The organism is Candidatus Regiella endosymbiont of Tuberolachnus salignus (genome assembly GCF_964020115.1).
GTDB lineage: Bacteria > Pseudomonadota > Gammaproteobacteria > Enterobacterales > Enterobacteriaceae > Regiella > Regiella insecticola.
This window is the reverse complement of record NZ_OZ026542.1, coordinates 574049-804734: the sequence shown is the minus strand read 5'-3', so window position 1 is coordinate 804734 and position 230686 is coordinate 574049. Positions and strand designations below refer to the sequence as shown.

General features: G+C 45.5%; 196 protein-coding genes and 39 pseudogenes (1 of these 235 only partly in view). 86 read left to right on the top strand and 149 right to left on the bottom strand.

Annotation, left to right across the window (positions count from 1 at the left end; genetic code table 11):
* Window positions 1–345: 345 nt before the first annotated feature.
* Window positions 346–624 (top strand): annotated as a pseudogene (locus tag AACL30_RS04095) (integrase core domain-containing protein); the annotation flags it as partial.
* Here the strand turns inward: AACL30_RS04095 and AACL30_RS04090 are convergent.
* Window positions 617–772: a hypothetical protein gene (locus AACL30_RS04090; RefSeq protein ID WP_176603449.1), complete on the bottom strand. Its 156-nt coding sequence runs from the start codon at window positions 770–772 to the stop codon at window positions 617–619. The pseudogene AACL30_RS04095 and the gene AACL30_RS04090 sit on opposite strands and share 8 nt — an antisense overlap.
* Window positions 773–928: 156 nt before the next feature.
* Between AACL30_RS04090 and AACL30_RS04085 the strand changes: the two genes are divergently transcribed.
* Both AACL30_RS04085 and AACL30_RS04080 read left to right on the top strand, forming a co-directional pair.
* A complete protein-coding gene (locus tag AACL30_RS04085) occupies window positions 929–1591 on the top strand; it encodes a hypothetical protein (protein ID WP_339057812.1) in 663 nt (220 codons plus the stop codon).
* Between the two features lie 365 nt (window positions 1592–1956).
* Window positions 1957–2277: pseudogene (locus AACL30_RS04080) on the top strand (H-NS family nucleoid-associated regulatory protein); the annotation flags it as partial.
* A 409-nt stretch (window positions 2278–2686) separates the two neighbouring features.
* On the opposite strand, the gene AACL30_RS04075 reads toward AACL30_RS04080, so the two are convergent.
* On the bottom strand, window positions 2687–3706 hold the full coding sequence (locus tag AACL30_RS04075; protein WP_339057811.1) for an IS110 family transposase: 1020 nt from the start codon (window positions 3704–3706) through the stop codon (window positions 2687–2689).
* Between the two features lie 153 nt (window positions 3707–3859).
* On the opposite strand from AACL30_RS04075, the gene AACL30_RS04070 reads away from it, so the two are divergent.
* The 5 genes and pseudogenes from AACL30_RS04070 to AACL30_RS04050 all read left to right on the top strand — a co-directional run bounded on the left by AACL30_RS04070 (window position 3860) and on the right by AACL30_RS04050 (window position 8946).
* Window positions 3860–4789 carry an Rpn family recombination-promoting nuclease/putative transposase gene (locus tag AACL30_RS04070; RefSeq protein WP_176488051.1) on the top strand — a complete coding sequence of 310 codons (930 nt, stop codon included), beginning with the start codon at window positions 3860–3862 and terminating at the stop codon, window positions 4787–4789.
* Between the two features lie 234 nt (window positions 4790–5023).
* Window positions 5024–5852, top strand: a pseudogene (locus AACL30_RS04065) (integrase core domain-containing protein).
* A 100-nt stretch (window positions 5853–5952) separates the two neighbouring features.
* A pseudogene (gene ybaL, locus AACL30_RS04060) lies at window positions 5953–7288 on the top strand (YbaL family putative K(+) efflux transporter); the annotation flags it as partial.
* A 149-nt stretch (window positions 7289–7437) separates the two neighbouring features.
* Window positions 7438–8254, top strand: a pseudogene (locus tag AACL30_RS04055) (IS110 family transposase); the annotation flags it as partial.
* Window positions 8254–8946: a transposase gene (locus AACL30_RS04050; RefSeq protein ID WP_339057810.1), complete on the top strand. Its 693-nt coding sequence runs from the start codon at window positions 8254–8256 to the stop codon at window positions 8944–8946. The pseudogene AACL30_RS04055 and the gene AACL30_RS04050, both read left to right, overlap by 1 nt.
* 39 nt (window positions 8947–8985) lie before the next feature.
* Here the strand turns inward: AACL30_RS04050 and istB (AACL30_RS04045) are convergent, their stop codons facing one another.
* From istB (AACL30_RS04045) to AACL30_RS03995, 11 genes are all read right to left on the bottom strand, one after another.
* Window positions 8986–9783 carry an IS21-like element helper ATPase IstB gene (gene istB, locus AACL30_RS04045; RefSeq protein WP_339058365.1) on the bottom strand — a complete coding sequence of 266 codons (798 nt, stop codon included), beginning with the start codon at window positions 9781–9783 and terminating at the stop codon, window positions 8986–8988.
* Window positions 9780–10958, bottom strand: a complete 1179-nt coding sequence (istA, locus tag AACL30_RS04040) for an IS21 family transposase (RefSeq protein WP_339056344.1) — start codon at window positions 10956–10958, stop codon at window positions 9780–9782. The genes istB (AACL30_RS04045) and istA (AACL30_RS04040) overlap by 4 nt, the downstream gene beginning before the upstream one ends.
* Before the next feature lie 91 nt (window positions 10959–11049).
* The gene (locus AACL30_RS04035; RefSeq protein WP_339057809.1) at window positions 11050–11604 is read right to left on the bottom strand and encodes a Fic family protein; all 555 of its coding nucleotides are present in this window, start codon (window positions 11602–11604) and stop codon (window positions 11050–11052) included.
* Window positions 11529–11969 (bottom strand): hypothetical protein, encoded by a 441-nt coding sequence (locus AACL30_RS04030; RefSeq protein WP_339057808.1) that lies wholly within the window; start codon window positions 11967–11969, stop codon window positions 11529–11531. Before AACL30_RS04030 ends, AACL30_RS04035 begins: the two co-directional genes overlap by 76 nt.
* A 100-nt stretch (window positions 11970–12069) precedes the next feature.
* Entirely contained in the window at window positions 12070–12240 is a 171-nt protein-coding gene (locus AACL30_RS04025; RefSeq protein ID WP_339057807.1) for a hypothetical protein, read from the bottom strand.
* Window positions 12237–15089 (bottom strand): conjugal transfer mating-pair stabilization protein TraG, encoded by a 2853-nt coding sequence (traG, locus tag AACL30_RS04020; RefSeq protein WP_339057806.1) that lies wholly within the window; start codon window positions 15087–15089, stop codon window positions 12237–12239. The genes AACL30_RS04025 and traG (AACL30_RS04020) overlap by 4 nt, the downstream gene beginning before the upstream one ends.
* A 1-nt stretch (window position 15090) precedes the next feature.
* Window positions 15091–16458, bottom strand: coding sequence for a conjugal transfer pilus assembly protein TraH (traH, locus tag AACL30_RS04015; protein ID WP_339057805.1), 1368 nt, complete (start codon window positions 16456–16458; stop codon window positions 15091–15093).
* Window positions 16458–16973 (bottom strand): type-F conjugative transfer system pilin assembly thiol-disulfide isomerase TrbB, encoded by a 516-nt coding sequence (trbB, locus tag AACL30_RS04010; protein ID WP_422389570.1) that lies wholly within the window; start codon window positions 16971–16973, stop codon window positions 16458–16460. The genes traH (AACL30_RS04015) and trbB (AACL30_RS04010) overlap by 1 nt, the downstream gene beginning before the upstream one ends.
* A gap of 7 nt (window positions 16974–16980) precedes the next feature.
* Complete coding sequence (traF, locus tag AACL30_RS04005) at window positions 16981–17748, bottom strand: type-F conjugative transfer system pilin assembly protein TraF (protein WP_422389590.1); 768 nt, start codon at window positions 17746–17748, stop codon at window positions 16981–16983.
* Window positions 17748–19577 carry a type-F conjugative transfer system mating-pair stabilization protein TraN gene (gene traN / locus AACL30_RS04000; protein WP_339057802.1) on the bottom strand — a complete coding sequence of 610 codons (1830 nt, stop codon included), beginning with the start codon at window positions 19575–19577 and terminating at the stop codon, window positions 17748–17750. Before traN (AACL30_RS04000) ends, traF (AACL30_RS04005) begins: the two co-directional genes overlap by 1 nt.
* Entirely contained in the window at window positions 19574–19786 is a 213-nt protein-coding gene (locus tag AACL30_RS03995) for a hypothetical protein (protein ID WP_339057801.1), read from the bottom strand. Before AACL30_RS03995 ends, traN (AACL30_RS04000) begins: the two co-directional genes overlap by 4 nt.
* A gap of 424 nt (window positions 19787–20210) precedes the next feature.
* Here AACL30_RS03995 and AACL30_RS03990 point away from each other — a divergent pair, with 424 nt between their 5' ends.
* On the top strand, window positions 20211–20771 hold the full coding sequence (locus AACL30_RS03990) for a coiled-coil domain-containing protein (RefSeq protein ID WP_339057800.1): 561 nt from the start codon (window positions 20211–20213) through the stop codon (window positions 20769–20771).
* Window positions 20772–21028: 257 nt separating this feature from the next.
* Here AACL30_RS03990 and tnpA (AACL30_RS03985) read toward each other — a convergent pair whose 3' ends face one another.
* The gene (tnpA, locus tag AACL30_RS03985; RefSeq protein WP_339057799.1) at window positions 21029–21466 is read right to left on the bottom strand and encodes an IS200/IS605 family transposase; all 438 of its coding nucleotides are present in this window, start codon (window positions 21464–21466) and stop codon (window positions 21029–21031) included.
* A gap of 466 nt (window positions 21467–21932) precedes the next feature.
* Window positions 21933–22070: pseudogene (locus AACL30_RS03980) on the bottom strand (IS110 family transposase); the annotation flags it as partial.
* A gap of 15 nt (window positions 22071–22085) precedes the next feature.
* Here AACL30_RS03980 and AACL30_RS16365 point away from each other — a divergent pair.
* Window positions 22086–22181 (top strand): annotated as a pseudogene (locus tag AACL30_RS16365) (IS982 family transposase); the annotation flags it as partial.
* 247 nt (window positions 22182–22428) lie between these two features.
* Entirely contained in the window at window positions 22429–22593 is a 165-nt protein-coding gene (locus tag AACL30_RS03975; RefSeq protein WP_339057798.1) for a hypothetical protein, read from the top strand.
* A gap of 64 nt (window positions 22594–22657) precedes the next feature.
* Here the strand turns inward: AACL30_RS03975 and istB (AACL30_RS03970) are convergent, their stop codons facing one another.
* The 8 genes and pseudogenes from istB (AACL30_RS03970) to AACL30_RS03935 form a co-directional block, all read right to left on the bottom strand.
* A complete protein-coding gene (gene istB, locus AACL30_RS03970; protein WP_339057797.1) occupies window positions 22658–23440 on the bottom strand; it encodes an IS21-like element helper ATPase IstB in 783 nt (260 codons plus the stop codon).
* A gap of 138 nt (window positions 23441–23578) precedes the next feature.
* A pseudogene (gene istA / locus AACL30_RS03965) lies at window positions 23579–24178 on the bottom strand (IS21 family transposase); the annotation flags it as partial.
* Window positions 24179–24390: 212 nt separating this feature from the next.
* Window positions 24391–25005 (bottom strand): annotated as a pseudogene (gene traW, locus AACL30_RS03960) (type-F conjugative transfer system protein TraW); the annotation flags it as partial.
* Window positions 25002–25427 (bottom strand): type-F conjugative transfer system protein TrbI, encoded by a 426-nt coding sequence (gene trbI, locus AACL30_RS03955; protein WP_339057796.1) that lies wholly within the window; start codon window positions 25425–25427, stop codon window positions 25002–25004. The gene trbI (AACL30_RS03955) and the pseudogene traW (AACL30_RS03960), both read right to left, overlap by 4 nt.
* Window positions 25409–28000: a type IV secretion system protein TraC gene (gene traC / locus AACL30_RS03950; RefSeq protein WP_339057795.1), complete on the bottom strand. Its 2592-nt coding sequence runs from the start codon at window positions 27998–28000 to the stop codon at window positions 25409–25411. The genes trbI (AACL30_RS03955) and traC (AACL30_RS03950) overlap by 19 nt, the downstream gene beginning before the upstream one ends.
* An 11-nt stretch (window positions 28001–28011) precedes the next feature.
* Complete coding sequence (gene traV / locus AACL30_RS03945; RefSeq protein ID WP_339057794.1) at window positions 28012–28509, bottom strand: type IV conjugative transfer system lipoprotein TraV; 498 nt, start codon at window positions 28507–28509, stop codon at window positions 28012–28014.
* Between the two features lie 87 nt (window positions 28510–28596).
* A complete protein-coding gene (locus tag AACL30_RS03940; protein ID WP_339058385.1) occupies window positions 28597–29448 on the bottom strand; it encodes an IS3 family transposase in 852 nt (283 codons plus the stop codon).
* An 11-nt stretch (window positions 29449–29459) separates the two neighbouring features.
* Window positions 29460–29765 (bottom strand): transposase, encoded by a 306-nt coding sequence (locus AACL30_RS03935; protein ID WP_339057793.1) that lies wholly within the window; start codon window positions 29763–29765, stop codon window positions 29460–29462.
* Window positions 29766–29832: 67 nt separating this feature from the next.
* Between AACL30_RS03935 and AACL30_RS03930 the strand changes: the two genes are divergently transcribed.
* The 3 genes from AACL30_RS03930 (at window position 29833) to traM (AACL30_RS03920) (ending at window position 33005) form a co-directional block, all read left to right on the top strand.
* The gene (locus AACL30_RS03930; protein WP_339057792.1) at window positions 29833–30855 is read left to right on the top strand and encodes an ISAs1 family transposase; all 1023 of its coding nucleotides are present in this window, start codon (window positions 29833–29835) and stop codon (window positions 30853–30855) included.
* 744 nt (window positions 30856–31599) lie between these two features.
* Entirely contained in the window at window positions 31600–31872 is a 273-nt protein-coding gene (locus AACL30_RS03925) for a hypothetical protein (protein WP_339057791.1), read from the top strand.
* A gap of 746 nt (window positions 31873–32618) precedes the next feature.
* Entirely contained in the window at window positions 32619–33005 is a 387-nt protein-coding gene (gene traM / locus AACL30_RS03920) for a conjugal transfer relaxosome DNA-binding protein TraM (protein WP_072550583.1), read from the top strand.
* A gap of 173 nt (window positions 33006–33178) precedes the next feature.
* On the opposite strand, the pseudogene AACL30_RS16360 reads toward traM (AACL30_RS03920), so the two are convergent.
* Window positions 33179–33329 (bottom strand): annotated as a pseudogene (locus tag AACL30_RS16360) (IS91 family transposase); the annotation flags it as partial.
* Window positions 33330–33510: 181 nt separating this feature from the next.
* Window positions 33511–34483: pseudogene (locus tag AACL30_RS03915) on the bottom strand (IS701 family transposase).
* A gap of 137 nt (window positions 34484–34620) precedes the next feature.
* Here AACL30_RS03915 and AACL30_RS03910 point away from each other — a divergent pair.
* Both AACL30_RS03910 and AACL30_RS03905 read left to right on the top strand, forming a co-directional pair.
* On the top strand, window positions 34621–34782 hold the full coding sequence (locus AACL30_RS03910) for a MerR family transcriptional regulator (protein ID WP_339057789.1): 162 nt from the start codon (window positions 34621–34623) through the stop codon (window positions 34780–34782).
* Between the two features lie 4 nt (window positions 34783–34786).
* A complete protein-coding gene (locus AACL30_RS03905; RefSeq protein ID WP_339057788.1) occupies window positions 34787–35017 on the top strand; it encodes a hypothetical protein in 231 nt (76 codons plus the stop codon).
* Window positions 35018–35491: 474 nt separating this feature from the next.
* On the opposite strand, the gene AACL30_RS03900 is transcribed toward AACL30_RS03905, so the two are convergent.
* The 23 genes from AACL30_RS03900 to istA (AACL30_RS03790) form a co-directional block, all read right to left on the bottom strand.
* Window positions 35492–36316: an N-acetylmuramoyl-L-alanine amidase gene (locus tag AACL30_RS03900; RefSeq protein WP_339057787.1), complete on the bottom strand. Its 825-nt coding sequence runs from the start codon at window positions 36314–36316 to the stop codon at window positions 35492–35494.
* A gap of 327 nt (window positions 36317–36643) precedes the next feature.
* Window positions 36644–37846, bottom strand: coding sequence for a DUF4157 domain-containing protein (locus tag AACL30_RS03895; protein WP_339057786.1), 1203 nt, complete (start codon window positions 37844–37846; stop codon window positions 36644–36646).
* 56 nt (window positions 37847–37902) lie between these two features.
* Window positions 37903–38526 carry a DUF4255 domain-containing protein gene (locus AACL30_RS03890; RefSeq protein WP_339057785.1) on the bottom strand — a complete coding sequence of 208 codons (624 nt, stop codon included), beginning with the start codon at window positions 38524–38526 and terminating at the stop codon, window positions 37903–37905.
* Window positions 38523–40676 (bottom strand): AAA family ATPase, encoded by a 2154-nt coding sequence (locus AACL30_RS03885; protein WP_422389569.1) that lies wholly within the window; start codon window positions 40674–40676, stop codon window positions 38523–38525. Before AACL30_RS03885 ends, AACL30_RS03890 begins: the two co-directional genes overlap by 4 nt.
* Window positions 40677–40678: 2 nt before the next feature.
* Entirely contained in the window at window positions 40679–43042 is a 2364-nt protein-coding gene (locus AACL30_RS03880; RefSeq protein WP_339057783.1) for a contractile injection system tape measure protein, read from the bottom strand.
* Window positions 43043–43055: 13 nt separating this feature from the next.
* Window positions 43056–45905: a hypothetical protein gene (locus AACL30_RS03875; protein WP_339057782.1), complete on the bottom strand. Its 2850-nt coding sequence runs from the start codon at window positions 45903–45905 to the stop codon at window positions 43056–43058.
* 50 nt (window positions 45906–45955) lie between these two features.
* The gene (locus tag AACL30_RS03870; RefSeq protein ID WP_119797631.1) at window positions 45956–46174 is read right to left on the bottom strand and encodes a hypothetical protein; all 219 of its coding nucleotides are present in this window, start codon (window positions 46172–46174) and stop codon (window positions 45956–45958) included.
* Between the two features lie 58 nt (window positions 46175–46232).
* Entirely contained in the window at window positions 46233–47471 is a 1239-nt protein-coding gene (locus AACL30_RS03865) for a tail fiber domain-containing protein (protein WP_339057781.1), read from the bottom strand.
* A gap of 33 nt (window positions 47472–47504) precedes the next feature.
* Window positions 47505–51962 carry a baseplate J/gp47 family protein gene (locus AACL30_RS03860; RefSeq protein ID WP_339057780.1) on the bottom strand — a complete coding sequence of 1486 codons (4458 nt, stop codon included), beginning with the start codon at window positions 51960–51962 and terminating at the stop codon, window positions 47505–47507.
* A 108-nt stretch (window positions 51963–52070) separates the two neighbouring features.
* On the bottom strand, window positions 52071–52505 hold the full coding sequence (locus AACL30_RS03855; protein ID WP_119963693.1) for a hypothetical protein: 435 nt from the start codon (window positions 52503–52505) through the stop codon (window positions 52071–52073).
* 263 nt (window positions 52506–52768) lie between these two features.
* Window positions 52769–53179: a GPW/gp25 family protein gene (locus AACL30_RS03850; protein WP_176488058.1), complete on the bottom strand. Its 411-nt coding sequence runs from the start codon at window positions 53177–53179 to the stop codon at window positions 52769–52771.
* Window positions 53180–53191: 12 nt separating this feature from the next.
* A complete protein-coding gene (gene vgrG, locus AACL30_RS03845; RefSeq protein WP_119963695.1) occupies window positions 53192–54862 on the bottom strand; it encodes a type VI secretion system tip protein VgrG in 1671 nt (556 codons plus the stop codon).
* A complete protein-coding gene (locus AACL30_RS03840) occupies window positions 54863–55558 on the bottom strand; it encodes a hypothetical protein (protein WP_119797628.1) in 696 nt (231 codons plus the stop codon).
* A gap of 3 nt (window positions 55559–55561) precedes the next feature.
* Entirely contained in the window at window positions 55562–55840 is a 279-nt protein-coding gene (locus tag AACL30_RS03835; protein WP_240313767.1) for a DUF5908 family protein, read from the bottom strand.
* Window positions 55840–56316, bottom strand: coding sequence for a phage tail protein (locus AACL30_RS03830; protein ID WP_119797627.1), 477 nt, complete (start codon window positions 56314–56316; stop codon window positions 55840–55842). Before AACL30_RS03830 ends, AACL30_RS03835 begins: the two co-directional genes overlap by 1 nt.
* A 22-nt stretch (window positions 56317–56338) precedes the next feature.
* On the bottom strand, window positions 56339–56788 hold the full coding sequence (locus AACL30_RS03825; protein WP_119797626.1) for a phage tail protein: 450 nt from the start codon (window positions 56786–56788) through the stop codon (window positions 56339–56341).
* Between the two features lie 88 nt (window positions 56789–56876).
* The gene (locus tag AACL30_RS03820) at window positions 56877–58541 is read right to left on the bottom strand and encodes a phage tail sheath family protein (RefSeq protein WP_339057779.1); all 1665 of its coding nucleotides are present in this window, start codon (window positions 58539–58541) and stop codon (window positions 56877–56879) included.
* A 265-nt stretch (window positions 58542–58806) separates the two neighbouring features.
* The gene (locus AACL30_RS03815; protein WP_339057778.1) at window positions 58807–60717 is read right to left on the bottom strand and encodes a phage tail protein; all 1911 of its coding nucleotides are present in this window, start codon (window positions 60715–60717) and stop codon (window positions 58807–58809) included.
* Window positions 60718–61274: 557 nt separating this feature from the next.
* Window positions 61275–61562: a hypothetical protein gene (locus tag AACL30_RS03810; protein ID WP_006706665.1), complete on the bottom strand. Its 288-nt coding sequence runs from the start codon at window positions 61560–61562 to the stop codon at window positions 61275–61277.
* A 157-nt stretch (window positions 61563–61719) separates the two neighbouring features.
* Entirely contained in the window at window positions 61720–62130 is a 411-nt protein-coding gene (locus AACL30_RS03805) for an antiterminator Q family protein (protein ID WP_339057777.1), read from the bottom strand.
* 412 nt (window positions 62131–62542) lie between these two features.
* On the bottom strand, window positions 62543–63706 hold the full coding sequence (locus AACL30_RS03800) for a site-specific integrase (protein WP_339057855.1): 1164 nt from the start codon (window positions 63704–63706) through the stop codon (window positions 62543–62545).
* Between the two features lie 383 nt (window positions 63707–64089).
* Entirely contained in the window at window positions 64090–64887 is a 798-nt protein-coding gene (istB, locus tag AACL30_RS03795) for an IS21-like element helper ATPase IstB (protein ID WP_339058365.1), read from the bottom strand.
* Window positions 64884–66062: an IS21 family transposase gene (gene istA, locus AACL30_RS03790; RefSeq protein ID WP_339056344.1), complete on the bottom strand. Its 1179-nt coding sequence runs from the start codon at window positions 66060–66062 to the stop codon at window positions 64884–64886. Before istA (AACL30_RS03790) ends, istB (AACL30_RS03795) begins: the two co-directional genes overlap by 4 nt.
* Between istA (AACL30_RS03790) and AACL30_RS03785 the strand changes: the two genes are divergently transcribed.
* On the top strand, window positions 66061–66252 hold the full coding sequence (locus AACL30_RS03785) for a hypothetical protein (RefSeq protein ID WP_339057854.1): 192 nt from the start codon (window positions 66061–66063) through the stop codon (window positions 66250–66252). The genes istA (AACL30_RS03790) and AACL30_RS03785 overlap by 2 nt on opposite strands.
* Window positions 66253–66295: 43 nt before the next feature.
* Here AACL30_RS03785 and AACL30_RS03780 read toward each other — a convergent pair whose 3' ends face one another.
* Both AACL30_RS03780 and AACL30_RS03775 read right to left on the bottom strand, forming a co-directional pair.
* Window positions 66296–66427, bottom strand: coding sequence for a hypothetical protein (locus AACL30_RS03780; protein WP_260200216.1), 132 nt, complete (start codon window positions 66425–66427; stop codon window positions 66296–66298).
* 518 nt (window positions 66428–66945) lie between these two features.
* Window positions 66946–67140 carry a KilA-N domain-containing protein gene (locus AACL30_RS03775; protein WP_050749342.1) on the bottom strand — a complete coding sequence of 65 codons (195 nt, stop codon included), beginning with the start codon at window positions 67138–67140 and terminating at the stop codon, window positions 66946–66948.
* 30 nt (window positions 67141–67170) lie between these two features.
* Between AACL30_RS03775 and AACL30_RS03770 the strand changes: the two genes are divergently transcribed.
* Window positions 67171–67296, top strand: coding sequence for a hypothetical protein (locus AACL30_RS03770; protein ID WP_339057853.1), 126 nt, complete (start codon window positions 67171–67173; stop codon window positions 67294–67296).
* Window positions 67297–67815: 519 nt separating this feature from the next.
* Window positions 67816–68601 carry a hypothetical protein gene (locus AACL30_RS03765; RefSeq protein WP_339057852.1) on the top strand — a complete coding sequence of 262 codons (786 nt, stop codon included), beginning with the start codon at window positions 67816–67818 and terminating at the stop codon, window positions 68599–68601.
* Between the two features lie 436 nt (window positions 68602–69037).
* On the opposite strand, the gene ltrA (AACL30_RS03760) is transcribed toward AACL30_RS03765, so the two are convergent.
* The 3 genes and pseudogenes from ltrA (AACL30_RS03760) to AACL30_RS03755 all read right to left on the bottom strand — a co-directional run bounded on the left by ltrA (AACL30_RS03760) (window position 69038) and on the right by AACL30_RS03755 (window position 72854).
* Window positions 69038–70342: a group II intron reverse transcriptase/maturase gene (gene ltrA, locus AACL30_RS03760; RefSeq protein WP_339057671.1), complete on the bottom strand. Its 1305-nt coding sequence runs from the start codon at window positions 70340–70342 to the stop codon at window positions 69038–69040.
* A gap of 1250 nt (window positions 70343–71592) precedes the next feature.
* A pseudogene (locus AACL30_RS16355) lies at window positions 71593–71898 on the bottom strand (reverse transcriptase domain-containing protein); the annotation flags it as partial.
* A 701-nt stretch (window positions 71899–72599) separates the two neighbouring features.
* Window positions 72600–72854 carry a transcriptional regulator gene (locus tag AACL30_RS03755; protein ID WP_339057851.1) on the bottom strand — a complete coding sequence of 85 codons (255 nt, stop codon included), beginning with the start codon at window positions 72852–72854 and terminating at the stop codon, window positions 72600–72602.
* A 625-nt stretch (window positions 72855–73479) separates the two neighbouring features.
* Between AACL30_RS03755 and AACL30_RS03750 the strand changes: the two genes are divergently transcribed.
* Window positions 73480–73602, top strand: coding sequence for a hypothetical protein (locus tag AACL30_RS03750; RefSeq protein ID WP_339057850.1), 123 nt, complete (start codon window positions 73480–73482; stop codon window positions 73600–73602).
* 122 nt (window positions 73603–73724) lie between these two features.
* Here AACL30_RS03750 and AACL30_RS03745 read toward each other — a convergent pair whose 3' ends face one another.
* The 4 genes from AACL30_RS03745 to AACL30_RS03730 all read right to left on the bottom strand — a co-directional run bounded on the left by AACL30_RS03745 (window position 73725) and on the right by AACL30_RS03730 (window position 77481).
* A complete protein-coding gene (locus AACL30_RS03745; RefSeq protein ID WP_339057849.1) occupies window positions 73725–74447 on the bottom strand; it encodes a helix-turn-helix transcriptional regulator in 723 nt (240 codons plus the stop codon).
* A gap of 297 nt (window positions 74448–74744) precedes the next feature.
* Window positions 74745–75041 carry a transcriptional regulator gene (locus tag AACL30_RS03740; protein WP_339057848.1) on the bottom strand — a complete coding sequence of 99 codons (297 nt, stop codon included), beginning with the start codon at window positions 75039–75041 and terminating at the stop codon, window positions 74745–74747.
* Window positions 75042–76214: 1173 nt separating this feature from the next.
* A complete protein-coding gene (locus AACL30_RS03735) occupies window positions 76215–76658 on the bottom strand; it encodes an IS200/IS605 family accessory protein TnpB-related protein (protein WP_339057847.1) in 444 nt (147 codons plus the stop codon).
* 175 nt (window positions 76659–76833) lie between these two features.
* Entirely contained in the window at window positions 76834–77481 is a 648-nt protein-coding gene (locus AACL30_RS03730; RefSeq protein ID WP_339057846.1) for a LexA family protein, read from the bottom strand.
* A gap of 125 nt (window positions 77482–77606) precedes the next feature.
* On the opposite strand from AACL30_RS03730, the gene AACL30_RS03725 reads away from it, so the two are divergent.
* The 7 genes and pseudogenes from AACL30_RS03725 (at window position 77607) to AACL30_RS03695 (ending at window position 82773) form a co-directional block, all read left to right on the top strand.
* Window positions 77607–77852 (top strand): helix-turn-helix domain-containing protein, encoded by a 246-nt coding sequence (locus AACL30_RS03725; RefSeq protein ID WP_006706107.1) that lies wholly within the window; start codon window positions 77607–77609, stop codon window positions 77850–77852.
* A gap of 292 nt (window positions 77853–78144) precedes the next feature.
* Window positions 78145–78522 (top strand): transposase, encoded by a 378-nt coding sequence (locus tag AACL30_RS03720; RefSeq protein WP_339057845.1) that lies wholly within the window; start codon window positions 78145–78147, stop codon window positions 78520–78522.
* 83 nt (window positions 78523–78605) lie between these two features.
* The gene (locus AACL30_RS03715; protein WP_339058388.1) at window positions 78606–78932 is read left to right on the top strand and encodes a transposase; all 327 of its coding nucleotides are present in this window, start codon (window positions 78606–78608) and stop codon (window positions 78930–78932) included.
* A 141-nt stretch (window positions 78933–79073) separates the two neighbouring features.
* Window positions 79074–79868: a replication protein gene (locus AACL30_RS03710; RefSeq protein WP_339057844.1), complete on the top strand. Its 795-nt coding sequence runs from the start codon at window positions 79074–79076 to the stop codon at window positions 79866–79868.
* Window positions 79869–79873: 5 nt separating this feature from the next.
* On the top strand, window positions 79874–80722 hold the full coding sequence (locus AACL30_RS03705) for an ATP-binding protein (RefSeq protein ID WP_339057843.1): 849 nt from the start codon (window positions 79874–79876) through the stop codon (window positions 80720–80722).
* 774 nt (window positions 80723–81496) lie between these two features.
* Entirely contained in the window at window positions 81497–81748 is a 252-nt protein-coding gene (locus AACL30_RS03700) for a hypothetical protein (RefSeq protein WP_339057842.1), read from the top strand.
* A gap of 89 nt (window positions 81749–81837) precedes the next feature.
* Window positions 81838–82773: pseudogene (locus AACL30_RS03695) on the top strand (IS5 family transposase).
* Window positions 82774–83170: 397 nt separating this feature from the next.
* Here the strand turns inward: AACL30_RS03695 and AACL30_RS16350 are convergent.
* On the bottom strand, window positions 83171–83314 hold the full coding sequence (locus tag AACL30_RS16350; RefSeq protein WP_407078951.1) for a transposase: 144 nt from the start codon (window positions 83312–83314) through the stop codon (window positions 83171–83173).
* Window positions 83315–83447: 133 nt separating this feature from the next.
* Between AACL30_RS16350 and AACL30_RS03690 the strand changes: the two genes are divergently transcribed.
* Complete coding sequence (locus AACL30_RS03690) at window positions 83448–84461, top strand: IS701 family transposase (protein ID WP_339057841.1); 1014 nt, start codon at window positions 83448–83450, stop codon at window positions 84459–84461.
* A 56-nt stretch (window positions 84462–84517) separates the two neighbouring features.
* Here the strand turns inward: AACL30_RS03690 and AACL30_RS16345 are convergent, their stop codons facing one another.
* The gene (locus tag AACL30_RS16345; protein ID WP_218014757.1) at window positions 84518–84613 is read right to left on the bottom strand and encodes a transposase; all 96 of its coding nucleotides are present in this window, start codon (window positions 84611–84613) and stop codon (window positions 84518–84520) included.
* 197 nt (window positions 84614–84810) lie between these two features.
* Between AACL30_RS16345 and AACL30_RS03685 the strand changes: the two are divergent.
* The 3 genes and pseudogenes from AACL30_RS03685 (at window position 84811) to AACL30_RS03675 (ending at window position 86445) form a co-directional block, all read left to right on the top strand.
* Window positions 84811–85776: pseudogene (locus AACL30_RS03685) on the top strand (IS110 family transposase).
* A 28-nt stretch (window positions 85777–85804) separates the two neighbouring features.
* On the top strand, window positions 85805–86269 hold the full coding sequence (locus tag AACL30_RS03680) for an IS200/IS605 family accessory protein TnpB-related protein (protein ID WP_339057840.1): 465 nt from the start codon (window positions 85805–85807) through the stop codon (window positions 86267–86269).
* Window positions 86266–86445 carry a hypothetical protein gene (locus AACL30_RS03675; RefSeq protein WP_176488864.1) on the top strand — a complete coding sequence of 60 codons (180 nt, stop codon included), beginning with the start codon at window positions 86266–86268 and terminating at the stop codon, window positions 86443–86445. Before AACL30_RS03680 ends, AACL30_RS03675 begins: the two co-directional genes overlap by 4 nt.
* A 156-nt stretch (window positions 86446–86601) precedes the next feature.
* Here the strand turns inward: AACL30_RS03675 and lysC are convergent, their stop codons facing one another.
* Both lysC and AACL30_RS03665 read right to left on the bottom strand, forming a co-directional pair.
* Window positions 86602–86784: an Rz1-like lysis system protein LysC gene (gene lysC, locus AACL30_RS03670; protein WP_043913686.1), complete on the bottom strand. Its 183-nt coding sequence runs from the start codon at window positions 86782–86784 to the stop codon at window positions 86602–86604.
* Window positions 86756–87154: a hypothetical protein gene (locus AACL30_RS03665; protein WP_006704785.1), complete on the bottom strand. Its 399-nt coding sequence runs from the start codon at window positions 87152–87154 to the stop codon at window positions 86756–86758. The genes lysC and AACL30_RS03665 overlap by 29 nt, the downstream gene beginning before the upstream one ends.
* Before the next feature lie 53 nt (window positions 87155–87207).
* Between AACL30_RS03665 and AACL30_RS03660 the strand changes: the two genes are divergently transcribed.
* Entirely contained in the window at window positions 87208–87348 is a 141-nt protein-coding gene (locus AACL30_RS03660; protein WP_339057839.1) for a hypothetical protein, read from the top strand.
* Window positions 87349–87950: 602 nt separating this feature from the next.
* On the opposite strand, the pseudogene AACL30_RS16340 reads toward AACL30_RS03660, so the two are convergent.
* Window positions 87951–88136 (bottom strand): annotated as a pseudogene (locus AACL30_RS16340) (IS3 family transposase); the annotation flags it as partial.
* A gap of 89 nt (window positions 88137–88225) precedes the next feature.
* On the opposite strand from AACL30_RS16340, the gene AACL30_RS03655 reads away from it, so the two are divergent.
* Window positions 88226–89766, top strand: a protein-coding gene (locus AACL30_RS03655; RefSeq protein ID WP_339057458.1) for an IS3 family transposase whose coding sequence is annotated in 2 segments (ribosomal slippage) — window positions 88226–88700 and window positions 88700–89766 — 1542 coding nt in all. Because the reading frame shifts where the segments join, the coding sequence is not laid out codon by codon here.
* Here AACL30_RS03655 and AACL30_RS03650 read toward each other — a convergent pair.
* On the bottom strand, window positions 89727–90230 hold the full coding sequence (locus tag AACL30_RS03650) for an IS110 family transposase (protein WP_339057838.1): 504 nt from the start codon (window positions 90228–90230) through the stop codon (window positions 89727–89729). The genes AACL30_RS03655 and AACL30_RS03650 overlap by 40 nt on opposite strands.
* A 310-nt stretch (window positions 90231–90540) precedes the next feature.
* Here AACL30_RS03650 and ltrA (AACL30_RS03645) point away from each other — a divergent pair, with 310 nt between their 5' ends.
* Both ltrA (AACL30_RS03645) and AACL30_RS03640 read left to right on the top strand, forming a co-directional pair.
* A complete protein-coding gene (gene ltrA / locus AACL30_RS03645) occupies window positions 90541–91728 on the top strand; it encodes a group II intron reverse transcriptase/maturase (RefSeq protein ID WP_339057837.1) in 1188 nt (395 codons plus the stop codon).
* A 120-nt stretch (window positions 91729–91848) separates the two neighbouring features.
* A pseudogene (locus tag AACL30_RS03640) lies at window positions 91849–92127 on the top strand (integrase core domain-containing protein); the annotation flags it as partial.
* On the opposite strand, the gene AACL30_RS03635 reads toward AACL30_RS03640, so the two are convergent.
* The gene (locus AACL30_RS03635; RefSeq protein WP_339057836.1) at window positions 92120–92275 is read right to left on the bottom strand and encodes a hypothetical protein; all 156 of its coding nucleotides are present in this window, start codon (window positions 92273–92275) and stop codon (window positions 92120–92122) included. The pseudogene AACL30_RS03640 and the gene AACL30_RS03635 sit on opposite strands and share 8 nt — an antisense overlap.
* 156 nt (window positions 92276–92431) lie before the next feature.
* Between AACL30_RS03635 and AACL30_RS03630 the strand changes: the two genes are divergently transcribed.
* Window positions 92432–92608, top strand: coding sequence for a hypothetical protein (locus tag AACL30_RS03630; protein ID WP_339057835.1), 177 nt, complete (start codon window positions 92432–92434; stop codon window positions 92606–92608).
* 39 nt (window positions 92609–92647) lie between these two features.
* On the opposite strand, the gene istB (AACL30_RS03625) is transcribed toward AACL30_RS03630, so the two are convergent.
* The 3 genes and pseudogenes from istB (AACL30_RS03625) to istA (AACL30_RS03615) all read right to left on the bottom strand — a co-directional run.
* Window positions 92648–93445: an IS21-like element helper ATPase IstB gene (gene istB / locus AACL30_RS03625; protein WP_339058365.1), complete on the bottom strand. Its 798-nt coding sequence runs from the start codon at window positions 93443–93445 to the stop codon at window positions 92648–92650.
* Window positions 93442–93654, bottom strand: a complete 213-nt coding sequence (locus AACL30_RS03620) for a hypothetical protein (protein WP_339057834.1) — start codon at window positions 93652–93654, stop codon at window positions 93442–93444. The genes istB (AACL30_RS03625) and AACL30_RS03620 overlap by 4 nt, the downstream gene beginning before the upstream one ends.
* Before the next feature lie 250 nt (window positions 93655–93904).
* Window positions 93905–94867, bottom strand: a pseudogene (gene istA / locus AACL30_RS03615) (IS21 family transposase); the annotation flags it as partial.
* Between istA (AACL30_RS03615) and AACL30_RS03610 the strand changes: the two are divergent.
* On the top strand, window positions 94866–95030 hold the full coding sequence (locus tag AACL30_RS03610; RefSeq protein WP_339057833.1) for a hypothetical protein: 165 nt from the start codon (window positions 94866–94868) through the stop codon (window positions 95028–95030). The pseudogene istA (AACL30_RS03615) and the gene AACL30_RS03610 sit on opposite strands and share 2 nt — an antisense overlap.
* Window positions 95031–95555: 525 nt before the next feature.
* On the opposite strand, the gene AACL30_RS03605 is transcribed toward AACL30_RS03610, so the two are convergent.
* Window positions 95556–95783, bottom strand: a complete 228-nt coding sequence (locus tag AACL30_RS03605; RefSeq protein WP_050749334.1) for a hypothetical protein — start codon at window positions 95781–95783, stop codon at window positions 95556–95558.
* A gap of 46 nt (window positions 95784–95829) precedes the next feature.
* On the opposite strand from AACL30_RS03605, the pseudogene AACL30_RS03600 reads away from it, so the two are divergent.
* Window positions 95830–96150: pseudogene (locus tag AACL30_RS03600) on the top strand (H-NS family nucleoid-associated regulatory protein); the annotation flags it as partial.
* A gap of 409 nt (window positions 96151–96559) precedes the next feature.
* On the opposite strand, the gene AACL30_RS03595 reads toward AACL30_RS03600, so the two are convergent.
* Complete coding sequence (locus AACL30_RS03595; RefSeq protein WP_339057811.1) at window positions 96560–97579, bottom strand: IS110 family transposase; 1020 nt, start codon at window positions 97577–97579, stop codon at window positions 96560–96562.
* A gap of 153 nt (window positions 97580–97732) precedes the next feature.
* Here AACL30_RS03595 and AACL30_RS03590 point away from each other — a divergent pair, with 153 nt between their 5' ends.
* From AACL30_RS03590 to AACL30_RS03575, 4 genes and pseudogenes are all read left to right on the top strand, one after another.
* Window positions 97733–98686 (top strand): Rpn family recombination-promoting nuclease/putative transposase, encoded by a 954-nt coding sequence (locus tag AACL30_RS03590; RefSeq protein ID WP_339057832.1) that lies wholly within the window; start codon window positions 97733–97735, stop codon window positions 98684–98686.
* A gap of 234 nt (window positions 98687–98920) precedes the next feature.
* Window positions 98921–99749, top strand: a pseudogene (locus AACL30_RS03585) (integrase core domain-containing protein).
* Between the two features lie 100 nt (window positions 99750–99849).
* Window positions 99850–101185: pseudogene (gene ybaL, locus AACL30_RS03580) on the top strand (YbaL family putative K(+) efflux transporter); the annotation flags it as partial.
* A gap of 149 nt (window positions 101186–101334) precedes the next feature.
* Window positions 101335–101874 (top strand): annotated as a pseudogene (locus AACL30_RS03575) (IS110 family transposase); the annotation flags it as partial.
* 33 nt (window positions 101875–101907) lie between these two features.
* On the opposite strand, the gene AACL30_RS16335 reads toward AACL30_RS03575, so the two are convergent.
* Entirely contained in the window at window positions 101908–103296 is a 1389-nt protein-coding gene (locus AACL30_RS16335; RefSeq protein ID WP_422389574.1) for an IS3 family transposase, read from the bottom strand.
* Window positions 103297–103515: 219 nt separating this feature from the next.
* On the opposite strand from AACL30_RS16335, the gene AACL30_RS03560 reads away from it, so the two are divergent.
* The 9 genes and pseudogenes from AACL30_RS03560 (at window position 103516) to AACL30_RS03525 (ending at window position 109777) form a co-directional block, all read left to right on the top strand.
* Window positions 103516–103935 carry a glycoside hydrolase family protein gene (locus AACL30_RS03560; protein ID WP_422389573.1) on the top strand — a complete coding sequence of 140 codons (420 nt, stop codon included), beginning with the start codon at window positions 103516–103518 and terminating at the stop codon, window positions 103933–103935.
* Between the two features lie 40 nt (window positions 103936–103975).
* Window positions 103976–105009, top strand: a pseudogene (locus AACL30_RS03555) (IS481 family transposase); the annotation flags it as partial.
* Window positions 105010–105057: 48 nt separating this feature from the next.
* Window positions 105058–105231: pseudogene (locus AACL30_RS03550) on the top strand (enoyl-CoA hydratase-related protein); the annotation flags it as partial.
* 312 nt (window positions 105232–105543) lie between these two features.
* Complete coding sequence (locus tag AACL30_RS03545; RefSeq protein WP_339057831.1) at window positions 105544–105909, top strand: hypothetical protein; 366 nt, start codon at window positions 105544–105546, stop codon at window positions 105907–105909.
* A 515-nt stretch (window positions 105910–106424) separates the two neighbouring features.
* Window positions 106425–108656 carry a 2OG-Fe(II) oxygenase gene (locus AACL30_RS03540; protein ID WP_339057830.1) on the top strand — a complete coding sequence of 744 codons (2232 nt, stop codon included), beginning with the start codon at window positions 106425–106427 and terminating at the stop codon, window positions 108654–108656.
* Between the two features lie 133 nt (window positions 108657–108789).
* Window positions 108790–108909, top strand: a pseudogene (locus AACL30_RS03535) (DUF4160 domain-containing protein); the annotation flags it as partial.
* A 72-nt stretch (window positions 108910–108981) separates the two neighbouring features.
* Complete coding sequence (locus AACL30_RS03530; protein ID WP_339057829.1) at window positions 108982–109236, top strand: hypothetical protein; 255 nt, start codon at window positions 108982–108984, stop codon at window positions 109234–109236.
* Window positions 109140–109346, top strand: a complete 207-nt coding sequence (locus tag AACL30_RS16330) for a transposase (RefSeq protein ID WP_422389572.1) — start codon at window positions 109140–109142, stop codon at window positions 109344–109346. The genes AACL30_RS03530 and AACL30_RS16330 overlap by 97 nt, the downstream gene beginning before the upstream one ends.
* A 32-nt stretch (window positions 109347–109378) precedes the next feature.
* Complete coding sequence (locus AACL30_RS03525; protein WP_422389571.1) at window positions 109379–109777, top strand: transposase; 399 nt, start codon at window positions 109379–109381, stop codon at window positions 109775–109777.
* A 469-nt stretch (window positions 109778–110246) separates the two neighbouring features.
* Here AACL30_RS03525 and AACL30_RS03520 read toward each other — a convergent pair whose 3' ends face one another.
* Window positions 110247–110828 (bottom strand): conjugative transfer relaxase/helicase TraI domain-containing protein, encoded by a 582-nt coding sequence (locus AACL30_RS03520; RefSeq protein ID WP_339057828.1) that lies wholly within the window; start codon window positions 110826–110828, stop codon window positions 110247–110249.
* On the opposite strand from AACL30_RS03520, the gene istA (AACL30_RS03515) reads away from it, so the two are divergent.
* The gene (gene istA, locus AACL30_RS03515) at window positions 110827–112005 is read left to right on the top strand and encodes an IS21 family transposase (protein ID WP_339056344.1); all 1179 of its coding nucleotides are present in this window, start codon (window positions 110827–110829) and stop codon (window positions 112003–112005) included. The two genes, AACL30_RS03520 and istA (AACL30_RS03515), sit on opposite strands and share 2 nt — an antisense overlap.
* The gene (gene istB / locus AACL30_RS03510; RefSeq protein ID WP_339058365.1) at window positions 112002–112799 is read left to right on the top strand and encodes an IS21-like element helper ATPase IstB; all 798 of its coding nucleotides are present in this window, start codon (window positions 112002–112004) and stop codon (window positions 112797–112799) included. The genes istA (AACL30_RS03515) and istB (AACL30_RS03510) overlap by 4 nt, the downstream gene beginning before the upstream one ends.
* A gap of 39 nt (window positions 112800–112838) precedes the next feature.
* On the opposite strand, the gene traI is transcribed toward istB (AACL30_RS03510), so the two are convergent.
* The 15 genes and pseudogenes from traI to istA (AACL30_RS03435) form a co-directional block, all read right to left on the bottom strand.
* Window positions 112839–117464, bottom strand: a complete 4626-nt coding sequence (traI, locus tag AACL30_RS03505; protein WP_339057827.1) for a conjugative transfer relaxase/helicase TraI — start codon at window positions 117462–117464, stop codon at window positions 112839–112841.
* Complete coding sequence (traD, locus tag AACL30_RS03500) at window positions 117464–119557, bottom strand: type IV conjugative transfer system coupling protein TraD (RefSeq protein ID WP_339057826.1); 2094 nt, start codon at window positions 119555–119557, stop codon at window positions 117464–117466. The genes traI and traD overlap by 1 nt, the downstream gene beginning before the upstream one ends.
* Window positions 119558–119632: 75 nt before the next feature.
* Window positions 119633–119860, bottom strand: a complete 228-nt coding sequence (locus AACL30_RS03495) for a hypothetical protein (protein ID WP_339057825.1) — start codon at window positions 119858–119860, stop codon at window positions 119633–119635.
* Window positions 119861–120167: 307 nt separating this feature from the next.
* Window positions 120168–120293: pseudogene (locus tag AACL30_RS03490) on the bottom strand (DUF4158 domain-containing protein); the annotation flags it as partial.
* Between the two features lie 34 nt (window positions 120294–120327).
* Window positions 120328–120615, bottom strand: a complete 288-nt coding sequence (locus AACL30_RS03485) for a type II toxin-antitoxin system RelE/ParE family toxin (protein WP_176487252.1) — start codon at window positions 120613–120615, stop codon at window positions 120328–120330.
* Window positions 120615–120836, bottom strand: coding sequence for a TA system antitoxin ParD family protein (locus tag AACL30_RS03480; RefSeq protein WP_006707195.1), 222 nt, complete (start codon window positions 120834–120836; stop codon window positions 120615–120617). Before AACL30_RS03480 ends, AACL30_RS03485 begins: the two co-directional genes overlap by 1 nt.
* Before the next feature lie 708 nt (window positions 120837–121544).
* Complete coding sequence (locus AACL30_RS03475; protein ID WP_339057824.1) at window positions 121545–121673, bottom strand: hypothetical protein; 129 nt, start codon at window positions 121671–121673, stop codon at window positions 121545–121547.
* Between the two features lie 109 nt (window positions 121674–121782).
* Complete coding sequence (gene istB / locus AACL30_RS03470) at window positions 121783–122556, bottom strand: IS21-like element helper ATPase IstB (RefSeq protein WP_339057823.1); 774 nt, start codon at window positions 122554–122556, stop codon at window positions 121783–121785.
* The gene (locus AACL30_RS03465; RefSeq protein ID WP_339057822.1) at window positions 122553–122945 is read right to left on the bottom strand and encodes a hypothetical protein; all 393 of its coding nucleotides are present in this window, start codon (window positions 122943–122945) and stop codon (window positions 122553–122555) included. The genes istB (AACL30_RS03470) and AACL30_RS03465 overlap by 4 nt, the downstream gene beginning before the upstream one ends.
* A gap of 90 nt (window positions 122946–123035) precedes the next feature.
* Window positions 123036–123833, bottom strand: coding sequence for an IS21-like element helper ATPase IstB (istB, locus tag AACL30_RS03460; RefSeq protein ID WP_339058365.1), 798 nt, complete (start codon window positions 123831–123833; stop codon window positions 123036–123038).
* Entirely contained in the window at window positions 123830–125008 is a 1179-nt protein-coding gene (gene istA / locus AACL30_RS03455) for an IS21 family transposase (RefSeq protein ID WP_339056344.1), read from the bottom strand. Before istA (AACL30_RS03455) ends, istB (AACL30_RS03460) begins: the two co-directional genes overlap by 4 nt.
* 62 nt (window positions 125009–125070) lie before the next feature.
* Window positions 125071–125724 carry an IS21 family transposase gene (gene istA, locus AACL30_RS03450; RefSeq protein ID WP_339057821.1) on the bottom strand — a complete coding sequence of 218 codons (654 nt, stop codon included), beginning with the start codon at window positions 125722–125724 and terminating at the stop codon, window positions 125071–125073.
* Window positions 125725–125786: 62 nt separating this feature from the next.
* On the bottom strand, window positions 125787–126611 hold the full coding sequence (locus AACL30_RS03445; protein WP_339057820.1) for a Fic family protein: 825 nt from the start codon (window positions 126609–126611) through the stop codon (window positions 125787–125789).
* Between the two features lie 144 nt (window positions 126612–126755).
* Window positions 126756–127553: an IS21-like element helper ATPase IstB gene (gene istB / locus AACL30_RS03440; protein ID WP_339058365.1), complete on the bottom strand. Its 798-nt coding sequence runs from the start codon at window positions 127551–127553 to the stop codon at window positions 126756–126758.
* On the bottom strand, window positions 127550–128728 hold the full coding sequence (gene istA, locus AACL30_RS03435) for an IS21 family transposase (protein WP_339056344.1): 1179 nt from the start codon (window positions 128726–128728) through the stop codon (window positions 127550–127552). Before istA (AACL30_RS03435) ends, istB (AACL30_RS03440) begins: the two co-directional genes overlap by 4 nt.
* Here istA (AACL30_RS03435) and AACL30_RS03430 point away from each other — a divergent pair.
* Window positions 128727–128906 carry a hypothetical protein gene (locus tag AACL30_RS03430; RefSeq protein WP_339057819.1) on the top strand — a complete coding sequence of 60 codons (180 nt, stop codon included), beginning with the start codon at window positions 128727–128729 and terminating at the stop codon, window positions 128904–128906. The genes istA (AACL30_RS03435) and AACL30_RS03430 overlap by 2 nt on opposite strands.
* Here the strand turns inward: AACL30_RS03430 and AACL30_RS03425 are convergent.
* On the bottom strand, window positions 128889–129740 hold the full coding sequence (locus AACL30_RS03425) for an IS3 family transposase (protein ID WP_339058385.1): 852 nt from the start codon (window positions 129738–129740) through the stop codon (window positions 128889–128891). The genes AACL30_RS03430 and AACL30_RS03425 overlap by 18 nt on opposite strands.
* Before the next feature lie 11 nt (window positions 129741–129751).
* Window positions 129752–130057: a transposase gene (locus tag AACL30_RS03420; RefSeq protein ID WP_339057793.1), complete on the bottom strand. Its 306-nt coding sequence runs from the start codon at window positions 130055–130057 to the stop codon at window positions 129752–129754.
* A gap of 66 nt (window positions 130058–130123) precedes the next feature.
* On the opposite strand from AACL30_RS03420, the pseudogene AACL30_RS03415 reads away from it, so the two are divergent.
* Window positions 130124–130870: pseudogene (locus AACL30_RS03415) on the top strand (IS256 family transposase); the annotation flags it as partial.
* A 35-nt stretch (window positions 130871–130905) separates the two neighbouring features.
* Window positions 130906–131328 (top strand): annotated as a pseudogene (locus tag AACL30_RS03410) (IS4 family transposase); the annotation flags it as partial.
* Window positions 131329–131350: 22 nt separating this feature from the next.
* Here AACL30_RS03410 and AACL30_RS03405 read toward each other — a convergent pair.
* Window positions 131351–132174, bottom strand: a protein-coding gene (locus tag AACL30_RS03405) for an IS5 family transposase (protein WP_339057818.1) whose coding sequence is annotated in 2 segments (ribosomal slippage) — window positions 131351–131787 and window positions 131787–132174 — 825 coding nt in all. Because the reading frame shifts where the segments join, the coding sequence is not laid out codon by codon here.
* A 108-nt stretch (window positions 132175–132282) separates the two neighbouring features.
* On the opposite strand from AACL30_RS03405, the gene AACL30_RS03400 reads away from it, so the two are divergent.
* Window positions 132283–133035 (top strand): thioesterase domain-containing protein, encoded by a 753-nt coding sequence (locus AACL30_RS03400; RefSeq protein WP_339057817.1) that lies wholly within the window; start codon window positions 132283–132285, stop codon window positions 133033–133035.
* Window positions 133036–133048: 13 nt separating this feature from the next.
* Window positions 133049–133327, top strand: a complete 279-nt coding sequence (locus AACL30_RS03395; RefSeq protein ID WP_339057816.1) for a helix-turn-helix transcriptional regulator — start codon at window positions 133049–133051, stop codon at window positions 133325–133327.
* Between the two features lie 1163 nt (window positions 133328–134490).
* Here the strand turns inward: AACL30_RS03395 and AACL30_RS03390 are convergent.
* The 5 genes from AACL30_RS03390 to AACL30_RS03375 all read right to left on the bottom strand — a co-directional run bounded on the left by AACL30_RS03390 (window position 134491) and on the right by AACL30_RS03375 (window position 136621).
* Window positions 134491–134916: a helix-turn-helix domain-containing protein gene (locus AACL30_RS03390; RefSeq protein ID WP_339057815.1), complete on the bottom strand. Its 426-nt coding sequence runs from the start codon at window positions 134914–134916 to the stop codon at window positions 134491–134493.
* On the bottom strand, window positions 134913–135215 hold the full coding sequence (locus AACL30_RS16325; RefSeq protein WP_407078949.1) for a type II toxin-antitoxin system HigB family toxin: 303 nt from the start codon (window positions 135213–135215) through the stop codon (window positions 134913–134915). Before AACL30_RS16325 ends, AACL30_RS03390 begins: the two co-directional genes overlap by 4 nt.
* A 235-nt stretch (window positions 135216–135450) precedes the next feature.
* Window positions 135451–136302 (bottom strand): IS3 family transposase, encoded by an 852-nt coding sequence (locus AACL30_RS03385; RefSeq protein ID WP_339058386.1) that lies wholly within the window; start codon window positions 136300–136302, stop codon window positions 135451–135453.
* A gap of 11 nt (window positions 136303–136313) precedes the next feature.
* Complete coding sequence (locus tag AACL30_RS03380; protein WP_339057048.1) at window positions 136314–136436, bottom strand: hypothetical protein; 123 nt, start codon at window positions 136434–136436, stop codon at window positions 136314–136316.
* 11 nt (window positions 136437–136447) lie between these two features.
* Entirely contained in the window at window positions 136448–136621 is a 174-nt protein-coding gene (locus AACL30_RS03375) for a transposase (protein WP_339057814.1), read from the bottom strand.
* Window positions 136622–137373: 752 nt separating this feature from the next.
* On the opposite strand from AACL30_RS03375, the gene AACL30_RS03370 reads away from it, so the two are divergent.
* The 5 genes and pseudogenes from AACL30_RS03370 to AACL30_RS03355 form a co-directional block, all read left to right on the top strand.
* Window positions 137374–138249 carry an IS982 family transposase gene (locus AACL30_RS03370; protein WP_339057813.1) on the top strand — a complete coding sequence of 292 codons (876 nt, stop codon included), beginning with the start codon at window positions 137374–137376 and terminating at the stop codon, window positions 138247–138249.
* Window positions 138250–138261: 12 nt separating this feature from the next.
* A complete protein-coding gene (locus AACL30_RS16320) occupies window positions 138262–138486 on the top strand; it encodes a group II intron maturase-specific domain-containing protein (RefSeq protein WP_422389591.1) in 225 nt (74 codons plus the stop codon).
* A gap of 577 nt (window positions 138487–139063) precedes the next feature.
* Window positions 139064–140368, top strand: a complete 1305-nt coding sequence (gene ltrA, locus AACL30_RS03365) for a group II intron reverse transcriptase/maturase (protein ID WP_339057671.1) — start codon at window positions 139064–139066, stop codon at window positions 140366–140368.
* 577 nt (window positions 140369–140945) lie between these two features.
* Window positions 140946–142250, top strand: coding sequence for a group II intron reverse transcriptase/maturase (ltrA, locus tag AACL30_RS03360; protein ID WP_339057671.1), 1305 nt, complete (start codon window positions 140946–140948; stop codon window positions 142248–142250).
* A gap of 348 nt (window positions 142251–142598) precedes the next feature.
* Window positions 142599–142877, top strand: a pseudogene (locus tag AACL30_RS03355) (integrase core domain-containing protein); the annotation flags it as partial.
* On the opposite strand, the gene AACL30_RS03350 reads toward AACL30_RS03355, so the two are convergent.
* A complete protein-coding gene (locus tag AACL30_RS03350) occupies window positions 142870–143025 on the bottom strand; it encodes a hypothetical protein (protein WP_176603449.1) in 156 nt (51 codons plus the stop codon). The pseudogene AACL30_RS03355 and the gene AACL30_RS03350 sit on opposite strands and share 8 nt — an antisense overlap.
* Window positions 143026–143181: 156 nt before the next feature.
* Between AACL30_RS03350 and AACL30_RS03345 the strand changes: the two genes are divergently transcribed.
* Both AACL30_RS03345 and AACL30_RS03340 read left to right on the top strand, forming a co-directional pair.
* On the top strand, window positions 143182–143844 hold the full coding sequence (locus tag AACL30_RS03345; protein ID WP_339057812.1) for a hypothetical protein: 663 nt from the start codon (window positions 143182–143184) through the stop codon (window positions 143842–143844).
* A gap of 365 nt (window positions 143845–144209) precedes the next feature.
* Window positions 144210–144530: pseudogene (locus AACL30_RS03340) on the top strand (H-NS family nucleoid-associated regulatory protein); the annotation flags it as partial.
* A gap of 409 nt (window positions 144531–144939) precedes the next feature.
* Here the strand turns inward: AACL30_RS03340 and AACL30_RS03335 are convergent.
* A complete protein-coding gene (locus AACL30_RS03335) occupies window positions 144940–145959 on the bottom strand; it encodes an IS110 family transposase (RefSeq protein WP_339057811.1) in 1020 nt (339 codons plus the stop codon).
* Window positions 145960–146112: 153 nt separating this feature from the next.
* Here AACL30_RS03335 and AACL30_RS03330 point away from each other — a divergent pair, with 153 nt between their 5' ends.
* From AACL30_RS03330 to AACL30_RS03310, 5 genes and pseudogenes are all read left to right on the top strand, one after another.
* Window positions 146113–147042: an Rpn family recombination-promoting nuclease/putative transposase gene (locus AACL30_RS03330; RefSeq protein WP_176488051.1), complete on the top strand. Its 930-nt coding sequence runs from the start codon at window positions 146113–146115 to the stop codon at window positions 147040–147042.
* A 234-nt stretch (window positions 147043–147276) separates the two neighbouring features.
* Window positions 147277–148105: pseudogene (locus tag AACL30_RS03325) on the top strand (integrase core domain-containing protein).
* 100 nt (window positions 148106–148205) lie between these two features.
* Window positions 148206–149541 (top strand): annotated as a pseudogene (gene ybaL / locus AACL30_RS03320) (YbaL family putative K(+) efflux transporter); the annotation flags it as partial.
* A 149-nt stretch (window positions 149542–149690) separates the two neighbouring features.
* A pseudogene (locus AACL30_RS03315) lies at window positions 149691–150507 on the top strand (IS110 family transposase); the annotation flags it as partial.
* Window positions 150507–151199, top strand: coding sequence for a transposase (locus AACL30_RS03310; protein WP_339057810.1), 693 nt, complete (start codon window positions 150507–150509; stop codon window positions 151197–151199). The pseudogene AACL30_RS03315 and the gene AACL30_RS03310, both read left to right, overlap by 1 nt.
* 39 nt (window positions 151200–151238) lie before the next feature.
* Here the strand turns inward: AACL30_RS03310 and istB (AACL30_RS03305) are convergent, their stop codons facing one another.
* The 11 genes from istB (AACL30_RS03305) to AACL30_RS03255 all read right to left on the bottom strand — a co-directional run bounded on the left by istB (AACL30_RS03305) (window position 151239) and on the right by AACL30_RS03255 (window position 162039).
* On the bottom strand, window positions 151239–152036 hold the full coding sequence (gene istB, locus AACL30_RS03305; protein WP_339058365.1) for an IS21-like element helper ATPase IstB: 798 nt from the start codon (window positions 152034–152036) through the stop codon (window positions 151239–151241).
* Window positions 152033–153211: an IS21 family transposase gene (gene istA, locus AACL30_RS03300; RefSeq protein WP_339056344.1), complete on the bottom strand. Its 1179-nt coding sequence runs from the start codon at window positions 153209–153211 to the stop codon at window positions 152033–152035. Before istA (AACL30_RS03300) ends, istB (AACL30_RS03305) begins: the two co-directional genes overlap by 4 nt.
* 91 nt (window positions 153212–153302) lie before the next feature.
* On the bottom strand, window positions 153303–153857 hold the full coding sequence (locus AACL30_RS03295; RefSeq protein ID WP_339057809.1) for a Fic family protein: 555 nt from the start codon (window positions 153855–153857) through the stop codon (window positions 153303–153305).
* A complete protein-coding gene (locus AACL30_RS03290) occupies window positions 153782–154222 on the bottom strand; it encodes a hypothetical protein (RefSeq protein WP_339057808.1) in 441 nt (146 codons plus the stop codon). Before AACL30_RS03290 ends, AACL30_RS03295 begins: the two co-directional genes overlap by 76 nt.
* 100 nt (window positions 154223–154322) lie before the next feature.
* On the bottom strand, window positions 154323–154493 hold the full coding sequence (locus tag AACL30_RS03285) for a hypothetical protein (protein WP_339057807.1): 171 nt from the start codon (window positions 154491–154493) through the stop codon (window positions 154323–154325).
* Entirely contained in the window at window positions 154490–157342 is a 2853-nt protein-coding gene (traG, locus tag AACL30_RS03280) for a conjugal transfer mating-pair stabilization protein TraG (RefSeq protein ID WP_339057806.1), read from the bottom strand. The genes AACL30_RS03285 and traG (AACL30_RS03280) overlap by 4 nt, the downstream gene beginning before the upstream one ends.
* A 1-nt stretch (window position 157343) precedes the next feature.
* Window positions 157344–158711 (bottom strand): conjugal transfer pilus assembly protein TraH, encoded by a 1368-nt coding sequence (gene traH / locus AACL30_RS03275; protein ID WP_339057805.1) that lies wholly within the window; start codon window positions 158709–158711, stop codon window positions 157344–157346.
* On the bottom strand, window positions 158711–159226 hold the full coding sequence (gene trbB, locus AACL30_RS03270) for a type-F conjugative transfer system pilin assembly thiol-disulfide isomerase TrbB (protein ID WP_422389570.1): 516 nt from the start codon (window positions 159224–159226) through the stop codon (window positions 158711–158713). Before trbB (AACL30_RS03270) ends, traH (AACL30_RS03275) begins: the two co-directional genes overlap by 1 nt.
* Window positions 159227–159233: 7 nt before the next feature.
* The gene (gene traF, locus AACL30_RS03265; RefSeq protein ID WP_422389590.1) at window positions 159234–160001 is read right to left on the bottom strand and encodes a type-F conjugative transfer system pilin assembly protein TraF; all 768 of its coding nucleotides are present in this window, start codon (window positions 159999–160001) and stop codon (window positions 159234–159236) included.
* Window positions 160001–161830 carry a type-F conjugative transfer system mating-pair stabilization protein TraN gene (gene traN, locus AACL30_RS03260; protein WP_339057802.1) on the bottom strand — a complete coding sequence of 610 codons (1830 nt, stop codon included), beginning with the start codon at window positions 161828–161830 and terminating at the stop codon, window positions 160001–160003. Before traN (AACL30_RS03260) ends, traF (AACL30_RS03265) begins: the two co-directional genes overlap by 1 nt.
* Window positions 161827–162039, bottom strand: coding sequence for a hypothetical protein (locus tag AACL30_RS03255; protein WP_339057801.1), 213 nt, complete (start codon window positions 162037–162039; stop codon window positions 161827–161829). Before AACL30_RS03255 ends, traN (AACL30_RS03260) begins: the two co-directional genes overlap by 4 nt.
* Window positions 162040–162463: 424 nt before the next feature.
* Between AACL30_RS03255 and AACL30_RS03250 the strand changes: the two genes are divergently transcribed.
* Complete coding sequence (locus tag AACL30_RS03250; RefSeq protein ID WP_339057800.1) at window positions 162464–163024, top strand: coiled-coil domain-containing protein; 561 nt, start codon at window positions 162464–162466, stop codon at window positions 163022–163024.
* 257 nt (window positions 163025–163281) lie between these two features.
* On the opposite strand, the gene tnpA (AACL30_RS03245) is transcribed toward AACL30_RS03250, so the two are convergent.
* Entirely contained in the window at window positions 163282–163719 is a 438-nt protein-coding gene (gene tnpA, locus AACL30_RS03245) for an IS200/IS605 family transposase (RefSeq protein ID WP_339057799.1), read from the bottom strand.
* Window positions 163720–164185: 466 nt separating this feature from the next.
* Window positions 164186–164323, bottom strand: a pseudogene (locus AACL30_RS03240) (IS110 family transposase); the annotation flags it as partial.
* Between the two features lie 15 nt (window positions 164324–164338).
* Between AACL30_RS03240 and AACL30_RS16315 the strand changes: the two are divergent.
* A pseudogene (locus AACL30_RS16315) lies at window positions 164339–164434 on the top strand (IS982 family transposase); the annotation flags it as partial.
* Between the two features lie 247 nt (window positions 164435–164681).
* Window positions 164682–164846 (top strand): hypothetical protein, encoded by a 165-nt coding sequence (locus tag AACL30_RS03235; protein WP_339057798.1) that lies wholly within the window; start codon window positions 164682–164684, stop codon window positions 164844–164846.
* 64 nt (window positions 164847–164910) lie between these two features.
* On the opposite strand, the gene istB (AACL30_RS03230) is transcribed toward AACL30_RS03235, so the two are convergent.
* The 8 genes and pseudogenes from istB (AACL30_RS03230) to AACL30_RS03195 all read right to left on the bottom strand — a co-directional run bounded on the left by istB (AACL30_RS03230) (window position 164911) and on the right by AACL30_RS03195 (window position 172018).
* On the bottom strand, window positions 164911–165693 hold the full coding sequence (gene istB, locus AACL30_RS03230; protein ID WP_339057797.1) for an IS21-like element helper ATPase IstB: 783 nt from the start codon (window positions 165691–165693) through the stop codon (window positions 164911–164913).
* A 138-nt stretch (window positions 165694–165831) separates the two neighbouring features.
* Window positions 165832–166431 (bottom strand): annotated as a pseudogene (gene istA / locus AACL30_RS03225) (IS21 family transposase); the annotation flags it as partial.
* A 212-nt stretch (window positions 166432–166643) separates the two neighbouring features.
* Window positions 166644–167258: pseudogene (gene traW / locus AACL30_RS03220) on the bottom strand (type-F conjugative transfer system protein TraW); the annotation flags it as partial.
* Complete coding sequence (trbI, locus tag AACL30_RS03215) at window positions 167255–167680, bottom strand: type-F conjugative transfer system protein TrbI (RefSeq protein WP_339057796.1); 426 nt, start codon at window positions 167678–167680, stop codon at window positions 167255–167257. The pseudogene traW (AACL30_RS03220) and the gene trbI (AACL30_RS03215), both read right to left, overlap by 4 nt.
* Window positions 167662–170253: a type IV secretion system protein TraC gene (traC, locus tag AACL30_RS03210; RefSeq protein WP_339057795.1), complete on the bottom strand. Its 2592-nt coding sequence runs from the start codon at window positions 170251–170253 to the stop codon at window positions 167662–167664. The genes trbI (AACL30_RS03215) and traC (AACL30_RS03210) overlap by 19 nt, the downstream gene beginning before the upstream one ends.
* A gap of 11 nt (window positions 170254–170264) precedes the next feature.
* On the bottom strand, window positions 170265–170762 hold the full coding sequence (gene traV, locus AACL30_RS03205) for a type IV conjugative transfer system lipoprotein TraV (RefSeq protein WP_339057794.1): 498 nt from the start codon (window positions 170760–170762) through the stop codon (window positions 170265–170267).
* 87 nt (window positions 170763–170849) lie between these two features.
* Complete coding sequence (locus AACL30_RS03200) at window positions 170850–171701, bottom strand: IS3 family transposase (RefSeq protein ID WP_339058385.1); 852 nt, start codon at window positions 171699–171701, stop codon at window positions 170850–170852.
* Window positions 171702–171712: 11 nt separating this feature from the next.
* Entirely contained in the window at window positions 171713–172018 is a 306-nt protein-coding gene (locus AACL30_RS03195) for a transposase (protein ID WP_339057793.1), read from the bottom strand.
* Between the two features lie 67 nt (window positions 172019–172085).
* On the opposite strand from AACL30_RS03195, the gene AACL30_RS03190 reads away from it, so the two are divergent.
* From AACL30_RS03190 to traM (AACL30_RS03180), 3 genes are all read left to right on the top strand, one after another.
* Window positions 172086–173108, top strand: coding sequence for an ISAs1 family transposase (locus tag AACL30_RS03190; protein WP_339057792.1), 1023 nt, complete (start codon window positions 172086–172088; stop codon window positions 173106–173108).
* Between the two features lie 744 nt (window positions 173109–173852).
* Window positions 173853–174125 (top strand): hypothetical protein, encoded by a 273-nt coding sequence (locus AACL30_RS03185; protein WP_339057791.1) that lies wholly within the window; start codon window positions 173853–173855, stop codon window positions 174123–174125.
* Window positions 174126–174871: 746 nt separating this feature from the next.
* Window positions 174872–175258 (top strand): conjugal transfer relaxosome DNA-binding protein TraM, encoded by a 387-nt coding sequence (traM, locus tag AACL30_RS03180; RefSeq protein WP_072550583.1) that lies wholly within the window; start codon window positions 174872–174874, stop codon window positions 175256–175258.
* A gap of 173 nt (window positions 175259–175431) precedes the next feature.
* On the opposite strand, the pseudogene AACL30_RS16310 reads toward traM (AACL30_RS03180), so the two are convergent.
* A pseudogene (locus AACL30_RS16310) lies at window positions 175432–175582 on the bottom strand (IS91 family transposase); the annotation flags it as partial.
* Between the two features lie 181 nt (window positions 175583–175763).
* Window positions 175764–176736: pseudogene (locus AACL30_RS03175) on the bottom strand (IS701 family transposase).
* Between the two features lie 137 nt (window positions 176737–176873).
* Here AACL30_RS03175 and AACL30_RS03170 point away from each other — a divergent pair.
* Window positions 176874–177035, top strand: coding sequence for a MerR family transcriptional regulator (locus AACL30_RS03170; protein ID WP_339057789.1), 162 nt, complete (start codon window positions 176874–176876; stop codon window positions 177033–177035).
* Window positions 177036–177039: 4 nt separating this feature from the next.
* Complete coding sequence (locus tag AACL30_RS03165; RefSeq protein WP_339057788.1) at window positions 177040–177270, top strand: hypothetical protein; 231 nt, start codon at window positions 177040–177042, stop codon at window positions 177268–177270.
* 474 nt (window positions 177271–177744) lie between these two features.
* On the opposite strand, the gene AACL30_RS03160 is transcribed toward AACL30_RS03165, so the two are convergent.
* The 21 genes from AACL30_RS03160 to AACL30_RS03060 all read right to left on the bottom strand — a co-directional run bounded on the left by AACL30_RS03160 (window position 177745) and on the right by AACL30_RS03060 (window position 205948).
* Entirely contained in the window at window positions 177745–178569 is an 825-nt protein-coding gene (locus AACL30_RS03160; RefSeq protein WP_339057787.1) for an N-acetylmuramoyl-L-alanine amidase, read from the bottom strand.
* 327 nt (window positions 178570–178896) lie between these two features.
* On the bottom strand, window positions 178897–180099 hold the full coding sequence (locus tag AACL30_RS03155; RefSeq protein ID WP_339057786.1) for a DUF4157 domain-containing protein: 1203 nt from the start codon (window positions 180097–180099) through the stop codon (window positions 178897–178899).
* Between the two features lie 56 nt (window positions 180100–180155).
* A complete protein-coding gene (locus AACL30_RS03150) occupies window positions 180156–180779 on the bottom strand; it encodes a DUF4255 domain-containing protein (RefSeq protein WP_339057785.1) in 624 nt (207 codons plus the stop codon).
* Window positions 180776–182929, bottom strand: coding sequence for an AAA family ATPase (locus tag AACL30_RS03145; protein ID WP_422389569.1), 2154 nt, complete (start codon window positions 182927–182929; stop codon window positions 180776–180778). Before AACL30_RS03145 ends, AACL30_RS03150 begins: the two co-directional genes overlap by 4 nt.
* 2 nt (window positions 182930–182931) lie before the next feature.
* Entirely contained in the window at window positions 182932–185295 is a 2364-nt protein-coding gene (locus AACL30_RS03140; protein WP_339057783.1) for a contractile injection system tape measure protein, read from the bottom strand.
* Between the two features lie 13 nt (window positions 185296–185308).
* Entirely contained in the window at window positions 185309–188158 is a 2850-nt protein-coding gene (locus AACL30_RS03135) for a hypothetical protein (protein ID WP_339057782.1), read from the bottom strand.
* A 50-nt stretch (window positions 188159–188208) separates the two neighbouring features.
* On the bottom strand, window positions 188209–188427 hold the full coding sequence (locus AACL30_RS03130) for a hypothetical protein (protein ID WP_119797631.1): 219 nt from the start codon (window positions 188425–188427) through the stop codon (window positions 188209–188211).
* A 58-nt stretch (window positions 188428–188485) separates the two neighbouring features.
* Entirely contained in the window at window positions 188486–189724 is a 1239-nt protein-coding gene (locus AACL30_RS03125) for a tail fiber domain-containing protein (protein WP_339057781.1), read from the bottom strand.
* Window positions 189725–189757: 33 nt separating this feature from the next.
* Window positions 189758–194215: a baseplate J/gp47 family protein gene (locus tag AACL30_RS03120; RefSeq protein WP_339057780.1), complete on the bottom strand. Its 4458-nt coding sequence runs from the start codon at window positions 194213–194215 to the stop codon at window positions 189758–189760.
* A gap of 108 nt (window positions 194216–194323) precedes the next feature.
* Window positions 194324–194758: a hypothetical protein gene (locus AACL30_RS03115; protein ID WP_119963693.1), complete on the bottom strand. Its 435-nt coding sequence runs from the start codon at window positions 194756–194758 to the stop codon at window positions 194324–194326.
* A 263-nt stretch (window positions 194759–195021) separates the two neighbouring features.
* On the bottom strand, window positions 195022–195432 hold the full coding sequence (locus AACL30_RS03110) for a GPW/gp25 family protein (RefSeq protein WP_176488058.1): 411 nt from the start codon (window positions 195430–195432) through the stop codon (window positions 195022–195024).
* A gap of 12 nt (window positions 195433–195444) precedes the next feature.
* Window positions 195445–197115, bottom strand: a complete 1671-nt coding sequence (vgrG, locus tag AACL30_RS03105; RefSeq protein ID WP_119963695.1) for a type VI secretion system tip protein VgrG — start codon at window positions 197113–197115, stop codon at window positions 195445–195447.
* Window positions 197116–197811, bottom strand: a complete 696-nt coding sequence (locus tag AACL30_RS03100) for a hypothetical protein (RefSeq protein WP_119797628.1) — start codon at window positions 197809–197811, stop codon at window positions 197116–197118.
* Between the two features lie 3 nt (window positions 197812–197814).
* Window positions 197815–198093: a DUF5908 family protein gene (locus AACL30_RS03095; protein WP_240313767.1), complete on the bottom strand. Its 279-nt coding sequence runs from the start codon at window positions 198091–198093 to the stop codon at window positions 197815–197817.
* Entirely contained in the window at window positions 198093–198569 is a 477-nt protein-coding gene (locus AACL30_RS03090) for a phage tail protein (protein WP_119797627.1), read from the bottom strand. The genes AACL30_RS03095 and AACL30_RS03090 overlap by 1 nt, the downstream gene beginning before the upstream one ends.
* A 22-nt stretch (window positions 198570–198591) precedes the next feature.
* Window positions 198592–199041 (bottom strand): phage tail protein, encoded by a 450-nt coding sequence (locus AACL30_RS03085; protein WP_119797626.1) that lies wholly within the window; start codon window positions 199039–199041, stop codon window positions 198592–198594.
* 88 nt (window positions 199042–199129) lie between these two features.
* Entirely contained in the window at window positions 199130–200794 is a 1665-nt protein-coding gene (locus AACL30_RS03080; RefSeq protein ID WP_339057779.1) for a phage tail sheath family protein, read from the bottom strand.
* Window positions 200795–201059: 265 nt separating this feature from the next.
* Window positions 201060–202970 (bottom strand): phage tail protein, encoded by a 1911-nt coding sequence (locus AACL30_RS03075; protein WP_339057778.1) that lies wholly within the window; start codon window positions 202968–202970, stop codon window positions 201060–201062.
* 557 nt (window positions 202971–203527) lie between these two features.
* Window positions 203528–203815: a hypothetical protein gene (locus tag AACL30_RS03070; protein WP_006706665.1), complete on the bottom strand. Its 288-nt coding sequence runs from the start codon at window positions 203813–203815 to the stop codon at window positions 203528–203530.
* A 157-nt stretch (window positions 203816–203972) separates the two neighbouring features.
* Complete coding sequence (locus AACL30_RS03065) at window positions 203973–204383, bottom strand: antiterminator Q family protein (RefSeq protein ID WP_339057777.1); 411 nt, start codon at window positions 204381–204383, stop codon at window positions 203973–203975.
* Between the two features lie 650 nt (window positions 204384–205033).
* On the bottom strand, window positions 205034–205948 hold the full coding sequence (locus AACL30_RS03060; RefSeq protein ID WP_339057776.1) for a transposase: 915 nt from the start codon (window positions 205946–205948) through the stop codon (window positions 205034–205036).
* Between the two features lie 574 nt (window positions 205949–206522).
* Here AACL30_RS03060 and AACL30_RS03055 point away from each other — a divergent pair.
* The gene (locus AACL30_RS03055) at window positions 206523–207338 is read left to right on the top strand and encodes a matrixin family metalloprotease (protein WP_339057775.1); all 816 of its coding nucleotides are present in this window, start codon (window positions 206523–206525) and stop codon (window positions 207336–207338) included.
* Between the two features lie 382 nt (window positions 207339–207720).
* On the opposite strand, the pseudogene AACL30_RS03050 reads toward AACL30_RS03055, so the two are convergent.
* Window positions 207721–207879: pseudogene (locus AACL30_RS03050) on the bottom strand (helix-turn-helix domain-containing protein); the annotation flags it as partial.
* Window positions 207880–208039: 160 nt separating this feature from the next.
* Here AACL30_RS03050 and AACL30_RS03045 point away from each other — a divergent pair.
* Complete coding sequence (locus tag AACL30_RS03045; RefSeq protein ID WP_339057774.1) at window positions 208040–208228, top strand: hypothetical protein; 189 nt, start codon at window positions 208040–208042, stop codon at window positions 208226–208228.
* Between the two features lie 54 nt (window positions 208229–208282).
* Here AACL30_RS03045 and AACL30_RS03040 read toward each other — a convergent pair whose 3' ends face one another.
* From AACL30_RS03040 to AACL30_RS03020, 5 genes are all read right to left on the bottom strand, one after another.
* Window positions 208283–208543, bottom strand: coding sequence for a hypothetical protein (locus tag AACL30_RS03040; RefSeq protein ID WP_339057773.1), 261 nt, complete (start codon window positions 208541–208543; stop codon window positions 208283–208285).
* Between the two features lie 65 nt (window positions 208544–208608).
* A complete protein-coding gene (locus AACL30_RS03035; protein WP_339057772.1) occupies window positions 208609–208863 on the bottom strand; it encodes a hypothetical protein in 255 nt (84 codons plus the stop codon).
* A 112-nt stretch (window positions 208864–208975) separates the two neighbouring features.
* Entirely contained in the window at window positions 208976–209341 is a 366-nt protein-coding gene (locus AACL30_RS03030; protein WP_339057771.1) for a transposase, read from the bottom strand.
* A gap of 99 nt (window positions 209342–209440) precedes the next feature.
* Window positions 209441–209770, bottom strand: coding sequence for a transposase (locus AACL30_RS03025; RefSeq protein ID WP_339057770.1), 330 nt, complete (start codon window positions 209768–209770; stop codon window positions 209441–209443).
* 455 nt (window positions 209771–210225) lie between these two features.
* Window positions 210226–210567, bottom strand: a complete 342-nt coding sequence (locus AACL30_RS03020; protein WP_339057769.1) for a hypothetical protein — start codon at window positions 210565–210567, stop codon at window positions 210226–210228.
* A gap of 269 nt (window positions 210568–210836) precedes the next feature.
* Here AACL30_RS03020 and AACL30_RS03015 point away from each other — a divergent pair, with 269 nt between their 5' ends.
* Genes AACL30_RS03015 through AACL30_RS03005 form a run of 3 tightly spaced genes read left to right on the top strand, consistent with a single transcriptional unit; the run spans window position 210837 to window position 225074 of the window.
* Complete coding sequence (locus tag AACL30_RS03015) at window positions 210837–212531, top strand: ShlB/FhaC/HecB family hemolysin secretion/activation protein (protein WP_339057768.1); 1695 nt, start codon at window positions 210837–210839, stop codon at window positions 212529–212531.
* Window positions 212532–212580: 49 nt separating this feature from the next.
* The gene (locus AACL30_RS03010) at window positions 212581–224712 is read left to right on the top strand and encodes a hemagglutinin repeat-containing protein (RefSeq protein WP_339057767.1); all 12132 of its coding nucleotides are present in this window, start codon (window positions 212581–212583) and stop codon (window positions 224710–224712) included.
* Window positions 224709–225074, top strand: a complete 366-nt coding sequence (locus AACL30_RS03005) for a hypothetical protein (protein ID WP_339057766.1) — start codon at window positions 224709–224711, stop codon at window positions 225072–225074. The genes AACL30_RS03010 and AACL30_RS03005 overlap by 4 nt, the downstream gene beginning before the upstream one ends.
* Window positions 225075–225138: 64 nt before the next feature.
* Here the strand turns inward: AACL30_RS03005 and AACL30_RS03000 are convergent, their stop codons facing one another.
* A complete protein-coding gene (locus AACL30_RS03000) occupies window positions 225139–225351 on the bottom strand; it encodes a SymE family type I addiction module toxin (protein ID WP_339057765.1) in 213 nt (70 codons plus the stop codon).
* Between the two features lie 71 nt (window positions 225352–225422).
* Window positions 225423–225824: a helix-turn-helix transcriptional regulator gene (locus AACL30_RS02995; protein WP_339057764.1), complete on the bottom strand. Its 402-nt coding sequence runs from the start codon at window positions 225822–225824 to the stop codon at window positions 225423–225425.
* 99 nt (window positions 225825–225923) lie between these two features.
* On the opposite strand from AACL30_RS02995, the gene AACL30_RS02990 reads away from it, so the two are divergent.
* Both AACL30_RS02990 and xerC read left to right on the top strand, forming a co-directional pair.
* The gene (locus AACL30_RS02990; protein ID WP_339057763.1) at window positions 225924–228896 is read left to right on the top strand and encodes a CHC2 zinc finger domain-containing protein; all 2973 of its coding nucleotides are present in this window, start codon (window positions 225924–225926) and stop codon (window positions 228894–228896) included.
* A 4-nt stretch (window positions 228897–228900) separates the two neighbouring features.
* Window positions 228901–229941 carry a site-specific tyrosine recombinase XerC gene (xerC, locus tag AACL30_RS02985; protein ID WP_339057762.1) on the top strand — a complete coding sequence of 347 codons (1041 nt, stop codon included), beginning with the start codon at window positions 228901–228903 and terminating at the stop codon, window positions 229939–229941.
* A 20-nt stretch (window positions 229942–229961) separates the two neighbouring features.
* Here xerC and AACL30_RS02980 read toward each other — a convergent pair whose 3' ends face one another.
* Window positions 229962–230138 carry a hypothetical protein gene (locus tag AACL30_RS02980; protein ID WP_339057761.1) on the bottom strand — a complete coding sequence of 59 codons (177 nt, stop codon included), beginning with the start codon at window positions 230136–230138 and terminating at the stop codon, window positions 229962–229964.
* A 460-nt stretch (window positions 230139–230598) separates the two neighbouring features.
* On the opposite strand from AACL30_RS02980, the gene AACL30_RS02975 reads away from it, so the two are divergent.
* Window positions 230599–230686: the 5' end (the start) of a VENN motif pre-toxin domain-containing protein gene (locus AACL30_RS02975; RefSeq protein WP_339057760.1), read on the top strand. It continues 1760 nt past the right edge of the window; the window shows 88 of its 1848 coding nt (coding positions 1–88); the start codon lies at window positions 230599–230601; the stop codon falls past the right edge of the window.

The window sequence follows — 230686 nt, the reverse complement described above, 5'->3', positions numbered from 1 at the left end:
ACATAAGCTTTGGTATGAAGTTGTCAGGTAAGCGTAGTGCGGGAAAACCGCATGCTGCGTTTGACGAGGCGGGCGATGGAAACGGGAGCAATCAAGATAAGTCGTGATTTGATCACCGCGCCATTGTTCGACCCTACTGACGAGGCGGGCGATGGAAACGGGAGCAATCAAGATAAGTCGTGATTTGATCACCGCGCCATTGTTCGACCCTACTGACGAGGCGGGCGATGGAAACGGGAGCAATCAAGATAAGTCGTGATTTGATCACCGCGCCATTGTTCGACCCTACTGACGAGGCGGGCGATGGAAACGGGAGCAATCAAGATAATATCGTGATTTGATCACCGCGCCATTGTTCGACCCTACCGTATGACCCAAAGTCTAAGCCGCAAAGGGAATTGTTGGGACAACGCTCCTATAGAGCGCCTATTCAGAAGCCTCAAAACCGAATGGGTACCCAAAGCAGGCTATCCAACTGGGCAAGAAGCAAAACGAGATCTTATTGATTATCTCATCGGCTACTACAGTCAAACTCGCCCTCATCAATACAACGGCGGATTAACCCCAAATGAATCCGAGCGGCTGTACTGGGAGAAACACAAGATACTGGCCAATTTTACTTGACCACTACACCCTGTGCAATGCCTGATAATATCGGTAATGTCAGTGCTAAGATAAAAAAAAGTAGCGTTGACAGTAATGCTTTACGCAACAACGGAGATTCATTTCGATTGCCTGCGGCATGCATATTACCATCAAGAAGCTCACCCAATACCCTTATTATCTGATGTTATGCAGCCCACATCTGATAGGTTTGTCAGATGAAAAAATCTAATCTTTATTTATACACTGACTTTATTTTAATTTATTTTCTTGCGGAGGTCTAAGATGGCTTATAATTGTAATTCAATTCCTGTTGTTTTCGTACATGGGGTGGTGCAGACCCTGGTGTCTGGAGCTCTATCAAGCTGGGTACCAAAATTCTCATTTATTTGCCTGGGATTATCGTAATGATACTCATAAATCTATCAATGAACAGCTTAGCCCGCTTTTCGATAATTATATCAATAGTGTGTTGAACGAAACGGGAGCGAGCAAAGTCGATATTGTAGCTCATTCGTTTGGTAGCTTGCCAACAAGGTGGTTTATCAAATTTGGGGGAGGTTCAACAAAGGTACGTAATTGGATATCTATAGCTGGCTCCAACCACGGTTTAGATCGCATAAGAGGGATCGGTTTAACGATTAATAACTTATTCACTTCCGACCAAGGAGGCGCCGATATGCAATCGAGTTCCTATGTAATAAGAAAGCTCAACGAAGGAACAGAAACCCCCGAGCCAACAAAATACACAACAATTAGCTCAACCGGAGATGATCCATCATTTTTTGATATGTTAGGGAGTAGTTCTAGTTCTAGTTCTAGTTCTAGTTCTAGTAATTCTTCAGACAAAGTTGTTTCAATATCTAGTACCAAGTTGACTGGAGCAAACAACATCGTCATTCATGATGAAAATTTGGGGCATAACGCTTTGATCCGTGATGAGCGAGTCTTTTCCCATGTGCTTAACGTTCTTGGCTGTGATGCCTAAAACTGATAGAAAATGTAGGTCGTGACTCGAATTTGTTGATAAAGGGGGCGTTGGTGCATAGAGGTGTGAAGGTTGTTACTTCCCCCAAGGGGTTATGACTCTGTCACTTCCTTACAGGCGGAATGAGTGCTTGCTGCGGCCAAAAGCCGATTAAGAACGGCAACACCTATCGATGCTTCCGTCTTCTGTGCAGCCAATCCGCGAGCCCGAAGACGAGGTTCAATCAGTGTTTGTAACACCCCATCATGGTCTCAACCAAGACTCGTTGACCGTAGTTTAGGGCTGTTTGCCAGGCGAGTCGCCCCTTGTTCTGGATCATTTCCAGGTGCTGATCGCGTTGGGTCGGTGGCTCTATCGTGCTACTAAAGCTGGGCGCAGTGATTGAAGAGAGCCGCGCCGATGCAGAAAAAGAAGCGGCAGAACGTGCGGCGCGAGAGGAAAAACGCCAGAAGCTTTTGCAGCTTATCGAAAAAGAAGGTTTCACCGCTGAAGATCTGTTAGGCTCAGCGGTAACAATCAACAAGAAGCGCAGAAAAAAACTAGCAGCTCCCGCCAAATACGAATTTGTCGAGAATGGTGAAACAAAAACATAGACAGGGCAAGGGCGCCAGCCAAAGCTTATTGAAGAAGCCCTGAAAGCCGGACGCAGCCTTGATGCGTTTTTGATTTCCGCAAGAATTGATTGAACAAAAAAGAGAAGGATCCGGCATAGACTGGTATTCGATGGCTAAAAAAGCAAGAATAAGAAAATTTTCTGAATACTCTGCCCTCAGAGCAAGTAAAGAGAAGGCAAAGCAGGGATTCACTGTCCAATGGAACGAAAACGTACTATAAGGGCTTCCCCGATTAGTCAACACCGGTTTTTTATTCTGTCTGGCTATCTATCACTGAAGTTAAAGGGATAAGACTGCGGTACTATAAACGGCCATGATGAATCATTATCGATTCGGACCCTGATGAAAGACGCTCGTGAGATTCTCGTTCGCTAAACGGATAATAATATCCAGTACTTTTACAGAAATGCCTCACGGGGGTCTAACCCTTTTACATCAACGCTGACAGTTCAGATAAGATATTTTTACTGCGTCAATTAAATTACTTATTGTAGAACCTGAAGTCATCACCATAAAACAGGGACGCCCAACATAAACGGGCATTTTTGGCTGCGATTGCCACAGCAGTACGCCAGTAACCTCGGCGGTTGATCAGCGAACTCACCCACTGACTGAAAGGATCTTGTTTCTTCTCCACACCAATCATGACAGAACGTGCTCCTTGGACAAGCAAGGTGCGTAAGTAGGCATCACCCGCTTTGGTGATTTTTCCCAGTCTGGATTTTCCCCCACTACTGTACTGTGACGGTGTTAAACCGAGCCAAGCTGCCAACTGACGCCCATTTTTAAAATCATGAGCAGTGCCAATACTAGCAACCAGCGCACTCGCCGTTGTTGGACCCACCCCTTTGAGTTTCATCAGATTTTGGCTGCGGCTATCCTGCTTAGCGATTGTTGCCAGGATGCGATCATACTCAGCAATTTTCAACTCGATGGCATCAATATGTTCTAGCAGAGTATCGATGCACTGCCGGACCCATCCTGGTAGGTTTTCCCTGTGCTCTGCAACCAGGCGGCGTAACGATTCCGTACGTTGTGGTGCAATGAAACCAAATTCAGAGACTAATCCACGAAGACGGTTATAAGATGCAGTCCGCTCTTCAATAAATCCCTGTCGGGTACGGTGCAAGCATTGCATTGACTGTTGTTCTTCATCTTTAACAGGAACAAAACGCATATGTGGCCGACGAACCGCTTCACAAATCGCCAGCGCATCCGCCGCATCATTCTTCCCGGCTTTACCTGCTAAGCGATAAGGAGAAACAAATTTAGGCGCCATGAGTCGGACGTTATGACCATACCGCGTGAATAATCTTGCCCAGTAATGTGCGCCGGAACAGGCCTCCATGCCGATCGTGCAAGGAGGTAAATTAGCAATTAGCTCTGGCAATGCGGTTCGAGGCACTTTAGGCTTAACGAGAACAGGAATACCATTTTTATCAACACCATGAACAGCAAAGACATTTTTAGCAAGGTCTATCCCAACGGTTGTAATAATCATAGTCTTCCCCTATATTCGAATTTTGGTTATCTTCCCCATAATGGCACAAAAGTGCGGACAGTAACCTTAATTTAGGGGAAGTCCCTTTCATTCGCTAAGCCCAATCATCTTCAATATGATAGAACGCGGGTGCACTTTAGGAGAAATTTAACTATGTTATCCAAATACCTTGACCCCAAGAATGATGTAGCCTTCCGAAAAATTTTCGGCACCGAAAAGAACAAAGATATTCTTATGCATTTCTTAAATGATATTTTAGGGTTTTCCGGTAGCAAACAGATAACCTCTGTTACTTTTTTAAGTACGATACAAGACCCCGATATCGCCGCTAAAAAGCAAAGCATCGTTGATGTACTCTGCCAAGATGATGAGGGGGTACGCTACATTATCGAAATGCAGGTTGCCAAGACGAAAGGATTTGAAAAACGGGCGCAATATTATGCGGCGAAAGCCTACTCTCAACAGGCAAACAGGGGTGACGAATATCAGAACCTGAAAGAGATTATCTTTATTGCTATTGCAGATTGTACCTTGTTTCCGGAGAAGACTCAGTATAAATCCGATCACATTATTCTTGATCGTGACAGTGGTGAGCATGATTTAAAAGATTTTTCCTTCACGTTTATAGAATTACCTAAGTTTAAGAAGAGCAACCCGAAAGATCTTGAATCAATAACAGAAAAGTGGTGTTACTTTTTCAAATATGCGGCGGAGACAGGACCTGAATGCCTTAAACACGTGATCGGCAAAGACACTATCATAGAAGATGCCTATGAGCAATTAGACCGTTTTTATTGGACAGAATCTGAGCTGATGAATTACGAACGAGAGCTTAAGCGAGTTCGTGATGAAGCAGCCATACTTGCACAAAAAATAGACGACGCAACTGAAAAAGGTATACAACAGGGCATACAACAAGGTATGCAACAGGGCATACAACAAGGTATGCAACAGGGCATACAACAGGGAAGCAAGGAAACTAAATTTGAAATTGCCAGACAGCTTCTCGGTGACGGACTAGATCGGGCTGTCATTAAAAGATGCACTGGACTGTCTGACGAAGAACTTGACAGCTTGGCCTAAGCAGGGAGCTGAGACGGCATGACCCATTGACATGGGCAAGCCAATAAAAGTCGCTTATTAGCGGAAGCTGGGTTAACTTTTTTACAAGTACAGACAGTGTAATATTCACATATCGAGTAGGGTGAGGCGTTAACGCCTCATCCCTCTCACAGGTAGGGTCGAACAATGGCGCGGTGATCAAATCACGACATTATCTGTGTGATTCATGGACATCGTTTCACTATAATAATCGTTATGAACAGAGAAATTCCGCAACGACTGCAGTGGATAGAACACTATGAGACATTAGGTGATGCGGGGGTAGACAAGTATAAATGCTACTATGCCGTCGTTGCGGAATTTCGCGCCCCACCACATTACGCAAATGGTGGCGTAGATACCAGGAGCGGGGGAGGGTGGGTTAAGTTTGAGCTACTACAAATCAAGTTAAACCTGTCGTGAAATTTCGACGTAAAGCGGACTTCATTCGCGATGAACGTCCTGTTCCAGGTGATGGGGTTCCAGGTGGGTACCTGCGAAATCGGTTCTGGTTTATACTAGTACACGGCCATTGATGACTGTACTCGTTACAGAGTTTTAAGGCTTTATCACCGTCGTACTGCGGCAAACACGCTGGATTTTATAGATTGCGTTGTAGAGGAAATGCCTTTCCCAATACAACGTATTCAAACTGATAGGGGAAGAGAATTTTTTGCCATTAAAGCACAGGAAAAACTAAAAGAATATGGGATTAAATTCCGTCCGAACAAACCGGCATCCCCGCACCTTTAATGGCAAAGTTGAGCGTTCCCAAAAAACAGACAAAGCAGAGTTCTACGCCACGGTGGATCTTACAGCCAGCAACTTGGATGACCTGTTAGCAGAATGGCAGCATTATTATAACTGACAACGTTCTCATAGCGCCCATAACGGAAAAACGCCGATGGAGCGCTATTTTGAACTCTCTGATCAGACTCCGTTCTCAGACGAGGTTATTGCTAATTACTGTCCAGAACAGGAACGCATTCAGGAGCAAAATTACAAGCTCGATCTTGCTCTTCAAAAAGTGAAACGATGTCTATGAATCATACAACCTGACAACTTCACTTCATATCAAAGCTTATGTGACCTATCTAGCTGGAGACACTTTCGGTACCTGGTCATGACAAGTCAGAGGAATCTGGATGCACAACTCAACCCCATTAATCACCACGATAGTTGGCGGCCTGGTGGTCGCCTTTTTCTTAGGAACACTGGCTCATCGCCTGCGCATTTCACCCCTGGTAGGGTACCTTACCGCAGGGGTCTTGGTTGGACCTTTCACGCCAGGTTTCATTGCTGATCTCTCGTTAGCGCCAGAACTGGCAGATATTGGTGTGATTTTGTTAATGTTTGGCGTTGGGCTCCATTTTTCTCTTAACGATCTCCTGGCAGTAAAATCTATCGCCATTCCCGGCGCCATCGCTCAAATTATTGTCGCTACCCTGTTGGGGATCGGTCTGTCGCATTTATTAGGGTGGGATCATGTGACCGGGCTGGTATTCGGCTTATGTTTATCGACGGCCAGCACAGTAGTCTTATTACGCGCTTTGGAAGAACGGCAACTGATTGATAGCCAACGTGGGCAAATAGCTATTGGTTGGTTAATCGTAGAAGATTTGGTTATGGTGCTAACGTTAGTACTACTGCCCGCTTTTTCCGGTGTCTTAGGGAACGAAAATAGCAGTACCCAGCAATTGCTTACCGAATTGGCTATTACCATCGGTAAGGTCATCGCTTTCATCACATTAATGATTGTTGTTGGCCGCCGCCTGGTTCCTTGGATCTTGGTTAAAACTGCGTGCACCGGCTCACGTGAACTGTTCACACTGGCTGTGTTGGTGCTTGCGCTAGGCATTGCCTATGGCGCAGTAGGCCTGTTTGATGTCTCCTTCGCGTTGGGTGCCTTCTTTGCTGGTATGGTATTGAATGAATCTGAACTTAGCCACCGAGCCGCGCAGGATACCTTACCGCTACGTGATGCCTTCGCCGTATTATTTTTTGTCTCGGTTGGCATGCTACTTGACCCGGTAATCTTAGTGCGTGAACCCTTAGCGATTATTGCTGCGTTGAGTATTATCGTATTTGGAAAATCAATTGTAGCATTTATACTTGTTCGTTTATTTGGTCACTCAAAACGCACAGCCCTAACGATTTCGGCGAGTTTAGCGCAAATTGGTGAGTTCGCATTTATTTTAGCAGGATTAGGGGGCTCTCTCGGTTTATTGTCTGAATATGGTCGAAATCTGGTACTGGCCAGTTCGATCCTTTCCATTATGCTCAATCCACTACTCTTTAGTCTATTTGAGCGCTATTTGCGTAATACGGAAACAACGAAAGACCAAATTTTAGAAGAGACCGTTGAAGAAAAAAAAACAGATTTCCCTTAACTTATGCAACCAGGCTGTATTAGTGGGTTATGGCCGCGTGGGCAGTTTGCTGGGGACAAGGCTCAATGCTGAAGGGATATCGCTAATAGTGACTGTTCCCAGGGCGTTTATATGAACGCATCCCAACCACTTAACCAAGGGTTCGAGACTGAAAAGTGAGGTGCGGCTCCTCACAGATTTTCGGCATCATTGTGCCCATACGGGATGCACAGTGCTCTCAGAAACTGGAGGATCCACAAAATGAAATATACACCGGTTGGCGTAGATATCGCAAAACATGTGATTCAGCTCCACTTTATCGACGAGCACAATGGTGAGGTAGTTGACAAGCCGCTCCGTCGCCAGGCCTTTTTAGCGTTTTTCAGTAACCGGGCGCCCTGCCTGATAGGGATGGAAGCGTGTGGTGGTTCTCAGCACTGAGCCCATGAACTGGAAAAGCAGGGGCATAAAGTTCGCCTGCTTCAGGCTCGTTTTGTAAAAGTCTTTCTGATAGGTAACAAGAATGATGTGATGGATGCCCGTGCTATATGGCTCGCAGTGCAACAACCCGGCGAGGCAATTGCAGTAAAAACCGAAGAACAGCAGGCAGTACTGGCACTGCACAGAATACGCCGCCAATTAGTAAAATTTAGAACCGCCCAGATTAATGCTCTGCATGGCATGTTGCTGGAATTCGGCGAAACAATAAGTAAGGGTCGGGCTTCACTGGATAAATCTCTGCCATGGGCGCTGGAGCACCTGAAGGCACGACTGACTCCATACCTTATCACTATGCTGGAAGAACAACACCAGCGACCAGGTGACCTGGATGCTCAGATCGAGGGTATTGAAAAACAGCTGTTAGCTATGGCGAAACAGAATGAAACCTGTAAAAGGTTGCTAGAAATCCCCGGCGTGGAGCCGATTATTTGCTACCGCGGCCATGGCCACGATGGGTGAGGCTTCCGCCTTTAAATCAGGACGTGAGTTCGCAGCCTATGTAGGCCTGGTACCGAAACAGACTGGAACGGGGGGAATCCGGTTACTGGGGATAAGCAAACGCGGGGATACCTATCTGTGAATGCTATTTATCCATGGTGCCCGCGCCGCGGCGTTGCTGGCAAGAATCGGAATAAAACGAACCAAGGGGATGCAAAGATGATATCGCGTTATTGTGCGCTCCATACGCCAAAACTTTGGTTCCCTGCTCCGTTGAGTGAACGCCAGCTTACGGCTCTAGTGCGCCGTCTGAATCATTTAGAAGAAATGAAACGGATGGAATGTAATCGAAAAATGGTTGCTGATGAAATAGTCAAACCTTCTCTGACAGAAAGTATTAGCGCATTAGAAAAACAAATAATCAAGATAAAACAGAAGATTAAAAATCATATCAATGAGACGTCTGAGCTAAAAAAGAACAAACAGTTATTGGAAAGTATCCCCGGGATTGGTGAAATATTAAGTGCTACTTTACTGGCGTTTGTTGGTGACATATCAAAATTCACTAGCAGTAAGCAGGTGGTAGCCTATGCAGGACTAAATCCAAAACTTTGCGAATCTGGCCTATTTAAAGGGCGAAGCCGCCTCTCAAAAGTCGGGTGTACAGAACTCAGAAAAGCGCTATACATGCCTGCCCTTACCTCAATCACTCACAATCCAATAATAAAATCTCAATGGGAACGATTGGTAAAACGGAATAAAGGGGGAAAAGTCGGTGTCTGTGCAGCAATGCGAAAATTGCTCCAATTGGCGTTGTCAACGCTACTTTAGATTGACCACTTTTTGCTACTTTAAAATGTCCAGTTTTTGCTAATTTTCCTGTTGGGTTTCTATTCCAGGCGCCTGGATAATATCAGTCGTTTTTATAGGCAACATGCCTGCTTTGCGTTTATTTTTGAGTCGATAGCTTTCTCCTTTAATATTCAATGTGGTTGAATGATGTAAAAGCCTGTCTAAAATCGCAGTTGCTAAAATGTGATCACCGAATACGTCCCCCCAATCAGTAAAACTTTTATTTGATGTGAGAATGATGCTCGCCTTTTCATAACGACGGCTCAGTAACCTGAAAAATAGGCTAGCTTCTTCGCGATTCATCGGTAAATACCCGATTTCATCCAGTATTAATACCCTGGCATAGCACAGTTGCTGAAGTTGGCGTTCCAGACGGTTTTCTTGCTTTGCCTTCATTAAGGTACAGCAGAGTCTATCCAGAGGCATAAACAATACCCGATGCCCAGCTGTAGCTGCCTTGACAGCCAGCGCTATCGCCAAATGCGTTTTCCCTACCCCAGGTGGGCCTAACAAAATGACGTTTTCATGATGTTCGACAAACCTCAGCCCCGCCAGCTCGCGGATAATTTTCCTGTCTATACTTGGTTGGAAAGTAAAGTCAAATTGCTCCAAGGTTTTTATCCACGGCAAACGTGCTTGTTTTAACCGCGATTCCAAGCCTTTTTGGTGACGCCCGTTCCATTCCTGGGCTAATGCCTGCTGGAGAAATTCACGGTAGTTCAGTGCTTTCTTGGTGGCTTCTTCACATAAACTCTCCAACGCATCGCCCAGGTAATCCATTTTTAACCGTATCAACAAGTTTTCCATTTCCATCAGAGTAGCTCCTCATACACACTGAGCGAACGAGACGCTACTCGATTGACCTGTTGCCAAAGGGCTTGATGATGTTCTGGCACCTTTTGCCAGCCCTGCGTTACCTCCTGCAAGAGATGCGTCGCGAGCAGTTGCTCATCGCCGTAAATACGTAGCGTATTATCTAAACCGATACGAATATTAACCGCACGACCACACCAGAATGAAGGCACGCTATAGCGATTACCTCTGACATCGATATAGCTGTCCCATGCCACTTGTCGTAGGTCGAAGTAGCTGGTATCGAAATCAGTCGCAGGGAGTGGCATCAAGGCTATTTTTTCCTCAGCAAAACGATTTTCCGGTGTCTGCTTGAATTGACGAAGATGACGCTGGTCTGCCACTTTCGCCAGCCACATCGCTAGCAGTTGATTAACATGAGCGAAACTCTCAAACTGACGGTAGCGAGTGAAAAAATTGTGTTTAACATAGCCCACCATCCGTTCGGTTTTGCCTTTCGTTTGCGGTCGATAAGGCTTACAGGCGCGAGGGCTAAACCCATAGTGATTAGCCAGTTGCAGGAAGCCCGCATTGAACTCGATGTGGCCATTTTGTCCATGTTTGATAACAGCGGCTTTTTGGTTATCTACCAAGACATTTTTTACGCTGCCACCGAAGTAATTGAAGCTGCGAACCAGCGATTCATACGTGTGCTCAGCATCTTGCTTAGGGGCAGCAAAGACATGAAAGCGACGCGAAAAACCGAGCGTATTAACGGCAAAATTAACCGTACAGGCAGAGCCTGCCACCTCAACGATGATTTCTCCCCAATCGTGTTGAAGTTGATAACCGGGGAGGGTTTCAAAGCGTACCGTGTTTTTCGAGGCCCTGAGCGGACGTTTGGGATGTATATAACGTCGGAGCATCGCACTCCCACCCCGGTAGCCTTTTTCACGGATTTCCTCAAAAATAACCGCCGCATTCCAAACCTGTTCACTCAACCTTGAATCGATGTAGTCTTTAAAGGGCTCGAGTTTAGCAACCTGTTTTTTACCGCGTTTTGCTGTTGGCGGCGCAGGATAGCTAATGTGCCGTCTCACCGTTTTTTCTGAACACCCTATCTGATGGGCAATATCAACAATAAATGCCCCCTGTTGATGGCGTTGTTTTATCATGTAGTGGTCCTCTCTTCTTAGCATGCTTATTTCCCTCATGGCTTTGTCACCACAAAGGAAACTGCATTCTGGCTTGAGTGGACAAATTAAATTAGCAATTTACGGTCTTTTATCATTAGCGCTGACACAACAGACGTGAGGTGTGTTTATTCACATCTGCAAAAGGTTGGAGATAAGGCAGATGAACCATAACAAAGAATGATTGTTCAAACGGATCGCTGATCTGATTTGCCTTATTCAGCACTTTGTCAAGTATCTCGCTGATTTTTGCGGGTACAGAAAGGGGGCGGTAAACACTCTTGCCAATATCAACAGCATGTTGACGTAACCGGCCTTCGTCAGCAGGGTTTGGCAGCAAATTTTCCGACAACGTACTGTGTAAATTGAGCAAGGTATAACGGTTAAAGCGGATAGTCGCTGCATTATCGACTAACAACTCTATAGCTGCTTTGTGATTCAGGATCATCTGCGTTTCAATGGCCGCTTTACCTTGAGAAACCATGCCCTGTTCGATCAATTGTCGGGTATCCAAACGGGAATAGGTATTTCCTTCCAGATGACTCGATGCCCACGACAAATCGATCAATAAGCGGTTCAGGATCTCACGACCATAAGTTCCAGCAGGGAGTTGAGCTTGTCCGGTATCCCCCATTTTTTTAATTGGCGACACAATGGCTCAGACAGATAGCGTGTTTTATTGGGTTGGTAGCTTTCTAGAAAATCGCGCTGATAGCCTACTGGTGTGCGTATGGTGATGGGACGATCAACATAAGCAAGAATATCTATACTGTCTGCAAAAAGCGGAATATGCTGAGGAAAGATATCATCCGTGTTAACTGCATCGGCTGATTTTATCGGAAAATAGCGTCGTGCACGTCCCTCACCAATGGCAATAATTTGTCCGGCTTCAGTCATTTTAGCAAGCCAGCGTTGGGCGGTGCGGCGTCTGATATCAGGATGGCGAGCCAGTACTTCAGCCAGCGTTAGCCCGGTAGATAACTGAATATTTTGCAAAAGATCAGAGATGGATGACATAGTTACCTTTGGCGCGATTTAAGGATATCAGTGGCGCGATTATGGCGCCATTTTTATAATCGCGCCACATAATTGACCCGTATTATTTTGATGTCATGCCTCAGCTGCCGGAAGACTCTACGCCAAGCTGCATGAGCTGTTCTTGCGGACAGAGTATATTTTGTTGCTTCGTAGATCGCATTGATAGCCACACGACAAAATAAAGCGAAGGCATCAGCATCAACATGACTTGCCAAGAAAGATTTGACTGAAACAACCTGTTTATGATCATTGCCTACCCCCCTTTATTTTTTTCTGTATTTCCAGTGCCCGCTGAGTTAGCGCATCCTGGCTTGCTACCCAAGGTAAACGTTGATCTTCAGTCGCATTGTCATACTCTTTATCGAATTTTTGTTCTGCCTGCCGGTGAGTTGAACCACGGTCTTTTTGATCACTGTTTATACCCCCCTTAGCACTATTAATCTCCCTGTCAGCATGGGCAATATGCTGCTTTCCCTCGCGCATCATCGCGTCGACGCTATGGGTGTTATCAGCGCGAATACCGGCAGCGTCAATCCGTGATTGAATGGCTGCATTCCCTTGCTGATGGGCATTTTCTCCAACCGATGCAGCGGGGTTACTCACATCAGACATCCCGTCCCTCAACTGTGCGCGACTGTTGTTAAAGTGACCGTCGACGCGGGCACGTAACTTATCTTCCATAAATTGACCCGCAAGCGCCTCCCGCTCTGCTCTAACCGTGGGGCTGGCGGTATCCGTTAGTATAGCCTCAGCGCGCGCAGGACTGTGTGACTGAACATAATTCACAAATTCCTGCGTATAATTGCTGTGAGTTTGAGCGCGGGTTGTCTGTGCTGCTGAGGCCATTTGGCTGTACTCGTGGTTGCGATTAAGGCCGGTGGTATATTGTTGATACTGGCTATCCGCGACACTCAAGGTGGTACCTAACTGTTCAATCTGAGCGTTTGCCGTATTATCTGCATGACTCCCTGATTGTGAGGTACGGAAACTTTTGAGCGTCTCCCTGCCCTGACGAAAATCATTGGCTTCCTGGCTGGACTGGTCAATCGAATAATCTTGTGAGCGTGTTGCTTTTTCATCAGTACTACGGGTAGATGCATTGCTCGCGGTACCGCTTACGCCGCCACGAAATTCAACTCCAGCAGCAACCCCTGTCGCCAACCCCGCCACTTTTCCAAAAATATGCCTGTCTGAATTGATATCGACACGTCCCATAGCACTGCCTGAAAGCTCAGCCCTGCGGGACATATTATTTAACTCAGTAAAGGCTTGAGATTCGCTAATATTATTTTTCTCTGCATAGCGCTTGGCTGCTGACAGCATCTGATTAACGGCTTGAGTTTCTGATGTCCCTTGAGCACTGTCAATGCCCCGCGTTACCGTCGCGCTATTCCCCGTTTGCTGTGAAAATTGTTTAGCTTGGCTATAAGCGCTGTTACTGGTGTGATTAAATCCCGCCAACGCGCTTTCAGCCTGGATCTGGCTTTCTCGCGCTAACCGTTGTGCCGTGCTGCTTTCTGTGCGGCCAAAGTGAATGTCCATCGGCAGCTTGGATAGGGCGGGAGTGGTGTTGTACACCCTCTGTCCACTCCCCGTTTGCGTCACCAATGCCCCACTGCCTACCTGGGAGGTCATCTGACCCTGCGAAAAGGCGCTGTTGGTATCCCATTTGTGCCCTTGTACATTGTCTGTTTGCAGGTTGTTCAGTGACCAGGTGCCATCCACGGCCTGAGAGGATGATTGGGTTGCTGCACTTTGCATCGCCGAGCCCAAATAACTCCCCGCCTGAGAAACCGCACTCCCCAATCCTTTAACAATACCGTAAGCCAGGAACGGGATAGACAGCGCCAACCAACCGGCGGTGGTGCCAATATCGGAATACTGTTGTTGAACCAGCGAGAGGTTTGAAAGCGTAACAGGTGTCCCTGTAGTACGGGTTTTTAGATAAAAATTCATCGCGTTATTCATAATGGCAAATAACAGCGGCCAACTTTGTAAGTACGCCAGGGTAAACACGTATCCTTTAAGCACCTCCAACGATAATAAGCTAATTAATGCCAACACAATGATAATCGGGAATAAACCCATCAGTACCCCCGTCAGCACCGTTTGCATAATGGGCAACTGCCGCATGGCAATGTTGGCTCCCGTTGCTTGTGACATACGCATTTTTGCATAAGAGGATTCGGTAGCGAGGTTCACCAAACTGGCCGCATCACCACTGCGAGCCGCATAACCGACAATCCCTTTACGCAACGCACTTAAGGTAACATTACGTTTCATCATCACACTGGCGCTTTGGCTGTTACCATAGAAATAACGGTAGCTGTCTCCCATTAATTCACCGAATAAAACGGTGGCGTTCGGACGCCCTCCCAGGATCTGGCGTACATAATAATTCCAGGTTTTCCCACCGGGGGTAGTATCTCGCCCCAAGGCATTTTGTAGCTGTGCCGCCGCCCATTGGCACGTTTGGAATTGACCATTGTCATCAAATAGGCCGCGCAAAGGGCTCGGTCTACTGAAAATCAAACGGTAGGGATCTTCACTGTTCATTAAATCATCCAGGCTGTATTTGTGGTTCAACAACATGTCACCGACCACACAATTTTGCACATAATCTGAGAACAATCCTGAAATTTGCGGGTGGGTTGACATAAAGTCAGTACTTTTCCCCATCAGATCAGCACCAAACAACATGCCGGTTTTACTGTAGGTCAACGCATCCGGTTGATGGAACACCGTTTCGTACCCTTCAACCAAAGCATGACCCACTGTTGTGATCAATGAGGCAGGCAACACCAATCCGACCGGCACATTATCGACCTGATAGACCGTCATCGGGTGCGAGCTATCGATAATCTGTACCGGTAGTCTGATAGCAATCAGCACACCCGACACCAGCGTATAAATGCCTGCCCATTTGAGCAGCGTCATCATATCGTGCCCTTTAATGTAAGCCATTGCTGCCACTACAACCGATAAAATCGTCGCCATACTCAGCAGGGCTTGCCAGTTACTTGATGTGGTAAACGCGGCTATCGCATTGAGAGAATCACGAAACCAGGCACCCCCGGTGAGGGTATAAATGACATTCATGTTAGTGGCCTCCGAACCGGTAGTTACTCTGGTAACGATTAAGTAAACGGCTAGAAACCTGCTGACGCATATAACTCATTTGACGATCAACCACCATCAAGGCATCCTGCTGGATCTGTACCCGAGATTGGAGCCGCGCCATATTCTGGCTGGCCTGGTGTAAGCTGGCTTGCAGTTGCTCTACCGCCGGCGCGGGGTAGTGATTGCTTCCCAACATCACCCGTGCCTGTTGTATCAACTCCTGCATGTACTGCATCAAAATGTCATAACCGATGTAGTCTGAAAGCTGATACAACAACGCATTGGCAACGCCCAGGGATTGCGGATCAACCAGGTATTTCAGTACGGGTACGGCGGTGGAAGCAATGAAACCTTTTTCCTGTGGCGTCAGTGGGGTATCGGTGATGGCTTTATTCTGAATGCTACTTAACAGCTTTTTAACCTGCCCATTCATCGCCTGGTGTGGGCTGATCGAGACAGGGGTTAAGGTAGGGTTTAAGCAGGCATCGAGGGTGTCGCAAGTATAAATTTTTGCGCTACCGCCATTCATCATCGCTTTGATAATATCTTCGTTGGTGGTTAACGGCACCAGCGTTTTTATTTTCCCCTGACTGTCGAAAACCAGCGTACCCGTCAAGCTCATGGCAAATTCTTTCAATTCTTTGTTATTGTCGAACAGGCGGTTTTTACTTAACGACTGCCACATCAGATTTTTATTTTTCAATACCTGATCTTTCATCGAAGCACCCGCTTTATCGGTCACGCGGTTATAACTGCCGCCCAGTGTGCAACCTTGACGCGAAGCCGCCCAGTCAGCAAAAAGATGGCTCTCACCCGCGATGTCTTGGCAAACCTTTTGTTGTGATACCGCCGTGCGTGGCCATAGTCCACCGACAATCCCTTGCGCCGCCTGACAACTGGACATATTAGTATTGTTCACCTCTGAGGCGAGTTTCTGCAAAAAGTCCTTGGCCTGCTTCATTTCTGGCACCGTGGTTTGCAACGCCAGATCAAAAAAGTAACCGGCCGCATTACCCATGATTTGTTTGACAAAGCGTTGTAACTGTTCCCCATTGATATGGGAAAACGCGCCAAGATACGCATCGATGCCCCCGCATCCGGCGTTGAGCGCAGGCACAGTAATAGAAACCATTTGCACCTGTTTAACGGCAGTGCGCATGTAAAGAGAACCGCCGCTAGCATAACCCGCCGCCTGTCCTTGCCATACTTGCGGCATCGAGGTGTTGCTGGCAAAGCCCAGTTGGTCAAAAAACGCATTCAAGTCACCATTAACATCCGCGTGCACGGCACAGCGGGTAGCCACAACCCATAAGGTTAGCCCTATCAATACCTGTTTTAATGATTTCATTATTTCATGCCTTTATTTAACGCCATCTGAAAAACGTCATCCAGACGGGCAACCAGCCCTGGCCTATCTACCGCCCCTTGCATTAAAGGAAAGGTTTCCATCGTATTCACGTTCACTAAAAAGGTGGTGGGTGTCGCAATCGGCATGCCCTGTTGAAAAAATTCAGCCATCACCGCGGGCGGGACGGGCAAAGCATGGGGATAAGCCGCATCACCTTGTCCATCTAAACTGTACGGAAAAACAGATAAGCCGGATTCGGCTGAAAACTGTCGAAGCATCGGATCAAAATGCTGGCAATACACGCAAGCTGACTGCATAAATAGCACCAGCTTCCAGTGATTCAGGTTAACCTGGCGACCGTTCGATAAACGGAACCAACGGGCTACCACAGGTTTATCTTTCTCTCGAGCCGCCTGCATTTTTAGCGCATCCAGCGCTGCAATGTCATCCCACGTCGACGCATGAACCCCGCCGGTTAACAACAAAGCCAGCATCAAGAAACATTTCATTAGCATCCCTTCCTTAAAAATGGGGTTTAAAACCCGTGGCAACCGCCAGAAATTGCCGCGCCAGCGCATCTTGCGTCATAAAACCATACGCCAGAGGCTGATAACGTTGATCTTTAGGATCGACTAAAAATAGGGCAGGGAAATGGGCGATCCCCATACGCCGACTGTGACCCCTATCCAAACGGCTACGCGGCAAGGCAGGGTTAATCACACCATCTACCGAGACGGGAACGACGGCCAGTCGATTTTCCTGCACAAAATTTTTTATCACCCTGGCCATTTGACCATCGAGCGCTTGCTTGCCTCGGTAAAAGAAAAACACACCATAACGTGAAGCCAATGTTGAGATAGCTGCTTTTTCTTTTTCACGATCACGGGCTAACTGGGTTTTCACTGTGCCGTTGTAGTGACTGTATTGCAGGTTGTAATCCAGATCGGGGTATTTCAACATCGCTTGTTTCGCCATTTGACTGAACTCACCGGCTTTCGCTGTCCAAAAATTCTGCCATGTCATGTAATGCCTAAAATTCTCCGGCGTCGGGTATAAAATCGCCGTATCCAACGCGACTTGGGTGGCTTGCTGTAACCGCTTTTTTTGCTGAGAGGGTGTCAACAGGGGGCGATTCGACTCAAATTCAACCTCATTGTCCTGTGCTTCGTTATACCAGTGCCATCCTTGCGGGGTATGCCTATCAAAATGTTGAATTTCAGCGATCTGTGCCAATAGAGGATAACTTAGCGTGCTCAGTACTAATGACAGAATTAATGTTTGACAGCGCATCATTTTCCTCCCGTGCTACGGCGATTAATCTGATGCTGCATGTGTTGTTGAACCCGTTGCATAAGCGGGTTATCTTCGGGAATGTTTGAACCTTTTTGCAGATCCGCATAGAAATGACTGAAATCCAGATTATCAAAACGAATACGTTGTAATTCATTGGCACTAATACCGCGGCAATCTGGCGATTTAGCCTCACCAAATCCGATACCTAACTGCCATTGGCGGCCTTGCTGCTGAACAATTTGCGCTAATGTAGAGTCAAACAGGCAGTAGCTGCGTTTTTTTTCCAGGCATACGCCAAGGACTTTTTTACTGCAATATTCACCCACATCCACAGTGAGCCTACGTGCTTTAGCCTGGCCTAATGCTTTTTCTTCACTGCTGCAATGCGCTAAACCGAGATCATTGCCCCAACCCGTATCCTGACAACAGTTGTTAAAACCCACCGCAAACTTCTTGCACGATTGCGGCCTACCGGTAAACGCCTTGATATCTGTACTGTTTGAGGTGGCGACATCTTTGCCTGCCGCCGCCACCGCCGCTAATTCTGCAACCGCTTGCTGAAACAGCGTATTTTTAGCTGCCGCGGATTGAGCACAACGGCCATCCTGACAAAAAAATTGGCCGCCACATAACATGCCTGTCCGCGCGGTTTTATGCTCACAAGAATAAGTCAGGTTTTCGTGCAGACAAAAGCCGTCAAGACGGTAGTCACATTGGCGCGTAGCAAGCGTGCAGGCAGAATTGTTAACATACTCGGCGCACGTCCCGTGCGTCGCAGCTTGAGTGATATAGCTATCGCGATAAGCCCAGCAGTCGCTGGAAAGGGTATAAGCCTTGCCTTCCCTGTGCAGCGTGCGATCACCCCCCTTCTCGATACACTCGGTTTTGCTTAACGCCCCCTCCAACTTGCTGAAGGGGCAGTGTTCTGACCAGGCAATACGGGGAGTAAAAACAGGATGATCCGCTTTAATGGTGAGCGTTATGGTGACGGGTAGAGGGATCGTAAACAAAAACATATCATTATAGCGGTACTGTGAGTGTACTATTTCAAATGGCTTTCCCGCCTGCAATTTTGTCACCGTTGGCCAAAATGGTTCGTTAGCACTACCCCAGGTTCGGTAAATAAAGGAGGTTCCCAACAGCTTTATTGTCAGTACAAAATTGCTAGCCCAATTTTCATAGCGGTACCTCGCTTCGATGATGTCTCCTGTCACATCAGGTGTGATCACAGCGTGAACCTTTCTATTTTTAGGGTAAAAAGGGAGGTTTTCAAGGTTGTAAGAGCGCGTAACCACCTTAACACGGTTTGTCCACTCCCCGGTGATGGTAGCTTTCCGGCTACAGGCCTGCTCAACCCGTGTATCTCTGCTACAAACATGCTGGGTGAATTCGGTGTGAGAAACGCTTTGCATCTGACAACCGTCAAAACGCCCGTCTGTCACTTGCTCAGCGGTATTTTGTGCCGCTTTGCCCGCAGAGATAAAAGGCGCCTCCATTGAGAGCTTTTCTTTTGGATTATTGAGCAAAGAAGCGGTAATTGCTTTGCCAACATCCGATCCCGTTAACGCGGCATTACCTTGTAAGGCGAGATCCGCACCTGGTGACGTCACACCGCCGTAATGGTTTTTTTCCGGTGCCTCTGGGGTGTAATAAGGTAACACCGCATTGGGCTTAAACGCTTGCATGGCAGCGGTACCTTGATTTTGTACCTGACGAGCATAATCTGCCCCCTGGTTATACTGATCATTGGCTTGACTAGTAAAGGAAAACACCCAGCAAATCATCGTGATCCCCCTATGCCATGCTGTTCTGCCGCTTTTTTTCATCGATCAACCGCCGTTTTTAACAAAGCCTGTGCGGTTTGGGCGCATTGATTCGATTCAGCCACCTTTTTCAGCGCCGCGGTTAGGCGAATATTGCCTGACACACGATCAAAATGTGCCTTACAGGTGACAACCAGTGTCGGTACGGCGGTGATACCGTAGGTGCGAAATGACATCGGATCGATTGGACTGACTAGCAATAAAATTAACATATTATGTACTAAACGAGTTGCTTAATGATATTATCCGATAATGACTACATTTGGCATGAGAAAATCTCCACAAATAATAACGATAAATGGAGCCCTGCTACTTTACCGGGAGGATAATGCTTACATTGAGGTATGATGGTGGACAGGTTTGTTTTAGACGTGATTAATGCTCCTTAGTGAAACGATGTTTTGTTATGAAATAGTGATGTAGGCTTGGTTAATCCAGGGGAATCGCATCAAAATTGTAATTTATTGATTATTATAATAATTTCCATATCCTTAGGAAGCGTAAAATAAAAATAACTGTTTGATTTTGCAAATGTTATTAATTTTGATGTGATTGCCCTGTGGTTACTCATTGAACCTTTGCAGGTTGGCGGGCTTATCGATTAAACTAGAGCAAACACATAAGGGGAACGTCTCAATGAACCAAGCTACATTTGTTGATACCCATAAAATTTTTAAAAAACTTGAAAAAACGGGGATTTCGACTAATCAGGCTGAGGCTTTTTCAGAAATCTTTCGTGAGTCGCACGAGGCTGTTGATGTCGCTACCCGACGTGACCTTGAAGACGTGCGTAAAGAGCTGTCTGGTGATATTGCCGAAGTCAAGCGTGATATTATTGATGTACGCAAGGATATGGAATTTCGCTTCGAGAAAACCGATGCCCAGATAGCCGATGTCCGTAAAGATATGAAGGCACGTTTCGAGAAAACCGATGCCCAGATAGCCGATGTCCGTAAAGATATGGAGGCACGTTTCGAGAAAACCGATGCCCAAATAGCCGATGTCCGTAAAGATATGGCAGCACGTTTCGAGAAAACTGATGCCCAGATAGCCGATGTCCGCAAAGATTTCATGACTGAAATGTCCCTGATGCGTAAGGATATCGAAAAGAGTGGCATGCAAACAACCATCAAGCTCGGTGGTATGTTAGTGGTTGCTGTTGGTGTGATTCTTACCGTCCTTAAAATGCCCTTTTGATCCTATGTGGGTCGTTAGCTTAGTTGGTAGAGCAAGTGCACTCATCCTTTGGTCGCAGGTTTGAACCTCGCACGCCCCACCCTCTTTCGATTTTAGAATAGCGTTCTGGTTTTATCCCATAGCCGACTCGATATTTCTCATGCATACGTTAGCGTATCTGCTCGTACTGAAAAGTCATACCGTCCCCGCAAAGCGGGGAGCTTGACGGTTTTGAGCAGCCCCTAGGGCTGCCATTCATGAACGTTTGGTATTAAATTTTAAAAATCACCTCTCTCATCAGCCCCTTTTGTATCGAGTTGCTCTTGATTCCGGATGTATTCTTTTATTTTCGCTTCTTCAAAACCAACTGTGGAAACCGCATAACCACGAGCCCAGAAACGCTCTCCATTGAAATTCCTTTTTCTTCCACCAAATTGCCTTGCTACCGCAATTGCACTCTTGCCCTTTATATACCCGATAACCTCTGCTACTGAATACTTTGGCGGAATCGCAATCAGCATGTGGACATGATCCTGCACCATGTGTCCTTCCAGTATCCTGCAACTTCTGTGCTTCCCTAAATCATGGAATAACGGCTCAAGAAATTGCCGTATCTTACCGTATAACATTTTCTTCCTGTACTTCCGTACAAAAATAAGATGGTATTTGCAGTCCCATTTTGAGTGACTTAAACTCTCGTACGATGATGTTGTCATTTCATTTCTCCTGTGTAACCGTCAAGCTCACAGGCTTATTTTGACAACATCATCACTAAATCTAAAGGCCTAGCCTTGAGCGTCTCACTGGTCAAACCAGTGGCTTACCTATCTAAAGTTACCGATAATTATGGTGTCATTCGAGCAACTATTATGGTGTGAATAGACGATCATATTCATCGATAGTTTTTTCTATCTTCTCGATCCTGGAATTCAGGTATTAAAAAAGCCGACCGAAGCCAGCTTTTTGAAAGTGAATTGCCTTTTAAACCATAAGCATGTTGCCGAATAATAAAAGTATATTTTTTAACCTATTCTGCTTATACTGATCATTGGCTTGACTACTGACAGCAAATACCCAGCAAATCATCCTGATCCCCCTATACCACCTTGTTCTGCCGCTTTTTTTCATCGATCAGCCGCCGTTTTTAACAAACCTCAGCATCTGTATTAGAAATCAAGAGAATTAAGCAAGATTTTCAACCCAAGGCGATTTTCGTTTATAAACGCTACTCACGATAGCGACCAATTTATGCATAACGGCAACAATAGCCACTTTACCGCACTTTCCCTTGGCACGAAGCCGATGGTAAAAGTCAGCCAGGGGTTTATTCCAGCTTTTATCGTTAATTTACTCGGCGGCATCGTCGCTTACTGCCTTACTCCATCCAAACCTAAATTGGCGCTGCATTCTTCAAATATCGTCACATTATAAAATAATCGGCTTATCCCGAACTTGTATATTGAAATTGCCTGTTAATTTTGATCAACTTAATAGGTGGATAGAGGGGTCGTTCTCCGAACAGGGTGATTAAGCAGCGTACCTCAGTCATGACCCTCTATCCTATTTTGAATAAGCCGGTTCCGAACAGATGTCATGAGGGTTTAAGACGCCTCGAATTACAAGTAGGGAAGAAGCCTATTATTTTTTTCAATTTGATTATACAAAAGGAAAGACCAACATGGGAGACTATATTGGTATTGATGTTGGAAAAGTAACGCTTGATGTGTGCTTTTCAGATAAAGTCACTCCCCTTTCAAACTCGCCTTCATTAATAAAAAAAGGGGTGCAAGAAATCAAAAAAAACAGGGATGTTGAACTCGTGTCAACAGCAATCGAATTTTGACCCACTAACAGGGTAAAAACGGCAATATAAAATTGACCCACTCTGAGTGTTTTTCATTCAAAAATTAGCCTTTTTCTAGATCGGTTATAGGAACAATTCCTGCTGTTTTTTTTCCCTTTAATCGGTAACTGTTACCGCTGATTTGGACGATGTGCGCATGATGCAGTAACCTGTCCAGTAAAGCAGCAGTTAAGGTTTGATCATCTGCAAAGGCTGTTGCCCACTGTGAAAAAGGCAAATTACTGGTCACCATCACGCTCCCTTGTTCATAGCGTTTGGCTATAACGTTGAAAAATAGATTAGCCTCTGCCCGTCCAAATGGGAGATAACCAATTTCATCAATCACGAGCAGCTTTGGCGACAAAATACTCCGTTTCAGGTAAGCCTCCAGCCGTTCCTGTTTCTTTGCTATGCCCAGTTGTAGCATTAACTCTGCTGCGCTGATAAAGCGGACTTTGGTACCCCGCGTAATGGCTTGGTAAGCCAGACTGATGGCGAGATGACTTTTACCGACGCCACTGGGTTCCAGAAGCACAATATTTTCAGCCCGTTCGATAAAAGCCAAACTGGTGAGTTCTTGAAGCTGTTTACGCGGGACCCCCGTGGCGAAGCGGAAATCATAGTCATCAAAATGCTTAATCGCGGGAAGCCCCGCCATTTGCAGTAGCATGTCTCGTGTACGCTGCCTTCTCGCGTTAACTTCAAGCTGCAAAATATCCTCCAGGAATGCGGCGAATGACATTTCCTGACCAGCAGCTCGGTCAGCGATAGCAGACCACTCACGAGCAATAGCCGGCAATTTGAGTGTGTCACAAGCCTGCCCAATACGCTCCATCTGTAAGTTCATGATGCGACTCCGAGTAATTGGTCGTAGACCGATAAGGGATGCTGCAAACTTTCTGTCGGTATGACCTGGTGTCGTGTTAATGCAGGTAACAGGCTGTCTGTAGGAGACTTAACCGGCAGTGGCTGTAAACGTTGGCGTTCTTCCTTCACCAAAGGCATCGCGTTCAATCATGAGGCATTTGGCGTTATCGAACAGGATTTGCTGTGGTACACCACCAAAATAATCCAGCGCCGCTTCAATGCCCCGTAACCAATCTTCTTGTCGCTCATATTGGCTAAACAGAACATACGTTGCCCTGCTATATCCCAGGGTCGCGACAAACGCTTTGAGCTTCTTTTTTCCCCGTCGAAGGGTAGTAAAATCTACCTGCAACTGTTTGCCGGCGGGGGGTTCAAAGCGTTGTACCGGTTCATCCGTTTTGGTTTTAAACTGCCGGATATAATTCCTCAGGATACCTTCTTTTCCCTCATAACCTCGCGCTTGAAGTTCGCGAAATAACACAGTAGCGGGGATCCAGTAAGGTTTGGCTGCTTCAATCCGTTCGAGTAAATAAAACTTAAAGGGGTCCAGTTTTGACAACTGTGCCTCACGCCGGCTGTAACGCGGTGTTTTGGCGATGTTCCGTAAATAACGGCGTACCGTATTACGTGATAGCTGAAGCTGTTTAGCGATGGCTCGAATACCCATCCCTTGCCGATGTAACACGTGAATTTCCACTAGTAACTCCTGAGTCAGCATTTTATTTACACCGCCAATTTCTATGTCAAAAAGGCGACTATTTTTCCTCAGGTGGGTCAATTTTCAATTGTCGTTAGTCGGTCAGTTTTACATTGCTGGTGACACTCGTTCTTTGTGAAGCCACCGGGGGGTATGAACGACCCCTTGTCAAAGCACTGCGCGCCCAACAGGTACCCGTATTGGTTGAGCATGCCAATAAGATTCGCGCTTTTGCTAAAAGTATCTACACGCAGACGTTTGCCCTCTTTTGACGCCGTCACGCGAGCCGGTACCGCAGTAAGCGCAAACTTGCGGCTCATTATCCCTTGTTGGTCAAAGTAAATACGGGTATCGAGAGTCCGAGTGCTTGCACGAATCTCTCCCTTCACCAAGATCACTTTACTCACTGAGGTGGCGGGTTTTTGCTGCTTCAGCCAAGCCATTTGGCGCGGATCGTCCGCGTCAATAAAATAAAGCGTTTGCATAAAGGGCACGAATTCCAGCGGGTTATGCCGCTCACCTTTATGGGCAAAAATGCAACCTTGATGGTCAGCCATATCCTGGCTGACAACAAAAGAGGGATCGACATAATGCGTGCTGTTTTCTTGCGCTACTGTCAGCCCCGTTACCGGTGCAGGCCGCAGGCTATTTTCAATCACGCGCTGTTTAAAGGCCGCCTGCTGTTTGGCCAATTCACCACGCTGCTCCATGTCGTGCAGGCGGTTATAAATGGTCATCAGCATGTCAGGCTCCGCTATCGGATATAAATCCCCCCATGTCCCCAAATCAACCGCCTGGGCGAGGGGCGAACAAACCAGTGTGATCATAACCAGCCATAACGGCTTCATTCGTCACGACCCGTCCGCATACGGCGAGCAATGTCTTGTTGAACCGCTGCGGTAATATCACGCGCACCACTGACCACAGAAGGCGCTACCAGAATGATCGCTCGCTGTGTTTTTCGATATTCAGCCAGGCTGCTGTCCAGTGCTCGATTGAAACGATTCGCCAATTGCTCCGTTTGCGCCGGTGACAAGCGCGTTTTAGCGCTTTGATCCATAAAGCTATCCACGGTCTCCTTCATATCAAAGGTCACAATGACCGGCGATTGCCACTGAATCAGCAACAGCGCAACAGCCGCATTCAGTACCATCATGCAGGCAATCACGATAACCACCGGCTTGACACAACGACGACGACGTTTGCTCCACTTTTTATCTACTTTTTTAGGGAGCATCATTTCAATTGGGGTTACGCTATTGTTGACCATAATTCCAGCGCCTCCATTTCCTCAGGGAAGTTACGTTGTGCCAAGGCATAAACTGCGGTGTGGATATCTACCCCTTTGCGGCGTTGATCACGGATAAATTCAAAATCACGCCCATTCGAGCTGAACATAGCGCGACTGAGGGGATCGACAAACAATCGATGGAATGAACGACTATCATTAATGCGCAGCATAAAAGCGCTAAACCATTGGTCTTTTGCATCACCAAATCGACTGATAACTAAACGTTCCAGTTCACTGAACTGATCCGGGTGGCTTTGGTTATAGGCTTTGAATTCGGCCGCATCTTGTTTCAGCACTAACTTAAAAGCAGAATTCCCCCACGCGGCTTTAGCCGCCGTCGACGCATCATCGGCATCGAAATCCTTGATGTTCTGACTGATAGTAATAAATGAACCCAGATGGCGACGCACGGTACGGTAGCCCGTTTCGATAAAGGCGCCGACTTTGGCATTTTTGAAGTTCAGCAGTTTCCACCCTTCATCAATGGTGCAACATTTTTTCTGATCACGCGGGCTGTGATACATTTTGTCTTCAATATAAATGATCAGCGAAAACATCACCGCCGCCAGCAACGCCGGTTTATCCTGCAAACCGCCCAACTCCAGCACCACCATCCTGGCATCACCGCTCAGAGAAGGCTGATCACTGTTAAAATAATCACCGTAAATACCCTGTGCGCTGTACTTTTCTAACAATTCGATAATTTCGTCCATACGCCCGGTAATACGCTCGGCATTGACGTAATGGGGCGCATTGCGGGCGGTTTTCAGGTAATCGACCACATCATCAATACGGGCAGTTTGTTGCTTACTGTTCCAGGCGCTCATCACGGCTTTTAGCAATAAATCTTCATGTACTTCATCCAGCGTGCCATTCGGACTGGCTAACACCGCCAATTGATCACGAATACGTTCACCAGACTCACTGATATTGCTGATATTGGCAAAGGGGTTAAATTTAAGGGATTGCCCATCCAGGTACACACCACCGACATTTTCGCAAAATGATTTGTAACCGTCCCCCATATCAAATACCCATACGATGCCACCGGAATCCAGTACGCTGCGTAAAATAGGCTGCACCAGACCGGTTTTGCCTGCCCCGGAGGTTCCCGTTACCGCCATGTTGTAATTGGTGTTTCCGAGTCTTTCACCGTAGATATCGAGGAAAGCCAGTTGATTGCGATAAGACGGTGCCAGCAGGCCACGAAAGCACAAACGGTTATCCGCCACGATGGGCAAAAGATTGACCACCTGGGTACTTTCAGCGCGGCAGGTGGCGCCGCTGGCTTTAATGTCTTGCCATAGCCCTTCTCCAGCGACAAAAGGGAACATCGCCAGGTAATTACGCATCTGCATATAACGCGGCGAATACAGACGTAAACCATTTTTTTTAAACGTATTAATGACTTGTTGTTCACACACCAAGGCGGCTTCATCCTCATCGGGGCAGAAGGTCGTGATATTGAAAAAATACCGTACTACGCAGGATTGATTACTGTTCAATCGCTCACGCAACGCTCCCCACTCTTTGGCTTGCCTGCCTACACTGGGAAATAATTTGGCATAGGGGGAATTCGCCTTTTTATCCAGATCGATAAATTTACGCGTGGCTTCATTTTGCGTGTTAACCTGATCTTCTGCTTCCAGGATAAAGGTCATGACGAAGGGACTGGCAATACTCAAGTCAGGGCTGAGCAAATTGCTGATATTGTCGCCGCCTTGCCACAGGAAAAATAAATCAGGGTTGCTCTCCAGCATGAAATTCATGACCCGTGCACAAGATTTTCTCCCTGTGGGTTTATTCAGGGTCAATGACAGATGATCCGGCTTGACGACGATATCGAGACTGCTGTCTACACACTGGCGATTAAGATCATCATAAGTGCTGACATTGATCGGATCCGTGTAAAGCGCATCGGGACGATGATTGACCATCTGGCTAATAATGTTGACAAAATCAGTCTGTGATACGGATTGCGTGCCAATCTTGGCTGAATCCAACGAGGCCCGGATCACTTTCAGCAAGTGGGTCAACGCCATGAGGGTGGCACTGTCTCGTTTTTTCGTTTTTTGGCAATAAGAGAGGTAAAGGCGGTAATCCCGCAGCGTCAGCGGTAAGTGGGTGGGGCTGTTAAAGTGCTGCTGGGCGGCACGGTGATAAAATGCTTGAGTAATACGGTTAAAATGTTCCGCTTGCGTGCCTTGCCAACGGAAATCAGCAATACCGGCGTCAATTTGCTCACCAATGACCTTGCTGGAGACGAAATGGAAGGCAATAGGTGTATGACGCGGTAACTTGCTTTTGACCAAGTCATCCAATACCTGAATGATGTGTTCATTGGCCCCCATCAGCGGCACCGCTTGCAGCATAAAACCGATAGAGGCGTTATTCATATACAAGCCACTCTCCGCGTCGTAGTCACGGTAAGGCAGCAGGCTGCTTAGCTGTGGGTAGTTCATTTCACCTAGGGTTTTATTGGCCTGTGTTGCCCCGTCCGGCGTGTTAAACGCCTGTATCAAACGATTCGCCGCATCAAGTAAACGTTCCATCCTCTTCCCCCTTAATCCATTGCCTGTGGTAACTGCCAGTGAGCAGAGCCGACGACAAACGAAATCTTGCCCGGTTGGTGCAATGCTCCCTCTGCGTCGATCCACGGGGCAATCCAGAGGTGCGCTATCTTCTCTGTGGTACGTTGGGCACGCATTTTTTTCTTGAGATGACAGCGATGTGCTGGACACTGTGGTGCGGCTAAAAGGGGGGAGGCTGTTATTGGAGGTAATACCGTAGCGGTTAACATCTCCGTTTGTTGACGCGATGGTAATACAGCAGGTGCCGCATCAGAAGCCGATGGTGACAGGTTAACCAGGCCAGGCAGGCTGGCCACCGCTTGTTTTCCCTTGCTGGTTTTTTCCTGCTGACGTGCTTTTTGATTGGCTTGCTCCATCGTCATACAACGATCGCGCGTGGTGGCATCACACTCAAAATCACCACTGACCCCCGCACAGCCTGTCAGTAGCAAAATACTGCCCCCCACAGCGAGTAAAAAAAAATGCTTCATGCGTGCTCCTTATTGCCCTGCCGGCGGAATTAAATCGCCCACTTTTAATGTATTTAGTGTAGTGGTCAAGTAAAATCGGACACTTTTTTAAGACACCTTGATTAATGGTATTCGCTCAAACTCCATGGGAGAAAGATATCCCAGTACACTGTGGGGACGTTTACTATTGTAATAAGCCAAATAGTCCAACACACTTAGGTTGGCATCATGGTGCCCCTTCAGCACTTCGTAGTGCAAATATTCATATTTCAGACTGCGGAAGAAGCGCTCTGTGGGGGCATTATCCCAGCACTGGCCTTTTCTACTGTGGCTTGCCTGCATGCCCCTAACCGACAGATGCTGCCCGTATTCACGACAGGTGTACTGACTGCCTCTATCTGAGTGGTGAATTAGCCCCTTATTGGGTTTTCTACGCCAATACGCCATTTGTAGAGCCGCTAAACAGAGCTCAGTCCGCATATGCGCTGCCAGGGTCCAGCCAACTATTTGGCGTGAGTATAAATCCATTACGATAGCGAGATACTGCCAACCCTGATAGGTACGGATGTAGGTGATATCAGTTGTCCACACCTTATTGGGTGTGTTCACGGTAAATTGCCGATCCAGCAGATTGGGGGCAATCGTGTGGTTATGCTGACTGTCTGTTGTCACCCGGTAACGCTTCGGATAACGGGCGATTAATGATAGCGAAGCCATTAAACGACGTGTTTTAAAGCGACCGACCTGAAAGCCTGCCAGATTTAATTTCAGTTTCAACCTGCGTGAACCCAGTGTTTGTTTATGCTCATTAAATATTCTAACCGTCGTCCGCTCCAATGCCATCATGGCTGGAGAGGTTACCTGAGGGGACTTTCTTTTCCATTCATAAAAAGCACTGCGACTGACCTTCATCACACGACATAACAAGCGCACTGGATAGGTCTTCTTTTGCTCACGAATAAACTGAAATCTTATCCGTTTTCTTTCGCAAAGAAGACCGCCGCTTTTTTTAAAATTTCACGCTCCATCAATAAGTTATTGCGCTCTTTGCGCAGGCGAATTAATTCTTCACGCTCGGCCAGACTCAGACTCGCTTGCTCAGAGCCTGCGCGGGATAGGGTTCCCTTTTCAGCTTTGACCCAGCGTCTTATCGCACTTAACGAAACACCCAAACTGGCTGCCGCCTGTTGGCAGGTATATTCTTTTTCCATGACTAAATTTGCGGCGTCTTGTTTAAAATCCAGACTGTATTTCGCTTGCTTAATTTTATTGTTCATTTTTTTCTCCTAGAGACATTTTACTCGCGGTCTTTAGAAGTGTCCGGAAACAGTAGACCATTACATTATGTCTATCTGCTCAGTCTGCTCCGGCGCAGAAACATGGGGGCAAATCATTACCTGGTCAGAGACGCACCAGGCTTGGCTAAACAATTATGTTGATATGTCACAGGGTATCCCGAGTTATAGCACCATTCGCCGTCTCTTTATGCTAATAAAACCTGCTGACTTTCAGTTATTGCTGCGAGGCATCGTAGACAGTCATCACCCCGTCAGGAAACCTGAAGATCACGTCGCTATCGATGGAAAAACTCTTCGAGGCAGTCATTGTCATGCCAAAATCGTCACTGCGATGCAGATGGTGAGTGCTTTTAGCGTCGAAAATCGTCTGACGCTAGGTGAAGTAAAAACCAACAGCAAATCCAATGAAATCACAGCTATTCCTGTACTGCTTGCGCTATTGGAGTTAGAAGGAGCGACCGTGTCAATCGATGCTATCGGATGCAATGACACCGTTATTAACGCCATTCTGGCACAGGATGCGCATTATATTGTCGGTCTAAAAAGAAATCAGCCTTCGCTGTATCAAGCCGTGCTCAACTATGCCAGTGAAAAGGGAAATAAAATTAACAACCTTGTCTCGGACAGTTTCGATGACGGGCATGGCCGGTGTATCAGGCGACGGTATTTCACCTTTGCCCTACCAGATAGCATTTGTGCCAAGGGACCCGCTAAACTGAAAACTTGTGTGGCCGTTGAAAGCATCGTTTCACAGCAGCACAGCCCTAAGGTAAACGCCAACTGGCGTTATTACATTACCGATCATGATGCAAGCCACCCAGGGTTGCCGGGTTATGTCCGTAAACATTGGGAGATTGAAAGTTACCACTGGCTACTAGATGTCCATCTCAATGACGATAACGACAAAAAATACGAAGAGAACTCGGCGGAGAATTTTGCCAGGATGAGGCGCTTTCTTCTGAACCTGGTGAATTCTAAGCCCCAAAAAGGAAAAAAGGAAAGCGTCAGAACCAGGCTGAAGAGGATTAGCTGGGACAGAGAGGCGCTTGTCGAATTACTTTTTGGTTAAATAGTGTTGTTTTTCGTTCAATAATCGGCGCAGCTGGGATTTTTGGTGCCCGAAAAAGGGGCTGTATTACTTGTACAGACGACTAAAACCAACTTATCTAAGCTGTTTATCCATTCACTCCTCAATGCCTCTTTTTGTCTTACTTTATCGGCAGGCTATTAACTGAACAAAAAACATTCATGAAAACGCCCTGATCCTGCCCCCACTTGCAAAAAATAACCAATAAACCTTAATATCAACACTATTAATGCTTAGCAAACCTCTGCATACACTCATCCGACACATTACTAGGCGTTATTGATTGAGTGCATTAGCACAATAATGAGAATGAAAAAGGGGTTTTTAAGTGATAAAAAATGAAAGGCTTGCCTAGACAAGCTTATAACATAACAGCAGCAGCTTAAATAACTTATACCCGATTTGTATTTACAATACAAGCGGGAAACGAGCCTACCTCCGATCTTTTCATGGCGGCCACTTAAGCTTGTTTGATTTCCCGATGATAAACTTCAACAGACCAACGGGCCTCGGTGACAGCACTCATCTGTCCCCGGGAGGGGGTTCTCTTTGTTCGTTGTAACATAATCAATGCGACCGTGTTTGGCCACAAACTTGAAGACGGTTACCCCAGCCATAGCTCCGCAGGTACACTGAAAGCGCTTCTTCTGGAATACCGAGTGAGGCTAATGTTACGTTACAATTGACAATCCGGTTCTTTCTCAGCGTGGTGATCCAAATCCAGTTATGGAACAAATGGCCTTGAGATTACTCAAACTGGAATACCAGGCATCCATTACCACCGCTTCAGGCTCTACACTAAAAACGCCCTTGTCTTTTGAACAGAAACAAGAAAACAAGATTATTTCGAGTATTCGTATGACCGTTGAATACGCCATCACAGGAATCAAGCGACTCGGGTGTATGACTCAATCTTTACGTAATCGCCGACCTTTTATTGACGAGACTTTCATCCTTCCCAGCACTGGCATCTGGAATTTCCATCTCAGAATGGCTTGAAATTCAGTTCATTACCAAAACAGACCGCTTATTTTACTATTAAGCAACAAGTTTTTTATTGCATAGTGAAAAAATAGGCGGCCATTTTAATTGTCGTCTACCGGCCAAAATAATTGATTTTGTCATATGCTATTTACGCTTAATAAATTACTATAAAAACGCTATGTCATATTGATAAATTAGGCTAAAAGATCCAAAGGAGTAAGTTAAGAAAATACTTTGTACAACGCTGTAAATTGGGTAGGATAGAATACAGATCTCCCACATGAGTTTGTATGATTAGTAGGTTTCATCTGTCAATATTGAATTCAGTATTAACATTATTTTTAATAAACAGCTAAAATAATAATTTGTATTTTTATAAAAACAGCTAAGCTCCTTAACTTTTTCTTTAAAATTTAAACTCGTGTCATACATAAAATTCAATCTTAAACAGGATTAATAAGAACCTCCTCTTTAACGAAAAAATATCCACACACACACACACACACACCCTTCGCAAGATTTTATCTTACATGATTCTTTTTAATTTTCAATGCATTAATGTTTAAAATTTTTATGCATTTTCACTTTTTATCCATAAATAGACTTTATTTATAATCTATATAGATTTTTATTTTATAACAATAAATTATGTATATCATGATCTCGAATACACGCTATATTTAGATTCTGTTTTTTCTGGTATATTAGTTCGCAAGAATCTATAATAGACTCTATTTTTTAGATTTTAATCGAGATTAACCATGCCAAAACTTCAGGTTTTTATCAATAAGACTATTTTAGAAAAAATAAACACGATTGTTTTTAATAAACGTAACGATGGAGCAAAAAAACATGAAGTTAATACGTCTAATACAACTTCCATGCTCATAGAGTTAGGTTTAAAAGTCTATGAATTGCAGCAGAGAAAAACGGAAAGTAACTTTAATCAAACAGAGTTGAACAAAGTCATGTTAGAGAATATGGTAAAAACAAATTTTATTTGTCAGAAGTTATTAGGTATGAATTCATTTATGTCTGAAATACAAAAAAATGAAAAATTTAATTTCCAACTAATGGCTAAAACGATACGTAATGATACAGCTGAAGTTGTTAATAAATTATTCCCAACAGATGGAGAAAATACTTAACATGAGTCTTATTGCTATTTTTTCTTTATAAAATATATAAATTTATTAATGAAAGTAATTTTCATTTTAACTATTAAAATTTGGCTAGTAATAATTTAATTTTATAAAAAATATAGACCAAATTAATAAAATATTGATAAATATAAATTTGAATAAGTAGTCTTATTCAGTAAAATCGTAGCAGCGTAGGTTATTTTGCCCTTTTTTTCTCTTTCCTGCCCCAACAGGGCAGTGATAACCGGAAGCAGTCGATTACCACAATGGGGCTAAAAAGCCATAATATCTAGCCATTCTAAAATGTTTATCAGGAATACAGCTGATAAAATGTCAAGTAAATGCCTCTACACGACCCCAGCTAGACTTCAGCGACCATAAACCTCTGTGACCTGTATCATGTGACATATTATTTTTTCTTGAAAAAATAAGTGTGCGCACATAATATGTGTCAATATACTAAATTTAGGACTTACGCAAATAGCATAATAATCGAAGGTTTTTTGAGCTGCTAACAAAGATAATCATCGAGCAACCCCTGCTTAATACGATAAAGCGTTTTGCTTGTACTTCGAGCAATTTGAGCCAATCGAGCCCAGACTAGAAAAGCGCACGCAATATGATTGCGTTGGATCCGAGCATGGCGACATTGGCATTTTTCGAGTCCAGTGAGTTGTTTTGCTTCACGGTGAAACTGCTCAATCTTCCATCGCCAGCCACACACTGGGTGTGTGCCCGAGGTAGGATCCTGAGAAAGGTCGTAAGTGGCGACAAAATCCGTGCGGTGTGTAGACACCACAACCCGGAACACTTGCCCCTTATGCATTTTTGCAAAATCTTTGATCTTGATCGTCTTTCCTTGGGTCAGTTCATCTTCGTTCCAGGCGAGAGGATCCACGTGACGATAAGGATTTACCCCGCCTGAATCATCCACCAAACGATTGTTTTTCAGTGGACAGTAGTCACATCGGTGCAACGATTCGATAAATAGCCTCATCTTCTTAGTGGCGTGCCCTGTATCCATCAACACGGCGGCAAAGGGTAGGCACTTATGCCGTACTACGTTGTTTAGCATATCCTGTACAGGGTCGAGTTTAGATTTGCCATCACCATCAGGAGGGTAAATACGAAAATCAATGACCCAAAATTGTTCCGTGCTGGGATTGACGTACACAATTTACGACGCCGATGCCTTCGATGACGCGGTGTGCGTTACCACTGTATTGACGTTGTACCAATTCAATCTGGTGCGAAAAGTTTTTGTCTAGTACTGTGTCGTCGAACACAACATAGCCGTCTGGAGACAACTCCATATTGTCCCTTACTTGCGTCCACAAAGCGCTCCCAGTTACGTGGTCGTTTCGCAAATAGCGGGTAATCGCATCGTGACTCATGTCTTGCCTGTGATCAGCAAAATTCGTCAAGGTGTAATTTATCTGGCTTACCATCAGATACTGGCAGTAGTTTAAGCGGCTTGGTTTCATTTGTGACACCCTACAGAATCTTTATTCTATTTTAGGTGAAAATTGCGTAAGTCCTAAATTAATGGAGATCAGCCGTGAATATCACTCTTTCTGTAGACAAATAAGTTGCGCAGCGGGCGCGTGACGCAGCTCAAAAAATGGGTAAAAGCCTTAACCAGCTTGTACGTGACTACCTGGAACAGTTAGCAGGTAGCGCCTGCCGTAATCAGCAATGGACACAGTTTGAGGCTCGCTGTTTGCAGTCATCCGCCAAGCTTGATGGTTGGCAATTTAATCGCGACGAAGCCAATGAGCGTTAATCGTATGGCAAATCGCAGCTTTATTGACACCAACATCCTTGTTTACGCTGAGGCCAGTGACGCTCCGGAGAAGCAGAAAGCAGCACTTTCCTTGCTTAAACAGCTTTATGAAGACGCAAGTGGCGTACTTTCCACCCAAGTACTTCAGGAATATTGCAATGTTGCTCTAAAAAACTCAAGCTTTCTCCGCAATACATTAGGGCACAGCTCGATTTATAAGAACAGTTTGAAGTAATTCAAGTGACTCCAGTTATCATTCGTGCCGGAATCGACTTACACCAAACTCGCCGTGTCGCGTTTTACGATGCTATCGTGCTTGCTAGTGCAAAAGTTGCAAGTTGCAGAGTGTTATTTAGCGAAGACATGAACACTGACGAGAAAATTGATGGTATTTCAGATACGCAATTCATTTGTTAACGATGTATAAAAAAAGTAATGACCTTAGGTAGAGTTCCAATTTAGCACTATCGAACAAAATTTAATAGAAGGCTAATGAATGAACCCAAACAATGTCACGATAAACTTTAAGATATAATTTATCTATAGAAAATGAATTGTTCGGTATCCAATATGAAGCATTATCTAAGATTACTTTAACTACTGAACAAACTATTTTCCGTTAAGCCGAGTTTATTCGTAATGATTCTAAGATGATCTGCCGTCAGTTCATGATAATGTCAAACAAATCAGAGATTTTGCTGAGTGGTTGCTAAATGACACTGCCGGTATTCTGGGCGGTGGTTGGGTTTTCTGCCGGATAATTGAAATACTTTTTCACTAATGCCGCTAATACAGCACTCGTTTCTGTATCGAGTTCGCCATCATAGCGGCTTTGACGAAAATGCAGTTGAAAGGCACGGACAAGTTTTTTATAGACAGCTGAATCAGTCGCGGCGCCACTGGTATCATAACCGTATTTTTTAAAACGGATCAACGCGTCAGCCTGAGTTAATGGGGTTGTAGTGAACTGCTCCATATAAGCAGATTTTATTTCCTCATCATACCATGCGCCTACACCCGCATCAAAGAGTGTTTTCCAGGGAAACGCAGCACCAGGGTCACTTTTACGTCCCACCGCAATATCAGCATGACCAACCACGTGAGTGGGAGAGATGTCAGAGTAGCGTTGGAGAATATCCAAGGATAATGTTTTCACTGCCTCTATTTGGCGGTCATTAAAAGGCGGAAAGGTGAATACACCTTGTACATCCGTCGCCTGATTCACTATCTCGATCCCAATCGCGCTATCGTTAAGGTTGGTGCGATTTCCCCAGGTGCTGACGCCGGCATGCCAAGCACGGTTTTTTTCATCCACCAGGTTAAAAATTTGTTGATCCTTAAAACCGGCAGCGATATACGAAGGATCCGTTGGGTCGGGGACAAGATAGTGCGCACTGGCTGCTCCACCCGTTAAGCTGTTTACGGAAGCTGAAAAATTAGCCGCAGTGTAATGCATCACCAGAAAGCGAATGCGGTCATTGTAACCTTTGTCAGGTCTTCTCAATGATCGGTAAGTGTTAAAATTGATATTCATAGTGGTTTACTCATAAGTTATGGCGCTAATGAGCATTAAAAAATGATATGTTGCTTGTGCAGATAATTGAGTAGAAATATGAAGTACAAATTTACTACGCTGAGTTAAATTAGAAAACACGAAGTGTTTCAAGGTTATTCGTTGTTTGATTTTTTTGCTATACCCTCTAAAAGGTCTTGTGGTTCACGTTTTAAGCTCATTCTTTCAACGGACACGGCTGCTCTTTCGATTTCAATTAATGAATTCAATTCATTTTAAAATGCTTCTTTATTTTTCTCTAAAATATTAATTAAAGCCTGCTGAAATAAAATCCAATAGTATGTTCATTCAATCCTTTAGAGAATAGTTTTTATATTTTATCGTCACGGGTTCTTTAAATAACAGATTTTTCAATAAATCTCTAGTCATGATCACTTCTTTACCTCCTTCCTGATCATGAGGAAATTGAAGGGCATAATTAAAGTCACTGAGTGTGTGTATCAGTGGCTCATTTGGATAAAGATTCAAATATTCTTTCATTAGATTTGCTTTTGCTCTCCCGGTGATATCTCCAGATCCATACTCATTATTTTCCATAATAAGAAGAGGGATGTTTTTTTTCACTGTTGCAACTTGTAGGTAAACTGTTCCAGTTCCTTCCGAGTCCTCCAGATATTCCGCACCGTACCCTTTAGCTATTTCCTTATCGAGCGCAAAATATTGACCAACCCAATCCCTATCGCCTTTCTTTGGTTTGTCTTTAGCCAATCCTCGGATATTGTTGATGTCTCCTTGAAGTGCCTTATCAACACTATAATCTTCAAATCTTGTACATTTATACAATATTGTGCCTTCTTTGAGAAATTCAGTCTGTTTAATTTTAACCTCAAGTGGATCATCGTTATTTTTCACAGTTACTGATTTCGGATTTTTTCCTGTTACGCATTGTACTGCCTGAGATTCTTTTGTGACTTTCTTGAATGGACATGGCGCAGTAGCGTCATATTTTCGCTGAATTGCTTTTTCCCCCCACTGTGTTGCTTCTTTTTCCAAAGCAGGATTATCATTAACAGAAATACCATTTTTCATCTGTAGTGTCGGTTTCACTCTCCCTTGCTTTTGTTGCACCACATGCCAGGCCTCATGCGGCAAATGCCGTTCTTGTCCAGCCCCTAGATAGATGTGCTCTGCTTGCGCATAGGCTAATGCCTGGAGTTGTGCAGGTTTTTCCGAGTGATAATGTACCTGCACCTCACTCAAATCGATGCCGGAGAGGGATTCCATATTGGTTTTCAGTGGCTCCGGTAAACGCGTGTTGTTGGTGGTTTGCGTGTCTCGGCTCGGCTGTTGGCGCAATAACTGTACAACAGCACGATTACCTATCAGGCTTTGTGCCGCTAATACGTTCTGTGGGTTCCGCTGGAATTGCAAGGGAATAGTGGGATGAAATGCAGGGGAAGAGGCATGCTGCATTCGATTGGCTGCTCGTGGGAAGCGCGGCTGTTTATGCGCAGTCGCCTGTTGAAAAGTTTTATGTTCATTCGTTGCCATAATGTGCTCCTTCCGATAAGGATTGCATGGTTAGGAAAATCGTTTGTTTATCTGTGTCAAGTCGGATTAGTAGGCCATGTTATGTTACGCTTTTGTTTCTCGCTCGCCTGATGCGAGACCACTTTCACCACGGGGATGTTTTCTATCGGGGCGTGTGCATGTAGAGGAGCGGTTACCGTGTAATGCAGTACTGCTCTGGGGTGCCCGCCCATGGCACTCCAAAACTCGGCCATATTGTGTGAATGGCCAGGTTGTGCGACAAAGGCGCGCGGCAGAGGATGCGCCGCTAACTGCCCTTTTAATCGTGCAGCAGGCCAGATGGGATGGCGTAATAAGGCATGAAGCACACGGCTTAGCATGTCATGCTGGTCTTTATCCGGCGCCGTCTCACTACCGTTGCTGCCCCAGGCCGTAATCAGATACGAATAATCGATAGAAACCGGTGAACGGATGACGGAGGTGGTGTCAACCCCCGCCGTTTTTTGCTGGGCAAAAGGCTCACTCACCCTTAACGCCAGATTTTCTCGAATATCATAAAGAAAGATAGCAATCAGTGGCGGGGTGATTTTTTGAAAAAAGCGTGTATCAGGCGCGGCAAAGACAACGTTAATCCCTGAATCTTTCAACGCGAGTTCTTGCTCGAGTAAGGCAGCGAGTGTGTCATTGAGGTCATTTATCATAGGGAAGCCCATTGTTCTGGATGGATGATTTTGCCTATTTTTTTAAACTCACCTTGCGCCGCTGCTTTAATATGGGTCAGGGTCACCTGAGCGCCTTTTGGTGTGGAGGGAGTACTGGCGGCTTTAAACGCGGCCGCCAAGGCGATATTTTTAATATGACCGCCCACAATCTCAAGGGTCGCCAAGGTAGAGAAATTAATGTCGGTGCTAAGGGGGGTTTCTTTGGGCCAAATCCCTTGCCAAATCTGCAGGCGTTCCTCGGCAGTCGGAAAAGGAAAATCGATACAAAATTGCAACCGGCGCACAAAGGCCTCATCGATGTTATGTTTGAAATTGGTGGCTAAAATAACGATCCCCGGGTAGTCCTCGATTTTTTGTAAGAGATAGCTGGTCTCCCTATTCGCATAGCGGTCATGGGCGTTTTGCACCTCACTACGCTTGCCAAATAACGCGTCCGCTTCATCAAAAAAGAGGATCCCCTGGTGGGCTTCGGCTTCTAGAAAGAGTTGCTCTAAATTTTTTTCGGTTTCACCAATGTACTTGCTGACTATCGAGGAGAGATCAATTTTATACAGTGTTAATTTCAAGCGAGCGGCGACAACTTCGGCCGCCAGGGTTTTGCCTGTTCCCGGGGGGCCGGAAAATAACGCGCTTAATCCTTTCCCACGTGTGAGCTGACGAGCAAATCCCCAATGTTCATACACGGTGGTGGCGTACTGAACATGATGGAGCAATTCATCAAGTTGTTGCCGGCAAGACAGAGGTAAGATTATCTCGGGACACTGGACACTGGGTTGACAAGGACGTGCCAAGGTTGAAAGTGCCTGTGTGGTTTGTAACTTGCAGGCATGAAAGACGTCATCGATGCTGAGATCACGGGGATTATCCCCGTGGCTAACTTGTTTAGCCAGCTGTGCGGCTGAAAAAATTTGGCGAGGCGAAAAGCGAAAGCGCGTCGCTACGTCTATGACCGTGTTTTGATCAAGGTGGGGTAACGCGCGTTGCCATAAGTCCTGCCTTTGCAGTGTGGTTAAGGGCGGCAGGCTTATCGTCAGTATTCTCTTCTCGGGGACCCTCGTTTGTGCCCAGGGCCAGTTGGCCTCACCGTCCATAAAGACAAGCCCACGATACGCCTTAGAAGCCGCCATGATTGGCTGGCGCCAGTCTTGTTGATCAGCCTGCAAGACTGATGGCATGCCACGCCAGTAAATCGCGGCATTGTGCAAATAGGCTTCACGTAAGATCAATGCTACTCGCTCCTGCGATTGACTTTTTATCAATGCCGGTAAATCAACCACCACTAGCGTTATCTTTAACGCATGGCACAGGGCTTGCGCCAGCGTTCGTTTACCCGCGCCAGTGCCCCCTTGCAAATAAATCACTGCCTGCGCAAGCTCAGCACGGTGCTGTGTGAGCAGGTTATCGAGGCGATCACGCAAGGCATCGGGCAATATTAACGCCGATAAGGATTTATCGGGTGTCATAATCGACACTATTGTGCTGAGCGCCGCCGGTAAATCTTCTTGCCCTAGCAGAAAGTGAGTGATCCGCTCACTGATATTGACCGGTCGGCTGAGAGAAGACGCCCCGTTTTGCTCGTTGATTTCAATCAGTGCGTAACGCCTCAGCGTTGCAGTAGGGGAAAGCCACCGTCTTATAGCCCCTTTTTCGCTCCAACTTTGGCTTAATAGGTTTAAAATCAGATCCATCGTGGGTCGTTTTTGATTAACATCATCGTGCAGATAAGCGAAAAATACCGCGTAGCGGGCATCCCATTCTACCGTCAAACAGATAAGTAAAATGTCAATCTCCTGAGGTGTTAACTGAAAGCGTTGCTGCAAAGCGATTAACTGTAGCGAGATCTGATTTTTAATACTCTGCTCAACCGCCTGGTCAATCGCCTGGCGTTCATGAGCGAATTGACTCAAAGGAGAATCGATGTCGGCATACGCTGTATGCCAAAAAGGCAGCCCCACAGTGTCATTAAGTAACGCCTGCGCTTCTTGGGCCGTCACTTGCAAACCGGGGTAGGGATTATCATGCGTTTGTGTTGTGATTGCTTGTTTTACATAAGCTTTTATCAAAGCGTCCATGCGCTTAAGCTCGGTGAGCAAATGCTCAAACGAGCTTGAAAAGAATGAGAGGGGCATTTTTACCAATCCACTTGTATAGGTTTGTCAAGCCAGGGTAATTGAATGAGGTTGATAGGCCAGGTGATCCCTTTCATCAACACATCGTGGGACGTACGCTCTATTTGTAATTGCCAGTGATAGGGGTGATTTCGTATCACCCCCTGGCGCATAAGAAAATGCTGAATCAAATAGGAGTTTGATAGGTGCGTCATCACCGGCCATTGGGTTTTGACCTGCGCAAAGAGCTGATCACATGCCGCCTGCTCCGCGACATTGACTTCAATGGTGCGCTCAATCGGTACTTGTAAATTCAGACCACAAAGGAGTTTATTAAACGTCAAGGTTTCTTCAAAGCATATCGACTGTGAGGTCATCAGGTATTGTAATAGCAACGCGGCTCGCCGCGCTGCAAGGTGATCAATAAAGTGATCTCCTTGCAGTAAGTGCGCCGTGGTGAAAAAGGGTTTTAAATAAATCCCTAAAAGCGCTAGCCCTGCATTATCAACGTAAATATCTTCATGTTGATCTATATCCGCTTCTCTTGCCAGTAAAAGTGATTGGCTTATTGTTTTAGTGAGCATTAACGCCGCTTGATGTGCTTGCTGCTGTTTTTTTAGCACCACAGAGAGCGTATTGATCATCGCAGTGACAGGTTGCAAGGACGGTGTACTCAAAATAAGGTTGGCAACGTCGTGCTTAGCCGCTTTCACTGTAGCGGTTTGCCCCGTCAATGTTAATAGTGCTTGGTATTGCCGATATAAGCGTCCATAGTGTTTACGCAACTTTGTCACTTTCTCTTTTAAATCATTTAACGACGCTTTCTCGCTGTGAGGGATCAACGAGGCTATCTGACTCTTTTGGCATTGCTCAGATTGACCGATTCCACAATCGGCGACTGTTATCGACGGGGTTGGCCGTGTTCCCTGTAACAGGCGTTCATGCTGAACCTTGTCAACGCGTTTACTCGACGTGGATTGGTGTTCGGCTTTCGTGATTTCTTGCTGTAATCGGCTTAATAATTGCCTTAACAGCGGGATAAGCGTCGCGATTTTACCCTCTTGATGCCTGAGTGTGACTTGATTTGACACATTTGGCTTTATCTGTTCCATGATGCTACGAATAAAAACGTGATGTTTTCGCATGAGTGAAAAAGTGTCAAGTTCCTTCAGCGTTTGTTGCAACGTCACCAGGCGGTGATAAGGCAGATGCGCCAACGTTTCAGATGAAGGGATCCCTAATTGAGGGATTATTTTGTTTAAATACGCCCTAAAGCGATTGAGTTCCACTTCTCGCGTCTGAGGATGTTCAGAAAATCTTTTTTTATTCGCCATGATGATGTCGACAAGGCGATCCACCTTGCTTATCAGCCCTGTTTGGCGAGCAATATCAAGCATTGGCGTGTGAGTATAAGAGAGAGATGGTTGCTTGTTTTTGGCTGTACAAAAAGCTCTCAGTATTTGTAATTGGGTGAGCAGTTGTTCATAAATAGCCTCATTTATAAAAGCGTTTACATCATTTTTTTCCCGTGTTGATGGACTGCCATGCTGCTCAGGTAACAGTATCGGCCAGGGGTCGGCAATTTTTTCTTGCGCCTTGAGCGTGGTGAACAGCCTCACCAAAAGGTAATGATAATTGAGCTGACAATGGGTGGCCAGGTGTAGCAGGACGTGCTTATAAAAAGCTGTCTTATCGATTTTTACACGGCTCATCATCTCACTGGTGATTAATATGGCTTGCCAATAAGCGCTTCTTAATGCCATGGCAGCAAACTGTTCTCGGGTAAAAGCACGGTGTAAAGGGGCACTGATTTGTTGACACCACAGCTCCACATGATCGTTTTGGGCTAATAGTCGACTGAGGGCTAATAGCTGATCATCAGAACACTGTGCAATGAGGCGCTGTAAAGTGGCGGCTTGCGCGAGATAGTGACATAATTTTTCTCTAAGCCGTGCGGGGGTACGGTCAATTAACCGAAGCAAGCATTGAGTCAGTGCCACGGTGTCTTTGGAAACCCACCAAGGTCGCGTGCCCGTTTTAATAAAATAATCTAACGTACGGAGCGCTTGTGCATTTTCATCGCGCTTCATGATCGCCGCTGGCCTAAAGTTCTGTAATTGCTCAGCTAATGCCTGGGAAAAGGCCGTAGCGATCTGCTCAATAACCTGTTGTGGCTCAGCAGGTAATGTAATGACCCCTAAATCCAGTTCCACTTTATCCAGTGAATACCACTGATTAGCTTCAATCTGCTCATCACAAATCTTTGCCAAGATCGGCGGCAGCTGTACGCGTGCCCATTGACTGAGGGTATTTTTTATCGCCCAGCTTGGCTGCTGTGAGGACAAGTGCACTATCCAGGTTTGGCATTGTATAAGGTGCGTTGGCATCGTCTGTAGACTGCTACGTTAGCGCTTTGCCCATGCGAAGCAATGCCAGTAATTGCACCGATTCTTGCCAAGCAGAGGTAGGATCGGTGGCCATTTTCGTTAACCACGCCTGATAGACTTCTTCAAATGCGCACATAGCCTTGTAATTAAACCAATGCACATAAATCACCAGGTGGGCAGGCACTTCATTGATTAAGACGTCACAGAGCAATTTTTTAAAATTTTTCTCTTTAAATCGTTTTGACGCAGCAGGAAAAATAAAACTCAGTTGTAATGAATAAGGATCTTTCCCATGAATGTCCATCGCCCATTGAGCTTGATTCGCCTCTTCTGCGACAAAAGGCTTTTCAATACAAAAGTAATCCTTGTCCTTCCATTTTATTTCATAATTCCCTTTATAATGACCGGTGTCAGAAACCGTGATGTGATCGCCTTTTTGTAAACCGTGATCGGAGGCATGACAAAAAGTGCTGTTAGGAAACGTCCATTTGCCTTGATTCACCTCTTCCGCGACAAAGGGCTTTTCAATATGAAAGGAATCCTTGGCGGTCCATTTTATTTCATAGCGCCCGTTATAATGCGTGGTATTAGAAATCGTGATGTGATCACCTGCTTGTAAATCATGATCGGGAACGTGACAGACAGTTCTGTTAGGCGCTGATTTCGAAAAACGAGCAATGCGTGTAGGCGCTAAAGTGCTGTTAGGAAACGTCCATTTGCCTTGATTCGCCTCTTCCGCGACAAAGGGTTTTTCAATATGAAAAGAATCCTTGGCGGTCCATTTTATTTCATAGCGCCCGTTATAATGCGTGGTATTAGAAATCGTGATGTGATCACCTGCTTGTAAATCATGATCGGGAACGTGACAGACAGTTCTGTTAGGCGCTGATTTCGAAAAACGAGCAATGCGTGTAGGCGCTGATTCCGAAAAATTAACAATCGGTGAACCCAAAAATGCCCAATAGGGCTCAGTGGACGGCGTTGATCGGGGTCTTAGCAGCACATGTTCAACGAGGTGAAATCCTTCATCGTTAATCGTGGCGGTATTCACCGCTTGTATACCTAATAATCCGCAGAGACGCCTTTTGAGGCCAGCAATATTGTCCGTATCCCCCCTTTTTTGGGTATAGTTAAAGGCGCTGCCACGGGCGGCACTCATTTGCGGGTAGGCTTGCAGAAAAGCGAGTTTGTCCTCGAGATGAAACCCCTGCCAAGGCGCTTTATTTTCGCCAAGAGAAATCACCGGCTTACGCTGCTGTTGTTTGTCATATAACAACAGAGCGTCATCGATAAATTGCTCCCCAAAGCGGGCCATTAAATGATTTAACAATTTATTTTCACGTGTTATCTTCGTGTCAACATTTTCTATGGCTTGCTGTAAATGCGTTTTGTGATCGGGATTCAGTACACTGTCGAGTTCCGGCACATCGGTGACGGACTGGGTAAAATACGTCTGAATCGACCGAGGCGCGGTATCTCCTATTATAGGGGGACAAAATAGCTCTCTAATGTGTGCTAATTGCGCAAGATAATTGGCCAGCAATTGATCAAAGAAAAGTAAATACGCTTTGAGTTGTTTGGCTTGAATTTTACGCGTTGGGGAGACAGAATCGGGCAGCCCTAATGATCCTATACCGTAGTTGGGGGGGAGATCATGTTGTATCGATACATAGTCGCCGAGGTGTCGATAGTGACCGCGGGGCAGTGGAATATCTTGTAGCGGCTGCTTTTTTTTATCGAATGCCTCGCGCTCCTTCACGTTTTTGAGATGTGCTTTAGCCGCCTCTATATTGATTTGACAAAGGATACCCTGGCGCTCAAATTGTAGATCGCTTTCGAGCAGTTGTTGCAACGGTTTCAATTTCGGTGTGTAATTCAGGTCTAGTTCTAACACCCAGGGTTGGTGAAATCCGCTCTTTTGACTGCTTTCCAGCGCAATTTTTTTCACCGACTGCACACCATCCATATCGAGAATAATATGAATAAAGTCGGAGCTACGCAGCGTGGTTTTACGATCAAATCCTTCCAGCTCAGTCTCATCAATAAAACCGTTGGCTAAAGGAGGTCCTTCAAAAATCGTGTCAATCGGCCTATTTTCCTGGCGCCGGGCACTCAGTGAATGAAAAGAGAGAGTAGGTGCAATCGCCTGACTTAATTGCCAGTAGATATGCGCCGCTAAGCGATCAAGATCCACATCATCGGCCACCACGATGTGTAATTTTACGGTAATTTCTTCAAAGGGCAGCAGAATGGGATCGGCAAAATCCTCGGCGATCTGGCGGTATTGGTGTAATCGCGCTTTCACTGTCTTCATCAGCGCTTGTTCTTTTTTGCCATCGGAAACCGTGTCGTCCTTGGCGATATACACTTGGTATATACCGCGTAGGGGCAGCGGTTTTGCCGTTTCCGTGGCTTGATTCAAGCGTAAGCAATTGGATTGGGCTTCATAATAAATGGGCACCAAAGACGCGGGATTTTTTTCAATCCATGCGTTTCTGACGCCAGGAATATCGATTAACAATTTGCGATAGTCGTTGAGCGTCACAGGATGAGAAGTCAGAATATCACGTGCCGTAAACAAAGGGGCACGGCTTATGTTTGACGGGTTGCTTCCGTGGGTGGGTAATACGGCCAACAAATCTTTCATCTCAAACGATAAGCGATAACTCACATCGGTGATGGCGTAACATAAACACTCCAATAGCGTGATACCGGGATCATGTGTGTTATGGTCAGTCCACAGTTCACCGGCTAAGCGTTGAATATGCTCAATACCCGTTTTGCGCAGAAAGGCATAATCCATGCCAAGCGGGGTTGGCGTTGTGGGTGGCGCTGTCGTGGCCATGGCATCATTGTTTATCATACTGTTTGCTCTGTATTTTACTGTTAAGTCGCATTCGGTTGTGTTTTATCTCAATTGTCGTCTTTTGGGGACGGATGAAGGGCTTTCTCGGCTTCATCAGAAACGGGCTCTTGCGTCAATATTTCTTCTAGCACTTGAATCGCGCCTTGTAGACGTAACAAGGTGTCATGCGTATTGGCTTGTTTTTCTTTAAGCTCGTTAAACACCGTTTGGCCTTGCGCAAAGGCCTGTTTTAGCTCGTCCAGACGACGCTGTAATGGTTGTTTCATGTAGGGGCGGCTCACTGTGTTGGAGGGGATAAAAGTGGCTTTGAAGATGAACTGTTTTCTATGGCGTGAGTTTCAAATGCACAAACAATTGCGCTATCATTTGCTGCTGTTGTTTGACCGCTTCCAGCAATACCGCGGTAAAACGCCCGTAATCAACGTATTTAAAATTATCTTGGTCACAAGCGACCAATTCAGGAAACGACGCTTGCAGTTCGTCGGCAATTAGTCCTATTTGCGGCTCTTTGAGATAGTCTTTTGTCCTCGCATGGTCACTCCAGTCATAATAGATCCCCTGTAATCGTTGTATTTTGTCAAGCACCGACCCGAGCGGTTTGATATTGGTTTTGATACGGCGATCAGAGGCCTGCTGAAACTTGTTGGCTCTTAACGTCGCGGTATCAATATCAAAATGAAAAGCGATATTTTTTGCTCCTTTTTTGCGAAAATAAAGGTTATTGTCTACCGAGAGATACCAATGCTTATTATAGCGATAAAACGCACCGTCGGAGTTATTCCAGTGAGAACTCGCACTGCCTTCATCGATCTGTATCCCCGATCGACACTTAATACGGCCTCTACACGAGATATAACCCTCTGCTTCTATCGATTTTTGATTAATACTTTGGGCGCTAATCGTTAATGTTCCCTGGGGGGTGTCGAAATGAAACGCAGTATCCGCACTGTCCTGCATGCGCAGATGAAGTCCGTGATCGGTGGTGAGATAAACGGGTCCATCACACTGGTACAAGGTGCCATTTTGCTCCCAATGTGTTGTTCGATCCGTTAAGCCAAAACCCGACGCCTGGGCCTCACCTTTAATATCCAATGGGCAGCTTGGACTTGCATGATTAATGCCTACCTTACCGTCTTCTTTAATAAACAAGGCAGTAGTATCAGCAGTGCCAACACGTAACATATGCACGCCCTTCGTGGACTGAATATGCAATTGTGCGCCAGGATTAAAGGTGCCAATGCCGGTTTTCCCCTTTTCTTTATCAATGAAAAGTCGGCTTTTACCCTCATAAGATAAATTGAAACCGGTGCTATCGTCCTGAGGTTGATGATTTAAACGCCAGTAATCCGTATCGCAACTGCTTTCATTGACACAGAAATCCAGCCAATTTTGTTGGTCACTTTGTGGCATGATGCGCAGCGGCTTTTCAACCCCTTCTGGTTTTTTGATCCAATCTTCTTTAACGTTTAAAAAAGATTCGAATAGATCGCTAAAATCTTGCGCGGTGGGTCTGTCACCGCGCTTAAAGCGGTCTTTTAGCTCTGCTCTGGTTTTTTGAGGCATTGTGGTTTCCTCTATAGAATTAAATGTAAAGCCTTAATGAACGATGAAATCTGTTTCAATGATCATGTGACCAATCCCTTCAAAATAAATATCTTCATGCTGATGCATTGTCACTAATTCGATAATATGTTCCGGGGCAGAAACCAAGACAGCATCGAGGGCGTGCACTTGCGCTTGCGCTTGATCCACATCCAGTATCGAATAAACGGTGTTAGAAGCCGTGAGATCACTGTCCAGTTTGATGTGTTCAATGAGTCTGAGTTGGGCGACGTAATCGACATAAGGCTGTTTTTCAATAAAATGGATTAACAATGAGTTGTGAATATAGCTACCGAATGTCACCTCCGCGGTACTTTCATAGGCCCAAGGTGACAGAAAGCGTTTAATCGCTTTATTGAGTTCAGCAATATCATTACCGGGTTCATCGGCTTTTTTAAAGCGAACAGTGACCCGGTATTTTATTTGTTCATAGCTTGGATTTTTCACTTCCAAATCAACGAAAGGCGAAATATACCGGCTTAAATAAACTTTGATTGCTTCCAGCAAGTCACGCGAGGCCTTGGGTTTCAACAGCAAAAAGGGTTCGCTGTTATTGGCATTGTCGGGGATAACCACGACAGTGACCTTCGCTAACGGTGATGCGCTCAGTTGTGTTTGCGTTAAACACTTGACTTTGTAGAGCTGTGGAAATGCCGCTAACACTAAGCGCTCATAATCCCAGCTGGAAATGGCGCGCTGTTTATGACGTAATCGCTCACTCGTCCGTTGCCAAAAAGCCTGATGATTTTCCCTGGCACGCCCCCCAAATGAAGCGTAGGGTTGTGTGACCGCTTTTATCTGTGGATCGGCAGTAACAAGTTGATTAATAGAATAAGCCGGTAACGGTTTGCGGTAGTGTTCATCATTCGCCTCCTTTGCCAACGTGACTGTTGCCGCTTGTGTTTTAATCGCAACAATCTGAGGCGATACCACCTCTTGATTAACGGAGCCGCACAACCAGTGTAAACCCGTGGGCATCAGGGGATTTTCATGACTGGCGGCCGCTGGCAGATGAAACGACATCACCCCACTGTGCATCAACCCTTTCGTCTCATCATGAAAATAAGTCGAGCTATCTGCTGCTACCCAATCATGTTGACCTAAATAGTGATAGGTCATATCGGCGCTTTCTTCCAGCTTATCACTTTCGCTCGGGATGATTTGAAACAGTAATGAGAGCGGTGCCGGCACGGTTGCGTCTTTCAGACCCATATATAAATAACCCGCGGCTGAAAATTGGGGTAATAACTGATTGACGTTGTGCCCCAAGACCTTACTTCCAAAGGGATGTAGCTGAAATAATTGTGCTTCATTGATTGCATTATGGGCAGGATGGGTCAGGTTTATCAGCGTGGAAGCCGTATAATTGAGCGTCAAGTCGCGTATCAATGGCGTATAAGGCGGATAGACGTCCGGCACACTTTTACCTTCTGTCGGCGGGGCTAATGCGCTTTTGTTGAGCACCGTAGCATATTGGTCGTGCAAAAAATCTTGCTCGGTTAATGCGAGTTTAAAATAGCGAGACCAGGCCATAGGGTCTTCTTCATCGGGGTCGTTGTGTGTGAAGCGGTTTACCTCCTCCTCACCCAGCTTCGGTAAATTTTTAAACTGCAGACAGGTGTGGGCGGTTAATTTTTTACTGTTCGGATCGACGGAAAATAAGCATTGTGGCGTGCCAATGGCGGTGACGACACGGTTGTTCACGACGGTTAACTGGGTTTGAAAGCTTGTGTTATCAATTTTTTTATTTAAAACCGCATTATAAACCGCATAGTGGGTACCAAAATCTTCGGGTAACCCTGACCAGGTGATGCCTAAATCCAGTGAATCTAACGCGTTATCACAAATTTCTGAGTGCGCCCAATAAAATCCGGCATGGGCGGTAGGTTGATCACCAAACGGCTGCAATAAAACGGTGTTCGTTAACAGCGATGCATCGTTTCTCCGTTTTACATCCTTAATCCCTTGCACATTCACCGCCAACTTATATTTTTCTACGATGATCATTTTAAACAGATCGTAGTCACCCCCGGCTTTGAGGGTTATTTTTATCGTCGGGTCAACACCGGTCAACCCTTGATGGCTAACATCGATTAGCGGAGCGGTCATTGCCGGGGCCGTTTCATTAAGATCGAATGTAAACTGAAGCCCATTTAAAAATAAGGCGTCAGCAGCATATTTTTCAATCTTCGTATTGGGAGGTAATTGCCCTCTACAAGCGACTTTAACTTCTTGGTTCCCCACCTGTTTTTGAATAGCAAAGACCTGCCCATTGGACCAAACCAACCAATTACCGACCTCTTTTTCTGTGAATTGCTCGTTATTTGCAGCGACGCCATCGATAACTAACCCCGTGAGTATTTCGGTTTCCGTCAATTGAATATCGGGATACAGCCGTGGCGCGGCGGGTTTGGGTTTTATATCCGGTAAATAAGCCACTTCAACGACTTCTATTTTATTGGCATTCACCCGGTGTTCAATCCGATAAACTCGCCCGTCCGTCCATAAAATGTACTGTTTAAAATGATCTTTCACGGTAAACAAATTGCTGTTTGCCGTGATGATTTTACGCGTTTTGCCGCCTATGCCTTCAGTGACAGGCATTTCTTCTAATGCCAAGCCTGACAAAGGGCTGCCCGTGCCCGTCAGAGTGAGTTCAGGGTATTTTTTAATGAAACCTTTACTCGGCAAAAAACCGACGGGGCGGAGTTTAGCGTGTTGCGCACTCATCACCTCCGTGATTTGATAAAGCTGCCCGTCTTCAAATTGGAGATAATTATCCTTATCCCTCTCGCTGTTGAATTGCCCCTTTTCACCTTTAAAACGGCAAATTAAAGCCAACGTATTCGTATCGTATTCCGCCAGGGCGGTTGCCAAAAAAAAATGCCCTGCGGTGACTGTCGCCGACGAGGGAGCAAAATGGGTTTCAGCGCCGCTTAATTGAAAAGTGAAAGGTGACTGTTGCACAAATTTATTCAGCCGATCAAGGTGAAAAGTATCGCGTTGACAGTCTACTGTTAAAGTGATCTTCCTGCGCCCTTCACCAAGGCGTAATAAAGGCGAACTGACAGCAAAACCGAGCAGAGCCGGGGTATCGGTTGCAGACCAATCGAATGTTTTAAACGGCTTATGCTCCTTCAGTTCAGCATCCAGCATAACGCGTGTACACAGATGCGTTGTTTTTTCAATACGAATATCGGGATAAGGTTGCTTTAGGGTCTGAGCACCCTGGACGAGTTGATACACTTCCTTCCAATCCTTGGAATTGATGTCAGGCGCTTTAATGACGATATCGATGATTTTTTCAAAATCCTTAATCGTCATATAGAGTTTTTTATTAATATAATCCATGACCGCAGGATGGGTGAGATCGGTTTTTAAGGACGTTATCGCAGTGTGCGGACTGGGCAATGTCGGTAATGGAGCACCCAGCGCGAAGGCCAGCATGTTGATAAAATTTCCATTACGATGTTTATGTTCTAGTGCCTGGTATCGCTGGAGCGCTATTTTTTTTTGATAAACACGTTCCATCATCTTGTGAATCTGGTCTGTTTGTTCTGCCGTCTGCAACCGATGCCCTTGCAAACACATTTTGAAATCGTTCACGTCATGGAAAGCCAGCTCTTCTTCAATGTAATCTTTTTGTTTACCTTTTAATTGATCTTGCTCAGCGAGCATTTTGAGCGAAGGCAAATCAATGGAAGGCGTTGGCGCTGCGTTCTCAAAACCTGCGGGCATAGCCACCTGTTGCGCTGCTCTCTCTAAAACCCACTGCAACAGAGCGGCAAAATCGTTATCGCTGGTTTTTCCCGGGTGATAAAAAGTCGCAAAGTCGTACACTTCTTTTTTAAGCGCCAAGGCACAAATTTTAGCCACTTGTGCCGAGGTGATCACGCTATCTCGGTCGAGACGATAAATCGGCGCCGCGCTATCAGATTGACCTTGCTCCGTACTGAGTAAGATCCCTTCTTTAAGGCAATAGGCTTGCTGAGATGGCGCCAGTTCGAAGATCACATGCGCCCGATCCGGCTGGGGCGGTTTTTCTCTTAATTGTAGGCAGTCTCGGTAGTAAAACTCGAGATAACGCTGCGTGAGGGCGTTCAATTGCTGCTGGGGGTAACGAAGCAATAAGAGAAAAACCCAAAACAAGACCCGATGAGGTTGCATCAACGCCATTCGCCGATCCAGGTCAACAATGGCTTCCGGCTGCTTAATAAAACGAACGGCGTCCTCAATAAACTGTTTATCCGTAGGCAAAAAACCGATCCAGTCTGTAGGGGTAATTTGTCCGCTCTCATAAAATCGAAGCTCTTTGGCATACGCCTGAGCAAACTGGATAACATCATGCAATGTGCGATCATCGACAACAAAATAATCCGGAGCCAGAGCGGTCAACAATCGATGGCGTTGACTGGTGCCATCGCGATATTGGGATGCTGCGTTAAGCTTCATGTCATTTTTTCCAAAAATTTCAAGAATACGGTTTTTGTGTCATTGCAGCATCGGCCTGCCAGCAATGCCCTCAATGAAGGCACGTAGCGTATTCAGAAGAGAGGGTTATTATTTTGCGCTGGCATGAACATGGCTGTTCAGAAATATCCCGCTACCATTGTAGCTCGGGGTAGGATCGGGGATGGGGGCGCCTGGACCGGGTGGCGGTTGCTTGGCAGGGTTTTGCACCTCAAATTTCGCCGTAAATCGTTGACCTTTACGCAGTATCGCCTTACCGCAACACATGACTTTCTGTGTTTTTTGATCACCGGCCAATGCCGCAATTTTTAGTGTGCCGGTACCGGGAATACTATACACCGGCGTGACATAGACGCATCCTGCCACAGAGACCTGCTTTTCATCCCCTACTAGGGCGATTTTTTTACCTTTCCTAGTGGATTTACCGCTCGCTGTCAGTTTGCCAGGACGTACTACGACCATCGCCTGGCCAAATAGCGGCATAAACAAGACGCTATCGCCATCAACGAGGATGATATTTAACATAGTTAACCTCCCAGAGCCGACACATCAAATTATTTCAGCACCCATACAGCCGGTTGCCATCGCTTCACCCCGTGTTTCTCTGTATCAAATGCGGCAAACCTTTGCGCTAATTGTGAGTGTGGGGACGCCTTTTCGACGGATAACCACACCCCATTCATTCGGCAACATTTCCACCGATGTCTCTATTACAAATTGACTCATATTTATCCTCCTTAAATGTAGATGCGAATATCTACAAAAAAGTAAAAATAGAACGCATTATCTTAAAATGACAAATGCGTCGCTTCGGTTAAATAAAAGGGATACACCAGATTGCTCCGTGAATTGGTGGTGCGTAGCGTGTAATTCAGGGTGATCAGTAGTAACGTCTGCGCATGCGGCGTGATGATGACCTCATCGAGTCGGATACGGGGCTCATGGTATAACACGGCGTCACTGATAATGTTTTGCAGACGATGGATCAAGCCCTGGGTGACTTCCTCGAATACAAACTGACCCAGTTCACAGCCATACGTCGGTTGCATCACACGTTCTTGCAGATTAGTCGAGAGCAGGATGCGTAAGCTTTGCCGAATATCCTCTTCACCCGACACCACTTCCAGTACCGCCCCCTGCTGTGAAAAGGTGGGCGGAAAGCTCCAACCTTGGCCTAAAAATGCCTGGTCATTTACCATTATCAGCCCCTTTTATTTAAAGTCAATTTTTTTACCTTTAATCACCACATTCTGACCCGTATCAGCCGTCAAATTTTTATCAAGTTTGATGTCAATGCCTTGCTCCGTTAAATTCACCTGATTGTTATGTTGATCTTTCAAGTAAATACCGGATTTTTTGCCACTGACCAACGTCACGCTATTATTTTTAGCGGTCATCCACTTCAGCGTTTTCTCTTTATCATCCATTAAAAATTGCATGTTCTCTTGCGTCACAATGCCTTTTTGATGATTGTCTTTCTCCATAGCCAGCGGTGGCGGATTTTTTTCACTGTGCATGGCACCGAGAATAACCGGATAGCGGGGGTCATTATTAAAAAACCCTAACACCACTTCATCCCCCACTTCAGGTCGAAACACCAGGCCTTTTTTATCGCTCGCATAAGGCGATGCCAACCGGGCCCACAGCACTTTATTTTTATCTTCCAATAGGGGTAAATGGACTTTGAGGCAAAACTGCGGGTTTTGTTCTTTCGCGTGCCCGACCACGATCCCGACATGGAGACCTTGGATGGCAGGTAATAATCCTGCCGCAGCGGGATCACACATTTCGAAGGAACGGCTCATTCCCTCGGTGAGGCCCACTTGCACATGGGTCTGCCAACCTTCTCGATTGAGCTGATGACGAATGCCGGTGACAATGGCATGGCCTTCAAAGTAGCTTCCCACACCTTTAATGGCAATGCATTCACCAAGTGTAATGTTTTTTCTGCCTTTTATCTGAAAGCGGCCCCGTAATAGCGTGAGTCGCGCTTGATCCAGCATCGCCTTACTGCAGGCCTGGAGCTCTTCAGGAGCCACCCCGCCCAGATGCACCAGCGGATAGGGATCCGCGCCGATGGTCTGAGCGGCTTGCACAGCATCGACGGTGCCTTTTTTAACACTGGTTTGCTGAGCGTCGACCCAAGTCAAGGCTAATTTTTTCGTATCCCAGTGGGCAGCACGTACCTTGTTCAATTGCTGACGAATATCCACCTCAAGCTCCACGTTGTGGATGACGATCTGTGGATCGACGTTATTCACGTTAAACACTTGTTTAGGCGACTGTTTGAAATCGGGTGCCACAATCTGGATGTGCTCTTTCCCTTCCAGGTAATGAAATAACACCCACAATCCATTCGCGGTCGCGCGCGCCAAGATAAAATCCCAATCGCTACAGTGATACTGCACCATTTGGGGATGTTTTACCTCTGCTTTCCCTATAGCGCCTTTCAAGGTGAGTCCCCCTTGTTTAATCAGGCGCGTGATAATGTCTTTATCCGTGGTCTTTTCAAACAAGACGCTTTTACGTCGCGTTGTCAGCCGAATCGCTTGGCTTTTGAGATCAAGTGATAATCGTGATCCGTGATCATCATGCCACGCAATTTTATGCTTAACCACGATACCGGAAAAAATTAATTTTTCATTTTTGGGTTCATCTTCATAACGTAAGTGGATATCCACGCGATGACCCGGTTTAAAAAAATCCCCCCGGCTCAAATGAAACGGTTGCTCTGCAGGCGGGCCGCGTTCTGCTATCACCAGCTGAGCCGTCGGTATTTTATTCACCGTCAGTATCACCTCTAACGCCACAATGTGACGTTGCAGTGAGGTGAGTTTTTTCCCCTGACAGGAGAGCGTAATGGTATAGACACCTTTCATCATTCACTGTCCACTGACCGGAGGCAGGTTTAACGTGCTACCCACGCGCAGCCGCCTAAAATTATCCAAGCGATTGCATTGTGCTAAATGAAGATAATAGTCAATGTCATTATAAGCGTGGTAGGCAATCAACGGCAGGTTGTCACTGCTGGTCACCCACTTGATGTGACTGAGATCAGGGGACTGTTTATCCTCCAATAACAACCGTTTTTTACTGTCGACATCTTGAATAAAGACCGCAGCCAACTCTGCACGTAACGGGGATCCATCGCGATCGAACAAGGTAAAATTGACGTCAACCGAGTACAAGCGGCAATCGAAACTCAGGCGACCCCATTCCAGCGTGAGGTATCTCGCTTCGTGCGTTTTACCATAAATATCATAGGTCAGCTTAAGAAAGCGTTTCACTTCCTTTTGCACGTCTTGGCGCGGCGCGGGATGAAGCCCCATCTCTGCTACAGCCCCTGTGCCATCGAGCAGTAAGGTCACCGCCAAATATTGTGACGTGTCGCCGAGGTACTGAGTTTGTTCAAAGCGCGAAAAGGTATTTTTAAAAAAAAGGGAATACGACGCCGGATTAAAGCGTGCTTCAAAGGATTCTGCTGTTTTTTGCTTCTGGCTGCGTTCAACGTAGTCATAGGCGTAGAGCGTGAGCTTTTCTAATTTAATCGCAGACTTCAATGCTTGCAGTGGGTTCATATTTTACCTTTCCTTCATTCGTGCCAAGATGTGCACTATCTGGTCGGTTAATGCTTGTTCAGAAAATCGATCACGTAACAGCTTCTCTACTTGTTCAGGCAGCAACTGTTCAAGCTGGGCGGCGATAAACCGACGCCCCCTGGGATCGTGATCCTGCCGCTCAGGCAGGATCGGATCCTCCGTATTCACCTCTTCGACCCATCGGGATGCTTCCCCGCTAAAATGTGGCGGATCACTCAGGGTGGCTTTAATCATCAGCTCGCGGATTTCAATCGGCATCATTACACTCGCAACGGTTGCAGACGTTGATACGCCAGCTCAAAAGTATCGATCAGGATGACATTGGCATTGGCGTCCAGATCCGAACATTGCCAGCCCACGGGAAACGCGTTGAAAAATAGCCAGGCTGCGGTGGGCAGACAAGTTTCATTGAGTAACGTGACCATGACATGACAAGGGTTAAACTGAAAAAAGCTCAGTGTGCTGTTAAACTCCGTATTCAGTGGCGATAGCAATACCATGCCCCGTTCGAGTCGTAACGTCGGCGACCGTACGCCGCTGGGTAATACGGCATGACCCACATTGTTGCCCCCCTCCTGTATCTTGTGGGTCTTTACCTCAAGTGATAACCCCGATACCTTTTGAAAGCGCATATCGACTAAATTGGGTGTGCGACCTGAGGGATAAAACACCACCGCGAAGCGGTAGCTCACGGGCGGCGTGTTTATCTCCATGGCAGAAAGATTGGGTAACAGCATTATTTTAACGCCTTATGCCTTATCATGCATGCTCAACACGCAGACTATCAGCCATAAGCTCTAGCGTCTCAATGGCCACTTCGTTACTGGTCGCATTAAATGACGGGGCGACTAATTTGGTGGGAAACGCACTTTGTACTGTCCAAGTCACAAGTGGATGGGTTTCTTCATCCAGTAGGCTAATGGTGATATCGCGTTTCTCAACACGATTCAAACGGACACTGATCATCCAATCGTAAAGGATAGAATTGCCCTTTACCAGGCCTCTTTTTAAGGTCAGTTTGATAGGCTCTGGCATGCCCGGCATATGCTTAAAACCCAACCCATCTTTATACGTAATGGGTTGATGCCCGACTTCTAACCCGGATACTTCAGAAAAACCGACTTTGTCTTCTAGACCCATAATACTTACGTTAAAACGATAAACAGAAAAGGGGTAATCCGCTTTGATATCAGCGACAGTGGTGGCCATGGTGGTCATCTCCAGCTTAAAAATAATAAAAAAAGGGTAAGAGGCAGTGAATCAAACCGCCGCTTTAAGAAAAAACAGAAGAAAAGCGTTAGGCTTGCTGCAGTTTATGCGCAAAGCGCAACACGATGAATTCAGCGGGACGCACCGCCGCCACACCGATTTCGACAATCAATTTGCCTTCGAGAATGTCTTGCTCGGTCATCGTTTGCCCGCGGTCTGCTTTGACAAAATACGCTTCCTCGGGTGTCGCCCCGGCTAACGCCCCTTTACGCCAGAGGTCGTCGAGATAACTTTGCGCTAGGGTTCTCACTTTCAGCCAGGTCATGGCATTATTGGGCTCAAACACGGCAAACGCCGTGGATTTTTGCAACGACTCCTCAATAAGATTGAATAAACGCCGCACAGAAATATAACGCCACTCATTATCATTCCCCGCCAGGGTTCTCGCCCCCCAAACTATTGTGCCCTTGCCGGTAAAGCTGCGGATCGCGTTGATGGATTTACCCGCTGTCGCATCGACATTTAAGTCTTCTTGTTGTTGATCGGTAATCTTCAGCGTCGGCCCGATCACATCGACTAAGCTCACATTGGCGGGGGATTTCCAGACACCGCGTTCTCTGTCGATACGGGCATAAACGCCGGCTATCGCCGCACTGGGGGGTAACGTTAATCGTTCATTGTCAATCTTGGCTCTAATTTGGTTATAAAGCGCGGTTTTATTACTTTTTAGTTTACTTAACTTCTCGCGTGTAGCACTGGGCGTATCACTCGCATAAGTGAGCGCCTGCGGTGAGGTAATTTCTTGCGCTATCAGATCTGCCCCGGTGCCTTGGTTCTCCATATTAAATTGTTTTTTATCACTGAGACCATTCCAAATAGCAACAATATCTTTCGCCGAAGCGCCAGTCTTGGGGATGGTGATTTCCAAAACAAAGCTGTTGTTGGGAACGACACTAATTGACTTTTCTTCTGCATCGGTGTGTTTACTTATTTTTATCTTGGGCGCATCACTTTGATTACCGGTATAGGTCACTAATAAGCCATTGTCGCCAGACGAATAACGCCCTATTTGCGTACGGGGATCACTGATTCCGGTGACTTCCACGGAGTCATCACTATAGTGATAGCCTAAATTCGTCGTGAGATAAGGAAAATACGCGGCACCGTATTTTAAATTATTCGTCCCAATCTTCTCTCTGAATGTTTTGACTTGATCAATATCATTTTCACCGGCATCAAAAATAGCAAAGCGATCTTTTAATGTTGCACAGTGCATTAATACTTTTTGACATAATGCCCCGTAGTCCTCTGTTGAAAGATTGGCACTCTCAGTCATGACGATTAATGTCGGCTCATCTTCTTTTTCTAAGGCGTCGATGCCCTTTTCTATGGCGATTTTGCTGATCTCTTCTTGATGATTACCGACGGAGACAATGTAACAATCCCCCCCACCATTAGCAAAATAAAGGCGCAGGCAGTCATACATGAAATAATCGACTGTTTTTTTAGGGTTTACTTCAACAACATTCTGGTTATTCACGTTAACGTCAAAGTGAGTCAAAGGTGCCTCACCAAAATGGCGCTGATACGCGAGCAGACTGCTAATGCGCACCGCTTTCTCTTTTAGTTCGTTGTTTGCCCCGGCACGCGCGGTATAACCAATAAAGGCGGGAATGGCGGTGGATACTTCAGCCACCGAAGGGGGTAAAATGGCTTGTTCTTCGACGTACACATTGGGGGTTTTATAGCTCATAGTGAATGCTCTCATTTAGTGAAAAAATAAAGAAATAATGAACGGTGTTTGTGCCATCACGCACGACGAATCGCTCACCGTCAAAAAGATGACGGCGAGAAAACCGGTTTTAGTGCATTGATGTTTTTTAATACAGAATTTATCGGTAGTCGGGCCGGTTATGAGAAAAGCACCGTTAATGGTGGCCGAATAAATTACTGATACATTGAGTTGTCGTGCCTTAATAAGTTTAAACAACTCAGTTGGGTAAAAGAAAATGACTCAATCACGCTAATCTCACAATATAAATAAAAGCAATATTTTTAACGGTAGTTTCTGTATTGCCACTACTACTCACTGTAGCGCTATGAGCGTGAGAACCCAGTGTAATACTGTGACTATGTGAACCTATAGAAACACTATGTGTGTGGTCACCAGCATCTCGGGTAAAATTCGAAGTATGTTGGCCCCAACTACTTTGATAGTACCTACCGTATTCTGTTAAGAATCGGTCTGTAGAAGCCTCCTCTCCCATGTTAATACGGTGATAGTGTCCTCCAGTTTGATTGGTATTTTTCGTCCCGTAATCAAAGTTATCAGTCGATTTTGTTCCCAGATATGTAGAATCAATAGTAATGCTATGACTATGAGTTTTATTACCGTCCTGCTCTTGGGATAATACTGTTCGCCCCGATGATGGGTTCCCTTTTATCATCCACCCACGCATATCTGGAATGATTCCGCTAGGATACACAATAGCCAGTTTGGGGTATATTACCTTATTAAAGCTCTGTCCCTTCATCTCAGCGTAACCGGATGGAATAACCTCGGATGGCCAGGGAATAGGCGCGCCGACTGGATATACGTCTATTAAATTATTAGCGTGTTGGACGTAGCGACTATCTGCATCCCCTGTGGTAATTAAATCATCACCATTAGTACCTACACTTTTCAATGCTGCTGATCCAAGCCCAAGATTGGTTCGCGCTATGACTTTGTCAGGTAAATCACTCAAATTATCTGCAGCATTGAGATAACGGCTATCTGCGTCTCCCGTGGTAATTAAATCAGTATTACCCGTACCTGCATCTTTCAGTGCTGCAGTACCCAGGCCAAGTTTTGTTCGTGCAGTTGTGTTATTGGCTAGATTTTCTGAGTTTTTCAGATAGCGGTTGTCTGCATTTTCATCTGTGATAAGTTCGTGCCACGATGTCCAATTACTCTCATTACTCCATTTATTACGCCAGAAAATGCCTTTAGAATTATTACCCTCTATATATATTTGGCAGTAGTTACTAGAATCACCCCTTAGCACTAGTAAAAAACCCGCTTTACTGATCCCTTCAGGGAAATTATTTTTTAAAGTAGCTATTTCACTAATGAACCCAACAGCATAAATACCAGGAGTGAAGAGTTTATTCAAATCTCCATTAATATCAGAACCTCTAATTTGAACAATTGATCTGCTAATCAACGCATTGGCTGCTGTAACAAGATCGTTATCATCCACACCCACTTTTTTAGTCGCGGCATCTCCAAGTCCAAGATTGGTTCGCGCTATGATTTTGTCAGGTAAATCACTCAAATTATCTGCCGCATTGAGATAACGGCTATCTGCGTCTCCCGTGGTAATTAAATCAGTATTACCTGTGCCCGCATCTTTCACCGCCGCAGAACCTAAACCAAGATTATCTCGTGCAGTATTTTTATTCGTTACATCTTTTAAATTTTCTGCTGCATCGAGATAACGCGTATCTGATACCTCAAGACTGATTAAGTTATCCACTGTTTCAATAGCAGAAGCAGGGATATTCTCAAGTGGAATATGGACAATGTAGGTCCATGTGCCACCTTCCTGCTCCACGAGAGTATAACCAGAAGAAGCATAACCGATGGCTATCAGTGTATCGTGTTCCAGAAGACCAATTTCACGAATGGTTTGATTTCTTTGATTCTCAGGCACAATGAGTTCACAGACGACGCTTGTCTTTGCTGTATCCAGTGCGATACGATCAACAGGCGCACGGTACACTTCGTTTCTAACTTGTGTCGCTTGTTTAGTGGCAGGTATGGGTGTTGCCGCATTGCCTAACACCATATGGGTCAGTTGCAGTGGCGTACCATTGGGTGCCTTTGCTGCTTGCAAACACCTGTCGCCTTGGTCAGTCCAAAAAAGAATCTGATCGTTGGTGTTCATAGGATGAATTACCCTGGTGATGAAATGAGTAGGAAGACATTGATTTATAGAAAGTAAATATTAAAAATATTTTTCAACCAATGCAGCTAATGTTGCACTGGTTTTTGTATCCAGCATTCCGTCATAATTATCCTAACGAAAATGCAGTTGAAAGGCTCGGATCAGCGCTTTAAAGCCTTCTGGCGTCGTTGCTTTGCTAATATCGTAACCCTATCGCTTAAAAAAGCGCGAAGGCCGCCTCCCTTGGGGGCGGAGCTTTCGTGTAGTGCTCAACATAGTGGCACTTTGTTGCTTCATCGTACCAAGCCCCCACCCTGGCCTGATAGATCACCTGTAGTGAAGGGTATTAACGCATTTCTATCGTGGAGCAGGCGTTCCCCAATAATGGAGCCGTTTTTGCTACTACTTGTGCTAACATTTCTAGGCTCATACGTAACCTCTCTTTATAACCCGCATTGAGATAATCTCGCTGTTTTTACCCACTCTTTCCCCCTTCAGATTTGATATTGACTTGTTTATAGCGAAAATCGTCGTGCCAATAATGTGGTTTACATCGATCACGCCAAAATTTGAGCGATAATTTTTATCACATCAATCTTTGTACTAAAAATAAACAGGACGGCACCCAATCCACATAAAATGAGCAAGTACTTTCTCAGCAAGGCCAACAACTGTGAGAGCCTCACCTCTTCTACCCTTTTTTGCCAAAGGGTCGTCTCTATCTTTTTTAGCGTGATACGCAACGTCTCTATCTGAGACTGACTGGACATGATGTTTTTTTGGAGAGCAGTGATATCAGATAGTATTTTTAGATGCACTTCTGTCAGTTCAGTGAGTTCGTTCATGTAAGCATGATTTAAGTAGTAATGTGAGGAAAAGTTTTTTTGAGTTAATCGAACAAAAAAAAAACCCGCTTAAGCGGGCTTTTAGATGCAGCAGTAACAATTTGGAGAATTTATACCTGATTTGTATTGACAACACAAATAAAAAATGAAAAAAACATCAGTTTTTTTCAAGGCGGCCATTTAAGCAGCCTAATAACCACTGATGAGCCATATCCACATGATATTTGAATTGTGTGTGGGATATGGCCAACTTTTTGGCCTTGTAACGCAAGGAGCCGCGTTGAAAATAGTAACACCGTAATGCCCGTGCCATAGCAGGATTTTGCTGTGCCATCGCATTGACCCAGTTTTCTATCTCTTCAGCGGCGGCATGAGTAGGCAAGGGGTTAGATCCCGAGCGACGAAACACATTCCCTTCCGTCATAATACGGTATTCAATGGAACAAGAGGAATACCCTAAACTCGAAAAATTCCCTCGGCTATACCATTCAGCCCATTGGTACAAACGATCTTCGAGATAACGGGTAAAATTATTGGTATTCATGATGACGATATCCATAAGTAGCATTCGCTTTCTTTGGTGCGGTATGAAATTGACGGGAAGCCCGCGTCAAACAGGGAATGAAAAAAGTCAGGGGGTTATCGACGGCAAAATTTGTATTCATCACGCTGTGCTAGCAGCCGTCTCACTGCACGCTGGCGTAGTTCGAGGGGATAACGTTTTGATGACATTTCGGGGCTCCTTTTATACTAGAGTTTACTCTCCAGGATTCCCGTGGCGGTTCAGTTTTCTTCGATGGGACATATATGGGACAGAGAACGTGTTATACGTGCTTTCATTTTTTGTTATCTTTTTACATCTTTGGGCGTGTGAGCGGCATTAGATGCGGTAATTTAATGAATCAGAAAGTACTCAACGGCCTTCTAAGCCGTAGGCCGCAGGTTCGAATCCTGCAGGGCGCACCAATAATATCAAGGGGTTAGGTGTTCTTCCTCCCCGCTTCTTTACAGGTATGGGACAGATTTGGGACATCATTATCAAAAATCGCGTCAATGTGCTTGGCGTGTTCAGTCAAATGACGAGGGGAAAGGTGGGCATACCTCCGTACCATGTCGATTGACTCCCATCCCCCCATTTCTTGTAAAACAGACAGGGGAACACCCGCCTGTATCAGCCAGCTTGCCCAAGTGTGTCTCAAATCATGAAAACGGAATGCTTCTATCCCTGCTCGCTTCAATGCCTGCTTCCACGCCGAGTTAGCATCGACACGCATCTTCCGCACGGAGGGCGTTAGTGTGCCATCCGTGCGGGTTTTCGCTTCCGTATACACAAATACCCATGTGTGGTGTTTTCCTATTTGATCGCGGAGAATTTTGCAGGACGTCTCATTGAGGGCTACCCCAATAGCCTGACCAGATTTGCTGTCTTCAGGATTAATCCATGCCACGCGGCGTGGCATGTCAATTTGCTTCCATTCCAGGTTAATGATATTGGAACGGCGAAGACCGGTAGCCAGTGCAAATTTGACCACCGACTTTAACGGCTCTGGGCATTCATCAATCAGTCGTTGCGCTTCTGCGGGTTTAAGCCATCGAATACGTTTATTTTTCACTTGTGGCACTTTGATAACGGGCGCTTTTTCAAGCCACTTCCAGTCTCGTTCGGCAGTACGCAGCAGTGACTTCATTAATGCAAGATGTTTAGCTTTAGTCGAGAGGGTGACTGCTTTTTCCTGATATTCCGGTGCCTTCTGACCTTTTCTTACCATTGCCTCAGATTGTAGTCGCCAGTTTTCAGCATAGCGACGGTTCGTCATTTTGCTTATTGCCGCGTAGATCCTGGCTTCAGTCAACTCCTTAAGCTTTACACCTTCAAAATGCAACAGCCAAAATCCCATCCGGCTTTTGTCATCATCAAGCGATTTTTTGTCGGCCTTTTCCTCTAACCAGCGTAAGCAAGCTTCTTCAAGAGTCACCTCAGGGAGATTATCCAGCTTGTCTATTCTCCACAATTCAGCTTTTCGTTTATCGTGCAATTCCTGAGCTTGCCGCTTGTCCTCTGTGCCAAGAGATTCTTTAATTCGCTTGCCTTCCGGTAACGAGTAGCTCGCGTACCATATTTTTCCTCTGCGGAAGATTGACATAATTTCTCCTCGTGCAACCTGCCGTCGCTCACGGCGACAGTGTGGATCGGATTGTTCAATGCAGCAAGACAGGTTTGCAGGGTGAACAGGTAGGGAGACTTCTTTTTGGTTGGATCTTTACGTGTTGCTTGAATTCTTCCCGATTTAACCCACTGCGATAACGTGGGGCGGGATACGCCGACAATTAAAGCGGCTTCATGCCGTGTGAGTGATTGTTTTTTCACTGGATTACCTCTGCTTATTGTGAGCCGATCAAATATGGCAAAGCCTCAGTCTCGCCGTGTGCATGTGCAGGACGAATTGCCGTGAGGTAGCCTGTTTGCTTGGTGTCAACGCTACTTTAGATTGACCACTTTTTGCTACTTTAAAATGTCCAGTTTTTGCTAATTTTCCTGTTGGGTTTCTATTCCAGGCGCCTGGATAATATCAGTCGTTTTTATAGGCAACATGCCTGCTTTGCGTTTATTTTTGAGTCGATAGCTTTCTCCTTTAATATTCAATGTGGTTGAATGATGTAAAAGCCTGTCTAAAATCGCAGTTGCTAAAATGTGATCACCGAATACGTCCCCCCAATCAGTAAAACTTTTATTTGATGTGAGAATGATGCTCGCCTTTTCATAACGACGGCTCAATAACCTGAAAAATAGGCTAGCTTCTTCGCGATTCATCGGTAAATACCCGATTTCATCCAGTATTAATACCCTGGCATAGCACAGTTGCTGAAGTTGGCGTTCCAGACGGTTTTCTTGCTTTGCCTTCATTAAGGTACAGCAGAGTCTATCCAGAGGCATAAACAATACCCGATGCCCAGCTGTAGCTGCCTTGACAGCCAGCGCTATCGCCAAATGCGTTTTCCCTACCCCAGGTGGGCCTAACAAAATGACGTTTTCATGATGTTCGACAAACCTCAGCCCCGCCAGCTCGCGGATAATTTTCCTGTCTATACTTGGTTGGAAAGTAAAGTCAAATTGCTCCAAGGTTTTTATCCACGGCAAACGTGCTTGTTTTAACCGCGATTCCAAGCCTTTTTGGTGACGCCCGTTCCATTCCTGGGCTAATGCCTGCTGGAGAAATTCACGGTAGTTCAGTGCTTTCTTGGTGGCTTCTTCACATAAACTCTCCAACGCATCGCCCAGGTAATCCATTTTTAACCGTATCAACAAGTTTTCCATTTCCATCAGAGTAGCTCCTCATACACACTGAGCGAACGAGACGCTACTCGATTGACCTGTTGCCAAAGGGCTTGATGATGTTCTGGCACCTTTTGCCAGCCCTGCGTTACCTCCTGCAAGAGATGCGTCGCGAGCAGTTGCTCATCGCCGTAAATACGTAGCGTATTATCTAAACCGATACGAATATTAACCGCACGACCACACCAGAATGAAGGCACGCTATAGCGATTACCTCTGACATCGATATAGCTGTCCCATGCCACTTGTCGTAGGTCGAAGTAGCTGGTATCGAAATCAGTCGCAGGGAGTGGCATCAAGGCTATTTTTTCCTCAGCAAAACGATTTTCCGGTGTCTGCTTGAATTGACGAAGATGACGCTGGTCTGCCACTTTCGCCAGCCACATCGCTAGCAGTTGATTAACATGAGCGAAACTCTCAAACTGACGGTAGCGAGTGAAAAAATTGTGTTTAACATAGCCCACCATCCGTTCGGTTTTGCCTTTCGTTTGCGGTCGATAAGGCTTACAGGCGCGAGGGCTAAACCCATAGTGATTAGCCAGTTGCAGGAAGCCCGCATTGAACTCGATGTGGCCATTTTGTCCATGTTTGATAACAGCGGCTTTTTGGTTATCTACCAAGACATTTTTTACGCTGCCACCGAAGTAATTGAAGCTGCGAACCAGCGATTCATACGTGTGCTCAGCATCTTGCTTAGGGGCAGCAAAGACATGAAAGCGACGCGAAAAACCGAGCGTATTAACGGCAAAATTAACCGTACAGGCAGAGCCTGCCACCTCAACGATGATTTCTCCCCAATCGTGTTGAAGTTGATAACCGGGGAGGGTTTCAAAGCGTACCGTGTTTTTCGAGGCCCTGAGCGGACGTTTGGGATGTATATAACGTCGGAGCATCGCACTCCCACCCCGGTAGCCTTTTTCACGGATTTCCTCAAAAATAACCGCCGCATTCCAAACCTGTTCACTCAACCTTGAATCGATGTAGTCTTTAAAGGGCTCGAGTTTAGCAACCTGTTTTTTACCGCGTTTTGCTGTTGGCGGCGCAGGATAGCTAATGTGCCGTCTCACCGTTTTTTCTGAACACCCTATCTGATGGGCAATATCAACAATAAATGCCCCCTGTTGATGGCGTTGTTTTATCATGTAGTGGTCCTCTCTTCTTAGCATGCTTATTTCCCTCATGGCTTTGTCACCACAAAGGAAACTGCATTCTGGCTTGAGTGGACAAATTAAATTAGCAATTTACGGTCTTTTATCATTAGCGCTGACACTTGGAGATGGGATCTTATTAAGGCATGCAGTTAACGTTGATTACACCGTCTCTGTTATGCTCTGCAGTTCCGCCTTTCTGTCATAGAAAACGTGAATGATCTTTCTTGCTTCACGGATATTCTGGTCTATCATGTTGATACAGCTTTACTTTGATAAAATACTTGAATCATCTGGCGATAACCTTCATCGGTGTTGGTAAAGCGCAGGGTCTTGCCTTGAATACGGATGAGTAGGACGTTGCTCTCGATGTGATAACGCATGTTGGATCACCTTTCTGACGTAATGTATTGATAAAATTATGCTAACGGGTGCGAAGGCCGGAGACGATGTTGTCTAACAGTACGTCTTTCACGTGAGCAACCGCCATGACGATTCCGCCCGTAATGAAAGAGTTATCATGGATGTATTCCTTGGGTTAATCAGAATGGTTTGCTGAAGGTTGACCGGATCGTTCAGATTCTTGCCAAATCGCAAACCCCTTTCCGTCATCGACCAATAGCATTTCTCCTTGTCTGAGGTTTTGGTACTGGGGCGTGACGCTCTTTCAACGATGTCAAGGAGCTGCAGACGCTTGTAACCGGACTCTGGTGGTTCAGCGCCAGCATTTCAATAAGCCAGTATCTTCGCTGGAGTTTTTGCCATCTGGTGCATCAATCGCATACGCAGGAAGCCTATTAGGTAAACCACATGCCGTTTGAAGCTGCTTGAGTGACCCCAGTACAGCAGATGGTGTCAGACGGAATGCTTGTTTAGCAAAATTGATGAAATCCAGTCCGACCTAAACCTGATCGATGAGAGGCTGAACGTTCCCGATGACTGCCTTATCAAACGTGCGGATAACCTTGAGGTTGAAAGCAGCACTGATCCACATCGCATAGGCGTAAATCAGTTCTTTATAGGCAAAAGTTTCCTGTTCAGAGCCACCACGGATAACATCGGTGAGTTCAATTCTGGTCGAGTTGTATTTTTGCAAATCGCTTATTAATTAAACGGTTTGCTCATTGTGGAGTTAGAAAGCAGGTTGGTGTCTGTCTTGCTTATCCGCGGCTTTGTGCAAATCACTCAGGCAATAACGCTCGAAAACATCCTGGCGAACAATGATATTATCGATAATGACTACATTATTTAGCATGAGAAAACCTTCTCAAATGATAGCGATAAATGGAGTCCCAGCACATTGAGAATAGGGGGCTTGACCTAGGATTGGGTGATCGTCAATCTTTGCACTAAATCAGCACGTTTTCCTTGGCTTCCTGTTAGTGCCAGAGGGTTGATGTCTTCTCTGAACCTCTATTTTAAATCAATTTATAACACTTAAGCTATAATTTCGGGCTTTGATGATTTTTCAATAAGTTAATCTCTAAATTCTGCCATCAATAATTATTGAGTTTGTGTTGTCACAAGCTTTTATTAAAGGACGTTTATAGTTTCCTTCACCATTCTCTTTATGAATGGTATTCAAATATAAGGTTAAATTCGTCAGTGGTGACTTCAACGCCAGCAACAACGGGCAGGTTTACTTTAACTCTCCGTAGTGAAATGATGTTTTGTTGTGAATAATGATGCAGGCCTGGTTAATCATTGAACCTTTGCAGGTTAACGGACTTATCGGTTAAACTAAGCCAAACGCATTGAGGAGAACGTCGTAATGGCTCAGGTCGCATTTGATACACAAGAATTTGTCGAAACGCTTGAAAATGCTGGTTTTCGTACAGAGCAGGCGAAAGCGCTTTCTTTAGCCGTGCGTAAATCTCACGAAGTTGCTGATGTGGCCACTAAACGCGACCTTGAAGACCTTCGTAAGGACTTGACTATCCATATAACCGATAGCCACAGAAACCTATCGGCTGAAATTGTTGGTATCCGTAAAGACATGGAAGCCCGTTTCGAGAAGACCGATGCTCAGATAGCCTGTGTTCGCAAAGACATGGAAGCCCGTTTCGAGAAGACCGATGCTCAGATAGCCTGTGTTCGCAAAGACATGGAAGCCCGTTTCGAGAAGACCGATGCTCAGATAGCCTGTGTTCGCAAAGACATGGAAGCCCGTTTCGAGAAGACCGATGCTCAGATAGCCTGTGTTCACAAAGACATGGAAACTCGATTCGAAAAAGTTGATGATAACTTTGAAAAAACTGACGCTAAAATAGTCTCAGTCCATAAAGAGTTGTCTGCTGAGATAGCCGATGTTCGTAAAGATATGACGGCACGTTTCGAGAAGACCGATGCCCAAATAGCCGATGTCCGTAAAGATATGGCGGCACGTTTCGAGAAGACCGATGCTCAGATAGCCGATGTACGCAAAGATTTCATGACTGAAATGTCCCTAATGCGTAAGGATATCGAAAAGAGCGGCATGCAAACAACCATCAAGCTCGGTGGTATGTTAGTGGTTGCTGTTGGTGTGATTCTTGCCGTCCTTAAAATCCCCTTTTAATCTTGTGTGGGTTGTTAGCTCAGTTGGCAGAGGCAGTTGTGTTATAAACCTTTGGTTGTGGGCTCGAGTCCCGTATGACTCACCTCCTTTCAATTTTATGGTGTTCTTTTGTGTAATCTCATAGCGTAAACTGATATTTCTCTTTCATACCGAATAGATACCCTAGCAGCTGTTGTCAGTCGAGTAGCGAACCCACATTACTGTATGTTCGCCCTCTAAGGTAGGGTCGAACAATGGCGCGGTGATCAAATCACGACTTATCTTGATTGCTCCCGTTTCCATCGCCCGCCTCGTCAGTAGGGTCGAACAATGGCGCGGTGATCAAATCACGACTTATCTTGATTGCTCCCGTTTCCATCGCCCGCCTCGTCAAACGCAGCATGCGGTTTTCCCGCACTACGCTTACCTGACAACTTCATACCAAAGCTTATGTGACCTATCTGGCTGGCGACACTTTCGGTACTGGGTAATATCTAATCTTATAGTCTGAATATAAACCTAATTTTTGATAAAACCCTTCCCTACTCCATCTCCCCCAGCCGAAGCCTTGCCGTCGACGTGCCTTCATTAAATGACGTCTCGCTTTCTTTTCTACCCAATCTTTAACGTAGGTAAAACATCGACTTGAATTACCGATCCTATAATAATTCACCCAGCCTCTGAGTATCGGATTGATGAGATAAATGACCCGATCAATCGGTTGAGACTGATGGCCTCTGAACACCGCTTTTAATTTCTGTAAAAGCCGTGTTCTCGCGTCCATCTTCGGTGTTTTCATGATTCCCCATTTCCCTTGCTTTGTTTTCGTTCTTCTAAAAACAAACCCTAGAAAACTGAAGGATTCATCTTGCTTCAGATCAACTTGTCGTGTCTTTTCTAAATTAAGTGTTACTCCCAACTTCATGAGTTCTTCTTTCAGTCGTTTGTAGACACCCGCTGCCAGCCAATCCCATTTTCTATAGCTGTCGATCATTATGATAAGATCATCAGCCCATCTCGCGTATGCAATATGCTGATATCCATCCGTACCCGTTACCCCCTTTGCTCGTTCAAGCATCTTATCTACCTCATTGAGATAGATATTGCTCAGTAATGGCGACAACGGACCGCCTTGAGGTACCCCACATTTCCCACCTGCTTTCAGTATCAGCTTGAGTAGCCGCATGACTTCTTTGTCATTCACGCGCGTTGCTATTTTGCTTAACAAAATATCGTGGCGCACGGTGTCAAAATACGATTTGAGATCGACATCGATGACTCGCGTCATATTCTTGATAGCTGCTACTGTTACCTGTTCTACTGCTTCAGCAGCCGTTCGCTTGGGGCGATAACCAAAAGAGCCCGGCTGGAAATCTGCCTCGAATATCGCTTCTAGAATGAGTTTGACTGCACCTTGCACTACGCGGTCTCGAATAGTGGGAATACTTAACATCCTGGATTGCCCTCCAGCTTTCGGTATCGCCCGTTTCCGATTCCTCAGTGGGTAGTAGGTCTTGGAGAGTAAATCCTTCCTGATGGATTCAAGAAAGTTGTCTACCCCTGCGGACTCAATTTCTTCAAAGGTCACCCCATCTACTCCTGGTGCCCCCTTGTTTTGTTTCGCCAGCTTATAGGAGGTACGCAACGTTTCCATCTTACCAACATGAACATAGATACCCCAAAATCGCCAAGATTTATCAGCCTTCGCTTTGATGTATATCTTCCTTCTCAGGTCTTGCAAATTAATGGTTGTTTTTATCATGACAACCCTTGCCTCCCTTGTTGTTAGAAGCATTATTGTCAGTAGGGTGCCTTTGCTCCACAAGCGTTACCTTGCTTCATCACTACTACACACCCCTCCGCCACCCTCTCGTCTTCGATTCACTTCCCGGTTCACCGGTTATAGAATCTACCTTGCTCCAGTGGCTTTCTCACTGGGACGAGGAGGGCTTCTCCAGTTGCTTCGTACATCCTTGATATCATGCCGTCACTACCACCCCGCCGAAGTTGCTCAGTGTTTCAGTCGATTTCGCTCAGCAATGCTGCTTTCGCCCCCTACGTTGCGGGCTCAGCCTTCGAGGTTACGCACTTTCGGGGCCACCTCTGTGTTCATTTGTATTACGGCCTGATATCTCGCACTTACCCTAACGGTAAGGTTGTCGGTAGGCTTCAACATCTTGGTTTCCCGCCATGCTGCTACCCAAGCTACAGGGCGCCGACTTTTACCCTGGCAGGTCTATCTCCTGCTGAATGTACCAGCCTTTGCTGGACGCACAACGCAGCATGCGGTTTTCCCGCACTACGCTGTTCGAGATTTGATTCACAGCGTAACTAACTTCTGCATTTCTGCAAAGGATAGCCTTAGCTTTGGCAACTGTAGAGGAGTATATTTCGTGATGAGTAAACGGAACTTTTCCCACGTTATATACCCTTTCCAACTTCAGCTACAAAGCATTTTATGCCAGTACCTTGTAGTATATCGATAGACTTTCCATAAGGATCTATGATTCCCCCCAAGGCCATAATAGGCATTGCTTTGGCTTGTTCTTGGATTTTATAGTGCCGTATGCGACGCATTAGTTCACGTAACTTACTTAAGCTACGTTTTAGTCTACTCTTCTCCTTCGGCTACAGTAGTGCGTGAAACCTAGAAAATAGATCGTTTTTATTTTCTTATTCCGCTCCTTTGCGTGCTTCTGCGCAAATCGTCCAAACTCTACTAATCGCGTTTTACTTGGCTCTAGTAACAACCCAAACTTACCAAGTCGTTTGGCCAGTACTGCTTGAAATTGCAATGCATCTGCACGATATTGAAAACATACTACAAAGCCATCAATTATAGCGTATTAGATAACACTCGCCTTTTAATCTAGGTTTAACAACTTTCTCAAACCAGAGGTCAAGGACATAGTGTAGGTATATATTGCTTAGTAATACGCTGATTGATCCACCCTGGGGTGTGCCCAACTTCGTTGTTTACAATTCTTCATCTTCTAGGACACCTGCTTTGAGTCATCTCTGGATAAGGTTTATTATCCTCGGATCCCCTATTCGGTGTTTCACAAATCTTAGTATCCATCCGTGGTCTAAACTACAAAAGAAGCTGTTCAGATCGGCTTCTAAAACCCATCTTACTTTCTTCCCTGCTATGACTTCATTAAGTTTTGATAGGGCATGATGCGCGCTTAGTCTTGCTCTACCACCGTATGAACAAGGTAAGAAATCTTGCTCATACGGTGGTAGAACTTCAACAACACTCCTTTGCAAGGCGCGATCAGCAATACAGGGAACCCCTATCGGACGCTTTTCAGGTTTTCCCGGTTTAGGGACTCAAACTCGCCTGACAGGCGGAGCCTTGTAGCCTTTACGATGTACTGCTTGAAGCATGCACCCTATCCAGTCTTGAAAAGTCTCCCCCTCGCTTCTTTTACATTTACACCATCTATACTCCCGCCGTGCTATTCTTAGCGGTGTGTTTTAGACTTCCCCACACCCTTTCACGTGTTATGTGGTGACAGAGCGATGTAAATCTAAGTTCTGTGTTACACCTAGCTTTTGCTGCTATTTCTATAGTTTCGTTTCCATGGTTGGGATGTTGTCAGTGCTAATGATTAAAAGGGCTCTTCCGTAAATAATGTTGGATTAAAGAAACAGTTCAACTCGCCGGTCACTGAAAAATAATGGGCGATCTTCGCTCTTCGAGGTAGAGCAAGTAATTTTTGAGAATGATCATTTTCAATAGATAAAAAGTCAGAAAATGATTTATATCTCAGTTAGCTACAGTGTTCAGTAACAACATTAGCGCTGATACAGAAACTGACTCTGTTGAACGTCCCTTTGACTTGGGTGCTTCAGGGGCGATTCTCGTGGATAACCCATATCACCATAACTAAATAAAACAATAAGTCAACTACCCATAATATTATATCAACAACAATGGATTCATTCATCACAATGTCTCCCAAAGTGAGTGATGTGTATTTCGTGATAAAGGTGCTGTCGTTCCTATTGGCGCGGTCTTACCCCTGTAATACGAAAAGTACAAAACGTACATGGAACACAGTAGAAAGACGATAGAGCGAATGCGGCTCAAATTTATTCTTTGTCTGAAAAAGCGTCTTTTTTACTGCCGAGTATGACACTGACCGCAACGCTGCAATGTCTTTCTGGGATATTCCCAAAGCAAAAAGCATCGCGGTTTCAAACTGGACGGGGGTGAGTTCAGGAAAGATTTCCCGAAATTCAGAAAATTGAGTCATATCGAAAGCAGCCATGGCAGCCTCCCGTGAAGGTTATGGTGGTTAGCTGATAGGGGTGGTTTGTAGTGCTAATTAACATTTATTGATATCCACACAGGCTGAGGTTGTGTCACCACTGCTCATTGAGCTATTCTCAGCTCATTTCTCCATTGAGTTATGATGTGATACAGCGGTTTTTTTTGATTGGCCGCTTTGGTAGTTGACTTATTGTTTTATTTAGTTATTGGTGATACGGGTTATCCACGAGAATCGCCCCTGAAGCACCCAAGTCAAAGGGACGTTCAACAGAGTCAGTTTCTGTATCAGCGCTAATGTTGTTACTGAACACTGTAGCTAACTGAGATATAAATCATTTTCTGACTTTTTATCTATTGAAAATGATCATTCTCAAAAATTACTTGCTCTACCTCGAAGAGCGAAGATCGCCCATTATTTTTCAGTGACCGGCGAGTTGAACTGTTTCTTTAATCCAACATTATTTACGGAAGAGCCCAATATAAAGTAGCGTTGACAACACCTGCTAGGGTATCTATTACGGTATGACAGAGAAATATCAGTTTACGCTATGAGATAACACAAAAGAACGCCATAAAATTGAAAGGTCTTGGTCGGTAAAATCAAATGTGTATACCCTCCGTCTTTGAAGTTGCCGCTAGGCGGCCAGGGTGTGAGACCGATGAGCGTAGACATACTACGTGATTCGGCGAACACCCGCAGCCAACAACGCGGCGGCTTCAAAGGCGAAGGGTATATAGGCGATTAAGGTATTTTTGAAGCTGTTACTCATCCTCGAGAGATTGCTCACACCGTTGTTGCCGAGTAGTTCGGCTTTAGGTTGAATTGGGGGTTACCCACTTCTTTATCGAGAATATCCAGTACCCACCTTTAGAATAGAAATTTAACACCCACGTCAATCAGTTGACTGCCTATAGGGAGACGTTGAGGTGGGATGTAGTTATCTAATCCTTTTATTTTGCAAAATGTTATTAATTGATTTAGACAATTTATTCCTGCTTTTCGATATATTTTTTGTAATGTGTTTTCTATGGTTCGGTGAGAAAGATGTAGTTTTTTGGCTATCTCTTTAGCACTCAGAGAATATAAAGCAAAAAATATCACCTCAAGTTCTTTTTTAGAAAACAATTTCTTTGTTGAATGAAAAACCGGTAAATTAGGTAGTTCTCCATTAATACATTGCAGCGCAGAAAAGAAGGCGCATTTTCTGCTGTGAAAAATAATTCCTATACATTTCCCCTTTTCATTATAAAGCGGGAATTTTTCACAAATATAAGGTTGAACTATTTGCTTACGCCCATAGGGATAAATATTCAGTGAAGAGAGACTTTGTTGCGTTTCACGGACTTGGCGGTCATGCTCCTGAAAATAACAGGCAAACTTTGCGCTAGCATGCGGAATATCGCTGTCCAATCGACCCTTGAGCCTAAAATTAGCGGGAAGATTCAACAGTTCAAACCAGGCTTTATTCGCATACAAGTAGCGTGATTCATTATCCTTAATGCCCCAGGGGTTCGTGCTACTTTCGCACAGCAATATCAGCTGTTTTGATATCTCATCCGCCGTATATTGTACGTTATTATCCGTTTTCATTTTTTAGGAACGACTTTTGTGGATAATCAACGCTATCAAGAATTAGATAAAGTTCGGTTGCCCATAACATTATATCAACAACAATGGATTTATTTATCACAATGATTTCCTCAAATAAAGAGGGTGAATTACTTAGTGAACGTGAATTATTAATCAAAAAAAAGAAGGGCGTTACCTGAAATATACAGGGTATCTTATTTTTTATTTTTGTGATAAGGCGCGGAGTGTGTTTTGAGAAGACCCAAAGCTTGAAGGGTGACCTTGGGTCTTCTGGTATACCATTTTGTGTTATCTATTTTAACGGCCGGTTATCTTCCTCTCATTCTTTCTTTGTAGAACACATCCCCGTAACGCAAAAAACACAAGACGCACTTGAAATACCGCCAACAAGCTGTTGAGTGAATAGAAATTAAGTTTGATTTTTATCTCTTCCAACGTCGCGTTTACCACGGGATATGACACTGACCGCAACGCTGCGATGTCTTTTTGCGATATGCCTAACGCAAAAAGCATCGCGGTTTCAAATTGGACAGGGGTTAATTCAGGAAAGACTTCCCGAAATTCAGAAAATTGAGTAATATCGACTATAGCCATAGCAGCCTCCAGTCAGGTTGTGGTGGTTAGCTGACAGGGGTGGCTCGCGACCATCTCTGTTAGCGCTATCTAAAATTAATTAATATTGGATTGTTAGGCCATATTTTTTCTCCGTTATTTATAGTGCGAAACTCGTGTCAGAATGGCTTGAAATTCAATTTATTACTATAACAGGCCGCTTATTTTACTATTAGGCAATAACTCTATATATTTAATGAAAAAATTAAGGGGAGAACATTTTCCATTGCCAATCACTTATCCCTGTCCGAGGCGACTTGCCTTGACAGAAGCGATGCAAGACTGGATACATGTCGCCGCATACGGCATTTGATAGTCATCTCCTAACATACTTGTAATATCTAGAGCAGTCGCACTGGCTCTGTTTTAACCCGATGCCAGAATACTCTTTTTTTCGACTCTATTTTTCTGTTCTACTTGCATTTCACTTTTTCCTCAAATTATTTAATTTTCTCAATTACTTTCATGGTCGCCAGGCTTCGGGCTGGTTTGAATGGGTATCCCGGTGATTTTTGCATGGACATTAACAAACATTGTTAAAGTCGTTGCTAATGCAACGACGATAAAGTAAAAGATGACTTCCTTCCTAAAGAACTCTTTGCCAGTCGGTCTCTCATCGAGGCTGGGGGTGATTACATCGCTCACCCAATGCGTGCTGCTTAGTGGCTCCTGCCTAAATCTAATTCACGACTTGTCCCCGTTTTCACAGGGGCGCCGGGTCAGGCTGCTACTTCTTGGGCTGTCTTGCCTGGTGGCGTTAGTTGTAATCTTAAATGAGTCGCAGAAATAATATACAAACAATATTGTACATTAGTAAACAATTAATTTTGTTTAAAGTGAAATTAAAAACTTATTTTTTGTATTTGAAAGAAAATTCAATTGAAAAAAATTTTGTGGGAAGGTGAACTCAGTGGAAATCTTCAGACACAAAAAACTGATATAAGCTGAAGGAGGATATTAAAACAGATTATTTGCTCTATTGAAAAATTAGGGCTAGATCCTAGATTGAAGCAGGAAATAGCAAACTCTCTAACATGTCAGAAAAGTCTGATGCAATGCCTAAATCGGTTAGGCTATGACATTGAAATTTTAATTAAACCAAGCCAGAAGTTTATTGACCATAGAATTTTTTCTTTAGCGTGACGGGCTCATAACCTAATCTGAGCTGTGGCTATCTTTGCTGATGTAACTTTCCTCTTTTACAATCACAGTGAGCCCGGTTTCATCGGCTTTATAGTGAATCATCTCGATAAGCCTGGCATGAGGAATGCTGACAAATTTTTGGTTATTCAGCTTGCCGATGTTAATGGATTTTTTCCATTCGAAGTTGTGACCAATAACAAGGGTTCCTGCGTCGGCCATCAAAGCGTAATTGATAATGAAACGACTCACCTTGTGGAGATAATCATTTATCCAGCATAATCGTTTAACTGATTTAATCATCTTCCCGTTAACCAGAACAGGTTGAACAGCTGGCTGGTTTGAAATAAGGGTGGCAAGATTATTGATGCCTAAAGCATTGCTCTTATTCAGCAAGACTTTAGGCATTGACTTGAACTTATAAACCAACTCAACGAAGAATGCATTGCCTGTTGGCACGAATCTAACATCCTGAACAATTGTGTCGTCACCCGCTTTACTGTTTACAATTTGATTGCCACAACAGGTAACAATTATAGGTTTCATTCCTAACAATGAGGCGGATAGCCGTAGAGAGACTGCATTGGCTATTAGGTAATCAGCTAGCTATGGACGGAGAATTTCGCGCAAACTGTTAAATAAGTCGCATTTTTGCCTCGATTACTACGCCGATGATCTGACAATTACCATTGATGGGGATGAGTGGATAGCTTGGGTTTAATGGTTTTAGGTAATTTTTTCCTGCGTCAATGATGTATTTCTTGAACGTTGCTTCATTGGCATCAGTTAACTTTGCAATAACTAAATTTCCATCTTTAACCTCACGGCCTGTATCGACAAGAATAAGTGTATTTTCTGACACACTCACACCGATAAGTGATGTCATAGAATCCCCTTTGACACGTAGCCAAAAAGCTTCTCCCATGACATGAGCCGCTGATTCTGGCCATTCTTCAATTTCAGAAACATTATAATAAGGTTCAATAGATTCACTCCAATTACGAGCTTGTGCCCATCTGATCAATGGATAAACTTTTGTTCGCTTATGAGGAGTGATATAGGCAACGTTGTTAGGTTCGTCTTTATGCTCGCCCCCGTTTAATAACCAATAAAGTTGACAATTCAGAGCGTTAGCAAGCTCAGGAAGATAGCGTGGTCTTTTTGTTTTACCATTTTCCAATTGTTCAATAGCTTGTTGAGAAGTATCGACTCGTTTGGCTAAATCTTTTTGAGTAAGGCCCAATTCTGTTCGTCTGCTTCGAACTCTATCCGCAATACTCATGAAGTCATCCCTAAAAAATAACTCTCCTTAATATATTCACATATTCACATATTCACAAGAAAAACTGTATTTGACAAACAAATTAAATTGTTATTAAATGCAAATAAATTTGTTTTGGAGAGACTATGAAAAACCTATCTGAACGGATTAGACAACGACGTTCAGCACTGAAAATAACTCAGGTCGAACTTGCCAAAAAAACGGGTGTTAAACAGCAATCCATTCAGCAAATTGAGGCTGGAATCACCAAACGGCCGCGTTATCTATTGGAACTTGCCAAAGCACTCCAGTGCAACCCTCATTGGTTGATGTATGGGGAAGAAAAGTCAAGTCGTCTAAGCTCACGGAACCCACCTTCACTTACATTTTAACAACCTAGATCGCTTTTTTCTCTGAATAGTAAAGTTTAATGAATTTAATCTACAAAGGAAAGACTGTTTAATGGATACCATCATTACCTATCATCCACGACTACGATGAAGCATTTTATAACCCGTATGTTATATTATTATTGTATAAAATACTGATTATAAATAAAAAATTTAATTGATCATAGGCAGGTCTATTGAAAGCGGTCATAGTGTTGTTTTGATGTGCTTGGATATAGCACTGTTAACAAAGTGAGTGTTGAGATAATATCCGCTTTTTGTGGGGTTATTAAGGATGAAAAACAGACATTATCCGATCAAAGCGTCCGATTTTATAAAAGAAATCGAGCCTCATATTTTTAAATATTACAAGCGTCCAGGCAGACCCACGGGTATCAGCCATTATCACTTTTTCTCGGCAGTGTTATACGTATTGAAAACCGGTATCCCTTGGCGTGACGTGCCTACTTTTTATGGCCACTGGCATACGATTTACACACGTTTTAAACGCTGGAGTGAGAATGGGCTATTCTGGCATTTGCTTTATCTATTGCAGAAAAAAAAGAAAATCAGCCTTGACTGCGTCTGGATAGACAGCACCACAGTGAGCCTACACCGCCCTGGCTCAGGGAGTTTAAAAAAAAGGAGTTCAGTCGATAGGGCGCGGTCGTAAAGGAATGAGCACTAAAATTTATGTTGGCCTTTCAGGCGATTGTCTCAGGAGTGTCTGTTTATTCTTAGAGACAACGTACTGATATAAAAGTCTTTTCTACCTTGTGGGCAAAAGGAGACTGGAGACAGATAAGCGATGTCATCGTGGATAAAGGTTACGATTTTTATGATGTCAAAAAGTTTATTCGTGATAGCGGAAAATACCCGCTGATCCCCCGCCGCCAAGGCGCGATTTATTCCGGTATCCCGCCAAAAGATAAAGAAAAATATAAAACACGTAATGCCATTGAACGTTTCTTCGGCAAAATAAAAGAACATAAAAGACTCGCTTTGCGCTTTGATAAGCTTGATATCACCTTCTTTTCTTTTTTCGCCATCGCTTGTCTTAAGGTCTTTAAATTACTTTGTTAACAGTGCCATGTCAAAAAGTAAATTTCATAGCTGTCTGTATAATCATGAAGGCAATTGTGAATTTTAATGGTTCTCTACCAATAACACAGACTGGCTTTACGCAAGCATTACACACATTCCAGAAACTTTATGGAGATCACTATGAGTAATATCGCTTATGTAAATTTTTGTCCGCATACAAAGGGTGAAGAACGTCATGTGGTTGATACCGATAACGGTTATACCCGTTTGGCTAATGAATTGCTTGAGGCAATTTTACGGGCGGGATTAACACAGAATCAGCTATTGATCGCGCTGGCGGTGATACGTAAAACATACGGGTTCAATAAAAAACGGGATTGGGTTAGTAATGCTCAACTTTCAGCCCTGACGGGACTGCCAGAAACTCGATGCAGCACCGTTAAAAACGAGCTGATTAAATTAGGCATATTGATTTCAGCAGGCAGATCGGTAGGCATAAACAAGGCGATTTTAAGCTGGAAAACCAAGGTTAACACAATCAGTAAAACATTGACGGTATCTGTAAAGAAAACCTTTAAGGAAACGGTAAATCGTCCTTTACAGAATCTGTTAACCACAAAAGACACTATTACAAAAGACAAAAAAGACAATATAAAGATAGTGCCTATAATACCAAAAAGCGTTGCCCAAAAAATTAACAAAGCCACGCAACAACCCTCAGGATTTACCCCTTCTGAAAAACACACCTCATTGGCCAATGAACTGGGCGTCAACCTGCTCAGTGAATTTGCTGTGTTTGTGGATTATCACGCTTCTAAAGGGTCAAAGTTCAAAAATTGGGATGCCGCCTTAAATACCTGGCTCAGAAATGCGGTGAAGTTTGGTATTAAACCACAGTCTGCCTCCCACCGGATGACTGAAAATTTTAATGAAAAACACTATGGCGTTTCGGATATACCGGTCTGGATGGAGTGATAACCATGCTTGATTATCAGGAAGAAATCACGTGTCTGGAAAAGCATCTCCTCGCCCTTGCGCAGCCACCGATGGCTATTCCCAACACCGCCGTGTTTACCCAAAATGCCTACTGTAAAAAACATGGATCTTATGAACAGCGTATTCGAGAATTCAATGTGATTAGCTGTGTCGCCAGCCATTCAACCTGCCCAGACTGTATCCGAGATAAAATTGCGGCGCTTCGGCAAGCTCAACAGGAAAACGATAAACGTCTCTCTGAGCAACAGATTATCCGCTTGATGCAGGGTTTGAATTTGCCCCCACGTTTTCAATCAGCGACGTTGAATAATTTTGAGCCCATCAATAAAGAGGCTGCGCACTGCCTGAAAGTGTGTCAAGCCTACGCCAATCAGTGGCCTGAACGACTCAAACAAGGCGGGGGGATAGTGATGTGTGGCAAACCCGGCACAGGCAAAAACCACTTAGCGCTGGCCATTGCTCAGCATGTTATCACTGCCTACCAGGCATCGGCACTGTTCACCTCAGCCCTGCACTTGGTGCGATTATATAAATCAACCTGGACTAAGCCGACGCAGATGACAGAGGCCGAGGTGCTGCGGATGCACATCTCACCAGAGTTGTTAATCATTGATGAAATAGGCGTTCAATTTGGCTCTGACACAGAGAAAATTATCTTGTTTGACATCATCAACAATCGGTACGAAGGGATGAAACCGACCATTTTGCTCAGTAATCTGCCAAAAGAAGCCTTAGCGCAGTTTATGGGTGAACGTGTGATGGATCGGATGAACGAGGGCGGGGGCTGCACACTGGCGTTTACCTGGGACAGTTATCGATCGAGGGTGACTTAGTGACGGCCATTAAACACGGATGCAGAGCGTATCGGCAGAGAGTGAATACAACCCATGTCAACAACAACCGTTAACTAATGGCCAATTGCATCAAGAAACCTAACAGATAATGCACTGTTAACAAAGTAATATTAATCAATTTATTGAAATTAATATAATTTTAAAAGATTATGAGTAAAAGGAGCTTATTTAAAAAACAGGGTAACCATTTTTTGCTAGCGAAACAATTTGCGCTTTATCAGTGATTCTGGCGATAACAGACAACACTATTTTTTTCTCATAACCGTTTTAAAGCACCGTGACATTTTCATTAAAAGCATTATAATTCAATAAATAAACTTTATTAACAGAGCCATATAAATCATTTTCTGACTTTTTATCTGTGAAAATGATCATGCTAAAAAATTACTCGTTCTACCCCAATGATAGGGGATCGCCTGTTATTTCTTCAGTGACCGGCGTGTTGAACTGTCTTTAGCACCAACATTATTTGCGAAAGAGCCTCACACTGGGTATACGTGGGATAACAAATCGTGAGAAGCGTGTCCTCCTGATAACGACAAATTGGGTAAGGCTACGTCTCTGAAAAAGTAAAGAGGAGCTAGCGCTAGCTGTAGCTCATCCGCCGCCGAACTGGCGTCTGCGTTAGGGGTTGAGCGAGGGCTTTTTTATGGGCAATCAGTGCTAAATAATATTGGCAAGCAATTCTATTGTAACTATGATTAATAAACCGCTGGGGTATGGTCACATCAAAATGGATTGTGGGGGTATTACATGAACAAAATAAAGACTTATTTAAAGATATTGCCTATTCTACTATCATCTATACCTGTCTTAGCTGCTCAAAAAGAAACGCCAGTTTGTAAAGTATGGCCGGGTAGACTTTTTCCCATCAAAGCTTGCACACCACAAAAGCTTACTGTACAGAAAGCTAAACCATCCAGACCAGAAAACAGTGTGCCTTACGAATCGATGCCAACTCCTCCTTTCCTTGCAGCTTCCATGCAATTAAACCGCGAAATGTAACTTTGAATACTAAGGTCTTAGGGAAACCCTGAAGAACCGATAAAAGTAGTCTATTCTGTTACCAATAATTTTTTTAGGTTAATAGTGAAATGAAAACGAAATCGACGAGACGAGCCGACTTTTTAGCGCAAATGAATACGATAGTTCCCTGGGAAAAAATTCTGGCCAAACTCAGTCGTCATTATCCCAAGGCAAGCCCTAAAGGCGGTAGACCAGCGAAACCTTTAGAGATGATGTTGCGGATTTATTTTTTACAAAATGGGTTTAATTATGCTGATTTATCGATGGAAGAAGCGTTATACGACATCCCCTTATTACGTCAATTTGCGGGGATATGTCTCGATGCCATTCCCTCCGATCCCACGATCCTGCATTTTCGTCATTGGCTGGAAAAACATCATTTAAGTGAAGCGCTGTTTGAAGAAGTTAAAACGCATTTAGCGTCGCTTCAGCTATTTATCAAACGGGGTAGCATTGTCGATGCTACGATCATTCATGCACCCAGCTCAACTAAAAACCGACAAAATAGCCGTGATCCTGACATGAAAGCCACCCGTAAAGGTAATCAGTGCTACTTTGGCATGAAAGCGCATATTGGCGTGGATGCACAGACGGGGCTGGTGCATTCTCCCTGGTGGGAACCTCGGCGAATGTAGCCGATGTGACGCAAGTTCATCACCTTCTTCACGGCCAAGAAGAGGTTGTTCATGGTAATGTCGGTTGTAAAGGCGTGATGCGACGCAGCGAACATCAACATCGCGTGGTCACCTGGCACATCCCCCGACGGGAGGGTATTGGCCTTGCCGGGGCAGGAGCAGCAGGTATGGAAAAAACATCGGCATCAGCAAAGTCTCAACGCGAAAATCCGGGCTAAAGTAGAACACCCCTTCCGTGTATTAAAATGCCAGTTCAACTTTAGAAAAGTGCGTTACAAAGGTTTAGCTAAAAATACTGCGCAATTATTTAGCTTATTTGCTTTGACCCATCTCTTTCTCGCTAGAAAAATTTTGTTTTGTCGCCCCTAATTGACCCTTGATACTGAAAAAAGTGTAGCTAGTATCTGTATACCGTAAAAAAGAGCGCATTGACCTCCTTTTCTATCCAATGACTTTAAAAATTAGTGCTACTAGCGCCAAATATAAACTTTTATGGGAGGTTCTTCAGGGTTTCCCTATTGCCAGTGAATCCCATAACCAGAAAGGTGAAGTCATTTTAGTACATGTGTAATCCGAGACTACCATAATCACTGAGCGTAAAATTGCTCCCAATCAAATTGGTTGAGTAATCCAGTGATTCAATTTTTCTAAGAATGCACTGACCCGAAAAAGTTGGACAAAATAAAAACTTATTTAACAGTTTGCGCGAAATTCTCCGTCCATAGCTAGCGAGTTAGTTTAGTGTGAGATGGATAGCGCCCTCTAATCACTTTGGTTTATCTTGATTCTGTATGTAGTCTTTCAGAATGCTAAGTGGAGCACCCCCTGCGGTTATCAAGCAGTGAGTCCTCGCCCATAAAACAGGTTTCCAGTAGTACACTGCAAGGTGCTTTGAAAACTCCTTACGAATAAAGTCGGCTGCTCACCGTCTTCAGGCTATTAATGAGCTTTGCTGGTTCGATATTTGGGTGCATCTCCAACATAAGCAGGACTTACGCAATTTTCACCTAAAATTAGGATAGGAATTCTGTAGAGTGTCACAAATGAAACCAAGCCGCTTAAACTACTGCCAGTATCTGATGGTAAGCCAGATAAATTACACCTTGACGAATTTTGCTGATCACACGCAAGACATGAGTCACGATGCGATTAATCGCTATTTGCGAAAAGGTCACGTAACGGGAAGCGCTGTGTGGGCACAAGTAAGGGGTGATATGGTGCCATCTCCAGACGGCTATATTGTGTTCGACGACACGGTATTGGACAAAAATTTTTCGCAGCAGATTGAGTTGGTGCAACGTCAATACAGTGGTAACGCCCACCGCGTCATCAAAGGCATTGGCGTCGTGAATTGTCTGTACGTCAATCCTAGCACGGAACAATTTTGGGTCATTGATTTTCGTATTTACCATCCTGAGGGTGACGGCAAATCTAAACTCGATCATGTGCAGGATATGCTGAACAACGTAGTACGACATAAGTGCCTGCCCTTTGCTGCCGTGTTGATGGATACCTGGTATGCGACTAAGAAGATGATGCTATTTATCGAATCGTTGCACCGATGTTACTACTGCCCACTGAAAGACAATCGTTTGGTGGATGATTCATGCGGGGTAAATCCTTATCGTCACGTGGATTCTCTCATCTGGGACGAATATGAACTCGCTCATGGAAAGACGATCAAAATCAAAAATTTTCCAAAAATGCATAAGGTGCAAGTGTTCCGGGTTGTGGTGTCTACACACCGCACGGATTTTGTCGTGACTAACGACCTTTCTCAAGACTCTACCTCGGGCACACACCAAGTGTGTGGCTGGCGCTGGAAGATTGAGCAGTTTCACCGTGAAGCAAAACAACTCACTGGACTCGAAAAATGCCAATGTCGCCGTGCTCGGATCCAACGTAATCATATTGCTTGCGCTTTTCTAGTTTGGATCCGATTGGCTCAAATTGCTCGAAGCACAAGCAAAACGCTTTATCGTATTAAGCAAGGCTTGCTCGATGATTATCTTTGTCAACAGCTCAAAAAACCTTCTATTATTATGCGATTTGCGTAAGTCCTGATAAGGTGAACGTGGTCAGCTTTGCCACCAAACTCTAAAACACTGACATATCACTTTTTGCACTGTTCCCTGAATATTTCCTCCAGTAACTCACCCGTGAAGCACTTATTTCGGTATTTTGTAACTAACACTAAGTGGTAGTTCATCTTATAGACATAGTAATAATGAGATCTAATAACCACGTTGATTCTCAACACTAAAATGAGTAAATGTAATGAACGCATCCCAACCACTTAATCAAGGGCTCGAGACTGAAAAGTAAGGTGTGGATCCTCACAGATTTTCGGCATCATTGTGCCCATACGGGATGCCTAGTGCTTCCAAAAACTGGAGGACCCACAAAATGAAATATACACCGGTTGGCGTAGATATCGCAAAACATGTGATTCAGATCCACTTTATCGACGAGCACAGTGGTGAGGTAGTTGACAAGCAGCTCCGTCGTCATGCCTTTTTAGCGTTTTTCAGTAACCGGGCGCACTGCCTGATAGGGATGGAAGCGTGTGGTGGTTCTCAGCACTGGGCTCGTGAACTGGAAAAACAGGGGCATAAAGTTCGCCTGCTTCAGCCTCGTTTTGTAAAAGCCTTTCTGATGGGTAATAAGAATGATGTGATGGATACCCGTGCTATATGGATGGCAGTGCAACAACCCGGCAAGGCCATTGCAGTAAAAACCGAAGAACAGCAGTCAGTACTGGTGCTGCACAGAATACGCCGCCAATGAGTAAAATTTAGAACTGCACAGATTAATGCCTTGCATGGCATGTTGCTGGAGTTCAGCGAAACAATAAGTAAAGGCCGGGCTTCACTGGATAAATCTCTGCCATGGGCGCTGGAGCGCTTGAAGGCACGACTGCCGCCCTTCCTTATCGCTATGCTGGAAGAACAACACCAGCGACTGGGTGATCTGGATGCTCAAATCGAGGGTATTGAAAAGCAACTGGTTGCTTTGGCAAAACAGAATGAAAGCTGTAAAAGGTTGCTAGAAATCCCTGGTGTGGGGTCTATTATTGCTACCGCAGCCATGGCCACGATGGGCGAGGCTTCTGCCTTTAAATCAGGACGTGAGTTCGCAGCCTATGTAGGCCTGGTACCGAAACAGACCGGAACGGGTGGAAAAATCCGGTTACTGGGGATAAGCAAACGAGGGGATACCTATCTGCGAACGCTATTTATCCATGGTGCCCGCGCAGCGGCGTTACTGGCAAAAGAACCGGGGCAGTGGATAACGGAGTTAAAAAAACGCCGGCCAACCAGCGTGGCAATCGTAGCAATGGCTAACAAACTGGCAAGGACGGTATCTGAATAAGGTCCTGAGCTTAAAGCTCGTTGAGGAAATGAGGTGTGAGTCAGCGGATTTCATCGGAACCCGCAGCAGTGCTATTTGCTGCAATAAGGCCGAATATAAAGCTGCAACCGAACCTTTTGTTCTGGTTAACGGGAAGATGATTAAATCAGTTAAACGATTATGCTGGATAAATGATTATCTCCACAAGGTGAGTCGTTTCATTATCAATTACGCTTTGATGGCCGACGCAGGAACCCTTGTTATTGGTCACAACTTCGAATGGAAAAAATCCATTAACATCGGCAAGCTGAATAACCAAAAATTTGTCAGCATTCCTCATGCCAGGCTTATCGAGATGATTCAATATAAAGCCGATGAAACCGGGCTCACTGTGATTGTAAGAGAGGAAAGTTACACCAGCAAAGCGAGCGCTTTGGATTGTGACGCTATACCAAATTACGGCGATATTGGGGAAAAGGTATTTTCAGGTAAACGTAACGCGGATTATACGTGACATCAAACGGACGCTTGCTAAACGCGGATGTGAATGGGGCAATCAATATCCTGCGGAAAGAAATCGGTGATGACTTTGTAAAAGGTTTAGCTGATAAGGGCTGCGTGTACCTGCCCAAGCGAGTCAATGTACTTGTTTTAGAATGCGCCCACGGGTTGCAGAAGCTCAATCCATAGCGGCGTAGCCGTTTGTTGGGTCGAGTCGTTCACGTTGGAATACTTAATACTGGTAATATCCGGCGGAAGAATCACGGGTTTTTAAATAAACTCGCTTTAAGCATTAGCCATCGGTGCACGGTATATCTCTATTCCATCAATCGCCCTGTTTTTACCTCATTTAGCAGTGTGTCGGGGATTGTTCATTGTCTCAATCTGCCTTAACGCCGCCTTATCTTGATTGCACTGCTCCAGAGCCAGCAGCAGTTGCTCATTCAGTAGCACACTATCGCCCCACGTCATGTGCTCAGGGATGACCGGCACCTGACAGTCACCCAGCAACGTGGCGGGGATGAGCACGCGCGGGGCGGGCAGGTATTTGGTCTGCGTGGGCACGCAACCGGTTAACAGCGGCAGCAGGCACAGGCAAATGTGCACAATGCGCCGACGTAATAATCTTCCGTATCGTGATAATGCGAGGGGAAGAATCCCGAACGGCCTTTTGGTGTGCATCCTGTGTCGCTCCGACTATTTTATTAAAAACCTCAACAATCTTTTCATAGTGAGTCACCTGCGCCCACGCGGCGTCCCTTTCAATGCGCAGTGCTTGATTAGATCGTTTCAGTTGCCGGTTTTCCTGGTACTGAGATTGGATCGTCATCGCGAGGGTGATCAGGGTAATAAGTAACAGCGTTCCCACCAGGGTTCGCCAACTAAAGGTCAGGTTCATCGATCCCCCTTTGGCATTTAAAAACGCTTATTTTTAGCGGATAAGGTGCCATCATGATTACATTTCCTCTCTATCGGTATCCCTCGCTGAAGGCGGAGCGCGGTGCCATAATACGTTGGATGGATATGACGAGAACCGCCCGCGGGCGTGCGGCGGGGCACCTCAAGCGATTTTTTGAGCGTCGACCGGTATGACGCGTTTTTTCTGTGACGAAGGGAATTTCAGTACAGGTCATACGCTGCGGGGGGAGATGATCGCGGGGGTGCCCGGGATCATCCACCTACGCAATCGCGTTTATTTATCACATTAACAAACTTTTTGCGGATCGCATCAGTATTTTTTACTTTTTTTCGCGGCCAGCATTTCTGACTTCCGGATCGGTGTTTGTCAATGTAGTTGTCGCCTGAAACTGTTTTTGTCAACGCTACTTTAGATTGGGCTCTTCCGCAAATAATGTTGGTGCTGAACGCCGTAGCTAACTGAGATATAAATCATTTTCTGACTTTTTATCTATTGAAAATGATCATGCTCAAAAAATTACTCGCTCTCCCTCGAAAGTGGGGGATCGCCGATTATTCTTTCAGTGCTCGGCGAGTTGAACTGTTGCTTCAACATCGCAAACATTCTGCGTATTGTCCCCCAATGCAATATGAAAAGCCGCTGTCGTTAGGGCTTTACTCACCGACGACTTCAGCATTTACCCTGTGGAGGAAAGACCCTGATACTATGCTTTCGTCTTCAGCGATTTTGTTGCACCAACAGCAGATGTAGTGGTCAAGTAAAATCGGACACTTTTTTAAGACACCTTGATTAATGGTATTCGCTCAAACTCCATGGGAGAAAGATATCCCAGTACACTGTGGGGACGTTTACTATTGTAATAAGCCAAATAGTCCAACACACTTAGCTTGGCATCATGGTGACCCTTCAGCACTTCGTAGTGCAAATATTCATATTTCAGACTGCGGAAAAAGCGCTCTGTGGGGGCATTTGCATATTATCATCAAGAAGATCACCGAATAACCCCCTGTGTCAGCATAGTTGTCGCCTGTTAATATTAAGGAGAACACCATGCCGGCAAACCCCGTGCCTATCAATATCAAGCAACAAGGGTTGCTCTGGCTTCAACCTCCGTATAATTGGTCTCACCGGCAAATAGCGAAGAAGCTAGACGTGAGCCCTTCGGTTGTTTCAAGATGGAGAAACGAGTTAATGAGTGATGGCCTGTTATGTGAAGATGAGCAGTTTTTAAAGAATAACGAAGGTTGGTCGCCCGAACAGCGTTTTGCGGTGGTCATTGAAAGCGCAGTGATGTCTGAAATTGAGCTGGCCGAATACTGTCGGCACAAAGGATTGTTTGTTGAACAGGTAAAGGAATGGCGAACGGCTTCGCTCCGGGCTCATGAGCCGAAAGCCTTGAATAATCATAAAGTTGATAAAGTCGTCAAAGAATACAGACAAAAGATCCGTGAACTTGAAAAAGAACTCACCAGAAAAGAAAAGGCGCTGGCGGAAACCGCAGCGCTACTGGTATTAAGGGAAAAGTTCAATGCCCTCTGGGACAACAGCGAGGACGTCTAATACCTCTCCCGGAGCGGCTTAATATAGTTGATATGCTTAGGAATGCGATGAAACAGGGGGCTCGTAAGGCGCAAGCCTGCCAGGTCATTGGGATTTCAGTCAGAACACTGCAACGCTGGCGCAACAATTGTCACAACGCTCCCCTGGCCGACAAACGGTCAACGGCCGTTCGCAATGCCCCCAGCAACAAATTGTCTGATGCTGAACGACAGCGGATCATGGAAATCTGTAACTCACCAGAGTTTTCAAGTTTCCCTCCGAATGTCATCGTTCCGACGCTGGCTGATAGGGGAATTTATATCGCCTCTGAGTCTACGTTTTATCGCGTGCTCAAAGCGAACAAACTGTTAACACCTAGACGTCGAGAGAGAAGTTATAAACGTCCAGGCGCACAAAAAACGACAGCACCGAATCAGGTATGGTCCTGGGATAGTAGTTATTTGCCAACACCTATAAAAGGTCGGCATCTTTACCTCTACATGATGATGGACATTTTCAGTCGGAAAATTGTGGGGGCAGACGTTTTTGAACAAGAATCCGGCGAACAGGCTGCAGAGCTACTGCAACGATGCATCTGGAAAGAAAAATGCGCGGGCAAAAAAATCATTCTTCATTCAGATAATGGTGGCCCCATGCGTAGTTATACCCTGTTGGCGAAAATGTACGATCTGGGGGGAATCAGTTCATATTCTCGCCCACGAGTCAGCAATGATAACCCTTATTCCGAATCCTTGTTTCGAACGGTGAAATATTGTCCCCAGTGGCCAGCCGAGGGGTTTACTTTACTCAATGATGCCAGAGCCTGGGTAGCTCAGTTTGTGAACGGGTACAACCTTGAACATAAACACAGTGGTATCAAGTACGTTACTCCAGATGAACGTCATAGGGAGGCAGATAAAGAAATATTAGCTAAACGGAAAGCCATCTATGAATTAGCTCGAGCTAAAAAACCCGAACGTTGGAGCAAAGGCTGTCGTAACTGGAATTTTATTCATGAAGTGATGCTGAATCCGGAAGTAAGTGCTGCATAAAACAGTTTCAAGCGACAACTACATTGACAAACACCGCGAGAGGTTTCACGCATTTTGTCATCCAGTAATTGATGACGTCGTTTCAGTAAATCGCTTACTTTTTCAGCAATTTCAGATAATTGATTCTGTTTAGGATGTGGTTTCATTGTGCTGGCATAATCTTTAATAAGCTGAGCATCGATTCTATCCGTTTTAGCCAGCAGGCCCTTACTTTTAGCAAAAGCGCGAATTTTATTGGCATGCTCAACAAATACGGGTACCTGTTGGGCGCGCAGTGCTTTGACAAGGGTTCTTTCATACCCCCCGGTGGCTTCACAGAGAACCCGTTCAACGTTCCTATTTTTTTTGATTTCTTGCACCCATTTTTTTATTAATGAAGCCGAGTTTGAAAGGGGAGTGACTTTATCTGAAAAACACACATCAAGCGTGGCTTTTCCAACATCAATACCAATATACTCTCCCATGTTGCCCTTTCCTTTTGTATAATCGAATTGAAAAAATAATAGACTTTTTCCCTACTTGTAATTCGAGGCGTCTTAAACCCTCATGACATCTGTTCGGAACCGGCCTATATCAAAATAGGATAGAGGGTCATGACTCAGGTACGGTGCTTCATCACCTTATTCGGAAGAACGACCCCTCTATCCACCTATTAAGGTGATCAGAATTAACAGGCAATTTCAATATACAAGAAGGAAGATATACATCAAAGCGAAGGCTGATAAGTCTTGGCGATTTTGGGGTATTTATGTTCATGTTGGTAAGATGGAAACGTTGCGCACATCCTATAAGCTGGCGAAAGAAAACAAGGGGGCACCAGGAGTAGATGGTGTGACCTTTGAAGAAATTGAGTCCACAGGGGTAGACAACTTTCTTGAATCCATCAGGAAGGATTTACTCTCCAAGACCTACTACCCATTGAGGAATCGGAAACGGGCGATACCGAAAGCTGGAGGGCAATCCAGGATGTTAAGTATTCCCACTATTCGAGACCGCGTAGTGCAAGGTGCAGTCAAACTCATTCTAGAAGCGATATTCGAGGCAGATTTCCAGCCGGGCTCTTTTGGTTATCGCCCCAAGCGAACGGCTGCTGAAGCAGTAGAACAGGTAACAGTAGCAACTATCAAGAATATGACGCGAGTCATCGATGTCGATCTCAAATCGTATTTTGACACCGTGCGCCACGATATTTTGTTAAGCAAAATAGCAACGCGCGTGAATGACAAAGAAGTCATGCGGCTACTCAAGCTGATACTGAAAGCAGGTGGGAAATGTGGGGTACCTCAAGGCGGTCCGTTGTCGCCACTACTGAGCAATATCTATCTCAATGAGGTAGACAAGATGCTTGAACGAGCAAAGGCGGTAACAGGTACGGATGGATATCAGCATATTGAATACGCGAGATGGGCGGATGATCTTATCATAATGATCGACAGCCATAGAAAATGGGATTGGCTGGCAGTGGGTGTCTACAAACGACTGAAAGAAGAACTCATGAAGTTGGGAGTAACACTTAATTTAGAAAAGACACGACAAGTTGAGCTGAAGCAAGATGACTCCTTCAGTTTTCTAGGTTTTGTTTTTAGAAGAACGAAAACAAAGCAAGGGAAATGGGGCGTCATGAAAACACCGAAGATGGACGCGAGAACACGGCTTTTACAGAAATTAAAAGCGGTGTTCAGACGCCATCAGTCTCAACCGATTGATCGGGTCATTTATCTCATCAATCCGATACTCAGAGGCTGGGTGAATTATTATAGGATCGGTAATTCAAGTCGATGTTTTACCTACGTTAAAGATTGGGTAGAAAAGAAAGCGAGGCGTCATTTAATGAAGGCGCGTCGACGGCAAGGCTTCGGCTGGGGGAGATGGAGTAAGGAAGGGTTTTATCAAAAATTAGGTTTATATTCAGACTATAAGATTAGATATTACCCAGTACTGAAAGTGTCGCCAGCTAGATAGGTCACATAAGCTTTGGTATGAAATTGTCAGGTAAGCGTAGTGCGGGAAAACCGCATGCTGCGTTTGACGAGGCGGGCGATGGAAACGGGAGCAATCAAGATAATATCGTGATTTGATCACCGCGCCATTGTTCGACCCTACCGTATGACCCAAAGTCTAAGCCGCAAAGGGAATTGTTGGGACAACGCTCCTATGGAGCGCCTATTCAGAAGCCTCAAAACCGAATGGGTACCCAAAGCAGGCTATCCAACTGGGCAAGAAGCAAAACGAGATCTTATTGATTATCTCATCGGCTACTACAGTCAAACTCGCCCTCATCAATACAACGGCGGATTAACACCAAATGAATCCGAGCGGCTGTACTGGGAGAAACACAAGATACTGGCCAATTTTACTTGACCACTACACCCTGTGCAATGCCTGATAATATCGGTAATGTCAGTGCTAAGATAAAAAAAAGTAGCGTTGACAGTAATGTTTTACGCAACAACGGAGATTCATTTCGATTGCCTGCGGCATGCATATTACCATCAAGAAGCTCACCCAATACCCTTATTATCTGATGTTATGCAGCCCACATCTGATAGGTTTGTCAGATGAAAAAATCTAATCTTTATTTATACACTGACTTTATTTTAATTTATTTTCTTGCGGAGGTCTAAGATGGCTTATAATTGTAATTCAATTCCTGTTGTTTTCGTACATGGGGTGGTGCAGACCCTGGTGTCTGGAGCTCTATCAAGCTGGGTACCAAAATTCTCATTTATTTGCCTGGGATTATCGTAATGATACTCATAAATCTATCAATGAACAGCTTAGCCCGCTTTTCGATAATTATATCAATAGTGTGTTGAACGAAACGGTGTCAACGCTACTTTAGATTGACCACTTTTTGCTACTTTAAAATGTCCAGTTTTTGCTAATTTTCCTGTTGGGTTTCTATTCCAGGCGCCTGGATAATATCAGTCGTTTTTATAGGCAACATGCCTGCTTTGCGTTTATTTTTGAGTCGGTAGCTTTCTCCTTTAATATTCAATGTGGTTGAATGATGTAAAAGCCTGTCTAAAATCGCAGTTGCTAAAATGTGATCACCGAATACGTCCCCCCAATCAGTAAAACTTTTATTTGATGTGAGAATGATGCTCGCCTTTTCATAACGACGGCTCAATAACCTGAAAAATAGGCTAGCTTCTTCGCGATTCATCGGTAAATACCCGATTTCATCCAGTATTAATACCCTGGCATAGCACAGTTGCTGAAGTTGGCGTTCCAGACGGTTTTCTTGCTTTGCCTTCATTAAGGTACAGCAGAGTCTATCCAGAGGCATAAACAATACCCGATGCCCAGCTGTAGCTGCCTTGACAGCCAGCGCTATCGCCAAATGCGTTTTCCCTACCCCAGGTGGGCCTAACAAAATGACGTTTTCATGATGTTCGACAAACCTCAGCCCCGCCAGCTCGCGGATAATTTTCCTGTCTATACTTGGTTGGAAAGTAAAGTCAAATTGCTCCAAGGTTTTTATCCACGGCAAACGTGCTTGTTTTAACCGCGATTCCAAGCCTTTTTGGTGACGCCCGTTCCATTCCTGGGCTAATGCCTGCTGGAGAAATTCACGGTAGTTCAGTGCTTTCTTGGTGGCTTCTTCACATAAACTCTCCAACGCATCGCCCAGGTAATCCATTTTTAACCGTATCAACAAGTTTTCCATTTCCATCAGAGTAGCTCCTCATACACACTGAGCGAACGAGACGCTACTCGATTGACCTGTTGCCAAAGGGCTTGATGATGTTCTGGCACCTTTTGCCAGCCCTGCGTTACCTCCTGCAAGAGATGCGTCGCGAGCAGTTGCTCATCGCCGTAAATACGTAGCGTATTATCTAAACCGATACGAATATTAACCGCACGACCACACCAGAATGAAGGCACGCTATGGCACTGTTAACAAAGTTAAATTATTGAATAAAAAAGAATTTATAAAAATATTTAGGACGCATAAAATAATGATGAGATAAAAATAATACTTTTTGTGATCGGCTTCATCATTGAGAGAATTCGCCGATCGCTGCCATAAAAAATCGATTCATCTGTTTTTTTTAAAGAGGAACCGTTTACTTTGAATGCATTTAAATTATAATAATTTCAATAAGTTAAATGAATACACTTTGTTAACAGTGCCATAGCGATTACCTCTGACATCGATATAGCTGTCCCATGCCACTTGTCGTAGGTCGAAGTAGCTGGTATCGAAATCAGTCGCAGGGAGTGGCATCAAAGCTATTTTTTCCTCAGCAAAACGATTTTCCGGTGTCTGCTTGAATTGACGAAGATGACGCTGGTCTGCCACTTTCGCCAGCCACATCGCTAGCAGTTGATTAACATGAGCGAAACTCTCAAACTGACGGTAGCGAGTGAAAAAATTGTGTTTAACATAGCCCACCATCCGTTCGGTTTTGCCTTTCGTTTGCGGTCGATAGGGCTTACAGGCGCGAGGACTAAACCCATAGTGATTAGCCAGTTGCAGGAAGCCTGCATTGAACTCGATGTGGCCATTTTGTCCATGTTTGATAACAGCGGCTTTTTGGTTATCTACCAAGACATTTTTTACGCTGCCACCGAAGTAATTGAAGCTGCGAACCAGCGATTCATACGTGTGCTCAGCATCTTGCTTAGGGGCAGCAAAGACATGAAAGCGACGCGAAAAACCGAGCGTATTAACGGCAAAATTAACCGTACAGGCAGAGCCTGCCACCTCAACGATGATTTCTCCCCAATCGTGTTGAAGTTGATAACCGGGGAGGGTTTCAAAGCGTACCGTGTTTTTCGAGGCCCTGAGTGGACGCTTCGGATGAATATAACGTCGGAGCATCGCACTCCCGCCGCGGTAGCCTTTTTCACGGATTTCCTCAAAAATAACCGCCGCATTCCAAACCTGTTCACTCAACCTTGAATCGATGTAGTCTTTAAAGGGCTCGAGTTTAGCAACCTGTTTTTTACCGCATTTTGCTGTTGGCGGCGCAGGATAGCTAATGTGCCGTCTCACCGTCTTTTCTGAACACCCTATCTGATGGGCAATATCAACAATAAATGCCCCCTGTTGATGGCGTTGTTTTATCATGTAGTGGTCCTCTCTTCTTAGCATGCTTATTTCCCTCATGGCTTTGTCACCACAAAGGAAACTGCATTCTGGCTTGAGTGGACAAATTAAATTAGCAATTTACGGTCTTTTATCATTAGCGCTGACAACGGGAGCGAGCAAAGTTGATATTGTAGCTCATTCGTTTGGTAGCTTGCCAACAAGGTAGTTTATCAAATTTGGGGGAGGTTCAACAAAGGTACGTAATTGGATATCTATAGCTGGCTCCAACCACGGTTTAGATAGCATAAGAGGGATCGGTTTAACGATTAATAACTTATTCACTTCCGACCAAGGAGGCGCCGATATGCAATCGAGTTCCTATGTAATAAGAAAGCTCAACGAAGGAACAGAAACCCCCGAGCCAACAAAATACACAACAATTAGCTCAACCGGAGATGATCCATCATTTTTTGATATGTTAGGGAGTAGTTCTAGTAATTCTTCAGACAAAGTTGTTTCAATATCTAGTACCATCTAGTACCAAGTTGACTGGAGCAAACAACATCGTCATTCATGATGAAAATTTGGGGCATAACGCTTTGATCCGTGATGAGCAAGTCTTTTCCCATGTGCTTAACGTTCTTGGCTGTGATGCCTAAAACTGATAGAAAATGTAGGTCGTGACTCGAATTTGTTGATAAAGGGGGCGTTGGTGCATAGAGGTGTGAAGGTTGTTACTTCCCCCAAGGGGTTATGACTCTGTCACTTCCTTACAGGCGGAATGAGTGCTTGCTGCGGCCAAAAGCCGATTAAGAACGGCAACACCTATCGATGCTTCCGTCTTCTGTGCAGCCAATCCGCGAGCCCGAAGACGAGGTTCAATCAGTGTTTTGTAACACCCCATCATGGTCTCAACCAAGACTCGTTGACCGTAGTTTAGGGCTGTTTGCCAGGCGAGTCGCCCCTTGTTCTGGATCATTTCCAGGTGCTGATCGCGTTGGGTCGGTGGCTCTATCGTGCTACTAAAGCTGGGCGCAGTGATTGAAGAGAGCCGCGCCGATGCAGAAAAAGAAGCGGCAGAACGTGCGGCGCGAGAGGAAAAACGCCAGAAGCTTTTGCAGCTTATCGAAAAAGAAGGTTTCACCGCTGAAGATCTGTTAGGCTCAGCGGTAACAATCAACAAGAAGCGCAGAAAAAAACTAGCAGCTCCCGCCAAATACGAATTTGTCGAGAATGGTGAAACAAAAACATAGACAGGGCAAGGGCGCCAGCCAAAGCTTATTGAAGAAGCCCTGAAAGCCGGACGCAGCCTTGATGCGTTTTTGATTTCCGCAAGAATTGATTGAACAAAAAAGAGAAGGATCCGGCATAGACTGGTATTCGATGGCTAAAAAAGCAAGAATAAGAAAATTTTCTGAATACTCTGCCCTCAGAGCAAGTAAAGAGAAGGCAAAGCAGGGATTCACTGTCCAATGGAACGAAAACGTACTATAAGGGCTTCCCCGATTAGTCAACACCGGTTTTTTATTCTGTCTGGCTATCTATCACTGAAGTTAAAGGGATAAGACTGCGGTACTATAAACGGCCATGATGAATCATTATCGATTCGGACCCTGATGAAAGACGCTCGTGAGATTCTCGTTCGCTAAACGGATAATAATATCCAGTACTTTTACAGAAATGCCTCACGGGGGTCTAACCCTTTTACATCAACGCTGACAGTTCAGATAAGATATTTTTACTGCGTCAATTAAATTACTTATTGTAGAACCTGAAGTCATCACCATAAAACAGGGACGCCCAACATAAACGGGCATTTTTGGCTGCGATTGCCACAGCAGTACGCCAGTAACCTCGGCGGTTGATCAGCGAACTCACCCACTGACTGAAAGGATCTTGTTTCTTCTCCACACCAATCATGACAGAACGTGCTCCTTGGACAAGCAAGGTGCGTAAGTAGGCATCACCCGCTTTGGTGATTTTTCCCAGTCTGGATTTTCCCCCACTACTGTACTGTGACGGTGTTAAACCGAGCCAAGCTGCCAACTGACGCCCATTTTTAAAATCATGAGCAGTGCCAATACTAGCAACCAGCGCACTCGCCGTTGTTGGACCCACCCCTTTGAGTTTCATCAGATTTTGGCTGCGGCTATCCTGCTTAGCGATTGTTGCCAGGATGCGATCATACTCAGCAATTTTCAACTCGATGGCATCAATATGTTCTAGCAGAGTATCGATGCACTGCCGGACCCATCCTGGTAGGTTTTCCCTGTGCTCTGCAACCAGGCGGCGTAACGATTCCGTACGTTGTGGTGCAATGAAACCAAATTCAGAGACTAATCCACGAAGACGGTTATAAGATGCAGTCCGCTCTTCAATAAATCCCTGTCGGGTACGGTGCAAGCATTGCATTGACTGTTGTTCTTCATCTTTAACAGGAACAAAACGCATATGTGGCCGACGAACCGCTTCACAAATCGCCAGCGCATCCGCCGCATCATTCTTCCCGGCTTTACCTGCTAAGCGATAAGGAGAAACAAATTTAGGCGCCATGAGTCGGACGTTATGACCATACCGCGTGAATAATCTTGCCCAGTAATGTGCGCCGGAACAGGCCTCCATGCCGATCGTGCAAGGAGGTAAATTAGCAATTAGCTCTGGCAATGCGGTTCGAGGCACTTTAGGCTTAACGAGAACAGGAATACCATTTTTATCAACACCATGAACAGCAAAGACATTTTTAGCAAGGTCTATCCCAACGGTTGTAATAATCATAGTCTTCCCCTATATTCGAATTTTGGTTATCTTCCCCATAATGGCACAAAAGTGCGGACAGTAACCTTAATTTAGGGGAAGTCCCTTTCATTCGCTAAGCCCAATCATCTTCAATATGATAGAACGCGGGTGCACTTTAGGAGAAATTTAACTATGTTATCCAAATACCTTGACCCCAAGAATGATGTAGCCTTCCGAAAAATTTTCGGCACCGAAAAGAACAAAGATATTCTTATGCATTTCTTAAATGATATTTTAGGGTTTTCCGGTAGCAAACAGATAACCTCTGTTACTTTTTTAAGTACGATACAAGACCCCGATATCGCCGCTAAAAAGCAAAGCATCGTTGATGTACTCTGCCAAGATGATGAGGGGGTACGCTACATTATCGAAATGCAGGTTGCCAAGACGAAAGGATTTGAAAAACGGGCGCAATATTATGCGGCGAAAGCCTACTCTCAACAGGCAAACAGGGGTGACGAATATCAGAACCTGAAAGAGATTATCTTTATTGCTATTGCAGATTGTACCTTGTTTCCGGAGAAGACTCAGTATAAATCCGATCACATTATTCTTGATCGTGACAGTGGTGAGCATGATTTAAAAGATTTTTCCTTCACGTTTATAGAATTACCTAAGTTTAAGAAGAGCAACCCGAAAGATCTTGAATCAATAACAGAAAAGTGGTGTTACTTTTTCAAATATGCGGCGGAGACAGGACCTGAATGCCTTAAACACGTGATCGGCAAAGACACTATCATAGAAGATGCCTATGAGCAATTAGACCGTTTTTATTGGACAGAATCTGAGCTGATGAATTACGAACGAGAGCTTAAGCGAGTTCGTGATGAAGCAGCCATACTTGCACAAAAAATAGACGACGCAACTGAAAAAGGTATACAACAGGGCATACAACAAGGTATGCAACAGGGCATACAACAAGGTATGCAACAGGGCATACAACAAGGTATGCAACAGGGCATACAACAGGGAAGCAAGGAAACTAAATTTGAAATTGCCAGACAGCTTCTCGGTGACGGACTAGATCGGGCTGTCATTAAAAGATGCACTGGACTGTCTGACGAAGAACTTGACAGCTTGGCCTAGGCAGGGAGCTGAGACGGCATGACCCATTGACATGGGCAAGCCAATAAAAGTCGCTTATTAGCGGAAGCTGGGTTAACTTTTTTACAAGTACAGACAATGTAATATTCACATATCGAGTAGGGTGAGGCGTTAACGCCTCATCCCTCTCACAGGTAGGGTCGAACAATGGCGCGGTGATCAAATCACGACATTATCTGTGTGATTCATGGACATCGTTTCACTATAATAATCGTTATGAACAGAGAAATTCCGCAACGACTGCAGTGGATAGAACACTATGAGACATTAGGTGATGCGGGGGTAGACAAGTATAAATGCTACTATGCCGTCGTTGCGGAATTTCGCGCCCCACCACATTACGCAAATGGTGGCGTAGATACCAGGAGCGGGGGAGGGTGGGTTAAGTTTGAGCTACTACAAATCAAGTTAAACCTGTCGTGAAATTTCGACGTAAAGCGGACTTCATTCGCGATGAACGTCCTGTTCCAGGTGATGGGGTTCCAGGTGGGTACCTGCGAAATCGGTTCTGGTTTATACTAGTACACGGCCATTGATGACTGTACTCGTTACAGAGTTTTAAGGCTTTATCACCGTCGTACTGCGGCAAACACGCTGGATTTTATAGATTGCGTTGTAGAGGAAATGCCTTTCCCAATACAACGTATTCAAACTGATAGGGGAAGAGAATTTTTTGCCATTAAAGCACAGGAAAAACTAAAAGAATATGGGATTAAATTCCGTCCGAACAAACCGGCATCCCCGCACCTTTAATGGCAAAGTTGAGCGTTCCCAAAAAACAGACAAAGCAGAGTTCTACGCCACGGTGGATCTTACAGCCAGCAACTTGGATGACCTGTTAGCAGAATGGCAGCATTATTATAACTGACAACGTTCTCATAGCGCCCATAACGGAAAAACGCCGATGGAGCGCTATTTTGAACTCTCTGATCAGACTCCGTTCTCAGACGAGGTTATTGCTAATTACTGTCCAGAACAGGAACGCATTCAGGAGCAAAATTACAAGCTCGATCTTGCTCTTCAAAAAGTGAAACGATGTCTATGAATCATACAACCTGACAACTTCACTTCATATCAAAGCTTATGTGACCTATCTAGCTGGAGACACTTTCGGTACCTGGTCATGACAAGTCAGAGGAATCTGGATGCACAACTCAACCCCATTAATCACCACGATAGTTGGCGGCCTGGTGGTCGCCTTTTTCTTAGGAACACTGGCTCATCGCCTGCGCATTTCACCCCTGGTAGGGTACCTTACCGCAGGGGTCTTGGTTGGACCTTTCACGCCAGGTTTCATTGCTGATCTCTCGTTAGCGCCAGAACTGGCAGATATTGGTGTGATTTTGTTAATGTTTGGCGTTGGGCTCCATTTTTCTCTTAACGATCTCCTGGTAGTAAAATCTATCGCCATTCCCGGCGCCATCGCTCAAATTATTGTCGCTACCCTGTTGGGGATCGGTCTGTCGCATTTATTAGGTTGGGATCATGTGACCGGGCTGGTATTCGGCTTATGTTTATCGACGGCCAGCACAGTAGTCTTATTACGCGCTTTGGAAGAACGGCAACTGATTGATAGCCAACGTGGGCAAATAGCTATTGGTTGGTTAATCGTAGAAGATTTGGTTATGGTGCTAACGTTAGTACTACTGCCTGCTTTTTCAGGTGTCTTAGGGAACGAAAATAGCAGTACCCAGCAATTACTTACCGAATTGGCTATTACCATCGGTAAGGTCATCGCTTTTATCACATTAATGATAGTTGTTGGCCGCCGCCTGGTTCCTTGGATCTTGGCTAAAATTGCGTGCACCGGCTCACGTGAACTGTTCACACTGGCTGTGTTGGTGCTTGCGCTAGGCATTGCCTATGGCGCAGTAGGCCTGTTTGATGTCTCCTTCGCGTTGGGTGCCTTCTTTGCTGGTATGGTATTGAATGAATCTGAACTTAGCCACCGAGCCGCTCAGGATACCTTACCGCTACGTGATGCCTTCGCCGTATTATTTTTTGTCTCGGTTGGCATGCTACTTGACCCGGTAATCTTAGTGCGTGAACCCTTAGCGATTATTGCTGCGTTGAGTATTATCGTATTTGGAAAATCAATTGTAGCATTTATACTTGTTCGTTTATTTGGTCACTCAAAACGCACAGCCCTAACGATTTCGGCGAGTTTAGCGCAAATTGGTGAGTTCGCATTTATTTTAGCAGGATTAGGGGGCTCTCTCGGTTTATTGTCTGAATATGGTCGAAATCTGGTACTGGCCAGTTCGATCCTTTCCATTATGCTCAATCCACTACTCTTTAGTCTATTTGAGCGCTATTTGCGTAATACGGAAACAACGAAAGACCAAATTTTAGAAGAGACCGTTGAAGAAAAAAAAACAGATTTCCCTTAACTTATGCAACCAGGCTGTATTAGTGGGTTATGGCCGCGTGGGCAGTTTGCTGGGGACAAGGCTCAATGCTGAAGGGATATCGCTAATAGTGACTGTTCCCAGGGCGTTTATATGAACGCATCCCAACCACTTAACCAAGGGCTCGAGACTGAAAAGTGAGGTGTGGCTCCTCACAGATTTTCGGCATCATTGTGCCCATACGGGATGCACAGTGCTCTCAGAAACTGGAGGATCCACAAAATGAAATATACACCGGTTGGCGTAGATATCGCAAAACATGTGATTCAGCTCCACTTTATCGACGAGCACAATGGTGAGGTAGTTGACAAGCCGCTCCGTCGCCAGGCCTTTTTAGCGTTTTTCAGTAACCGGGCGCCCTGCCTGATAGGGATGGAAGCGTGTGGTGGTTCTCAGCACTGAGCCCATGAACTGGAAAAGCAGGGGCATAAAGTTCGCCTGCTTCAGGCTCGTTTTGTAAAAGTCTTTCTGATAGGTAACAAGAATGATGTGATGGATGCCCGTGCTATATGGCTCGCAGTGCAACAACCCGGCGAGGCAATTGCAGTAAAAACCGAAGAACAGCAGGCAGTACTGGCACTGCACAGAATACGCCGCCAATTAGTAAAATTTAGAACCGCCCAGATTAATGCTCTGCATGGCATGTTGCTGGAATTCGGCGAAACAATAAGTAAGGGTCGGGCTTCACTGGATAAATCTCTGCCATGGGCGCTGGAGCACCTGAAGGCACGACTGACTCCATACCTTATCACTATGCTGGAAGAATGTAATGGTCAAGTAAAACCGGACACTTTTTTAAGACACCTTGATTAATGGTATTCGCTCAAACTCCATGGGAGAAAGATATCCCAGTACACTGTGGGGACGTTTACTATTGTAATAAGCCAAATAGTCCAACACACTGAGCTTGGCATCATGGTGACCCTTCAGCACTTCGTAGTGCAAATATTCATATTTCAGACTGCGGAAAAAGCGCTCTGTGGGGGCATTATCCCAGCACTGGCCTTTTCTACTGTGGCTTGCCTGCATGCCCCTAACCGACAGATGCTGCCCGTATTCACGACTGGTGTACTGACTGCCTCTATCTGAGTGGTGAATTAGCCCCTTATTAGGTTTTCTACGCCAATACGCCATTTGTAGCGCCGCTAAACAGAGCTCAGTCCGCATATGCGCTGCCAGGGCCCAACCTACTATCTGGCGTGAGTATAAATCCATTACGATAGCGAGATACTGCCAACCCTGATAGGTACGGATGTAGGTGATATCGGTTGTCCACACCTTATTGGGTGTGTTCACGGTAAATTGCCGGTCCAGCAGATTGGGGGCAATCGTGTGGTTATGCTGACTGTCTGTTGTCACCCGGTAACGCTTCGGATAACGGGCGATTGAGGAGAGCATGGTTTTACCACCAGAACTGTTTTGTCGTGGGATCAAACCACACCAGGCAGAAAGTTGTCTACCATTGTTAAACTGGCCAGCATTCACTTCACTTAAAAAGGCAGCAGCAATAAGCGGCTCCACTCCCGGGATAGCGAGAAGGGCTTTATACCGGGGCTGCTGCTGACAGAGCGCCGCTATTTCCTGAGTTAGCGTGCTGATATGCTCATTCAGTGAATGCATGTTCTCCAACAGGGAAGACAATAAACGACGTAACACGAAGGATAAGCGGTTTTCCACATCTTCTAGGAGCTCAGGCAATTGTTGTTGCAAAATGTTGATACCAACAGGAATTGAAATGCCCTGTTCTGCAGCTAATGCCCGAATTTGATTTGAAAGGGCTGTGCGCTGTTCAACCATTAATTGACGCGCACTGCGGAGAGCTTTGATATCCAGCTGCTCAATCGTTTTAACCGTGACAAAATGGATGCCTGGTCGAAATGCTGTCTCACATATTGCTAACGCATCATTGGCATCGTTTTTTTGATGGCGTGCTAAGGCTTTCACGTGTTGCGTGGGGATCAGCCTAACGTTATAGCCCATCTCATTAAAAGTTCGCCCCCAATAATGGGACGTTCCACAGGCTTCCATCGCAATGAGTGTCCCTTCAGGAAACTGGCGCACAGTATCCAGCAGCTTACTGCGTGAGAGTTTACGATTCCAGGCAACAGAACCATTCTCTAGCCAGACACAGACTTGAAAAACAGATTTTGCTAAATCTATACCAACCACTTTAATATTATCCATGATGGATGCCCCTATTTGAATTAATTGGAAATAACTCAAGTCTGGCACTTTCTCTGCTAAGTGCTAGAGAGGGGTGTCCATCACATCATTACATATCCATCCAACGTATTATGGCACCGCGCCCCGCCTTCAGCGGGGGATACCGATAGAGAGGAAATATAATCATGATGGCACCTTATCCGCTAAAAATAAGCGTTTTTAAATGCCAAAGGGGGATCGATGAACCTGACCTTTAGTTGGCGAACCCTGGTGGGAACGCTGTTACTTATTACCCTGATCACCCTCGCGATGACGATCCAATCTCAGTACCAGGAAAACCGGCAACTGAAACGATCTAATCAAGCACTGCGCATTGAAAGGGACGCCGCGTGGGCGCAGCTAACCCACCATGAAAAGACAGGTGGCGCCGTGACCCTGGCCGCTAGAATGATAAATCACTTTGAAGGAGTGAGATATAAGCCCTATTTTGACGGTGGTGGCGTACTTTCTGTCTGTTATGGGCACACGGGAAACGATATTGCACTCAATAAAACTTACACCCAAGCAGAATGCAACAAATGGCTTAACGATGCATTTGGAAAGAAAAATGCGCGGGCAAAAAAATCATTCTTCATTTGTAAAAGTTTGAATTTAATCTGACATTTCGCTATGTTTATCCTAACGTGAAGGAGTGTTAGAAATGAATCAAACAGCAAAAATAATCAAACCGAAATTAGGCTTATTGGAACTGGCGAAACTATTGGGTAATGTTCAGTCAGCGTGTAAAGTCATGGGCTACAGTAGGGACAGCTATTACCGGTTTAAAAAGCTGTTGAGCAGGGAGGTGAACCAGCGCTGGTAGAGATAAGTCGTAAAAAACCACTCGAAAAAAACCGGGTAGAACCGCATATAGAACAAGCGGTGGTGAATATGGCTTACGACTATCCTGCTTATGGACAACACCGCGTAGCGAATGAACTCAACCGACAGGGGATAATGATTTCGGGCAGTGGTGTTCGCTCGGTTTGGTTGCGCCATGACCTAGAAAATATCAAGAAACGCCTTTCTGCCTTGGAAGCTAAGGTAGCGCAGGAGGGATATTTACTCACCGAAGCCCAGCTGCAAGCACTGGAAAAAGTGCAAGATAAACGGGAAGCACAGGGTGAAATTGAAACGCAACACCCGGGCTATCTCGGCTCTCAGGATACTTACTACGTGGGGCACATTAAAGGCGTCGGTAAAATTTATCAGCAGACCTTTATTGATACCTATTCCAGAGTCGCCTTTGCTAAGGTCTATACAGAGAAAAATGCCTTGGTTGCAGCAGATGTGTTAAACGACCAGGTGCTGCCATTCTATGATGAGCAAGCGGTTCCCTTATTGCGTATCCTGACTGACAGAGGCTCAGAATACTCGGGTAAAAAGGAAAACCATGCCTATCAGCTTTACTTGGAGCGAGAAGATATCGAACATACGCGGACAAAAGCGTACAGCCCGCAGACCAATGGGTTCTGTGAGCGGTTTCATAAAACGATGAAAAATGAATGTTATGACGTCATGTTTCCGCGTAAAATTTATTCATCATTGGAAGACATTCAGCAAGACATCGATAAATGGCTCACATTCTACAACACAGAGCGACCTCATTCAGGCAGGTATTGTTATGGCAAAACCCCCTGGGAAACTTGGATTGCATCAACAGAGTTAGTAAAAGAAAAACAACTCGATAATTTATTTAAACCATCGGACAGTCAGATTCATCTGACAAATTCCATGGCTTATATCGCCAAAATCACGATTAACCGGCCGCAAGTGCGTAATGCGTTCCGGCCACTGACGGTGAAAGAGATGATCTTGGCGTTAAGCTATGCCCGCTATGATGCGAACATTGGCGTGATTATTCTGACTGGCGCGGGGGATAAAGCCTTTTGCTCCGGTGGTGATCAGACAGTGCGTGCTGTTCTATATGACCAAAGAGGGGCAGGAGGGACGCAATGCCTTTATAGAGAAGCGTCGACCGGATTTTATCAAATTTAAACGTAATCCTTGATGCCCCACGCTTTTTTATGCTATTCTCCCATACAGATGCATATTATCATCAAGAAGATCACTCAGTAACCCCCTGTGTCAGCATAGTTGTCGCCTGTTAGTATTAAGGAGAACAACATGCCAGCAAACCCCGTGCCTATCAATATCAAGCAACAAGGGTTGCTCTAGCTTCAACCTCCGTATAATTGGTCTCACCGGCAAATAGCGAAGAAGCTAGACGTGAGCCCTTCGGTTGTTTCAAGATGGAGAAACGAGTTAATGAGTGATGGCCTATTATGTGAAGATGAGCGGTTTTTAAAGAATAACGAAGGTTGGTCCCCCGAGCAGCGCTTTGCTGTGGTTATCGAAAGCGCAGTGATGTCTGAAATTGAGCTGGCCGAATACTGTCGATATAAAGGATTGTTTGTTGAACAGGTTAAGGAACGGCGAACGGTTTCGATCCAGGCGCATGAGCTGAAAGCCCTAAATAATCATAAAGTTGATAAAGTCGTCAAAGAATACAGACAAAAGATCCGTGAACTTGAAAAAGAACTCGCCAGAAAAGAAAAGGCGCTTGCGGAAACGGCAGCCTTACTGGTGTGTTAAGGGAAAAGTTCAATGCCCTCTGGGACAACAGCGAGGACGCCTGATACCTCTCCCAGAGCGGCATAAAATAATTGATATGCTCAGAGATGCGATGAAACAGGGGGCTCGTAAGGCACCGGCATGCCAGGCCATTGGAATTTCAGTCAGAACAGTACAACGCTGGAGTAACAACCGTCACAACACCTTCCACATTGACAAACACCGTTACTCGGTGATCTTCTTGATGATAATATGCAGCAGAAAAACAGCGGTCATACTCTTAGTAATACCTTTTGAACCCTAACCCTCCTTTGGGTAAGACACACAGCGTGCGCACTACACTGCCCGTTGTTATCAAAACCAGTGGTAGCAGCCTAGCAGCAACAGAACCCAGAAAATAACTACCGACAACATTATGGAATAGACTACGAACACATTGAGCTATCTCAGTCTCCTTTATGCCGTCCGGAAGACAGTTCTCCGACACTCGCTTTGCTATTATGTTGCTCTATAAAAATGGGGGAGATGAAAGCATCATGATTTCGAAGATCATACAAGCGCTTGAAAAAGAGACGTACCACACCAAGGATTACCCAGAATTTTATGCCGAGCATACTCTTGATCCACAAGTATTTTCAATAGAAGTCCAAGGGCTAGGCCATATTTCCATGCCGCTTGATGTGCATGTTGTCGAATGTTTATTAAAGATTTCATCGCCCGCAAAATTTGGCTTGCGTGAGAAAACCTTGCTGGATAAAAAAGTACGTGATACGCATGAAATTCCTGCTGATCAATTGCGCATCACGTATGACAGGGAAATAATGCACAACATGTTGGAGGGTATGCGAAGTACTTTAGGCTTGCCAGAAAATGCGGTGCTTACGCCCCATTTGCATAATATGCTGATTTACACTCCGGGACAGTTTTTCAAAGCACATCAGGATTCAGAAAAAATCGATGGCATGATCGCGACTCTGATCGTGGTGCTCCCGTCAGCACATATTGGGGGAGATCTGATCATCACTCATGCAGGCCAACAGTATCGATTCACATCAGAAAATCTGGCTGATCAGACATTGAAGTGCATTGTATTTTATGCGGATTGCCAGCATGAAATCGAAAAAATAAAGCAAGGCTATCGGCTTGCTTTGACCTACAACGTTGTTCTTGAACCCGCTCAACTTCTTCCTTTTCAGGAGGAAAAATATGTTAACAAAAATCTTGAACAAGCGCTTGGGGATTATTTTAGTTCGCGAATAAATCAGGGAAATACGCCAATCAAACTGGGGTATTTTCTTGACCACAGTTATACCGAGCATAGTTTGAGATGGGATCTACTCAAAGGCGCTGATTATCAGAATGCACAGGCTTTTAGGCATGCAGCGAGGAAGCTTGGCCTGATACCTCATCTCGCGCTAGCGGATATCCACGAATCCTGGGCAGCCTATGGAGATGAAAATGATCCAGAGCCGGAGGAACTGGTTGACGGTGATACCACGCTTGTCTACTGGCTTGATACGGAAAACAGGCCAATGTCATATGGGGATAACTATTTTTCTGATGATGAAATTTGTTGGACAAAAGAATCGCAAAAAGAAGATTTGAGTGACTCTCAATACGAGGGTTGGATGGGTAATTACGGTAATACGATAGATTACTGGTACCGGCGTGCAGCAATAGTTCTGTGGCGTGAAGCGGATAATATATCGATGTGTTTCATTCTCGATTACGATCAAGCACTTGCCGATATCGTGAGCCTGACGCAAAAGCCAGGTTGCGCGGAGCCTATCATTGATATGATCAATCAAGCCGGTCGTTTTTTGTACCACAGACGCCAACAGGAAGCTCAAGAAAAGTACTTCATATCATTCACTCAGATCGCCGTCTATCTTCAAAGTGAAGAACTAGCCTGCACCTTGCTGAAGGAATTTTCCATTTCAGTCAGCGGGAAAGAAAGCGGTCTTGAAGCATTGATTAAACTACAAAATGTTTATGGCATTGCTTGGTGCCTGAGATTACTCGAGACCTGGCAAGCGCGTGATCAAGAGGATTACCATCGACGTGCTACAACACAAATTCAGTTAGATATAGATAAGTTGATACACAATTTTATAACTCAGGGCGGGGACATGCAGCTAGCGGTTTTTCTGGTACGTTATCATGTTGAAGCCATAATCAGGATGGACAAGCGACCGCTCACACCTGTTGAGTGCATGAAATCGCTAAACAGACGAATAACAGCACTCACAAAAATAATGTATGCCTGTGATGTGGTTGTCGATCATGTAGCAACTGAAAAAATCGTCAGGCACGTTATCTCACATGTGCAGTTATATCCAGAGCTAGAGTTAGCAGATCTCGTGCTGAATTTGCAAAAGAAAAGGACTAACAACCTGTCATCTGCATACAGTTTATTGCAAATGCATGTAGAAAAAGGTATCCATGAAGAATTAAATAAAGGATTGCGCAGCAAAGACGATTGGTCACTCGACGCCAAATTAGCCTGCACTTGTGATTATTGCAAAGTAGTCATGGAATTTGTGAAATCGAAAACCGAATCCACCAAGATATGGCCACTTGCCGCCCCGCATCGCGAACATATTATACGCAATATCAAGGAGACCACACTACCCATCAGTTTTGAGGTAAAAAAACAGGGCTCTCCCCACAAGTTGATCATAACGAAAAGTGATCTAATCTATAAACAAGCACAAGAAAGGTTCGAAAGAATAAAGATTGCTTCAGGGATGGAAAGCAGTCGTACATAGCTTTTCGGATAACGAAGATAGTGGATGTTCACCCTCACTCCTGAACACAACATGTAACCAATACGGCGTACAAGAAAAATGCGGTATAGTCATACCCCATGTTCGAATGAAACTGATAAAGGTAAGTCAGGGTATGCCAGTCATATTGAGATTTAAAGGCCATATGTTTTTTTCTATTCGAATGAGGGCGACCCACAGGAACCCCTCCATATTCATGTTAGAAATGCTGAACAATGAAGCCAAATTCTGGTTGATAGGCCTAGTACTACAGTCGTAGTTAATGCATATATAATGAAGAACCTCGAGATTGTTGGTATTTTACCCTATGCTATTAGATGATTTTGGTGGATTAGCGATTTTTGACAAATTAACGACCAGGCTGGGGAATTTATTTCATCGTTGTGAAACCCGTGAACGAGCAGCAGGCTATGTAAAGGCATTACTGAGCGAGTGTCAGCGAAAAACCAGCTGGCAACTGGCGGAATGGCTGGGTGGGTGCTCGCCTCATGGTATCAATATTTACTTGAACGTGCTGAGTGGGATGCGAATGCAGCGCGTGATGTGCTACGTGATTGGGTAGTAGAGCATCTGAGTTCTCCAGATGGCGTGCTTGTTGTGGATGAAACCGGGTTCATCAAAAAAGGCCGACACTCAGCAGGGGGTACAACGTCAGTACAACGGGGCGGGTAGAAAATTGCCAGACTGGTGTATTCCTGTGTTATGTGGGAAAGGGAAGCAGTGCTTTTATTGATCGAGAGTTATACTTGCCAAAAACGTGGATAGCAGACACAGCACGTTGCCGACAGGCAGGTATCCCTGATGAAGCCGACTTTAGCAGTAAGCCAGAATTAGCCCGCCAAATGTTAGCGCGGGCGTTTGATGCAGGTATACCGGCAAGTTGGGTCACGGCAGACTGTGTTTATGGAGGAGATCGCCATCTGCGTCGTTGGCGGGAAGAGAACCAGCAGCCCTTTGTGTTGGCAGTGCCTTGTAATGAACCACTGTGGTGTCAGCCATTTGTTTGCACGCAAGCCCAGGAAATGGCTAACGCATTACCGAATAAAGCCTGGCGTTCGGTTTCAGCGGGCGCAGGAAGTAAGGGAGAGCGTTGGTACGACTGAGCGCTGACTCCTCTATTTCGTTTGCAGCCAACATTTGCTGATAAGACGGCACAGGAAAAAACCGGATGAACGAGCCTATTATGTGGTCTTTGCCCCAAGGGAGAAGGCCTCGCTGGAAACGCTGGTTCAAGTGGCCGGTCAGTGTTGGCAGATTGAGCAGGGGTTCCAGATGACAAAAGGAGAATGTGGACTGGCTCATAATGATAACATCCTGGAAGACTTATATCCGATTTGTATTTACAATGCAAGTGAGAAAAATATCAGACTTTTTCATGGCGGCCACTTAAGCAGCTTAATAACCATTGATGGGCTATATCGATATAATATTTGAATTGCGTGTGAGCAATCGCCAATTTTTTGGTCTTGTAACTGGTGTTCAATCTGCCTCTTTAGATATGGCACTGTTAACAAATTACGATATAAAAGATAGAAATAGAGTATGAAACTTTTCCCGTAGTGTGAAAAATATTCATTCCCCAAAAAGCTTCTCCTTCACACTGTCTCGTTCCAGCTTATGCAAGCGTTCAAAAGACAATGTTGTCTGGGTAACACCTTGTACAACCTTATTGAGTGCACCATTATCTTGATTTGATGGATCCGATTTCATTGATTTCAATGTATTCTGTGCCGTTTCTTCTTGGATGATCTTCGCTGCTTTTTCGATAGCTATCGCCTGATTTTTTCGTTCAGGTTGCGTTTGTGCCTGACTCAGGGTTTTATCGTCAGGAACCAGAATATTACCGGTAATACGGTTAACGTTACTGGGTATCCCAACACCTGATAAACGGATTATCACCCCGCTTTCTGGGTAAACATGCGCGAGTCGTATAGCTTGCTGGATATCCGCTGCGAGTCGCGTTTCGCCATTACGACTGATCTGTAAGCCCGCAAATCTGGCATCCTGACTGCCCAGCACCCGTGGTTGGTGGTTTAGTTCTATTTTACTTGTCAGCGCTAATGATAAAAGACCGTAAATTGCTAATTTAATTTGTCCACTCAAGCCAGAATGCAGTTTCCTTTGTGGTGACAAAGCCATGAGGGAAATAAGCATGCTAAGAAGAGAGGACCACTACATGATAAAACAACGCCATCAACAGGGGGCATTTATTGTTGATATTGCCCATCAGATAGGGTGTTCAGAAAAAACGGTGAGACGGCACATTAGCTATCCTGCGCCGCCAACAGCAAAACGCGGTAAAAAACAGGTTGCTAAACTCGAGCCCTTTAAAGACTACATCGATTCAAGGTTGAGTGAACAGGTTTGGAATGCGGCGGTTATTTTTGAGGAAATCCGTGAAAAAGGCTACCGGGGTGGGAGTGCGATGCTCCGACGTTATATACATCCCAAACGTCCGCTCAGGGCCTCGAAAAACACGGTACGCTTTGAAACCCTCCCCGGTTATCAACTTCAACACGATTGGGGAGAAATCATCGTTGAGGTGGCAGGCTCTGCCTGTACGGTTAATTTTGCCGTTAATACGCTCGGTTTTTCGCGTCGCTTTCATGTCTTTGCTGCCCCTAAGCAAGATGCTGAGCACACGTATGAATCGCTGGTTCGCAGCTTCAATTACTTCGGTGGCAGCGTAAAAAATGTCTTGGTAGATAACCAAAAAGCCGCTGTTATCAAACATGGACAAAATGGCCACATCGAGTTCAATGCGGGCTTCCTGCAACTGGCTAATCACTATGGGTTTAGCCCTCGCGCCTGTAAGCCTTATCGACCGCAAACGAAAGGCAAAACCGAACGGATGGTGGGCTATGTTAAACACAATTTTTTCACTCGCTACCGTCAGTTTGAGAGTTTCGCTCATGTTAATCAACTGCTAGCGATGTGGCTGGCGAAAGTGGCAGACCAGCGTCATCTTCGTCAATTCAAGCAGACACCGGAAAATCGTTTTGCTGAGGAAAAAATAGCCTTGATGCCACTCCCTGCGACTGATTTCGATACCAGCTACTTCGACCTACGACAAGTGGCATGGGACAGCTATATCGATGTCAGAGGTAATCGCTATAGCGTGCCTTCATTCTGGTGTGGTCGTGCGGTTAATATTCGTATCGGTTTAGATAATACGCTACGTATTTACGGCGATGAGCAACTGCTCGCGACGCATCTCTTGCAGGAGGTAACGCAGGGCTGGCAAAAGGTGCCAGAACATCATCAAGCCCTTTGGCAACAGGTCAATCGAGTAGCGTCTCGTTCGCTCAGTGTGTATGAGGAGCTACTCTGATGGAAATGGAAAACTTGTTGATACGGTTAAAAATGGATTACCTGGGCGATGCGTTGGAGAGTTTATGTGAAGAAGCCACCAAGAAAGCACTGAACTACCGTGAATTTCTCCAGCAGGCATTAGCCCAGGAATGGAACGGGCGTCACCAAAAAGGCTTGGAATCGCGGTTAAAACAAGCACGTTTGCCGTGGATAAAAACCTTGGAGCAATTTGACTTTACTTTCCAACCAAGTATAGACAGGAAAATTATCCGCGAGCTGGCGGGGCTGAGGTTTGTCGAACATCATGAAAACGTCATTTTGTTAGGCCCACCTGGGGTAGGGAAAACGCATTTGGCGATAGCGCTGGCTGTCAAGGCAGCTACAGCTGGGCATCGGGTATTGTTTATGCCTCTGGATAGACTCTGCTGTACCTTAATGAAGGCAAAGCAAGAAAACCGTCTGGAACGCCAACTTCAGCAACTGTGCTATGCCAGGGTATTAATACTGGATGAAATCGGGTATTTACCGATGAATCGCGAAGAAGCTAGCCTATTTTTCAGGTTATTGAGCCGTCGTTATGAAAAGGCGAGCATCATTCTCACATCAAATAAAAGTTTTACTGATTGGGGGGACGTATTCGGTGATCACATTTTAGCAACTGCGATTTTAGACAGGCTTTTACATCATTCAACCACATTGAATATTAAAGGAGAAAGCTATCGACTCAAAAATAAACGCAAAGCAGGCATGTTGCCTATAAAAACGACTGATATTATCCAGGCGCCTGGAATAGAAACCCAACAGGAAAATTAGCAAAAACTGGACATTTTAAAGTAGCAAAAAGTGGTCAATCTAAAGTAGCGTTGACATACTTCCTTCTTGTTGCAGTCGGATTTCATCCAGGTAAACACCGGCGCGTTTACCGTTACTGTCCCATACCGGCAATGCTATATGGGGGGTGGGATATTTACGCCCTGGCGCAATAAATTTTGCCATTGATTCTCCCGATCCCAGGCCACGTGTTTGTAATAATTTACGTCCCAGCGCGGTATTTTGCATGGGTGTAGCGCTGGCTATCAATTGCTCTGCAATCTGAGCGGCTTTATCATTAGCACCGTGCAGTAAATCATGGGCTGTAGGGTACTTTTTTTGATGTTCTAGTGCCCTCAACCATTTCTCTCGGTCGTCGGTATACACCTGTACATGTTCTTTTGCGCGAGAGAGTGTCACATAACCTCCCTCCCGGGTCGCCCTATTTTTCCTGCTCCCTTCTGTTCCTTCCAGCGTAATAACATAGCGGGAACTGGCACCCTGTGCACCGTAAGAGGTGACGGCATAGGCAAGATCAATATGGCGATCTTCAATAGCTTGCTTTGGATCCAGGCGCTTGTTGTGTTCGCCGTGAGTGAGCGTGATGCTGCCGTTACTGTCTATTTTGCTCACTTGCCAGAGACTATTAGCCACATAGCCTCTATCATTATCACTGCGGGTAAAACGTAACTTGTCGCCAGTACTGACAAGAATTTCTCGCGGTTTATACAGCGCAATAGCCTGCGTGCTGTTCTCAAAATTTGATATCAGCTGCGCTTTTCCTTCGCTATCACGCAGTGTCACGATACCGGCTTTATCATCTATCCTGGCCACCGTGTAATACTGGCTGTTTATCAGTGCGATCTTGTCGATATGGGGAGAAAAGCTCGCAGCACGGCGTAATTCATTATGCAATGTGCGCACCGGCTCCAGAATAGATAATACAGATTCTGTATTGCCAAGCTCTCCCGCCGCCTGGAGTTGATGGTGAATTTGCGCGTTAATGGCGCAGCGATCTTCGTTTAGATGCGCCACGATGAGTGTATTGTTTCTGGCATCAACAGTACGTCCGCTATAATCCTGACTGATAGCGCTAATTATGTCAGTTGGCGCATCGCGGTTTTTCTGCTGTGATACTGTGTTTGTCTGTTTTACCTGCTCTTTTTTAAATTCCATCACCGATGCAGTGGGTGTCCATGCCTGTGGCTGGCGGGGAATGCGGTCAGGTGTCACTGTTTCTATTCGGTTTAAAGCGTCACGGGTATTTCCCTCAATCATGCTGTAAATAGCGGGTTTTAATGCCGGTGTCTGGCGTACGATGTCTTTCATTATTGCGATGTCACTGGCGCTGCGTTGTTGCATCAACTTAAAGGGCTGGCCGGGCTCAATCGCCTGTAGTTGGGCGCTATCTCCGCTGCTAATCGCCCGTCCGTGACCACGGCTGATCTGCTGATACAACTCGGCCATATCCCGGTTCCCCATCATCGAAGACTCATCAATGATAAATACCGTATTGTGATAATCTGGCGTTTCACCGGCTAATGCTTGTTGACGTGCTTCACTGAGAAAGGAAGCCAGTGTTTGTGACAGAATACCGGCTCCTTGCATTTCATGAACGGCACGGTGTGTCGGGGCGAGACCCATCACTTGTGGGCGCTGGTTTTCCGGTAAGCTCCCCATAGCGGCCATCACCGCTTTAAACTGAGTGGTTTTCCCTGTACCCGCAAACCCCTGGATAGCCAGAAACTGATCGGAACTTTTCAAGATCATGCAGGTTGCTGCTTTCTGGCCGTCAGTCAACCCCTCCAGGTATTGCGGTGGAATAGACGCCATGAGCGGTGTAACGGCATTCTTTCCCTGAGCGATGGTGCGAATGATGGATTTCTCCCTCTCATAAGTCACACGCGGCACCAGCCGCTCGGTATCAGAAATTGAGTTTATATTGATCAGATCGCCTTGCTTTTTTTGCTGCTCGATTTCAGCTTTAATCTGGTTAACCGTCACGTTAGGCGACCATCCCAGGGACGCTGAAATGAGCGTTAGGGCTGAGAAATCGATCCCCTGCGTTTGAGCACGACTCAATCCTAATGCCACCGATTGCTGTACCGGCGATAATAAATTTTCCCTGTTCTGGCTGATAGCTTTATCCAGATTATCCGTACCCGCTTGTGTTTTTACCTGTTCGCTGGCTAAACGATAATGAGGATGACTGATCAAGCGTTTTTCTGCACGATCTAACGGCATTGCGGTGTACAGCGTTGCTTTATCACCACTTCTCGCCAGTTGATTCAGTGTCGCGGCATTTAAATCACGCGCGCTGATGGCAGCCAATATCTGATTTTTGTCACTGACGCTGGCGCCCAGGCTTTCAACATAATCGGTTGAAAGTTTGAGGGCGCGTGATCTGTCCAATGTGAAGTTTTTGCCCTGGCTTTCTACCGTCACACCCGTTTTGCTGATGGCGGTGACTTTCAGTGCTTCATGGGCTTTTATTTTCCCTTTCATTTCTCGCCCAACCGCTTTGAGCTGTTCTCCGACCGCAACTGCTATTTGTTTTTGTGCAAACAGGCTCCAACTGCTGTCCAGCTTGTTAATTTTTTCGGCACGCACCTGGCCGGTTTCACTGATTAACCGCAGGGTATTGCTGTTGTCTATCACCTTGTCTATCTGATAGCGGTGCATCGCTTTCTTTTCATTATCCCACTGCTCCATCATCATCCCGGCGCGATAATTTTCACGCTGATGGCGGCTTTTGCTGTCCAACCAAACCGGTTGTAGTACTGATATTGTGGTATCGACTTTATCCAGTTGACCGGATGCCTTCAATTGGGTGCGTATCGCTGCGGTAAGCGCTGCCTGCTCCCGTTGCCCGTTAACCTGAGTAACCACCGCTGTTTTTGCCCATTTCATTTCTGCATAGGCTGAAGCCAGGGCTTCATAACGGATACGCTTATCGCTTTCACTGACAACAACAGTGGCTAATGGCTGGCTGCCGTAAAGCTGATAGTGGGGGACACCCGCTTCTTTCAGTACCGATAGCGCATTGCCTGTTCCAGGACGTTTCTCACTGTTCATAAACAGCAGCTGGACGCGCTGTTCTTGCCCCTTTTCCAGTAACAACAGTGTTTCTTTCAGTGTCAATTTTTCGGCTTGGTCGATGACCAGGGTACTTTGTGGTAGTAAGGTGAGTTCACCTGTAAGCTGGCTACGTGCTATCACTTGTCCGGCAAGGTGTTTTTCCTGCGCTAACCAAGCACCACTGCCTCGGTCTGCCGCCAAGATCTTCACCTCTCTTCCTTGAGAGAGGGTCATCATCACTGCATCCTTGATACGCTCGCGCTGAACGGCAGCTCCCCCTTGTCCAGACAAGATCGCCACTGGAGGTTTGTCCTGTGCCAGTACTGAATAAGCATCGACATAGGGGCGTTCTCGCACTTGTGCCCGTTCAGGAAATGACAGTACCCGATTTTCCCGCAGAGTCGTTTTAGCCAGCTGATGTAGACTTAGTTCATTAAGCAAGTGAATATCTGAGGTAAAAATGCCTTTTTCTTTATCCAGTGGGATCACCCGCTGTTGTTCAATCGCTGCTTCAATACCTTGACGCACCCGCTCGAATACACCTGGCTCTGCCGGTAGCTGCCCTACGGTCTTAGCCAGCAAATCGGAATAAGTGAATTGCACTTTGCTGTCACTCAATAGGGAAATCGAGTGGTTAACTGCCTGAGAGATATCGTTGGTTATGGTTTTGTTTTCCTGCATACTGGCCGTTTGTTTCTCTTGTTGATAGGCTTTGGTTCGGTTTATAAAATCAGCGAGATGAAAGCCGGTTTCTTGCAGACGTGCTTTCCATTCCGCCACCAGGATCAGGGGATCGGAGGCAACTTTAGCTTTGCGGGTATTGAGTACTGCAATATCACGGGTACGCAGCGAGGCGTCATTCTCTACTGTCTCACGGAGGGTTTGGCTACGTTGCGAAAAAGGCGTTACAGGGACACCTTCCATTTCCCATAGACCATTTTTGCCCGTTTCATGCGTTTTATAGCCCATTTTTTCGACAGCGTGACGCAATGAATGGCGATAAATCTTTCCCAACGCCACTTGATTGACCATCACGGTTTCTGAAAAACCGGTTTTCATTTTAGTGTCACTGGCTAGCGCACGCCATTTGCCTTCAGCATGAGTCGCATTCAATACCAACGCATGGGTATGTAACTGGGGATCAAGATCACGAGACGTATCATGATGGTAGAGAGCGGCGACAATATTGCCGGTCAGTACAGTAGCTGTTTTTTTATCTTTAGTGATGCGAGCACTGGACAGTGCCTCAACTTCCTGCATGGCAACAGAGACAGCGGCATTGTGTGCCTCAATAAAACGCTGATCACCGCCGATTAATGCCAATACAGAGACACTTTTGGGGGCGGAAAAGGTGAGATCATAACCGGTTCGGTGGGTTTCTTTACCCTTTACCTTACGAGAAATCTGGATACCATTGGGTAATATCCCCTGTTTAATCTGATCAAGCACCGTATCTTTTATCTGCCCAGACAAGCCGAGCATCTTGGCTCCTTCTCCCATCCAGCGAGAGCCTAAACTACCTAATACGTAATAATTATCCTGACTAGCATAATAACTCGCGTTACCCGCTATCGGGCTAATACTCATCATCAAAAGTATTCCCCGGGCTCATCTATTGCGTGATCGGCGCGGCGTGGGTTGATATTGACTTCCTCCTTGCGTGTCGATTTTCTGGTTTGCAATGGTTGGGTATATTGCCCATCTCTTGCATCATCCCTGATATCACCACATTCACCGACGTTGGGTATGGGTTTCATCGCTAGCGGATCTTCTCGACCGCCTCCAGCAGTGGTGCTGTCTGTCGCTGTTGGTTTAGCGGTAGATTTAGCCTTGGCTGTGTATTTCTGTGGGGCTGAGTTCTCATGAGAAAAAAGTAAATCCAACGCCTGACTGGCTTCCTCACTACGTTGCTCCAGTTCACTTTCAACGTGCGGATCAAGACTAGATTCAACATTGCGTAGTACCCATGGCTCGGCCACGTTAGCTAATTTTTGGTACTTGAGTGACATTCTGACCACAGGATAATGGCCTGGTAGGGTGACAAAACATGTTAAATCTTCCAGCATCTGCACATCGGTATAGCTGACAATATTCACGCGCTGTTCATCTTTGCCAAACGAGATCCCGTCCCGCACTTGTTCGGCACCAAAACTGGTCTGCTCGGAGAATTTTTTCTTTACCGTTTCGCCAATATCTTCCTCAACAAACTTTGCCACTTGTGCGCTGGGTGAGCGGAAAAAATATTTGGTGTTCAGCAGATCAAACATCGCTTCGGCAAATTTGCTGCCATAAATTTCTTCCAGTTGCGGGTAAGACTGGAATCCCAAGGCAAAGCATCCACCAAATTTACGTGCTTCTGCGATGATATAAGGCAGGCTGGGGAGTTTATGCAAAGAGGGTAATTCATCGATAAAAAACCAAACACGGCGCTGGCGGTTTTCTCCCATCGAAAGCAAGCTGTTGGCGGCTATGCCAAGCCACATCGAAATGACGGGTTTTAACGATTCATAATGATTCTGATGGGAGGTTACGAATAACCAGCCATTCTTGCCGCCATCTTTAACACCTTGCATCCACTGGCGGATAGTAAACTTTGGCTGGCCACTACGTTCGATACCCTGCAAATAACGCATCGCCTTAACATAATTGGTCAGTACACTACGGATAGAGATGGCGGTTTTTTCAATCTTACTGTCAATCAGCGCTGATGCCGGTGTACCGGCTAAAAATTCGCGCAATTTATCGAGTTTAATCGCAAGCAACGTGCGGAGAAATTTATTATAGCTACGGCCTTTATCTTGGCGCATACGCTGTGCCGCCTCAGCGAAAATGGTTCTGGCAGAGCCTTGCCAGAAAGGATCTTCAGATGAACCCATTGGGATCAGTGTGTTAGAGACGGTTTCCAAATCGGGCAGGGTTTGACATTCTTCCCACATGTCCCAGTTGGCACAGCGTTTATCCAGCGGATTTAACAGGATATCTTTCGATTCATCGTAATATTTATCAATAAAAGTGCAGCCCTTATCATAAATAATAACCAAATCACCCCGTTCACGTAGCAACGATAAAAACTTCCTGATCAGGGTAGATTTACCGGAGCCAACGGTGCCATGCAGACCAAAATTTTGCGTTTCACTGTCTTTTTTGATCGGCAGAGAGCCAATCTTGATATCCGACGCCTGCCCGCGTTTTCTCATCAAACGGGCAACCGCTTTAGGATCATTATTTAATACCCGTCCTCCGGTAATTTCATCCTCACTTTGCTTGCGACCTGTGCGCCCTAAATAGCAATAGAAAAATAACGCCACAAGAAAAACCACTATCATGGAAATTAATGCAGAAATGATTAATTCCTGTTTTAACAATTGACCACAATAAGCGGTGTAGGCGTCATTAATTATCTGATCCGTCGTATAGCTCAGCTTCTTGCCATAATAATTCAACGTATAACGAGTCGGGTTGACGCTATTTTTTAGTAGAGGATGGATACTCCATGCATACCAATACATCAAACCATTTATACTATTTTGCGTACTCACTCGAATAAATAGTGTCACTAGGGTTATGACCATAAATGACATGATCATATAATAAGAAATGAGGTTATTTATTTGCAGGAACATGCGCAGACGCATAAAAGCGACCTGCCCGCCCTGCGTTAAATGACGAAGATTCAGGCGCATTATTTTCTCAATGTAAAGCAGAATTGGACGCAGAAATAAATTAAAAAAATGATACCTCGCCTACGGAGAGTTAATTTACACTAACTTAATAATAATGGCTGTGATAGCAGCAATCGCACCAACAAAACCCGATGCAATGGCTACGAGATACCAAAATAATTTAGTGGTTTCTGCCTCTGTTTTCTTGCTGTCCAAATCTAGTTTAGAAAGTTCAGCATTTATCCTTGATGTTTCAGCCATAAGCTTTGCTATTTCTGCATATATTTTTTCTGATTCGTGATGATCCCCTGTCTTACTGGGCATTGAATTTCTTTCAAAGAGCTTTGTGTTAATTCATTTCCATTTAAAAATAAATAAATCGATCATATTAATTTTATTTGTCGATGTATCTCAATCATAATGATGATAAAAATAACACCCGCATGACTTTCTATTAAACGTTCTTTTTTATTAGGCAACAAGTCTATAGATACCCGTTCATCATAGATGTGCTCAGCGTGTTTTTTTCGTTCGGCGCACTATAAACCAACACATTGCGTTGATGTGCAATTATCGCCCGATCCATTACAATAGAAATGTAGGCACCATAGTATCAGGCAGTTACCTCTTGACCTGAAAAACATAACAAACACAACTGCATCGCGACATTAAGACAGTTTACATCGCCGCGTTGTTGGATCAACGACAGATCAGATTCATTGAAAGTGTAGTGCTGAATAAGTTCATCTTGGACTTCAAAATCCTAGGTCTAATAGATCTTTCAGAGGGTTTTACCGTTTCATGATGGTGTAAAAGTTCTCATGAGAACCAATGTTAAGCAAGACAACCTCTTGCGGTTTCTTTTTATCTGGCAAAAGTCGATATGCCAGTAAAGTTTCCTGTTTGTTGATTTTGAACTTGAAAACAAACACGCCTGCTAAATCGCCTTTTTTTTCTTTACCGATGGTAGGAGCAGCAGTAATCTCCATGACAACCTGATCGACCACTTTTTTATCGCGTGCATGCATTTTTTTAACAACGCGATTAAACGTTGGTGTGCTAAGAATCTTCAACGCCATCACACACCAATGTGGTATTCAGACAGTTGACCCGCATCTGCCTCAGCAGTAGCGAGCAGCGTGCTCTTGATAAATTGAACGGGTAGTTCTGGATTATCCTCAACCACCTTCCCGAGACGCGCCCAATATTCGATCTGTTTTGGAATGGATCGATGTTCAGCAACGGCGCGCGGCCTGGCCATATCTACTAGTTCATTGGATAATTTCAATGGGATTGCCATAGCGCCTCCTTGATGTTAATTGCATCAATATACAACAATATACTACCTTTTGTAACCCGTGAATAAAAATAGGTCATTTTTTCGCAACCCATTATCTGTTACTACTGGTCTTGTTCTGCATTTAAAGGCCAGGGTGGGATTTAGCTTATTAATTAACCTAATTTAGGTTGTAAAATGCTCAATTTTTGTATGTTAATTAAACTTTTGAGAAGACTTAGCTTATAAAATGCTTAAATACCAACCTTGTTGGTTATAAATAATACAAAGTGAAATCCCGCCCTGTTTAAAGACAATGAGCTAACATACCAACGCAAACGATAGTGGGTTGCACTCTTCTCTGTTTGTTCACTCGCTACCTCAATGAAGATACTTGTGCCTAATAGTAAAGCTTGTCAACTACCTCACCACGGTGCTCGTCGATAAAGTGAATCTGAATCACAGGGTTTGCGATATCTACGCCAACCGGTGTATATTTCATCTTGTGGGTTCTCCAGTTTCTGGGAGCACTGTGCATCCCGTGTGGGCACAATGATGCCGAAAATCTGTGAGGATCCACACCTTAACTCTTCAATCTCCTGCCCTTGGTTAAAGGGTTGGGATACGTTCATTACATTTCTCTAACCCGATCGAAAATGCGATAGGCTTATGCAATTCGTTTATTGCCAGTTTGAGCTGAATAGGCGGGTGCGACTCATGTCCAATAACGAATTAAAACTCATACTGTTGCGCTTGCCACAATGAAAATTCAGAGCGACTTAAACCGTAACGCACCAATACACCTTCGTGTAATCTGCGCAGCTCGGCTATCACCAGATATTCAACATTTTCACGATCCATTTCAGGCACCTGTTTTTCCAATGCACGACGAATAACCTTAAGAGGCTCTTGTCCTCGCTGTCAACAACAGCCTAAAACTGATCCACAGCAACAATCTAAAAGTGATCCACTACTGTTTGGGTTTATCCATTAGTCCGGCTTGTTTCTTTTCTTTAATACGATAGCTTTCTCCTTTGATTTGCAAGATATGTGAGTGGTGTAGTACCCGGTCTAACATGGCCGAGGTGAGTGCTGTATCGTTTGCAAAGACTTGTCCCCACTGACCAAAAGGCAAGTTGCTCGTTAATATCACTGAAGCTTTTTCATAGCGTTTGGCAATAACATCAAACAGCAATTTGGCTTCATGTACGGTAAAAGGCAGATAGCCGATTTCATCGATAATTAGCAACCTGGGTGCCTGTACAGCGCGCTGCATGACCTGTTTATAGTTGTCTTGTCGCTGCGCTGTGGCCAGTTGCAGAATTAAGTCAGATGCACTGATAAAACGGGTTTTGATTCCTGCCTGTACCGCTTTGTAACCCAGTGCTATTGCGATATGGGTCTTGCCCACTCCTGATGGCCCCAACATCACCACATTCTCCTGACGTTCAATAAATGACAACGATGCTAACTCAATGACCTGTTTTTTTGGCACTCCAGTGGCGAAGGTAAAATCAAAGTCCTCCAGCGTTTTCAGGCTGGGGAATCCAGCCATTCGGGTGAACATATGCTGTTTACGTTGATGGCGTGAACGCTTCTCACACTGCAGAGCCTGCTCCAGGAAAGTCAGGTAATCCCACTCTTGTTGCGCCGCTTGCTGGGCTAAATCGCAGGCATTTGCATCAATCCCCGGCAGTTGCAGCGCTGAGGTAAGTTCTCCAATACGGGATAATTGCAGGTTCATATCGTCTCCATCAGTTGGTCATACACGCTCAGAGCATGATGCAGTGGTTGCTGACTCAACCCATTGAGAGAAGCTAATGCGCTCTTGTTGGTCAGCGAAGGCGTTATCGGTACTATTTTCGGAGGTAATACCTGTAGTGCTTTACGTTCATCGATAAGCCGCAGTGCCGGTTTTTCTCTGGTGGTGTCATGGATCCGCTGGTGTGCCACCGTTTCCAGCCATAGCGTGACGTGCTCATTGGCAGTGTCAGTATCGAGTGTCAGGCCCAACGCCAATAACTTGGTATTGAGTGGACGAAAGAAATTATCCCGGACATAGCGTACCATTCGTTCAACCTTGCCTTTGGTTTGTGGCCGATAGGTATGGCAAAGCTTCGGGATAAACCCCATACTTTTTGCAAACTGGTAAAACGCCTGATTAAGCTGTCAACGCTACTTTAGATTGACCACTTTTTGCTACTTTAAAATGTCCAGTTTTTGCTAATTTTCCTGTTGGGTTTCTATTCCAGGCGCCTGGATAATATCAGTCGTTTTTATAGGCAACATGCCTGCTTTGCGTTTATTTTTGAGTCGATAGCTTTCTCCTTTAATATTCAATGTGGTTGAATGATGTAAAAGCCTGTCTAAAATCGCAGTTGCTAAAATGTGATCACCGAATACGTCCCCCCAATCAGTAAAACTTTTATTTGATGTGAGAATGATGCTCGCCTTTTCATAACGACGGCTCAATAACCTGAAAAATAGGCTAGCTTCTTCGCGATTCATCGGTAAATACCCGATTTCATCCAGTATTAATACCCTGGCATAGCACAGTTGCTGAAGTTGGCGTTCCAGACGGTTTTCTTGCTTTGCCTTCATTAAGGTACAGCAGAGTCTATCCAGAGGCATAAACAATACCCGATGCCCAGCTGTAGCTGCCTTGACAGCCAGCGCTATCGCCAAATGCGTTTTCCCTACCCCAGGTGGGCCTAACAAAATGACGTTTTCATGATGTTCGACAAACCTCAGCCCCGCCAGCTCGCGGATAATTTTCCTGTCTATACTTGGTTGGAAAGTAAAGTCAAATTGCTCCAAGGTTTTTATCCACGGCAAACGTGCTTGTTTTAACCGCGATTCCAAGCCTTTTTGGTGACGCCCGTTCCATTCCTGGGCTAATGCCTGCTGGAGAAATTCACGGTAGTTCAGTGCTTTCTTGGTGGCTTCTTCACATAAACTCTCCAACGCATCGCCCAGGTAATCCATTTTTAACCGTATCAACAAGTTTTCCATTTCCATCAGAGTAGCTCCTCATACACACTGAGCGAACGAGACGCTACTCGATTGACCTGTTGCCAAAGGGCTTGATGATGTTCTGGCACCTTTTGCCAGCCCTGCGTTACCTCCTGCAAGAGATGCGTCGCGAGCAGTTGCTCATCGCCGTAAATACGTAGCGTATTATCTAAACCGATACGAATATTAACCGCACGACCACACCAGAATGAAGGCACGCTATAGCGATTACCTCTGACATCGATATAGCTGTCCCATGCCACTTGTCGTAGGTCGAAGTAGCTGGTATCGAAATCAGTCGCAGGGAGTGGCATCAAGGCTATTTTTTCCTCAGCAAAACGATTTTCCGGTGTCTGCTTGAATTGACGAAGATGACGCTGGTCTGCCACTTTCGCCAGCCACATCGCTAGCAGTTGATTAACATGAGCGAAACTCTCAAACTGACGGTAGCGAGTGAAAAAATTGTGTTTAACATAGCCCACCATCCGTTCGGTTTTGCCTTTCGTTTGCGGTCGATAAGGCTTACAGGCGCGAGGGCTAAACCCATAGTGATTAGCCAGTTGCAGGAAGCCCGCATTGAACTCGATGTGGCCATTTTGTCCATGTTTGATAACAGCGGCTTTTTGGTTATCTACCAAGACATTTTTTACGCTGCCACCGAAGTAATTGAAGCTGCGAACCAGCGATTCATACGTGTGCTCAGCATCTTGCTTAGGGGCAGCAAAGACATGAAAGCGACGCGAAAAACCGAGCGTATTAACGGCAAAATTAACCGTACAGGCAGAGCCTGCCACCTCAACGATGATTTCTCCCCAATCGTGTTGAAGTTGATAACCGGGGAGGGTTTCAAAGCGTACCGTGTTTTTCGAGGCCCTGAGCGGACGTTTGGGATGTATATAACGTCGGAGCATCGCACTCCCACCCCGGTAGCCTTTTTCACGGATTTCCTCAAAAATAACCGCCGCATTCCAAACCTGTTCACTCAACCTTGAATCGATGTAGTCTTTAAAGGGCTCGAGTTTAGCAACCTGTTTTTTACCGCGTTTTGCTGTTGGCGGCGCAGGATAGCTAATGTGCCGTCTCACCGTTTTTTCTGAACACCCTATCTGATGGGCAATATCAACAATAAATGCCCCCTGTTGATGGCGTTGTTTTATCATGTAGTGGTCCTCTCTTCTTAGCATGCTTATTTCCCTCATGGCTTTGTCACCACAAAGGAAACTGCATTCTGGCTTGAGTGGACAAATTAAATTAGCAATTTACGGTCTTTTATCATTAGCGCTGACATAAGCTTATGCTTGCCTTCACCATAAGCATCACGCTCCACCACCACCGTTTTCATATTGTCGTACCAGACTTCACGGGGCACGCCCTGGAAGTAATCAAAGGTGAGTCGATGACAGTGCTCAAGTGTGTCGTATCGCATGTTATCAGTGAATATCACCATCATCGCTCGGCTATAGCCCAAGACAGCGATAAAGGCATGAAGGGGAGATTTACCTCCCCGCATTTGACCCCAGTCGACTTGCATTTGCTTGCCGGCTTCGGTTTCAAAACGCACGATGGGCTCTGGTGTAGGTTTGCCACGATACAGATACAAATACTGACGTAATAACGACAAGCTACCGGTATAGCCTAATTCTTTAAGTTCCCTAAATAACACGACACCGGAGAGATACACCGGTTTCGCTTGTGCAATACGGGAGTGCAGAAACGACTTAAATGGAGCAAGCAATGAAGACGACTTATCACGTGATTTATAAACTGGCTCATTCATCTTGCTGTGCAAATACCGCTTGACGGTATTACGCGAGATGCCCAGTTGTCTGGCGATAGCTCTTTGTGACAGCCCCTGTTTATACAAAATCTGAATTTTCATGAGTTCTTCTTTTGAAATCAAAGTACCTCCGAAAAGGCACCATGGTGAAAACAAGTGGCTCAGATTTCAATTGTTGGCTTGGCTCAGTTTTGCATTGTTGGTAACACTCGCTGGATAACAGCTTCTCTCACCGTTTGATTAATAATATTTCTATACATCAACCGTAAGGGCTCGGGTTCGGACAGATTCTGTTTGATGGCTAAATACTCCTGTGTGGAGCGTTCATAGACCCAGATATACAGATCACGTAACAACTCGATGCGAGTCATCTCATAGACACCAATAACCGCACGACTGTACGCCTGTTCAGGTACATCAATGAAGGTCAGAGGGCATAAATTAGCGCGGATCATTGGTAGGTTGCCCAACAGACGTGAGGTGTGTTTATTCACATCTGCAAAAGGTTGGAGATAAGGCAGATGAACCATAACAAAGAATGATTGTTCAAACGGATCGCTGATCTGATTTGCCTTATTCAGCACTTTGTCAAGTATCTCGCTGATTTTTGCGGGTACAGAAAGGGGGCGGTAAACACTCTTGCCAATATCAACAGCATGTTGACGTAACCGGCCTTCGTCAGCAGGGTTTGGCAGCAAATTTTCCGACAACGTACTGTGTAAATTGAGCAAGGTATAACGGTTAAAGCGGATAGTCGCTGCATTATCGACTAACAACTCTATAGCTGCTTTGTGATTCAGGATCATCTGCGTTTCAATGGCCGCTTTACCTTGAGAAACCATGCCCTGTTCGATCAATTGTCGGGTATCCAAACGGGAATAGGTATTTCCTTCCAGATGACTCGATGCCCACGACAAATCGATCAATAAGCGGTTCAGGATCTCACGACCATAAGTTCCAGCAGGGAGTTGAGCTTGTCCGGTATCCCCCATTTTTTTAATTGGCGACACAATGGCTCAGACAGATAGCGTGTTTTATTGGGTTGGTAGCTTTCTAGAAAATCGCGCTGATAGCCTACTGGTGTGCGTATGGTGATGGTGTCAACGCTACTTTAGATTGACCACTTTTTGCTACTTTAAAATGTCCAGTTTTTGCTAATTTTCCTGTTGGGTTTCTATTCCAGGCGCCTGGATAATATCAGTCGTTTTTATAGGCAACATGCCTGCTTTGCGTTTATTTTTGAGTCGGTAGCTTTCTCCTTTAATATTCAATGTGGTTGAATGATGTAAAAGCCTGTCTAAAATCGCAGTTGCTAAAATGTGATCACCGAATACGTCCCCCCAATCAGTAAAACTTTTATTTGATGTGAGAATGATGCTCGCCTTTTCATAACGACGGCTCAATAACCTGAAAAATAGGCTAGCTTCTTCGCGATTCATCGGTAAATACCCGATTTCATCCAGTATTAATACCCTGGCATAGCACAGTTGCTGAAGTTGGCGTTCCAGACGGTTTTCTTGCTTTGCCTTCATTAAGGTACAGCAGAGTCTATCCAGAGGCATAAACAATACCCGATGCCCAGCTGTAGCTGCCTTGACAGCCAGCGCTATCGCCAAATGCGTTTTCCCTACCCCAGGTGGGCCTAACAAAATGACGTTTTCATGATGTTCGACAAACCTCAGCCCCGCCAGCTCGCGGATAATTTTCCTGTCTATACTTGGTTGGAAAGTAAAGTCAAATTGCTCCAAGGTTTTTATCCACGGCAAACGTGCTTGTTTTAACCGCGATTCCAAGCCTTTTTGGTGACGCCCGTTCCATTCCTGGGCTAATGCCTGCTGGAGAAATTCACGGTAGTTCAGTGCTTTCTTGGTGGCTTCTTCACATAAACTCTCCAACGCATCGCCCAGGTAATCCATTTTTAACCGTATCAACAAGTTTTCCATTTCCATCAGAGTAGCTCCTCATACACACTGAGCGAACGAGACGCTACTCGATTGACCTGTTGCCAAAGGGCTTGATGATGTTCTGGCACCTTTTGCCAGCCCTGCGTTACCTCCTGCAAGAGATGCGTCGCGAGCAGTTGCTCATCGCCGTAAATACGTAGCGTATTATCTAAACCGATACGAATATTAACCGCACGACCACACCAGAATGAAGGCACGCTATAGCGATTACCTCTGACATCGATATAGCTGTCCCATGCCACTTGTCGTAGGTCGAAGTAGCTGGTATCGAAATCAGTCGCAGGGAGTGGCATCAAGGCTATTTTTTCCTCAGCAAAACGATTTTCCGGTGTCTGCTTGAATTGACGAAGATGACGCTGGTCTGCCACTTTCGCCAGCCACATCGCTAGCAGTTGATTAACATGAGCGAAACTCTCAAACTGACGGTAGCGAGTGAAAAAATTGTGTTTAACATAGCCCACCATCCGTTCGGTTTTGCCTTTCGTTTGCGGTCGATAAGGCTTACAGGCGCGAGGGCTAAACCCATAGTGATTAGCCAGTTGCAGGAAGCCCGCATTGAACTCGATGTGGCCATTTTGTCCATGTTTGATAACAGCGGCTTTTTGGTTATCTACCAAGACATTTTTTACGCTGCCACCGAAGTAATTGAAGCTGCGAACCAGCGATTCATACGTGTGCTCAGCATCTTGCTTAGGGGCAGCAAAGACATGAAAGCGACGCGAAAAACCGAGCGTATTAACGGCAAAATTAACCGTACAGGCAGAGCCTGCCACCTCAACGATGATTTCTCCCCAATCGTGTTGAAGTTGATAACCGGGGAGGGTTTCAAAGCGTACCGTGTTTTTCGAGGCCCTGAGCGGACGTTTGGGATGTATATAACGTCGGAGCATCGCACTCCCACCCCGGTAGCCTTTTTCACGGATTTCCTCAAAAATAACCGCCGCATTCCAAACCTGTTCACTCAACCTTGAATCGATGTAGTCTTTAAAGGGCTCGAGTTTAGCAACCTGTTTTTTACCGCGTTTTGCTGTTGGCGGCGCAGGATAGCTAATGTGCCGTCTCACCGTTTTTTCTGAACACCCTATCTGATGGGCAATATCAACAATAAATGCCCCCTGTTGATGGCGTTGTTTTATCATGTAGTGGTCCTCTCTTCTTAGCATGCTTATTTCCCTCATGGCTTTGTCACCACAAAGGAAACTGCATTCTGGCTTGAGTGGACAAATTAAATTAGCAATTTACGGTCTTTTATCATTAGCGCTGACACGAGTAACCACCTGGCGTAGTCGCCCATGTAGTGGTCAAGTAAAATCGGACACTTTTTTAAGACACCTTGATTAATGGTATTCGCTCAAACTCCATGGGAGAAAGATATCCCAGTACACTGTGGGGACGTTTACTATTGTAATAAGCCAAATAGTCCAACACACTTAGGTTGGCATCATGGTGCCCCTTCAGCACTTCGTAGTGCAAATATTCATATTTCAGACTGCGGAAGAAGCGCTCTGTGGGGGCATTATCCCAGCACTGGCCTTTTCTACTGTGGCTTGCCTGCATGCCCCTAACCGACAGATGCTGCCCGTATTCACGACAGGTGTACTGACTGCCTCTATCTGAGTGGTGAATTAGCCCCTTATTGGGTTTTCTACGCCAATACGCCATTTGTAGAGCCGCTAAACAGAGCTCAGTCCGCATATGCGCTGCCAGGGTCCAGCCAACTATTTGGCGTGAGTATAAATCCATTACGATAGCGAGATACTGCCAACCCTGATAGGTACGGATGTAGGTGATATCAGTTGTCCACACCTTATTGGGTGTGTTCACGGTAAATTGCCGATCCAGCAGATTGGGGGCAATCGTGTGGTTATGCTGACTGTCTGTTGTCACCCGGTAACGCTTCGGATAACGGGCGATTAATGATAGCGAAGCCATTAAACGACGTGTTTTAAAGCGACCGACCTGAAAGCCTGCCAGATTTAATTTCAGTTTCAACCTGCGTGAACCCAGTGTTTGTTTATGCTCATTAAATATTCTAACCGTCGTCCGCTCCAATGCCATCATGGCTGGAGAGGTTACCTGAGGGGACTTTCTTTTCCATTCATAAAAAGCACTGCGACTGACCTTCATCACACGACATAACAAGCGCACTGGATAGGTCTTCTTTTGCTCACGAATAAACTGAAATCTTATCCGTTTTCTTTCGCAAAGAAGACCGCCGCTTTTTTTAAAATTTCACGCTCCATCAATAAGTTATTGCGCTCTTTGCGCAGGCGAATTAATTCTTCACGCTCGGCCAGACTCAGACTCGCTTGCTCAGAGCCTGCGCGGGATAGGGTTCCCTTTTCAGCTTTGACCCAGCGTCTTATCGCACTTAACGAAACACCCAAACTGGCTGCCGCCTGTTGGCAGGTATATTCTTTTTCCATGACTAAATTTGCGGCGTCTTGTTTAAAATCCAGACTGTATTTCGCTTGCTTAATTTTATTGTTCATTTTTTTCTCCTAGAGACATTTTACTCGCGGTCTTTAGAAGTGTCCGGAAACAGTAGACCATTACACCCACTGGATAATCTGTATCCGATTGTTTATCTGGATTGTATTGTCGTTAAAGTTCACCAGGATAAGCGGGTTGTCAATAAATCTGTCTATATCGCGCTAGGCATCAATATGGAAGGACATAAGGAATGCCTTGGCTTGTGGATAGCGGAGACGGAAGGAGCAAAGACCTGGTTATCGATTCTGACCGAGTTAAAGAATCGGGGCTTAAATGATATATTAATTGCTTGTATGGATGGTTTAACCGGGTTTCCTGAGGCTGTCAACACGGTCTATCCTGAGACAAAAATCCAGCTTTGCATTGTCCATTTAGTCCGTAATTCGGTCAAATACGTCAGTTGGAAAGATCGAAAAGCACTCTGTGCCGACCTAAAACTCATTTACCGTTCCGCTACAGAAGAAAATGCTTTGCAAGAGCTTGATAGTTTTGAAGGACGCTGGGGTGAAAAATACCCAACAGTGGTACAAATTTGGCGCAGAAATTGGGATAACCTATCCACATTTTTTACTTATCCCGATGAAATTCGCAAGGTGATTTATACAACAAATGCGATAGAATCACTCAATAGTGTGATACGTAAAGCCATAAAAAAACGCAAAATATTTGCACATGATAGGTCTGCATTAAAAGTGATTTATCTGGCAATAGAATCTGCATCAGAAAAGTGGACAATGCCGATACCAAACTGGCGTCAGGCTCTCAATCACTTTATGATCGAATACCCTGAACGGTTATCAGTGTATTTATGAGGCGTGGGCAGTTACACAGAATCTTGTACAGGCTCAACCATTATCCTGAGTTAGAGAAAAATAAGGTTGTTACTGTTTGTGATAGAGAAGCAGATATTTATGATTTGTTTGAAGTGGCTTCAACTCACTCCTTTCCCTTTGTAGTAAGAGCACGTCAAGATAGAACAGTAAATAAGAAATCGCAGTATTCTAAAAAGAGCGGCGAAAAATTGTTGGCGTTGATGAGTCGTTCACCTTGCCAGGGAGAAATCAAAATTAACTTCCCTGCTCGTAACAATAAGGCCAAAAGGACAGCGATTTTAGAAGTCCGGTTTAATCATTTTACAATGAATCCGCCACGAAATAATGTTAAACATAAAACGAGAAAGCTTCCTGATTTAAAATTACATGCTGTGTCTGTGATAGAAAAATCGACTCCCCTCGGAGAAGAGCCGATGAACTGGATGTTGTTAACCAATAGACCTCTTCGGAAACTATCATTTATCTAATTTCCATATTATAAATTGCAGCAATCAGATTAAATCTTAATCCAAAACGTTTTCGCCTGTTTCGATAACGGTCTGATACAATTTTAAATCTTTTAATCATACCAATGACATGTTCGTTTAATACACGCTGGCTTGATAACGCACGATTGTTGCGTTTATCTTCTTTTGTTAAGGGATTTTTCTTTGTCTTTTTCTTAGGCAACGCCGAGTTTGAATGAATCTTGCCAAGCCCTTGGTAACCTGTATCGGTAACTGTTTTGATGTCAGGATGTATTCGCACACCAGACTCCTTGAACAACCTAAAATCATGGCGCCTCCCATTCGTAAAGCTTGTACAGATGACTGCTTTACTTTTTTTATCAACGAGCACTTGTGTTTTTAAGGTGTGTCGTTTCTTTTTTCCTGAGTAAAACTGCTTTTGTTTTTTTGGGGACGTTCAATCGGCGTTTCTGTGGCATCAATAAGAACCAGCTCATACTCCCTATCACTTTTTAATAAAGCTTTGCGTCCAGGTAGGGCAAAATCAGGATGCTTTATTAACGTATTCTCTATCCATTTAATCGTTTCATAGCATGTGTTCTCACTCACGCCATAGCTTTGGCTGACATGAAAGTAAGTGCGATATTCTCGTATATACTCCAGTGCCATTAATAAGCGATCTTCTAAACTCAGCTTGGGTTTCCGACCTCCCTTCCCTTGCTTACTCTTATCTGCTTCATTCAATATCTTTATCATCTTTTCAAATGTACTGCGTTTAACACCCGTTAAGCGACGAAATTTTTCCTCTTCCAGTACTTTTATTACTTCATATTTCATGGCGGCTCCTTGTTCAGGAGTGTTTTACCAAAATTCTTATATGAATGCTAGTTTCCGAAGAGGTCTAATGTATTAAAGTCAATACTTTACAATGGACAACGAAGTCTATTGCTCCCATTCGCTGTTCAGTCTGAAGGGTCTTATCGGCTCGTCGGTTGGTCTTTGGGTGGTGTTGTGGCTTATGAAATTGCCATGCAACTTATTGGCGAAAACCAGTATGTTGAGTTTCTTGGCTTACTTGATACCTTTTGTCCTAATCATAATACGCTTAGAAAACATCAATGGCGCTCAAAGCATACATTACTAAACGATTGTCTACTTGCGTCATGCGAAGAGTTTTATGAAAGACGACAAAACACAAACAGTAAGCAGGCTGGCTTGTCAGATGGAGCACCTTCCAAACAAAAATATGAAAGCCTTAACGAATTGAAAGAAAAGATTGACCAGCTCAATTTCGATGCACTGCTTAAAAAGTGTCGCGAATTAAGCTTATTGCCCTGGTATTTTGTTGATCGTTCTGATACAGAAATTCAGCAATATATTGCGCGTTTGTTAGCACATGAAGAAGCACTGACACATTATTCAGTTTTTCCACTACCCATCCCGATCCATCTTTTTATCGCACAAGATAAACCGATAAATAAGGAAGGTGATATAGAGTCCAGTAGTCCTTTACTAAATTGGGATAAGGTTTTACCGATTGAAAAAATACATGTTATTCCTGTCCCTGGCGACCATCTGTCTATGATGGATGTGCATGTGTCATCCCTTGGTCAAGCTGTCACTCAGGCAATTAACCAGCCCCCTCCGTCACCTTTAGTAAGGACAAACGCCTTGTTTGGGCAGGACGTAAGCCTGTAATGGAGGGCGCAATATGAGAATTTTTGACTTAACTAACGTCTCTGAATTTCATCAGGTGTTCCCTGAATTAACACAAGCACAATTTGAAACAGCAATGTTGTTTTGTCTTGGTTTATCTCAAGGTGAAATTGCTCATTTACGTTCTGTTAGCTATTCAACGATAAAACAAACACTAGAAGACATCAAAGTTAAGTTAGATTTTTATTCAATCAATAACTTACTGGCAGTATTTCAAATTCGTTTGTTTATTTTCGTTCTCACAAGATGCACTATCGAACACAGAACAAAGTAAGCAATCAAATAATGGGCTCAATATCATTTGAGCCCTAACACATTTCAACAACAATATCTATCTCCATAATGGAGAGTGTAAAAATAACATCAATCCTTAATATTCATTATTCAAGAAATCATATTGCAGATTTAACATTTCTGAAATGGGAGGTCATTGTGATGAATGAATCCATTGTTGTTGACGTACTGCTATGGGCTGCCGGCTTACTCTTTTATTTAATGTTGATGGCATGGGTTATCCACGATAGTCGTTCTTGAATCACCAACGTCAAGTGCAAAGATATCTCCAACACAGTCAATTTGGGGGATGGGGTGATGTGCTATCAACAATAAAGCAACACCAGGGAAGCGATGCGCTCACTCCATCCCCCAAATTGACTAACCGGAGAAACCCATTAACCCCTTTATTCGGCAACAATTAATTTGCTGAAACGGTTTACACAAAAGAAAATGGTATCTAAAACTGAAAAGTGGTAGGGCAAACCCACAATAGAAAGTGCAGGGTGAGATAGAAACTCACCATCCCGGTTATCTGCGTGCCCAAGATAATAATTATCTTGGGTCTATATTGACTGCTGGCTGCATTTTTATAACCATAAAAATAGCCGATGTATGCAAAATACTCTTTTAATCCCTATCGTTACAATCAATCTTGGGTGATAACCCAAGCAGATTTGAAAGACCGAGTTGATCAACCGGTGAGCCTTACGGCTATCCTACCTGAGCCATCATATTAATATACGACTAATTTTCTAGCACGATGAATATAGTCCACAATGATTTCTTTCGTCAATAAGACAAGTACATTAGCTCCGGTAGGAAACGTCATTCACATTACCCGAGTCGCTATATTCAATACTTGCTGTCTGCCTAAGACATACTTAAGTGTCAAGTGGTCTTCTTTGCAGCCCTGCGATAACTTTAAGCAGAAAAAGAAGATGTACTGTACATGAATAAAGAGTAAATTTCACTCTATTTTCGTTTAGATTAACAATTTTTGTTAAATTGCTATTGAAACCAAATGCTATTTGGATAACACCCATTATCAACGCTAACGAATGAAAAACGTTATATCAAATGGTTGAATTTTATTCTGAATTCAATGTTGATTGGGTACGCAATAACGGAGAAATAGAAATCGCTAGTGATTAGCTCACCAAATTACAGAAAAGCGGCAGGCGATACACCGAACCGAACCGCAAGCAATTTAGCCTGCCGCACATTGATACGCCTCTTCTCGTTAAGGATGTCGCTAACCACAGACTGCCCCCCTATTTCTTCCGCTAAATCAGTCTGATTCAGACCATTTTGTTCCATAACAAAACGTAGCACTTCATGTGAGGATGCATCAGGGATCAAATGCAAAGTACTCTCATAGTCCTCCACAAGCTGACTGACAAGATCGAGAAAATCTGCCAGTGCATGGTTTTCATTGTCGCCAACAACATCAAGCAGACTGTTCATTAAGCTGATAACCTGTTTATATTGTGTATTACTCTGGATCGTACCTAGTTTCACAGGTAACAAATCTTGAAAAGCTTTCCAAGCAGACCCAATAACAGTGGGATTAATCGTGGCTGCGCTCATAATTTATTCCTCCTGTGTGTCTTATTCCAACGGTTATATTCAGCATGAGTAAAGACTTCACGAATATAAAGTTTTTGCCGATTGTAATGAATAATAGTAATGACCCGAAAATTATTTCCACCTACATCAAATATTGTATAGGGACAAAAGTAATCAGCTGAATTAAAAGTTTTTTTTACATCAGTAAACGTATCAAATCTGGACGTACTAACCAGCCGGTACCAAACTTCTAAAGGCGATTTAGCGACAGAATGCTTTAACCAGAAGGTTTCAAGCGCTTTCTTAGAAAGAATATGCATAGGAAGATAATATAGCATATTGCTATATTGCGCAATAACAACACCACCCTAAAAAACGCGGGAACACAAGAAAGCCAGTAGGGGTCGTTTGACGAAAGGGGTAGAGTCGAGGTGTGGCTAGTCGTGGGTACTGCTTTGTGGCCTTTGCCAACGGTCTTGATACCTGAGCAGTGCCGTTTTCTCCTGAGTCCCTGCCAATGAAATGTGTAGTGGTCAAGTAAAACCGGACACATTTTTAAGACAAATTGATTACAGGTATACGCTCAAATTCCATGGGTGAAAAATAAGCGAGTAGACTATGTGGTCTTCTACTATTGTAATAGGCTAAATAATCCAGCCCCCCTAACTTGGCATCATTACGGGTTTTAAGTATTTCATAATTCAAGTATTCATATTTCAAGCTCCGAAAAAAACGTTCTGTTGGTGCGTTATCCCAACATTGCCCTTTACCACTCATACTGGCTTGCACACCCATCACTTGCAAATGGGCACGATACTGATGGCGGGTATATTGGCTGCCTCTATCTGAGTGATGGAGCAACCCTTTTGGAGGTTTTCTGCGCCAGTAAGCCATCTGGAGAGCTTGTACACACAGTGCTGTCTTCATGTGGGCTGCCATTGCCCAACCGATTATTTGGCGCGAGTATAAGTCCATCACCACCGCTAAATACATCCAGCCTTCATAAGTCCAAACATAGGTGATATCCGTTGTCCATACCTCCTCTCTCTGAGTAACGGTAAATTCCCGCGCCAACAGGTTGGGTACGATAGAATGATTATGAGCGCTGTCCGTTGTTATCTTATGGCGTTTTGGATAACGGGCAAATAACGCTAATTTTTTCATGAGGCTTCGTACTTTGTAGCGACCCACTGAAAATCCTAATTCATTAATTTTTACCTTTAACCTTCTAGAACCCAGCGTCTTTTTATGGTCTATAAATAGTCTAACCGCCTCTTGCTCCAGCGCCGTCAAGGCAGAAGCGATTACCTGATGTGATTTTCCTGCCCACTCATAAAACGCACTACGACTGACTTTCATCACATAACAGAGCAAGCGCACGGGGTAGGTCTTCTTTTGCTCACGAATAAACTGAAATCTTATCCGTTTTCTTTCGCAAAGAAGACCGCCGCTTTTTTTAATATTTCACGCTCCATTAACAAGTTATTGCGCTCTTTGCGCAGACGAAGTAATTCTTCACGCTCGGCCAAACTAAGACTCACCTGTTCAGAGCCTACCGGGGAAACTCCCCCCCCCTTTCAGCCTTGACCCAGCTTTTTATCGCACTTAATGAAACCCCTAAACTCTCTGACGCTTGTTTGCACGTATACGCTTTTTCCAGGACTAACTTTGCTGCGTCTTGTTTAAACTCCAGCGTAAATGTCGATGGCTTCTTTTTACTTTTCATTTTATACACCTCTGATTTGCAGTTTATTACAGCTCTTCAAAAGTGTCCGGAAACATTAGACCATTACACATGTTTCTCTAGTAGAATCCAAATCCCGCCGGTCGCTTCCCCACGTAATAGGCTCTCCCTATCTCCAAGTACTATCAACCGGTCCGACTTCCGGTAAACCATCGAGCCATTCTTGCTTTTCAGGCTTGTTTGGCTCTACAGGCTCCCACCTGAGCTTACCGGATCTCCCTTGTTCACATAGAGTCCTTCGATAACATGCCGTAGGTACGAACCCCGGAAGCAATCCCACACTCTCACCAATACGATTGTAGGATTTCTGCCTTCCCCTTCGAGGCATAGGGTCGGCTACTTCACAGCACGTTCGATATCGGGGCTATTTATCCTCTTCACTTTCGGTTCCGGCCTGTTATCTCCCTGTCTACGCTTCGCAGTAAGCGTTACCACTTACCACGCAAGACTCGGTTCCTGGCTGCTGGCTAGACTTTACCAAGGTAGTCATTTCAGACTACTGTCCTCTATGCGCTTGCAAGGCGCAAGCCTCGTCAAACGCAGCAGGCGGTTTTCCCGCACTACGCTTACCTGACAACTTCATACCAAAGCTTATGTGACCTATCTAACCTGAATTCGGGATAAGGAATTGACGTTTATTTTCTCTAACTTTTTGAACAAGAATAGATAAGTGCCTCGTATTTCAAGATAATCATGTTTGCGGACATTATTAATCACGAAATAGCGAGACACTCATGAACGATATTACCGAACTTTATTGCTTAATGGACGATTTTTGTAAAAAATTTGAGCCCATATTGAATGCCCAGCTTTTAACAGATGGCGCCAAGCAGCGTATCCGTGCCACCTCTCTTTCTTTGGCGGAGCTGATGACGCTAGTGGTATTATTTCATCAGATTCGTTATCGCCAGTTCAAATCATTTTATTTACATCATGTATGTCAGCATCTTAGGGGTGAGTTTCCGACGCTTCCCTCTTATTCACGCTGTATTGAGCTCCTTTCCCGCTGTGCAATGGCGCTTTATGCCTTCTTTGAAACGGTTAAGGGTGACTGCTCAGGGCTCTCTATTGTCGACTCCACACCGCTTGCCGTTTGCGATAACCTACGTATCAAGCGTCATCGCGTTTTTCAAGACTTGGCAGAACGGGGGAAAAGCTCGACTGGCTGGTTTTTTGGTTTTAAATTACATGCCGTTATCAATCATCGGGGTGAACTACTCAGTATTCGTCTAACCCGTGGTAATGGTGACGATAGAAAACCCGTTCCTGACTTGGTCACAGGGCTTTTTGGCCCGCTTTACGCAGACAAAGGATATATTTCTAAAACGTTGTTACAGCAGCTGAAAGAAAAAGGGGTTACCTTGATCACTCGAGTTCGTCGCAACATGAAGCCCGTCGAGCACTCTGAGTTTGATAATGCCATTTTGCGTAAACGTTCATTGATTGAAACTGTTTTTGATCAACTCAAGAATATGTGCCAAATAGAGCATACTCGTCACCGCTCACCACAGAATTTTATCGTCAATTTACTCGGCGGCATCGTCGCTTACTGCCTCACTCCATCCAAACCAAAATTAGCTCTGCATTCTTCAAATATCGTCACATTATAAAATAGTCGGCTTATCCCGAACTCAGGTTATTATAGGATCGGTAACTCAAGTCGATGTTTTACCTACGTTAAAGATTGGGTAGAAAAGAAAGCGAGACGTCATTTAATGAAGGCGCGTCGACGGCAAGGCTTCGGCTGGGGGAGATGGAGTAGGGAAGGGTTTTATCAAAAATTAGGTTTATATTCAGACTATAAGATTAGATATTACCCGGTACAGAAAGTGTCGCCAGCTAGATAGGTCACATAAGCTTTGGTATGAAGTTGTCAGGTAAGCGTAGTGCGGGAAAACCGCATGCTGCGTTGTGCGTCCAGCAAAGGCTGGTACATTCAGCAGGAGATAGACCTGCCAGGGTAAAAGTCGGCGCCCTGTAGCTTGGGTAGCAGCATGGCGGGAAACCAAGATGTTGAAGCCTACCGACAACCTTACCGTTAGGGTAAGTGCGAGATATCAGGCCGTAATACAAATGAACACAGAGGTGGCCCCGAAAGTGCGTAACCTCGAAGGCTGAGCCCGCAACGTAGGGGGCGAAAGCAGCATTGCTGAGCGAAATCGACTGAAACACTGAGCAACTTCGGCGGGGTGGTAGTGACGGCATGATATCAAGGATGTACGAAGCAACTGGAGAAGCCCTCCTCGTCCCAGTGAGAAAGCCACTGGAGCAAGGTAGATTCTATAACCGGTGAACCGGGAAGTGAATCGAAGACGAGAGGGTGGCGGAGGGGTGTGTAGTAGTGATGAAGCAAGGTAACGCTTGTGGAGCAAAGGCACCCTACTGACAATAATGCTTCTAACAACAAGGGAGGCAAGGGTTGTCATGATAAAAACAACCATTAATTTGCAAGACCTGAGAAGGAAGATATACATCAAAGCGAAGGCTGATAAATCTTGGCGATTTTGGGGTATCTATGTTCATGTTGGTAAGATGGAAACGTTGCGTACCTCCTATAAGCTGGCGAAACAAAACAAGGGGGCACCAGGAGTAGATGGGGTGACCTTTGAAGAAATTGAGTCCGCAGGGGTAGACAACTTTCTTGAATCCATCAGGAAGGATTTACTCTCCAAGACCTACTACCCACTGAGGAATCGGAAACGGGCGATACCGAAAGCTGGAGGGCAATCCAGGATGTTAAGTATTCCCACTATTCGAGACCGCGTAGTGCAAGGTGCAGTCAAACTCATTCTAGAAGCGATATTCGAGGCAGATTTCCAGCCGGGCTCTTTTGGTTATCGCCCCAAGCGAACGGCTGCTGAAGCAGTAGAACAGGTAACAGTAGCAGCTATCAAGAATATGACGCGAGTCATCGATGTCGATCTCAAATCGTATTTTGACACCGTGCGCCACGATATTTTGTTAAGCAAAATAGCAACGCGCGTGAATGACAAAGAAGTCATGCGGCTACTCAAGCTGATACTGAAAGCAGGTGGGAAATGTGGGGTACCTCAAGGCGGTCCGTTGTCGCCATTACTGAGCAATATCTATCTCAATGAGGTAGATAAGATGCTTGAACGAGCAAAGGGGGTAACGGGTACGGATGGATATCAGCATATTGCATACGCGAGATGGGCTGATGATCTTATCATAATGATCGACAGCTATAGAAAATGGGATTGGCTGGCAGCGGGTGTCTACAAACGACTGAAAGAAGAACTCATGAAGTTGGGAGTAACACTTAATTTAGAAAAGACACGACAAGTTGATCTGAAGCAAGATGAATCCTTCAGTTTTCTAGGGTTTGTTTTTAGAAGAACGAAAACAAAGCAAGGGAAATGGGGAATCATGAAAACACCGAAGATGGACGCGAGAACACGGCTTTTACAGAAATTAAAAGCGGTGTTCAGAGGCCATCAGTCTCAACCGATTGATCGGGTCATTTATCTCATCAATCCGATACTCAGAGGCTGGGTGAATTATTATAGGATCGGTAATTCAAGTCGATGTTTTACCTACGTTAAAGATTGGGTAGAAAAGAAAGCGAGACGTCATTTAATGAAGGCACGTCGACGGCAAGGCTTCGGCTGGGGGAGATGGAGTAGGGAAGGGTTTTATCAAAAATTAGGTTTATATTCAGACTATAAGATTAGATATTACCCAGTACCGAAAGTGTCGCCAGCCAGATAGGTCACATAAGCTTTGGTATGAAGTTGTCAGGTAAGCGTAGTGCGGGAAAACCGCATGCTGCGTTGTGCGTCCAGCAAAGGCTGGTACATTCAGCAGGAGATAGACCTGCCAGGGTAAAAGTCGGCGCCCTGTAGCTTGGGTAGCAGCATGGCGGGAAACCAAGATGTTGAAGCCTACCGACAACCTTACCGTTAGGGTAAGTGCGAGATATCAGGCCGTAATACAAATGAACACAGAGGTGGCCCCGAAAGTGCGTAACCTCGAAGGCTGAGCCCGCAACGTAGGGGGCGAAAGCAGCATTGCTGAGCGAAATCGACTGAAACACTGAGCAACTTCGGCGGGGTGGTAGTGACGGCATGATATCAAGGATGTACGAAGCAACTGGAGAAGCCCTCCTCGTCCCAGTGAGAAAGCCACTGGAGCAAGGTAGATTCTATAACCGGTGAACCGGGAAGTGAATCGAAGACGAGAGGGTGGCGGAGGGGTGTGTAGTAGTGATGAAGCAAGGTAACGCTTGTGGAGCAAAGGCACCCTACTGACAATAATGCTTCTAACAACAAGGGAGGCAAGGGTTGTCATGATAAAAACAACCATTAATTTGCAAGACCTGAGAAGGAAGATATACATCAAAGCGAAGGCTGATAAATCTTGGCGATTTTGGGGTATCTATGTTCATGTTGGTAAGATGGAAACGTTGCGTACCTCCTATAAGCTGGCGAAACAAAACAAGGGGGCACCAGGAGTAGATGGGGTGACCTTTGAAGAAATTGAGTCCGCAGGGGTAGACAACTTTCTTGAATCCATCAGGAAGGATTTACTCTCCAAGACCTACTACCCACTGAGGAATCGGAAACGGGCGATACCGAAAGCTGGAGGGCAATCCAGGATGTTAAGTATTCCCACTATTCGAGACCGCGTAGTGCAAGGTGCAGTCAAACTCATTCTAGAAGCGATATTCGAGGCAGATTTCCAGCCGGGCTCTTTTGGTTATCGCCCCAAGCGAACGGCTGCTGAAGCAGTAGAACAGGTAACAGTAGCAGCTATCAAGAATATGACGCGAGTCATCGATGTCGATCTCAAATCGTATTTTGACACCGTGCGCCACGATATTTTGTTAAGCAAAATAGCAACGCGCGTGAATGACAAAGAAGTCATGCGGCTACTCAAGCTGATACTGAAAGCAGGTGGGAAATGTGGGGTACCTCAAGGCGGTCCGTTGTCGCCATTACTGAGCAATATCTATCTCAATGAGGTAGATAAGATGCTTGAACGAGCAAAGGGGGTAACGGGTACGGATGGATATCAGCATATTGCATACGCGAGATGGGCTGATGATCTTATCATAATGATCGACAGCTATAGAAAATGGGATTGGCTGGCAGCGGGTGTCTACAAACGACTGAAAGAAGAACTCATGAAGTTGGGAGTAACACTTAATTTAGAAAAGACACGACAAGTTGATCTGAAGCAAGATGAATCCTTCAGTTTTCTAGGGTTTGTTTTTAGAAGAACGAAAACAAAGCAAGGGAAATGGGGAATCATGAAAACACCGAAGATGGACGCGAGAACACGGCTTTTACAGAAATTAAAAGCGGTGTTCAGAGGCCATCAGTCTCAACCGATTGATCGGGTCATTTATCTCATCAATCCGATACTCAGAGGCTGGGTGAATTATTATAGGATCGGTAATTCAAGTCGATGTTTTACCTACGTTAAAGATTGGGTAGAAAAGAAAGCGAGACGTCATTTAATGAAGGCACGTCGACGGCAAGGCTTCGGCTGGGGGAGATGGAGTAGGGAAGGGTTTTATCAAAAATTAGGTTTATATTCAGACTATAAGATTAGATATTACCCAGTACCGAAAGTGTCGCCAGCCAGATAGGTCACATAAGCTTTGGTATGAAGTTGTCAGGTAAGCGTAGTGCGGGAAAACCGCATGCTGCGTTTGACGAGGCGGGCGATGGAAACGGGAGCAATCAAGATAAGTCGTGATTTGATCACCGCGCCATTGTTCGACCCTACTGACGAGGCGGGCGATGGAAACGGGAGCAATCAAGATAAGTCGTGATTTGATCACCGCGCCATTGTTCGACCCTACTGACGAGGCGGGCGATGGAAACGGGAGCAATCAAGATAAGTCGTGATTTGATCACCGCGCCATTGTTCGACCCTACTGACGAGGCGGGCGATGGAAACGGGAGCAATCAAGATAATATCGTGATTTGATCACCGCGCCATTGTTCGACCCTACCGTATGACCCAAAGTCTAAGCCGCAAAGGGAATTGTTGGGACAACGCTCCTATAGAGCGCCTATTCAGAAGCCTCAAAACCGAATGGGTACCCAAAGCAGGCTATCCAACTGGGCAAGAAGCAAAACGAGATCTTATTGATTATCTCATCGGCTACTACAGTCAAACTCGCCCTCATCAATACAACGGCGGATTAACCCCAAATGAATCCGAGCGGCTGTACTGGGAGAAACACAAGATACTGGCCAATTTTACTTGACCACTACACCCTGTGCAATGCCTGATAATATCGGTAATGTCAGTGCTAAGATAAAAAAAAGTAGCGTTGACAGTAATGCTTTACGCAACAACGGAGATTCATTTCGATTGCCTGCGGCATGCATATTACCATCAAGAAGCTCACCCAATACCCTTATTATCTGATGTTATGCAGCCCACATCTGATAGGTTTGTCAGATGAAAAAATCTAATCTTTATTTATACACTGACTTTATTTTAATTTATTTTCTTGCGGAGGTCTAAGATGGCTTATAATTGTAATTCAATTCCTGTTGTTTTCGTACATGGGGTGGTGCAGACCCTGGTGTCTGGAGCTCTATCAAGCTGGGTACCAAAATTCTCATTTATTTGCCTGGGATTATCGTAATGATACTCATAAATCTATCAATGAACAGCTTAGCCCGCTTTTCGATAATTATATCAATAGTGTGTTGAACGAAACGGGAGCGAGCAAAGTCGATATTGTAGCTCATTCGTTTGGTAGCTTGCCAACAAGGTGGTTTATCAAATTTGGGGGAGGTTCAACAAAGGTACGTAATTGGATATCTATAGCTGGCTCCAACCACGGTTTAGATCGCATAAGAGGGATCGGTTTAACGATTAATAACTTATTCACTTCCGACCAAGGAGGCGCCGATATGCAATCGAGTTCCTATGTAATAAGAAAGCTCAACGAAGGAACAGAAACCCCCGAGCCAACAAAATACACAACAATTAGCTCAACCGGAGATGATCCATCATTTTTTGATATGTTAGGGAGTAGTTCTAGTTCTAGTTCTAGTTCTAGTTCTAGTAATTCTTCAGACAAAGTTGTTTCAATATCTAGTACCAAGTTGACTGGAGCAAACAACATCGTCATTCATGATGAAAATTTGGGGCATAACGCTTTGATCCGTGATGAGCGAGTCTTTTCCCATGTGCTTAACGTTCTTGGCTGTGATGCCTAAAACTGATAGAAAATGTAGGTCGTGACTCGAATTTGTTGATAAAGGGGGCGTTGGTGCATAGAGGTGTGAAGGTTGTTACTTCCCCCAAGGGGTTATGACTCTGTCACTTCCTTACAGGCGGAATGAGTGCTTGCTGCGGCCAAAAGCCGATTAAGAACGGCAACACCTATCGATGCTTCCGTCTTCTGTGCAGCCAATCCGCGAGCCCGAAGACGAGGTTCAATCAGTGTTTGTAACACCCCATCATGGTCTCAACCAAGACTCGTTGACCGTAGTTTAGGGCTGTTTGCCAGGCGAGTCGCCCCTTGTTCTGGATCATTTCCAGGTGCTGATCGCGTTGGGTCGGTGGCTCTATCGTGCTACTAAAGCTGGGCGCAGTGATTGAAGAGAGCCGCGCCGATGCAGAAAAAGAAGCGGCAGAACGTGCGGCGCGAGAGGAAAAACGCCAGAAGCTTTTGCAGCTTATCGAAAAAGAAGGTTTCACCGCTGAAGATCTGTTAGGCTCAGCGGTAACAATCAACAAGAAGCGCAGAAAAAAACTAGCAGCTCCCGCCAAATACGAATTTGTCGAGAATGGTGAAACAAAAACATAGACAGGGCAAGGGCGCCAGCCAAAGCTTATTGAAGAAGCCCTGAAAGCCGGACGCAGCCTTGATGCGTTTTTGATTTCCGCAAGAATTGATTGAACAAAAAAGAGAAGGATCCGGCATAGACTGGTATTCGATGGCTAAAAAAGCAAGAATAAGAAAATTTTCTGAATACTCTGCCCTCAGAGCAAGTAAAGAGAAGGCAAAGCAGGGATTCACTGTCCAATGGAACGAAAACGTACTATAAGGGCTTCCCCGATTAGTCAACACCGGTTTTTTATTCTGTCTGGCTATCTATCACTGAAGTTAAAGGGATAAGACTGCGGTACTATAAACGGCCATGATGAATCATTATCGATTCGGACCCTGATGAAAGACGCTCGTGAGATTCTCGTTCGCTAAACGGATAATAATATCCAGTACTTTTACAGAAATGCCTCACGGGGGTCTAACCCTTTTACATCAACGCTGACAGTTCAGATAAGATATTTTTACTGCGTCAATTAAATTACTTATTGTAGAACCTGAAGTCATCACCATAAAACAGGGACGCCCAACATAAACGGGCATTTTTGGCTGCGATTGCCACAGCAGTACGCCAGTAACCTCGGCGGTTGATCAGCGAACTCACCCACTGACTGAAAGGATCTTGTTTCTTCTCCACACCAATCATGACAGAACGTGCTCCTTGGACAAGCAAGGTGCGTAAGTAGGCATCACCCGCTTTGGTGATTTTTCCCAGTCTGGATTTTCCCCCACTACTGTACTGTGACGGTGTTAAACCGAGCCAAGCTGCCAACTGACGCCCATTTTTAAAATCATGAGCAGTGCCAATACTAGCAACCAGCGCACTCGCCGTTGTTGGACCCACCCCTTTGAGTTTCATCAGATTTTGGCTGCGGCTATCCTGCTTAGCGATTGTTGCCAGGATGCGATCATACTCAGCAATTTTCAACTCGATGGCATCAATATGTTCTAGCAGAGTATCGATGCACTGCCGGACCCATCCTGGTAGGTTTTCCCTGTGCTCTGCAACCAGGCGGCGTAACGATTCCGTACGTTGTGGTGCAATGAAACCAAATTCAGAGACTAATCCACGAAGACGGTTATAAGATGCAGTCCGCTCTTCAATAAATCCCTGTCGGGTACGGTGCAAGCATTGCATTGACTGTTGTTCTTCATCTTTAACAGGAACAAAACGCATATGTGGCCGACGAACCGCTTCACAAATCGCCAGCGCATCCGCCGCATCATTCTTCCCGGCTTTACCTGCTAAGCGATAAGGAGAAACAAATTTAGGCGCCATGAGTCGGACGTTATGACCATACCGCGTGAATAATCTTGCCCAGTAATGTGCGCCGGAACAGGCCTCCATGCCGATCGTGCAAGGAGGTAAATTAGCAATTAGCTCTGGCAATGCGGTTCGAGGCACTTTAGGCTTAACGAGAACAGGAATACCATTTTTATCAACACCATGAACAGCAAAGACATTTTTAGCAAGGTCTATCCCAACGGTTGTAATAATCATAGTCTTCCCCTATATTCGAATTTTGGTTATCTTCCCCATAATGGCACAAAAGTGCGGACAGTAACCTTAATTTAGGGGAAGTCCCTTTCATTCGCTAAGCCCAATCATCTTCAATATGATAGAACGCGGGTGCACTTTAGGAGAAATTTAACTATGTTATCCAAATACCTTGACCCCAAGAATGATGTAGCCTTCCGAAAAATTTTCGGCACCGAAAAGAACAAAGATATTCTTATGCATTTCTTAAATGATATTTTAGGGTTTTCCGGTAGCAAACAGATAACCTCTGTTACTTTTTTAAGTACGATACAAGACCCCGATATCGCCGCTAAAAAGCAAAGCATCGTTGATGTACTCTGCCAAGATGATGAGGGGGTACGCTACATTATCGAAATGCAGGTTGCCAAGACGAAAGGATTTGAAAAACGGGCGCAATATTATGCGGCGAAAGCCTACTCTCAACAGGCAAACAGGGGTGACGAATATCAGAACCTGAAAGAGATTATCTTTATTGCTATTGCAGATTGTACCTTGTTTCCGGAGAAGACTCAGTATAAATCCGATCACATTATTCTTGATCGTGACAGTGGTGAGCATGATTTAAAAGATTTTTCCTTCACGTTTATAGAATTACCTAAGTTTAAGAAGAGCAACCCGAAAGATCTTGAATCAATAACAGAAAAGTGGTGTTACTTTTTCAAATATGCGGCGGAGACAGGACCTGAATGCCTTAAACACGTGATCGGCAAAGACACTATCATAGAAGATGCCTATGAGCAATTAGACCGTTTTTATTGGACAGAATCTGAGCTGATGAATTACGAACGAGAGCTTAAGCGAGTTCGTGATGAAGCAGCCATACTTGCACAAAAAATAGACGACGCAACTGAAAAAGGTATACAACAGGGCATACAACAAGGTATGCAACAGGGCATACAACAAGGTATGCAACAGGGCATACAACAGGGAAGCAAGGAAACTAAATTTGAAATTGCCAGACAGCTTCTCGGTGACGGACTAGATCGGGCTGTCATTAAAAGATGCACTGGACTGTCTGACGAAGAACTTGACAGCTTGGCCTAAGCAGGGAGCTGAGACGGCATGACCCATTGACATGGGCAAGCCAATAAAAGTCGCTTATTAGCGGAAGCTGGGTTAACTTTTTTACAAGTACAGACAGTGTAATATTCACATATCGAGTAGGGTGAGGCGTTAACGCCTCATCCCTCTCACAGGTAGGGTCGAACAATGGCGCGGTGATCAAATCACGACATTATCTGTGTGATTCATGGACATCGTTTCACTATAATAATCGTTATGAACAGAGAAATTCCGCAACGACTGCAGTGGATAGAACACTATGAGACATTAGGTGATGCGGGGGTAGACAAGTATAAATGCTACTATGCCGTCGTTGCGGAATTTCGCGCCCCACCACATTACGCAAATGGTGGCGTAGATACCAGGAGCGGGGGAGGGTGGGTTAAGTTTGAGCTACTACAAATCAAGTTAAACCTGTCGTGAAATTTCGACGTAAAGCGGACTTCATTCGCGATGAACGTCCTGTTCCAGGTGATGGGGTTCCAGGTGGGTACCTGCGAAATCGGTTCTGGTTTATACTAGTACACGGCCATTGATGACTGTACTCGTTACAGAGTTTTAAGGCTTTATCACCGTCGTACTGCGGCAAACACGCTGGATTTTATAGATTGCGTTGTAGAGGAAATGCCTTTCCCAATACAACGTATTCAAACTGATAGGGGAAGAGAATTTTTTGCCATTAAAGCACAGGAAAAACTAAAAGAATATGGGATTAAATTCCGTCCGAACAAACCGGCATCCCCGCACCTTTAATGGCAAAGTTGAGCGTTCCCAAAAAACAGACAAAGCAGAGTTCTACGCCACGGTGGATCTTACAGCCAGCAACTTGGATGACCTGTTAGCAGAATGGCAGCATTATTATAACTGACAACGTTCTCATAGCGCCCATAACGGAAAAACGCCGATGGAGCGCTATTTTGAACTCTCTGATCAGACTCCGTTCTCAGACGAGGTTATTGCTAATTACTGTCCAGAACAGGAACGCATTCAGGAGCAAAATTACAAGCTCGATCTTGCTCTTCAAAAAGTGAAACGATGTCTATGAATCATACAACCTGACAACTTCACTTCATATCAAAGCTTATGTGACCTATCTAGCTGGAGACACTTTCGGTACCTGGTCATGACAAGTCAGAGGAATCTGGATGCACAACTCAACCCCATTAATCACCACGATAGTTGGCGGCCTGGTGGTCGCCTTTTTCTTAGGAACACTGGCTCATCGCCTGCGCATTTCACCCCTGGTAGGGTACCTTACCGCAGGGGTCTTGGTTGGACCTTTCACGCCAGGTTTCATTGCTGATCTCTCGTTAGCGCCAGAACTGGCAGATATTGGTGTGATTTTGTTAATGTTTGGCGTTGGGCTCCATTTTTCTCTTAACGATCTCCTGGCAGTAAAATCTATCGCCATTCCCGGCGCCATCGCTCAAATTATTGTCGCTACCCTGTTGGGGATCGGTCTGTCGCATTTATTAGGGTGGGATCATGTGACCGGGCTGGTATTCGGCTTATGTTTATCGACGGCCAGCACAGTAGTCTTATTACGCGCTTTGGAAGAACGGCAACTGATTGATAGCCAACGTGGGCAAATAGCTATTGGTTGGTTAATCGTAGAAGATTTGGTTATGGTGCTAACGTTAGTACTACTGCCCGCTTTTTCCGGTGTCTTAGGGAACGAAAATAGCAGTACCCAGCAATTGCTTACCGAATTGGCTATTACCATCGGTAAGGTCATCGCTTTCATCACATTAATGATTGTTGTTGGCCGCCGCCTGGTTCCTTGGATCTTGGTTAAAACTGCGTGCACCGGCTCACGTGAACTGTTCACACTGGCTGTGTTGGTGCTTGCGCTAGGCATTGCCTATGGCGCAGTAGGCCTGTTTGATGTCTCCTTCGCGTTGGGTGCCTTCTTTGCTGGTATGGTATTGAATGAATCTGAACTTAGCCACCGAGCCGCGCAGGATACCTTACCGCTACGTGATGCCTTCGCCGTATTATTTTTTGTCTCGGTTGGCATGCTACTTGACCCGGTAATCTTAGTGCGTGAACCCTTAGCGATTATTGCTGCGTTGAGTATTATCGTATTTGGAAAATCAATTGTAGCATTTATACTTGTTCGTTTATTTGGTCACTCAAAACGCACAGCCCTAACGATTTCGGCGAGTTTAGCGCAAATTGGTGAGTTCGCATTTATTTTAGCAGGATTAGGGGGCTCTCTCGGTTTATTGTCTGAATATGGTCGAAATCTGGTACTGGCCAGTTCGATCCTTTCCATTATGCTCAATCCACTACTCTTTAGTCTATTTGAGCGCTATTTGCGTAATACGGAAACAACGAAAGACCAAATTTTAGAAGAGACCGTTGAAGAAAAAAAAACAGATTTCCCTTAACTTATGCAACCAGGCTGTATTAGTGGGTTATGGCCGCGTGGGCAGTTTGCTGGGGACAAGGCTCAATGCTGAAGGGATATCGCTAATAGTGACTGTTCCCAGGGCGTTTATATGAACGCATCCCAACCACTTAACCAAGGGTTCGAGACTGAAAAGTGAGGTGCGGCTCCTCACAGATTTTCGGCATCATTGTGCCCATACGGGATGCACAGTGCTCTCAGAAACTGGAGGATCCACAAAATGAAATATACACCGGTTGGCGTAGATATCGCAAAACATGTGATTCAGCTCCACTTTATCGACGAGCACAATGGTGAGGTAGTTGACAAGCCGCTCCGTCGCCAGGCCTTTTTAGCGTTTTTCAGTAACCGGGCGCCCTGCCTGATAGGGATGGAAGCGTGTGGTGGTTCTCAGCACTGAGCCCATGAACTGGAAAAGCAGGGGCATAAAGTTCGCCTGCTTCAGGCTCGTTTTGTAAAAGTCTTTCTGATAGGTAACAAGAATGATGTGATGGATGCCCGTGCTATATGGCTCGCAGTGCAACAACCCGGCGAGGCAATTGCAGTAAAAACCGAAGAACAGCAGGCAGTACTGGCACTGCACAGAATACGCCGCCAATTAGTAAAATTTAGAACCGCCCAGATTAATGCTCTGCATGGCATGTTGCTGGAATTCGGCGAAACAATAAGTAAGGGTCGGGCTTCACTGGATAAATCTCTGCCATGGGCGCTGGAGCACCTGAAGGCACGACTGACTCCATACCTTATCACTATGCTGGAAGAACAACACCAGCGACCAGGTGACCTGGATGCTCAGATCGAGGGTATTGAAAAACAGCTGTTAGCTATGGCGAAACAGAATGAAACCTGTAAAAGGTTGCTAGAAATCCCCGGCGTGGAGCCGATTATTTGCTACCGCGGCCATGGCCACGATGGGTGAGGCTTCCGCCTTTAAATCAGGACGTGAGTTCGCAGCCTATGTAGGCCTGGTACCGAAACAGACTGGAACGGGGGGAATCCGGTTACTGGGGATAAGCAAACGCGGGGATACCTATCTGTGAATGCTATTTATCCATGGTGCCCGCGCCGCGGCGTTGCTGGCAAGAATCGGAATAAAACGAACCAAGGGGATGCAAAGATGATATCGCGTTATTGTGCGCTCCATACGCCAAAACTTTGGTTCCCTGCTCCGTTGAGTGAACGCCAGCTTACGGCTCTAGTGCGCCGTCTGAATCATTTAGAAGAAATGAAACGGATGGAATGTAATCGAAAAATGGTTGCTGATGAAATAGTCAAACCTTCTCTGACAGAAAGTATTAGCGCATTAGAAAAACAAATAATCAAGATAAAACAGAAGATTAAAAATCATATCAATGAGACGTCTGAGCTAAAAAAGAACAAACAGTTATTGGAAAGTATCCCCGGGATTGGTGAAATATTAAGTGCTACTTTACTGGCGTTTGTTGGTGACATATCAAAATTCACTAGCAGTAAGCAGGTGGTAGCCTATGCAGGACTAAATCCAAAACTTTGCGAATCTGGCCTATTTAAAGGGCGAAGCCGCCTCTCAAAAGTCGGGTGTACAGAACTCAGAAAAGCGCTATACATGCCTGCCCTTACCTCAATCACTCACAATCCAATAATAAAATCTCAATGGGAACGATTGGTAAAACGGAATAAAGGGGGAAAAGTCGGTGTCTGTGCAGCAATGCGAAAATTGCTCCAATTGGCGTTGTCAACGCTACTTTAGATTGACCACTTTTTGCTACTTTAAAATGTCCAGTTTTTGCTAATTTTCCTGTTGGGTTTCTATTCCAGGCGCCTGGATAATATCAGTCGTTTTTATAGGCAACATGCCTGCTTTGCGTTTATTTTTGAGTCGATAGCTTTCTCCTTTAATATTCAATGTGGTTGAATGATGTAAAAGCCTGTCTAAAATCGCAGTTGCTAAAATGTGATCACCGAATACGTCCCCCCAATCAGTAAAACTTTTATTTGATGTGAGAATGATGCTCGCCTTTTCATAACGACGGCTCAGTAACCTGAAAAATAGGCTAGCTTCTTCGCGATTCATCGGTAAATACCCGATTTCATCCAGTATTAATACCCTGGCATAGCACAGTTGCTGAAGTTGGCGTTCCAGACGGTTTTCTTGCTTTGCCTTCATTAAGGTACAGCAGAGTCTATCCAGAGGCATAAACAATACCCGATGCCCAGCTGTAGCTGCCTTGACAGCCAGCGCTATCGCCAAATGCGTTTTCCCTACCCCAGGTGGGCCTAACAAAATGACGTTTTCATGATGTTCGACAAACCTCAGCCCCGCCAGCTCGCGGATAATTTTCCTGTCTATACTTGGTTGGAAAGTAAAGTCAAATTGCTCCAAGGTTTTTATCCACGGCAAACGTGCTTGTTTTAACCGCGATTCCAAGCCTTTTTGGTGACGCCCGTTCCATTCCTGGGCTAATGCCTGCTGGAGAAATTCACGGTAGTTCAGTGCTTTCTTGGTGGCTTCTTCACATAAACTCTCCAACGCATCGCCCAGGTAATCCATTTTTAACCGTATCAACAAGTTTTCCATTTCCATCAGAGTAGCTCCTCATACACACTGAGCGAACGAGACGCTACTCGATTGACCTGTTGCCAAAGGGCTTGATGATGTTCTGGCACCTTTTGCCAGCCCTGCGTTACCTCCTGCAAGAGATGCGTCGCGAGCAGTTGCTCATCGCCGTAAATACGTAGCGTATTATCTAAACCGATACGAATATTAACCGCACGACCACACCAGAATGAAGGCACGCTATAGCGATTACCTCTGACATCGATATAGCTGTCCCATGCCACTTGTCGTAGGTCGAAGTAGCTGGTATCGAAATCAGTCGCAGGGAGTGGCATCAAGGCTATTTTTTCCTCAGCAAAACGATTTTCCGGTGTCTGCTTGAATTGACGAAGATGACGCTGGTCTGCCACTTTCGCCAGCCACATCGCTAGCAGTTGATTAACATGAGCGAAACTCTCAAACTGACGGTAGCGAGTGAAAAAATTGTGTTTAACATAGCCCACCATCCGTTCGGTTTTGCCTTTCGTTTGCGGTCGATAAGGCTTACAGGCGCGAGGGCTAAACCCATAGTGATTAGCCAGTTGCAGGAAGCCCGCATTGAACTCGATGTGGCCATTTTGTCCATGTTTGATAACAGCGGCTTTTTGGTTATCTACCAAGACATTTTTTACGCTGCCACCGAAGTAATTGAAGCTGCGAACCAGCGATTCATACGTGTGCTCAGCATCTTGCTTAGGGGCAGCAAAGACATGAAAGCGACGCGAAAAACCGAGCGTATTAACGGCAAAATTAACCGTACAGGCAGAGCCTGCCACCTCAACGATGATTTCTCCCCAATCGTGTTGAAGTTGATAACCGGGGAGGGTTTCAAAGCGTACCGTGTTTTTCGAGGCCCTGAGCGGACGTTTGGGATGTATATAACGTCGGAGCATCGCACTCCCACCCCGGTAGCCTTTTTCACGGATTTCCTCAAAAATAACCGCCGCATTCCAAACCTGTTCACTCAACCTTGAATCGATGTAGTCTTTAAAGGGCTCGAGTTTAGCAACCTGTTTTTTACCGCGTTTTGCTGTTGGCGGCGCAGGATAGCTAATGTGCCGTCTCACCGTTTTTTCTGAACACCCTATCTGATGGGCAATATCAACAATAAATGCCCCCTGTTGATGGCGTTGTTTTATCATGTAGTGGTCCTCTCTTCTTAGCATGCTTATTTCCCTCATGGCTTTGTCACCACAAAGGAAACTGCATTCTGGCTTGAGTGGACAAATTAAATTAGCAATTTACGGTCTTTTATCATTAGCGCTGACACAACAGACGTGAGGTGTGTTTATTCACATCTGCAAAAGGTTGGAGATAAGGCAGATGAACCATAACAAAGAATGATTGTTCAAACGGATCGCTGATCTGATTTGCCTTATTCAGCACTTTGTCAAGTATCTCGCTGATTTTTGCGGGTACAGAAAGGGGGCGGTAAACACTCTTGCCAATATCAACAGCATGTTGACGTAACCGGCCTTCGTCAGCAGGGTTTGGCAGCAAATTTTCCGACAACGTACTGTGTAAATTGAGCAAGGTATAACGGTTAAAGCGGATAGTCGCTGCATTATCGACTAACAACTCTATAGCTGCTTTGTGATTCAGGATCATCTGCGTTTCAATGGCCGCTTTACCTTGAGAAACCATGCCCTGTTCGATCAATTGTCGGGTATCCAAACGGGAATAGGTATTTCCTTCCAGATGACTCGATGCCCACGACAAATCGATCAATAAGCGGTTCAGGATCTCACGACCATAAGTTCCAGCAGGGAGTTGAGCTTGTCCGGTATCCCCCATTTTTTTAATTGGCGACACAATGGCTCAGACAGATAGCGTGTTTTATTGGGTTGGTAGCTTTCTAGAAAATCGCGCTGATAGCCTACTGGTGTGCGTATGGTGATGGGACGATCAACATAAGCAAGAATATCTATACTGTCTGCAAAAAGCGGAATATGCTGAGGAAAGATATCATCCGTGTTAACTGCATCGGCTGATTTTATCGGAAAATAGCGTCGTGCACGTCCCTCACCAATGGCAATAATTTGTCCGGCTTCAGTCATTTTAGCAAGCCAGCGTTGGGCGGTGCGGCGTCTGATATCAGGATGGCGAGCCAGTACTTCAGCCAGCGTTAGCCCGGTAGATAACTGAATATTTTGCAAAAGATCAGAGATGGATGACATAGTTACCTTTGGCGCGATTTAAGGATATCAGTGGCGCGATTATGGCGCCATTTTTATAATCGCGCCACATAATTGACCCGTATTATTTTGATGTCATGCCTCAGCTGCCGGAAGACTCTACGCCAAGCTGCATGAGCTGTTCTTGCGGACAGAGTATATTTTGTTGCTTCGTAGATCGCATTGATAGCCACACGACAAAATAAAGCGAAGGCATCAGCATCAACATGACTTGCCAAGAAAGATTTGACTGAAACAACCTGTTTATGATCATTGCCTACCCCCCTTTATTTTTTTCTGTATTTCCAGTGCCCGCTGAGTTAGCGCATCCTGGCTTGCTACCCAAGGTAAACGTTGATCTTCAGTCGCATTGTCATACTCTTTATCGAATTTTTGTTCTGCCTGCCGGTGAGTTGAACCACGGTCTTTTTGATCACTGTTTATACCCCCCTTAGCACTATTAATCTCCCTGTCAGCATGGGCAATATGCTGCTTTCCCTCGCGCATCATCGCGTCGACGCTATGGGTGTTATCAGCGCGAATACCGGCAGCGTCAATCCGTGATTGAATGGCTGCATTCCCTTGCTGATGGGCATTTTCTCCAACCGATGCAGCGGGGTTACTCACATCAGACATCCCGTCCCTCAACTGTGCGCGACTGTTGTTAAAGTGACCGTCGACGCGGGCACGTAACTTATCTTCCATAAATTGACCCGCAAGCGCCTCCCGCTCTGCTCTAACCGTGGGGCTGGCGGTATCCGTTAGTATAGCCTCAGCGCGCGCAGGACTGTGTGACTGAACATAATTCACAAATTCCTGCGTATAATTGCTGTGAGTTTGAGCGCGGGTTGTCTGTGCTGCTGAGGCCATTTGGCTGTACTCGTGGTTGCGATTAAGGCCGGTGGTATATTGTTGATACTGGCTATCCGCGACACTCAAGGTGGTACCTAACTGTTCAATCTGAGCGTTTGCCGTATTATCTGCATGACTCCCTGATTGTGAGGTACGGAAACTTTTGAGCGTCTCCCTGCCCTGACGAAAATCATTGGCTTCCTGGCTGGACTGGTCAATCGAATAATCTTGTGAGCGTGTTGCTTTTTCATCAGTACTACGGGTAGATGCATTGCTCGCGGTACCGCTTACGCCGCCACGAAATTCAACTCCAGCAGCAACCCCTGTCGCCAACCCCGCCACTTTTCCAAAAATATGCCTGTCTGAATTGATATCGACACGTCCCATAGCACTGCCTGAAAGCTCAGCCCTGCGGGACATATTATTTAACTCAGTAAAGGCTTGAGATTCGCTAATATTATTTTTCTCTGCATAGCGCTTGGCTGCTGACAGCATCTGATTAACGGCTTGAGTTTCTGATGTCCCTTGAGCACTGTCAATGCCCCGCGTTACCGTCGCGCTATTCCCCGTTTGCTGTGAAAATTGTTTAGCTTGGCTATAAGCGCTGTTACTGGTGTGATTAAATCCCGCCAACGCGCTTTCAGCCTGGATCTGGCTTTCTCGCGCTAACCGTTGTGCCGTGCTGCTTTCTGTGCGGCCAAAGTGAATGTCCATCGGCAGCTTGGATAGGGCGGGAGTGGTGTTGTACACCCTCTGTCCACTCCCCGTTTGCGTCACCAATGCCCCACTGCCTACCTGGGAGGTCATCTGACCCTGCGAAAAGGCGCTGTTGGTATCCCATTTGTGCCCTTGTACATTGTCTGTTTGCAGGTTGTTCAGTGACCAGGTGCCATCCACGGCCTGAGAGGATGATTGGGTTGCTGCACTTTGCATCGCCGAGCCCAAATAACTCCCCGCCTGAGAAACCGCACTCCCCAATCCTTTAACAATACCGTAAGCCAGGAACGGGATAGACAGCGCCAACCAACCGGCGGTGGTGCCAATATCGGAATACTGTTGTTGAACCAGCGAGAGGTTTGAAAGCGTAACAGGTGTCCCTGTAGTACGGGTTTTTAGATAAAAATTCATCGCGTTATTCATAATGGCAAATAACAGCGGCCAACTTTGTAAGTACGCCAGGGTAAACACGTATCCTTTAAGCACCTCCAACGATAATAAGCTAATTAATGCCAACACAATGATAATCGGGAATAAACCCATCAGTACCCCCGTCAGCACCGTTTGCATAATGGGCAACTGCCGCATGGCAATGTTGGCTCCCGTTGCTTGTGACATACGCATTTTTGCATAAGAGGATTCGGTAGCGAGGTTCACCAAACTGGCCGCATCACCACTGCGAGCCGCATAACCGACAATCCCTTTACGCAACGCACTTAAGGTAACATTACGTTTCATCATCACACTGGCGCTTTGGCTGTTACCATAGAAATAACGGTAGCTGTCTCCCATTAATTCACCGAATAAAACGGTGGCGTTCGGACGCCCTCCCAGGATCTGGCGTACATAATAATTCCAGGTTTTCCCACCGGGGGTAGTATCTCGCCCCAAGGCATTTTGTAGCTGTGCCGCCGCCCATTGGCACGTTTGGAATTGACCATTGTCATCAAATAGGCCGCGCAAAGGGCTCGGTCTACTGAAAATCAAACGGTAGGGATCTTCACTGTTCATTAAATCATCCAGGCTGTATTTGTGGTTCAACAACATGTCACCGACCACACAATTTTGCACATAATCTGAGAACAATCCTGAAATTTGCGGGTGGGTTGACATAAAGTCAGTACTTTTCCCCATCAGATCAGCACCAAACAACATGCCGGTTTTACTGTAGGTCAACGCATCCGGTTGATGGAACACCGTTTCGTACCCTTCAACCAAAGCATGACCCACTGTTGTGATCAATGAGGCAGGCAACACCAATCCGACCGGCACATTATCGACCTGATAGACCGTCATCGGGTGCGAGCTATCGATAATCTGTACCGGTAGTCTGATAGCAATCAGCACACCCGACACCAGCGTATAAATGCCTGCCCATTTGAGCAGCGTCATCATATCGTGCCCTTTAATGTAAGCCATTGCTGCCACTACAACCGATAAAATCGTCGCCATACTCAGCAGGGCTTGCCAGTTACTTGATGTGGTAAACGCGGCTATCGCATTGAGAGAATCACGAAACCAGGCACCCCCGGTGAGGGTATAAATGACATTCATGTTAGTGGCCTCCGAACCGGTAGTTACTCTGGTAACGATTAAGTAAACGGCTAGAAACCTGCTGACGCATATAACTCATTTGACGATCAACCACCATCAAGGCATCCTGCTGGATCTGTACCCGAGATTGGAGCCGCGCCATATTCTGGCTGGCCTGGTGTAAGCTGGCTTGCAGTTGCTCTACCGCCGGCGCGGGGTAGTGATTGCTTCCCAACATCACCCGTGCCTGTTGTATCAACTCCTGCATGTACTGCATCAAAATGTCATAACCGATGTAGTCTGAAAGCTGATACAACAACGCATTGGCAACGCCCAGGGATTGCGGATCAACCAGGTATTTCAGTACGGGTACGGCGGTGGAAGCAATGAAACCTTTTTCCTGTGGCGTCAGTGGGGTATCGGTGATGGCTTTATTCTGAATGCTACTTAACAGCTTTTTAACCTGCCCATTCATCGCCTGGTGTGGGCTGATCGAGACAGGGGTTAAGGTAGGGTTTAAGCAGGCATCGAGGGTGTCGCAAGTATAAATTTTTGCGCTACCGCCATTCATCATCGCTTTGATAATATCTTCGTTGGTGGTTAACGGCACCAGCGTTTTTATTTTCCCCTGACTGTCGAAAACCAGCGTACCCGTCAAGCTCATGGCAAATTCTTTCAATTCTTTGTTATTGTCGAACAGGCGGTTTTTACTTAACGACTGCCACATCAGATTTTTATTTTTCAATACCTGATCTTTCATCGAAGCACCCGCTTTATCGGTCACGCGGTTATAACTGCCGCCCAGTGTGCAACCTTGACGCGAAGCCGCCCAGTCAGCAAAAAGATGGCTCTCACCCGCGATGTCTTGGCAAACCTTTTGTTGTGATACCGCCGTGCGTGGCCATAGTCCACCGACAATCCCTTGCGCCGCCTGACAACTGGACATATTAGTATTGTTCACCTCTGAGGCGAGTTTCTGCAAAAAGTCCTTGGCCTGCTTCATTTCTGGCACCGTGGTTTGCAACGCCAGATCAAAAAAGTAACCGGCCGCATTACCCATGATTTGTTTGACAAAGCGTTGTAACTGTTCCCCATTGATATGGGAAAACGCGCCAAGATACGCATCGATGCCCCCGCATCCGGCGTTGAGCGCAGGCACAGTAATAGAAACCATTTGCACCTGTTTAACGGCAGTGCGCATGTAAAGAGAACCGCCGCTAGCATAACCCGCCGCCTGTCCTTGCCATACTTGCGGCATCGAGGTGTTGCTGGCAAAGCCCAGTTGGTCAAAAAACGCATTCAAGTCACCATTAACATCCGCGTGCACGGCACAGCGGGTAGCCACAACCCATAAGGTTAGCCCTATCAATACCTGTTTTAATGATTTCATTATTTCATGCCTTTATTTAACGCCATCTGAAAAACGTCATCCAGACGGGCAACCAGCCCTGGCCTATCTACCGCCCCTTGCATTAAAGGAAAGGTTTCCATCGTATTCACGTTCACTAAAAAGGTGGTGGGTGTCGCAATCGGCATGCCCTGTTGAAAAAATTCAGCCATCACCGCGGGCGGGACGGGCAAAGCATGGGGATAAGCCGCATCACCTTGTCCATCTAAACTGTACGGAAAAACAGATAAGCCGGATTCGGCTGAAAACTGTCGAAGCATCGGATCAAAATGCTGGCAATACACGCAAGCTGACTGCATAAATAGCACCAGCTTCCAGTGATTCAGGTTAACCTGGCGACCGTTCGATAAACGGAACCAACGGGCTACCACAGGTTTATCTTTCTCTCGAGCCGCCTGCATTTTTAGCGCATCCAGCGCTGCAATGTCATCCCACGTCGACGCATGAACCCCGCCGGTTAACAACAAAGCCAGCATCAAGAAACATTTCATTAGCATCCCTTCCTTAAAAATGGGGTTTAAAACCCGTGGCAACCGCCAGAAATTGCCGCGCCAGCGCATCTTGCGTCATAAAACCATACGCCAGAGGCTGATAACGTTGATCTTTAGGATCGACTAAAAATAGGGCAGGGAAATGGGCGATCCCCATACGCCGACTGTGACCCCTATCCAAACGGCTACGCGGCAAGGCAGGGTTAATCACACCATCTACCGAGACGGGAACGACGGCCAGTCGATTTTCCTGCACAAAATTTTTTATCACCCTGGCCATTTGACCATCGAGCGCTTGCTTGCCTCGGTAAAAGAAAAACACACCATAACGTGAAGCCAATGTTGAGATAGCTGCTTTTTCTTTTTCACGATCACGGGCTAACTGGGTTTTCACTGTGCCGTTGTAGTGACTGTATTGCAGGTTGTAATCCAGATCGGGGTATTTCAACATCGCTTGTTTCGCCATTTGACTGAACTCACCGGCTTTCGCTGTCCAAAAATTCTGCCATGTCATGTAATGCCTAAAATTCTCCGGCGTCGGGTATAAAATCGCCGTATCCAACGCGACTTGGGTGGCTTGCTGTAACCGCTTTTTTTGCTGAGAGGGTGTCAACAGGGGGCGATTCGACTCAAATTCAACCTCATTGTCCTGTGCTTCGTTATACCAGTGCCATCCTTGCGGGGTATGCCTATCAAAATGTTGAATTTCAGCGATCTGTGCCAATAGAGGATAACTTAGCGTGCTCAGTACTAATGACAGAATTAATGTTTGACAGCGCATCATTTTCCTCCCGTGCTACGGCGATTAATCTGATGCTGCATGTGTTGTTGAACCCGTTGCATAAGCGGGTTATCTTCGGGAATGTTTGAACCTTTTTGCAGATCCGCATAGAAATGACTGAAATCCAGATTATCAAAACGAATACGTTGTAATTCATTGGCACTAATACCGCGGCAATCTGGCGATTTAGCCTCACCAAATCCGATACCTAACTGCCATTGGCGGCCTTGCTGCTGAACAATTTGCGCTAATGTAGAGTCAAACAGGCAGTAGCTGCGTTTTTTTTCCAGGCATACGCCAAGGACTTTTTTACTGCAATATTCACCCACATCCACAGTGAGCCTACGTGCTTTAGCCTGGCCTAATGCTTTTTCTTCACTGCTGCAATGCGCTAAACCGAGATCATTGCCCCAACCCGTATCCTGACAACAGTTGTTAAAACCCACCGCAAACTTCTTGCACGATTGCGGCCTACCGGTAAACGCCTTGATATCTGTACTGTTTGAGGTGGCGACATCTTTGCCTGCCGCCGCCACCGCCGCTAATTCTGCAACCGCTTGCTGAAACAGCGTATTTTTAGCTGCCGCGGATTGAGCACAACGGCCATCCTGACAAAAAAATTGGCCGCCACATAACATGCCTGTCCGCGCGGTTTTATGCTCACAAGAATAAGTCAGGTTTTCGTGCAGACAAAAGCCGTCAAGACGGTAGTCACATTGGCGCGTAGCAAGCGTGCAGGCAGAATTGTTAACATACTCGGCGCACGTCCCGTGCGTCGCAGCTTGAGTGATATAGCTATCGCGATAAGCCCAGCAGTCGCTGGAAAGGGTATAAGCCTTGCCTTCCCTGTGCAGCGTGCGATCACCCCCCTTCTCGATACACTCGGTTTTGCTTAACGCCCCCTCCAACTTGCTGAAGGGGCAGTGTTCTGACCAGGCAATACGGGGAGTAAAAACAGGATGATCCGCTTTAATGGTGAGCGTTATGGTGACGGGTAGAGGGATCGTAAACAAAAACATATCATTATAGCGGTACTGTGAGTGTACTATTTCAAATGGCTTTCCCGCCTGCAATTTTGTCACCGTTGGCCAAAATGGTTCGTTAGCACTACCCCAGGTTCGGTAAATAAAGGAGGTTCCCAACAGCTTTATTGTCAGTACAAAATTGCTAGCCCAATTTTCATAGCGGTACCTCGCTTCGATGATGTCTCCTGTCACATCAGGTGTGATCACAGCGTGAACCTTTCTATTTTTAGGGTAAAAAGGGAGGTTTTCAAGGTTGTAAGAGCGCGTAACCACCTTAACACGGTTTGTCCACTCCCCGGTGATGGTAGCTTTCCGGCTACAGGCCTGCTCAACCCGTGTATCTCTGCTACAAACATGCTGGGTGAATTCGGTGTGAGAAACGCTTTGCATCTGACAACCGTCAAAACGCCCGTCTGTCACTTGCTCAGCGGTATTTTGTGCCGCTTTGCCCGCAGAGATAAAAGGCGCCTCCATTGAGAGCTTTTCTTTTGGATTATTGAGCAAAGAAGCGGTAATTGCTTTGCCAACATCCGATCCCGTTAACGCGGCATTACCTTGTAAGGCGAGATCCGCACCTGGTGACGTCACACCGCCGTAATGGTTTTTTTCCGGTGCCTCTGGGGTGTAATAAGGTAACACCGCATTGGGCTTAAACGCTTGCATGGCAGCGGTACCTTGATTTTGTACCTGACGAGCATAATCTGCCCCCTGGTTATACTGATCATTGGCTTGACTAGTAAAGGAAAACACCCAGCAAATCATCGTGATCCCCCTATGCCATGCTGTTCTGCCGCTTTTTTTCATCGATCAACCGCCGTTTTTAACAAAGCCTGTGCGGTTTGGGCGCATTGATTCGATTCAGCCACCTTTTTCAGCGCCGCGGTTAGGCGAATATTGCCTGACACACGATCAAAATGTGCCTTACAGGTGACAACCAGTGTCGGTACGGCGGTGATACCGTAGGTGCGAAATGACATCGGATCGATTGGACTGACTAGCAATAAAATTAACATATTATGTACTAAACGAGTTGCTTAATGATATTATCCGATAATGACTACATTTGGCATGAGAAAATCTCCACAAATAATAACGATAAATGGAGCCCTGCTACTTTACCGGGAGGATAATGCTTACATTGAGGTATGATGGTGGACAGGTTTGTTTTAGACGTGATTAATGCTCCTTAGTGAAACGATGTTTTGTTATGAAATAGTGATGTAGGCTTGGTTAATCCAGGGGAATCGCATCAAAATTGTAATTTATTGATTATTATAATAATTTCCATATCCTTAGGAAGCGTAAAATAAAAATAACTGTTTGATTTTGCAAATGTTATTAATTTTGATGTGATTGCCCTGTGGTTACTCATTGAACCTTTGCAGGTTGGCGGGCTTATCGATTAAACTAGAGCAAACACATAAGGGGAACGTCTCAATGAACCAAGCTACATTTGTTGATACCCATAAAATTTTTAAAAAACTTGAAAAAACGGGGATTTCGACTAATCAGGCTGAGGCTTTTTCAGAAATCTTTCGTGAGTCGCACGAGGCTGTTGATGTCGCTACCCGACGTGACCTTGAAGACGTGCGTAAAGAGCTGTCTGGTGATATTGCCGAAGTCAAGCGTGATATTATTGATGTACGCAAGGATATGGAATTTCGCTTCGAGAAAACCGATGCCCAGATAGCCGATGTCCGTAAAGATATGAAGGCACGTTTCGAGAAAACCGATGCCCAGATAGCCGATGTCCGTAAAGATATGGAGGCACGTTTCGAGAAAACCGATGCCCAAATAGCCGATGTCCGTAAAGATATGGCAGCACGTTTCGAGAAAACTGATGCCCAGATAGCCGATGTCCGCAAAGATTTCATGACTGAAATGTCCCTGATGCGTAAGGATATCGAAAAGAGTGGCATGCAAACAACCATCAAGCTCGGTGGTATGTTAGTGGTTGCTGTTGGTGTGATTCTTACCGTCCTTAAAATGCCCTTTTGATCCTATGTGGGTCGTTAGCTTAGTTGGTAGAGCAAGTGCACTCATCCTTTGGTCGCAGGTTTGAACCTCGCACGCCCCACCCTCTTTCGATTTTAGAATAGCGTTCTGGTTTTATCCCATAGCCGACTCGATATTTCTCATGCATACGTTAGCGTATCTGCTCGTACTGAAAAGTCATACCGTCCCCGCAAAGCGGGGAGCTTGACGGTTTTGAGCAGCCCCTAGGGCTGCCATTCATGAACGTTTGGTATTAAATTTTAAAAATCACCTCTCTCATCAGCCCCTTTTGTATCGAGTTGCTCTTGATTCCGGATGTATTCTTTTATTTTCGCTTCTTCAAAACCAACTGTGGAAACCGCATAACCACGAGCCCAGAAACGCTCTCCATTGAAATTCCTTTTTCTTCCACCAAATTGCCTTGCTACCGCAATTGCACTCTTGCCCTTTATATACCCGATAACCTCTGCTACTGAATACTTTGGCGGAATCGCAATCAGCATGTGGACATGATCCTGCACCATGTGTCCTTCCAGTATCCTGCAACTTCTGTGCTTCCCTAAATCATGGAATAACGGCTCAAGAAATTGCCGTATCTTACCGTATAACATTTTCTTCCTGTACTTCCGTACAAAAATAAGATGGTATTTGCAGTCCCATTTTGAGTGACTTAAACTCTCGTACGATGATGTTGTCATTTCATTTCTCCTGTGTAACCGTCAAGCTCACAGGCTTATTTTGACAACATCATCACTAAATCTAAAGGCCTAGCCTTGAGCGTCTCACTGGTCAAACCAGTGGCTTACCTATCTAAAGTTACCGATAATTATGGTGTCATTCGAGCAACTATTATGGTGTGAATAGACGATCATATTCATCGATAGTTTTTTCTATCTTCTCGATCCTGGAATTCAGGTATTAAAAAAGCCGACCGAAGCCAGCTTTTTGAAAGTGAATTGCCTTTTAAACCATAAGCATGTTGCCGAATAATAAAAGTATATTTTTTAACCTATTCTGCTTATACTGATCATTGGCTTGACTACTGACAGCAAATACCCAGCAAATCATCCTGATCCCCCTATACCACCTTGTTCTGCCGCTTTTTTTCATCGATCAGCCGCCGTTTTTAACAAACCTCAGCATCTGTATTAGAAATCAAGAGAATTAAGCAAGATTTTCAACCCAAGGCGATTTTCGTTTATAAACGCTACTCACGATAGCGACCAATTTATGCATAACGGCAACAATAGCCACTTTACCGCACTTTCCCTTGGCACGAAGCCGATGGTAAAAGTCAGCCAGGGGTTTATTCCAGCTTTTATCGTTAATTTACTCGGCGGCATCGTCGCTTACTGCCTTACTCCATCCAAACCTAAATTGGCGCTGCATTCTTCAAATATCGTCACATTATAAAATAATCGGCTTATCCCGAACTTGTATATTGAAATTGCCTGTTAATTTTGATCAACTTAATAGGTGGATAGAGGGGTCGTTCTCCGAACAGGGTGATTAAGCAGCGTACCTCAGTCATGACCCTCTATCCTATTTTGAATAAGCCGGTTCCGAACAGATGTCATGAGGGTTTAAGACGCCTCGAATTACAAGTAGGGAAGAAGCCTATTATTTTTTTCAATTTGATTATACAAAAGGAAAGACCAACATGGGAGACTATATTGGTATTGATGTTGGAAAAGTAACGCTTGATGTGTGCTTTTCAGATAAAGTCACTCCCCTTTCAAACTCGCCTTCATTAATAAAAAAAGGGGTGCAAGAAATCAAAAAAAACAGGGATGTTGAACTCGTGTCAACAGCAATCGAATTTTGACCCACTAACAGGGTAAAAACGGCAATATAAAATTGACCCACTCTGAGTGTTTTTCATTCAAAAATTAGCCTTTTTCTAGATCGGTTATAGGAACAATTCCTGCTGTTTTTTTTCCCTTTAATCGGTAACTGTTACCGCTGATTTGGACGATGTGCGCATGATGCAGTAACCTGTCCAGTAAAGCAGCAGTTAAGGTTTGATCATCTGCAAAGGCTGTTGCCCACTGTGAAAAAGGCAAATTACTGGTCACCATCACGCTCCCTTGTTCATAGCGTTTGGCTATAACGTTGAAAAATAGATTAGCCTCTGCCCGTCCAAATGGGAGATAACCAATTTCATCAATCACGAGCAGCTTTGGCGACAAAATACTCCGTTTCAGGTAAGCCTCCAGCCGTTCCTGTTTCTTTGCTATGCCCAGTTGTAGCATTAACTCTGCTGCGCTGATAAAGCGGACTTTGGTACCCCGCGTAATGGCTTGGTAAGCCAGACTGATGGCGAGATGACTTTTACCGACGCCACTGGGTTCCAGAAGCACAATATTTTCAGCCCGTTCGATAAAAGCCAAACTGGTGAGTTCTTGAAGCTGTTTACGCGGGACCCCCGTGGCGAAGCGGAAATCATAGTCATCAAAATGCTTAATCGCGGGAAGCCCCGCCATTTGCAGTAGCATGTCTCGTGTACGCTGCCTTCTCGCGTTAACTTCAAGCTGCAAAATATCCTCCAGGAATGCGGCGAATGACATTTCCTGACCAGCAGCTCGGTCAGCGATAGCAGACCACTCACGAGCAATAGCCGGCAATTTGAGTGTGTCACAAGCCTGCCCAATACGCTCCATCTGTAAGTTCATGATGCGACTCCGAGTAATTGGTCGTAGACCGATAAGGGATGCTGCAAACTTTCTGTCGGTATGACCTGGTGTCGTGTTAATGCAGGTAACAGGCTGTCTGTAGGAGACTTAACCGGCAGTGGCTGTAAACGTTGGCGTTCTTCCTTCACCAAAGGCATCGCGTTCAATCATGAGGCATTTGGCGTTATCGAACAGGATTTGCTGTGGTACACCACCAAAATAATCCAGCGCCGCTTCAATGCCCCGTAACCAATCTTCTTGTCGCTCATATTGGCTAAACAGAACATACGTTGCCCTGCTATATCCCAGGGTCGCGACAAACGCTTTGAGCTTCTTTTTTCCCCGTCGAAGGGTAGTAAAATCTACCTGCAACTGTTTGCCGGCGGGGGGTTCAAAGCGTTGTACCGGTTCATCCGTTTTGGTTTTAAACTGCCGGATATAATTCCTCAGGATACCTTCTTTTCCCTCATAACCTCGCGCTTGAAGTTCGCGAAATAACACAGTAGCGGGGATCCAGTAAGGTTTGGCTGCTTCAATCCGTTCGAGTAAATAAAACTTAAAGGGGTCCAGTTTTGACAACTGTGCCTCACGCCGGCTGTAACGCGGTGTTTTGGCGATGTTCCGTAAATAACGGCGTACCGTATTACGTGATAGCTGAAGCTGTTTAGCGATGGCTCGAATACCCATCCCTTGCCGATGTAACACGTGAATTTCCACTAGTAACTCCTGAGTCAGCATTTTATTTACACCGCCAATTTCTATGTCAAAAAGGCGACTATTTTTCCTCAGGTGGGTCAATTTTCAATTGTCGTTAGTCGGTCAGTTTTACATTGCTGGTGACACTCGTTCTTTGTGAAGCCACCGGGGGGTATGAACGACCCCTTGTCAAAGCACTGCGCGCCCAACAGGTACCCGTATTGGTTGAGCATGCCAATAAGATTCGCGCTTTTGCTAAAAGTATCTACACGCAGACGTTTGCCCTCTTTTGACGCCGTCACGCGAGCCGGTACCGCAGTAAGCGCAAACTTGCGGCTCATTATCCCTTGTTGGTCAAAGTAAATACGGGTATCGAGAGTCCGAGTGCTTGCACGAATCTCTCCCTTCACCAAGATCACTTTACTCACTGAGGTGGCGGGTTTTTGCTGCTTCAGCCAAGCCATTTGGCGCGGATCGTCCGCGTCAATAAAATAAAGCGTTTGCATAAAGGGCACGAATTCCAGCGGGTTATGCCGCTCACCTTTATGGGCAAAAATGCAACCTTGATGGTCAGCCATATCCTGGCTGACAACAAAAGAGGGATCGACATAATGCGTGCTGTTTTCTTGCGCTACTGTCAGCCCCGTTACCGGTGCAGGCCGCAGGCTATTTTCAATCACGCGCTGTTTAAAGGCCGCCTGCTGTTTGGCCAATTCACCACGCTGCTCCATGTCGTGCAGGCGGTTATAAATGGTCATCAGCATGTCAGGCTCCGCTATCGGATATAAATCCCCCCATGTCCCCAAATCAACCGCCTGGGCGAGGGGCGAACAAACCAGTGTGATCATAACCAGCCATAACGGCTTCATTCGTCACGACCCGTCCGCATACGGCGAGCAATGTCTTGTTGAACCGCTGCGGTAATATCACGCGCACCACTGACCACAGAAGGCGCTACCAGAATGATCGCTCGCTGTGTTTTTCGATATTCAGCCAGGCTGCTGTCCAGTGCTCGATTGAAACGATTCGCCAATTGCTCCGTTTGCGCCGGTGACAAGCGCGTTTTAGCGCTTTGATCCATAAAGCTATCCACGGTCTCCTTCATATCAAAGGTCACAATGACCGGCGATTGCCACTGAATCAGCAACAGCGCAACAGCCGCATTCAGTACCATCATGCAGGCAATCACGATAACCACCGGCTTGACACAACGACGACGACGTTTGCTCCACTTTTTATCTACTTTTTTAGGGAGCATCATTTCAATTGGGGTTACGCTATTGTTGACCATAATTCCAGCGCCTCCATTTCCTCAGGGAAGTTACGTTGTGCCAAGGCATAAACTGCGGTGTGGATATCTACCCCTTTGCGGCGTTGATCACGGATAAATTCAAAATCACGCCCATTCGAGCTGAACATAGCGCGACTGAGGGGATCGACAAACAATCGATGGAATGAACGACTATCATTAATGCGCAGCATAAAAGCGCTAAACCATTGGTCTTTTGCATCACCAAATCGACTGATAACTAAACGTTCCAGTTCACTGAACTGATCCGGGTGGCTTTGGTTATAGGCTTTGAATTCGGCCGCATCTTGTTTCAGCACTAACTTAAAAGCAGAATTCCCCCACGCGGCTTTAGCCGCCGTCGACGCATCATCGGCATCGAAATCCTTGATGTTCTGACTGATAGTAATAAATGAACCCAGATGGCGACGCACGGTACGGTAGCCCGTTTCGATAAAGGCGCCGACTTTGGCATTTTTGAAGTTCAGCAGTTTCCACCCTTCATCAATGGTGCAACATTTTTTCTGATCACGCGGGCTGTGATACATTTTGTCTTCAATATAAATGATCAGCGAAAACATCACCGCCGCCAGCAACGCCGGTTTATCCTGCAAACCGCCCAACTCCAGCACCACCATCCTGGCATCACCGCTCAGAGAAGGCTGATCACTGTTAAAATAATCACCGTAAATACCCTGTGCGCTGTACTTTTCTAACAATTCGATAATTTCGTCCATACGCCCGGTAATACGCTCGGCATTGACGTAATGGGGCGCATTGCGGGCGGTTTTCAGGTAATCGACCACATCATCAATACGGGCAGTTTGTTGCTTACTGTTCCAGGCGCTCATCACGGCTTTTAGCAATAAATCTTCATGTACTTCATCCAGCGTGCCATTCGGACTGGCTAACACCGCCAATTGATCACGAATACGTTCACCAGACTCACTGATATTGCTGATATTGGCAAAGGGGTTAAATTTAAGGGATTGCCCATCCAGGTACACACCACCGACATTTTCGCAAAATGATTTGTAACCGTCCCCCATATCAAATACCCATACGATGCCACCGGAATCCAGTACGCTGCGTAAAATAGGCTGCACCAGACCGGTTTTGCCTGCCCCGGAGGTTCCCGTTACCGCCATGTTGTAATTGGTGTTTCCGAGTCTTTCACCGTAGATATCGAGGAAAGCCAGTTGATTGCGATAAGACGGTGCCAGCAGGCCACGAAAGCACAAACGGTTATCCGCCACGATGGGCAAAAGATTGACCACCTGGGTACTTTCAGCGCGGCAGGTGGCGCCGCTGGCTTTAATGTCTTGCCATAGCCCTTCTCCAGCGACAAAAGGGAACATCGCCAGGTAATTACGCATCTGCATATAACGCGGCGAATACAGACGTAAACCATTTTTTTTAAACGTATTAATGACTTGTTGTTCACACACCAAGGCGGCTTCATCCTCATCGGGGCAGAAGGTCGTGATATTGAAAAAATACCGTACTACGCAGGATTGATTACTGTTCAATCGCTCACGCAACGCTCCCCACTCTTTGGCTTGCCTGCCTACACTGGGAAATAATTTGGCATAGGGGGAATTCGCCTTTTTATCCAGATCGATAAATTTACGCGTGGCTTCATTTTGCGTGTTAACCTGATCTTCTGCTTCCAGGATAAAGGTCATGACGAAGGGACTGGCAATACTCAAGTCAGGGCTGAGCAAATTGCTGATATTGTCGCCGCCTTGCCACAGGAAAAATAAATCAGGGTTGCTCTCCAGCATGAAATTCATGACCCGTGCACAAGATTTTCTCCCTGTGGGTTTATTCAGGGTCAATGACAGATGATCCGGCTTGACGACGATATCGAGACTGCTGTCTACACACTGGCGATTAAGATCATCATAAGTGCTGACATTGATCGGATCCGTGTAAAGCGCATCGGGACGATGATTGACCATCTGGCTAATAATGTTGACAAAATCAGTCTGTGATACGGATTGCGTGCCAATCTTGGCTGAATCCAACGAGGCCCGGATCACTTTCAGCAAGTGGGTCAACGCCATGAGGGTGGCACTGTCTCGTTTTTTCGTTTTTTGGCAATAAGAGAGGTAAAGGCGGTAATCCCGCAGCGTCAGCGGTAAGTGGGTGGGGCTGTTAAAGTGCTGCTGGGCGGCACGGTGATAAAATGCTTGAGTAATACGGTTAAAATGTTCCGCTTGCGTGCCTTGCCAACGGAAATCAGCAATACCGGCGTCAATTTGCTCACCAATGACCTTGCTGGAGACGAAATGGAAGGCAATAGGTGTATGACGCGGTAACTTGCTTTTGACCAAGTCATCCAATACCTGAATGATGTGTTCATTGGCCCCCATCAGCGGCACCGCTTGCAGCATAAAACCGATAGAGGCGTTATTCATATACAAGCCACTCTCCGCGTCGTAGTCACGGTAAGGCAGCAGGCTGCTTAGCTGTGGGTAGTTCATTTCACCTAGGGTTTTATTGGCCTGTGTTGCCCCGTCCGGCGTGTTAAACGCCTGTATCAAACGATTCGCCGCATCAAGTAAACGTTCCATCCTCTTCCCCCTTAATCCATTGCCTGTGGTAACTGCCAGTGAGCAGAGCCGACGACAAACGAAATCTTGCCCGGTTGGTGCAATGCTCCCTCTGCGTCGATCCACGGGGCAATCCAGAGGTGCGCTATCTTCTCTGTGGTACGTTGGGCACGCATTTTTTTCTTGAGATGACAGCGATGTGCTGGACACTGTGGTGCGGCTAAAAGGGGGGAGGCTGTTATTGGAGGTAATACCGTAGCGGTTAACATCTCCGTTTGTTGACGCGATGGTAATACAGCAGGTGCCGCATCAGAAGCCGATGGTGACAGGTTAACCAGGCCAGGCAGGCTGGCCACCGCTTGTTTTCCCTTGCTGGTTTTTTCCTGCTGACGTGCTTTTTGATTGGCTTGCTCCATCGTCATACAACGATCGCGCGTGGTGGCATCACACTCAAAATCACCACTGACCCCCGCACAGCCTGTCAGTAGCAAAATACTGCCCCCCACAGCGAGTAAAAAAAAATGCTTCATGCGTGCTCCTTATTGCCCTGCCGGCGGAATTAAATCGCCCACTTTTAATGTATTTAGTGTAGTGGTCAAGTAAAATCGGACACTTTTTTAAGACACCTTGATTAATGGTATTCGCTCAAACTCCATGGGAGAAAGATATCCCAGTACACTGTGGGGACGTTTACTATTGTAATAAGCCAAATAGTCCAACACACTTAGGTTGGCATCATGGTGCCCCTTCAGCACTTCGTAGTGCAAATATTCATATTTCAGACTGCGGAAGAAGCGCTCTGTGGGGGCATTATCCCAGCACTGGCCTTTTCTACTGTGGCTTGCCTGCATGCCCCTAACCGACAGATGCTGCCCGTATTCACGACAGGTGTACTGACTGCCTCTATCTGAGTGGTGAATTAGCCCCTTATTGGGTTTTCTACGCCAATACGCCATTTGTAGAGCCGCTAAACAGAGCTCAGTCCGCATATGCGCTGCCAGGGTCCAGCCAACTATTTGGCGTGAGTATAAATCCATTACGATAGCGAGATACTGCCAACCCTGATAGGTACGGATGTAGGTGATATCAGTTGTCCACACCTTATTGGGTGTGTTCACGGTAAATTGCCGATCCAGCAGATTGGGGGCAATCGTGTGGTTATGCTGACTGTCTGTTGTCACCCGGTAACGCTTCGGATAACGGGCGATTAATGATAGCGAAGCCATTAAACGACGTGTTTTAAAGCGACCGACCTGAAAGCCTGCCAGATTTAATTTCAGTTTCAACCTGCGTGAACCCAGTGTTTGTTTATGCTCATTAAATATTCTAACCGTCGTCCGCTCCAATGCCATCATGGCTGGAGAGGTTACCTGAGGGGACTTTCTTTTCCATTCATAAAAAGCACTGCGACTGACCTTCATCACACGACATAACAAGCGCACTGGATAGGTCTTCTTTTGCTCACGAATAAACTGAAATCTTATCCGTTTTCTTTCGCAAAGAAGACCGCCGCTTTTTTTAAAATTTCACGCTCCATCAATAAGTTATTGCGCTCTTTGCGCAGGCGAATTAATTCTTCACGCTCGGCCAGACTCAGACTCGCTTGCTCAGAGCCTGCGCGGGATAGGGTTCCCTTTTCAGCTTTGACCCAGCGTCTTATCGCACTTAACGAAACACCCAAACTGGCTGCCGCCTGTTGGCAGGTATATTCTTTTTCCATGACTAAATTTGCGGCGTCTTGTTTAAAATCCAGACTGTATTTCGCTTGCTTAATTTTATTGTTCATTTTTTTCTCCTAGAGACATTTTACTCGCGGTCTTTAGAAGTGTCCGGAAACAGTAGACCATTACATTATGTCTATCTGCTCAGTCTGCTCCGGCGCAGAAACATGGGGGCAAATCATTACCTGGTCAGAGACGCACCAGGCTTGGCTAAACAATTATGTTGATATGTCACAGGGTATCCCGAGTTATAGCACCATTCGCCGTCTCTTTATGCTAATAAAACCTGCTGACTTTCAGTTATTGCTGCGAGGCATCGTAGACAGTCATCACCCCGTCAGGAAACCTGAAGATCACGTCGCTATCGATGGAAAAACTCTTCGAGGCAGTCATTGTCATGCCAAAATCGTCACTGCGATGCAGATGGTGAGTGCTTTTAGCGTCGAAAATCGTCTGACGCTAGGTGAAGTAAAAACCAACAGCAAATCCAATGAAATCACAGCTATTCCTGTACTGCTTGCGCTATTGGAGTTAGAAGGAGCGACCGTGTCAATCGATGCTATCGGATGCAATGACACCGTTATTAACGCCATTCTGGCACAGGATGCGCATTATATTGTCGGTCTAAAAAGAAATCAGCCTTCGCTGTATCAAGCCGTGCTCAACTATGCCAGTGAAAAGGGAAATAAAATTAACAACCTTGTCTCGGACAGTTTCGATGACGGGCATGGCCGGTGTATCAGGCGACGGTATTTCACCTTTGCCCTACCAGATAGCATTTGTGCCAAGGGACCCGCTAAACTGAAAACTTGTGTGGCCGTTGAAAGCATCGTTTCACAGCAGCACAGCCCTAAGGTAAACGCCAACTGGCGTTATTACATTACCGATCATGATGCAAGCCACCCAGGGTTGCCGGGTTATGTCCGTAAACATTGGGAGATTGAAAGTTACCACTGGCTACTAGATGTCCATCTCAATGACGATAACGACAAAAAATACGAAGAGAACTCGGCGGAGAATTTTGCCAGGATGAGGCGCTTTCTTCTGAACCTGGTGAATTCTAAGCCCCAAAAAGGAAAAAAGGAAAGCGTCAGAACCAGGCTGAAGAGGATTAGCTGGGACAGAGAGGCGCTTGTCGAATTACTTTTTGGTTAAATAGTGTTGTTTTTCGTTCAATAATCGGCGCAGCTGGGATTTTTGGTGCCCGAAAAAGGGGCTGTATTACTTGTACAGACGACTAAAACCAACTTATCTAAGCTGTTTATCCATTCACTCCTCAATGCCTCTTTTTGTCTTACTTTATCGGCAGGCTATTAACTGAACAAAAAACATTCATGAAAACGCCCTGATCCTGCCCCCACTTGCAAAAAATAACCAATAAACCTTAATATCAACACTATTAATGCTTAGCAAACCTCTGCATACACTCATCCGACACATTACTAGGCGTTATTGATTGAGTGCATTAGCACAATAATGAGAATGAAAAAGGGGTTTTTAAGTGATAAAAAATGAAAGGCTTGCCTAGACAAGCTTATAACATAACAGCAGCAGCTTAAATAACTTATACCCGATTTGTATTTACAATACAAGCGGGAAACGAGCCTACCTCCGATCTTTTCATGGCGGCCACTTAAGCTTGTTTGATTTCCCGATGATAAACTTCAACAGACCAACGGGCCTCGGTGACAGCACTCATCTGTCCCCGGGAGGGGGTTCTCTTTGTTCGTTGTAACATAATCAATGCGACCGTGTTTGGCCACAAACTTGAAGACGGTTACCCCAGCCATAGCTCCGCAGGTACACTGAAAGCGCTTCTTCTGGAATACCGAGTGAGGCTAATGTTACGTTACAATTGACAATCCGGTTCTTTCTCAGCGTGGTGATCCAAATCCAGTTATGGAACAAATGGCCTTGAGATTACTCAAACTGGAATACCAGGCATCCATTACCACCGCTTCAGGCTCTACACTAAAAACGCCCTTGTCTTTTGAACAGAAACAAGAAAACAAGATTATTTCGAGTATTCGTATGACCGTTGAATACGCCATCACAGGAATCAAGCGACTCGGGTGTATGACTCAATCTTTACGTAATCGCCGACCTTTTATTGACGAGACTTTCATCCTTCCCAGCACTGGCATCTGGAATTTCCATCTCAGAATGGCTTGAAATTCAGTTCATTACCAAAACAGACCGCTTATTTTACTATTAAGCAACAAGTTTTTTATTGCATAGTGAAAAAATAGGCGGCCATTTTAATTGTCGTCTACCGGCCAAAATAATTGATTTTGTCATATGCTATTTACGCTTAATAAATTACTATAAAAACGCTATGTCATATTGATAAATTAGGCTAAAAGATCCAAAGGAGTAAGTTAAGAAAATACTTTGTACAACGCTGTAAATTGGGTAGGATAGAATACAGATCTCCCACATGAGTTTGTATGATTAGTAGGTTTCATCTGTCAATATTGAATTCAGTATTAACATTATTTTTAATAAACAGCTAAAATAATAATTTGTATTTTTATAAAAACAGCTAAGCTCCTTAACTTTTTCTTTAAAATTTAAACTCGTGTCATACATAAAATTCAATCTTAAACAGGATTAATAAGAACCTCCTCTTTAACGAAAAAATATCCACACACACACACACACACACCCTTCGCAAGATTTTATCTTACATGATTCTTTTTAATTTTCAATGCATTAATGTTTAAAATTTTTATGCATTTTCACTTTTTATCCATAAATAGACTTTATTTATAATCTATATAGATTTTTATTTTATAACAATAAATTATGTATATCATGATCTCGAATACACGCTATATTTAGATTCTGTTTTTTCTGGTATATTAGTTCGCAAGAATCTATAATAGACTCTATTTTTTAGATTTTAATCGAGATTAACCATGCCAAAACTTCAGGTTTTTATCAATAAGACTATTTTAGAAAAAATAAACACGATTGTTTTTAATAAACGTAACGATGGAGCAAAAAAACATGAAGTTAATACGTCTAATACAACTTCCATGCTCATAGAGTTAGGTTTAAAAGTCTATGAATTGCAGCAGAGAAAAACGGAAAGTAACTTTAATCAAACAGAGTTGAACAAAGTCATGTTAGAGAATATGGTAAAAACAAATTTTATTTGTCAGAAGTTATTAGGTATGAATTCATTTATGTCTGAAATACAAAAAAATGAAAAATTTAATTTCCAACTAATGGCTAAAACGATACGTAATGATACAGCTGAAGTTGTTAATAAATTATTCCCAACAGATGGAGAAAATACTTAACATGAGTCTTATTGCTATTTTTTCTTTATAAAATATATAAATTTATTAATGAAAGTAATTTTCATTTTAACTATTAAAATTTGGCTAGTAATAATTTAATTTTATAAAAAATATAGACCAAATTAATAAAATATTGATAAATATAAATTTGAATAAGTAGTCTTATTCAGTAAAATCGTAGCAGCGTAGGTTATTTTGCCCTTTTTTTCTCTTTCCTGCCCCAACAGGGCAGTGATAACCGGAAGCAGTCGATTACCACAATGGGGCTAAAAAGCCATAATATCTAGCCATTCTAAAATGTTTATCAGGAATACAGCTGATAAAATGTCAAGTAAATGCCTCTACACGACCCCAGCTAGACTTCAGCGACCATAAACCTCTGTGACCTGTATCATGTGACATATTATTTTTTCTTGAAAAAATAAGTGTGCGCACATAATATGTGTCAATATACTAAATTTAGGACTTACGCAAATAGCATAATAATCGAAGGTTTTTTGAGCTGCTAACAAAGATAATCATCGAGCAACCCCTGCTTAATACGATAAAGCGTTTTGCTTGTACTTCGAGCAATTTGAGCCAATCGAGCCCAGACTAGAAAAGCGCACGCAATATGATTGCGTTGGATCCGAGCATGGCGACATTGGCATTTTTCGAGTCCAGTGAGTTGTTTTGCTTCACGGTGAAACTGCTCAATCTTCCATCGCCAGCCACACACTGGGTGTGTGCCCGAGGTAGGATCCTGAGAAAGGTCGTAAGTGGCGACAAAATCCGTGCGGTGTGTAGACACCACAACCCGGAACACTTGCCCCTTATGCATTTTTGCAAAATCTTTGATCTTGATCGTCTTTCCTTGGGTCAGTTCATCTTCGTTCCAGGCGAGAGGATCCACGTGACGATAAGGATTTACCCCGCCTGAATCATCCACCAAACGATTGTTTTTCAGTGGACAGTAGTCACATCGGTGCAACGATTCGATAAATAGCCTCATCTTCTTAGTGGCGTGCCCTGTATCCATCAACACGGCGGCAAAGGGTAGGCACTTATGCCGTACTACGTTGTTTAGCATATCCTGTACAGGGTCGAGTTTAGATTTGCCATCACCATCAGGAGGGTAAATACGAAAATCAATGACCCAAAATTGTTCCGTGCTGGGATTGACGTACACAATTTACGACGCCGATGCCTTCGATGACGCGGTGTGCGTTACCACTGTATTGACGTTGTACCAATTCAATCTGGTGCGAAAAGTTTTTGTCTAGTACTGTGTCGTCGAACACAACATAGCCGTCTGGAGACAACTCCATATTGTCCCTTACTTGCGTCCACAAAGCGCTCCCAGTTACGTGGTCGTTTCGCAAATAGCGGGTAATCGCATCGTGACTCATGTCTTGCCTGTGATCAGCAAAATTCGTCAAGGTGTAATTTATCTGGCTTACCATCAGATACTGGCAGTAGTTTAAGCGGCTTGGTTTCATTTGTGACACCCTACAGAATCTTTATTCTATTTTAGGTGAAAATTGCGTAAGTCCTAAATTAATGGAGATCAGCCGTGAATATCACTCTTTCTGTAGACAAATAAGTTGCGCAGCGGGCGCGTGACGCAGCTCAAAAAATGGGTAAAAGCCTTAACCAGCTTGTACGTGACTACCTGGAACAGTTAGCAGGTAGCGCCTGCCGTAATCAGCAATGGACACAGTTTGAGGCTCGCTGTTTGCAGTCATCCGCCAAGCTTGATGGTTGGCAATTTAATCGCGACGAAGCCAATGAGCGTTAATCGTATGGCAAATCGCAGCTTTATTGACACCAACATCCTTGTTTACGCTGAGGCCAGTGACGCTCCGGAGAAGCAGAAAGCAGCACTTTCCTTGCTTAAACAGCTTTATGAAGACGCAAGTGGCGTACTTTCCACCCAAGTACTTCAGGAATATTGCAATGTTGCTCTAAAAAACTCAAGCTTTCTCCGCAATACATTAGGGCACAGCTCGATTTATAAGAACAGTTTGAAGTAATTCAAGTGACTCCAGTTATCATTCGTGCCGGAATCGACTTACACCAAACTCGCCGTGTCGCGTTTTACGATGCTATCGTGCTTGCTAGTGCAAAAGTTGCAAGTTGCAGAGTGTTATTTAGCGAAGACATGAACACTGACGAGAAAATTGATGGTATTTCAGATACGCAATTCATTTGTTAACGATGTATAAAAAAAGTAATGACCTTAGGTAGAGTTCCAATTTAGCACTATCGAACAAAATTTAATAGAAGGCTAATGAATGAACCCAAACAATGTCACGATAAACTTTAAGATATAATTTATCTATAGAAAATGAATTGTTCGGTATCCAATATGAAGCATTATCTAAGATTACTTTAACTACTGAACAAACTATTTTCCGTTAAGCCGAGTTTATTCGTAATGATTCTAAGATGATCTGCCGTCAGTTCATGATAATGTCAAACAAATCAGAGATTTTGCTGAGTGGTTGCTAAATGACACTGCCGGTATTCTGGGCGGTGGTTGGGTTTTCTGCCGGATAATTGAAATACTTTTTCACTAATGCCGCTAATACAGCACTCGTTTCTGTATCGAGTTCGCCATCATAGCGGCTTTGACGAAAATGCAGTTGAAAGGCACGGACAAGTTTTTTATAGACAGCTGAATCAGTCGCGGCGCCACTGGTATCATAACCGTATTTTTTAAAACGGATCAACGCGTCAGCCTGAGTTAATGGGGTTGTAGTGAACTGCTCCATATAAGCAGATTTTATTTCCTCATCATACCATGCGCCTACACCCGCATCAAAGAGTGTTTTCCAGGGAAACGCAGCACCAGGGTCACTTTTACGTCCCACCGCAATATCAGCATGACCAACCACGTGAGTGGGAGAGATGTCAGAGTAGCGTTGGAGAATATCCAAGGATAATGTTTTCACTGCCTCTATTTGGCGGTCATTAAAAGGCGGAAAGGTGAATACACCTTGTACATCCGTCGCCTGATTCACTATCTCGATCCCAATCGCGCTATCGTTAAGGTTGGTGCGATTTCCCCAGGTGCTGACGCCGGCATGCCAAGCACGGTTTTTTTCATCCACCAGGTTAAAAATTTGTTGATCCTTAAAACCGGCAGCGATATACGAAGGATCCGTTGGGTCGGGGACAAGATAGTGCGCACTGGCTGCTCCACCCGTTAAGCTGTTTACGGAAGCTGAAAAATTAGCCGCAGTGTAATGCATCACCAGAAAGCGAATGCGGTCATTGTAACCTTTGTCAGGTCTTCTCAATGATCGGTAAGTGTTAAAATTGATATTCATAGTGGTTTACTCATAAGTTATGGCGCTAATGAGCATTAAAAAATGATATGTTGCTTGTGCAGATAATTGAGTAGAAATATGAAGTACAAATTTACTACGCTGAGTTAAATTAGAAAACACGAAGTGTTTCAAGGTTATTCGTTGTTTGATTTTTTTGCTATACCCTCTAAAAGGTCTTGTGGTTCACGTTTTAAGCTCATTCTTTCAACGGACACGGCTGCTCTTTCGATTTCAATTAATGAATTCAATTCATTTTAAAATGCTTCTTTATTTTTCTCTAAAATATTAATTAAAGCCTGCTGAAATAAAATCCAATAGTATGTTCATTCAATCCTTTAGAGAATAGTTTTTATATTTTATCGTCACGGGTTCTTTAAATAACAGATTTTTCAATAAATCTCTAGTCATGATCACTTCTTTACCTCCTTCCTGATCATGAGGAAATTGAAGGGCATAATTAAAGTCACTGAGTGTGTGTATCAGTGGCTCATTTGGATAAAGATTCAAATATTCTTTCATTAGATTTGCTTTTGCTCTCCCGGTGATATCTCCAGATCCATACTCATTATTTTCCATAATAAGAAGAGGGATGTTTTTTTTCACTGTTGCAACTTGTAGGTAAACTGTTCCAGTTCCTTCCGAGTCCTCCAGATATTCCGCACCGTACCCTTTAGCTATTTCCTTATCGAGCGCAAAATATTGACCAACCCAATCCCTATCGCCTTTCTTTGGTTTGTCTTTAGCCAATCCTCGGATATTGTTGATGTCTCCTTGAAGTGCCTTATCAACACTATAATCTTCAAATCTTGTACATTTATACAATATTGTGCCTTCTTTGAGAAATTCAGTCTGTTTAATTTTAACCTCAAGTGGATCATCGTTATTTTTCACAGTTACTGATTTCGGATTTTTTCCTGTTACGCATTGTACTGCCTGAGATTCTTTTGTGACTTTCTTGAATGGACATGGCGCAGTAGCGTCATATTTTCGCTGAATTGCTTTTTCCCCCCACTGTGTTGCTTCTTTTTCCAAAGCAGGATTATCATTAACAGAAATACCATTTTTCATCTGTAGTGTCGGTTTCACTCTCCCTTGCTTTTGTTGCACCACATGCCAGGCCTCATGCGGCAAATGCCGTTCTTGTCCAGCCCCTAGATAGATGTGCTCTGCTTGCGCATAGGCTAATGCCTGGAGTTGTGCAGGTTTTTCCGAGTGATAATGTACCTGCACCTCACTCAAATCGATGCCGGAGAGGGATTCCATATTGGTTTTCAGTGGCTCCGGTAAACGCGTGTTGTTGGTGGTTTGCGTGTCTCGGCTCGGCTGTTGGCGCAATAACTGTACAACAGCACGATTACCTATCAGGCTTTGTGCCGCTAATACGTTCTGTGGGTTCCGCTGGAATTGCAAGGGAATAGTGGGATGAAATGCAGGGGAAGAGGCATGCTGCATTCGATTGGCTGCTCGTGGGAAGCGCGGCTGTTTATGCGCAGTCGCCTGTTGAAAAGTTTTATGTTCATTCGTTGCCATAATGTGCTCCTTCCGATAAGGATTGCATGGTTAGGAAAATCGTTTGTTTATCTGTGTCAAGTCGGATTAGTAGGCCATGTTATGTTACGCTTTTGTTTCTCGCTCGCCTGATGCGAGACCACTTTCACCACGGGGATGTTTTCTATCGGGGCGTGTGCATGTAGAGGAGCGGTTACCGTGTAATGCAGTACTGCTCTGGGGTGCCCGCCCATGGCACTCCAAAACTCGGCCATATTGTGTGAATGGCCAGGTTGTGCGACAAAGGCGCGCGGCAGAGGATGCGCCGCTAACTGCCCTTTTAATCGTGCAGCAGGCCAGATGGGATGGCGTAATAAGGCATGAAGCACACGGCTTAGCATGTCATGCTGGTCTTTATCCGGCGCCGTCTCACTACCGTTGCTGCCCCAGGCCGTAATCAGATACGAATAATCGATAGAAACCGGTGAACGGATGACGGAGGTGGTGTCAACCCCCGCCGTTTTTTGCTGGGCAAAAGGCTCACTCACCCTTAACGCCAGATTTTCTCGAATATCATAAAGAAAGATAGCAATCAGTGGCGGGGTGATTTTTTGAAAAAAGCGTGTATCAGGCGCGGCAAAGACAACGTTAATCCCTGAATCTTTCAACGCGAGTTCTTGCTCGAGTAAGGCAGCGAGTGTGTCATTGAGGTCATTTATCATAGGGAAGCCCATTGTTCTGGATGGATGATTTTGCCTATTTTTTTAAACTCACCTTGCGCCGCTGCTTTAATATGGGTCAGGGTCACCTGAGCGCCTTTTGGTGTGGAGGGAGTACTGGCGGCTTTAAACGCGGCCGCCAAGGCGATATTTTTAATATGACCGCCCACAATCTCAAGGGTCGCCAAGGTAGAGAAATTAATGTCGGTGCTAAGGGGGGTTTCTTTGGGCCAAATCCCTTGCCAAATCTGCAGGCGTTCCTCGGCAGTCGGAAAAGGAAAATCGATACAAAATTGCAACCGGCGCACAAAGGCCTCATCGATGTTATGTTTGAAATTGGTGGCTAAAATAACGATCCCCGGGTAGTCCTCGATTTTTTGTAAGAGATAGCTGGTCTCCCTATTCGCATAGCGGTCATGGGCGTTTTGCACCTCACTACGCTTGCCAAATAACGCGTCCGCTTCATCAAAAAAGAGGATCCCCTGGTGGGCTTCGGCTTCTAGAAAGAGTTGCTCTAAATTTTTTTCGGTTTCACCAATGTACTTGCTGACTATCGAGGAGAGATCAATTTTATACAGTGTTAATTTCAAGCGAGCGGCGACAACTTCGGCCGCCAGGGTTTTGCCTGTTCCCGGGGGGCCGGAAAATAACGCGCTTAATCCTTTCCCACGTGTGAGCTGACGAGCAAATCCCCAATGTTCATACACGGTGGTGGCGTACTGAACATGATGGAGCAATTCATCAAGTTGTTGCCGGCAAGACAGAGGTAAGATTATCTCGGGACACTGGACACTGGGTTGACAAGGACGTGCCAAGGTTGAAAGTGCCTGTGTGGTTTGTAACTTGCAGGCATGAAAGACGTCATCGATGCTGAGATCACGGGGATTATCCCCGTGGCTAACTTGTTTAGCCAGCTGTGCGGCTGAAAAAATTTGGCGAGGCGAAAAGCGAAAGCGCGTCGCTACGTCTATGACCGTGTTTTGATCAAGGTGGGGTAACGCGCGTTGCCATAAGTCCTGCCTTTGCAGTGTGGTTAAGGGCGGCAGGCTTATCGTCAGTATTCTCTTCTCGGGGACCCTCGTTTGTGCCCAGGGCCAGTTGGCCTCACCGTCCATAAAGACAAGCCCACGATACGCCTTAGAAGCCGCCATGATTGGCTGGCGCCAGTCTTGTTGATCAGCCTGCAAGACTGATGGCATGCCACGCCAGTAAATCGCGGCATTGTGCAAATAGGCTTCACGTAAGATCAATGCTACTCGCTCCTGCGATTGACTTTTTATCAATGCCGGTAAATCAACCACCACTAGCGTTATCTTTAACGCATGGCACAGGGCTTGCGCCAGCGTTCGTTTACCCGCGCCAGTGCCCCCTTGCAAATAAATCACTGCCTGCGCAAGCTCAGCACGGTGCTGTGTGAGCAGGTTATCGAGGCGATCACGCAAGGCATCGGGCAATATTAACGCCGATAAGGATTTATCGGGTGTCATAATCGACACTATTGTGCTGAGCGCCGCCGGTAAATCTTCTTGCCCTAGCAGAAAGTGAGTGATCCGCTCACTGATATTGACCGGTCGGCTGAGAGAAGACGCCCCGTTTTGCTCGTTGATTTCAATCAGTGCGTAACGCCTCAGCGTTGCAGTAGGGGAAAGCCACCGTCTTATAGCCCCTTTTTCGCTCCAACTTTGGCTTAATAGGTTTAAAATCAGATCCATCGTGGGTCGTTTTTGATTAACATCATCGTGCAGATAAGCGAAAAATACCGCGTAGCGGGCATCCCATTCTACCGTCAAACAGATAAGTAAAATGTCAATCTCCTGAGGTGTTAACTGAAAGCGTTGCTGCAAAGCGATTAACTGTAGCGAGATCTGATTTTTAATACTCTGCTCAACCGCCTGGTCAATCGCCTGGCGTTCATGAGCGAATTGACTCAAAGGAGAATCGATGTCGGCATACGCTGTATGCCAAAAAGGCAGCCCCACAGTGTCATTAAGTAACGCCTGCGCTTCTTGGGCCGTCACTTGCAAACCGGGGTAGGGATTATCATGCGTTTGTGTTGTGATTGCTTGTTTTACATAAGCTTTTATCAAAGCGTCCATGCGCTTAAGCTCGGTGAGCAAATGCTCAAACGAGCTTGAAAAGAATGAGAGGGGCATTTTTACCAATCCACTTGTATAGGTTTGTCAAGCCAGGGTAATTGAATGAGGTTGATAGGCCAGGTGATCCCTTTCATCAACACATCGTGGGACGTACGCTCTATTTGTAATTGCCAGTGATAGGGGTGATTTCGTATCACCCCCTGGCGCATAAGAAAATGCTGAATCAAATAGGAGTTTGATAGGTGCGTCATCACCGGCCATTGGGTTTTGACCTGCGCAAAGAGCTGATCACATGCCGCCTGCTCCGCGACATTGACTTCAATGGTGCGCTCAATCGGTACTTGTAAATTCAGACCACAAAGGAGTTTATTAAACGTCAAGGTTTCTTCAAAGCATATCGACTGTGAGGTCATCAGGTATTGTAATAGCAACGCGGCTCGCCGCGCTGCAAGGTGATCAATAAAGTGATCTCCTTGCAGTAAGTGCGCCGTGGTGAAAAAGGGTTTTAAATAAATCCCTAAAAGCGCTAGCCCTGCATTATCAACGTAAATATCTTCATGTTGATCTATATCCGCTTCTCTTGCCAGTAAAAGTGATTGGCTTATTGTTTTAGTGAGCATTAACGCCGCTTGATGTGCTTGCTGCTGTTTTTTTAGCACCACAGAGAGCGTATTGATCATCGCAGTGACAGGTTGCAAGGACGGTGTACTCAAAATAAGGTTGGCAACGTCGTGCTTAGCCGCTTTCACTGTAGCGGTTTGCCCCGTCAATGTTAATAGTGCTTGGTATTGCCGATATAAGCGTCCATAGTGTTTACGCAACTTTGTCACTTTCTCTTTTAAATCATTTAACGACGCTTTCTCGCTGTGAGGGATCAACGAGGCTATCTGACTCTTTTGGCATTGCTCAGATTGACCGATTCCACAATCGGCGACTGTTATCGACGGGGTTGGCCGTGTTCCCTGTAACAGGCGTTCATGCTGAACCTTGTCAACGCGTTTACTCGACGTGGATTGGTGTTCGGCTTTCGTGATTTCTTGCTGTAATCGGCTTAATAATTGCCTTAACAGCGGGATAAGCGTCGCGATTTTACCCTCTTGATGCCTGAGTGTGACTTGATTTGACACATTTGGCTTTATCTGTTCCATGATGCTACGAATAAAAACGTGATGTTTTCGCATGAGTGAAAAAGTGTCAAGTTCCTTCAGCGTTTGTTGCAACGTCACCAGGCGGTGATAAGGCAGATGCGCCAACGTTTCAGATGAAGGGATCCCTAATTGAGGGATTATTTTGTTTAAATACGCCCTAAAGCGATTGAGTTCCACTTCTCGCGTCTGAGGATGTTCAGAAAATCTTTTTTTATTCGCCATGATGATGTCGACAAGGCGATCCACCTTGCTTATCAGCCCTGTTTGGCGAGCAATATCAAGCATTGGCGTGTGAGTATAAGAGAGAGATGGTTGCTTGTTTTTGGCTGTACAAAAAGCTCTCAGTATTTGTAATTGGGTGAGCAGTTGTTCATAAATAGCCTCATTTATAAAAGCGTTTACATCATTTTTTTCCCGTGTTGATGGACTGCCATGCTGCTCAGGTAACAGTATCGGCCAGGGGTCGGCAATTTTTTCTTGCGCCTTGAGCGTGGTGAACAGCCTCACCAAAAGGTAATGATAATTGAGCTGACAATGGGTGGCCAGGTGTAGCAGGACGTGCTTATAAAAAGCTGTCTTATCGATTTTTACACGGCTCATCATCTCACTGGTGATTAATATGGCTTGCCAATAAGCGCTTCTTAATGCCATGGCAGCAAACTGTTCTCGGGTAAAAGCACGGTGTAAAGGGGCACTGATTTGTTGACACCACAGCTCCACATGATCGTTTTGGGCTAATAGTCGACTGAGGGCTAATAGCTGATCATCAGAACACTGTGCAATGAGGCGCTGTAAAGTGGCGGCTTGCGCGAGATAGTGACATAATTTTTCTCTAAGCCGTGCGGGGGTACGGTCAATTAACCGAAGCAAGCATTGAGTCAGTGCCACGGTGTCTTTGGAAACCCACCAAGGTCGCGTGCCCGTTTTAATAAAATAATCTAACGTACGGAGCGCTTGTGCATTTTCATCGCGCTTCATGATCGCCGCTGGCCTAAAGTTCTGTAATTGCTCAGCTAATGCCTGGGAAAAGGCCGTAGCGATCTGCTCAATAACCTGTTGTGGCTCAGCAGGTAATGTAATGACCCCTAAATCCAGTTCCACTTTATCCAGTGAATACCACTGATTAGCTTCAATCTGCTCATCACAAATCTTTGCCAAGATCGGCGGCAGCTGTACGCGTGCCCATTGACTGAGGGTATTTTTTATCGCCCAGCTTGGCTGCTGTGAGGACAAGTGCACTATCCAGGTTTGGCATTGTATAAGGTGCGTTGGCATCGTCTGTAGACTGCTACGTTAGCGCTTTGCCCATGCGAAGCAATGCCAGTAATTGCACCGATTCTTGCCAAGCAGAGGTAGGATCGGTGGCCATTTTCGTTAACCACGCCTGATAGACTTCTTCAAATGCGCACATAGCCTTGTAATTAAACCAATGCACATAAATCACCAGGTGGGCAGGCACTTCATTGATTAAGACGTCACAGAGCAATTTTTTAAAATTTTTCTCTTTAAATCGTTTTGACGCAGCAGGAAAAATAAAACTCAGTTGTAATGAATAAGGATCTTTCCCATGAATGTCCATCGCCCATTGAGCTTGATTCGCCTCTTCTGCGACAAAAGGCTTTTCAATACAAAAGTAATCCTTGTCCTTCCATTTTATTTCATAATTCCCTTTATAATGACCGGTGTCAGAAACCGTGATGTGATCGCCTTTTTGTAAACCGTGATCGGAGGCATGACAAAAAGTGCTGTTAGGAAACGTCCATTTGCCTTGATTCACCTCTTCCGCGACAAAGGGCTTTTCAATATGAAAGGAATCCTTGGCGGTCCATTTTATTTCATAGCGCCCGTTATAATGCGTGGTATTAGAAATCGTGATGTGATCACCTGCTTGTAAATCATGATCGGGAACGTGACAGACAGTTCTGTTAGGCGCTGATTTCGAAAAACGAGCAATGCGTGTAGGCGCTAAAGTGCTGTTAGGAAACGTCCATTTGCCTTGATTCGCCTCTTCCGCGACAAAGGGTTTTTCAATATGAAAAGAATCCTTGGCGGTCCATTTTATTTCATAGCGCCCGTTATAATGCGTGGTATTAGAAATCGTGATGTGATCACCTGCTTGTAAATCATGATCGGGAACGTGACAGACAGTTCTGTTAGGCGCTGATTTCGAAAAACGAGCAATGCGTGTAGGCGCTGATTCCGAAAAATTAACAATCGGTGAACCCAAAAATGCCCAATAGGGCTCAGTGGACGGCGTTGATCGGGGTCTTAGCAGCACATGTTCAACGAGGTGAAATCCTTCATCGTTAATCGTGGCGGTATTCACCGCTTGTATACCTAATAATCCGCAGAGACGCCTTTTGAGGCCAGCAATATTGTCCGTATCCCCCCTTTTTTGGGTATAGTTAAAGGCGCTGCCACGGGCGGCACTCATTTGCGGGTAGGCTTGCAGAAAAGCGAGTTTGTCCTCGAGATGAAACCCCTGCCAAGGCGCTTTATTTTCGCCAAGAGAAATCACCGGCTTACGCTGCTGTTGTTTGTCATATAACAACAGAGCGTCATCGATAAATTGCTCCCCAAAGCGGGCCATTAAATGATTTAACAATTTATTTTCACGTGTTATCTTCGTGTCAACATTTTCTATGGCTTGCTGTAAATGCGTTTTGTGATCGGGATTCAGTACACTGTCGAGTTCCGGCACATCGGTGACGGACTGGGTAAAATACGTCTGAATCGACCGAGGCGCGGTATCTCCTATTATAGGGGGACAAAATAGCTCTCTAATGTGTGCTAATTGCGCAAGATAATTGGCCAGCAATTGATCAAAGAAAAGTAAATACGCTTTGAGTTGTTTGGCTTGAATTTTACGCGTTGGGGAGACAGAATCGGGCAGCCCTAATGATCCTATACCGTAGTTGGGGGGGAGATCATGTTGTATCGATACATAGTCGCCGAGGTGTCGATAGTGACCGCGGGGCAGTGGAATATCTTGTAGCGGCTGCTTTTTTTTATCGAATGCCTCGCGCTCCTTCACGTTTTTGAGATGTGCTTTAGCCGCCTCTATATTGATTTGACAAAGGATACCCTGGCGCTCAAATTGTAGATCGCTTTCGAGCAGTTGTTGCAACGGTTTCAATTTCGGTGTGTAATTCAGGTCTAGTTCTAACACCCAGGGTTGGTGAAATCCGCTCTTTTGACTGCTTTCCAGCGCAATTTTTTTCACCGACTGCACACCATCCATATCGAGAATAATATGAATAAAGTCGGAGCTACGCAGCGTGGTTTTACGATCAAATCCTTCCAGCTCAGTCTCATCAATAAAACCGTTGGCTAAAGGAGGTCCTTCAAAAATCGTGTCAATCGGCCTATTTTCCTGGCGCCGGGCACTCAGTGAATGAAAAGAGAGAGTAGGTGCAATCGCCTGACTTAATTGCCAGTAGATATGCGCCGCTAAGCGATCAAGATCCACATCATCGGCCACCACGATGTGTAATTTTACGGTAATTTCTTCAAAGGGCAGCAGAATGGGATCGGCAAAATCCTCGGCGATCTGGCGGTATTGGTGTAATCGCGCTTTCACTGTCTTCATCAGCGCTTGTTCTTTTTTGCCATCGGAAACCGTGTCGTCCTTGGCGATATACACTTGGTATATACCGCGTAGGGGCAGCGGTTTTGCCGTTTCCGTGGCTTGATTCAAGCGTAAGCAATTGGATTGGGCTTCATAATAAATGGGCACCAAAGACGCGGGATTTTTTTCAATCCATGCGTTTCTGACGCCAGGAATATCGATTAACAATTTGCGATAGTCGTTGAGCGTCACAGGATGAGAAGTCAGAATATCACGTGCCGTAAACAAAGGGGCACGGCTTATGTTTGACGGGTTGCTTCCGTGGGTGGGTAATACGGCCAACAAATCTTTCATCTCAAACGATAAGCGATAACTCACATCGGTGATGGCGTAACATAAACACTCCAATAGCGTGATACCGGGATCATGTGTGTTATGGTCAGTCCACAGTTCACCGGCTAAGCGTTGAATATGCTCAATACCCGTTTTGCGCAGAAAGGCATAATCCATGCCAAGCGGGGTTGGCGTTGTGGGTGGCGCTGTCGTGGCCATGGCATCATTGTTTATCATACTGTTTGCTCTGTATTTTACTGTTAAGTCGCATTCGGTTGTGTTTTATCTCAATTGTCGTCTTTTGGGGACGGATGAAGGGCTTTCTCGGCTTCATCAGAAACGGGCTCTTGCGTCAATATTTCTTCTAGCACTTGAATCGCGCCTTGTAGACGTAACAAGGTGTCATGCGTATTGGCTTGTTTTTCTTTAAGCTCGTTAAACACCGTTTGGCCTTGCGCAAAGGCCTGTTTTAGCTCGTCCAGACGACGCTGTAATGGTTGTTTCATGTAGGGGCGGCTCACTGTGTTGGAGGGGATAAAAGTGGCTTTGAAGATGAACTGTTTTCTATGGCGTGAGTTTCAAATGCACAAACAATTGCGCTATCATTTGCTGCTGTTGTTTGACCGCTTCCAGCAATACCGCGGTAAAACGCCCGTAATCAACGTATTTAAAATTATCTTGGTCACAAGCGACCAATTCAGGAAACGACGCTTGCAGTTCGTCGGCAATTAGTCCTATTTGCGGCTCTTTGAGATAGTCTTTTGTCCTCGCATGGTCACTCCAGTCATAATAGATCCCCTGTAATCGTTGTATTTTGTCAAGCACCGACCCGAGCGGTTTGATATTGGTTTTGATACGGCGATCAGAGGCCTGCTGAAACTTGTTGGCTCTTAACGTCGCGGTATCAATATCAAAATGAAAAGCGATATTTTTTGCTCCTTTTTTGCGAAAATAAAGGTTATTGTCTACCGAGAGATACCAATGCTTATTATAGCGATAAAACGCACCGTCGGAGTTATTCCAGTGAGAACTCGCACTGCCTTCATCGATCTGTATCCCCGATCGACACTTAATACGGCCTCTACACGAGATATAACCCTCTGCTTCTATCGATTTTTGATTAATACTTTGGGCGCTAATCGTTAATGTTCCCTGGGGGGTGTCGAAATGAAACGCAGTATCCGCACTGTCCTGCATGCGCAGATGAAGTCCGTGATCGGTGGTGAGATAAACGGGTCCATCACACTGGTACAAGGTGCCATTTTGCTCCCAATGTGTTGTTCGATCCGTTAAGCCAAAACCCGACGCCTGGGCCTCACCTTTAATATCCAATGGGCAGCTTGGACTTGCATGATTAATGCCTACCTTACCGTCTTCTTTAATAAACAAGGCAGTAGTATCAGCAGTGCCAACACGTAACATATGCACGCCCTTCGTGGACTGAATATGCAATTGTGCGCCAGGATTAAAGGTGCCAATGCCGGTTTTCCCCTTTTCTTTATCAATGAAAAGTCGGCTTTTACCCTCATAAGATAAATTGAAACCGGTGCTATCGTCCTGAGGTTGATGATTTAAACGCCAGTAATCCGTATCGCAACTGCTTTCATTGACACAGAAATCCAGCCAATTTTGTTGGTCACTTTGTGGCATGATGCGCAGCGGCTTTTCAACCCCTTCTGGTTTTTTGATCCAATCTTCTTTAACGTTTAAAAAAGATTCGAATAGATCGCTAAAATCTTGCGCGGTGGGTCTGTCACCGCGCTTAAAGCGGTCTTTTAGCTCTGCTCTGGTTTTTTGAGGCATTGTGGTTTCCTCTATAGAATTAAATGTAAAGCCTTAATGAACGATGAAATCTGTTTCAATGATCATGTGACCAATCCCTTCAAAATAAATATCTTCATGCTGATGCATTGTCACTAATTCGATAATATGTTCCGGGGCAGAAACCAAGACAGCATCGAGGGCGTGCACTTGCGCTTGCGCTTGATCCACATCCAGTATCGAATAAACGGTGTTAGAAGCCGTGAGATCACTGTCCAGTTTGATGTGTTCAATGAGTCTGAGTTGGGCGACGTAATCGACATAAGGCTGTTTTTCAATAAAATGGATTAACAATGAGTTGTGAATATAGCTACCGAATGTCACCTCCGCGGTACTTTCATAGGCCCAAGGTGACAGAAAGCGTTTAATCGCTTTATTGAGTTCAGCAATATCATTACCGGGTTCATCGGCTTTTTTAAAGCGAACAGTGACCCGGTATTTTATTTGTTCATAGCTTGGATTTTTCACTTCCAAATCAACGAAAGGCGAAATATACCGGCTTAAATAAACTTTGATTGCTTCCAGCAAGTCACGCGAGGCCTTGGGTTTCAACAGCAAAAAGGGTTCGCTGTTATTGGCATTGTCGGGGATAACCACGACAGTGACCTTCGCTAACGGTGATGCGCTCAGTTGTGTTTGCGTTAAACACTTGACTTTGTAGAGCTGTGGAAATGCCGCTAACACTAAGCGCTCATAATCCCAGCTGGAAATGGCGCGCTGTTTATGACGTAATCGCTCACTCGTCCGTTGCCAAAAAGCCTGATGATTTTCCCTGGCACGCCCCCCAAATGAAGCGTAGGGTTGTGTGACCGCTTTTATCTGTGGATCGGCAGTAACAAGTTGATTAATAGAATAAGCCGGTAACGGTTTGCGGTAGTGTTCATCATTCGCCTCCTTTGCCAACGTGACTGTTGCCGCTTGTGTTTTAATCGCAACAATCTGAGGCGATACCACCTCTTGATTAACGGAGCCGCACAACCAGTGTAAACCCGTGGGCATCAGGGGATTTTCATGACTGGCGGCCGCTGGCAGATGAAACGACATCACCCCACTGTGCATCAACCCTTTCGTCTCATCATGAAAATAAGTCGAGCTATCTGCTGCTACCCAATCATGTTGACCTAAATAGTGATAGGTCATATCGGCGCTTTCTTCCAGCTTATCACTTTCGCTCGGGATGATTTGAAACAGTAATGAGAGCGGTGCCGGCACGGTTGCGTCTTTCAGACCCATATATAAATAACCCGCGGCTGAAAATTGGGGTAATAACTGATTGACGTTGTGCCCCAAGACCTTACTTCCAAAGGGATGTAGCTGAAATAATTGTGCTTCATTGATTGCATTATGGGCAGGATGGGTCAGGTTTATCAGCGTGGAAGCCGTATAATTGAGCGTCAAGTCGCGTATCAATGGCGTATAAGGCGGATAGACGTCCGGCACACTTTTACCTTCTGTCGGCGGGGCTAATGCGCTTTTGTTGAGCACCGTAGCATATTGGTCGTGCAAAAAATCTTGCTCGGTTAATGCGAGTTTAAAATAGCGAGACCAGGCCATAGGGTCTTCTTCATCGGGGTCGTTGTGTGTGAAGCGGTTTACCTCCTCCTCACCCAGCTTCGGTAAATTTTTAAACTGCAGACAGGTGTGGGCGGTTAATTTTTTACTGTTCGGATCGACGGAAAATAAGCATTGTGGCGTGCCAATGGCGGTGACGACACGGTTGTTCACGACGGTTAACTGGGTTTGAAAGCTTGTGTTATCAATTTTTTTATTTAAAACCGCATTATAAACCGCATAGTGGGTACCAAAATCTTCGGGTAACCCTGACCAGGTGATGCCTAAATCCAGTGAATCTAACGCGTTATCACAAATTTCTGAGTGCGCCCAATAAAATCCGGCATGGGCGGTAGGTTGATCACCAAACGGCTGCAATAAAACGGTGTTCGTTAACAGCGATGCATCGTTTCTCCGTTTTACATCCTTAATCCCTTGCACATTCACCGCCAACTTATATTTTTCTACGATGATCATTTTAAACAGATCGTAGTCACCCCCGGCTTTGAGGGTTATTTTTATCGTCGGGTCAACACCGGTCAACCCTTGATGGCTAACATCGATTAGCGGAGCGGTCATTGCCGGGGCCGTTTCATTAAGATCGAATGTAAACTGAAGCCCATTTAAAAATAAGGCGTCAGCAGCATATTTTTCAATCTTCGTATTGGGAGGTAATTGCCCTCTACAAGCGACTTTAACTTCTTGGTTCCCCACCTGTTTTTGAATAGCAAAGACCTGCCCATTGGACCAAACCAACCAATTACCGACCTCTTTTTCTGTGAATTGCTCGTTATTTGCAGCGACGCCATCGATAACTAACCCCGTGAGTATTTCGGTTTCCGTCAATTGAATATCGGGATACAGCCGTGGCGCGGCGGGTTTGGGTTTTATATCCGGTAAATAAGCCACTTCAACGACTTCTATTTTATTGGCATTCACCCGGTGTTCAATCCGATAAACTCGCCCGTCCGTCCATAAAATGTACTGTTTAAAATGATCTTTCACGGTAAACAAATTGCTGTTTGCCGTGATGATTTTACGCGTTTTGCCGCCTATGCCTTCAGTGACAGGCATTTCTTCTAATGCCAAGCCTGACAAAGGGCTGCCCGTGCCCGTCAGAGTGAGTTCAGGGTATTTTTTAATGAAACCTTTACTCGGCAAAAAACCGACGGGGCGGAGTTTAGCGTGTTGCGCACTCATCACCTCCGTGATTTGATAAAGCTGCCCGTCTTCAAATTGGAGATAATTATCCTTATCCCTCTCGCTGTTGAATTGCCCCTTTTCACCTTTAAAACGGCAAATTAAAGCCAACGTATTCGTATCGTATTCCGCCAGGGCGGTTGCCAAAAAAAAATGCCCTGCGGTGACTGTCGCCGACGAGGGAGCAAAATGGGTTTCAGCGCCGCTTAATTGAAAAGTGAAAGGTGACTGTTGCACAAATTTATTCAGCCGATCAAGGTGAAAAGTATCGCGTTGACAGTCTACTGTTAAAGTGATCTTCCTGCGCCCTTCACCAAGGCGTAATAAAGGCGAACTGACAGCAAAACCGAGCAGAGCCGGGGTATCGGTTGCAGACCAATCGAATGTTTTAAACGGCTTATGCTCCTTCAGTTCAGCATCCAGCATAACGCGTGTACACAGATGCGTTGTTTTTTCAATACGAATATCGGGATAAGGTTGCTTTAGGGTCTGAGCACCCTGGACGAGTTGATACACTTCCTTCCAATCCTTGGAATTGATGTCAGGCGCTTTAATGACGATATCGATGATTTTTTCAAAATCCTTAATCGTCATATAGAGTTTTTTATTAATATAATCCATGACCGCAGGATGGGTGAGATCGGTTTTTAAGGACGTTATCGCAGTGTGCGGACTGGGCAATGTCGGTAATGGAGCACCCAGCGCGAAGGCCAGCATGTTGATAAAATTTCCATTACGATGTTTATGTTCTAGTGCCTGGTATCGCTGGAGCGCTATTTTTTTTTGATAAACACGTTCCATCATCTTGTGAATCTGGTCTGTTTGTTCTGCCGTCTGCAACCGATGCCCTTGCAAACACATTTTGAAATCGTTCACGTCATGGAAAGCCAGCTCTTCTTCAATGTAATCTTTTTGTTTACCTTTTAATTGATCTTGCTCAGCGAGCATTTTGAGCGAAGGCAAATCAATGGAAGGCGTTGGCGCTGCGTTCTCAAAACCTGCGGGCATAGCCACCTGTTGCGCTGCTCTCTCTAAAACCCACTGCAACAGAGCGGCAAAATCGTTATCGCTGGTTTTTCCCGGGTGATAAAAAGTCGCAAAGTCGTACACTTCTTTTTTAAGCGCCAAGGCACAAATTTTAGCCACTTGTGCCGAGGTGATCACGCTATCTCGGTCGAGACGATAAATCGGCGCCGCGCTATCAGATTGACCTTGCTCCGTACTGAGTAAGATCCCTTCTTTAAGGCAATAGGCTTGCTGAGATGGCGCCAGTTCGAAGATCACATGCGCCCGATCCGGCTGGGGCGGTTTTTCTCTTAATTGTAGGCAGTCTCGGTAGTAAAACTCGAGATAACGCTGCGTGAGGGCGTTCAATTGCTGCTGGGGGTAACGAAGCAATAAGAGAAAAACCCAAAACAAGACCCGATGAGGTTGCATCAACGCCATTCGCCGATCCAGGTCAACAATGGCTTCCGGCTGCTTAATAAAACGAACGGCGTCCTCAATAAACTGTTTATCCGTAGGCAAAAAACCGATCCAGTCTGTAGGGGTAATTTGTCCGCTCTCATAAAATCGAAGCTCTTTGGCATACGCCTGAGCAAACTGGATAACATCATGCAATGTGCGATCATCGACAACAAAATAATCCGGAGCCAGAGCGGTCAACAATCGATGGCGTTGACTGGTGCCATCGCGATATTGGGATGCTGCGTTAAGCTTCATGTCATTTTTTCCAAAAATTTCAAGAATACGGTTTTTGTGTCATTGCAGCATCGGCCTGCCAGCAATGCCCTCAATGAAGGCACGTAGCGTATTCAGAAGAGAGGGTTATTATTTTGCGCTGGCATGAACATGGCTGTTCAGAAATATCCCGCTACCATTGTAGCTCGGGGTAGGATCGGGGATGGGGGCGCCTGGACCGGGTGGCGGTTGCTTGGCAGGGTTTTGCACCTCAAATTTCGCCGTAAATCGTTGACCTTTACGCAGTATCGCCTTACCGCAACACATGACTTTCTGTGTTTTTTGATCACCGGCCAATGCCGCAATTTTTAGTGTGCCGGTACCGGGAATACTATACACCGGCGTGACATAGACGCATCCTGCCACAGAGACCTGCTTTTCATCCCCTACTAGGGCGATTTTTTTACCTTTCCTAGTGGATTTACCGCTCGCTGTCAGTTTGCCAGGACGTACTACGACCATCGCCTGGCCAAATAGCGGCATAAACAAGACGCTATCGCCATCAACGAGGATGATATTTAACATAGTTAACCTCCCAGAGCCGACACATCAAATTATTTCAGCACCCATACAGCCGGTTGCCATCGCTTCACCCCGTGTTTCTCTGTATCAAATGCGGCAAACCTTTGCGCTAATTGTGAGTGTGGGGACGCCTTTTCGACGGATAACCACACCCCATTCATTCGGCAACATTTCCACCGATGTCTCTATTACAAATTGACTCATATTTATCCTCCTTAAATGTAGATGCGAATATCTACAAAAAAGTAAAAATAGAACGCATTATCTTAAAATGACAAATGCGTCGCTTCGGTTAAATAAAAGGGATACACCAGATTGCTCCGTGAATTGGTGGTGCGTAGCGTGTAATTCAGGGTGATCAGTAGTAACGTCTGCGCATGCGGCGTGATGATGACCTCATCGAGTCGGATACGGGGCTCATGGTATAACACGGCGTCACTGATAATGTTTTGCAGACGATGGATCAAGCCCTGGGTGACTTCCTCGAATACAAACTGACCCAGTTCACAGCCATACGTCGGTTGCATCACACGTTCTTGCAGATTAGTCGAGAGCAGGATGCGTAAGCTTTGCCGAATATCCTCTTCACCCGACACCACTTCCAGTACCGCCCCCTGCTGTGAAAAGGTGGGCGGAAAGCTCCAACCTTGGCCTAAAAATGCCTGGTCATTTACCATTATCAGCCCCTTTTATTTAAAGTCAATTTTTTTACCTTTAATCACCACATTCTGACCCGTATCAGCCGTCAAATTTTTATCAAGTTTGATGTCAATGCCTTGCTCCGTTAAATTCACCTGATTGTTATGTTGATCTTTCAAGTAAATACCGGATTTTTTGCCACTGACCAACGTCACGCTATTATTTTTAGCGGTCATCCACTTCAGCGTTTTCTCTTTATCATCCATTAAAAATTGCATGTTCTCTTGCGTCACAATGCCTTTTTGATGATTGTCTTTCTCCATAGCCAGCGGTGGCGGATTTTTTTCACTGTGCATGGCACCGAGAATAACCGGATAGCGGGGGTCATTATTAAAAAACCCTAACACCACTTCATCCCCCACTTCAGGTCGAAACACCAGGCCTTTTTTATCGCTCGCATAAGGCGATGCCAACCGGGCCCACAGCACTTTATTTTTATCTTCCAATAGGGGTAAATGGACTTTGAGGCAAAACTGCGGGTTTTGTTCTTTCGCGTGCCCGACCACGATCCCGACATGGAGACCTTGGATGGCAGGTAATAATCCTGCCGCAGCGGGATCACACATTTCGAAGGAACGGCTCATTCCCTCGGTGAGGCCCACTTGCACATGGGTCTGCCAACCTTCTCGATTGAGCTGATGACGAATGCCGGTGACAATGGCATGGCCTTCAAAGTAGCTTCCCACACCTTTAATGGCAATGCATTCACCAAGTGTAATGTTTTTTCTGCCTTTTATCTGAAAGCGGCCCCGTAATAGCGTGAGTCGCGCTTGATCCAGCATCGCCTTACTGCAGGCCTGGAGCTCTTCAGGAGCCACCCCGCCCAGATGCACCAGCGGATAGGGATCCGCGCCGATGGTCTGAGCGGCTTGCACAGCATCGACGGTGCCTTTTTTAACACTGGTTTGCTGAGCGTCGACCCAAGTCAAGGCTAATTTTTTCGTATCCCAGTGGGCAGCACGTACCTTGTTCAATTGCTGACGAATATCCACCTCAAGCTCCACGTTGTGGATGACGATCTGTGGATCGACGTTATTCACGTTAAACACTTGTTTAGGCGACTGTTTGAAATCGGGTGCCACAATCTGGATGTGCTCTTTCCCTTCCAGGTAATGAAATAACACCCACAATCCATTCGCGGTCGCGCGCGCCAAGATAAAATCCCAATCGCTACAGTGATACTGCACCATTTGGGGATGTTTTACCTCTGCTTTCCCTATAGCGCCTTTCAAGGTGAGTCCCCCTTGTTTAATCAGGCGCGTGATAATGTCTTTATCCGTGGTCTTTTCAAACAAGACGCTTTTACGTCGCGTTGTCAGCCGAATCGCTTGGCTTTTGAGATCAAGTGATAATCGTGATCCGTGATCATCATGCCACGCAATTTTATGCTTAACCACGATACCGGAAAAAATTAATTTTTCATTTTTGGGTTCATCTTCATAACGTAAGTGGATATCCACGCGATGACCCGGTTTAAAAAAATCCCCCCGGCTCAAATGAAACGGTTGCTCTGCAGGCGGGCCGCGTTCTGCTATCACCAGCTGAGCCGTCGGTATTTTATTCACCGTCAGTATCACCTCTAACGCCACAATGTGACGTTGCAGTGAGGTGAGTTTTTTCCCCTGACAGGAGAGCGTAATGGTATAGACACCTTTCATCATTCACTGTCCACTGACCGGAGGCAGGTTTAACGTGCTACCCACGCGCAGCCGCCTAAAATTATCCAAGCGATTGCATTGTGCTAAATGAAGATAATAGTCAATGTCATTATAAGCGTGGTAGGCAATCAACGGCAGGTTGTCACTGCTGGTCACCCACTTGATGTGACTGAGATCAGGGGACTGTTTATCCTCCAATAACAACCGTTTTTTACTGTCGACATCTTGAATAAAGACCGCAGCCAACTCTGCACGTAACGGGGATCCATCGCGATCGAACAAGGTAAAATTGACGTCAACCGAGTACAAGCGGCAATCGAAACTCAGGCGACCCCATTCCAGCGTGAGGTATCTCGCTTCGTGCGTTTTACCATAAATATCATAGGTCAGCTTAAGAAAGCGTTTCACTTCCTTTTGCACGTCTTGGCGCGGCGCGGGATGAAGCCCCATCTCTGCTACAGCCCCTGTGCCATCGAGCAGTAAGGTCACCGCCAAATATTGTGACGTGTCGCCGAGGTACTGAGTTTGTTCAAAGCGCGAAAAGGTATTTTTAAAAAAAAGGGAATACGACGCCGGATTAAAGCGTGCTTCAAAGGATTCTGCTGTTTTTTGCTTCTGGCTGCGTTCAACGTAGTCATAGGCGTAGAGCGTGAGCTTTTCTAATTTAATCGCAGACTTCAATGCTTGCAGTGGGTTCATATTTTACCTTTCCTTCATTCGTGCCAAGATGTGCACTATCTGGTCGGTTAATGCTTGTTCAGAAAATCGATCACGTAACAGCTTCTCTACTTGTTCAGGCAGCAACTGTTCAAGCTGGGCGGCGATAAACCGACGCCCCCTGGGATCGTGATCCTGCCGCTCAGGCAGGATCGGATCCTCCGTATTCACCTCTTCGACCCATCGGGATGCTTCCCCGCTAAAATGTGGCGGATCACTCAGGGTGGCTTTAATCATCAGCTCGCGGATTTCAATCGGCATCATTACACTCGCAACGGTTGCAGACGTTGATACGCCAGCTCAAAAGTATCGATCAGGATGACATTGGCATTGGCGTCCAGATCCGAACATTGCCAGCCCACGGGAAACGCGTTGAAAAATAGCCAGGCTGCGGTGGGCAGACAAGTTTCATTGAGTAACGTGACCATGACATGACAAGGGTTAAACTGAAAAAAGCTCAGTGTGCTGTTAAACTCCGTATTCAGTGGCGATAGCAATACCATGCCCCGTTCGAGTCGTAACGTCGGCGACCGTACGCCGCTGGGTAATACGGCATGACCCACATTGTTGCCCCCCTCCTGTATCTTGTGGGTCTTTACCTCAAGTGATAACCCCGATACCTTTTGAAAGCGCATATCGACTAAATTGGGTGTGCGACCTGAGGGATAAAACACCACCGCGAAGCGGTAGCTCACGGGCGGCGTGTTTATCTCCATGGCAGAAAGATTGGGTAACAGCATTATTTTAACGCCTTATGCCTTATCATGCATGCTCAACACGCAGACTATCAGCCATAAGCTCTAGCGTCTCAATGGCCACTTCGTTACTGGTCGCATTAAATGACGGGGCGACTAATTTGGTGGGAAACGCACTTTGTACTGTCCAAGTCACAAGTGGATGGGTTTCTTCATCCAGTAGGCTAATGGTGATATCGCGTTTCTCAACACGATTCAAACGGACACTGATCATCCAATCGTAAAGGATAGAATTGCCCTTTACCAGGCCTCTTTTTAAGGTCAGTTTGATAGGCTCTGGCATGCCCGGCATATGCTTAAAACCCAACCCATCTTTATACGTAATGGGTTGATGCCCGACTTCTAACCCGGATACTTCAGAAAAACCGACTTTGTCTTCTAGACCCATAATACTTACGTTAAAACGATAAACAGAAAAGGGGTAATCCGCTTTGATATCAGCGACAGTGGTGGCCATGGTGGTCATCTCCAGCTTAAAAATAATAAAAAAAGGGTAAGAGGCAGTGAATCAAACCGCCGCTTTAAGAAAAAACAGAAGAAAAGCGTTAGGCTTGCTGCAGTTTATGCGCAAAGCGCAACACGATGAATTCAGCGGGACGCACCGCCGCCACACCGATTTCGACAATCAATTTGCCTTCGAGAATGTCTTGCTCGGTCATCGTTTGCCCGCGGTCTGCTTTGACAAAATACGCTTCCTCGGGTGTCGCCCCGGCTAACGCCCCTTTACGCCAGAGGTCGTCGAGATAACTTTGCGCTAGGGTTCTCACTTTCAGCCAGGTCATGGCATTATTGGGCTCAAACACGGCAAACGCCGTGGATTTTTGCAACGACTCCTCAATAAGATTGAATAAACGCCGCACAGAAATATAACGCCACTCATTATCATTCCCCGCCAGGGTTCTCGCCCCCCAAACTATTGTGCCCTTGCCGGTAAAGCTGCGGATCGCGTTGATGGATTTACCCGCTGTCGCATCGACATTTAAGTCTTCTTGTTGTTGATCGGTAATCTTCAGCGTCGGCCCGATCACATCGACTAAGCTCACATTGGCGGGGGATTTCCAGACACCGCGTTCTCTGTCGATACGGGCATAAACGCCGGCTATCGCCGCACTGGGGGGTAACGTTAATCGTTCATTGTCAATCTTGGCTCTAATTTGGTTATAAAGCGCGGTTTTATTACTTTTTAGTTTACTTAACTTCTCGCGTGTAGCACTGGGCGTATCACTCGCATAAGTGAGCGCCTGCGGTGAGGTAATTTCTTGCGCTATCAGATCTGCCCCGGTGCCTTGGTTCTCCATATTAAATTGTTTTTTATCACTGAGACCATTCCAAATAGCAACAATATCTTTCGCCGAAGCGCCAGTCTTGGGGATGGTGATTTCCAAAACAAAGCTGTTGTTGGGAACGACACTAATTGACTTTTCTTCTGCATCGGTGTGTTTACTTATTTTTATCTTGGGCGCATCACTTTGATTACCGGTATAGGTCACTAATAAGCCATTGTCGCCAGACGAATAACGCCCTATTTGCGTACGGGGATCACTGATTCCGGTGACTTCCACGGAGTCATCACTATAGTGATAGCCTAAATTCGTCGTGAGATAAGGAAAATACGCGGCACCGTATTTTAAATTATTCGTCCCAATCTTCTCTCTGAATGTTTTGACTTGATCAATATCATTTTCACCGGCATCAAAAATAGCAAAGCGATCTTTTAATGTTGCACAGTGCATTAATACTTTTTGACATAATGCCCCGTAGTCCTCTGTTGAAAGATTGGCACTCTCAGTCATGACGATTAATGTCGGCTCATCTTCTTTTTCTAAGGCGTCGATGCCCTTTTCTATGGCGATTTTGCTGATCTCTTCTTGATGATTACCGACGGAGACAATGTAACAATCCCCCCCACCATTAGCAAAATAAAGGCGCAGGCAGTCATACATGAAATAATCGACTGTTTTTTTAGGGTTTACTTCAACAACATTCTGGTTATTCACGTTAACGTCAAAGTGAGTCAAAGGTGCCTCACCAAAATGGCGCTGATACGCGAGCAGACTGCTAATGCGCACCGCTTTCTCTTTTAGTTCGTTGTTTGCCCCGGCACGCGCGGTATAACCAATAAAGGCGGGAATGGCGGTGGATACTTCAGCCACCGAAGGGGGTAAAATGGCTTGTTCTTCGACGTACACATTGGGGGTTTTATAGCTCATAGTGAATGCTCTCATTTAGTGAAAAAATAAAGAAATAATGAACGGTGTTTGTGCCATCACGCACGACGAATCGCTCACCGTCAAAAAGATGACGGCGAGAAAACCGGTTTTAGTGCATTGATGTTTTTTAATACAGAATTTATCGGTAGTCGGGCCGGTTATGAGAAAAGCACCGTTAATGGTGGCCGAATAAATTACTGATACATTGAGTTGTCGTGCCTTAATAAGTTTAAACAACTCAGTTGGGTAAAAGAAAATGACTCAATCACGCTAATCTCACAATATAAATAAAAGCAATATTTTTAACGGTAGTTTCTGTATTGCCACTACTACTCACTGTAGCGCTATGAGCGTGAGAACCCAGTGTAATACTGTGACTATGTGAACCTATAGAAACACTATGTGTGTGGTCACCAGCATCTCGGGTAAAATTCGAAGTATGTTGGCCCCAACTACTTTGATAGTACCTACCGTATTCTGTTAAGAATCGGTCTGTAGAAGCCTCCTCTCCCATGTTAATACGGTGATAGTGTCCTCCAGTTTGATTGGTATTTTTCGTCCCGTAATCAAAGTTATCAGTCGATTTTGTTCCCAGATATGTAGAATCAATAGTAATGCTATGACTATGAGTTTTATTACCGTCCTGCTCTTGGGATAATACTGTTCGCCCCGATGATGGGTTCCCTTTTATCATCCACCCACGCATATCTGGAATGATTCCGCTAGGATACACAATAGCCAGTTTGGGGTATATTACCTTATTAAAGCTCTGTCCCTTCATCTCAGCGTAACCGGATGGAATAACCTCGGATGGCCAGGGAATAGGCGCGCCGACTGGATATACGTCTATTAAATTATTAGCGTGTTGGACGTAGCGACTATCTGCATCCCCTGTGGTAATTAAATCATCACCATTAGTACCTACACTTTTCAATGCTGCTGATCCAAGCCCAAGATTGGTTCGCGCTATGACTTTGTCAGGTAAATCACTCAAATTATCTGCAGCATTGAGATAACGGCTATCTGCGTCTCCCGTGGTAATTAAATCAGTATTACCCGTACCTGCATCTTTCAGTGCTGCAGTACCCAGGCCAAGTTTTGTTCGTGCAGTTGTGTTATTGGCTAGATTTTCTGAGTTTTTCAGATAGCGGTTGTCTGCATTTTCATCTGTGATAAGTTCGTGCCACGATGTCCAATTACTCTCATTACTCCATTTATTACGCCAGAAAATGCCTTTAGAATTATTACCCTCTATATATATTTGGCAGTAGTTACTAGAATCACCCCTTAGCACTAGTAAAAAACCCGCTTTACTGATCCCTTCAGGGAAATTATTTTTTAAAGTAGCTATTTCACTAATGAACCCAACAGCATAAATACCAGGAGTGAAGAGTTTATTCAAATCTCCATTAATATCAGAACCTCTAATTTGAACAATTGATCTGCTAATCAACGCATTGGCTGCTGTAACAAGATCGTTATCATCCACACCCACTTTTTTAGTCGCGGCATCTCCAAGTCCAAGATTGGTTCGCGCTATGATTTTGTCAGGTAAATCACTCAAATTATCTGCCGCATTGAGATAACGGCTATCTGCGTCTCCCGTGGTAATTAAATCAGTATTACCTGTGCCCGCATCTTTCACCGCCGCAGAACCTAAACCAAGATTATCTCGTGCAGTATTTTTATTCGTTACATCTTTTAAATTTTCTGCTGCATCGAGATAACGCGTATCTGATACCTCAAGACTGATTAAGTTATCCACTGTTTCAATAGCAGAAGCAGGGATATTCTCAAGTGGAATATGGACAATGTAGGTCCATGTGCCACCTTCCTGCTCCACGAGAGTATAACCAGAAGAAGCATAACCGATGGCTATCAGTGTATCGTGTTCCAGAAGACCAATTTCACGAATGGTTTGATTTCTTTGATTCTCAGGCACAATGAGTTCACAGACGACGCTTGTCTTTGCTGTATCCAGTGCGATACGATCAACAGGCGCACGGTACACTTCGTTTCTAACTTGTGTCGCTTGTTTAGTGGCAGGTATGGGTGTTGCCGCATTGCCTAACACCATATGGGTCAGTTGCAGTGGCGTACCATTGGGTGCCTTTGCTGCTTGCAAACACCTGTCGCCTTGGTCAGTCCAAAAAAGAATCTGATCGTTGGTGTTCATAGGATGAATTACCCTGGTGATGAAATGAGTAGGAAGACATTGATTTATAGAAAGTAAATATTAAAAATATTTTTCAACCAATGCAGCTAATGTTGCACTGGTTTTTGTATCCAGCATTCCGTCATAATTATCCTAACGAAAATGCAGTTGAAAGGCTCGGATCAGCGCTTTAAAGCCTTCTGGCGTCGTTGCTTTGCTAATATCGTAACCCTATCGCTTAAAAAAGCGCGAAGGCCGCCTCCCTTGGGGGCGGAGCTTTCGTGTAGTGCTCAACATAGTGGCACTTTGTTGCTTCATCGTACCAAGCCCCCACCCTGGCCTGATAGATCACCTGTAGTGAAGGGTATTAACGCATTTCTATCGTGGAGCAGGCGTTCCCCAATAATGGAGCCGTTTTTGCTACTACTTGTGCTAACATTTCTAGGCTCATACGTAACCTCTCTTTATAACCCGCATTGAGATAATCTCGCTGTTTTTACCCACTCTTTCCCCCTTCAGATTTGATATTGACTTGTTTATAGCGAAAATCGTCGTGCCAATAATGTGGTTTACATCGATCACGCCAAAATTTGAGCGATAATTTTTATCACATCAATCTTTGTACTAAAAATAAACAGGACGGCACCCAATCCACATAAAATGAGCAAGTACTTTCTCAGCAAGGCCAACAACTGTGAGAGCCTCACCTCTTCTACCCTTTTTTGCCAAAGGGTCGTCTCTATCTTTTTTAGCGTGATACGCAACGTCTCTATCTGAGACTGACTGGACATGATGTTTTTTTGGAGAGCAGTGATATCAGATAGTATTTTTAGATGCACTTCTGTCAGTTCAGTGAGTTCGTTCATGTAAGCATGATTTAAGTAGTAATGTGAGGAAAAGTTTTTTTGAGTTAATCGAACAAAAAAAAAACCCGCTTAAGCGGGCTTTTAGATGCAGCAGTAACAATTTGGAGAATTTATACCTGATTTGTATTGACAACACAAATAAAAAATGAAAAAAACATCAGTTTTTTTCAAGGCGGCCATTTAAGCAGCCTAATAACCACTGATGAGCCATATCCACATGATATTTGAATTGTGTGTGGGATATGGCCAACTTTTTGGCCTTGTAACGCAAGGAGCCGCGTTGAAAATAGTAACACCGTAATGCCCGTGCCATAGCAGGATTTTGCTGTGCCATCGCATTGACCCAGTTTTCTATCTCTTCAGCGGCGGCATGAGTAGGCAAGGGGTTAGATCCCGAGCGACGAAACACATTCCCTTCCGTCATAATACGGTATTCAATGGAACAAGAGGAATACCCTAAACTCGAAAAATTCCCTCGGCTATACCATTCAGCCCATTGGTACAAACGATCTTCGAGATAACGGGTAAAATTATTGGTATTCATGATGACGATATCCATAAGTAGCATTCGCTTTCTTTGGTGCGGTATGAAATTGACGGGAAGCCCGCGTCAAACAGGGAATGAAAAAAGTCAGGGGGTTATCGACGGCAAAATTTGTATTCATCACGCTGTGCTAGCAGCCGTCTCACTGCACGCTGGCGTAGTTCGAGGGGATAACGTTTTGATGACATTTCGGGGCTCCTTTTATACTAGAGTTTACTCTCCAGGATTCCCGTGGCGGTTCAGTTTTCTTCGATGGGACATATATGGGACAGAGAACGTGTTATACGTGCTTTCATTTTTTGTTATCTTTTTACATCTTTGGGCGTGTGAGCGGCATTAGATGCGGTAATTTAATGAATCAGAAAGTACTCAACGGCCTTCTAAGCCGTAGGCCGCAGGTTCGAATCCTGCAGGGCGCACCAACAAAATCAAAGACTTAGATAGCTTCTCCGCTCTAGATAATGTCCTCCTGTGTCGTATTTGTGTCCTTAACGAGCAAAAGTGAATCTAATCGTTTAGCATGTTCAGTTAAGCTAGACGGGCATATCTGCGTACCGTTTCAATTGGCTCTCATCCCCCGTTTTCCTGTATGCATTTAATGGAACACCAGGTTGAATGCTCAGGGTTGCCTCAAATCATAAAAACGAAAATCCGTGATTGTCCGCTTGCATCAATCAAATCTGTGAAACGCTAAAAATTTTCTGGGCGACATTTTTTAGGTACGTATCCTGTTTTAGCCTTGGCATAGGCGGATACTGGAGTACTTCTGCCGAAGTATACCGCCACTGACTTACCAGGGAGCGGACTGTTGCGCTTCCCCCAACATAGCCTCGTGTTTTCAGTTTGCGGAACAGTAACGCAGCATTATGACAACCGCTATTCCCTTGTTCTCTGAGCCAGGTTTGCTCATTGAAGCCAATGACTTGACGTGGACGAGGTCGTTTACCGCATAATGGAGAGCCGCCTGTCTGTAGCCATCGGCGAACCGTCTTGTCACTGATACCGGCTGTTAACGCAATTTCTGTTTGTGCCATGCCTTTATTTTTCAGTACGCTGACATGCTCAAACAAGAGACGGCGTTGTTGCTGGGTGGCTGTCTCCTGCTGTGGAGAAACCGTGATGATAGGCGCTGATTGCAAAGCAGCCAGCGCCTGGGTTTTTATGGCGTGGTAGGTTTCCTTCACAGCGACCCAGTGACGTTTCAGAAAACGTTCAAAATGATCACTCGCATTGCGGATAAGATGCCAGCGGTCGGCAATCTGTATCGCCTGTGGAGCACCGGTTTTGGCGCCATCAGCATAAGCCCCCGCCCTGTCACGAGTAATTATTTTTATTTCCGGTCTTGTTTTCAGCCATTCCGCCAGAGAGGTAGCTGAACGACCAGAAAGTAACGCAACCGGCCGGTGCGTGCTCTGAGCAACAATAATAGTCCCATAGTGATGCCCCTTCTTCCATGCCCAGTCATCCACATCAATATGGGTAAGTTGCTCAGGCTCCGAGAGCGGAAGTTGCATTATTCTGCGTATGAGGGTATCTCCACTGACTCTGACCCCGAATGAATAAGCCAGACGGGTTGTCAGTTCTACCAACTGCCTGGAACTTCGTTGCCATCGGGGTGCCAGTGTCGAGATTGATTCCTGAAACGTTCGTTGCCGACATCTGCTGTTGGTGCAACAAAATCGCTGAAGACGAAAGCATAGTATCAGGGGCTTTCCTCCACAGGGTAAATGCTGAAGTCGTCGGTGAGTAAAGCCGTAACGACAGCGGCTTTTCATATTGCATTGGGGACAATACGCAGAATGTTTGCGATGTTGAAGCAACAGTTCAACCCGCCGATCACTTAAAGAATAATCGGCGATCCCCCACTTTCGAGGGAGAGCGAGTAATTTTTTGAGCATGATCATTTTCAATAGATAAAAAGTCAGAAGATGATTTATATCTCAGTTAGCTACGGCGTTCAGCACCAACATTATTTGCGGAAGAGCCATCTAAAGTAGCGTTGACAAGGAGCCTACTCGAGTAACTGAGTAAATCTATTCAACGTGAACCCTTTATTGGAATACTAGTGAAATAAATATTCCAAAAAATATAAATAGCCTTGAAATATTTTCATGACACTGCTACACCATGAAAGGATAAATAAATACAATAGAGGGTAATATTATGAATATTTCCGTTATGGAGATGGATAACAGCACGTTTGTATATGTTAATAAAACCGAAGTATATGAGCATGTGCCAGAAAATGTTAATCAAGCAGTGAGACTAAGACTATGCGTTGATAAAGACTGGCCAGCAGAAGACAGCAAAAACCCCTTGTATAGCTTGGGCGAAAGCAAAAATTTTTGGCGAACAGGTCAAACTTTGCGTATAAAATTTATGGCTGCTTATGCAGGGAGTGCATATGTACAAGAAAAAGTTCGACACTATGCAAATGAATGGCTTGAATATGCCAATTTGAAATTTGATTGGTTGCCTGTAGGGAGCAAAAAGAAAGCACATATCCGGATTGCTTTTAAAGAAGGCGATGGAAATTGGTCAGACTTAGGAAAAAATAGTAGAAAGACCGCTGCGAATGAACCTACCATGAATTTCGATGGTTTTACCGACGATCCTTCTGATGAAGCCTACTTAAAATCGGCCACCTTGCATGAGTTTGGACATGCTCTGGGCTTGCTACACGAACACCACAATCCGGAGGGTGGCATCCAATGGAATAAACCAGTTGTATTCGCCTATTATTTGGATATGTTTGGTTGGGATGCTGCCAAAACCGAGTACAACCTGTTTAAAAAGTATGCCAAAAATAAGACGCAATATACAGCCTATGACCCAAAATCTATTATGGGCTATCCTATACCCGAAGAGCATACGCTAAATGGCTATTCGGTGGCTGATCCAACCGAGCTTTCTACCACCGATAAAAAGTTTATAGCCAGTGTGTATCCAGGTAGGCTAACTGTTCAGAAATATTTGTAGCGTTGTTTCTCTGTTTTCATAGTATTAAGCAGCTCAGCTGCATAAACAGAGTCTTTACGGAACACCTCGGCCATTACATCGTCGTGTGGCCTGTCTTTCATTAGCCCATTCTCCTATCTGCTATTGCTTTTCCATTCGCACCAATATTCACATGCGCAAGTAATGTCTGCATCCTGCTTGCATTTGTCTCCACCACAGAGCAGTAGAATGCTCGTCAAACCAGCACTCTCCTTTACTAAGGTTATGCAATGGCTGACCTCTCCTTTAAATCTTGACAAGAGCGGAGCGGCGACATGGGTTCAACGATTTGTCCAGAAGTTACTGACTTTGTGTCCGGTGCTTAATGTAGGGTGCAAACTGACACAAGGTTTCATCAGTCTGTCAGCGCTGGTTCACCTCCCTGCTCATACAGCTTTTTAAACCGGTAATAGCTGTCCCTACTGTAGCCCATGACTTTACACGCTGACTGAACATTACCCAATTGTTTCGCCAGTTCCAATAAGCCTAATTTCGGTTTGATTATTTTTGCTGTTTGATTCATCTCTAACACTCCTTTATCTCATACTAAACATATTAGAATGTCAGATTAAATTCAAACTTTTACACATTCATGGCGTATTTTGACGAATTTATACTAAGAGGCGTTATACCGAATTGTTTTCTGACGTGCTTGCAAAAAACGCTTATTTGATGAATAGGAGATGACTCTACTGGCGGCAGGAATCTTTATGGTAGATTTTTCTCTGTCACCTACTTTTACGGCGTCAAAAAAATGGCCTCTACTGGCCTTTTTTATGAAATTTTATCGCATATGGTTCTATCCTACTCGTTTGCTAAAAGAAGCTGACACAGACACAGGTAATAATAAAATAGATAATACTGTTAAATAAATCTTTATCTTTTCCATGTAATACTCCTTTTTTGTCATAACCTAAAAAAATAGATTATCCCACCCACGGGGTAAAATTGGGGGCAGGGATAAATCTTTCTCGTATGTATGTTTCATATTTTGATTGAGAAAATGCATTATCTGTATTGACAGCGCTTTCCTCACGTAAACATATTTTTGATGGAAAGGATGGAATATTTCCGGATTTCCAAAGTTCTTGGCATATATTTGAAATGGTTTTTTCATGAGAAGCCGAAGTTGTTGTTGATAATAATAAGATAGGTAATATTTTCAACAGAGTTTTTATTGTTTTCATATCGTGCCTTTTTTTGTTGGGTTTAACGGTGCTTTATTTTTATTATCCGCCGTATTGAGTCAGCATCATTGTAATAGGTGAGCGAAGACCAGACAAAAAAAACTGAATGGAGGTTTTTCAGGTTTATTTTTATCAGAGGAATTAAAAGATGTTGTTGGCTCTGTAGTGCTTTTTTGTTCATCGCACATTTCTACGGGACCTAAAAAAGTCATAACCCACGAGGTAGTTGGACAAATAATGGAAGAAGCCCAAGTAGGCACTGATAATGAAAATAATAATAAAATGGGTAATAGTTTCAAGAATGTTATTATTTTTTTCATATATTCATTTCCTCTTTTCCAATTAGCATCATTTGATATACTTTGAGTTGCTGTCGCTTATTAAGTTTAGTCACAATAATCGTTATTTTCCTTTTTAATATTTATTATTCATTTATTGTTTACTGTCTTGAGTTGTACTCAATTGATGAAAAAATAGCTGAAGCGAAGCTAAATGCGTATTAATTTCTTCAAACAGCGCTTCGCTTAAATGATGTTTTTCCAGCCAATGACGAAAATGCAGGATAGTGGGATCGGAGGGAATAGCATCGACACATACCCCCGCAAATTGACGTAATAAGGGGATGTCGTATAACGCTTCTTCCATCGATAAATCAGCATAATTAAACCCATTCTGTAAAAAATAAATCCGCAGCATCACTTCTAACGGTTTCGCCGGTCTGCCGCCTTTAGAGCTTGCCTTCGGATAATGACGACTGAGTTTGGCCAGAATCTTTTCCCAGGGAACTATCCTATTCATTTGCGCTTAAAAGTCGGCTCGTCTCGTCGATTTCGTTTTCATTTCACTATTAACCTAAAAAAATTATTGCTAACAGAATAGACTACTTTTAGCGGTTTTTCAGGGTTTCCATAGGCTCACTGTGGTGCTGTCTATCCAGACGCAGTCAAGGCTGATTTTCTTTTTTTTCTGCAATAGATAAAGCAAATGCCAGAATAACCCATTCTCACTCCAGCGTTTAAAACGCGTGTAAATCGTATGCCAGTGGCCATAAAAAGTAGGCACGTCACGCCAAGGGATACCGGTTCTCAATACGTATAACACTGCCGAGAAAAAGTGATAATGACTGATACCCGTGGGTCTGCCTGGACGCTTGTAATATTTAAGAATATGAGGCTCGATTTCTTTTATAAAATCGGACGCTTTGATCGGATAATGTCTGTTTTTCATCCTTAACAACCCCCACAAAAAGCGGATCTTATCTCAAAACTAACTTTGTTAACAGTGCCATAGCCAGCGTGCGATAAATTATGAAAAAAGACGCTTGCGACTGTTTTAAATAATTAAAAAAGGCTAAACAGAGACTATTTCTGTTTAGCCTTAAATGTATAGGTGACTATATTTTTAGTACTTATCCTATAGCTGTGAATATGAACAGGTTAGTGAGGTTAATGTGGTTAATACTGTGACAGGAGTAGTTACAATACCAGAAAATGTTGAAATAGCGCTATTTTTAGGAGTAGACGCAGAATTTGAAAACGATCCCATAGACTGAATTAAATTACAGGTATCCTGGAATAATGAAGTTTCATTAGATAGACTTGTTACAGCGACGGTTTGATCTGTCATTTAAATATCCTTAATTATAAGTTGAATTATTTATTGAATATCAATTTGGTGTGGCATCAATTGATTTTATTTAAGTTAATCCCAGCAGTCAAACTTGTGGAGAAATAATTGCCAAAGTTGTTTGGATGAATCTTCTGATTCACTAAATCCTTACTTGGGAATGAGGATATTGAGTCTGATAATTTACTCGTATCATGCCTAGATTGATAGGTATGATTTTCCCAATTTTGATTTGGAATTTTATTATCTGCTCCCGGTTGATCTTGTGATCTATAATATATTGAAGGTTGCAATGATTTCGTTTGGCTCTTTGACATAGGATTATCAATGATAATTTCTCTGTTTGAGTCTAGAACGGTTTCAGTATTAATGACAGGCGTGGTTTGTTGATGATTCATATTATATCCTTATATATAGATTTATTTATGCTCTATTAACCTTATATAAATAGCTTTTAAATACTAGATTAAATTAAAGGAAATGCAAACCAATAAATACCAATATTATGCAGATTCTTTTGGTTGCTGATGAGAAAATGCTTAAATAAACTTTTTTTCATTTTAATTTCTGTCAACTAATTTTTATAAATACATGTCGGATAATGATATAAGCAGTCGCTAATTAAGATGCTATAATTTTTAATAACAAAATTATCAGGGATATTTAAATGCAAGGATGGCGTCTACCCTTTAAAGGTATCGTGTTTTTATGGCTCATCAATAGTTTTAGCACATGGGCGGAACTGCGTGATGCCCCTTTTATTCGGCAACAAGAACAACAGCAGGCTTTAGAGCAACAGATTACACCACCCACGCCGGATGTACACCTTTCGCCGCCACCCTCCTCCGATATTGGCCTTAACACTTTTCCTCAGGAAACCCCTTGCTTTCCGATAAAACAGGTCATCTTGACGGGACGACAACAATTGCCACTCTGGCTGCCACTTCAATCCCTTGCTAATCAGGCTCAGGGGCACTGCCTGGGTGTGCAGGGGATCAACCTGCTGATGAGCCGTCTACAAAACCGTTTAATAGAGAGCGGCTATATTACTACTCGCGTCCTGGCAACGGAGCAAAATTTAAACAGTGGCTTTCTGCAACTTTTATTGCTGCCAGGAAAAATAGGGCGCGTATACCTGACGCCGGACAGCGATCACTACCTTCAGCTTTACAGCACCTTTCCTGTGCATGCCGGTGAGTTGCTTGATTTACGCGACATCGAACAAGGGCTAGAAAACCTGCAACGTTTACCCACGGTTAAGGCCAATATGGAAATCGTGCCGGGGAAGCACCCTGGAGAAAGTGATATTGCCCTGCGCTGGCAGCAAGATCGCCATTGGCGTCTAGGGGCATCGCTTGATGATTCCGGCAGTAAAAATACTGGGATCTATCAGGCTGGATTGACATTGTCGATCGATAACCCTTTTTCACTCAGTGATTTATTTTATCTCTCGGTGAATCACGCTGTACCTGGATCAAGTGGCAAAAAATCCAAAAATATCACCGGTCATTATTCATTGCCTTTCAGTAAATGGATGACGGGTGTGACGGTCAATGGTTATGACTATCAGCAGACCATTGCCGGGCTGGATCAAGATCACCGTTACAGCGGCAACAGCAAAAACCTCGATGTGAAATTCAGTCGAGTTTTATATCGTAATAGTCGGCAAAAAACCATGCTGGCTTATCATCTGCTGGCACGTGAATCGAACAGTTACATCAATGATGCCGAAGTAAATGTACAGCGCCGTCGCACTGCCCATTGGCGACTTGGTTTGCAGCAACAGCGTACTCTTTGGCCGGGAAATACTTCGCAGGGCAAACTTGATGCGAGTATCAGCTATCAGCGAGGTACCCGCTGGTTTGGTGCGCTGCCTGCTCTCGAGGAAAAATATGGCGAAGCCACTGCATTAAGCAACATCATGCAGCTGAATGCCCAGCTTGATGTGATTTTTTCCCTGCTCGGCCAGAATTTTCGTTACAACACGCAATATCGTCATCAGATCAGCTATACCCCGCTGACACCGCAAGAGCAATTTACTATCGGTAATCGCTGGACGGTACGGGGTTACGACGGTGAACATACATTGAACGCCGATTGCGGCTGGTATCTGCGTAACGATTTGGCCTGGCGTACTCCGTTGCCTCATCAAGAACTGTATTTAGGCGCAGATTACGGTGAAGTCAGTGGCCATGGTAGTGATTATTTGGCTGGTAAACGCTTAGCGGGTGGGGTGATCGGATTACGGGGTAACGCCTTACGCCTCGCTTACGATTTTTTCGTCGGTATGCCCTTTGCTAAACCCGCTCGCTTTAGCGCCCGTCCCGTTACGTTTGGCTTCAATCTGAATTGGCAATATTGAGGAGCCTCCTCCGCAACAGGTTTCGAAGCGGTTTAATAAGGACATTGTGATGAACAAAAACCGGTACCGCGTTATTTTCAGTCAAGCCCGCAATATGTTGGTCGTCGTGGCTGATATCGCCCGTTCCAACCGTGCTAGTACATCGCCTGCGGCCGGGCTCGTTTATACCTTCAATCAGAGTGGAGGGGAGCAGCGAAGAGAAATCCAATGGATTGGCAAAATAAATGTGCTCAATATTGGAATTTTGCTGGCATTCGGTCTGATTCAACCGCTCAATGCCACTATTAGAGTTGATAATCATGCCCCGGCTAATCAGCATGCGACCCTGCTAAAAAGTGCTAACGGGACGCCACAAGTGAATATTCAAACACCGAGCGCGGGCGGTGTGTCACGTAACAGCTACAGCCAGTTTGATGTCGATCACAAAGGCGTTATCCTCAATAACTCACGCAAAATGACCTCGACCCAATTGGGCGGTTGGGTTGGCGGCAACCCGTGGTTGGCACAAGGGGAAGCCAAAATTATCCTCAATGAAGTGAACACCAGTGATCCCAGCAAGTTAAACGGTTATATCGAAGTCGCCGGGCAACAGGCACAGGTGGTGATCGCCAATCCGTCGGGTATTAGCTGTCATGGTTGTGGTTTTATCAACACACCCCGTGCCACGCTCACCACCGGTCAACCGCAACTGTACAACGGCAACTTGACCGGTTTTAACGTCGAGCAAGGCGAAGTGATCATCGCGGGTACAGGGATGAACAGTTCACAGCAAAATTACACCGATATCATTGCCCGTTCGGTGAAAATTAACGCTGGGCTATGGGCGCAGGATCTGAAGATTACGGTGGGAGCCAATCAGGTAGATGCGGCGCATCAGAAAATTAATAAACAGCATCAAGATCACAAGACACGCCCGGATCTGGCGATAGATGTGGCACAGCTCGGCGGCATGTATGCCGGCAAAATTCGCCTGATGGGGACTGAAAAAGGGGTAGGTGTACATCATGCTGGCATGATAGGTGCACAGGCCGGTACGGTGGTGATCACCAGTGAGGGGAATATTGAAAATAGTGGCAAAATCCATAGTCGCGGTGATCTGACATTGACGGCAAAAACCACTATCAACAACAACCGTGGTGAACTGTTATCGGCCAGCAATATGAATATTACCAGTGATAGCGAGCTGCAAAACAGTGGCATTATCGCCGCGCGTAAGCACACACAGATACAGGCGGGCAATTTTATCGGCCGCAAAGGCAGTACGCTGATGGCGGGTGCCAATTTCGGCGCAACATCCCCTGATTCCGAGCAACAAAACCGCCATAATCTTAGCTTGACTACTTCTGGTCGTCTGGTGATGCAAGGAAAAAATATTGCGACAGGGAATATTCATGCGCGAGGACAAGATATCGATGCCAGCCACAGTCAAACATCAGCAAAAAATGTGCTGCTGGAGGCACAACAAGGCGAGCTCATCACCGCGCAGGCGCAAGTAACCGCGCTGCAACAGCTGACCGTTAGCACTCGCAGACAACTGAACAACGACGGCGGTGCGCTGATCGGCAACAAACTGACACTCAGCGCCCAGGCATTGTCGAATCAACAGGGCAAAGTCATTCAGTTTGGTGATAACGATTTAAGGTTACATCATCAAGGAAAGCTCAATAACCGTGGGGGGAAGATTGCGAACCAAGGCAAAAATCTCTCGCTCAATGCTGCGCAGATTATCAATCAAGACGGGCTGATCCTGCACAATGGTGATGGAAAATTAACGGTAGAAACCCCTCAGTGGCAAGGGAAGAATGGCAAACTGCTATCCAACGGTCAACTTCATCTTAGCGGTGGCCACTACCAGCTACAGGGTGGCAACACAGAAGCACTGCAAATCAATGTGGAGACACAAAGCCTGTCTAACCGTGGGGGGCGGCTGGTGCAAAGCGGTCGCGGCAAGATGGTGATCCATACCCAACAGGCGATAGATAACCAGAAAGGTTACCTGGCCGCGAACGGCAAGATCACACTGAACGCTGCCACTTTACATAATCAAGGAGGATCGGTGATCGCCGCGCAAAAAGGCGATTTAAACGCTACTATCAAGGGTAAAGTGGAAAATCAACGGGGCATGATCACCACGGCAGGTGATATTGATTTTAACAGTGGCGCGCTGAATAACGACGGTGGTTTATTGCATGCGGGCGGCAATTTCCTGCTGGATACACAGGGACAATCGCTGAGCAATCGTTTGAGCGGTGCGACTGGCGTCATTCGTAGCCGGGGTCGCTTAGAGATCAAAAGCGGTGCGCTGGACAATGAAAAAGGCAGGCTGATCGCTAACGGTGATATCCGGTTGCAAACCGGCACCCTTAAAAACAGCCAGGGTATTCTGGTGAGTGGACAGCAGCTCACTCTCGATAGTTTGGCACTGGATAACAGCGGTGGGTTATTACAGTCTGGGGGCGATACCACTATCAACACACACGGACAACGACTCGATAATAGCTATAAAGTCAATAAAGGCAGAATCATTAGTCAGGGCAAGTTGTTAAAAATCAACAGCGGCGCTTTGGAAAACCAGCAAGGCATTATCGTCAGTTTTGGTCAGTTTACCTTAGAGAGCCATTCGTTAAATAATCAGCAAGGCGCCTTGGCGTCAGCAAACCGGTTACAGGCTACCACCCTGGTACTCAATAATCAGGGGGGGGTGATCGAGTCCGATCAGAAAATGATCTTAAATACTCAAAAACAACAGCTTGATAACCGTAATAAAGGAAAGATTACAGCCAACGACTTCCTTCAGATAACCAGCGGCGATTTTCTAAATCAGGCGGGTACCTTGTTAAGCCGTGATGGTGCCAGACTGGAGGTTGCCGCGCTGGATAACAGCGGCGGTAAATTAACTGCGTGGAAAGCCTTGACGCTTTATGGCAAGGCGATCGATAACAATGATGACGGCCTGATACAAAGCGGTGGTGAGCAATTAAACATTACCAGCGACAGCCTCAGTAACCGTCATAACGCTACGCAGGGCGGGATCCGCAGCCAAGGGACGATGACCATTGAAACCGGTACGGTGGATAATACTGCTGGCCTGATCATCAGCGATAAAGATCTAAAACTGACCAGTGCCACAGTCGATAATCAGCAGGGCACCGTCATTACTCATGCCAAACTCAATGCCACTACCCTCGGTCTGGATAACCAAAATGGATTGATAAAATCGACCGGTGACTTACATTGGAATACCCAGCAACAGAAAGTAAAAAACCAAAGTGGCACCTTGCACAGCCTGAGTTTATTACATCTTGATAGTGCTGATCTCAACAATCAACAAGGTACCCTCAGCAGCGTCGGTGCTCTCAAATTAAACAGCCAGGCGCTGGATAACAGCGGCGGTTTATTATTCACTGAGGGTGAGGCCACCATTAACACCTACGGACAACGGCTTACTAATAACTATAAGGTTAATAAGGGTAGGATCATCAGCCGAGGTGCATTAAAAATCAACAGTGGTATCCTGGAAAACCAGCAGGGTCTGATCGGCAGTTTTGACAATGTTACTTTAGAAAGCGGCACGCTAAACAATCGGCAAGGTATTCTGACGTCGAAAAAAACGCTGTTCGCTATCACGAATGCACTGGATAATCAGGGTGGCACGATCCGATCCGATCAAGAAATGACCTTAAATAGCCAAAAACAACAGATTGATAACCGTGAGCAAGGAATCATTAGCGCCAATAAAAACCTGAAAATAACCAGCGGCGATTTTCTAAATAACAGTGGCACGGTGTCAGGCGGTGATACCGCGCAGCTTGATTTTGCCCTGCTCGACAATCGCGGCGGCACAGTGAACACGCAGAAAGCGTTAACACTCGGTGCTGGCCGGATCGACAACGACAATAATGGCCTGATACAAAGCAGCGATAGATTAAACATTACCAGTGACAGCCTCAGTAACCGTCATAACGCTAAACAGGGCGGGATCCGTAGCCAAGGGGAAATGACCATTGAAACCGGCGCGGTTGATAACACTGAGGGGTTTATTTTTACCGATAAAGATCTAAAACTGACCAGTGCCACAGTCGATAATCAACAGGGCACCGTCATCACTCATGCCAAACTCAATGCCACTACCTTCGCTCTGGATAACCAAAATGGATTGATACAATCGACAGGTGACTTACATTGGGATACCCTGCAGCAGCAGGTAAAAAACCAGAGTGGTACCTTTCACAGCCAGGGTTTATTACATCTTGAGAGCGATAAATTCAACAATCAACAAGGCATCCTCAGCAGCGTCGGTGATCTCAAATTAAACAGCCAGGCGCTGGATAACCGTGGCGGTAAATTAGTTGTTGAGAAAGCCTTGACGGTGAATGGCAAGGTGATCGATAACGATGATGATGGCCTGATAAAAAGCGGTGACCAATTAAAAATCACCAGCACCCGTCTCAATAATCGCAATAATGCTCAACAGGGCGGGCTCCACAGCCAGGGAGAAATGACCATTGAAACCGGCGCGGTCGATAACACTAAGGGGCTTATCCTTACCCAACAAAATTTAAAATTGATCGGTGCCACAGTCAATAATCAGCAGGGCACCGTCATCACCCAGGCCAAACTCAATGCCACTACTCTGGAGCTGGATAACCAAAACGGATTGATACAATCGGCAGGTGACTTACACTGGGATACCCAGCGGCAGCAGGTAAAAAACCAGAAAGGCACCTTGCTCAGCCTGGGTTTATTACATCTTGATAGCGCTGATCTCAACAATCAACAGGGTACCCTCGCCGGCGTTGGTGATGTTAAATTAAACACCCGGGCGCTGGATAACAGCGGCGGTTTATTAAAGACTGATGGCAATGCTACCATTAACACCCACGGACAAAAACTCACCAATAACAAGAATGCGGACGAAGGTGGCATCATCAGCCGAGGCCAATTAAACATCAACAGTGGTGCGCTGGAAAACCAGCAAGGCCTGATCACCAGTTTTGACAAGCTAACCCTGGAAAGCGGCACGCTAAATAATCGGCAAGGTATTCTGACATCGGCAAAAGCGCTGTCCGCCACAACGCAAGCACTGGACAATCAAGGCGGCGCGATCAAATCCGCTCAAGAAATAATCTTAAATAGCCAACAACAACAGATTGATAACCGTGAGCAAGGAATCATTAGCGCTAATAAAAACGTGAAAATAACCAGCGGCGATTTTCTAAACAACAATGGCACGGTGTCAGGCCGTGATACCGTGCAGCTTGATGTTGCCCTGCTCGATAATAGCGGCGGCACAGTGAACACGCAGCAAGCGTTAACACTCGGTGCTGGCAAGATCGACAACGACAATGATGGGCTGATAAAAAGCGGTGATACCATGAACATCACCAGCGCCAGCCTCAGTAACCGTCATAACGCTACACAGGGTGGGATCCGCAGCCAAGGGACGATGACGATTAAAACCGGCGCGGTGGATAATACTGCTGGCCTGATCGCCACCAATAAAGATCTAACACTGATCAGTACGACAGTCGATAATCAACAAGGTACTGTCATCACCCGAGCCAAACTCAATGCCACTACCCTCGGTCTGGATAACCAAAATGGATTGATACAATCGGCAGGTGACTTACACTGGAATACTCAGCAGCAGGGTATAAAAAACCAAAAAGGCACGGTACGCAGCTTAAGTCAATTACGACTTGATAGCGCTGACATCTCCAACCAGCAAGGCAGGTTGGAAGCGAAAGGTAAGTTCAGCATGACGGTTGATAAATTACATAACGATAACGGGGGGCAGATTATCGGTGAACAAGCCATGAGTTTGCACACCGCCAATCTTGACAATCAACAGGGAAAAATTGAGGCATTAGGCAACCTGTTGCTCGATAACGTGCGAGCCAGTGTGGATAATACCATCAATAACAGCGCCGGATTGATCCGCAGCGCCGCGGGCGTCACCTTAAATTCTGAACAGCTTATCAACCAAAACACACAAGGCAATGATCAGGGACTAGAGGGGCAATCGCTGGTAATCAATACCGATACCCTCAACAATCAACGTGGACGCATACGAGCCAAAAGACAGATCGCTATCACCAATGCAGGGACACTGGATAACAGCGAGGGGCTATTGATTACAGATGAAGGCGCGACACTGAACGGTAAGGCGCTCGCGCTGATCAACCGTGCCGGTACTGTACAAACCGGTCAGTTAATGGATATCAATGCCCAGCGGTTGGAGGGAGAAGGGCGACTGCTGTCAGGGGGGGATATTAATCTGATCAGCAAACAGGACATCACCCACCGTGGTGAAATCAACGCCAAGGATAACCTTAACCTCAGCACCCTGGGCAACATCATCAACAGCGGCAAGCTCTTGGCGGCGAACAACCTCGATTTACAGGCCAACCAGCTGATTAACAGTGTCAGCGGTGAAATTAACGCTGGAAAAAATGCCCTGACTGTCAAACAAATTCTAACCAATCAAGGGCTGATTGACGGACGAGACGTCCTGTTACAGGGCAACCAAATAAACAACATCGGCACGGGGCGTATCTACGGTGATGCGATCAGCGCACAAGCTACCACCTTCAATAATCTGGCCGCAAACGGAACCGCGGCGACCCTGGCGGGACGTGAGCGAGTTGATATCGCTACCCAGACTCTCAACAATTTTGATCACAGCCTGATCTACAGTGACGGTGATATGACGATCGGCGCAGCACTGGATGAAAACCATCATGCCATTGGCAAAGCGAATAGCGTGAACAATCGCAGTTCAACCCTCGAAGCCGCAAAAAACATGATATTGTCGGCGAATCAGATTAACAACATTAACGATCACTTCACCACTGAACTGGTTACCACCGGAAACGAAAAAAAGCAGGAATATCAATACAGAGGTGCCAATAAACGTTATCAGCCGCATGAAGTAAAAATTAGACATGACGAAGTGGCACACCTGAATACCATTGATGGTGATGAAGATAATTACAGCCAATTTGACTTTACTCGTACGGTACAAGAAACACAGATAAAAGAAAGCGATCCGGCAAAACTCATTGCCGGGGGCGATCTAACCCTCTATACCAACCGATTATTAAATGATAAAAGCCAGGTGGTGGCGGGGGGCGCCTTAGCCGTCCATGCTCAGAATGTGGACAACGTGGACATTGCTGGCGAACGGCACATTACCGATGCCGGTACGGTAACATATTACTACCGCATCAAACGCAGCGGGACAGACAGTCAGGGAAGTTACACCACGGCCTATACGCCGCCGACTGAAATCCAGCAGATGACGCTTAAGCCCAGTTTGTTGATCGATCAGGGGCAAAGTGTAGGCAATTCGATTGCTATTCGCCCCTTCACGGCGTCTGATGTCAGCCTTGCACAGGCTGATACCGGCACGGTTAACACGGCGGTCAACGGAAGTCATCTACCGGCGACGCTGAAATCGCTCTCTGGTGATGATTTACCCAAGATCAAGTCACGTACAGTACGCTCTGTTACACGACAAACCCCTGGAACACCTTCAATGACACTCCCTTCAACAGTCATGCCCTCAGTGACATTACCTGCAACTGAATTACCGTCGAGCGTTGCGACATCAGCCGAAATATCACCTACGGCATTACAGCTACCTAAATTGCCCTCCGTTGCCATCCCGTCAACGGCTTTACCCTTAGCGCCCACTCAACCGCTCAACTTGCAACCGGGTCAGGGTTTTACCGTGGCAAGCCACGTTGATCCGCAACAGGGAACTCGGGCAGAAACAGCGGTACATATTACTGCGCCAGACACCCGTTTACCCAACAACAGCCTATTCCAGACGGCTCCATCAGAAAAAGCGCACTACCTGATAGAAACCGATCCGCGTTTTACACAGAAAAAACAGTGGTTAGGCAGCGATTACATGCAAAAATCCCAAGCTAATAATGCGGATGCGACACTTAAACGCTTGGGCGATGGTTATTACGAACAACGTTTGATCCGCGAACAGGTGAGCAAACTGACCGGTCAGCGCTATCTTGACGGCTACCAAAACGATGAACAGCAATTTAAAGCGTTGATGGATGCTGGGGTGGCCTTCAGCAAACAATACAATCTACAAGTGGGTGTTGCGTTGTCGCCAGAACAAATGAGCCTATTGACCAAAGATATGGTTTGGTTAGTGAAAACAACGGTTACCCTGCCAGACGGCAGTCAACAAAAGGTCTTGGTGCCACAGGTATATGCCCGGTTAAAAGCCGGAGACTTGGCTAGCTCGGGTGCACTGCTGGCGGGCAAAAGCGTCAATCTGAACGTGAATAACACCTTATTCAACAGTGGTCAGATCGCTGCGAGTGAAGGGGTGAAGGTCAATGCTAACAACATCACCAACCAGATGGGGCTCATAAAAGGAGCGGAGGTGGCGCTTAATGCTGATGGAGATATCAATCATCTCGGCGGCAGGATCCAGGGGCAGCGCTCCCTGAAGCTCAATGCTGGTGGCGACATCAACGCCCTCAGCAATACCCGTACGGTGAAAAGCATGAATGCGGCCAATCGCTTTGAACGCACCACCATTGATCGCATGGCAGGGCTATACGTCGAGGGGCAGGATGGCAAATTAACGCTCCAGGCCGGTCGTGATATCAAACTGAAGGCTGCCCAAGTGATTAACCGCGGTGAAAAAGGTCACACCTTGCTCAGTGCAGGGCGTGACATTCATCTTGGCGCCGTCACAACCGCCAGTCGCGATAAACTTATCTGGAACGCGGATAACAGTTTGGAACAAGGCGACAGTCAGCAAATCGGCAGTGACCTTATCGGCAAAGGGGCGCTTACACTCAAGGCCGGTCAAAATATCAACGCGCAAGCGGCGACGCTGAGGGCGGATAACGCGCTGACCCTGAACGCGGGGCAGGATATCCAACTTATCGAGGGCATCCGGCATAGCTACCTTGATGAACATCATAAAATCAGTGGCCGTAGTGGAGGGGGTGGAAAAATCACCACCACGACTCATGACAGCCTGGATCACCAGAGCGCACAAGGCAGCAGCTTAAGTGGCGACAGTGTCAAGGTAACGGCGGGTAAGGATCTGCTTGTGCAAGGGAGCAACATAGCAGGCACACAGGATGTCAATCTGCTTGCCGGCCGTGATCTCAACATCAGCAGTGCAACGGAACGTTATCGCGAAAAACATTTTAAAGAAGAAAAGAAATCGGGCTTCATGAGCAGCGGGGGGATCGGCTTTAGCTACGGCCAACAGCGCGTAAAAAGCACGCAGATGACAGAGGGATTAAGTCATAAAAGCAGCACCCTTGGCAGTGTTGACGGCAAACTTACTCTCGATGCGGGTAACGAGGTAGCCGTGACGGCTTCTGAGCTGATTGCCGGTCAAGATATCCTGCTCAGTGGCAAAAACATCAACATCACGGCGGCGCAAGATAAAAAAAATGAGACTTATCAGCGAGAAGAGAAAAAATCAGGCCTGACACTGGCGCTCTCGGGTGATGTTGGCAGTGCCGTCAACACGGCGGTAAAAACAACGCAACAGGTAAATGAGATAAACGACCCTCGCCTTGCAGCGCTACAGGCGACCAAAGCCGCCTTAAGCGGCGTACAGGCGGTACAAGCAACACGGCTGGCAGGCAATGACAAGAATGCCACCAACAGCGTAGGTCTAACGCTCTCTTACGGCAGTCAATCCTCTTCATCCACTCAGCAGAATGAAGAACAGCGTTCACAGGGCAGCAGCTTAATAGCCGGGCGGGATATCGGTCTGTTTGCGGCGGACAGGGCAACAGTGGCAGCGGAGAGTCAAAGCGATATCCTGTTACAAGGCAGCCAGTTGCAAGCAGGAGAAAATATCATTCTGCAAGCACAGCGAGATATTCACCTAGTGGCGGGGCAAAACACCGAACAACAGAGGGGAGAAAATCACAGCCGCGGCGGCATGCTGGGCATTGGCATCGGTGTAGGTTCAAGCGGAGCCGGTCTCACCCTGTCTGCGGGGGTCAATCAGGGACGCGGTGTTGATAACAGCACCACCACCACTGCCACTGAAACCTTAGTGAATGCAGGACAACAGCTTGACTTGATCAGCGGACGCGATGCCAATTTATTCGGTGCACAGGTTAGCGGTGAAAAAATACAGGCCGACATCGGCCGCCATTTATCGCTAAAGAGTCCGCAAAACAGCGCGCATTACGATTCGAAACAACAGCACAGCGACATCAGTGGCAGCCTGACCCTGGGCACGATGAACGGCTCAGCCGCGGCTAATTTGAGTAAAGAGAAGATGCGCAGCGACTACCAGTCGGTAAAGGAGCAGAGCGGACTTTTTGCGGGGAAAGGGGGCTTTGATATCAACGTCGGGGAACATACTCAACTGGAGGGGGCGGTGATTAGCAGCAGGGCGCCGGCGGATAAAAATCGGTTAGATACCGGCACCCTGGGCTTTAGCGACCTCGACAATCGTGCCGACTTTGCCGTAGAACAACACAACATTGGTATTAGCACTGGCGGTGGCATAGGTGATCAGTTCGCCGGCAATATGGCCAATAACCTGCTGAGCAATCAGAATAACCAAGGGCATGCGCGTTCAACGACGCAAGCGGCGGTGAGTGAAGGGGCGTTGATTATCCGCAATCAAGATAAGCAACAACAAAACCTGGCTGAATTACGTCGTGATGTGGAACAGGCTAACCCGCATCTCAGCGCGATCTTCGATAAAGAGAAAGAGCAGCAGGGGTTAAAAACCGCGCAGCTACTCGGGGAGATTGGCAATCAAGCGAGCGACATTGCTCGCACGGAAGGATCGATAGCAGCAGAAAAAGCGCAGAGAAATCCGCAAGCACGTGAGACAGCAAAAGCTGCGTTGGTTACAAAAGGCAATCTGTCCCCTACGGAGACACAAATTACCGAACAAGCCCGTCATACCGCGATGGCCGATTACGGCACCGGCAGCCCGCTCCAGCAAGGCCTGCAAGCCGCCACTGCTGCAATACAAGGGTTAGCAGGGGGAGACTTGAAATCGGCCATTGCAGGCGGCTCAGCGCCCTACTTGGCCGAGGTGATTAAAAAGACCACACCAGATGAACCCAGTCGAGTGATGGCGCATGCGGTGGTAGCAGGGGCACTGGCGCAGATGCAAGGGAATAACCCTGTTGCAGGCGCTTCTGGCGCTGCTGCTGGAGAAATCGCTGCCAGCGTGATCAAAGCGCAGCTGTATCCTGATAAAAACGTCAGCGCGCTCAATGAAAACGAAAAACAAACCGTTAGTACCCTATCTACTTTAGCCTCTGGGCTGGCGGGTGGCATTGCAGGCGACAGTACTGCCAGCGCGGTTGCCGGGGCGCAGGCGGGTAAGACGGTGGTGGAGAATAATTATCTGGGTGCGATTGCACAGGGCGGAAAGCTGGCGGTTGAAGGATGTACGAAAACGCCCGCCTGTCGCAATAAGCTGATTGAAGGCGGTCTGGGCGCGTTAATCGGTGCCGGCAAAGTGACCTCGGCGGTAGAACAGCTATCAGATAATCAGAAAACTAACGTGATGCTGGCCGCGATCTCAGGCAATGCGGATCTGATAGAGAAACTGTCAGGGGCAGAACGAAAAGCCTATGACGAGCTAAAAAGCAATCAAGGACTTATCACCATCTTTCCCACGCCAGAGCGCGATCCGACAGGCGGCAAGCTGGTGAATCCGATCCCCGATCAAAACAAAGGAATCGCGCTGATAACGCCGGATCAGAGTGGCGCGCAGGGCGCGAGTCATACGGGGAATAAGGATGGCTTGCTGGATACGGGAATAACGACTACCACGACACCTATTGCTGATGCACCGAGTAGGGATGAGTTGGTTTATACCGCTGATAAATATAAGCCGAATCAAGGTGCAGTTGGAAATATGGGTGAGTTCTTTAAACAACCGGGCTTTGGTAGCGAAGTTAAAGATAATTCACGTAAAACGAATCGGCAATATCAGGGGCAGAGTGTTTATAAATCAGATAAGCCGATTGGTGATTTTATTAAGAAAGGTGATCAATTGTATTTAGATGCTAAACATAAAAATCATATAGAAGTATTTGATAGTACAGGAACAAAAGTGCAAGCAGTGCTTAACCTTGATGGTTCATATAATGATGCAAAAACTAAGGCAGCCAGAGCTGAAGGACGAAGATTACCAAAATGATTGATATCAGTGTGTTGGATAAATTCAAAGATGCTTATTTAGAGTTATTAAAACAGAGTGCAGGCAAAGGAATAGATGAAGATGAGCTTTATTTGGCAGAAGATTATTCAATTGCCAAAAGTATTCAACAGGATATTAAAAATCTCAATTTAACAATTGAGCTATTTTTTAAGGCGAAAGAAAATAACGATGGATTAGCAATGCAGGCAGCTTTGTTACGAATATCGACTTTTTTATCGGGAATTTATGGAGTTCTTGAGCAGACAAGAGAAGATATTGATCGCTTCACCCGAATTCCTAATACCGCAGATTTCCCTGAAGATTATAAGATCCCGGAGCATTACAACTATCCGATTAAATAATAACTAATCCAGGTATGAGAATACAATTAATCCCGCCCTTGTAGCGGGATTTCACTTCAGTCAGTTACCCCTCATTCGCCAGCCGGATGAGCAGCTGCCCCTGTTGGGTGATCACCTCGATCTTCTGTCCGGTGTTGAAACCAAACTCTGTCATCCAGTGCCCCTTCAGGGTAATGGACGGCGAGGGGTTAAATTTCCGCTGGTCACGGATATAGCCCACGGTATAACGGCGGGCTTGGGTTGTGGCGGTTTCTGACGTAGAATTTGCTTTAGCCATAGTAACTACTCCTATTAGTTGCTTGTGGTTAGTGGCTTGCCAGTGTTGACGCACTGGCAAGCTACGTTAGTTTATAATCTTCGTTTATCTATTATCTCTCTGAGCTTATCGTGTCTAACCGCCATATCTAAAAAATGGCAGATAACCTCCTGATCTTCCTGTTTAAGTAAATCAGTTTGTTTACATAATTCTTTTAACCGCTTGTTTTTAATGTCAAAGATAGGACTTGATTGCCCTTCCTCACCCAGTAATAAATGGTCAATGCTGACTTCAAGTATTTGTGACAATTTAATGATGTAATCGAATTGGGGTTTGGCTTGTCCCTGCTCCCACCGTCCTATCATACGGGGTTGAATATCCAATAGGTTAGCCAGAGCTAATTGAGTTAGCTGCCTTGATTTACGGATATTAGCGAGGTTTTTACCGAAGTTCACCATAGACAAACATAGCCAAGTTAGTTGTTTGTTCCACATGGTAAATACCCTCTTAAAAATTAACACTTGAAAGCATCTTACAGTCCTGTTTAAAATAGGTCAATAAAGACCTTGACGTGTTTTTTAAGGAAACGAGACATGCCCCGCATTCCCACCAGAGAGTTAGAACATTTAAAACGCGATGTTTCATTGCTCGCACTGGTTGAATCGCAGGGGCATAAGCTACGCAAGCAAGGCAAGGATTACGTCATGCTGTGTCCCTTCCATCAGGAGAAAACACCGTCATTGGTGATCAGCCCGGTTAAAAATCTGTATCACTGTTTTGGCTGTGGGGCGGCGGGGTCGGTGATTGATTGGCTGATGAAGACGCAGTCGTTGTCATTGCCGCAGGCGGTGAAGGTGCTTCAGGGGGAGGGGGTGGTATCAACCTCTTCTTTAGCGGCTGCGGTGCCTCAGCCGCGGTTGCTGGATGTCGATGAATCCGGCCAGGCGCTGCTAAATCAGGTGATTGATCATTATCACCAACACCTTCTTTCCTCGCCGGAAGTCTTAGCCTGGCTGGAAAAGCGTGGGTTAACGCATCCTGAAATGATCCGTTATTTTAAGCTCGGTTATTCCAATCAAACCTTGCCACAATTACTGCCCTCCCCCTCGAGCAAAGACGGAAAGGTGCTGCGTGAGCGGCTGGTGAGCGTAGGGGTGCTGCGGGAGACAACCAAACAAGAGCATCTGCGCGGTTGTTTTGTCGTGCCGGTGATTGGCAGCGCGGAAAGTCATGCGGTAGCCCAACGTGGCCGGGTATTGCAACTTTACGGGCGACGGATAGGGGTGGATAGCCAAATTAGAAAGGGCAGCGCTAAGCATCTGTATCTGCCTTCGCCGCTCACTGGGGTGTGGAATGAATCGGCGTTAGTGGGGTCGGATGAAATTATCCTGTGTGAAGCGCTGATCGATGCCCTGACCTTTTGGTGTGCGGGGTTCCGTAATGTGATCAGTAGCTACGGGGTGCAGGGTTTTACGCCAGATCATCTGGCGGCGTTGCAATCTCACGGCATTAAAAAGGTGTTGATCGCCTATGATCGCGATGAAGCGGGTGATGTGGCGGCACAAAAATTAGCCTCGGAGTTGCTGGAGCGGGGTATCGAAGCCTGGCGAGTGCAGTTCCCGAAAGGGTTAGATGCTAATGACTATGCGGTAAAAAGCGGCAATGCTGAACATGCGTTAGGGCTGGCGTTGCAACAGGTGCGGTGGATGGGGCAGGGCAGTGAGCCGGGTGGGGTTTTTTTCCATGAAAAGCCGATGGTAGAAGCCACCTCTTCTTTAGCCGCTTTGCCAGAGGTGGCCGCAGAACAAACGGCCAGCGGAGAAGTGATTATCCCCTTTGGGCTGCGAATATGGCGAATACGCGGCTGGCAGAAAAATCATTCGTCTGAAGTGATGAAAGTTAACGTGCAGGTCAGGGATAACGGCAGCGGGGCGTTCCATGTGGATCAGCTGGATATGTACGCTGCCAAGCAGCGCGGTGTTTATGTCAAAACGGCGGCGCTGGAACTGAGTTGTGATGAAACCATTATCAAACGTGATCTGGGTCGGGTGTTGCTAAAACTGGAGCAGTTGCAAGATGCGGCGTTACAGGCGGCGTTAGCGCCAAAAAATAGCGCAGTGACGGTCTCGGCTGAGGATGAATCGGCGGCGCTGGCGCTGCTTAAATCGCCTGATTTAATCGACAAAGTCGTTAAGGATTTAGCTTCCTGCGGCGTGGTGGGCAAATCCAGTAATTTACTGGCTGGTTATTTAGCGGCAGTCTCGCGCAAATTAGAACGACCACTGGCAGTGCTAATCCAATCTTCTTCAGCAGCAGGAAAATCGAGCTTAATGGAGGCAGTGCTGGGCTTGATCCCAGAAGAAGAGCGGGTGCAATACTCAGCAATGACCGGGCAGAGCCTGTACTACTTAGGTGAAACCAATCTGCAACATAAAATCTTGGCCATCGCCGAAGAAGAAGGGGTGCGCCAAGCGGCTTATGCACTGAAATTACTGCAAAGCGACGGCGAGTTGAAAATCGCCTCGACCGGCAAAGATGAGCAAAGTGGTGATTTAATCACCCGTGAATATACGGTGAAAGGTCCGGTAATGCTCATGCTCACGACCACCGCCATCGATGTGGACGAAGAGCTATTAAACCGTTGCTTAGTCTTATCGGTGAATGAATCGCGCGAGCAAACCCAGGCCATTCATGCGTTGCAACGGCATAAGCAAACGCTGGCAGGACTGTTGACGAGCAAGGAGCACGATTATGTTAAAAATCTGCATCAAAACGCCCAACGGCTGTTAAAACCGCTCAATGTGGTGAATCCCTTTGCTAGCCAGCTGACTTTTTTATCCGACAAAACCCGCACCCGCCGTGACCATATGAAATACCTGACGTTAATCCAATCGATCACCTTGCTGCATCAATATCAACGAAAAATCAAAACAGTGAATCACCGTGGCAAGCCGTTGGAATACATTGAAGTAGAGCGATCTGATATCGCGCTGGCGAATCGGCTGGCGCACGAAATATTAGGCCGCACACTGGACGAAATGCCGCCGCAAACGCGCAAGCTGTTGGTGCTGTTACGCGAGTGGGTGCAGATCGAATGCCAACGGCAGGCTATCCAGCAAAATGAGCTGCGTTTTACCCGGCGTGAAGTACGCGAGGCGCTGAGCTGGGGTGATACGCAGCTGAAGGTACATCTAGCCCGGCTGCTGGAAATGGAATATCTGTTGCTGTTTCGCCGTGGCTTAACTTATGAATATGCGTTGCTGTGGGACGGTGAAAATAATGATAGGGCGCACCTGTGCGGGTTACTGAACCTGAGCAATGATGAGGGCGAAAGCCCCCGGTCGGGGTATGAAAATCTTCAGTCGGATAAAGACAGTCATCTGTCGGTATCAGGTCGGACTTCAGTCGGTGGGGGGTCGGTGAATGAAAAAGTGACTTCAGGCCATGCAGCACAAGGCATTGTTGATGAAGCGGTCGGACTGGAGCAAAACGCAGTAATCAGGGAAAATAAAAAATTGCTTTCGGAGCCTGCTGCCCTTAATAGTCATATCACTACAGGAGAATGAGAGCATGGCCAACCGTAAACCCAAGCGGATCACCCCCGATGAATTCTACCGTGCAGCGGTAGGGAGTGCGCCGAAGGCAGGCTCCCTTGCTGCCTTGCTGCTGCGTTTTATTCTCTGGCGACAGGAAAGAAACTATTCAGAAAAAGGGATCTTCTCCCATGCGAGGCATATTTATCACTTTATTGAATGGTGCCATATTCGCGGTCTGGCTTTTCCTCAGGAGATCACTCGTCCGATCATGGAACGTTACCAGAGTGCATTACATCAGCAACATTATAAAAATAATCAAGACAAGCCGTTAAGTGTGCGTACCCAACATCATCGACTGACTGCGATCAAGACCTGGTTTACCTGGATGTCTAAACAGAGTCTTATCTTGGCTAATCCTGCGGCGGATTTAGAGATGCCGAAGCTGATGACACAATTGCCGCGTTATATTTTAAGTGTGAACGAAATTGAACACATCCTGAGGTTACCCGACCTCAGTACCCCTCAGGGCATTCGTGACAGAGCCCTGCTTGAGGTGCTTTGGTCAACGGGGATACGGCGTTCTGAACTGGCTAATCTGGATATCTATTCGGTTAACCGGGAGCGTTCCCTTTTGACTATTCGTCAGGGAAAAGGCAGACGGGATCGGGTAGTGCCGATTGGTGAGCGTGCGTTAACCTGGTTGGTGCATTATCTGGATGAAGTGCGCCCACAGAAGGTGATCAACCCTAAGTTGAAAGCGTTATTCCTCTCATCTGATGGTATGGGAGGTCTGGTATCCGAGAGCATTGGTTATCTGGTCAGGATGTATATCCGTGATTCAGGTCTTCCTACTTCAGGCAGTTGTCACCTGTTCCGTCATGCGATGGCCACACAGATGCTGGAAAATGGTGCTGACACGCGGTGGATACAGGCAATGCTGGGACATCAACGGTTGGAGACCACGCAGATTTATACCCAGGTCAGCATCCGAGCGTTGCAGGCCGTCCATGCGGCGACACATCCAGCCCAGCGTGAGCGACAACGTCTGTGTGATACTGATATCGCGGGTGAATAAAAAAGTTAGCTCGATAATCTTCAGCCTTGCTGGAGATCGAGGAAAGGCAGACAGTGCGCCTCCCTGCGCACTGCCTGCCCGGTCAGCTTCGGTGTTGGCGGGGGTAAATGGCGGCAGGCCAGCCGGGTCATGTGTTGTTGAAGGTGGGGAGTGGCTGGCCAGCCGCCATTTAACATAATGCAGGAGATTATGCGCACCGTCGCCGTTAGGGGGCATGCTGCCCTGACCGACTCGTGAGCGGCACCGGTTCGCATAATCTGCATTATGTCTTGCGCCCCCGCTTCGGCAGTGGGGTACAGTGTGGCGCGCAGGCTTCGCCTCCGCTGTCAGCCAATCCGTTCTTCTTCAGCCCTGCCGTCGCCGCCTTCCCTGGCGGCGCGTTAGCGCATCGTCTGTACGGCTCAGTGCATCAAACCTCTTTTTAATCGTCCTCACCCCTTACTGACTCTAAATACTGCCATGGTGTCTCCCCATCGCGGTTCTCTGTGGCATCCGAGTCATGAGCGCCGTTGACGGCGCTTGCGGGCTCTCTGCCGCCCGCGCCCGCAGAACCCGCGCCAGCGCCCCGGTAAACCGCGTCGCCGTCACGGGTTGCCGTAATCGCCAAAAACGCTGACTGCTAATGAAAAAAGAGGGTTATCTGTCTATACTGCGCAGATGAAAACCTGCCTTTCCCGCCTTTTATTGTCGTTACTGCTCCTGCTTCTTAGCGGTGTATCGGCGTTCGCGTTGGAAAACCGCGTAT

Bases quoted from the DNA above. Each gene is read 5' to 3' on its own strand.
- vgrG (WP_119963695.1), bottom strand. From the start codon at position 197,115: ATGATGAAAGGTGTCTATACCATTACGCTCTCCTGTCAGGGGAAAAAA.
- AACL30_RS03930 (WP_339057792.1), top strand. From the start codon at position 29,833: ATGTCTATCTGCTCAGTCTGCTCCGGCGCAGAAACATGGGGGCAAATC.
- traC (WP_339057795.1), bottom strand. From the start codon at position 28,000: ATGGAACGTTTACTTGATGCGGCGAATCGTTTGATACAGGCGTTTAAC.
- istA (WP_339056344.1), bottom strand. From the start codon at position 128,728: ATGCTAAGAAGAGAGGACCACTACATGATAAAACAACGCCATCAACAG.
- AACL30_RS03100 (WP_119797628.1), bottom strand. From the start codon at position 197,811: ATGAACCCACTGCAAGCATTGAAGTCTGCGATTAAATTAGAAAAGCTC.
- AACL30_RS03235 (WP_339057798.1), top strand. From the start codon at position 164,682: ATGGGAGACTATATTGGTATTGATGTTGGAAAAGTAACGCTTGATGTG.
- AACL30_RS03250 (WP_339057800.1), top strand. From the start codon at position 162,464: ATGAACCAAGCTACATTTGTTGATACCCATAAAATTTTTAAAAAACTT.
- istA (WP_339056344.1), bottom strand. From the start codon at position 153,211: ATGCTAAGAAGAGAGGACCACTACATGATAAAACAACGCCATCAACAG.
- AACL30_RS03130 (WP_119797631.1), bottom strand. From the start codon at position 188,427: ATGAAACAACCATTACAGCGTCGTCTGGACGAGCTAAAACAGGCCTTT.
- trbB (WP_422389570.1), bottom strand. From the start codon at position 159,226: ATGCTAATGAAATGTTTCTTGATGCTGGCTTTGTTGTTAACCGGCGGG.
- AACL30_RS03690 (WP_339057841.1), top strand. From the start codon at position 83,448: ATGAAACCAAGCCGCTTAAACTACTGCCAGTATCTGATGGTAAGCCAG.
- AACL30_RS03815 (WP_339057778.1), bottom strand. From the start codon at position 60,717: ATGAACACCAACGATCAGATTCTTTTTTGGACTGACCAAGGCGACAGG.
- ltrA (WP_339057671.1), top strand. From the start codon at position 140,946: ATGATAAAAACAACCATTAATTTGCAAGACCTGAGAAGGAAGATATAC.
- AACL30_RS03420 (WP_339057793.1), bottom strand. From the start codon at position 130,057: ATGAACAATAAAATTAAGCAAGCGAAATACAGTCTGGATTTTAAACAA.
- AACL30_RS03255 (WP_339057801.1), bottom strand. From the start codon at position 162,039: ATGTTAATTTTATTGCTAGTCAGTCCAATCGATCCGATGTCATTTCGC.
- trbB (WP_422389570.1), bottom strand. From the start codon at position 16,973: ATGCTAATGAAATGTTTCTTGATGCTGGCTTTGTTGTTAACCGGCGGG.
- traF (WP_422389590.1), bottom strand. From the start codon at position 17,748: ATGCGCTGTCAAACATTAATTCTGTCATTAGTACTGAGCACGCTAAGT.
- AACL30_RS04070 (WP_176488051.1), top strand. From the start codon at position 3,860: ATGTTATCCAAATACCTTGACCCCAAGAATGATGTAGCCTTCCGAAAA.
- AACL30_RS03080 (WP_339057779.1), bottom strand. From the start codon at position 200,794: ATGAGCTATAAAACCCCCAATGTGTACGTCGAAGAACAAGCCATTTTA.
- AACL30_RS03095 (WP_240313767.1), bottom strand. From the start codon at position 198,093: ATGATGCCGATTGAAATCCGCGAGCTGATGATTAAAGCCACCCTGAGT.
- AACL30_RS03610 (WP_339057833.1), top strand. From the start codon at position 94,866: ATGCTTATTTCCCTCATGGCTTTGTCACCACAAAGGAAACTGCATTCT.
- AACL30_RS03145 (WP_422389569.1), bottom strand. From the start codon at position 182,929: ATGCCCCTCTCATTCTTTTCAAGCTCGTTTGAGCATTTGCTCACCGAG.
- AACL30_RS03730 (WP_339057846.1), bottom strand. From the start codon at position 77,481: ATGAGTATTGCGGATAGAGTTCGAAGCAGACGAACAGAATTGGGCCTT.
- AACL30_RS03025 (WP_339057770.1), bottom strand. From the start codon at position 209,770: ATGAAAAACAGACATTATCCGATCAAAGCGTCCGATTTTATAAAAGAA.
- AACL30_RS03055 (WP_339057775.1), top strand. From the start codon at position 206,523: ATGAATATTTCCGTTATGGAGATGGATAACAGCACGTTTGTATATGTT.
- AACL30_RS03720 (WP_339057845.1), top strand. From the start codon at position 78,145: ATGAAAAACAGACATTATCCGATCAAAGCGTCCGATTTTATAAAAGAA.
- AACL30_RS03895 (WP_339057786.1), bottom strand. From the start codon at position 37,846: ATGGCAACGAATGAACATAAAACTTTTCAACAGGCGACTGCGCATAAA.
- AACL30_RS03890 (WP_339057785.1), bottom strand. From the start codon at position 38,526: ATGATAAATGACCTCAATGACACACTCGCTGCCTTACTCGAGCAAGAA.
- AACL30_RS02995 (WP_339057764.1), bottom strand. From the start codon at position 225,824: ATGTGGAACAAACAACTAACTTGGCTATGTTTGTCTATGGTGAACTTC.
- traD (WP_339057826.1), bottom strand. From the start codon at position 119,557: ATGCGCCTGAATCTTCGTCATTTAACGCAGGGCGGGCAGGTCGCTTTT.
- AACL30_RS16330 (WP_422389572.1), top strand. From the start codon at position 109,140: ATGGCTGGGTGGGTGCTCGCCTCATGGTATCAATATTTACTTGAACGT.
- AACL30_RS03370 (WP_339057813.1), top strand. From the start codon at position 137,374: ATGAACGATATTACCGAACTTTATTGCTTAATGGACGATTTTTGTAAA.
- AACL30_RS03010 (WP_339057767.1), top strand. From the start codon at position 212,581: ATGAACAAAAACCGGTACCGCGTTATTTTCAGTCAAGCCCGCAATATG.
- AACL30_RS03860 (WP_339057780.1), bottom strand. From the start codon at position 51,962: ATGAAGCTTAACGCAGCATCCCAATATCGCGATGGCACCAGTCAACGC.
- AACL30_RS03185 (WP_339057791.1), top strand. From the start codon at position 173,853: ATGGAACAAATGGCCTTGAGATTACTCAAACTGGAATACCAGGCATCC.
- tnpA (WP_339057799.1), bottom strand. From the start codon at position 21,466: ATGACAACATCATCGTACGAGAGTTTAAGTCACTCAAAATGGGACTGC.
- traG (WP_339057806.1), bottom strand. From the start codon at position 15,089: ATGAATGTCATTTATACCCTCACCGGGGGTGCCTGGTTTCGTGATTCT.
- AACL30_RS03140 (WP_339057783.1), bottom strand. From the start codon at position 185,295: ATGCCAACGCACCTTATACAATGCCAAACCTGGATAGTGCACTTGTCC.
- AACL30_RS03485 (WP_176487252.1), bottom strand. From the start codon at position 120,615: ATGGCGTTGAAGATTCTTAGCACACCAACGTTTAATCGCGTTGTTAAA.
- traH (WP_339057805.1), bottom strand. From the start codon at position 16,458: ATGAAATCATTAAAACAGGTATTGATAGGGCTAACCTTATGGGTTGTG.
- AACL30_RS03875 (WP_339057782.1), bottom strand. From the start codon at position 45,905: ATGATAAACAATGATGCCATGGCCACGACAGCGCCACCCACAACGCCA.
- AACL30_RS03905 (WP_339057788.1), top strand. From the start codon at position 34,787: ATGGCAAATCGCAGCTTTATTGACACCAACATCCTTGTTTACGCTGAG.
- AACL30_RS03285 (WP_339057807.1), bottom strand. From the start codon at position 154,493: ATGATCATAAACAGGTTGTTTCAGTCAAATCTTTCTTGGCAAGTCATG.
- AACL30_RS03560 (WP_422389573.1), top strand. From the start codon at position 103,516: ATGAACCTGACCTTTAGTTGGCGAACCCTGGTGGGAACGCTGTTACTT.
- ltrA (WP_339057671.1), top strand. From the start codon at position 139,064: ATGATAAAAACAACCATTAATTTGCAAGACCTGAGAAGGAAGATATAC.
- AACL30_RS03825 (WP_119797626.1), bottom strand. From the start codon at position 56,788: ATGGCCACCACTGTCGCTGATATCAAAGCGGATTACCCCTTTTCTGTT.
- AACL30_RS04030 (WP_339057808.1), bottom strand. From the start codon at position 11,969: ATGTCATCCATCTCTGATCTTTTGCAAAATATTCAGTTATCTACCGGG.
- AACL30_RS03090 (WP_119797627.1), bottom strand. From the start codon at position 198,569: ATGCTGTTACCCAATCTTTCTGCCATGGAGATAAACACGCCGCCCGTG.
- AACL30_RS03885 (WP_422389569.1), bottom strand. From the start codon at position 40,676: ATGCCCCTCTCATTCTTTTCAAGCTCGTTTGAGCATTTGCTCACCGAG.
- AACL30_RS03335 (WP_339057811.1), bottom strand. From the start codon at position 145,959: ATGATTATTACAACCGTTGGGATAGACCTTGCTAAAAATGTCTTTGCT.
- istA (WP_339056344.1), bottom strand. From the start codon at position 66,062: ATGCTAAGAAGAGAGGACCACTACATGATAAAACAACGCCATCAACAG.
- traC (WP_339057795.1), bottom strand. From the start codon at position 170,253: ATGGAACGTTTACTTGATGCGGCGAATCGTTTGATACAGGCGTTTAAC.
- AACL30_RS03115 (WP_119963693.1), bottom strand. From the start codon at position 194,758: ATGTTAAATATCATCCTCGTTGATGGCGATAGCGTCTTGTTTATGCCG.
- AACL30_RS03700 (WP_339057842.1), top strand. From the start codon at position 81,497: ATGAACAAAATAAAGACTTATTTAAAGATATTGCCTATTCTACTATCA.
- AACL30_RS03705 (WP_339057843.1), top strand. From the start codon at position 79,874: ATGCTTGATTATCAGGAAGAAATCACGTGTCTGGAAAAGCATCTCCTC.
- AACL30_RS03045 (WP_339057774.1), top strand. From the start codon at position 208,040: ATGACTCTACTGGCGGCAGGAATCTTTATGGTAGATTTTTCTCTGTCA.
- AACL30_RS02990 (WP_339057763.1), top strand. From the start codon at position 225,924: ATGCCCCGCATTCCCACCAGAGAGTTAGAACATTTAAAACGCGATGTT.
- AACL30_RS03630 (WP_339057835.1), top strand. From the start codon at position 92,432: ATGGGGTGGTGCAGACCCTGGTGTCTGGAGCTCTATCAAGCTGGGTAC.
- AACL30_RS04025 (WP_339057807.1), bottom strand. From the start codon at position 12,240: ATGATCATAAACAGGTTGTTTCAGTCAAATCTTTCTTGGCAAGTCATG.
- AACL30_RS03120 (WP_339057780.1), bottom strand. From the start codon at position 194,215: ATGAAGCTTAACGCAGCATCCCAATATCGCGATGGCACCAGTCAACGC.
- AACL30_RS16335 (WP_422389574.1), bottom strand. From the start codon at position 103,296: ATGGATAATATTAAAGTGGTTGGTATAGATTTAGCAAAATCTGTTTTT.
- istA (WP_339056344.1), bottom strand. From the start codon at position 10,958: ATGCTAAGAAGAGAGGACCACTACATGATAAAACAACGCCATCAACAG.
- AACL30_RS03925 (WP_339057791.1), top strand. From the start codon at position 31,600: ATGGAACAAATGGCCTTGAGATTACTCAAACTGGAATACCAGGCATCC.
- AACL30_RS03035 (WP_339057772.1), bottom strand. From the start codon at position 208,863: ATGAAAAAAATAATAACATTCTTGAAACTATTACCCATTTTATTATTA.
- traV (WP_339057794.1), bottom strand. From the start codon at position 28,509: ATGAAGCATTTTTTTTTACTCGCTGTGGGGGGCAGTATTTTGCTACTG.
- AACL30_RS03195 (WP_339057793.1), bottom strand. From the start codon at position 172,018: ATGAACAATAAAATTAAGCAAGCGAAATACAGTCTGGATTTTAAACAA.
- AACL30_RS03390 (WP_339057815.1), bottom strand. From the start codon at position 134,916: ATGAGCGCAGCCACGATTAATCCCACTGTTATTGGGTCTGCTTGGAAA.
- traN (WP_339057802.1), bottom strand. From the start codon at position 161,830: ATGAAAAAAAGCGGCAGAACAGCATGGCATAGGGGGATCACGATGATT.
- AACL30_RS03000 (WP_339057765.1), bottom strand. From the start codon at position 225,351: ATGGCTAAAGCAAATTCTACGTCAGAAACCGCCACAACCCAAGCCCGC.
- AACL30_RS03605 (WP_050749334.1), bottom strand. From the start codon at position 95,783: ATGATCCAGAACAAGGGGCGACTCGCCTGGCAAACAGCCCTAAACTAC.
- AACL30_RS03765 (WP_339057852.1), top strand. From the start codon at position 67,816: ATGGCTCAGGTCGCATTTGATACACAAGAATTTGTCGAAACGCTTGAA.
- AACL30_RS03020 (WP_339057769.1), bottom strand. From the start codon at position 210,567: ATGAATCATCAACAAACCACGCCTGTCATTAATACTGAAACCGTTCTA.
- AACL30_RS03665 (WP_006704785.1), bottom strand. From the start codon at position 87,154: ATGAACCTGACCTTTAGTTGGCGAACCCTGGTGGGAACGCTGTTACTT.
- AACL30_RS03085 (WP_119797626.1), bottom strand. From the start codon at position 199,041: ATGGCCACCACTGTCGCTGATATCAAAGCGGATTACCCCTTTTCTGTT.
- AACL30_RS03990 (WP_339057800.1), top strand. From the start codon at position 20,211: ATGAACCAAGCTACATTTGTTGATACCCATAAAATTTTTAAAAAACTT.
- AACL30_RS03590 (WP_339057832.1), top strand. From the start codon at position 97,733: ATGTTATCCAAATACCTTGACCCCAAGAATGATGTAGCCTTCCGAAAA.
- AACL30_RS03015 (WP_339057768.1), top strand. From the start codon at position 210,837: ATGCAAGGATGGCGTCTACCCTTTAAAGGTATCGTGTTTTTATGGCTC.
- traH (WP_339057805.1), bottom strand. From the start codon at position 158,711: ATGAAATCATTAAAACAGGTATTGATAGGGCTAACCTTATGGGTTGTG.
- AACL30_RS03740 (WP_339057848.1), bottom strand. From the start codon at position 75,041: ATGGCTATAGTCGATATTACTCAATTTTCTGAATTTCGGGAAGTCTTT.
- AACL30_RS03165 (WP_339057788.1), top strand. From the start codon at position 177,040: ATGGCAAATCGCAGCTTTATTGACACCAACATCCTTGTTTACGCTGAG.
- AACL30_RS03125 (WP_339057781.1), bottom strand. From the start codon at position 189,724: ATGCCTCAAAAAACCAGAGCAGAGCTAAAAGACCGCTTTAAGCGCGGT.
- xerC (WP_339057762.1), top strand. From the start codon at position 228,901: ATGGCCAACCGTAAACCCAAGCGGATCACCCCCGATGAATTCTACCGT.
- ltrA (WP_339057671.1), bottom strand. From the start codon at position 70,342: ATGATAAAAACAACCATTAATTTGCAAGACCTGAGAAGGAAGATATAC.
- AACL30_RS03190 (WP_339057792.1), top strand. From the start codon at position 172,086: ATGTCTATCTGCTCAGTCTGCTCCGGCGCAGAAACATGGGGGCAAATC.
- tnpA (WP_339057799.1), bottom strand. From the start codon at position 163,719: ATGACAACATCATCGTACGAGAGTTTAAGTCACTCAAAATGGGACTGC.
- AACL30_RS03005 (WP_339057766.1), top strand. From the start codon at position 224,709: ATGATTGATATCAGTGTGTTGGATAAATTCAAAGATGCTTATTTAGAG.
- istB (WP_339057823.1), bottom strand. From the start codon at position 122,556: ATGAACCTGCAATTATCCCGTATTGGAGAACTTACCTCAGCGCTGCAA.
- AACL30_RS03475 (WP_339057824.1), bottom strand. From the start codon at position 121,673: ATGGATCGTGAAAATGTTGAATATCTGGTGATAGCCGAGCTGCGCAGA.
- AACL30_RS16345 (WP_218014757.1), bottom strand. From the start codon at position 84,613: ATGAACTACCACTTAGTGTTAGTTACAAAATACCGAAATAAGTGCTTC.
- traF (WP_422389590.1), bottom strand. From the start codon at position 160,001: ATGCGCTGTCAAACATTAATTCTGTCATTAGTACTGAGCACGCTAAGT.
- AACL30_RS03155 (WP_339057786.1), bottom strand. From the start codon at position 180,099: ATGGCAACGAATGAACATAAAACTTTTCAACAGGCGACTGCGCATAAA.
- traV (WP_339057794.1), bottom strand. From the start codon at position 170,762: ATGAAGCATTTTTTTTTACTCGCTGTGGGGGGCAGTATTTTGCTACTG.
- AACL30_RS03910 (WP_339057789.1), top strand. From the start codon at position 34,621: ATGGGTAAAAGCCTTAACCAGCTTGTACGTGACTACCTGGAACAGTTA.
- AACL30_RS03805 (WP_339057777.1), bottom strand. From the start codon at position 62,130: ATGCTACTTATGGATATCGTCATCATGAATACCAATAATTTTACCCGT.
- AACL30_RS03710 (WP_339057844.1), top strand. From the start codon at position 79,074: ATGAGTAATATCGCTTATGTAAATTTTTGTCCGCATACAAAGGGTGAA.
- AACL30_RS03830 (WP_119797627.1), bottom strand. From the start codon at position 56,316: ATGCTGTTACCCAATCTTTCTGCCATGGAGATAAACACGCCGCCCGTG.
- AACL30_RS03495 (WP_339057825.1), bottom strand. From the start codon at position 119,860: ATGCCCAGTAAGACAGGGGATCATCACGAATCAGAAAAAATATATGCA.
- AACL30_RS16325 (WP_407078949.1), bottom strand. From the start codon at position 135,215: ATGCATATTCTTTCTAAGAAAGCGCTTGAAACCTTCTGGTTAAAGCAT.
- AACL30_RS03810 (WP_006706665.1), bottom strand. From the start codon at position 61,562: ATGAACGAACTCACTGAACTGACAGAAGTGCATCTAAAAATACTATCT.
- AACL30_RS03480 (WP_006707195.1), bottom strand. From the start codon at position 120,836: ATGGCAATCCCATTGAAATTATCCAATGAACTAGTAGATATGGCCAGG.
- AACL30_RS03530 (WP_339057829.1), top strand. From the start codon at position 108,982: ATGCTATTAGATGATTTTGGTGGATTAGCGATTTTTGACAAATTAACG.
- AACL30_RS03900 (WP_339057787.1), bottom strand. From the start codon at position 36,316: ATGAATATCAATTTTAACACTTACCGATCATTGAGAAGACCTGACAAA.
- AACL30_RS03030 (WP_339057771.1), bottom strand. From the start codon at position 209,341: ATGAATAGGATAGTTCCCTGGGAAAAGATTCTGGCCAAACTCAGTCGT.
- AACL30_RS03785 (WP_339057854.1), top strand. From the start codon at position 66,061: ATGCTTATTTCCCTCATGGCTTTGTCACCACAAAGGAAACTGCATTCT.
- AACL30_RS03520 (WP_339057828.1), bottom strand. From the start codon at position 110,828: ATGCTTATTTCCCTCATGGCTTTGTCACCACAAAGGAAACTGCATTCT.
- AACL30_RS03650 (WP_339057838.1), bottom strand. From the start codon at position 90,230: ATGGGAGAGTATATTGGTATTGATGTTGGAAAAGCCACGCTTGATGTG.
- traI (WP_339057827.1), bottom strand. From the start codon at position 117,464: ATGATGAGTATTAGCCCGATAGCGGGTAACGCGAGTTATTATGCTAGT.
- AACL30_RS03595 (WP_339057811.1), bottom strand. From the start codon at position 97,579: ATGATTATTACAACCGTTGGGATAGACCTTGCTAAAAATGTCTTTGCT.
- AACL30_RS03855 (WP_119963693.1), bottom strand. From the start codon at position 52,505: ATGTTAAATATCATCCTCGTTGATGGCGATAGCGTCTTGTTTATGCCG.
- AACL30_RS03135 (WP_339057782.1), bottom strand. From the start codon at position 188,158: ATGATAAACAATGATGCCATGGCCACGACAGCGCCACCCACAACGCCA.
- vgrG (WP_119963695.1), bottom strand. From the start codon at position 54,862: ATGATGAAAGGTGTCTATACCATTACGCTCTCCTGTCAGGGGAAAAAA.
- AACL30_RS03780 (WP_260200216.1), bottom strand. From the start codon at position 66,427: ATGCGTTATCACATCGAGAGCAACGTCCTACTCATCCGTATTCAAGGC.
- AACL30_RS03880 (WP_339057783.1), bottom strand. From the start codon at position 43,042: ATGCCAACGCACCTTATACAATGCCAAACCTGGATAGTGCACTTGTCC.
- AACL30_RS03850 (WP_176488058.1), bottom strand. From the start codon at position 53,179: ATGGTAAATGACCAGGCATTTTTAGGCCAAGGTTGGAGCTTTCCGCCC.
- AACL30_RS03865 (WP_339057781.1), bottom strand. From the start codon at position 47,471: ATGCCTCAAAAAACCAGAGCAGAGCTAAAAGACCGCTTTAAGCGCGGT.
- AACL30_RS03065 (WP_339057777.1), bottom strand. From the start codon at position 204,383: ATGCTACTTATGGATATCGTCATCATGAATACCAATAATTTTACCCGT.
- istA (WP_339056344.1), bottom strand. From the start codon at position 125,008: ATGCTAAGAAGAGAGGACCACTACATGATAAAACAACGCCATCAACAG.
- trbI (WP_339057796.1), bottom strand. From the start codon at position 167,680: ATGGTCAACAATAGCGTAACCCCAATTGAAATGATGCTCCCTAAAAAA.
- AACL30_RS04085 (WP_339057812.1), top strand. From the start codon at position 929: ATGGGGTGGTGCAGACCCTGGTGTCTGGAGCTCTATCAAGCTGGGTAC.
- trbI (WP_339057796.1), bottom strand. From the start codon at position 25,427: ATGGTCAACAATAGCGTAACCCCAATTGAAATGATGCTCCCTAAAAAA.
- AACL30_RS03660 (WP_339057839.1), top strand. From the start codon at position 87,208: ATGATTACATTTCCTCTCTATCGGTATCCCTCGCTGAAGGCGGAGCGC.
- AACL30_RS03725 (WP_006706107.1), top strand. From the start codon at position 77,607: ATGAAAAACCTATCTGAACGGATTAGACAACGACGTTCAGCACTGAAA.
- AACL30_RS03800 (WP_339057855.1), bottom strand. From the start codon at position 63,706: ATGTCAATCTTCCGCAGAGGAAAAATATGGTACGCGAGCTACTCGTTA.
- AACL30_RS03680 (WP_339057840.1), top strand. From the start codon at position 85,805: ATGAGGTGTGAGTCAGCGGATTTCATCGGAACCCGCAGCAGTGCTATT.
- AACL30_RS03465 (WP_339057822.1), bottom strand. From the start codon at position 122,945: ATGGGGTTTATCCCGAAGCTTTGCCATACCTATCGGCCACAAACCAAA.
- AACL30_RS03345 (WP_339057812.1), top strand. From the start codon at position 143,182: ATGGGGTGGTGCAGACCCTGGTGTCTGGAGCTCTATCAAGCTGGGTAC.
- AACL30_RS03870 (WP_119797631.1), bottom strand. From the start codon at position 46,174: ATGAAACAACCATTACAGCGTCGTCTGGACGAGCTAAAACAGGCCTTT.
- AACL30_RS03820 (WP_339057779.1), bottom strand. From the start codon at position 58,541: ATGAGCTATAAAACCCCCAATGTGTACGTCGAAGAACAAGCCATTTTA.
- AACL30_RS03040 (WP_339057773.1), bottom strand. From the start codon at position 208,543: ATGAAAACAATAAAAACTCTGTTGAAAATATTACCTATCTTATTATTA.
- AACL30_RS03150 (WP_339057785.1), bottom strand. From the start codon at position 180,779: ATGATAAATGACCTCAATGACACACTCGCTGCCTTACTCGAGCAAGAA.
- AACL30_RS03540 (WP_339057830.1), top strand. From the start codon at position 106,425: ATGATTTCGAAGATCATACAAGCGCTTGAAAAAGAGACGTACCACACC.
- AACL30_RS03160 (WP_339057787.1), bottom strand. From the start codon at position 178,569: ATGAATATCAATTTTAACACTTACCGATCATTGAGAAGACCTGACAAA.
- istB (WP_339057797.1), bottom strand. From the start codon at position 165,693: ATGAACTTACAGATGGAGCGTATTGGGCAGGCTTGTGACACACTCAAA.
- traG (WP_339057806.1), bottom strand. From the start codon at position 157,342: ATGAATGTCATTTATACCCTCACCGGGGGTGCCTGGTTTCGTGATTCT.
- AACL30_RS03110 (WP_176488058.1), bottom strand. From the start codon at position 195,432: ATGGTAAATGACCAGGCATTTTTAGGCCAAGGTTGGAGCTTTCCGCCC.
- AACL30_RS03745 (WP_339057849.1), bottom strand. From the start codon at position 74,447: ATGAAAACGGATAATAACGTACAATATACGGCGGATGAGATATCAAAA.
- AACL30_RS03375 (WP_339057814.1), bottom strand. From the start codon at position 136,621: ATGAAAAGTAAAAAGAAGCCATCGACATTTACGCTGGAGTTTAAACAA.
- AACL30_RS03430 (WP_339057819.1), top strand. From the start codon at position 128,727: ATGCTTATTTCCCTCATGGCTTTGTCACCACAAAGGAAACTGCATTCT.
- AACL30_RS03170 (WP_339057789.1), top strand. From the start codon at position 176,874: ATGGGTAAAAGCCTTAACCAGCTTGTACGTGACTACCTGGAACAGTTA.
- AACL30_RS03330 (WP_176488051.1), top strand. From the start codon at position 146,113: ATGTTATCCAAATACCTTGACCCCAAGAATGATGTAGCCTTCCGAAAA.
- AACL30_RS03995 (WP_339057801.1), bottom strand. From the start codon at position 19,786: ATGTTAATTTTATTGCTAGTCAGTCCAATCGATCCGATGTCATTTCGC.
- AACL30_RS03975 (WP_339057798.1), top strand. From the start codon at position 22,429: ATGGGAGACTATATTGGTATTGATGTTGGAAAAGTAACGCTTGATGTG.
- AACL30_RS03835 (WP_240313767.1), bottom strand. From the start codon at position 55,840: ATGATGCCGATTGAAATCCGCGAGCTGATGATTAAAGCCACCCTGAGT.
- AACL30_RS03935 (WP_339057793.1), bottom strand. From the start codon at position 29,765: ATGAACAATAAAATTAAGCAAGCGAAATACAGTCTGGATTTTAAACAA.
- traM (WP_072550583.1), top strand. From the start codon at position 174,872: ATGCCAAAACTTCAGGTTTTTATCAATAAGACTATTTTAGAAAAAATA.
- traN (WP_339057802.1), bottom strand. From the start codon at position 19,577: ATGAAAAAAAGCGGCAGAACAGCATGGCATAGGGGGATCACGATGATT.
- istA (WP_339056344.1), top strand. From the start codon at position 110,827: ATGCTAAGAAGAGAGGACCACTACATGATAAAACAACGCCATCAACAG.
- istB (WP_339057797.1), bottom strand. From the start codon at position 23,440: ATGAACTTACAGATGGAGCGTATTGGGCAGGCTTGTGACACACTCAAA.
- AACL30_RS03755 (WP_339057851.1), bottom strand. From the start codon at position 72,854: ATGGCTGCTTTCGATATGACTCAATTTTCTGAATTTCGGGAAATCTTT.
- AACL30_RS04075 (WP_339057811.1), bottom strand. From the start codon at position 3,706: ATGATTATTACAACCGTTGGGATAGACCTTGCTAAAAATGTCTTTGCT.
- AACL30_RS03075 (WP_339057778.1), bottom strand. From the start codon at position 202,970: ATGAACACCAACGATCAGATTCTTTTTTGGACTGACCAAGGCGACAGG.
- traM (WP_072550583.1), top strand. From the start codon at position 32,619: ATGCCAAAACTTCAGGTTTTTATCAATAAGACTATTTTAGAAAAAATA.
- AACL30_RS03840 (WP_119797628.1), bottom strand. From the start codon at position 55,558: ATGAACCCACTGCAAGCATTGAAGTCTGCGATTAAATTAGAAAAGCTC.
- AACL30_RS03070 (WP_006706665.1), bottom strand. From the start codon at position 203,815: ATGAACGAACTCACTGAACTGACAGAAGTGCATCTAAAAATACTATCT.
- AACL30_RS03290 (WP_339057808.1), bottom strand. From the start codon at position 154,222: ATGTCATCCATCTCTGATCTTTTGCAAAATATTCAGTTATCTACCGGG.
- AACL30_RS03395 (WP_339057816.1), top strand. From the start codon at position 133,049: ATGAGAATTTTTGACTTAACTAACGTCTCTGAATTTCATCAGGTGTTC.